The 224,307-nt window shown below is 64.8% G+C and carries 216 protein-coding genes and 6 tRNA genes (1 of these 222 only partly in view); 108 read left to right on the forward strand and 114 right to left on the reverse strand.

Translation table 11 applies throughout. The features are described from left to right. The 3 genes from GKC28_RS01910 to GKC28_RS01920 form a co-directional block, all read left to right on the forward strand. On the forward strand, positions 1–868 hold an 868-nt coding region (locus GKC28_RS01910), incomplete at its 5' end, for a GNAT family N-acetyltransferase (protein ID WP_174144858.1). An 88-nt stretch (positions 869–956) separates the two neighbouring features. Continuing rightward, positions 957–1,712 carry an SDR family NAD(P)-dependent oxidoreductase gene (locus tag GKC28_RS01915; protein ID WP_174144859.1) on the forward strand — a complete coding sequence of 252 codons (756 nt, stop codon included), beginning with the start codon at positions 957–959 and terminating at the stop codon, positions 1,710–1,712. A 282-nt stretch (positions 1,713–1,994) separates the two neighbouring features. After that, positions 1,995–2,549 (forward strand): sugar O-acetyltransferase, encoded by a 555-nt coding sequence (locus tag GKC28_RS01920; RefSeq protein ID WP_174144860.1) that lies wholly within the window; start codon positions 1,995–1,997, stop codon positions 2,547–2,549. Between the two features lie 159 nt (positions 2,550–2,708). On the opposite strand, the gene GKC28_RS01925 is transcribed toward GKC28_RS01920, so the two are convergent. From GKC28_RS01925 to GKC28_RS01935, 3 genes are all read right to left on the reverse strand, one after another. Continuing rightward, positions 2,709–4,517 carry an ABC-F family ATP-binding cassette domain-containing protein gene (locus GKC28_RS01925; protein WP_254604126.1) on the reverse strand — a complete coding sequence of 603 codons (1,809 nt, stop codon included), beginning with the start codon at positions 4,515–4,517 and terminating at the stop codon, positions 2,709–2,711. 63 nt (positions 4,518–4,580) lie between these two features. Then, a complete protein-coding gene (locus GKC28_RS01930; protein WP_174144861.1) occupies positions 4,581–5,327 on the reverse strand; it encodes a GNAT family N-acetyltransferase in 747 nt (248 codons plus the stop codon). 64 nt (positions 5,328–5,391) lie between these two features. Continuing rightward, complete coding sequence (locus GKC28_RS01935; protein WP_174145080.1) at positions 5,392–5,865, reverse strand: outer membrane protein assembly factor BamE; 474 nt, start codon at positions 5,863–5,865, stop codon at positions 5,392–5,394. A gap of 101 nt (positions 5,866–5,966) precedes the next feature. On the opposite strand from GKC28_RS01935, the gene GKC28_RS01940 reads away from it, so the two are divergent. From GKC28_RS01940 to GKC28_RS01975, 8 genes are all read left to right on the forward strand, one after another. Beyond that, the gene (locus tag GKC28_RS01940) at positions 5,967–6,503 is read left to right on the forward strand and encodes a DUF177 domain-containing protein (protein WP_174144862.1); all 537 of its coding nucleotides are present in this window, start codon (positions 5,967–5,969) and stop codon (positions 6,501–6,503) included. A 224-nt stretch (positions 6,504–6,727) separates the two neighbouring features. Continuing rightward, positions 6,728–6,934: a 50S ribosomal protein L32 gene (gene rpmF / locus GKC28_RS01945; protein WP_174144863.1), complete on the forward strand. Its 207-nt coding sequence runs from the start codon at positions 6,728–6,730 to the stop codon at positions 6,932–6,934. A gap of 37 nt (positions 6,935–6,971) precedes the next feature. Beyond that, a complete protein-coding gene (gene plsX, locus GKC28_RS01950; RefSeq protein ID WP_174144864.1) occupies positions 6,972–8,084 on the forward strand; it encodes a phosphate acyltransferase PlsX in 1,113 nt (370 codons plus the stop codon). A 17-nt stretch (positions 8,085–8,101) separates the two neighbouring features. Continuing rightward, positions 8,102–9,073 carry a beta-ketoacyl-ACP synthase III gene (locus GKC28_RS01955; RefSeq protein WP_174144865.1) on the forward strand — a complete coding sequence of 324 codons (972 nt, stop codon included), beginning with the start codon at positions 8,102–8,104 and terminating at the stop codon, positions 9,071–9,073. Positions 9,074–9,174: 101 nt separating this feature from the next. Further along, positions 9,175–9,477 carry an integration host factor subunit alpha gene (gene ihfA / locus GKC28_RS01960; protein ID WP_008207184.1) on the forward strand — a complete coding sequence of 101 codons (303 nt, stop codon included), beginning with the start codon at positions 9,175–9,177 and terminating at the stop codon, positions 9,475–9,477. Between the two features lie 15 nt (positions 9,478–9,492). Then, positions 9,493–11,475 carry a MerR family transcriptional regulator gene (locus tag GKC28_RS26305; protein WP_254604127.1) on the forward strand — a complete coding sequence of 661 codons (1,983 nt, stop codon included), beginning with the start codon at positions 9,493–9,495 and terminating at the stop codon, positions 11,473–11,475. Positions 11,476–11,640: 165 nt separating this feature from the next. Beyond that, a tRNA-Pro gene (locus tag GKC28_RS01970) sits at positions 11,641–11,717 on the forward strand. A gap of 125 nt (positions 11,718–11,842) precedes the next feature. Beyond that, positions 11,843–12,922: a 2'-deoxycytidine 5'-triphosphate deaminase gene (locus GKC28_RS01975; RefSeq protein WP_174144866.1), complete on the forward strand. Its 1,080-nt coding sequence runs from the start codon at positions 11,843–11,845 to the stop codon at positions 12,920–12,922. Between the two features lie 16 nt (positions 12,923–12,938). Here GKC28_RS01975 and GKC28_RS01980 read toward each other — a convergent pair whose 3' ends face one another. Further along, positions 12,939–13,472 (reverse strand): Lrp/AsnC family transcriptional regulator, encoded by a 534-nt coding sequence (locus tag GKC28_RS01980; protein WP_174144867.1) that lies wholly within the window; start codon positions 13,470–13,472, stop codon positions 12,939–12,941. A 71-nt stretch (positions 13,473–13,543) separates the two neighbouring features. Here GKC28_RS01980 and GKC28_RS01985 point away from each other — a divergent pair, with 71 nt between their 5' ends. Then, positions 13,544–14,698: an MFS transporter gene (locus GKC28_RS01985; protein ID WP_174144868.1), complete on the forward strand. Its 1,155-nt coding sequence runs from the start codon at positions 13,544–13,546 to the stop codon at positions 14,696–14,698. Here the strand turns inward: GKC28_RS01985 and GKC28_RS01990 are convergent. From GKC28_RS01990 to GKC28_RS02035, 10 genes are all read right to left on the reverse strand, one after another. Then, complete coding sequence (locus tag GKC28_RS01990) at positions 14,691–14,888, reverse strand: hypothetical protein (protein ID WP_174144869.1); 198 nt, start codon at positions 14,886–14,888, stop codon at positions 14,691–14,693. The two genes, GKC28_RS01985 and GKC28_RS01990, sit on opposite strands and share 8 nt — an antisense overlap. An 81-nt stretch (positions 14,889–14,969) precedes the next feature. Further along, complete coding sequence (gene scpB, locus GKC28_RS01995) at positions 14,970–15,653, reverse strand: SMC-Scp complex subunit ScpB (RefSeq protein WP_174144870.1); 684 nt, start codon at positions 15,651–15,653, stop codon at positions 14,970–14,972. After that, the gene (locus tag GKC28_RS02000) at positions 15,653–16,447 is read right to left on the reverse strand and encodes a ScpA family protein (RefSeq protein WP_174144871.1); all 795 of its coding nucleotides are present in this window, start codon (positions 16,445–16,447) and stop codon (positions 15,653–15,655) included. The genes scpB and GKC28_RS02000 overlap by 1 nt, the downstream gene beginning before the upstream one ends. Then, positions 16,440–17,444 carry a beta-N-acetylhexosaminidase gene (nagZ, locus tag GKC28_RS02005; protein ID WP_174144872.1) on the reverse strand — a complete coding sequence of 335 codons (1,005 nt, stop codon included), beginning with the start codon at positions 17,442–17,444 and terminating at the stop codon, positions 16,440–16,442. The genes GKC28_RS02000 and nagZ overlap by 8 nt, the downstream gene beginning before the upstream one ends. Positions 17,445–17,566: 122 nt before the next feature. Further along, entirely contained in the window at positions 17,567–18,784 is a 1,218-nt protein-coding gene (locus GKC28_RS02010) for an SPOR domain-containing protein (protein ID WP_174144873.1), read from the reverse strand. 118 nt (positions 18,785–18,902) lie between these two features. Continuing rightward, positions 18,903–20,648 carry an arginine--tRNA ligase gene (gene argS / locus GKC28_RS02015; protein ID WP_174144874.1) on the reverse strand — a complete coding sequence of 582 codons (1,746 nt, stop codon included), beginning with the start codon at positions 20,646–20,648 and terminating at the stop codon, positions 18,903–18,905. 170 nt (positions 20,649–20,818) lie between these two features. Continuing rightward, positions 20,819–21,157, reverse strand: coding sequence for a YciI family protein (locus GKC28_RS02020; RefSeq protein WP_174144875.1), 339 nt, complete (start codon positions 21,155–21,157; stop codon positions 20,819–20,821). Then, positions 21,154–21,453, reverse strand: coding sequence for a YciI family protein (locus GKC28_RS02025; protein WP_174144876.1), 300 nt, complete (start codon positions 21,451–21,453; stop codon positions 21,154–21,156). The genes GKC28_RS02020 and GKC28_RS02025 overlap by 4 nt, the downstream gene beginning before the upstream one ends. A 145-nt stretch (positions 21,454–21,598) precedes the next feature. Beyond that, the gene (locus GKC28_RS02030; protein WP_174144877.1) at positions 21,599–21,991 is read right to left on the reverse strand and encodes a GFA family protein; all 393 of its coding nucleotides are present in this window, start codon (positions 21,989–21,991) and stop codon (positions 21,599–21,601) included. Between the two features lie 384 nt (positions 21,992–22,375). Then, on the reverse strand, positions 22,376–23,527 hold the full coding sequence (locus GKC28_RS02035; RefSeq protein WP_174144878.1) for a deoxyguanosinetriphosphate triphosphohydrolase: 1,152 nt from the start codon (positions 23,525–23,527) through the stop codon (positions 22,376–22,378). A 90-nt stretch (positions 23,528–23,617) separates the two neighbouring features. On the opposite strand from GKC28_RS02035, the gene GKC28_RS02040 reads away from it, so the two are divergent. Beyond that, positions 23,618–23,941 carry an iron-sulfur cluster assembly accessory protein gene (locus tag GKC28_RS02040; RefSeq protein ID WP_174144879.1) on the forward strand — a complete coding sequence of 108 codons (324 nt, stop codon included), beginning with the start codon at positions 23,618–23,620 and terminating at the stop codon, positions 23,939–23,941. 108 nt (positions 23,942–24,049) lie between these two features. On the opposite strand, the gene GKC28_RS02045 is transcribed toward GKC28_RS02040, so the two are convergent. The 3 genes from GKC28_RS02045 to GKC28_RS02055 form a co-directional block, all read right to left on the reverse strand. After that, a complete protein-coding gene (locus tag GKC28_RS02045) occupies positions 24,050–24,967 on the reverse strand; it encodes a DMT family transporter (RefSeq protein ID WP_174144880.1) in 918 nt (305 codons plus the stop codon). Then, positions 24,967–26,028, reverse strand: a complete 1,062-nt coding sequence (locus GKC28_RS02050; protein WP_174144881.1) for a hypothetical protein — start codon at positions 26,026–26,028, stop codon at positions 24,967–24,969. The genes GKC28_RS02045 and GKC28_RS02050 overlap by 1 nt, the downstream gene beginning before the upstream one ends. 97 nt (positions 26,029–26,125) lie before the next feature. Then, entirely contained in the window at positions 26,126–26,731 is a 606-nt protein-coding gene (locus GKC28_RS02055) for a DUF6749 family protein (RefSeq protein ID WP_254604128.1), read from the reverse strand. Between the two features lie 361 nt (positions 26,732–27,092). Between GKC28_RS02055 and xth the strand changes: the two genes are divergently transcribed. Continuing rightward, positions 27,093–27,899 carry an exodeoxyribonuclease III gene (gene xth / locus GKC28_RS02060; RefSeq protein ID WP_174144882.1) on the forward strand — a complete coding sequence of 269 codons (807 nt, stop codon included), beginning with the start codon at positions 27,093–27,095 and terminating at the stop codon, positions 27,897–27,899. Between the two features lie 111 nt (positions 27,900–28,010). Here xth and GKC28_RS02065 read toward each other — a convergent pair whose 3' ends face one another. Both GKC28_RS02065 and dksA read right to left on the reverse strand, forming a co-directional pair. Next, entirely contained in the window at positions 28,011–29,177 is a 1,167-nt protein-coding gene (locus GKC28_RS02065; protein ID WP_174144883.1) for an FAD-dependent monooxygenase, read from the reverse strand. Positions 29,178–29,281: 104 nt separating this feature from the next. Next, entirely contained in the window at positions 29,282–29,704 is a 423-nt protein-coding gene (gene dksA, locus GKC28_RS02070; protein WP_036762180.1) for an RNA polymerase-binding protein DksA, read from the reverse strand. 175 nt (positions 29,705–29,879) lie between these two features. On the opposite strand from dksA, the gene GKC28_RS02075 reads away from it, so the two are divergent. The 8 genes from GKC28_RS02075 to minE all read left to right on the forward strand — a co-directional run bounded on the left by GKC28_RS02075 (position 29,880) and on the right by minE (position 37,584). Further along, positions 29,880–30,719 (forward strand): MoxR family ATPase, encoded by an 840-nt coding sequence (locus GKC28_RS02075; protein ID WP_174144884.1) that lies wholly within the window; start codon positions 29,880–29,882, stop codon positions 30,717–30,719. 135 nt (positions 30,720–30,854) lie between these two features. Beyond that, positions 30,855–32,276 (forward strand): DUF2927 domain-containing protein, encoded by a 1,422-nt coding sequence (locus tag GKC28_RS02080; RefSeq protein ID WP_368041082.1) that lies wholly within the window; start codon positions 30,855–30,857, stop codon positions 32,274–32,276. Between the two features lie 48 nt (positions 32,277–32,324). Beyond that, on the forward strand, positions 32,325–32,492 hold the full coding sequence (locus tag GKC28_RS02085) for a hypothetical protein (RefSeq protein WP_039178657.1): 168 nt from the start codon (positions 32,325–32,327) through the stop codon (positions 32,490–32,492). Between the two features lie 53 nt (positions 32,493–32,545). Then, a complete protein-coding gene (locus tag GKC28_RS02090; RefSeq protein WP_174144885.1) occupies positions 32,546–33,730 on the forward strand; it encodes a VWA domain-containing protein in 1,185 nt (394 codons plus the stop codon). 317 nt (positions 33,731–34,047) lie between these two features. Continuing rightward, on the forward strand, positions 34,048–35,514 hold the full coding sequence (locus GKC28_RS02095) for an alkaline phosphatase D family protein (RefSeq protein ID WP_174144886.1): 1,467 nt from the start codon (positions 34,048–34,050) through the stop codon (positions 35,512–35,514). A gap of 201 nt (positions 35,515–35,715) precedes the next feature. Next, complete coding sequence (gene minC, locus GKC28_RS02100; protein ID WP_174144887.1) at positions 35,716–36,465, forward strand: septum site-determining protein MinC; 750 nt, start codon at positions 35,716–35,718, stop codon at positions 36,463–36,465. Between the two features lie 29 nt (positions 36,466–36,494). Then, a complete protein-coding gene (gene minD / locus GKC28_RS02105; protein ID WP_174145083.1) occupies positions 36,495–37,313 on the forward strand; it encodes a septum site-determining protein MinD in 819 nt (272 codons plus the stop codon). A gap of 4 nt (positions 37,314–37,317) precedes the next feature. Further along, positions 37,318–37,584, forward strand: coding sequence for a cell division topological specificity factor MinE (gene minE / locus GKC28_RS02110; RefSeq protein WP_174144888.1), 267 nt, complete (start codon positions 37,318–37,320; stop codon positions 37,582–37,584). Between the two features lie 459 nt (positions 37,585–38,043). Here the strand turns inward: minE and GKC28_RS02115 are convergent, their stop codons facing one another. After that, on the reverse strand, positions 38,044–39,216 hold the full coding sequence (locus GKC28_RS02115) for a threonine/serine exporter ThrE family protein (RefSeq protein ID WP_174144889.1): 1,173 nt from the start codon (positions 39,214–39,216) through the stop codon (positions 38,044–38,046). A 161-nt stretch (positions 39,217–39,377) separates the two neighbouring features. On the opposite strand from GKC28_RS02115, the gene GKC28_RS02120 reads away from it, so the two are divergent. Continuing rightward, complete coding sequence (locus GKC28_RS02120; protein WP_174145084.1) at positions 39,378–40,064, forward strand: M48 family metallopeptidase; 687 nt, start codon at positions 39,378–39,380, stop codon at positions 40,062–40,064. 55 nt (positions 40,065–40,119) lie between these two features. Here GKC28_RS02120 and GKC28_RS02125 read toward each other — a convergent pair whose 3' ends face one another. The 4 genes from GKC28_RS02125 to GKC28_RS02140 form a co-directional block, all read right to left on the reverse strand. Then, positions 40,120–40,668, reverse strand: a complete 549-nt coding sequence (locus tag GKC28_RS02125) for an RSP_2648 family PIN domain-containing protein (protein WP_174144890.1) — start codon at positions 40,666–40,668, stop codon at positions 40,120–40,122. 5 nt (positions 40,669–40,673) lie between these two features. Then, entirely contained in the window at positions 40,674–41,888 is a 1,215-nt protein-coding gene (locus GKC28_RS02130) for an RSP_2647 family RNA methyltransferase (RefSeq protein WP_174144891.1), read from the reverse strand. Between the two features lie 82 nt (positions 41,889–41,970). After that, on the reverse strand, positions 41,971–42,243 hold the full coding sequence (locus tag GKC28_RS02135; protein WP_174144892.1) for a hypothetical protein: 273 nt from the start codon (positions 42,241–42,243) through the stop codon (positions 41,971–41,973). Beyond that, the gene (locus GKC28_RS02140; RefSeq protein WP_174144893.1) at positions 42,224–45,031 is read right to left on the reverse strand and encodes a glutamine-synthetase adenylyltransferase; all 2,808 of its coding nucleotides are present in this window, start codon (positions 45,029–45,031) and stop codon (positions 42,224–42,226) included. The genes GKC28_RS02135 and GKC28_RS02140 overlap by 20 nt, the downstream gene beginning before the upstream one ends. A gap of 469 nt (positions 45,032–45,500) precedes the next feature. On the opposite strand from GKC28_RS02140, the gene GKC28_RS02145 reads away from it, so the two are divergent. From GKC28_RS02145 to GKC28_RS02160, 4 genes are all read left to right on the forward strand, one after another. Then, positions 45,501–45,956: a DUF2852 domain-containing protein gene (locus tag GKC28_RS02145; protein ID WP_174144894.1), complete on the forward strand. Its 456-nt coding sequence runs from the start codon at positions 45,501–45,503 to the stop codon at positions 45,954–45,956. Positions 45,957–46,031: 75 nt separating this feature from the next. Further along, entirely contained in the window at positions 46,032–46,463 is a 432-nt protein-coding gene (locus GKC28_RS02150) for an RDD family protein (protein ID WP_174144895.1), read from the forward strand. 130 nt (positions 46,464–46,593) lie between these two features. Next, complete coding sequence (locus GKC28_RS02155; RefSeq protein WP_174144896.1) at positions 46,594–47,418, forward strand: arginyltransferase; 825 nt, start codon at positions 46,594–46,596, stop codon at positions 47,416–47,418. Continuing rightward, positions 47,418–47,801, forward strand: a complete 384-nt coding sequence (locus GKC28_RS02160; RefSeq protein WP_174144897.1) for a VOC family protein — start codon at positions 47,418–47,420, stop codon at positions 47,799–47,801. Before GKC28_RS02155 ends, GKC28_RS02160 begins: the two co-directional genes overlap by 1 nt. A gap of 146 nt (positions 47,802–47,947) precedes the next feature. On the opposite strand, the gene GKC28_RS02165 is transcribed toward GKC28_RS02160, so the two are convergent. The 3 genes from GKC28_RS02165 to GKC28_RS02175 all read right to left on the reverse strand — a co-directional run bounded on the left by GKC28_RS02165 (position 47,948) and on the right by GKC28_RS02175 (position 52,458). After that, entirely contained in the window at positions 47,948–50,302 is a 2,355-nt protein-coding gene (locus GKC28_RS02165) for a TRAP transporter large permease subunit (RefSeq protein WP_174144898.1), read from the reverse strand. A gap of 15 nt (positions 50,303–50,317) precedes the next feature. Then, the gene (locus GKC28_RS02170) at positions 50,318–51,244 is read right to left on the reverse strand and encodes a TRAP transporter small permease subunit (protein ID WP_174144899.1); all 927 of its coding nucleotides are present in this window, start codon (positions 51,242–51,244) and stop codon (positions 50,318–50,320) included. 131 nt (positions 51,245–51,375) lie between these two features. Continuing rightward, on the reverse strand, positions 51,376–52,458 hold the full coding sequence (locus GKC28_RS02175; RefSeq protein WP_174144900.1) for a TRAP transporter substrate-binding protein: 1,083 nt from the start codon (positions 52,456–52,458) through the stop codon (positions 51,376–51,378). Positions 52,459–52,740: 282 nt separating this feature from the next. Here GKC28_RS02175 and GKC28_RS02180 point away from each other — a divergent pair, with 282 nt between their 5' ends. Further along, positions 52,741–54,168 (forward strand): cache domain-containing protein, encoded by a 1,428-nt coding sequence (locus GKC28_RS02180; protein ID WP_174145085.1) that lies wholly within the window; start codon positions 52,741–52,743, stop codon positions 54,166–54,168. Between the two features lie 64 nt (positions 54,169–54,232). After that, a complete protein-coding gene (locus GKC28_RS02185; protein ID WP_174144901.1) occupies positions 54,233–54,877 on the forward strand; it encodes a response regulator transcription factor in 645 nt (214 codons plus the stop codon). A gap of 10 nt (positions 54,878–54,887) precedes the next feature. Here GKC28_RS02185 and GKC28_RS02190 read toward each other — a convergent pair whose 3' ends face one another. Both GKC28_RS02190 and GKC28_RS02195 read right to left on the reverse strand, forming a co-directional pair. After that, the gene (locus GKC28_RS02190; protein ID WP_174144902.1) at positions 54,888–56,036 is read right to left on the reverse strand and encodes a lytic murein transglycosylase; all 1,149 of its coding nucleotides are present in this window, start codon (positions 56,034–56,036) and stop codon (positions 54,888–54,890) included. Between the two features lie 165 nt (positions 56,037–56,201). Continuing rightward, positions 56,202–57,053 (reverse strand): hypothetical protein, encoded by an 852-nt coding sequence (locus GKC28_RS02195; RefSeq protein WP_174144903.1) that lies wholly within the window; start codon positions 57,051–57,053, stop codon positions 56,202–56,204. An 82-nt stretch (positions 57,054–57,135) separates the two neighbouring features. Between GKC28_RS02195 and GKC28_RS26685 the strand changes: the two genes are divergently transcribed. The 3 genes from GKC28_RS26685 (at position 57,136) to ilvN (ending at position 59,858) form a co-directional block, all read left to right on the forward strand. Then, positions 57,136–57,258: a hypothetical protein gene (locus GKC28_RS26685; protein WP_302480779.1), complete on the forward strand. Its 123-nt coding sequence runs from the start codon at positions 57,136–57,138 to the stop codon at positions 57,256–57,258. Positions 57,259–57,456: 198 nt separating this feature from the next. After that, complete coding sequence (locus GKC28_RS02200) at positions 57,457–59,208, forward strand: acetolactate synthase 3 large subunit (protein ID WP_174144904.1); 1,752 nt, start codon at positions 57,457–57,459, stop codon at positions 59,206–59,208. Positions 59,209–59,297: 89 nt separating this feature from the next. Then, positions 59,298–59,858 carry an acetolactate synthase small subunit gene (gene ilvN, locus GKC28_RS02205; protein WP_174144905.1) on the forward strand — a complete coding sequence of 187 codons (561 nt, stop codon included), beginning with the start codon at positions 59,298–59,300 and terminating at the stop codon, positions 59,856–59,858. Positions 59,859–59,886: 28 nt separating this feature from the next. Here ilvN and GKC28_RS02210 read toward each other — a convergent pair whose 3' ends face one another. After that, entirely contained in the window at positions 59,887–60,330 is a 444-nt protein-coding gene (locus GKC28_RS02210; protein ID WP_254604129.1) for a hypothetical protein, read from the reverse strand. Between the two features lie 142 nt (positions 60,331–60,472). On the opposite strand from GKC28_RS02210, the gene GKC28_RS02215 reads away from it, so the two are divergent. Continuing rightward, positions 60,473–61,270 carry a helix-turn-helix domain-containing protein gene (locus GKC28_RS02215; RefSeq protein WP_174144906.1) on the forward strand — a complete coding sequence of 266 codons (798 nt, stop codon included), beginning with the start codon at positions 60,473–60,475 and terminating at the stop codon, positions 61,268–61,270. Between the two features lie 2 nt (positions 61,271–61,272). Here the strand turns inward: GKC28_RS02215 and GKC28_RS02220 are convergent, their stop codons facing one another. From GKC28_RS02220 to GKC28_RS02230, 3 genes are all read right to left on the reverse strand, one after another. Then, positions 61,273–62,043 (reverse strand): DUF2189 domain-containing protein, encoded by a 771-nt coding sequence (locus GKC28_RS02220; protein ID WP_174144907.1) that lies wholly within the window; start codon positions 62,041–62,043, stop codon positions 61,273–61,275. 246 nt (positions 62,044–62,289) lie between these two features. After that, positions 62,290–63,417, reverse strand: coding sequence for a peptide chain release factor 2 (gene prfB / locus GKC28_RS02225; RefSeq protein ID WP_174144908.1), 1,128 nt, complete (start codon positions 63,415–63,417; stop codon positions 62,290–62,292). A gap of 91 nt (positions 63,418–63,508) precedes the next feature. Next, on the reverse strand, positions 63,509–66,010 hold the full coding sequence (locus tag GKC28_RS02230; RefSeq protein WP_174144909.1) for a PBP1A family penicillin-binding protein: 2,502 nt from the start codon (positions 66,008–66,010) through the stop codon (positions 63,509–63,511). A 329-nt stretch (positions 66,011–66,339) separates the two neighbouring features. Here GKC28_RS02230 and GKC28_RS02235 point away from each other — a divergent pair, with 329 nt between their 5' ends. Next, entirely contained in the window at positions 66,340–67,743 is a 1,404-nt protein-coding gene (locus GKC28_RS02235) for a hypothetical protein (protein WP_174144910.1), read from the forward strand. Positions 67,744–67,799: 56 nt separating this feature from the next. Here the strand turns inward: GKC28_RS02235 and GKC28_RS02240 are convergent, their stop codons facing one another. Both GKC28_RS02240 and GKC28_RS02245 read right to left on the reverse strand, forming a co-directional pair. Beyond that, positions 67,800–69,029: an N-acetylmuramoyl-L-alanine amidase gene (locus tag GKC28_RS02240; protein ID WP_174144911.1), complete on the reverse strand. Its 1,230-nt coding sequence runs from the start codon at positions 69,027–69,029 to the stop codon at positions 67,800–67,802. 92 nt (positions 69,030–69,121) lie between these two features. Then, positions 69,122–70,267: a pyridoxal phosphate-dependent aminotransferase gene (locus GKC28_RS02245; protein ID WP_174144912.1), complete on the reverse strand. Its 1,146-nt coding sequence runs from the start codon at positions 70,265–70,267 to the stop codon at positions 69,122–69,124. Between GKC28_RS02245 and GKC28_RS02250 the strand changes: the two genes are divergently transcribed. Both GKC28_RS02250 and GKC28_RS02255 read left to right on the forward strand, forming a co-directional pair. Then, on the forward strand, positions 70,266–71,645 hold the full coding sequence (locus GKC28_RS02250; protein WP_174144913.1) for a M48 family metalloprotease: 1,380 nt from the start codon (positions 70,266–70,268) through the stop codon (positions 71,643–71,645). The genes GKC28_RS02245 and GKC28_RS02250 overlap by 2 nt on opposite strands. Continuing rightward, positions 71,642–72,406, forward strand: coding sequence for a DsbA family protein (locus GKC28_RS02255; protein ID WP_174144914.1), 765 nt, complete (start codon positions 71,642–71,644; stop codon positions 72,404–72,406). The genes GKC28_RS02250 and GKC28_RS02255 overlap by 4 nt, the downstream gene beginning before the upstream one ends. A gap of 114 nt (positions 72,407–72,520) precedes the next feature. Here GKC28_RS02255 and ispG read toward each other — a convergent pair whose 3' ends face one another. The 3 genes from ispG to hemA all read right to left on the reverse strand — a co-directional run bounded on the left by ispG (position 72,521) and on the right by hemA (position 76,328). Next, complete coding sequence (gene ispG / locus GKC28_RS02260) at positions 72,521–73,642, reverse strand: flavodoxin-dependent (E)-4-hydroxy-3-methylbut-2-enyl-diphosphate synthase (RefSeq protein ID WP_174144915.1); 1,122 nt, start codon at positions 73,640–73,642, stop codon at positions 72,521–72,523. Between the two features lie 103 nt (positions 73,643–73,745). Next, positions 73,746–74,975: a helix-turn-helix domain-containing protein gene (locus GKC28_RS02265; protein ID WP_174144916.1), complete on the reverse strand. Its 1,230-nt coding sequence runs from the start codon at positions 74,973–74,975 to the stop codon at positions 73,746–73,748. A gap of 129 nt (positions 74,976–75,104) precedes the next feature. Then, positions 75,105–76,328 (reverse strand): 5-aminolevulinate synthase, encoded by a 1,224-nt coding sequence (hemA, locus tag GKC28_RS02270; protein ID WP_174144917.1) that lies wholly within the window; start codon positions 76,326–76,328, stop codon positions 75,105–75,107. A 398-nt stretch (positions 76,329–76,726) separates the two neighbouring features. Between hemA and GKC28_RS02275 the strand changes: the two genes are divergently transcribed. The 4 genes from GKC28_RS02275 to GKC28_RS02290 all read left to right on the forward strand — a co-directional run bounded on the left by GKC28_RS02275 (position 76,727) and on the right by GKC28_RS02290 (position 80,085). Beyond that, positions 76,727–78,118 carry a M20/M25/M40 family metallo-hydrolase gene (locus tag GKC28_RS02275; RefSeq protein ID WP_174144918.1) on the forward strand — a complete coding sequence of 464 codons (1,392 nt, stop codon included), beginning with the start codon at positions 76,727–76,729 and terminating at the stop codon, positions 78,116–78,118. Positions 78,119–78,424: 306 nt separating this feature from the next. Beyond that, complete coding sequence (locus tag GKC28_RS02280; RefSeq protein WP_174144919.1) at positions 78,425–79,312, forward strand: alpha/beta fold hydrolase; 888 nt, start codon at positions 78,425–78,427, stop codon at positions 79,310–79,312. An 89-nt stretch (positions 79,313–79,401) separates the two neighbouring features. Beyond that, positions 79,402–79,623: a hypothetical protein gene (locus GKC28_RS02285; RefSeq protein ID WP_174144920.1), complete on the forward strand. Its 222-nt coding sequence runs from the start codon at positions 79,402–79,404 to the stop codon at positions 79,621–79,623. A gap of 60 nt (positions 79,624–79,683) precedes the next feature. Then, entirely contained in the window at positions 79,684–80,085 is a 402-nt protein-coding gene (locus GKC28_RS02290) for a nuclear transport factor 2 family protein (RefSeq protein WP_174144921.1), read from the forward strand. A gap of 45 nt (positions 80,086–80,130) precedes the next feature. On the opposite strand, the gene GKC28_RS02295 is transcribed toward GKC28_RS02290, so the two are convergent. The 8 genes from GKC28_RS02295 to GKC28_RS02330 form a co-directional block, all read right to left on the reverse strand. Continuing rightward, positions 80,131–80,207, reverse strand: a tRNA-Asp gene (locus GKC28_RS02295). A gap of 67 nt (positions 80,208–80,274) precedes the next feature. Next, positions 80,275–80,351 (reverse strand) — tRNA-Asp (locus tag GKC28_RS02300). A gap of 82 nt (positions 80,352–80,433) precedes the next feature. Continuing rightward, a tRNA-Asp gene (locus tag GKC28_RS02305) sits at positions 80,434–80,510 on the reverse strand. Positions 80,511–80,708: 198 nt separating this feature from the next. Beyond that, positions 80,709–80,784 (reverse strand) — tRNA-Val (locus tag GKC28_RS02310). Positions 80,785–80,858: 74 nt separating this feature from the next. Further along, positions 80,859–81,428, reverse strand: a complete 570-nt coding sequence (locus GKC28_RS02315; protein WP_174144922.1) for a histidine phosphatase family protein — start codon at positions 81,426–81,428, stop codon at positions 80,859–80,861. Positions 81,429–81,542: 114 nt separating this feature from the next. After that, positions 81,543–81,617 (reverse strand) — tRNA-Val (locus tag GKC28_RS02320). A gap of 13 nt (positions 81,618–81,630) precedes the next feature. Next, on the reverse strand, positions 81,631–82,176 hold the full coding sequence (locus GKC28_RS02325; protein WP_174144923.1) for an HU family DNA-binding protein: 546 nt from the start codon (positions 82,174–82,176) through the stop codon (positions 81,631–81,633). A 133-nt stretch (positions 82,177–82,309) separates the two neighbouring features. Then, on the reverse strand, positions 82,310–82,765 hold the full coding sequence (locus GKC28_RS02330) for an Lrp/AsnC family transcriptional regulator (RefSeq protein WP_174144924.1): 456 nt from the start codon (positions 82,763–82,765) through the stop codon (positions 82,310–82,312). A gap of 133 nt (positions 82,766–82,898) precedes the next feature. Here GKC28_RS02330 and GKC28_RS02335 point away from each other — a divergent pair, with 133 nt between their 5' ends. Then, on the forward strand, positions 82,899–83,954 hold the full coding sequence (locus GKC28_RS02335) for a Glu/Leu/Phe/Val dehydrogenase (RefSeq protein ID WP_174144925.1): 1,056 nt from the start codon (positions 82,899–82,901) through the stop codon (positions 83,952–83,954). Positions 83,955–84,275: 321 nt separating this feature from the next. On the opposite strand, the gene lon is transcribed toward GKC28_RS02335, so the two are convergent. Both lon and GKC28_RS02345 read right to left on the reverse strand, forming a co-directional pair. After that, positions 84,276–86,687 carry an endopeptidase La gene (lon, locus tag GKC28_RS02340; protein WP_174144926.1) on the reverse strand — a complete coding sequence of 804 codons (2,412 nt, stop codon included), beginning with the start codon at positions 86,685–86,687 and terminating at the stop codon, positions 84,276–84,278. A gap of 236 nt (positions 86,688–86,923) precedes the next feature. Continuing rightward, on the reverse strand, positions 86,924–87,583 hold the full coding sequence (locus GKC28_RS02345) for a hypothetical protein (RefSeq protein ID WP_254604130.1): 660 nt from the start codon (positions 87,581–87,583) through the stop codon (positions 86,924–86,926). Between the two features lie 254 nt (positions 87,584–87,837). Here GKC28_RS02345 and GKC28_RS02350 point away from each other — a divergent pair, with 254 nt between their 5' ends. Together GKC28_RS02350 and GKC28_RS02355 are read left to right on the forward strand one after the other, a co-directional pair. Next, entirely contained in the window at positions 87,838–88,707 is an 870-nt protein-coding gene (locus tag GKC28_RS02350) for a hypothetical protein (RefSeq protein WP_174144928.1), read from the forward strand. A gap of 3 nt (positions 88,708–88,710) precedes the next feature. Further along, on the forward strand, positions 88,711–88,899 hold the full coding sequence (locus GKC28_RS02355; protein WP_174144929.1) for a hypothetical protein: 189 nt from the start codon (positions 88,711–88,713) through the stop codon (positions 88,897–88,899). Between the two features lie 9 nt (positions 88,900–88,908). Here the strand turns inward: GKC28_RS02355 and tgt are convergent, their stop codons facing one another. Beyond that, a complete protein-coding gene (gene tgt, locus GKC28_RS02360; RefSeq protein ID WP_174144930.1) occupies positions 88,909–90,039 on the reverse strand; it encodes a tRNA guanosine(34) transglycosylase Tgt in 1,131 nt (376 codons plus the stop codon). A gap of 69 nt (positions 90,040–90,108) precedes the next feature. Here tgt and rimK point away from each other — a divergent pair, with 69 nt between their 5' ends. The 4 genes from rimK to GKC28_RS02380 all read left to right on the forward strand — a co-directional run bounded on the left by rimK (position 90,109) and on the right by GKC28_RS02380 (position 93,506). Next, complete coding sequence (gene rimK, locus GKC28_RS02365) at positions 90,109–91,515, forward strand: 30S ribosomal protein S6--L-glutamate ligase (protein ID WP_174144931.1); 1,407 nt, start codon at positions 90,109–90,111, stop codon at positions 91,513–91,515. A gap of 231 nt (positions 91,516–91,746) precedes the next feature. Continuing rightward, complete coding sequence (locus tag GKC28_RS02370; protein WP_174144932.1) at positions 91,747–92,637, forward strand: SPFH domain-containing protein; 891 nt, start codon at positions 91,747–91,749, stop codon at positions 92,635–92,637. Then, complete coding sequence (locus GKC28_RS02375) at positions 92,637–92,912, forward strand: NfeD family protein (RefSeq protein ID WP_174144933.1); 276 nt, start codon at positions 92,637–92,639, stop codon at positions 92,910–92,912. The genes GKC28_RS02370 and GKC28_RS02375 overlap by 1 nt, the downstream gene beginning before the upstream one ends. 177 nt (positions 92,913–93,089) lie before the next feature. Next, a complete protein-coding gene (locus GKC28_RS02380) occupies positions 93,090–93,506 on the forward strand; it encodes a VOC family protein (protein ID WP_174144934.1) in 417 nt (138 codons plus the stop codon). Positions 93,507–93,597: 91 nt separating this feature from the next. Here the strand turns inward: GKC28_RS02380 and GKC28_RS02385 are convergent, their stop codons facing one another. Beyond that, a complete protein-coding gene (locus GKC28_RS02385; RefSeq protein ID WP_174144935.1) occupies positions 93,598–94,356 on the reverse strand; it encodes a hypothetical protein in 759 nt (252 codons plus the stop codon). 240 nt (positions 94,357–94,596) lie between these two features. Here GKC28_RS02385 and GKC28_RS02390 point away from each other — a divergent pair, with 240 nt between their 5' ends. The 4 genes from GKC28_RS02390 to tpiA all read left to right on the forward strand — a co-directional run bounded on the left by GKC28_RS02390 (position 94,597) and on the right by tpiA (position 97,713). Next, positions 94,597–94,959, forward strand: a complete 363-nt coding sequence (locus tag GKC28_RS02390) for an SUF system Fe-S cluster assembly protein (protein ID WP_174144936.1) — start codon at positions 94,597–94,599, stop codon at positions 94,957–94,959. A gap of 112 nt (positions 94,960–95,071) precedes the next feature. Beyond that, a complete protein-coding gene (locus tag GKC28_RS02395) occupies positions 95,072–96,295 on the forward strand; it encodes a glycerophosphodiester phosphodiesterase family protein (RefSeq protein ID WP_174144937.1) in 1,224 nt (407 codons plus the stop codon). 168 nt (positions 96,296–96,463) lie between these two features. After that, positions 96,464–96,823 carry an iron-sulfur cluster assembly accessory protein gene (locus GKC28_RS02400; protein WP_174144938.1) on the forward strand — a complete coding sequence of 120 codons (360 nt, stop codon included), beginning with the start codon at positions 96,464–96,466 and terminating at the stop codon, positions 96,821–96,823. A gap of 140 nt (positions 96,824–96,963) precedes the next feature. Then, entirely contained in the window at positions 96,964–97,713 is a 750-nt protein-coding gene (gene tpiA, locus GKC28_RS02405) for a triose-phosphate isomerase (RefSeq protein WP_174144939.1), read from the forward strand. A 182-nt stretch (positions 97,714–97,895) separates the two neighbouring features. Here tpiA and GKC28_RS02410 read toward each other — a convergent pair whose 3' ends face one another. The 5 genes from GKC28_RS02410 to GKC28_RS02430 form a co-directional block, all read right to left on the reverse strand. Further along, positions 97,896–99,272 (reverse strand): TRAP transporter large permease, encoded by a 1,377-nt coding sequence (locus tag GKC28_RS02410; RefSeq protein WP_174144940.1) that lies wholly within the window; start codon positions 99,270–99,272, stop codon positions 97,896–97,898. Further along, positions 99,272–99,949, reverse strand: coding sequence for a TRAP transporter small permease (locus GKC28_RS02415; RefSeq protein WP_174144941.1), 678 nt, complete (start codon positions 99,947–99,949; stop codon positions 99,272–99,274). The genes GKC28_RS02410 and GKC28_RS02415 overlap by 1 nt, the downstream gene beginning before the upstream one ends. Positions 99,950–100,049: 100 nt before the next feature. Next, positions 100,050–101,051, reverse strand: a complete 1,002-nt coding sequence (locus tag GKC28_RS02420) for a DctP family TRAP transporter solute-binding subunit (RefSeq protein ID WP_174144942.1) — start codon at positions 101,049–101,051, stop codon at positions 100,050–100,052. Between the two features lie 695 nt (positions 101,052–101,746). After that, positions 101,747–102,976, reverse strand: a complete 1,230-nt coding sequence (locus GKC28_RS02425; RefSeq protein ID WP_174144943.1) for a sigma-54 dependent transcriptional regulator — start codon at positions 102,974–102,976, stop codon at positions 101,747–101,749. Then, entirely contained in the window at positions 102,973–104,718 is a 1,746-nt protein-coding gene (locus GKC28_RS02430; RefSeq protein ID WP_174144944.1) for an ATP-binding protein, read from the reverse strand. The genes GKC28_RS02425 and GKC28_RS02430 overlap by 4 nt, the downstream gene beginning before the upstream one ends. 59 nt (positions 104,719–104,777) lie before the next feature. Between GKC28_RS02430 and GKC28_RS02435 the strand changes: the two genes are divergently transcribed. Then, positions 104,778–105,962, forward strand: coding sequence for a cytochrome P450 (locus GKC28_RS02435; RefSeq protein ID WP_174144945.1), 1,185 nt, complete (start codon positions 104,778–104,780; stop codon positions 105,960–105,962). 186 nt (positions 105,963–106,148) lie between these two features. Here the strand turns inward: GKC28_RS02435 and GKC28_RS02440 are convergent, their stop codons facing one another. Then, the gene (locus GKC28_RS02440; protein ID WP_174144946.1) at positions 106,149–107,057 is read right to left on the reverse strand and encodes a LysR substrate-binding domain-containing protein; all 909 of its coding nucleotides are present in this window, start codon (positions 107,055–107,057) and stop codon (positions 106,149–106,151) included. A 105-nt stretch (positions 107,058–107,162) separates the two neighbouring features. On the opposite strand from GKC28_RS02440, the gene GKC28_RS02445 reads away from it, so the two are divergent. Further along, complete coding sequence (locus tag GKC28_RS02445) at positions 107,163–107,444, forward strand: hypothetical protein (RefSeq protein WP_174144947.1); 282 nt, start codon at positions 107,163–107,165, stop codon at positions 107,442–107,444. A gap of 32 nt (positions 107,445–107,476) precedes the next feature. Here the strand turns inward: GKC28_RS02445 and GKC28_RS02450 are convergent, their stop codons facing one another. Continuing rightward, positions 107,477–107,944, reverse strand: a complete 468-nt coding sequence (locus GKC28_RS02450) for an Lrp/AsnC family transcriptional regulator (RefSeq protein WP_174144948.1) — start codon at positions 107,942–107,944, stop codon at positions 107,477–107,479. A 209-nt stretch (positions 107,945–108,153) separates the two neighbouring features. On the opposite strand from GKC28_RS02450, the gene cobA (GKC28_RS02455) reads away from it, so the two are divergent. The 7 genes from cobA (GKC28_RS02455) to GKC28_RS02485 all read left to right on the forward strand — a co-directional run bounded on the left by cobA (GKC28_RS02455) (position 108,154) and on the right by GKC28_RS02485 (position 113,699). Next, positions 108,154–108,909 (forward strand): uroporphyrinogen-III C-methyltransferase, encoded by a 756-nt coding sequence (gene cobA / locus GKC28_RS02455; protein WP_174145087.1) that lies wholly within the window; start codon positions 108,154–108,156, stop codon positions 108,907–108,909. Then, positions 108,909–109,217: a DUF2849 domain-containing protein gene (locus GKC28_RS02460; protein WP_174144949.1), complete on the forward strand. Its 309-nt coding sequence runs from the start codon at positions 108,909–108,911 to the stop codon at positions 109,215–109,217. Before cobA (GKC28_RS02455) ends, GKC28_RS02460 begins: the two co-directional genes overlap by 1 nt. Beyond that, positions 109,210–110,874 carry a nitrite/sulfite reductase gene (locus GKC28_RS02465; RefSeq protein WP_174144950.1) on the forward strand — a complete coding sequence of 555 codons (1,665 nt, stop codon included), beginning with the start codon at positions 109,210–109,212 and terminating at the stop codon, positions 110,872–110,874. The genes GKC28_RS02460 and GKC28_RS02465 overlap by 8 nt, the downstream gene beginning before the upstream one ends. Before the next feature lie 4 nt (positions 110,875–110,878). Further along, entirely contained in the window at positions 110,879–111,640 is a 762-nt protein-coding gene (locus tag GKC28_RS02470) for a phosphoadenylyl-sulfate reductase (RefSeq protein WP_174144951.1), read from the forward strand. 5 nt (positions 111,641–111,645) lie between these two features. Then, on the forward strand, positions 111,646–112,041 hold the full coding sequence (locus tag GKC28_RS02475; RefSeq protein WP_174144952.1) for a DUF934 domain-containing protein: 396 nt from the start codon (positions 111,646–111,648) through the stop codon (positions 112,039–112,041). 143 nt (positions 112,042–112,184) lie between these two features. Further along, complete coding sequence (locus GKC28_RS02480) at positions 112,185–113,051, forward strand: ferredoxin--NADP reductase (RefSeq protein ID WP_174144953.1); 867 nt, start codon at positions 112,185–112,187, stop codon at positions 113,049–113,051. Between the two features lie 135 nt (positions 113,052–113,186). Next, positions 113,187–113,699 carry a hypothetical protein gene (locus tag GKC28_RS02485; protein ID WP_254604131.1) on the forward strand — a complete coding sequence of 171 codons (513 nt, stop codon included), beginning with the start codon at positions 113,187–113,189 and terminating at the stop codon, positions 113,697–113,699. A gap of 113 nt (positions 113,700–113,812) precedes the next feature. On the opposite strand, the gene GKC28_RS02490 is transcribed toward GKC28_RS02485, so the two are convergent. Then, positions 113,813–114,337, reverse strand: coding sequence for a hypothetical protein (locus tag GKC28_RS02490; protein ID WP_174144955.1), 525 nt, complete (start codon positions 114,335–114,337; stop codon positions 113,813–113,815). 371 nt (positions 114,338–114,708) lie between these two features. Here GKC28_RS02490 and infC point away from each other — a divergent pair, with 371 nt between their 5' ends. Both infC and GKC28_RS26690 read left to right on the forward strand, forming a co-directional pair. Further along, positions 114,709–115,257, forward strand: a complete 549-nt coding sequence (gene infC / locus GKC28_RS02495) for a translation initiation factor IF-3 (RefSeq protein WP_174145088.1) — start codon at positions 114,709–114,711, stop codon at positions 115,255–115,257. 126 nt (positions 115,258–115,383) lie between these two features. After that, complete coding sequence (locus GKC28_RS26690) at positions 115,384–116,022, forward strand: methyl-accepting chemotaxis protein (RefSeq protein WP_174144956.1); 639 nt, start codon at positions 115,384–115,386, stop codon at positions 116,020–116,022. A 52-nt stretch (positions 116,023–116,074) separates the two neighbouring features. Here GKC28_RS26690 and GKC28_RS02505 read toward each other — a convergent pair whose 3' ends face one another. The 7 genes from GKC28_RS02505 to GKC28_RS02535 all read right to left on the reverse strand — a co-directional run bounded on the left by GKC28_RS02505 (position 116,075) and on the right by GKC28_RS02535 (position 124,327). Beyond that, positions 116,075–116,863 (reverse strand): xanthine dehydrogenase family protein subunit M, encoded by a 789-nt coding sequence (locus tag GKC28_RS02505; RefSeq protein WP_174144957.1) that lies wholly within the window; start codon positions 116,861–116,863, stop codon positions 116,075–116,077. 85 nt (positions 116,864–116,948) lie between these two features. Beyond that, the gene (locus GKC28_RS02510) at positions 116,949–119,312 is read right to left on the reverse strand and encodes a xanthine dehydrogenase family protein molybdopterin-binding subunit (protein ID WP_174144958.1); all 2,364 of its coding nucleotides are present in this window, start codon (positions 119,310–119,312) and stop codon (positions 116,949–116,951) included. Between the two features lie 97 nt (positions 119,313–119,409). After that, positions 119,410–119,895, reverse strand: a complete 486-nt coding sequence (locus GKC28_RS02515; protein ID WP_174144959.1) for a (2Fe-2S)-binding protein — start codon at positions 119,893–119,895, stop codon at positions 119,410–119,412. A 164-nt stretch (positions 119,896–120,059) separates the two neighbouring features. Then, entirely contained in the window at positions 120,060–121,061 is a 1,002-nt protein-coding gene (locus GKC28_RS02520; RefSeq protein ID WP_174144960.1) for a molybdopterin-binding protein, read from the reverse strand. Beyond that, complete coding sequence (locus GKC28_RS02525) at positions 121,058–122,029, reverse strand: XdhC family protein (protein ID WP_174145089.1); 972 nt, start codon at positions 122,027–122,029, stop codon at positions 121,058–121,060. The genes GKC28_RS02520 and GKC28_RS02525 overlap by 4 nt, the downstream gene beginning before the upstream one ends. An 84-nt stretch (positions 122,030–122,113) precedes the next feature. Next, complete coding sequence (locus GKC28_RS02530) at positions 122,114–123,364, reverse strand: VWA domain-containing protein (RefSeq protein ID WP_174144961.1); 1,251 nt, start codon at positions 123,362–123,364, stop codon at positions 122,114–122,116. A 57-nt stretch (positions 123,365–123,421) separates the two neighbouring features. After that, positions 123,422–124,327: a MoxR family ATPase gene (locus GKC28_RS02535; RefSeq protein ID WP_174144962.1), complete on the reverse strand. Its 906-nt coding sequence runs from the start codon at positions 124,325–124,327 to the stop codon at positions 123,422–123,424. Positions 124,328–124,544: 217 nt separating this feature from the next. Between GKC28_RS02535 and GKC28_RS02540 the strand changes: the two genes are divergently transcribed. The 9 genes from GKC28_RS02540 (at position 124,545) to GKC28_RS02580 (ending at position 134,186) form a co-directional block, all read left to right on the forward strand. Continuing rightward, on the forward strand, positions 124,545–125,606 hold the full coding sequence (locus GKC28_RS02540; protein WP_174144963.1) for a glycosyltransferase family 2 protein: 1,062 nt from the start codon (positions 124,545–124,547) through the stop codon (positions 125,604–125,606). A gap of 159 nt (positions 125,607–125,765) precedes the next feature. Next, a complete protein-coding gene (locus GKC28_RS02545) occupies positions 125,766–126,722 on the forward strand; it encodes a phosphoadenosine phosphosulfate reductase (protein WP_174144964.1) in 957 nt (318 codons plus the stop codon). Between the two features lie 64 nt (positions 126,723–126,786). Next, a complete protein-coding gene (pyrC, locus tag GKC28_RS02550; RefSeq protein ID WP_174144965.1) occupies positions 126,787–127,830 on the forward strand; it encodes a dihydroorotase in 1,044 nt (347 codons plus the stop codon). A gap of 68 nt (positions 127,831–127,898) precedes the next feature. Further along, positions 127,899–128,576 (forward strand): orotate phosphoribosyltransferase, encoded by a 678-nt coding sequence (locus tag GKC28_RS02555; protein ID WP_065269386.1) that lies wholly within the window; start codon positions 127,899–127,901, stop codon positions 128,574–128,576. A 341-nt stretch (positions 128,577–128,917) separates the two neighbouring features. After that, positions 128,918–130,444: a replicative DNA helicase gene (locus GKC28_RS02560; RefSeq protein WP_174144966.1), complete on the forward strand. Its 1,527-nt coding sequence runs from the start codon at positions 128,918–128,920 to the stop codon at positions 130,442–130,444. Beyond that, entirely contained in the window at positions 130,425–131,513 is a 1,089-nt protein-coding gene (locus GKC28_RS02565; RefSeq protein ID WP_174144967.1) for an agmatine/peptidylarginine deiminase, read from the forward strand. Before GKC28_RS02560 ends, GKC28_RS02565 begins: the two co-directional genes overlap by 20 nt. Positions 131,514–131,626: 113 nt before the next feature. Then, positions 131,627–132,664: an alanine racemase gene (gene alr, locus GKC28_RS02570; RefSeq protein ID WP_174144968.1), complete on the forward strand. Its 1,038-nt coding sequence runs from the start codon at positions 131,627–131,629 to the stop codon at positions 132,662–132,664. Then, a complete protein-coding gene (locus tag GKC28_RS02575; RefSeq protein ID WP_174144969.1) occupies positions 132,661–133,443 on the forward strand; it encodes an ABC transporter permease in 783 nt (260 codons plus the stop codon). Before alr ends, GKC28_RS02575 begins: the two co-directional genes overlap by 4 nt. After that, positions 133,440–134,186: an ABC transporter ATP-binding protein gene (locus tag GKC28_RS02580; protein ID WP_174144970.1), complete on the forward strand. Its 747-nt coding sequence runs from the start codon at positions 133,440–133,442 to the stop codon at positions 134,184–134,186. Before GKC28_RS02575 ends, GKC28_RS02580 begins: the two co-directional genes overlap by 4 nt. A gap of 8 nt (positions 134,187–134,194) precedes the next feature. Here the strand turns inward: GKC28_RS02580 and GKC28_RS02585 are convergent, their stop codons facing one another. Beyond that, on the reverse strand, positions 134,195–134,593 hold the full coding sequence (locus GKC28_RS02585; RefSeq protein ID WP_174144971.1) for a DUF5071 domain-containing protein: 399 nt from the start codon (positions 134,591–134,593) through the stop codon (positions 134,195–134,197). A 245-nt stretch (positions 134,594–134,838) separates the two neighbouring features. Between GKC28_RS02585 and GKC28_RS02590 the strand changes: the two genes are divergently transcribed. The 14 genes from GKC28_RS02590 (at position 134,839) to GKC28_RS02655 (ending at position 148,517) form a co-directional block, all read left to right on the forward strand. Next, positions 134,839–135,291: a paraquat-inducible protein A gene (locus GKC28_RS02590; protein WP_174144972.1), complete on the forward strand. Its 453-nt coding sequence runs from the start codon at positions 134,839–134,841 to the stop codon at positions 135,289–135,291. 147 nt (positions 135,292–135,438) lie between these two features. Further along, complete coding sequence (locus GKC28_RS02595) at positions 135,439–136,221, forward strand: DNA repair protein (protein ID WP_174144973.1); 783 nt, start codon at positions 135,439–135,441, stop codon at positions 136,219–136,221. 197 nt (positions 136,222–136,418) lie between these two features. Then, complete coding sequence (gene radA, locus GKC28_RS02600) at positions 136,419–137,780, forward strand: DNA repair protein RadA (RefSeq protein ID WP_174144974.1); 1,362 nt, start codon at positions 136,419–136,421, stop codon at positions 137,778–137,780. Between the two features lie 42 nt (positions 137,781–137,822). Next, entirely contained in the window at positions 137,823–138,377 is a 555-nt protein-coding gene (locus GKC28_RS02605; RefSeq protein ID WP_174144975.1) for a CvpA family protein, read from the forward strand. A 388-nt stretch (positions 138,378–138,765) separates the two neighbouring features. Further along, positions 138,766–139,446, forward strand: a complete 681-nt coding sequence (locus GKC28_RS02610) for a Hint domain-containing protein (protein WP_174144976.1) — start codon at positions 138,766–138,768, stop codon at positions 139,444–139,446. Positions 139,447–139,695: 249 nt separating this feature from the next. Continuing rightward, a complete protein-coding gene (locus GKC28_RS02615; RefSeq protein ID WP_174144977.1) occupies positions 139,696–141,096 on the forward strand; it encodes a selenium-binding protein SBP56-related protein in 1,401 nt (466 codons plus the stop codon). A gap of 3 nt (positions 141,097–141,099) precedes the next feature. Beyond that, positions 141,100–141,759: a hypothetical protein gene (locus tag GKC28_RS02620; RefSeq protein WP_174144978.1), complete on the forward strand. Its 660-nt coding sequence runs from the start codon at positions 141,100–141,102 to the stop codon at positions 141,757–141,759. 371 nt (positions 141,760–142,130) lie between these two features. Further along, complete coding sequence (purF, locus tag GKC28_RS02625; RefSeq protein ID WP_039179065.1) at positions 142,131–143,651, forward strand: amidophosphoribosyltransferase; 1,521 nt, start codon at positions 142,131–142,133, stop codon at positions 143,649–143,651. Between the two features lie 102 nt (positions 143,652–143,753). Further along, positions 143,754–144,341: a DUF2199 domain-containing protein gene (locus tag GKC28_RS02630; RefSeq protein ID WP_254604132.1), complete on the forward strand. Its 588-nt coding sequence runs from the start codon at positions 143,754–143,756 to the stop codon at positions 144,339–144,341. A 150-nt stretch (positions 144,342–144,491) separates the two neighbouring features. Continuing rightward, the gene (locus GKC28_RS02635; RefSeq protein WP_174144979.1) at positions 144,492–144,752 is read left to right on the forward strand and encodes a hypothetical protein; all 261 of its coding nucleotides are present in this window, start codon (positions 144,492–144,494) and stop codon (positions 144,750–144,752) included. 115 nt (positions 144,753–144,867) lie between these two features. Next, positions 144,868–145,515 carry an SDR family oxidoreductase gene (locus tag GKC28_RS02640; protein ID WP_174144980.1) on the forward strand — a complete coding sequence of 216 codons (648 nt, stop codon included), beginning with the start codon at positions 144,868–144,870 and terminating at the stop codon, positions 145,513–145,515. Positions 145,516–145,740: 225 nt separating this feature from the next. After that, a complete protein-coding gene (surE, locus tag GKC28_RS02645) occupies positions 145,741–146,535 on the forward strand; it encodes a 5'/3'-nucleotidase SurE (protein ID WP_174144981.1) in 795 nt (264 codons plus the stop codon). Then, positions 146,532–147,179 carry a protein-L-isoaspartate(D-aspartate) O-methyltransferase gene (locus GKC28_RS02650; RefSeq protein WP_174144982.1) on the forward strand — a complete coding sequence of 216 codons (648 nt, stop codon included), beginning with the start codon at positions 146,532–146,534 and terminating at the stop codon, positions 147,177–147,179. The genes surE and GKC28_RS02650 overlap by 4 nt, the downstream gene beginning before the upstream one ends. A 102-nt stretch (positions 147,180–147,281) precedes the next feature. Beyond that, entirely contained in the window at positions 147,282–148,517 is a 1,236-nt protein-coding gene (locus GKC28_RS02655; RefSeq protein ID WP_174144983.1) for a peptidoglycan DD-metalloendopeptidase family protein, read from the forward strand. A 75-nt stretch (positions 148,518–148,592) separates the two neighbouring features. On the opposite strand, the gene GKC28_RS02660 is transcribed toward GKC28_RS02655, so the two are convergent. Then, complete coding sequence (locus GKC28_RS02660) at positions 148,593–149,435, reverse strand: ATP-binding protein (RefSeq protein WP_174144984.1); 843 nt, start codon at positions 149,433–149,435, stop codon at positions 148,593–148,595. A gap of 118 nt (positions 149,436–149,553) precedes the next feature. On the opposite strand from GKC28_RS02660, the gene GKC28_RS02665 reads away from it, so the two are divergent. Continuing rightward, the gene (locus tag GKC28_RS02665) at positions 149,554–150,726 is read left to right on the forward strand and encodes an adenylate/guanylate cyclase domain-containing protein (protein ID WP_174144985.1); all 1,173 of its coding nucleotides are present in this window, start codon (positions 149,554–149,556) and stop codon (positions 150,724–150,726) included. Between the two features lie 67 nt (positions 150,727–150,793). Here GKC28_RS02665 and GKC28_RS02670 read toward each other — a convergent pair whose 3' ends face one another. After that, positions 150,794–151,435, reverse strand: a complete 642-nt coding sequence (locus tag GKC28_RS02670; protein ID WP_174144986.1) for a hypothetical protein — start codon at positions 151,433–151,435, stop codon at positions 150,794–150,796. Between the two features lie 421 nt (positions 151,436–151,856). On the opposite strand from GKC28_RS02670, the gene GKC28_RS02675 reads away from it, so the two are divergent. From GKC28_RS02675 to cobA (GKC28_RS02715), 9 genes are all read left to right on the forward strand, one after another. After that, the gene (locus tag GKC28_RS02675) at positions 151,857–152,441 is read left to right on the forward strand and encodes an ANTAR domain-containing response regulator (protein WP_174144987.1); all 585 of its coding nucleotides are present in this window, start codon (positions 151,857–151,859) and stop codon (positions 152,439–152,441) included. Next, complete coding sequence (locus GKC28_RS02680) at positions 152,438–153,616, forward strand: CmpA/NrtA family ABC transporter substrate-binding protein (protein WP_174144988.1); 1,179 nt, start codon at positions 152,438–152,440, stop codon at positions 153,614–153,616. The genes GKC28_RS02675 and GKC28_RS02680 overlap by 4 nt, the downstream gene beginning before the upstream one ends. A gap of 264 nt (positions 153,617–153,880) precedes the next feature. After that, positions 153,881–155,248 carry a CmpA/NrtA family ABC transporter substrate-binding protein gene (locus GKC28_RS02685; protein ID WP_174144989.1) on the forward strand — a complete coding sequence of 456 codons (1,368 nt, stop codon included), beginning with the start codon at positions 153,881–153,883 and terminating at the stop codon, positions 155,246–155,248. A 78-nt stretch (positions 155,249–155,326) separates the two neighbouring features. After that, a complete protein-coding gene (locus GKC28_RS02690) occupies positions 155,327–156,400 on the forward strand; it encodes an ABC transporter permease (RefSeq protein WP_174144990.1) in 1,074 nt (357 codons plus the stop codon). Between the two features lie 6 nt (positions 156,401–156,406). Continuing rightward, the gene (locus tag GKC28_RS02695) at positions 156,407–158,089 is read left to right on the forward strand and encodes an ABC transporter ATP-binding protein (protein ID WP_174144991.1); all 1,683 of its coding nucleotides are present in this window, start codon (positions 156,407–156,409) and stop codon (positions 158,087–158,089) included. Positions 158,090–158,093: 4 nt separating this feature from the next. Further along, positions 158,094–160,535: a nitrite reductase large subunit NirB gene (gene nirB / locus GKC28_RS02700; RefSeq protein WP_174144992.1), complete on the forward strand. Its 2,442-nt coding sequence runs from the start codon at positions 158,094–158,096 to the stop codon at positions 160,533–160,535. After that, positions 160,532–160,864, forward strand: coding sequence for a nitrite reductase small subunit NirD (gene nirD / locus GKC28_RS02705; RefSeq protein WP_174144993.1), 333 nt, complete (start codon positions 160,532–160,534; stop codon positions 160,862–160,864). Before nirB ends, nirD begins: the two co-directional genes overlap by 4 nt. Continuing rightward, on the forward strand, positions 160,864–163,494 hold the full coding sequence (locus GKC28_RS02710) for a nitrate reductase (protein WP_174144994.1): 2,631 nt from the start codon (positions 160,864–160,866) through the stop codon (positions 163,492–163,494). The genes nirD and GKC28_RS02710 overlap by 1 nt, the downstream gene beginning before the upstream one ends. An 11-nt stretch (positions 163,495–163,505) precedes the next feature. Continuing rightward, the gene (cobA, locus tag GKC28_RS02715) at positions 163,506–164,309 is read left to right on the forward strand and encodes a uroporphyrinogen-III C-methyltransferase (RefSeq protein WP_174144995.1); all 804 of its coding nucleotides are present in this window, start codon (positions 163,506–163,508) and stop codon (positions 164,307–164,309) included. 334 nt (positions 164,310–164,643) lie between these two features. Here the strand turns inward: cobA (GKC28_RS02715) and tatC are convergent, their stop codons facing one another. Genes tatC through GKC28_RS02730 form a run of 3 tightly spaced genes read right to left on the reverse strand, consistent with a single transcriptional unit; the run spans position 164,644 to position 166,232 of the window. Then, a complete protein-coding gene (gene tatC, locus GKC28_RS02720; protein ID WP_174144996.1) occupies positions 164,644–165,537 on the reverse strand; it encodes a twin-arginine translocase subunit TatC in 894 nt (297 codons plus the stop codon). After that, a complete protein-coding gene (gene tatB / locus GKC28_RS02725; RefSeq protein WP_174144997.1) occupies positions 165,534–166,010 on the reverse strand; it encodes a Sec-independent protein translocase protein TatB in 477 nt (158 codons plus the stop codon). Before tatB ends, tatC begins: the two co-directional genes overlap by 4 nt. Positions 166,011–166,016: 6 nt before the next feature. Beyond that, positions 166,017–166,232 (reverse strand): twin-arginine translocase TatA/TatE family subunit, encoded by a 216-nt coding sequence (locus GKC28_RS02730; RefSeq protein ID WP_174144998.1) that lies wholly within the window; start codon positions 166,230–166,232, stop codon positions 166,017–166,019. Between the two features lie 226 nt (positions 166,233–166,458). On the opposite strand from GKC28_RS02730, the gene GKC28_RS02735 reads away from it, so the two are divergent. Then, entirely contained in the window at positions 166,459–166,767 is a 309-nt protein-coding gene (locus GKC28_RS02735) for a hypothetical protein (RefSeq protein ID WP_174144999.1), read from the forward strand. Positions 166,768–166,839: 72 nt separating this feature from the next. Beyond that, positions 166,840–167,514, forward strand: a complete 675-nt coding sequence (locus tag GKC28_RS02740) for a YafY family protein (protein ID WP_174145000.1) — start codon at positions 166,840–166,842, stop codon at positions 167,512–167,514. A gap of 63 nt (positions 167,515–167,577) precedes the next feature. Here the strand turns inward: GKC28_RS02740 and GKC28_RS02745 are convergent, their stop codons facing one another. From GKC28_RS02745 to GKC28_RS02765, 5 genes are all read right to left on the reverse strand, one after another. Next, a complete protein-coding gene (locus tag GKC28_RS02745; protein WP_174145001.1) occupies positions 167,578–168,429 on the reverse strand; it encodes a GNAT family N-acetyltransferase in 852 nt (283 codons plus the stop codon). A gap of 42 nt (positions 168,430–168,471) precedes the next feature. Next, a complete protein-coding gene (locus tag GKC28_RS02750) occupies positions 168,472–169,578 on the reverse strand; it encodes an ABC transporter ATP-binding protein (protein WP_174145002.1) in 1,107 nt (368 codons plus the stop codon). A gap of 228 nt (positions 169,579–169,806) precedes the next feature. Continuing rightward, entirely contained in the window at positions 169,807–170,856 is a 1,050-nt protein-coding gene (locus tag GKC28_RS02755; protein WP_174145003.1) for a methyltransferase domain-containing protein, read from the reverse strand. 135 nt (positions 170,857–170,991) lie between these two features. Continuing rightward, entirely contained in the window at positions 170,992–172,116 is a 1,125-nt protein-coding gene (locus GKC28_RS02760) for a hypothetical protein (protein ID WP_174145004.1), read from the reverse strand. 15 nt (positions 172,117–172,131) lie between these two features. Continuing rightward, positions 172,132–172,911: an SDR family oxidoreductase gene (locus GKC28_RS02765; protein ID WP_174145005.1), complete on the reverse strand. Its 780-nt coding sequence runs from the start codon at positions 172,909–172,911 to the stop codon at positions 172,132–172,134. A gap of 204 nt (positions 172,912–173,115) precedes the next feature. On the opposite strand from GKC28_RS02765, the gene GKC28_RS02770 reads away from it, so the two are divergent. From GKC28_RS02770 to GKC28_RS02780, 3 genes are all read left to right on the forward strand, one after another. Beyond that, a complete protein-coding gene (locus GKC28_RS02770; RefSeq protein ID WP_174145006.1) occupies positions 173,116–174,129 on the forward strand; it encodes a Hint domain-containing protein in 1,014 nt (337 codons plus the stop codon). Between the two features lie 150 nt (positions 174,130–174,279). Beyond that, positions 174,280–175,119: a glycosyl hydrolase gene (locus GKC28_RS02775; RefSeq protein ID WP_254604133.1), complete on the forward strand. Its 840-nt coding sequence runs from the start codon at positions 174,280–174,282 to the stop codon at positions 175,117–175,119. An 82-nt stretch (positions 175,120–175,201) separates the two neighbouring features. Further along, on the forward strand, positions 175,202–176,584 hold the full coding sequence (locus GKC28_RS02780; protein ID WP_174145007.1) for an adenylate/guanylate cyclase domain-containing protein: 1,383 nt from the start codon (positions 175,202–175,204) through the stop codon (positions 176,582–176,584). Positions 176,585–176,647: 63 nt separating this feature from the next. Here the strand turns inward: GKC28_RS02780 and GKC28_RS02785 are convergent, their stop codons facing one another. The 4 genes from GKC28_RS02785 to GKC28_RS02800 form a co-directional block, all read right to left on the reverse strand. Then, on the reverse strand, positions 176,648–178,102 hold the full coding sequence (locus GKC28_RS02785; RefSeq protein ID WP_174145008.1) for a caspase domain-containing protein: 1,455 nt from the start codon (positions 178,100–178,102) through the stop codon (positions 176,648–176,650). A gap of 357 nt (positions 178,103–178,459) precedes the next feature. Further along, on the reverse strand, positions 178,460–179,797 hold the full coding sequence (locus tag GKC28_RS02790; RefSeq protein ID WP_174145009.1) for an amidohydrolase family protein: 1,338 nt from the start codon (positions 179,795–179,797) through the stop codon (positions 178,460–178,462). A 188-nt stretch (positions 179,798–179,985) separates the two neighbouring features. After that, positions 179,986–180,348: a BrnA antitoxin family protein gene (locus tag GKC28_RS02795; RefSeq protein WP_174145010.1), complete on the reverse strand. Its 363-nt coding sequence runs from the start codon at positions 180,346–180,348 to the stop codon at positions 179,986–179,988. A gap of 204 nt (positions 180,349–180,552) precedes the next feature. Beyond that, complete coding sequence (locus GKC28_RS02800) at positions 180,553–182,166, reverse strand: response regulator (RefSeq protein ID WP_174145011.1); 1,614 nt, start codon at positions 182,164–182,166, stop codon at positions 180,553–180,555. Positions 182,167–182,354: 188 nt separating this feature from the next. Here GKC28_RS02800 and GKC28_RS02805 point away from each other — a divergent pair, with 188 nt between their 5' ends. The 4 genes from GKC28_RS02805 to GKC28_RS02820 all read left to right on the forward strand — a co-directional run bounded on the left by GKC28_RS02805 (position 182,355) and on the right by GKC28_RS02820 (position 186,962). Continuing rightward, positions 182,355–183,962 (forward strand): peptide chain release factor 3, encoded by a 1,608-nt coding sequence (locus GKC28_RS02805; protein WP_174145012.1) that lies wholly within the window; start codon positions 182,355–182,357, stop codon positions 183,960–183,962. 99 nt (positions 183,963–184,061) lie between these two features. Then, a complete protein-coding gene (locus tag GKC28_RS02810; protein WP_174145013.1) occupies positions 184,062–185,003 on the forward strand; it encodes a glycosyltransferase family 2 protein in 942 nt (313 codons plus the stop codon). 183 nt (positions 185,004–185,186) lie between these two features. After that, positions 185,187–186,581, forward strand: a complete 1,395-nt coding sequence (locus GKC28_RS02815; protein ID WP_174145014.1) for a DEAD/DEAH box helicase — start codon at positions 185,187–185,189, stop codon at positions 186,579–186,581. Between the two features lie 201 nt (positions 186,582–186,782). Beyond that, positions 186,783–186,962 carry an RSP_7527 family protein gene (locus GKC28_RS02820; protein ID WP_174145015.1) on the forward strand — a complete coding sequence of 60 codons (180 nt, stop codon included), beginning with the start codon at positions 186,783–186,785 and terminating at the stop codon, positions 186,960–186,962. Positions 186,963–187,049: 87 nt separating this feature from the next. Here the strand turns inward: GKC28_RS02820 and GKC28_RS02825 are convergent, their stop codons facing one another. The 30 genes from GKC28_RS02825 to GKC28_RS02970 all read right to left on the reverse strand — a co-directional run bounded on the left by GKC28_RS02825 (position 187,050) and on the right by GKC28_RS02970 (position 215,978). Then, complete coding sequence (locus tag GKC28_RS02825) at positions 187,050–187,814, reverse strand: hypothetical protein (RefSeq protein WP_174145016.1); 765 nt, start codon at positions 187,812–187,814, stop codon at positions 187,050–187,052. 164 nt (positions 187,815–187,978) lie between these two features. After that, complete coding sequence (locus GKC28_RS02830; protein WP_174145017.1) at positions 187,979–189,646, reverse strand: ribonuclease J; 1,668 nt, start codon at positions 189,644–189,646, stop codon at positions 187,979–187,981. After that, complete coding sequence (locus GKC28_RS02835; protein WP_174145018.1) at positions 189,643–190,425, reverse strand: type III pantothenate kinase; 783 nt, start codon at positions 190,423–190,425, stop codon at positions 189,643–189,645. The genes GKC28_RS02830 and GKC28_RS02835 overlap by 4 nt, the downstream gene beginning before the upstream one ends. 12 nt (positions 190,426–190,437) lie before the next feature. Beyond that, positions 190,438–191,184: a biotin--[acetyl-CoA-carboxylase] ligase gene (locus GKC28_RS02840; protein ID WP_174145019.1), complete on the reverse strand. Its 747-nt coding sequence runs from the start codon at positions 191,182–191,184 to the stop codon at positions 190,438–190,440. A 71-nt stretch (positions 191,185–191,255) separates the two neighbouring features. Then, complete coding sequence (gene nuoN, locus GKC28_RS02845) at positions 191,256–192,695, reverse strand: NADH-quinone oxidoreductase subunit NuoN (RefSeq protein WP_174145020.1); 1,440 nt, start codon at positions 192,693–192,695, stop codon at positions 191,256–191,258. A gap of 15 nt (positions 192,696–192,710) precedes the next feature. Further along, positions 192,711–194,261 (reverse strand): NADH-quinone oxidoreductase subunit M, encoded by a 1,551-nt coding sequence (locus GKC28_RS02850; protein WP_174145021.1) that lies wholly within the window; start codon positions 194,259–194,261, stop codon positions 192,711–192,713. Further along, positions 194,261–196,375, reverse strand: coding sequence for an NADH-quinone oxidoreductase subunit L (nuoL, locus tag GKC28_RS02855; RefSeq protein WP_174145022.1), 2,115 nt, complete (start codon positions 196,373–196,375; stop codon positions 194,261–194,263). The genes GKC28_RS02850 and nuoL overlap by 1 nt, the downstream gene beginning before the upstream one ends. A gap of 6 nt (positions 196,376–196,381) precedes the next feature. Continuing rightward, positions 196,382–196,687, reverse strand: coding sequence for an NADH-quinone oxidoreductase subunit NuoK (gene nuoK, locus GKC28_RS02860; protein WP_008553673.1), 306 nt, complete (start codon positions 196,685–196,687; stop codon positions 196,382–196,384). A 4-nt stretch (positions 196,688–196,691) separates the two neighbouring features. Continuing rightward, positions 196,692–197,294, reverse strand: a complete 603-nt coding sequence (locus tag GKC28_RS02865; RefSeq protein ID WP_174145023.1) for an NADH-quinone oxidoreductase subunit J — start codon at positions 197,292–197,294, stop codon at positions 196,692–196,694. Continuing rightward, on the reverse strand, positions 197,291–197,722 hold the full coding sequence (locus GKC28_RS02870; protein WP_174145024.1) for a carboxymuconolactone decarboxylase family protein: 432 nt from the start codon (positions 197,720–197,722) through the stop codon (positions 197,291–197,293). The genes GKC28_RS02865 and GKC28_RS02870 overlap by 4 nt, the downstream gene beginning before the upstream one ends. Further along, the gene (locus GKC28_RS02875; RefSeq protein WP_174145025.1) at positions 197,715–198,119 is read right to left on the reverse strand and encodes a carboxymuconolactone decarboxylase family protein; all 405 of its coding nucleotides are present in this window, start codon (positions 198,117–198,119) and stop codon (positions 197,715–197,717) included. The genes GKC28_RS02870 and GKC28_RS02875 overlap by 8 nt, the downstream gene beginning before the upstream one ends. After that, a complete protein-coding gene (nuoI, locus tag GKC28_RS02880) occupies positions 198,116–198,610 on the reverse strand; it encodes an NADH-quinone oxidoreductase subunit NuoI (RefSeq protein ID WP_019295985.1) in 495 nt (164 codons plus the stop codon). Before nuoI ends, GKC28_RS02875 begins: the two co-directional genes overlap by 4 nt. Positions 198,611–198,613: 3 nt before the next feature. Then, positions 198,614–199,651, reverse strand: coding sequence for an NADH-quinone oxidoreductase subunit NuoH (nuoH, locus tag GKC28_RS02885; protein WP_174145026.1), 1,038 nt, complete (start codon positions 199,649–199,651; stop codon positions 198,614–198,616). Between the two features lie 6 nt (positions 199,652–199,657). Continuing rightward, a complete protein-coding gene (locus GKC28_RS02890) occupies positions 199,658–200,044 on the reverse strand; it encodes a hypothetical protein (protein ID WP_174145027.1) in 387 nt (128 codons plus the stop codon). Further along, positions 200,041–202,065 carry an NADH-quinone oxidoreductase subunit NuoG gene (nuoG, locus tag GKC28_RS02895; RefSeq protein WP_174145028.1) on the reverse strand — a complete coding sequence of 675 codons (2,025 nt, stop codon included), beginning with the start codon at positions 202,063–202,065 and terminating at the stop codon, positions 200,041–200,043. Before nuoG ends, GKC28_RS02890 begins: the two co-directional genes overlap by 4 nt. 3 nt (positions 202,066–202,068) lie before the next feature. Beyond that, positions 202,069–202,473 (reverse strand): DUF5333 domain-containing protein, encoded by a 405-nt coding sequence (locus tag GKC28_RS02900; protein ID WP_174145029.1) that lies wholly within the window; start codon positions 202,471–202,473, stop codon positions 202,069–202,071. 101 nt (positions 202,474–202,574) lie between these two features. Next, a complete protein-coding gene (locus GKC28_RS02905; protein WP_254604134.1) occupies positions 202,575–202,934 on the reverse strand; it encodes a hypothetical protein in 360 nt (119 codons plus the stop codon). A gap of 2 nt (positions 202,935–202,936) precedes the next feature. Further along, positions 202,937–203,353: an MAPEG family protein gene (locus GKC28_RS02910; RefSeq protein ID WP_174145030.1), complete on the reverse strand. Its 417-nt coding sequence runs from the start codon at positions 203,351–203,353 to the stop codon at positions 202,937–202,939. Positions 203,354–203,356: 3 nt separating this feature from the next. Continuing rightward, positions 203,357–204,655 (reverse strand): NADH-quinone oxidoreductase subunit NuoF, encoded by a 1,299-nt coding sequence (gene nuoF, locus GKC28_RS02915; protein WP_174145031.1) that lies wholly within the window; start codon positions 204,653–204,655, stop codon positions 203,357–203,359. 6 nt (positions 204,656–204,661) lie between these two features. Beyond that, the gene (locus GKC28_RS02920) at positions 204,662–204,889 is read right to left on the reverse strand and encodes a DUF5337 domain-containing protein (protein ID WP_174145032.1); all 228 of its coding nucleotides are present in this window, start codon (positions 204,887–204,889) and stop codon (positions 204,662–204,664) included. A 45-nt stretch (positions 204,890–204,934) separates the two neighbouring features. Continuing rightward, entirely contained in the window at positions 204,935–206,116 is a 1,182-nt protein-coding gene (locus tag GKC28_RS02925; RefSeq protein WP_174145033.1) for an NADH-quinone oxidoreductase subunit E, read from the reverse strand. Continuing rightward, on the reverse strand, positions 206,116–207,339 hold the full coding sequence (locus tag GKC28_RS02930) for an NADH-quinone oxidoreductase subunit D (RefSeq protein ID WP_174145093.1): 1,224 nt from the start codon (positions 207,337–207,339) through the stop codon (positions 206,116–206,118). The genes GKC28_RS02925 and GKC28_RS02930 overlap by 1 nt, the downstream gene beginning before the upstream one ends. Next, positions 207,339–207,944, reverse strand: coding sequence for an NADH-quinone oxidoreductase subunit C (locus GKC28_RS02935; RefSeq protein ID WP_174145034.1), 606 nt, complete (start codon positions 207,942–207,944; stop codon positions 207,339–207,341). Before GKC28_RS02935 ends, GKC28_RS02930 begins: the two co-directional genes overlap by 1 nt. Positions 207,945–207,962: 18 nt before the next feature. Further along, positions 207,963–208,496, reverse strand: coding sequence for an NADH-quinone oxidoreductase subunit B family protein (locus GKC28_RS02940; RefSeq protein WP_019295997.1), 534 nt, complete (start codon positions 208,494–208,496; stop codon positions 207,963–207,965). Next, positions 208,487–208,852: an NADH-quinone oxidoreductase subunit A gene (locus GKC28_RS02945; RefSeq protein ID WP_019295998.1), complete on the reverse strand. Its 366-nt coding sequence runs from the start codon at positions 208,850–208,852 to the stop codon at positions 208,487–208,489. The genes GKC28_RS02940 and GKC28_RS02945 overlap by 10 nt, the downstream gene beginning before the upstream one ends. 233 nt (positions 208,853–209,085) lie before the next feature. After that, positions 209,086–209,868, reverse strand: a complete 783-nt coding sequence (locus GKC28_RS02950) for a crotonase/enoyl-CoA hydratase family protein (protein WP_174145035.1) — start codon at positions 209,866–209,868, stop codon at positions 209,086–209,088. Positions 209,869–209,888: 20 nt separating this feature from the next. Further along, positions 209,889–210,746, reverse strand: a complete 858-nt coding sequence (locus tag GKC28_RS02955) for a hydroxymethylglutaryl-CoA lyase (RefSeq protein WP_174145036.1) — start codon at positions 210,744–210,746, stop codon at positions 209,889–209,891. A gap of 77 nt (positions 210,747–210,823) precedes the next feature. Then, positions 210,824–212,761 carry an acetyl/propionyl/methylcrotonyl-CoA carboxylase subunit alpha gene (locus tag GKC28_RS02960; protein WP_174145037.1) on the reverse strand — a complete coding sequence of 646 codons (1,938 nt, stop codon included), beginning with the start codon at positions 212,759–212,761 and terminating at the stop codon, positions 210,824–210,826. Between the two features lie 9 nt (positions 212,762–212,770). After that, entirely contained in the window at positions 212,771–214,375 is a 1,605-nt protein-coding gene (locus GKC28_RS02965; protein ID WP_174145038.1) for a carboxyl transferase domain-containing protein, read from the reverse strand. Between the two features lie 76 nt (positions 214,376–214,451). Next, positions 214,452–215,978 (reverse strand): AMP-binding protein, encoded by a 1,527-nt coding sequence (locus GKC28_RS02970; protein ID WP_174145039.1) that lies wholly within the window; start codon positions 215,976–215,978, stop codon positions 214,452–214,454. A gap of 149 nt (positions 215,979–216,127) precedes the next feature. Here GKC28_RS02970 and GKC28_RS02975 point away from each other — a divergent pair, with 149 nt between their 5' ends. Further along, the gene (locus GKC28_RS02975; protein ID WP_174145040.1) at positions 216,128–216,730 is read left to right on the forward strand and encodes an OmpW family protein; all 603 of its coding nucleotides are present in this window, start codon (positions 216,128–216,130) and stop codon (positions 216,728–216,730) included. Positions 216,731–216,829: 99 nt separating this feature from the next. Here GKC28_RS02975 and GKC28_RS02980 read toward each other — a convergent pair whose 3' ends face one another. Next, a complete protein-coding gene (locus GKC28_RS02980; RefSeq protein ID WP_174145041.1) occupies positions 216,830–217,990 on the reverse strand; it encodes an isovaleryl-CoA dehydrogenase in 1,161 nt (386 codons plus the stop codon). Between the two features lie 156 nt (positions 217,991–218,146). Further along, a complete protein-coding gene (locus tag GKC28_RS02985) occupies positions 218,147–218,800 on the reverse strand; it encodes a DUF1236 domain-containing protein (RefSeq protein WP_174145042.1) in 654 nt (217 codons plus the stop codon). Between the two features lie 164 nt (positions 218,801–218,964). On the opposite strand from GKC28_RS02985, the gene GKC28_RS02990 reads away from it, so the two are divergent. Next, the gene (locus GKC28_RS02990) at positions 218,965–219,423 is read left to right on the forward strand and encodes a CreA family protein (protein WP_174145043.1); all 459 of its coding nucleotides are present in this window, start codon (positions 218,965–218,967) and stop codon (positions 219,421–219,423) included. Here GKC28_RS02990 and GKC28_RS02995 read toward each other — a convergent pair. Continuing rightward, positions 219,411–220,604, reverse strand: a complete 1,194-nt coding sequence (locus GKC28_RS02995) for a DegT/DnrJ/EryC1/StrS aminotransferase family protein (protein ID WP_174145044.1) — start codon at positions 220,602–220,604, stop codon at positions 219,411–219,413. The genes GKC28_RS02990 and GKC28_RS02995 overlap by 13 nt on opposite strands. 79 nt (positions 220,605–220,683) lie before the next feature. Beyond that, a complete protein-coding gene (locus GKC28_RS03000; RefSeq protein ID WP_174145045.1) occupies positions 220,684–221,346 on the reverse strand; it encodes an HAD-IA family hydrolase in 663 nt (220 codons plus the stop codon). Positions 221,347–221,477: 131 nt separating this feature from the next. Between GKC28_RS03000 and glmU the strand changes: the two genes are divergently transcribed. Together glmU and glmS are read left to right on the forward strand one after the other, a co-directional pair. Continuing rightward, a complete protein-coding gene (gene glmU, locus GKC28_RS03005; RefSeq protein WP_174145046.1) occupies positions 221,478–222,833 on the forward strand; it encodes a bifunctional UDP-N-acetylglucosamine diphosphorylase/glucosamine-1-phosphate N-acetyltransferase GlmU in 1,356 nt (451 codons plus the stop codon). After that, positions 222,833–224,307, forward strand: partial view of a glutamine--fructose-6-phosphate transaminase (isomerizing) gene (gene glmS / locus GKC28_RS03010; RefSeq protein WP_174145047.1) — the 5' portion only. The gene runs 346 nt beyond the window's last position; 1,475 of the gene's 1,821 nt are visible here — the first part of the coding sequence; its start codon is at positions 222,833–222,835; its stop codon lies beyond the right edge, outside the window. The genes glmU and glmS overlap by 1 nt, the downstream gene beginning before the upstream one ends.

Below are 224,307 nucleotides of genomic sequence, written 5' to 3' on the forward strand. Positions count from 1 at the left end.
CCCCCAGCCCCGCCCCCTCCAGCAATCGCCGGAATTCGCCCGCGCGCTAAAGGCCTGCGGCCAGGAGCCGCTGACGCTGGACGGCACAATGGTGCTTCAGCGCCGCCTGCCCGGCGGGCTGAGGCTGGCAATGGTGAACCGGGCAGACCTCTCCAGTCCCGCCCCGCTAATGTCCGCCCTGCGCACCAGCGGCCTGCACCGCGCCCCGCTGATCCTGTCGCCCGAATCCCCGGCGCCGCATCTTGCCCGCCTCGGCGCCGTGCCGCTGGTCTCGCCCGCCCACGCGGCGCTCTGGGATCTGACAGGCAATCCGGACCAGCGCCGCGCGGCGCTGCATCAGAAATGGCGCAACCGGCTGAAACACGGCGAAGTGCAGAACCTCCGCCTTACCCGCCAGAACCTGCCGCATGACGTGCGCCACTGGTTGTTCCGGGCCGACGCCAAACAGCAATCTGCCCGCGGCTACCGCAGCTGGCCCATCGGCCTCACCCTCGCCTACGCGCGTGAGAACCGGGGCCAGGCCAAGCTCTTCCAAGCTTTCGAGGGCAAGGAACCCGTCGCCGCCATCCTGATCCTGACCCACGGCAGCACCGCCACTTACCACATCGCCCACACCACTGCCCGCGGCAAACAGCTCAGCGCGCATCCCCTGCTGCTGTGGGAAGCCGCCAATTGGCTCGCCGCCAAGGGTATCTGCCGCCTCGACCTTGGCCTCATCAATACAGAGGACGCCCCCGGCCTCGCCCGCTTCAAGCTCGGCACCGGCGCCCATCTGCACCGCCTGGGCGGCACCTGGGGCTTCTGGCCGCCGCTCGGCCGCATCTTAAGCCCGCTGGCACGGCTCGACTGCGGCCTGATGGGCGACTGAACATCCGCGACGTCCCGTCCCGCTGGACAGGCGCCCGGCCTCTCCATTATATGAACACATGTTCAGATAACCGGGAGGAGCCCCGCTCATGAAACTTGCAGACACCGCAGCCGTCGTCACCGGCGGCGCTTCGGGCCTGGGGGAGGCCACCGCGCGCTACTTTGCGGAACAGGGCGCCCAGGTCACCATCCTGGACCGCGACGCCGAACGCGGCACCCAAGTGGCGCAGGAGATCGGCGGGCATTTCGCCCAGACCGATGTGACCAGCGAGGAGTCGGTTTCCGCCGCCATCGCCCATGCGGCGGAAAAGATGGGCCGGATCACCGCCTGCGTGAACTGCGCGGGCATCGCCATCGGCGCCAAGACCGTCGGCAAGGACGGTGCGCACCCCTTGGATGCCTACAAGCGCACCATCGACATCAACCTGGTCGGCACCTTCAACGTCGCCCGCCTGGCGGCTGTCGAAATCGCCAAGAACGCGCCCGATGCGGACAACGCCCGCGGCGTGATCATCAACACCGCCTCAATTGCTGCCTTTGACGGGCAAAAGGGCCAGGCCGCCTATGCCGCCTCCAAGGGCGGGGCTGCCGGCATGTGCCTGCCGATGGCGCGCGATTTGGCCTCGCTGGGCATCCGGGTGATGACCATCGCGCCGGGCATCTTCATGACCCCGATGCTGGCCGGGCTGCCGGAAGAGGTGCAGCAGCAGCTGGCGGCCGACGTCCCCAACCCCGCCCGCCTGGGCGACCCGCGCGAATACGGCCGTCTCGCCGGTTTCATCGTCGAGATGGGCTACCTCAACGGCGAGGTCATCCGCATCGACGGCGCCCTGCGCATGCGCTGACCCCCTGCCGCTGAGACCGGGTCAAGGGCCGCATGAGCGGCGGCGCCTGCGCCGTTTACCCTTGAGGCGGTCTCAGCGGTTCACACACTGGAAAACGCGCCTTCAGGGCAGATCTGCCCCTGAAGCGCTTCTCAGCAAATCCTTCGGCGCTGCGCAAGCAGCGCCCGGCCCAAGGCCGCACAAAGATGCCTCGGCACAGTCAAGGCATCTGCGGGCGCGGGAGCCCTCCGCCATTTGACAAGCCGCCGCGCCCGGTGTCCTCTCCCCGGCAAGGAGACACCGATGACCAAAACCGAACGGCAGAAGATGCAGGCGGGCGATTGGTACTGTTGCCTGGACAGCGAACTGGCGGCGTTGCGCCACCAGGCCCGCGTTGCAGTGCACCAGCACAACATGGCGGCCCCTGATCCGGCTGAGGTCTTAAGCCCGCCGCTTGCCAAGCTCTTTGTCGGCCACGGCGAAAACTGCCTGATCGAGGCGCCGTTCCACTGCGCTTACGGCCTCAACATCACGCTCGGCAACAACGTCTATTTGAATGCGGGCTGCACCATTCTGGACACTGCGCCCGTGACCATCGGCGACGGCACCATGCTGGGGCCGAATGTGCAGATCTACTGTGCCCAGCACCATAAGGACAGAGACTTACGGGCGAAGGGCCTCGAAATCGCATACCCTGTCACCCTGGGCGCTGATGTCTGGATCGGCGGCGGCGCCATCATTCTGCCGGGCGTCACCATCGGCGATGGCGCCATTGTCGGCGCCGGGGCCGTAGTCACCCGCAGCGTGGCCGCCGGCCAAACAGTGGCAGGCAATCCGGCCCGCCCCCGGAACGGGTGAACCGGCCAGTGATCAAACCGTAAAGCCTGCGCCCGCGCCCTTTACACTTCGTTCACATTTTCTGATGAATTCCAAAGTTTTACGGCAGGAACTTTGACCAAATGTTTCGCGCGCGAAACATTTGGTCAGCCTCTCTGTCCTAACTAAAAAAGAGCCGCTTCAGCCTTCGGCCTTTTCCTCCAGCAGCAGCCATTCTTCCTCGGCCGCCGCCAGCTTTTCCTGCCGCTCCACCAGCGCCTCTGTGGCCTTCTTGAACTTGACCGGTTCGCGGGTGAACAGCTCCGGATCGCTCATCAGCTCCTGTAGCTTGCCGATCTCCGCCTCCAGCCGCGCGATCTCACCCGGCAGCACCTCCAGCCGGTGCTTTTCCTTGAAGCTTAGGCCGTCCTTGGGCTGGCTCTCCTGCTTCGGCTTGGGCTTCGCAGGCTTCGCCTTCTCAGGCCGTTCCGCCGCCTCCAGCGGGCCGCGCTGCGCAAGGTAGTCGCTCCAGCCACCGGCATAGGCCGTGGCCTTGCCGTTGCCTTCCATTGCAATGGTGGTGGTCGCCACCCGGTCCAAAAAATCCCGGTCGTGGCTCACCAGCAGCACGGTGCCGTCGTAATTGTCCAACAGCTCCTGCAGCAGGTCCAGCGTCTCGACGTCCAGGTCGTTGGTCGGTTCGTCCAAGACCAGCAGATTCGAGGACCGCGCCATCAGCCGCGCCAGCAAGAGCCGCGCCTTCTCGCCGCCCGAGAGCGACCGCACCGGTGCCCGCGCCTGGCGCTCGTCGAACAGGAATTCCTTGAGGTATCCCACCACATGTTTCGGCTGGCCGCGCACCATCACCTGGTCCGCCTTGCCGGAAATCCCCAGCAAGGGGTCGGCGGTCAGGTTCTCCCACAGGGTCGAATCGCCATCCAGCTGGTCGCGGGTCTGGTCGAACAGGGCGATCTCCAGATTGGTGCCCAGCTGCACCTTTCCGGCATCCGGCTCTTCCATGCCCAAGAGCATCTTCAAAAGCGTGGTCTTGCCCGCCCCGTTGGGGCCGACAAAGGCCACCCGGTCACCGCGCTGCACCTTCAGCGAGAAATCCTTGACGATCTGCTTGCCGCCGAACGCCTTGCTCAGCCCCTCGGCCTCGATCACCTTGCGGCCCGATTTGGGGCCTGCTTCCAGCGCCATCTCGGCAGCGCCCTGGCGCTTGATCTGGGCAGAGCGCTCGGCCTTCAGGTCCTGCAGCGCCCGCACCCGGCCCATGTTGCGCTTGCGGCGGGCAGAAATGCCTTCCACCGCCCAGCGGCTTTCCGACTTGATCAGCCGGTTCAGCTTGTGGCGCTGCATGTCCTCGTCTTCCCAGACCTTGTCGCGCCAGGCCTCGAAATGCTCGAACCCCTTCTCCTGACGGCGCACCTCGCCGCGGTCCACCCACAGGGTGGCGCGGGTCAAGGCCCGCAGAAACGCCCGGTCGTGGGAGATCAGAACAAAGGCCGCGCGGGTGGCTTTGAGTTCATTCTCCAGCCATGTGATCGCCTCGATATCCAGGTGGTTCGTGGGCTCGTCCAGCAGCATCAGGTCCGGCGCTTCCGCCATCAGCTTGGCCAGCGCCGCGCGCCGCCGCTCGCCTCCGGAGGCGGTTTCAACGGGCCGGGCAGGGTCGAACTTCAGCCCTTCGCCTGCGCGCTCCACTTTGTACATCTCGCCGGGGGCCAGCTCGCTGGCGGCAAAATCGCCCAGCGTCGCAAACCCCTCCATCTTCGGGTCCTGCTCCATGTAGCCGACGGATTTGCCCGGCGGCACCACGATGTCGCCCTGGTCGGCTTCAACAATCCCCGCCATCACCTTCATCAAGGTGGACTTTCCGGAACCGTTGCGGCCCACCAGCGCCACCCGGTCGCCGGGCTGCACCACCAGATCGAGATTGGCGAAAACCGGATCTCCCCCAAAGGTGAGCGAAATGCCGGACATCTGCAAAAGAGGAATTCGTGCCATGCCAGCCAGCTACCCCGGCGGCAAAATCGCGTCAACGCCGCATCTTCTTCTTTGCAAAAATACTCAAAGCCGCCCGGCCACCGCCCGCAGCAGCCGTTTGCGGGTTTCCGGGATCGCGCCGATTTCCAGGCCGGTGAACACGTGCAGCGTGCTCATCTGCCGGTCAACCACCGCATGATCGCTGACCCAGCCGCCCATGATCAGATATGTCCGCAACAGCGGCGGCATCATCTGCAAGGCTTTCTTGGCATCCGTGTCCTGCGGCGGCTCAGCAGTAAAACGCACCACCTCAGGCGCCTTTATGCCAGGCCGCCACTGCGCCGGCGCCAGATGCCGCTGCCGCAGCAGCGCCAGTACCTCTGTGTAAGGCGCGGCAGCGGTGCCCGCAAAGGACGAGCAGCCAAACAGCATCTTCACGCCCAGCCCCTCCACCAGGCCCGTCATCGCCCCCCAGGCGACACGCAGGATGTCTGCATCCTGCCGCTCCGGATGAATGCAAAAACGGCCCAGTTCGGCCATCCGCCCCTCAAAAGCCTGCAATGATGCCAGCTCATAGAATTGCGCCGCATAGCTCTGCGCCAGCTGACCGCCGCTTTCCAGCAGCAGCAGCCGGAAGCAGCAAACCAGCGTGCCGCCGGCTTTCTCCTCCACCAGGACGTGGGAACACAGGCTGTCATAAGGATCGCTGTCCGTGCCGCCGGTCCGGAAGCACAGAGTCCGCAGGGATTGCGCCGCCGCCACGTCCGCCGCCCCGGCGGCCAGCCGGGCGCGGTAGCGCCCCCTGCTCAGCAAAATCTCAGGTTCCGCCACATCGGCCTCCAGCTTTCCAGCTCAGCCCATAGCATATGCGCTGTGACAGAGCAGAGAAGCCGTCCTATTCGTCGTTCAGCAGCTGACCGGGGGCGAAGTTGCCCAGGTTACCCAAGAGCTGGCGCAGGAAGGTGTTGTCCTGCACGCCGGAACTGGTCACGCGGCGCTCCAGCGGCACCACCTTGCCGTCCTCCAGGCCGAAGCGCTCGATCGCCTGCACCACGCCAGAGGTGTCAAAACTGATCGCCACCAGGTCTCGCGCCACCGGCTCCGGCGCCTTGGCGCCGTAGTGGCGGAACCGGGTGGCCACGTAGTAATAGCCGCTTTCGTTCAGCACCCCGGTTGAGGACGGGATGCCGATGGTCTCTGCCACCGAATCCCGGGTGTCAACGCCCGGCACCACCTCGGCCAGCAGTTCCGGTGCCGGCACATATCCGTGCTTGCGGTAGACAGAGGTACAGGCCGTCAGGGCCAGCCCCGCTGCCGCAATTACTGCCCCGCGCAAAACCGCCTTGAAGTGAAATGCCTTTGCAACCATGACTGCCCCCCAGCCTGCCGCCATGACCGGCGGCTTGAATACGTCTTTCAACCCGATTACCTAATGACCGCCTCCGGTTCAAGAAACGAAAGTCCCCGAATATGTCTGACAGCACCGCTTTGCGGGTCGCGGACCTGCCGCAGAACGCCCCGACCGCTTTTGAAATCATCCCGGACAAAGAAGCCCTGGCCGCGCTGGCGGCGGAATTGGGGGTGAACGGTTTGCGCAAACTGCGCTTCGCCGGAGAGATCAAGGCGATAGGCAAGAAGGACTGGAAATTGACCGGCCGGCTGGGGGCAACCGTGGTGCAGGATTGCGTGGTGACGCTGGAGCCGGTGACCACCCGGATCGAGGAGCCGGTGGAGATCACCTACCTGGCCCGCATCGAGACCCCGGAAGGCGCCGAAGTTGAGATGCCCGAGGATGACAGCATCGAACCGCTGGGCAGCCACATCGACCCCGCAGCAGTCATGGCAGAGGCGCTGGCGCTGCACATACCCGCCTACCCGCGCAAGGTCGGCGCCGAACTGGGTGAGGCTGTCTATGCCGAGGATGGCATTCAGCCGATGCGCGACGAGGACACAAGACCCTTTGCCGGCCTCGCTGCCCTGCGCGGCCAGCTGAAAGATGAGGACTGAGGACAGAATTTTTGCGGTGCAGAAAATCGCCTCTGGCGCCGCCCTTCTGCCTGTCTTAAAAAACAGCTTGCGCCAGCGGAGATTCGCAGTATTTTCGCGCGCTCATCGGAATTTTTGGTTGGACAATGCTTGGGCAGACGCCTAAACGCACGTCAGACTGATCGAACAGAATGCAATCGCGCCGCGGGGATGGCCCCAAGGCCCAAACAGACAAAGGTTGAGACATGGCCGTCCAACAGAACAAAGTATCCAAATCGCGCCGCAACAACCGCCGCGCGCACGATGCACTGGTTGCTGCGAACCCGAACGAATGCGGCAACTGCGGCGAGCTGAAACGCCCGCACCACGTTTGCCCCTCCTGCGGCCACTACGACGACAAGGAAATCGTCGCAGCTGCAGACGAGATCGCGATCGATGAGGACGCGGCATAAGCCACGGACAGGATCCTGATGCCAGGCAGGCTTTCGCATGACGGGTAAACCCGATCAAAATCAGGCAAAAGCCGGCCGCATCACCATTTCTGTTGACGCCATGGGCGGAGACGCCGGCCCTGCTGTAGTGGTGGCCGGCATTGCCATGTCTGCAGAAAAGAACCCGGACATCGGGTTCATCCTGCACGGGCCTGCCGAGCAGCTGACACCTCTGGTCGCCAAAAAGCGCGCGCTTAAGGGCCGCGTGGAAATCCGTGACGTCCGCGACGTGGTCACCATGGAGGACAAGCCCTCCCAGGTGATGCGCAACGGCAAGGGCACCTCGATGTGGTCGGCACTGGATGCGGTGAAGAACGGCGAAGCCTCGGGGGCGGTCTCCTGCGGCAACACCGGCGCACTGATGGCCTTGTCGATGCTGCGGCTGCGCAAGCTGCCGGGCGTCAACCGGCCTGCCATCGCCATCCTGTGGCCGTCGCTGAACCCGCAGGGGTTCAATGTGATGCTGGATGTTGGCGCCGACGTGAAGGCGGATGCCGAGGATCTGCTGCAATATGCCCTGATGGGCACCTCCTATGTGCGCAACTCGATGGACATCGCCTGCCCCCGGGTGGGGCTGCTGAATGTCGGCACCGAAGAACACAAGGGCCGCGCCGAGCTGAAGGAGGCCTACGGGCTGATCGCGGACAACGCAGAGCAGGCGAGCTATGAGTTCGTCGGCTTTGTCGAGGGCAGCGACATCCCCGGCAATGCGGTGGACGTGATCGTCACCGACGGCTTTACCGGCAATGTGGCAATCAAGACCGGCGAAGGCACCGCCCGGGTGATGCGCACCGCCCTGCGCGAGGCATTCGAATACTCGTTCCTGTCGAAGATTGCCGCGATTCTTGCAATGACCTCCCTGAAGCGGCTGTCGAAACGGATGGACCCGCGCCGGGTGAACGGCGGCGTGTTCCTGGGCCTCAACGGCACCGTGGTGAAATCACACGGCGGCGCCGATGCCACCGGCGTCTCCGCTGCTGTCAAGCTGGCATTCCGGCTGGCTCAGCACGGATTCGCCGAAAAGCTGGCCGCGCGGGTTGCATCTGCCGGCCTCCATACCCAAGATAATACTGCCCCCCGCGCGATGCGGGCGGCCACCGAAAAAGACTGAAATAGGCAGGCAGACGGATGACGCGACGCGCGGTAGTTGTTGGCACAGGCCACTATCTCCCCGAACGGGTGGTGGAAAACGCGGAATTCGAAGCCACGCTGGACACAACGGACGAATGGATCCGCAGCCGGTCCGGCATCGAACGCCGCCATTTCGCCGCTGAGGGAGAGACCACATCGGATATGGCCGCCAAGGCAGCTGAGCGCGCTTTGGCGGACGCAGGCCTGACGGCAGATGATCTGGACGCCATCGTGGTGGCAACCTCGACCCCGGATCTCACCTTCCCCTCTGCCGCCACCATGGTGCAGTCCAAGCTGGGCATGACCAAGGGCTTTGCCTTTGACGTTCAGGCGGTCTGCGCCGGTTTCGTCTATGCGCTTTCCAACGCCAGCGCCCTGATTGCCTCGGGCCAGGCGTCCCGCGTGATGGTGATCGGCGCGGAGACCTTCAGCCGGATCATGGACTGGACCGACCGATCCACCTGCGTGCTGTTCGGCGACGGCGCCGGCGCCCTGCTGCTGGAAGCACAGGAGCAGCCCGGCACCAACACCGACCGCGGCATCCTGTCGACCGACCTCAATTCCGACGGCCGCTACAAGGATCTGCTGTACGTCGATGGCGGGGTCTCCACCCAATCTACCGGCCACCTGCGGATGCAGGGCAACCAAGTGTTCCGACACGCGGTCGAGAAGCTGGCCTCCACCGCCAATACCGCGCTGGACCGCGCCGGCCTCAGCGCCGCAGATGTTGACTGGATTGTGCCGCATCAGGCCAATATCCGCATCATTCAGGGCACCGCCAAGAAAATGGGGCTCAGCATGGACAACGTGGTTGTAACCGTGCAGGATCACGGCAATACCTCCGCCGCCTCCATTCCGCTGGCCCTGTCGGTCGGCAAAGAACGCGGCCAGATCAAAGAAGGCGATCTGATCGTGACCGAGGCCATTGGCGGCGGCCTGGCCTGGGGTGCTGTTGTGCTGCGCTGGTAACGGCGCGGTTCGAATTTCCGCCCGAATTCCCCGGTGCAATTCATTGATATTGACAGGGAAATTCCCTCCGCCCTATGCTTTGGCAAACAACGGGGATTGGTATGGGCGAAAAAACACTGACACGAATGGATTTGAGTGAAGCTGTTTTCCGGGAAGTCGGCCTGTCGCGCAACGAAAGCGCACAGCTGGTGGAAAGCATGCTGCAGCATATGTCGGATGCCCTGGTGCGCGGTGAACAGGTTAAGATTTCCTCGTTCGGCACCTTCAGCGTAAGGGACAAGTCGGCCCGGGTCGGGCGCAACCCGAAAACGGGCGAAGAAGTGCCGATCCAGCCGCGCCGCGTGCTGACCTTCCGGCCCTCCCACCTGATGAAAGACCGCGTGGCAGACGGCAACCGTAAGTAACGGGACCAATAGGCCATGTCGAAATCACCGGACGCCTTCCGCACCATCAGCGAAGTTGCGGAATGGCTGGACGTGCAGGCGCATGTTCTGCGCTTCTGGGAGAGCAAGTTCACCCAGGTCAAACCTGTGAAGCGCGCCGGCGGGCGGCGCTATTACCGGCCTGCGGATATGCAGCTGCTGGGCGGGATCAGGAAGCTGCTGCACGTTGACGGATTGTCTATCAAGGAAGTGCAGGCTCTGTTGCGCGAACAGGGCGTGGCCCATGTCGCCAGCCTGTCGCACCCGCTGGACGGCGGGGAAGAGCCCGCCTCTGAGGCCTCGCCGCCAGCGGACACTCTGGGCGATGACTGGCAGCAGTCGCTGGAGATGAGCGCGGAGGCGTCCGCCGGGGACAACGCCGAAGACAGCAATGTGGTCGGCTTCCCGCAGTCCACCTTGCCGGACCCCCCTCCGCCTGCTTCCCTTTCCACACCTTCCCAGGCTGCTCCACGGCCCGAAGCCGCCGCTGCGCCGCAAATGCAGATGGACCTTGCGCCGCCCGCCGCAAACGGCAGCACTGATCCTTCCGGCGAGGCACCCGCCGCCCCTGCGGCAGAGCCGCCGGCAGCCGCAGTAGATACGGCCGGACAGACCGCGGATGCTGCCCCGTTCGATGTTCACCCGGTGGCAGCGCAGTCAGCATCCGAAGCCGCACCGGAGGCACAGACTGAGGCAGAGGACACGGAACTGCCTGCCGCCGGATCCGCGCTTCAGGATCAGGAACCGCAAGCCGCTGAGCCCCCCCTTCTGCACGACGGAGCTGCTGCGCAGGACCAGCCTGCCGCACCTGCGGCCGGGGCGCCGCAGGATCTGTTCGCTGGTGAAAGACGCGCAGAGCCGGCCCCCGCCGTGCCGCCACTGGAAGACATTCCGGAACCTGTGGCCGCGCCGGAAACGGCTGACAGGGCAGAGGACCAGCAGCCGGACTTTTCCGCTGCGCCCGCGGCCGCCGGAGACGCGGCCCCGGCGGCACCTGAAGCGGCTGCAGCCGGCGAAGACACTTTGGAAACCGCGCCCGAGCCGCCAGCAGAACCTGTCCCGGAAGCGCCTGCCTCCCCGCTGGAAGATATCGCGCCGTTGACCGGCCAGGAGCATTTGCCGGAGCCAGAAGCAGACGCCGAAGCCGCCTCTGCTGACAAGCCAGCCCTGGCCGCTGACGAGCTGCCGCCTGCGGCCGCGCAGCAGCCGGAGGACGACGTGCTGGAAGCTGCCGCGGAAGAGGCAACTGAGACAGCCCTTGAAACACCGCCAGCGCCGCTGGATGAGATTGCCCCGCTGACCGGCCAGGAATACCTGTCTGAAACGGAAGCGGAACCGGACGAGCCGGAGCAAGGTCTTACCGTTGCGGAGACGCCTCTTGCCGCCGGCTTGCCTCTGGCCGGAGACATACAGGAACCGGAACCCGCTGCCGCATCTGCGGAGCTTGCGGAGGAGGACATCACCGCAGCCGTTGCGACGGAAGACCAGATGCCGGTTGCAACAGAAACTGCACAGCCGGAGCCTGCGCCGATGACGGACCCGGAACCGGCAGAAGACACATTGGTTGCCGCCGCAGGGATGCAGCCCGAGGAACCGCTGGACTTCATCGTTTCCGCCGAAGAGCCCATGCAAGCCGCGCCAGAGCCGGAGCAGGATCTTCCTGCTGATCCTGCTGCGGGCTTCCCGCCGCACGATCTTGACGAGGCCGCCCGCCAGGTTGACGCGCTGCAGTTCGCCGGCGGCTTCAACGGCAGCGCGGATGAAAACGAAGAAGTGACGGCCCGGGCCGATGCAGAGACGGACCCGCAGCCGGAGGCGATCGAAGAAGCACCGGCAGAGGAGGAGCCTGCCGCCCCTGCCCCTGTGCAGCCCGGCGTCCTGGCGCTACTGGCGGAAACCCGCAGCCTGCCGCCGCAGTATCTGGCGGCCGTTTCCGCCTGCGCCGAGGAACTGCGCACGCTTGTTCAGAACAGGCACTGAAACCGGCCATCCGGAAACACGGAGCGGCTTCCAGGCCGGAAAAACGGCTGCCGCATGCGTCTGCTGCGGCAACTGCTTCTGCCTGCTGAATTTCTTTGCCGGGCTGCAAAAAATCTTGCCGCCCCCTCTTGCCCCTGCCGCGAAAACGGTTAGAAGGCTTTGCAACGGGCTATGGCGCAGCCTGGTAGCGCGTCCGTCTGGGGGACGGAAGGTCGCAGGTTCGAGTCCTGCTAGCCCGACCATATGAAAAACGCCCGGGTGTTTGCACACCCGGGCGTTTTCGTATCCGGCGCAAGGCTTTGGCGATTGCGCAACGGGGCCGTTTGGGCCAGCATCGCCGCAAAGCCGGCGCGGAGGGGGACAGGACATGACAGGCGTATTGCCCAGCCAAACCATTGAAATGATGCTGGAGCGCGGGGAGATCACCGTCAGCACGCCGCTGGTGGAGGGCCAGGTGCAGCCGGCCAGCCTCGACCTGCGCCTGGGCAATGTGGCCTACCGGGTGCGGGCATCGTTTCTGGCCGGCCAGGGCCGCAGCGTTTCCGACCGGCTGACCGAGTTTGAGATGCACCGGATCGACCTGAGCAATGGCGCGGTTCTGGAAAAGGGCTGCGTCTATGTGGTGCCGCTGATGGAAGGGCTGGCGCTGCCGCTGGACGTCTCGGCCGTCGCCAATGCCAAAAGCTCCACCGGGCGGCTGGACCTGCTGACCCGCACCCTCACCGACGGCGGCGAGGAATTCGACCGCATCAAGCCCGGCTACACCGGCCCGCTGTATGCCGAGATTTGCCCGCGCTCCTTCTCGGTGCTGGTGCGCCCCGGCATGCGCCTCAATCAGATCCGCTTCCGGACCGGCCAGGCGGTTCTGTCTGATGCCGAACTGAAGATGCTGCACGCCGGCACCCCGCTGGTGGATGGCGAGGCGGTGATCGAGGACGGGCTGGGCTTTTCCGTCGATCTAAAGCTGCCCGGCACCGATCTGGTCGGCTACCGCGCCAAACCGCACACCGGGGTCATCGACCTGGACCGGATCGGCGAATACGACCCGCAGGAATACTGGGAGGAAGTGCGCACCCGCGACGGCCGCATCATCCTGGACCCCGGCGCGTTCTATATTCTGGTCAGCCGCGAGGCGGTGCATATCCCGCCTGCCTATGCCGCCGAGATGGCGCCTTATCTGGCGATGGTGGGCGAGTTCCGGGTGCATTACGCGGGATTCTTCGATCCCGGCTTCGGCCATGACGCCGCCGGCGGCACCGGCTCGCGCGGGGTGCTGGAGGTGCGCTGCCACGAGGCGCCCTTTGTGCTGGAGCACGGCCAGGTGGTGGGCCGCCTGGTTTATGAGAAAATGGCCGAGGTGCCGGAACAGCTCTATGGCGCCGGCATTGCCTCCAACTACCAGGGCCAGGGGCTGAAGCTGTCGAAGCATTTCAAAACGCCGGAGTAACCCTTCCGGCGCCGCCTCAGCGCTTGATGTACAGCTCTTCCTCCAGCTCATCGCTGACACCGGCCTGCACGGTGCGCTCCAGATGGGTGGAGAGCGTCATATAGGTGCGGGTGCCGCGCACCCCTTCGACGTCATAGATGCGGGCCAGCAGCCCCTCCAGCGCATGCGGAGACGCCACCCGCACCTTGAGGATCAGGCAGGTGTCGCCGGTGGCGGTGTGGATCTCCTCCACCTCCGGCCAGGCCTCCAGCGACAAAAGCTCTGCCGTCTTGCCCCAGCCCACCGTGTCGACATGGATGAAGGCCAGCATCGGCTTGCCCACCGCAGGCCCGTCCAGCTGCGCCACCGTCGCCCGGATCGCGCCGGAGGCCCTGAGCCGTTTCACCCGCTCATGCACCGCCGGCGCAGACAACCCGGCCACCTGCCCGATAGCCGCATAAGACAGCGTCGCATCGACGCTCAGCGCGCCTAATATTTTTCGGTCCAACGCGTCCAGAACACGGGCAGCCCCGCCGTTTCTCCGAACCTCATCTGTTTTTTCCCTGACCATATCCGCCCGCCCTTCACAGAACTTCATTCAGCACATAGCAAAGATACCTGAACATTCTTCAAGGTAAACCCATGCGAACCCCGATTCTGATCCTGATGAGCGCCATTGGCGTGATTGGCGCGAACTCCCTGCTGCTGTCGCCGGTGGTGACGGCGGTCAGCCAGACCCTGGATGCCACCACGGCAGAGGTGATGCGGGCCGCCAGCGCCTATGGGCTGGGGGTGGCCGCCGCGGCGCTGCTGCTGGCGCCTCTGGGGGACCGGATCGGTGCCGGGCGGGTAATGCGGGCGGCACTCTTGCTGCTGGGGGCCGGGCTGGGCGCCAGCGCCGCGGCGCCGGATGTCTGGACGCTGATGGCGGCGCAAGCCCTCTGCGGGCTGGCGGCGGGGGCCGCCCTGCCCTCGATCTACACGCTGGCGATGGTGATTGCCCCCAAAGGGCGCGAGGCGCAAGTGCTGGGCTATGTGCTTGCGGGCTGGACCGTATCGATGGTCCTAGGCGTCAGCGTCAGCGCCTGGGCCACTGATCTGGCAGGCTGGCGCGCGGTCTATGGCACCCTGGCGGGGGTGGCGCTGCTGCTGTGGGCCGCCTCCGCTTCGCTGCGGGCCGCGGGCAGCCCCAGCGGCCAGGCGACCTCGCCGCTGACGGCCCTGCGGGTGCCGGGAATCTTCCGCGGCCTCCTGGCAACCGCGCTGCTGATGATGGGGTTCTACAGCAGCTATTTCTTCACTGGCGCCCATATCACAAAAGGATTGGGCCTGAGCACCACCCAGGCGGGCCTGCTGCCGCTGTTTTACGGTATCGGCTTCGGCCTTGCGGTGCTGCTGGATCCGCTGCTGGACCGGCTGGGGCTTGCCCGCGCCACCGCACCTGTGCTGCTGGCGGTCACAGCCAGCTACCTTCTGATGATGGCAGTTGCGCAGGAGTATTTGCTGCTGATGGGCGCTGCCTTAGTCTGGGGGGTGTTCCAGCATCTTGCGCTCAATTTGCTGGTGGCGCGGCTCACCGCACTGGAGCCTGCGCAGCGCGGCGCCATCATGGGGCTTTACAGCACCGTCACTTATCTCTGTGTTTTTGCAGCGCCCTTTGCGGGCGGGCTGCTGTTCGCAGGCTGGGGTTTGGCCGGCTGCCTGATGCTGTCCGCTCTGCTGGCGCTCAGCGGCGCGGCTGAGGCGCTTGGTCTCCGGGGCAAACCCGGCGCACTGCCTGCCGGTTCCGCTACTTAACCTTGGGGATGCGCGACCTTGCATTGCGCAATTTGCGCTGCGGGCTGGGGCCGGACCCGAATCCCGGTGCTGGCCCATTGCTCTTGCCCAGGCGCTTCGCGCCGTGTTGCGCGGCGCGGCGCAGCCCGGCATTGACCGCGCGCCCGATCAGGCGGCGCAGCACCATGCGGATGATCCAGTTCGCATTCATGTCCTCAGCCCTCTTTCAGCCCTGCCCGCTCCTTTAGCAGGGTAATGCGGCAATTTCCGGGCGTTCTGAGCCGCGGAGGCGTCACTCCTCGAACAGTTCCGCCTGTTCTTCCGCTTCGTCGTCCTCGTCGCCGTTCTGACCCAGCGGCAGGCTGCCCGGCGGCGGCCGGTTCTCCAACAGGCCCGCGGCGCGCAGCTCTTTCAGGCCCGGCAGGTCGCGGGCGCTTTCCAGGCCGAAATGATCCAGGAACACCGGCGTCACCACAAAGGTCACCGGGCGGCCCGGCGTCATCCGGCGGCGGCCCAGGCGGATCCAGTCCATCTCCATCAGCTGGTCGATGGTGCCGCGCGAGACCGACACGCCGCGGATTTCCTCGATCTCCGCCCGGGTCACCGGCTGGTGATAGGCCACGATGGCCAGCGTCTCGATCGCAGCGCGGCTCAGCTTGCGCAGCTCGGTGGTTTCCTTCTGCATCAGGAAGCCCAGGTCCGGCGCGGTGCGGATCGCCCAGGCATCACCCAGACGCACCACCCGCACGCCGCGCCCCTCATAGCGCTTGCGCAGATGCTCCAGCGCCTCGCGCGGGTTGCAGCCATGCGGCATCCGGCCCTCAAGGTCGCGCAGGGTCACCGGCTCGGCACTGGCAAACAGCACCGCTTCCACCATCCGCTCCTGCTCTGCCATCGGCGGCGCATCGAACAGGGTGTCATTGTCATCGCGCACCGGGGCGCCCTGGCCGTGGCCGTCCATGATCTGGTCTTCCATCAGCTATCCTCGTTCAAGCTGCGCAGCTGGATCGGCGCAAATGTTTCGCTCTGGCGCAGCTCGGCCTTGCCTTCCTTGACCAGCTGCAGCGAGGCGGCAAAGGTCGCCGCGGTGGCCGACCGCCGCTTCACCGGATCGCTGTGCCAGCCGTCCGGCAGATAGCTGATCAGGTCGGTCCAGTCTCCGGTGAAGCCCAAAAGGTGGCGCATCCGGTCCAGCGCCTCCTCCATGGTGAAAACCGAGTCGCGGTCCATCACGAAGGGGCGGAAATCCTCCTTGGTGCGGATGCGGGCATAGGCCTGCATCAGATCCAGCAGGTTGGCGGTATAGGTGACAGTCTTGATCCGGGCGACACTCTCTTCCTCGCCGCGGGCAAAGAAGTCGCGGCCCAGCCGGTCGCGGGCCATCAGCCGTGCCGAGGCGTCGCGCATCGCCTGAAGGCGCTCCAACTGGAACGCCAGGTGGGCGGCCAGTTCTTCGCCCGACGGGCCCTCTTCCTCCGGATCGGGGGGCAGCAGCAGGCGGGATTTCAGGAACGCCAGCCAGGCCGCCATCACCAGGTAGTCGGCGGCCAGCTCGATCCGCAGCTCCTTGGCCTTCTCGACAAAGGCCAGGTACTGTTTCGCCAGCTCCAGCACCGAGATCTTGCGCAGGTCCACCTTCTGGGTGCGCGACAGCGTCAGCAGCAGGTCGAGCGGGCCTTCGAACCCGTCCACATCGACAATCAGGGCCTCGGCCGCCAGCCGCTCCTCTACGCTTGTGTCCGCTTCTGAAAAAAGTGACTGCTCAGCCATACACCTGCCCGCCCATGAGGGCGGCAAGTTCGTCTTCGGCAGCCTGAATGTCAAGGTCTGCAGGCGGGCGCCGGGCCGCCAATGCGGCCTCTGCGCGGGTCTGTGCCGCCGCTGTCATGGCACCGGCAGCCTCCGCCACCGCAATGCGGTCTGCCAGCGGCGCGTTGCACAGCAGGACCACGTCGCAGCCCGCCGCCAGCGAGTCCCGGGTGATGTCTGTCAGCGATCCCCGCAGCGCCTTCATCGAGATGTCATCGGTCATCACCAGCCCGTCAAAGCCGATTTGCTCGCGGATCAGCTGCATCATCATCGGCGAAGTGGTGGCGGGCCGGTTGTCATAGGCGTCATAGACCAGATGCGCGGTCATCCCCAGCGGCAGATCGTTGAGCGCCTTGAAGGCCGCGAAATCAGTCTGTTCCAGCAGCTCGGGCCGGCTGGCCACGTGCGGCAGGTCCAGATGGCTGTCGGCGGTGGCCCGGCCATGGCCGGGGATGTGCTTCAGCACCGGCAGCACGCCGCCGTCCAGATGTCCCTGCGCCACGGCGCGGCCGATGGCGGCCACCGCCTGCGTGTCCTCGCCATAGCAGCGGTTCTTCAGGAATTCATGGGTCTCCGCGCAGGCCACATCGGCAATCGGGGCGCAGTTGCTGTCGATGCCCAGGTTGTGCAGCTCATGCGCGATCAGCCGGTAGCGCAGGTACATGGCGCGCTCCGCCCCGGCGCCAGCCCGCTGCACATGCTCCAGCGGCGGCAGCCATTGCCGTGCCAGAGGCGGCACCAGCCGCTGCACCCGTCCGCCTTCCTGGTCGATGGTGATCGGGCAATCGCGGCCCACCGCCTCGCGGAAATCACCGCACAGGGCACGCACCTGCTCCGCGTCTTCGATGTTGCGGGCAAACAGGATGAAGCCGAAGGGATCGGCGTCGCGGAAGAACGCCTTTTCATCCGCGCTCAGGCGCAGGCCGCCGGCGTCAAGGATGGTCGCTCCGTAGGTCATGATGGCCCTCTGCAATGCCCCAGTGCTGTGTCCCGGAAAGGGTTGCGCCCGCCCCGTGGGGGGCGGGGCGGGCGCTGCCCGGCCTTGCGGCCGGGCGGTACATTAATCTGCTGTCCGTACTGTTACCGGGTGGTCACCGGAATGCAATCGGCATTGCCCGCGACCAGTGCCGAACAGAACCGGCGCGCGTCCGACAGCCCGTCAAAGCCCATTGCCCGCAGCCGGTAGAAGGTGCGGCCGCCGCTCTCGGCGCGCTGGATCACCCGCTGCTTGGTTTCCAGATACTCCGGGAAACGGGCGCTGATGCGGTCCCATTCGGCGCGCGCCACTTCGGGGCTTTCATAGGCGCCCAGCTGCGCAAGGCGGGTGCCGGCTGCCAAGGTGGCCGGGTCCACATCGACCGGTGCGGCCAGCGCTGCCGGTGCGGCAGCGGCCGGAGCCGGGCTGAACCGTGCGGGACGGGCCGAGGGCCGCAGCGAGACCTTGACGCCGGGCGCATTCAGCAGCGCCGGAGACGCGGTGGCAGCGGCCAGCGCCGGCTGCAGCGGTTCCGGCTGCACGATCGCAGGCGCTGCCGCAGCGGCGGGCACCGGGACCGAGACATTCTCGGCCTCGCGGGCCAGTTCCGCCACCAGTGCGTCGATATCGCCGTTCTGGAAGGAGGCAACCGCCTCCCCGCTGACGCCCGCTTCCGCGCCAGGGGCCGCCGGAGCATCAGGCTCCGCCGGGGCGGCAGGCAGCTCCGCAACCGGCGCGGCCTCTGCGGCCAGTTCCGGCAGCGGCTTGTCATCTTCGGTGAGTTCAATGGCAGAGGGCGCCAGGGTCAGCCGGTCGGCAGGCGCCTCGGCGCTGCCGCTGGCCGCCACCGCGTTCACCGCCAGCCCCTGGTGATCCGCTTGGCTGCCGCCCGGATTCTCCGGCTGCTCGCGCATCGGGCCCTCGGCGGCACGCACCACCGGCACGCCGCTGACGTCGCGCATCACCAGCTTGTAGCCCCAGAAGCCGACGCCCGCGACCAGTGCGATGGAGGCCACAGCGCCCAGAATGCTCAGGCTTTTGGAGAACCGCGCCCGCAGGCTCGCCGGGGCCGCAGCATAGGCGGCGTAATCATCAGCGCCATAGCCCTGCCCCTCCGGCTGGTAGCCGTAGGCCGGGTCTTCATAGCCATAGTCCGGCTCCGCGCCCGGCCCGGTGTACTGCTGGCCGGTGTACGGCTGCCCTGCATAGCTCTGATCGGAGTACTGCTGCCCGTAAGGGCCGCCAGTTGCGGTGTACTGCTGCTGCCGGTCACCGCCCTGTGAATAGGCGTGGCCATGGCCCGCCTGCGCAAAATACGCCATTGTCCGCCTCACTGCCCGGTATGGCGGCGCCTTTTGGCACCGCACTCCCAGATCTCTTGAACTGCCTCGTTCCGGCGGAGTGCGCGATTTATGTCCGCAAGGGCTTGCGCCCCCTTGGTTATCGCATCTCTTCTGCCGGTTTCACGCCAAGAATACCAAGACCAGCGGAAATGACAACGGAAACGGCCCGGGCCAGAGCCAAATTTGCATGTGTTGCCAATTGGCTGCTCTCGTTAACGAAACGTAAACCTTCGCTCGACTTGCCCAGGTGGTACAGCCCGTGCAGCTCGGAGGCGAGGTCGTAGAGGTAGAAAGCCACCCGGTGCGGCTCATGGGTGCGGGCGGCGATTTCCACCTGGCGCGGCCACTCTGCCAGCTTCTTGGCCACCGCCAGCTGCGCCGGATCGGCGATCAGGGTGAGGTCGGCCCCCTTCAGCGTGGCATCATCTGCCGCAATGCCTTGCTCCTCTGCCTTGCGCAGGGTCGAGCAGATCCGCGCGTTGGCGTATTGCACGTAGAACACCGGGTTGTCCTTGGACTGCTCCAGCGCCTTGTCGAGGTCGAAGTCGAAGCCCTGATCGTTCTTGCGCGTCAGCAGCATGAAACGGGTGACATCCGGGCCGACCGAATCCACCACATCGCGCAGGGTGACAAAGGTCCCTGCCCGCTTGGACATCTTGAATTCCTGGCCGTCCTTGAACAGCTTCACCAGCTGGCACAGCTTGATGTCCAGCGGCACCTTGCCGTCGGACAGCGCCGACACCGCCGCCTTCATCCGCTTGACATAGCCGCCGTGGTCGGCGCCGAAAATGTCGATCAGCTCGTCAAAGCCGCGCTCCACCTTGTCGTAGTGATAGGCGATGTCCGGCGCGAAATAGGTCCAGGAGCCGTCGGATTTCTTCACCGCCCGGTCCACGTCGTCGCCGTGGTCGGTGGATTTGAACAGCGTCTGCTCGCGCGGCTCCCAGTCGTCGGGCTTCTTGCCCTTCGGCGGCTCCAGCACGCCCTGGTAGATCAGACCCTTGGCTTCCAGGCTGGCCAGTGCCGCCTCGATCTTGCCGGTGCCGTAAAGCGACTTCTCGGAGTAGAACTTGTCCATCTTGATGCCGAGCTGGGCCAGATCCTCGCGGATCAGCTCCATCATCGCGTCGGTGGCGAACTCGCGCACTTCGGCCAGCCAGACGTCCTCGCCCTTGCCGACATAGGCATCGCCTACCTTGTCCTTCAGCGCCTGGCCCACGGGAACCAGGTAGTCGCCCGGATAGGTGCCGTCGGCAAAGGCCACTTCCTGCCCGTGCGCCTCCAGGTAGCGCAGGTAGACGGAGCGCGCCAGAACATCGACCTGGCCGCCGCCGTCGTTGATGTAGTATTCGCGGGTGACGTCATAGCCGGCATAGGCCAGCAGCGCCGCCAGCGCATCGCCGAACACCGCGCCGCGGGTGTGGCCCACATGCAGCGGGCCGGTCGGGTTGGCGGAGACATATTCCACATTCACGCGCTTGTCCGCGCCCATGTCCGAGCGGCCGAAATCCGTACCTGCGTCCAGGACCGATTTCAGAACCCCCTGCCAGACGCCCGGCGCCAGCCGCAGGTTGAGGAAACCGGGGCCGGCCACCTCAGCCGAAGTGATCCGTTCATCGGCCGCCAGCTTGGCCGCCAGCGCCTCGGCAATATCGCGCGGTTTCATCTTCGCGGGCTTGGCCAGCACCATCGCCGCATTGGTCGCCATGTCGCCATGGGCGGCATCGCGCGGCGGCTCCACCGCCACATTGGCAAAATCGAGCCCCTCGGGCAGCGCGCCTTCGCCGGTCATGGCGGTGAGGCTGTCAATCACAAGCGTGCGGATATCGGTAAAGAGGTTCATGTCTGGCGTCCCAACTGTTCAGCACTGCGGATACCGGGGGCGGCAGGAAGGGTCAACAGGATTGCAAAAGGCAGCCCGGCGCCTAAGGCAGGCCGCATCGGAAAATTCGAATTTTCCGGCCAATTTTCTTGCCGAAGAAAATTGCGCCGCTGCCGCGGCGCCGGCCTCACTCACAGAACCGCGGTGCGGTCTTCCAGCATCTTGCCCCAGATGAAGATTTCGTAAGAGCGGAAGGCGGGCACGTAAAACGGATCGCCATGGATCAGATGCTCCACCTCGATGCGGTCCTCGGCCTCGACAATCCACAAGGCGCCGCAGAAATCGCCATCGGTGTCCGGCTTCAGCCCGCCGCCGATGCGCAGCTCCGGGTGATCCTCGACATAGGCCACATGGGCATCGCGCCGGACCTTGTCGGCGCGGATATCCATCATCGCCGGTGCATCGCGAAACAGCACCGCCCAGCGGGTCAGCGCCGGCGCGGATTTGCGGGCTTCACTGGCGGCGGTCACGAGAACATCCCCTGGATGGCCGAGGCCGTGCCCCATTCGGTGATCTTGTAGGTGCGCAACGAGGCCACGTAGTACGGGTCCTGCAGGATCAGCCGCTCCACGTCCTGGCGGGTCTCTGCCTCCACGTTCCAGATCGCGCCGGGAAAGTCCTGCATCGGCCGCATCGCCAGCGCGCCGCCGATCTGCAGCTCGGGCCGCGACCGCACAAAGGCGATATGCGCCTCGCGCCGCTTCTTGTCGCTGCGCACCCGGTCCATGTCCGGCTTGTCCGTGAATGTGACGGTCCAGCGTGCCATGGCTTTCCCCTCGTAATGCCTCCCCTCGCGGATAGCGCCGATGCCCCGCAGCATCATAGGGCCAGATCATAACACGGCTTACGGCCAATTTGGAAAATCACATGGCACGCAAGGCGGGCAGTCCACCCGCCCTGCGCTGCCATGCCTAGGCCGGATGCCCCTGCGACTGCTTTGCCCCGTCGCAGATTTCATACCAGCCAGGCTTCTCGCCAACAAACTCATGGAAGCTGTTGCTGACCTCCAGCGCCCCGTCCAGCGCATTTGCAGCGATCGGGAAGCTCTCCTCCTCCGACAGGATCTCCCCCAGCGAGCTGCCGCAGATCCGGCAGAAGCAGCTGCCGTATTTATAAGGCGGCGCAGGCTGGTACAGCGCCACCTTCTCCCTGCCGGCAATCCAGCGCAGGTCGTCCTTTTTCACAAAGACAATGGTGCTGGCCCCGGCCTTGCGGCAGCGGGAGCAATGGCAAGTGCCCATCAAAGCGGGCTGCGCCAGCAGTTCGAACTTCACCGCACTGCAGCAGCAGCTTCCCTCAATCATTCCGGCAATCCTTCTGTTCAATTGACTTCACAAAGAACGTTACGTGAACATTCATCACAGCACAAGCCGCGGCAAGGCGTTGCGCAAGGGCCCGCCGCAGCGCACGCCCCGCTTGCGCGGCCTTAACCCCGATCTGCGAAAGTCACTCCCGCTGCAGCACATGGCGCGGGTCTGGCACCCCGCGTGAACAGGAGACCAGGACCCCCGAGACCACCTCCACAAAAGGTGCAGGGACGTCTGACTGATGAAGCTTTTGACCGGACCCGGGGCGCGCTGGCGCTCCGGCCCTATCCTCCGCCACCGTGGCGGCGCCGCCATCCCTATCCCGCCCCTTTGAAAGGCACGCAGGCAGAACAACAGCAAAACGGCAGCAGCCGGAAGCCTTTAGACCTCGACCTTCACCCCGATCAGCCGTTCATGCAGCTGCAGGGCAAAACGGTCGGTCATCCCGGCGATATAGTCCGACACGATCCGCGCCAGCGCGGTGCGGTCCGCTGCGGCCGCAATCTCGGCGTGCCAGCGTTCCGGCATGTCCTGCGGGTTGTCCAGGAAATAAGGAAACAGCGCCTCCACCACCTTGGCGACCTTGGCGCGTTTCTCCATCACCGAGGGCGCCCGGTACATGCGGGTGAACAGGAAGGCGCGGATGTCCTTCAGATCGCGCCACAGCGGATCAGAGAATTTCACCACCGGATGGCCCAGGCCGCGCACCTCCTCGACGCTTTGCACGCCGGTGTCCGCCAGCAGGCTGCGGGCGGTGCTGATCACATCCTCGACCATAAAGCCAAAGAACCGCCGCAGCGCCTCATGCCGCCGCCGGTTCGCATCCAGCCCGGGATACTTCCGGTCCACTTCGCCATAGGCCCTTTCCAACAGCGGCAATTGCGCCAGGTCATCATCGGTGAACAGCCCGGCGCGCAGCGCATCATGCAGATCGTGATTGTTGTACGCGATGTCATCCGACAGCGCCGCCACCTGCGCCTCGGCACTGGCGTGTGTGCGCAGCTCCAGATCGATGGCAGCATTGCACTCCGCCAGCGCCCAGGGCAGCTCCCCCGCCACTGGGCCGTTGTGTTTGGCAATGGCCTCAAGGGTTTCCCAGGTCAGGTTCAGCCCGTCAAACTCGGCGTAATGGCGTTCCAGGCAGGTGACGATACGGATCGCCTGGGCATTGTGGTCAAAGCCGCCGTAAGGCGCCATCAGTGCATGCAGCGCGTCCTCGCCGGTGTGGCCGAACGGGGTGTGGCCCAGGTCATGCGCCAGCGCCACCGCCTCGGTCAGCTCCTGGTTCAGCCCAAGCGCGCCGGCAATGGTGCGGCCCACCTGTGCCACCTCGATGGAATGGGTCAGCCGGGTGCGGTAGTTGTCGCCCTCATGCTCCACAAACACCTGGGTCTTGTGCTTCAGCCGCCTAAAGGCGCTGGCGTGGATGATCCGGTCGCGGTCGCGCTGGTAGGGCGAGCGGAAGGAGCTTTCCTCCTCCGGTACCTGCCGCCCGCGGCTGCGGTCCGGCCTCGTGGCATAAGGCGCATGCATTACAAATCTTTTCCTTGGCAAATCTTGCTGCCTGGATTGCACCTTTCTATATAATGCTTTGCGCTGCAACATCACCTTTGGAGAAACACGATGCAACTGCCCCCGAAAGTCACCGACCGCGCTTTTGCCCGGCTGGCCGAGATCGGCGCTGCGGATCAGGGCCAGGCGCTGCGGGTTGCGGTGGAGGGCGGCGGCTGCTCCGGCTTCCAGTACGAGATCGCGCTGGATGAGGCCAAGGAGGATGATCTGGTGCTCGAGGGCCAAGGCGAAAAGGTGGTGGTCGACAGCGTCTCCCTGCCGTTCCTGGAAAACGCGGTGATCGACTTCACAGAAGAACTGATCGGCGCCCGCTTCACCATCGAGAACCCCAACGCCACCTCCAGCTGCGGCTGCGGCACCTCGTTCTCGATCTGACGGCACGTTAGCGAATTCCCGGCCTTGCGTCAGGCAAGGCCGCGCCCGCCCCTTCAGCTGGGGGCGGGCGCTTTGCCCCCTGCGGGGCCCAACAGCCGGCTTTCAGGGCTAAGGGTCGGTCTGCAGCCGCGCGGCACTGCGCAAGCGCGGCATCGCCGGGGCAAACTGGTCCCACACCAGGTAAAGGCCAGAGGCAACCACGATGGCACCGCCGATGTAGGTGGAGGCCGGCGGGAACTCCCCGAAGAACACCGCGCCGATGACCGCCATCCAGATGAACTGCAAGTTCATCAGCGGGGTGACGGCATAGGAGGCCAAGAGCCGCAGCGCCACCACCAAGAGCCAGCGCGCCCCGAACAGGAGGAACGCATAGGCGGCCGCCCAGCCCGCATCCGCCAGCGGCATCGGCACCCAGACAAAGGGCAGCGCCAGCAGCATCGCGCCGCACAGCGTCAGGTTCGGATAGAACACCTGCGCCAGCGCGTTGCTTTCATGACGGCCGATAAACCGCGCCATGGTCATCGAAAACGTGCCGGACACCACCGCGCCGAAAGCAATCAGATGCCCCCAGGCTGAATGCGCCCCTCCATCGTAATGGGGCAGCAGGAACAGCACCCCTGCGAAGCCTGCCATCAGGGCGATCCAGGCCGCCGGGCGCACCGGCTCCTTCAGCACCAGCCCGGACATCGCGCCCGCCAGCAGCGGCATCAGGCCGATGAACACAAACACCTCGGCAAAGGGCAGCAGGCGGAAGGCATAGAAGAAACAGACCGCAGCGATCAGCGTCGCCGCCGAGCGCAGCGCCATCGCCCGCGGGCAAGCCGTGCGGAAGCCGCCGCGCTGCCCGGGCAGCCGGTCCGCCAGCAGGCAGAAGCCCGCCACCATGGCGCCCGACAGCGCATAAAGCTGCGCCGCCGCATACTGGCCCGCCAGCAGCTTGGTGATCCCGTCAGCTGAGGCGATCAGGCCGGTATAGGCCACCACCAACAGCGCCCCGCCCAAGGCCTGGTTGCGTGAACTGCCCATCACGCAGCCCCCGCGCTGCCCGCGCGGGCAAATCCTTCGAAGAAACCCGCAAACCCGGCGCAGCTGCGCTCTGCTGCGCAAAGCAGCCCGTGCTCCTCCTCGTTCAGCATCGCCTCGGCCCGCGCTTTGACCGCGCCCCAGCCGGACCGGCCTGTTCCGGCCTCGAAAACGGCTTCCGAAAGACTTTTCAAAATGCTCCCCCCCCGCAGCGCCGACACATGCACGCCCCCTGCGGGTACTGTCTGCCGGAACGCCGGGCGCCCGGACAGGATCATGAGCCAGTTAACGACAAAATACTCGTGATAAGAATCATGCGATCCGCGCAACTCTCGCTCTGATAGAGTAAAGGCGGAAACCTGCCTGTCAAGCCAGCCCTCCCAGGCGGCGGGCGGCTTCTGCCCCGCATAGCGCAGCGCGATGCAGATCTCGGCCAGCAGATCAGCGTTCTGATCAAGGAAGGCCACCAGGCCCGCAAATTCCAGGCTGGTAAGCGCCGCCTGCGGCAGCTGCGGATCACGGCGGCCGTACTCCGACAGGTAAAAGACGATGTGGGTCAGCTCATACGCGGCTTTTTTATTCGGGATCGCAAAGGTTTGCGGGCGCGAGATGAAGGCGCGCAGCCGGTCGTCCAGCCCGTCGTCGCGCAGGACCGCGCCGCGCCGTGCCAGCAGGCGGCGGGCCTCGGCCCGCTGCAGGTCCGACAGCTCCGCCTGCGCCAGCTCTTCCCGTTCGATCCATGCGGCCAGCTGCGCCCCGGTGCCGCCGGGCAGGCCCAGGTCCTCCAGATCCAGGCAGATTGACAGGATGAAACGGTAATACTGGCGGAAGAAGCTGATATGCCGCGCCGCACCGTCATAGAACCCCTGCAGCGGCGCCAGGGCCTCAGCGGCAACATCCGCCCCGGTGCATTCCAGAATGTTCAGAAGCTCGGCGTTTTCCTTGAGCCAGAACACGTCTTCCTGGGTGCGCCGGTGCGCGGCGAAACCGCCGATCAGCGCGGCATGCGCAGCCGCCCGGGACTGGCGGGCGGCGGGAGAGAAGAAGGGGATGATCTGAGCCATGGAAACCTCCTGCGGATAGATGCGGCGCGGCTAGGGCGGCCCCGTATCCGGGACCGCCAAAAGTCAGGGGCCGGGAAGAAGACCGGCCCGCTCCCGGTCAGCTGCCCGAGGAGAACAGCCGGGTTGCATCGCCGTCGCTGATGCGCGCTTCTGCCGCCGGAGCGGAGCCGGAGGAGAACAGATGCGCGCCCTCGCCCGCGCCAGTCTCAGCCGCGGCTGCCGGGGCCGAGCCGGAGGAGAACATTTCCACCCCCTCGCCCGCGCCGGTTCCGGCCTGCGCAGAAGGAGCCGAGCCTGACGAGAACATTTCCGTCAGACCGCCGGAAGCAACCTCAGATTGAGTTGCGGGCGCGGAACCGGAAGAGAACATCTGCACCAGATCGCCCCCGGAGGTCTCTGCCCGTGCCGCCGGAGCCGAGCCGGACGAGAACATTTCCACCAGGTCTCCAGCCGCCGTTTCGCTGCGGGCCGCCGGGGCCGAGCCGCTGGAGAACAGCCCGGTTTCACCGCCTGCCCAGCTGTACGCCATCTGCGGCATGGAGCCCGAGGAGAACAGTGAAACGCCTTCCCCAGATGACAGATCCGCAGTCCATTCGGGGGCAGAGCCGGAGGAGAACATCTCTGTTGCATCACCTTCAAACAGGCTGGCGCCTGCGGCCGGGCGGGTTGCACGGATGGTCTGGATTTTACGCTGAGCAGTCATGTTGGAACCCCATTCATTAAGGACAAAAGGCTCCTTGACGCTGGCACGGGTGCCGCGCAGCGCAAACAAAAAATGCAATTTCACATTGTATTTTGTATCTTCAATTACTTTAACTTCAAGCTGCTATTTTTTGCGCAATTTCAATTATTTCAATTCATCCACAGGATATTCACCGCGTTACTCACACGCATATTATTGCAAAATATTTAAAATCAACCTGAGGGTTACTTTTCACCCATGCAAAACGCCAGCGGTCCGCAGCGGCACAAGTGATTCGCGATTCGCGCTCCGGGCTTGCCCCGGGGCGCTGATTCAGCGATAGATCGGCCCCGAATAAAGCAATCTGGGCCGGAGGCAAGCCATGAAAATCGCCACTTTTAACATCAATGGCATCAAGGCCCGCGCCCAGGCGCTGCCGGACTGGCTGGACGAGGCGCAGCCCGACGTGGTTCTGCTGCAGGAAATCAAGTCGGTGGATGAAGCGTTTCCGCGCGAGATCTTCGAGGAGCGCGGCTACAACGTCGAAACCCACGGGCAGAAAAGCTTCAACGGCGTGGCGATCCTGTCCAAGCTGCCGCTGGAAGACGTGTCGCGCGGGCTGCCGGGCGATGACAGCGACGAACAGGCGCGCTGGATCGAGGCGACGGTGGTGGGCAAACAGGCGATCCGGATCTGCGGCCTGTACCTGCCCAACGGCAACCCGGTGGAACTGGAGGCGGACGGCAGCCCGGTGGCGGGCGGCAAATACGCCTATAAACTGGCCTGGATGGAGCGGCTGAAGGCCCGGGCCGAGGCGCTGCTGGCCGAGGAGATGCCCGCGCTGATGGCCGGTGATTACAACATCATCCCGCAGGCCGAGGACGCCAAACGGCCCGAGGCCTGGGTGGAGGACGCGCTGCACCGCCCGGAAAGCCGTGCTGCGTTTCAGCGGATTGTCAACCTGGGCTTCACCGAGGCCTTCCGCGCCCGCCACCAGGGGCCGGGGCATTATTCCTTCTGGGACTACCAGGCCGGCGCCTGGAACCGCGACGACGGCATCCGCATCGACCATTTCCTGCTGACGCCGCAGGCGGCGGACCTGCTGCGCGACTGCCAGATCGACAAGGACGTGCGCGGCCGCGAGAAGCCGTCCGACCACGTTCCGGTCTGGGTGGACCTGGACATCTGAGCGCTGAACGCGCCGCGCATCAGCGCGGCGCCACGCCCAACGCTTTCGGGGTCATCTCTGATGATCCGGAACGGGGCGGGAGCCGCCCGGCCCTGCCGCCCCGGACCCGCCTCAGGCGGTGACGTCGTGGCGGTAGATCCAGTCGAACTGGCTGACCATGCGGTCCGGGGCGAAACGGCCGCCCAGTTTCAGCACCTGGTGCGCAGGCCAGCTGAGCGGCGCCCGCAGATGGTATTTCCAGGCATTGTTGCTGGCCGCCCGCACCACTTTCTCCGCCCGGTCGCGGCGGCGCGACTGGTACATTGCCAGCCCGGCCTTGAGCCCCGCCGCCTCCTGCAGCGAACGGGCCAGCACCCAGGCATCCTCCAGCGCCAGATTGGCCCCCTGCGCCATGAACGGCAGCGTCGGATGCGCGGCGTCGCCCAGGATGGCGGAGTTTTCGCCATACCAGTTCTCTGCCACGGGATGGCGGAACAGTCCCCAGAGCAGCACTTCCTCTACCGCGTCCAAGAGCGCCGCGGCATTGCCGCCGAAGCCCGAAAAGGCAGCGCGCAGGTTGGCGGGGTCGTCCTTGAAGTTCCAGCTCTCCTCGGCCCAGGCGCGGCGCTCTTGCACCGCGACCAGGTTCATCAGGCTGCCGTCGCGCAACGGATAGGCCACCAGATGCCGCCCCGGCCCCATGAATACCTGCGCCTCCGGCGGCAGGTTCAGATGGTTCGGCACCGTGGCCCGCCAGGCCACCTGGCCGGTGAAGTAGGGCTTGCGCTCGCCGTTCAGGGCCAACCGGGTTTTCGAATGCAGCCCGTCAGCGCCCACCAGCAGGTCGCCGCCGCATTGGGCGCCGTTCCCCAGGTGCACGAGCGGCTGCGGGCCAGGTTCGATCCGCTCCGCCTTTTGCAGCAGCCGCACCTGGACGCCTTCGCGCCGGGCCGCGCCGGCCAGGAGGCCAATGAGATCGGAGCGGTGCACGAAGTAATAGGGCAGCCCGGCGGCGTATTCATCCAGGTCCAGCCGCAGCACCTGATTGCCGCGGCGGTGGCCGCGCAGCACCACCGCGCGGGCGCGCTGCGAGCACCAGGCCAGATCATCCGCCAGCCCCAGCGCCTTCAGCACCTGAACGCCGTTGGGGGTGATCTGCAGCCCCGCGCCGACCTCCGAGATCGCCTCGGCCTGCTCCAGCACGGTGACGGACGCCCCGAAGCGGCGCAGCGACAGCGCTGCCGCGAGACCGCCGATGCCGGCGCCGATGACGGTTATTTTCAGGCCTTTGAGGTCCATGGGGCTCCTGCAGATTCTCCGCCTGCCCCCAATGAAACAAAAAACGCCGGAGCAAAAGGCCCCGGCGTTAATGTTTCTTGCGTTATTACCGCCGAAATCAGCGGTTAATCGTCACGGTGGACTTTTTCGCGGCGCTCGTGGCGTTCCTGCGCTTCCAGGCTCATGGTCGCGATCGGACGCGCATCCAGGCGCTTCAGCGAGATCGGGTCGCCGGTCACTTCGCAGTAGCCGTATTCACCCTCGTCGATGCGGCGCAGCGCCGAGTCGATCTTGGCGACCAGCTTGCGCTGGCGGTCGCGGGTGCGCAGCTCCAGCGCACGGTCGGTCTCTTCGCTGGCACGGTCGGCGACATCGGGAATATTGCGGGTGCTGTCCTGCAGCCCCTCAATCGTGTCGCGGCTGTCTGCCAGCAGGTCCTGCTTCCATTCCAATAGTTTGCGTCGGAAATACTCAAGCTGCCGTTCGTTCATGAACGGCTCATCTTCGGCCGGTCGGTAGTCGTCCGGCAGAAACACTTCTTGCTTCATTTCGGCTCCTTCGGTCTGGCCCATCATGCTGGTCATAAACAATACCTCAACACTTTGGATCCCCCTCTGCCGCAGCGTTTATCCCTATCGGACAGGAATGTCACTACACAATAGTGGCGCTGTTTGGTTAAAAGCGTGATAACAAGACGGCAACCACGGCTGAAACGGGAAAGATATGCGATTTCAGGGCACTAAGGAATATGTTGCAACCGATGACCTGAAGGTTGCGGTGAACGCGGCGGTGACGCTGGAGCGTCCGCTGCTGGTCAAGGGCGAGCCCGGCACCGGCAAGACCGAGCTGGCCAAGCAGGTTGCCAGCGCGCTGGGGCTGCGGATGATCGAGTGGAACGTGAAATCCACCACCCGCGCCCAGCAGGGCCTTTATGAATATGACGCCGTGAGCCGCCTGCGCGACAGCCAGCTGGGCGAGGAGCGCGTGCATGACGTGAAGAACTACATCCGCAAGGGCAAGCTGTGGGAAGCGTTCGAGGCGGACGAGAAGGTCGTGCTGCTGATCGACGAGATCGACAAGGCCGACATCGAGTTCCCCAACGACCTCTTGCAGGAGCTCGACAAGATGGAGTTCCACGTCTACGAGACCGGCGAGACCATCAAGGCGAAGCACCGCCCGGTGATGATCATCACCTCCAACAACGAAAAGGAACTGCCCGACGCTTTCCTGCGCCGCTGCTTCTTTCACTACATCCGCTTCCCGGACACGGAGACGATGAAGAAGATCGTCGAGGTGCATCACCCGGGCATCAAGGAGGCGCTGCTGACCGCCGCGCTGACCCAGTTCTACGAGATCCGCGACACGCAGGGGCTGAAGAAGAAGCCTTCGACTTCGGAGGTGATCGACTGGCTGAAACTGCTGCTGGCCGAGGATCTGAGCCCGGAGGATCTTGCCCGCGACGGCGCCAATGCGCTGCCCAAGCTGCACGGGGCGCTGCTGAAGAACGAGCAGGACGTGCATCTGTTCGAACGCCTGGCCTTCATGGCGCGCGGGCGGCGCTGAGCGCACGGGCAGAGGACACAGGCGGCAGGCGCTTTCCCCGCCGCCTGACTGTTTCGCTTCAAATTGCTGCCGCATTCCCCTATCAGAGGAAACAGGGCCGGGCTGAGGCAGCCGGGCCGCTAGGGAGACACCTGAGTGCCCGCGGACGCAGCAATGGACCCGGAAATGACACCCCGCCGCAGCGGGAAGCGTCTGCTGAAGGCCGCCGCCGGCGTTCTGGCGGCGCTTGCGCTGGCCGCCTGCGCGGCCCCGGCGGCCCGTGTCGAGGCGCCGACCCGCGCCGCCGCCGCGCCGCTGGCGCTGCCGCCGGTCAAGGTGTTCACCACGCCCCGGCCGCAGGCCCCCCAGCGCTCCAACGCCGATATTGCCCGCGACTTCCTGGATTTGCATTTCCAGCTGGAGGGCGGCAGCCCCCTGCCCCAGTTCACCCGCTTTGAGACGCCGATCACCCTGCGGGTCACCGGCGACCCCGCCCCCGGCTTCAGCCGCGAGCTGAACGCACTGCTGGCACGGCTGCGCGCGGAGGCCGGGATTTCCATCCGCCGGGTCACCGGCGGCGAGGCCAGCATTACCGTCCAGATGGTCTCCCGCAACGAGATCCGCCGGGCACTGCCCAAGGCGGCCTGTTTCGTGGTGCCCAATGTCTCCTCTCTGGCGGAATACCGGCGCAACCGGCGCAGCCCGCGCACCAACTGGGCGCTGCTGCGCGAGCGGGACCGGCTGGCGGTCTTTCTGCCCAACGACACCAGCCCGCAGGAGGTGCGCGACTGCCTGCACGAGGAACTGGCACAGGCCATCGGCCCGCTGAACGACCTGTACCGGCTGCCGGATTCGATCTTCAACGACGACAACATGCACGCGGTGCTGACCGGGTTCGACATGCTGATCCTGCGCGCGACCTATGCGCCGGAGCTGCGAACCGGCATGACCCGCGCCCAGGTGGCCGCCCGGCTGCCCGCGATCCTGTCCCGGCTGAACCCGCGCGGGAATAGCGTTGCGGCATGGCCGCTGCCGGCGACTCCGCGGGCCTGGTCTGCCGCCTATGAGCAGGCGCTGGGGCCACAGGCAGCCCTGCGGGAGCGGCTGCGCGACGCCAACAAGGCTGCGGAAATCGCCCGCGACCTGGGCTGGAGCGACCACCGCCGCGCCATCAGCCACTATACGCTGGGGCGGATGCTCCACATCCGCGAGCCGGAGCTGGCGCTGCAGCACTTCCTGACCGCGCAGACCTATCTGCAGGCGCAGCCGGGCACCGGCATTCACCAGGCCAAGCTGGCAGTGCAGCTGGCCGCCTATGACGTGGCCACCGGAGACGGCGCTGCGGCACTGGCCCGGCTGAAGCCCGCGGCAGCGGCGGCCGCAGCGCATGAAAACGCAGCACTTCTGTCCACGCTGCTGATGCTGCAGGCGGAGGCGCTGGAACTGCAGGGCAAGACGGTTGAGGCACGCCGGGTCAGACTGGACAGCCTGGGATGGGCGCGCTACGGCTTCGGCCCGGACTGGGTAGTGGAGGCCCGGCTTGAGGAGGTTGCGGCGCTGCGCCCCCCCGGTTCCTGATGCGGCCTGCAAGAGACAGATCCTGAAAGACAAGAGACGGAAAGAACCATGATTGTAATCCTCGGCGTTCTGCTGGGCGGCCTGATCGGCGCCCTGAAGGCAAAGAAACGGGGCGGCAACACCCTGGACATGCTGCAATACGGGGCCGTTTATGCCATCATCTTTGGCGTGCTCGGCCTGCTGGCCACCATCCTGACCCACCGGGTGCTGGCTTAGGGCCCGCCCTGATCTGGCCGAGCCAGTTCACCCCTGCCGGAGACCGATCCGCGATGTTCCAGCCCTTCTTTGAAAACCTGCGCAAGGCGTCCATTCCGGTCAGCTTGCGCGAGTACCTTACCTTTCTGGAGGGGATGAAGGCGGGGCTGGCCACCTATGACATCGAGGCCTTCTACTTCCTCGCCCGCGCCGCGATGGTGAAGGACGAGCGCAACATCGACAAGTTCGACCGCGCCTTTGCCGCCACCTTCGAGGGGCTGGAGGCGATTCCGGCGGACGCGGTGATGGAGGCCGTCGACATTCCCGAGGACTGGCTGCGCAAGATGGCGGAAAAGCACCTGAGCGCAGAAGAAAAGGCCGAGATCGAGGCGCTCGGCGGCTTCGACAAGCTGATGGAAACCCTGAAGGAGCGGCTGAAGGAACAGCAGGGCCGCCACCAGGGCGGCAGCAAGTGGATCGGCACCGCCGGCACCTCCCCCTTTGGCGCCTATGGCTACAATCCCGAGGGCGTGCGCATCGGCCAGGACAAGAGCCGCCACCAGCGCGCGGTCAAGGTCTGGGACAAGCGCGAGTTCAAAAACCTCGACGGCGATGTCGAACTCGGCACCCGCAACATCAAGGTGGCGCTGAAGCGCCTGCGCCGCTGGGTCCGCGAAGGCGCGCAGGAGGAGCTGGATCTGGACGGCACCATCCGCTCCACCGCCGAGCACGGCTATCTGGATGTGAAGACACGGCCGGAGCGGCACAACGCGGTGAAGGTGCTGCTGTTCCTGGATGTGGGCGGCTCGATGGACCCGCATATCCAGGTGGTGGAGGAGCTGTTCTCCGCCGCCCGCGCCGAGTTCAAGCACCTGGAATACTACTACTTCCACAACTGCCTGTATGAAGGCGTCTGGCGCGACAACCGCCGCCGCTGGAACGAGAAGATCCCCACCCACGAGGTGCTGCGCACCTACGGGCCGGATTACAAGTGCATCTTCGTCGGCGATGCCTCGATGTCGCCCTATGAGATCGCCTATCCCGGCGGCGCCAATGAACACTGGAACGAGGAAGCGGGCCAGGTCTGGCTGCAGCGCGCGCGCGAGGCCTGGGCGTCGAACCTGTGGATCAACCCGGTGCCGGAGAAATACTGGGATTACACCCATTCGATCGGGATGATCCGGGAGATCTTTGAGGACCGGATGGTGCCGATGACACTGGACGGTCTGGAGCGCGGCATGCGGGAGCTGAGCCGCTAAACGGCAACGCCTCTGACAGCGCGAGGCTCCCGCGCCTGCAGGTGCAGCGGCTGACGCCGCCTCTCCTTGGCAGCCTTGGGCAGGATGCGCGCCGGACCACCAGGTCCGGCGCCGGGCCCAACCTGCAGGATGGCATTTTCAATGCAAGCCGGGCGGGCGGGAGCGCTGCTTGGCCGCTTGCCAGGCCCTCAACCGCACCCACCCCCGGTGCGCCCAGTGCTGCCTGCGGCAGTACTGCCGCAGGCTCCGGCGGTGTCCCGCCGCCGTGCCGTCAGCGGTTGATTGCGTCCCAGCCGATACCTAGGTGCTGTGGCGGTATGAGCAGCAGCACCCGGATAACAGGCCGCAATGCAGGCCCCGGCACCGGACAAGTCACCGGCCCCATCCTGATCCTCGATGATCTGCGTGATGGCCGGATGCATCTGGCGGCACTGTTCATTGTGCCCAAGGGCGCCGCCCTGCCTCCGGTGCTCCTGAACAGCGGCGAGGTGCAGCCGGAACCGCTGGCTGAGTATGACGTCTGCACCGTGCATCGGGCGCGGTTCAGCCTGCCTGCGGATCATCCCTCTGCCTACCAGTGGAAAGGCACGCGTTTTGCGCTGGCAGGCGGTTTTGGCGGCGATCTGCGGATCGCCTATGCCTCCTGCAACGGCGAGGAGCATGGCGACCTGGACCGCGACGGGGCCGAGCGCAACGCGATATGGGCAAGGATGGGCGCGGAGCATGCGGAACAGCCTTTCTCGCTGCTGCTGCATGGCGGCGATCAGATCTATGCGGATGAGGTGACACACGGCCATCCCCTTAGCGAAGACTGGCCGGACCGCATCCCCCGCGACCCCGCCCACGAGGAGCTGGGCGATCTGCGCCGCCACCTGCGCGAGCGGTTCCTGCAGCGGTATCTGGCTATCTATGCCGCGCCGGAGTTTGCCTGGATCGCGGCGCGGGTGCCGTCGCTGATGCAATGGGACGACCACGACATCTGCGACGGCTGGGGATCCTTGCGCCGTTCGCGCACCTATTCCCCGGTCGGCCAGGCCCTGTTTGCGGCGGCGCGGGAGGCAGCGCTGCTGTTCCAGCACGGCTGCTGCGAAGGCGATCTGCCCGCGCGGTTCTCTGATCCCGGAGGCAGCCACCTGGGCTGGCGCATCGAGGCGCCGGGGCTGCGCCTGCTGGCCCCCGACCTGCGCAGCGAGCGCAGCCGGCGGCGGGTGATGGCGCGGGGCGGCTGGCGGATGATGAAAACCGCCGCGGAGCAGCGCTTTGCCGGGCGCACGCTGCTGATGTCCAGCGTGCCGCTGCTGGGGCCGCGGCTGTCGCTGCTGGAGCTGCTGATGGTGCTGACGCCCAGAATGCAGAAATACGAGGACGACCTGCGCGACCAGTGGCAGAGCCGGGCGCACCGGGCTTCCTGGCGGCGGATGCTGCGGCTGCTGCGGGACATGGCGGCGCAGGACGGCCAGCAGGTCACCGCCATCTCCGGCGAGATCCACCTAGCCGCGCGCGGCGAGATGGCGCTTGGCGGCGGAAAGCTGCTGCACCAGCTGGTGGCCTCGGGCATTTCCCACCGGGCGCCACCCCGGGCCTGGGCCAAGGTGCTGGGAATGCTGTCGCGGCTGGGCGACGCGCCCCTGCCCGGCCACCCCATCCGGATCCGCCAGATCCCCGGCCAGGCCGGGCGCTATGCGGCAGAGAGGAACTATCTGGTGCTGGAGCGGCAGGGCGCAGACTGGTCCGCCAGCTGGGAGCTGGAGCACTCAGGCCGGTCCGCACCGCTGGCGCTGTAGGCGCAGCGCCACTGCTCGGGCGGCAACCGTTTTCTGTTCAACCCCAGGCGGATCATCTGCGGAAATCCGCCGCCGGGCACAGCCGCAGGCGCATGTCCGCCGACCCTGCCCGGCTGCGGTTGAACGGCCTGCCCGCCTGACGCTACCCAAGGGAAAAAGCCGTGGGGAAACAAGCCCGCCATTTCCGAGCAGGAGCATCGCGTGAGCGTGCCGCATCAAGACATTAAACAACGTGGCAGTGCACCTGCCGCAAGCGTGAAGCCGTTCCAGATCCGCGGGCGGTATTTCACCGCTGTTGCCCTGCGCCCCGAGGACGGGCCTCTGGATCAGGCGTTTTACGCCGCGCTGGACGCGCAGCTGCGCTGGAGCCCGCAATTCTTTGACAGCGCCCCGCTGATCCTGGACCTGGCGCAGGCGCCGGGGCTGAACCGGCCTGCTGAGATCCGGGCGCTGGCCGACAGCCTGCGCAGCCGTGATCTGGCGGTATTCGGCGTGCAAAACGCCACCCCCGCACAGGCCGCTGCGGCAGAGGACGCCGGCCTGATCACGCTGGCCAGCGGCAAGGACGCGCCGCTGAACACCGGTCCCGGCCCCCGCCGGGAAATCCCCAAGAAATTGCGCCCGCCCCGGAATGTGGTGGTCACCCGGCCGGTGCGCTCCGGCCAGACGGTGGTAGCTGAGGGCGGCGATCTAGTGGTCGTCGGGCCTGTCAGCTCCGGCGCGGAACTGATCGCGCGAGGCAACATCCATGTCTACGGCCTGCTCAGGGGCCGTGCCATGGCCGGTGCGGAGGGCGACGAGAGCGCCCGTATCTTCTGCCAGCGGCTGGATGCGGAGCTGCTGGCGGTCGCGGGCCTCTATCGGACGAACGAGAATTTGGAGCCGGAACTATTGAACCGCGCAGCACAGGTTTTCCTGCGCGATGGCCGGCTGTGTGTGGAGGCACTGTAATGAGCAAGGACCTGACTTTGGAACAACCGATGGGCCGGGTGATCGTCGTCACCTCAGGCAAGGGCGGCGTGGGCAAGACCACAACCTCGGCGGCGGTGGGCGCCGAGCTGGCGCGGCGCGGGCACAAGACGGTGGTGATCGATTTCGACGTGGGTTTGCGCAACCTGGACATGATCATGGGCTGCGAGCGCCGGGTGGTCTTTGACTTCATCAACGTGATCCAGGGCGACGCCAAGCTGAAGCAGGCGCTGATCCGTGACCGGCGGCTGGAGAATCTGGCGGTGCTGCCGACCTCGCAGACCCGCGACAAGGATGCGCTGACCAGGGACGGCGTCGCGAAGGTGCTGGAAGAGCTGCGCCAGGAGTTCGACTACATCATCTGCGACAGCCCCGCGGGGATCGAGCGCGGCGCCCAGATGGCAATGCATTTCGCCGATGAGGCGATTGTCGTCACCAACCCCGAGGTGTCCTCGGTGCGTGACAGCGACCGGGTGCTGGGATTGCTGAACAGCATCACCGAACGGGCCGGGAAAACCGGTGCCGAGCCGGTCAAGGCGCAGGTTCTGATCACCCGCCACGACAAGGCCCGCGTCGACAGCGGCGAAATGATGACGGTGGAGGACGTGCTGGAGGTTCTGGCGGTGCCGCTGCTGGGGATCATCCCCGAGAGCAAGGCAGTGCTGCGCGCCTCCAACCTCGGCGTGCCGGTGGTGCTGGATGACCCGTCTGCGGCGGCCGCCGCCTATGAAGACGCCGTCGGCCGGCTGATCGGCGAGCAGATCGAGATGCGGATTGCCGCGGACCCGCGCCGCGGGCTGCTGCAGCGGCTGTTCCGGCGGACGGTATAAGCGGATGTTCGGATTTTCCTTCCGCCCCCGCAAAGCGGCGTCAGCCAGTACCGCCAAGGAACGGCTGCAGATCCTGCTGGCGCATGAACGCAGCGGCCACGGCAGCGCCCGCCCCGACTGCCTGCCGCAGCTGCAGCGCGAAATCCTGGACGTGATCCGCCGCCACATGCAGATCGGCGACGAGGCGATCGACATCCGCATGGAGCGCGGCGACGAGCTGTCGAGCCTGGAGATCAACATCGAGTTCCCCGGCAAATTGGGGGTGAACTAGAGCCGCCCTCCGGGACCGCGGGACCGCCCCGGGCATTTCACCGAGGGGCAATCCTGTAGGCCCCGGAAATCTGAACAAGGGGCTGCCATCCGGCGGCCCCGGACACTTAAGAATATCCGGCGCAGAGTCCCCACCCCTATCCTGCGCCGGGTAAGGGCAGGTAAATCCTGTCCGTGCTGTCATGGGCCTTCCGCATTTTCCCTGCCGAAGGCCCATGACACATTAAGTGTCCCCAGCCGTTCGCAGCGGGTGGCGCGCTGCAAAAGGCTGATCTGCCGTCAGCTGGACGCTGCCATTGGAGAAGACCTTTGCCGTCATGGGCGGTTTGGCCCGGCCCGGCATTGATCCCAGCCGCTATGCCGCATTGCAGGATGCTGTGACGGCCAGCGGCCGGCCCTCGGCCCCGGACGCACCCTTGGCCGGAGGCGAGCGGGCGACACCGGCGGGAGCGCGCTGCGCCTAGCTGGCGAGGTTGCGGTTCTTCTGCGAATAGAGCGCCAGCGCCGTCACCTGCCCCGCCACGATGGCCGAGAACATCAAAAGCGCCGACAGGCCGATGCTGGCATCCGCCATCAGCGTCTCGTTGAACAGCGATTGCGTTGCGCTCATCAGCACCCGGCTGCCGGGGACCAGGATCAGGATGCCCTGCACGATATAGATGGCGCCGGTCAGGTTCAGCGTCTTGGCGAGCCAGGTGCCGTAAAGCGTGATGCACATGGCAGTGACCCAGGTCCCGACGATCCAGCCGCCGCCAAAGCCCAGGTAAAGCGGCCCCCACATGCCCAGCACGGTGACCGGCAGCGCCCGCAGGATGTCGACCATGCGGGCGTTGAAGATCACGCCAATGGAGAACGACAGTGCGGGCAGCGCCAGATAGGGCATCCACCACAGCACTTCGTTCACGTTCTCCACATGCGGCGCCGCCCCCCAAAGCGCCGCGCCGATGCTGACGCCGATGTAGATGCCGATGAACAGTTTCATCAGCACGAAGATCGACTGGGCAAACAGGCTGGAGCCGGAGATCACATCGTTGAAGGCCAGGCATTCCAGCGAGTTGGCAATCGACAGCCCAGGCACAAACAGCACGATGGCGGCGATGCAGGTGCCCCAGACCGGCACCTCCACCCCCATGCTGCTGACCAGCGAGACCGCCAGCCCCGCAACCAGCGCCGACAGGAATTCGACCAGGATCACCCGGTCGCCGCGGCAGAACAGCTGGCAGAGCCAGACCAGGAAGCCCAGCACCGCCGACAGCGCAATCGTTGTGAGCGCGCTGCCGATCAGGGTCAGGAAGGCGGGCGGGATAGCGATATTGGCCAGCATGATCAGCCAGCCGGGATAACGCCCCGGCTCCTCAATCCCCGGATCCTCCACCGCGTTGATGCGGATGATGGTGCGGGCCAGGAGGCTGAGGTTGATCTGAGCAGGCTCCAGGCGGCGGATGATGAACTGGTTGTCCTCGTCCGGGAACTGGCAGGAGATCGACGTGGGGGTGGCCTGCACGATCACGTTGATGCCCTGCTTCCTGGCATAGAACTGCAGGTATTTCTCGATCTTGTAGGGCGCGCAGCCGCTGCGGTGCAGGGTCTCGCCGGTGTCGGCGATGTTGCGGAGCTGTGAGAGCGGTGCCATGTGCCGGAAGCCGTTGTTCTGTGGTGTCTCGGGGTCCAGCCCCCTTAATGGATGCGGCGCGCGGCGGCGAGTGCGGATTTTGCATGGCGGCCTGCGCTGGGTGCAAGGCTTCCGGGCCGCTGCCTCTTGCTGGCGGCGCGGTTTCGGCCCATATCTGGTGCATGCTGCGCCTCTTGCCCATTCTTCTGGCCGTTCTCTATGGCCTTGTGATGTACCGGATTTCCGTCTGGCGCACCAACCGCGAGCTCGACCAGCGCTCCACCGAGCTGGCGGACCCGCGGCTGAAGCGGCTGACCGACCGGCTGGCGGCGGCGCTGAACATTGCCCGTATCCCGGTGCATATCTACGAAGTCGACCCGGTAAACGGGCTGGCGGCGCCGGACGGGCGGATCTTCATCACCCGCGGGTTCTACCGCAAGTACCAGAACGGCGAGGTCAGCGCCGAGGAATTGGCCTCGGTCATTGCCCATGAGCTGGGCCATGTGGCGCTGGGGCATGCCCGCAAGCGGATGATCGATTTCTCCGGCCAGAACGCGCTGCGCACCGCGCTGATGATGATCCTGGGCCGCTACATCCCCTTTATCGGGCCGTGGATTGCCGGGGTGCTGACCTCGCTGATCGCAGCGCGGCTGTCGCGCGGCGACGAGTATGAGGCGGATGAATATGCTGCGGCGCTGCTGACCAAGGCCGGGATCGGGCTGGCACCGCAGAAGAGCTTGTTTGCCAAGCTGGAAGAGCTGACGCAAGCGCGCGCCGGCATGGCGCCTGCCTGGCTGATGAGCCACCCCAAGACCGAAGAGCGCATCGCCGCGCTGGAGCGGCTGGAAGACAAATGGGCCAAGGGCTGAACCCGCGGCAAAGGCGGGATTGAGGGGCCGGCCCCTCAAACTCCCCGGAGTATTTTCACAAAGAAGAAGAGAGGGCCTTGGCGAGCCGCGGCAGGCGGGCTTTCTTCAGCAGCGGGCGGATCTCCCAGCTGCCGCCGGACAGGCGGTTGGCCTCGGCCAGAACCTCTGCCCCCAGCGCCTCCATGCCGGTGCTGTCCTGCAGCCAGATCCCGTAGAGCAGCTCGTCCGGCCCGAGGCGCTCCAGGCCTTCCTCTGCCAATGTGTGGCGCGGGAAGTCCTTGTTGTTGACGGTGACGATGGCGTCGGCGTGGCCAGCGATGGCGGTGGCCAGCACATGGGTATCCGCGCTGTCTGGCAGCCAGAGGCGCGCCTCGACGCCCGGTGCCGGGGCAACCTCTGCCTTGGGCCAGTTGGCGCGGATCAGGGCAATCTCTGCCGTGGCCTGCGCCGCGCCCGCGGGGCCGAGTTTTACCGCCGCGCGTTCCCATTCGCCCAGGATCCGCGCGGACCAGAGCGGGGTGAAATGGCCGAGGCGCGCCGCGCCCAGCAGCATTTCCCGCATCACCGTCGGGTAGAGGACGCAAGTGTCGAGCAGCAGCTTCACCAGCGTCAGTCCAGCCGGAAGAACACAGCCTTCAGATAGCCGCTTTCGGCCAGCTGCGGCAGCTGTGGGTGGTCCGGGCCTGCGTATCCGGTGTGAATGAGCGCCGCCCGGCGGCCGCCCTTGCCGATACCGCGGGCCGAGGCGTTGCGGAAGCGGGTAAGGTCGGCGGCATGCGAGCAGGAGCAGAGGCCGAGGTAGCCGCCGGGCTTCACCAGCGGTGCCGCCAGTTTGGCGACGCGCTCATAAGCACGCAGCCCGGCCTCCAGCGCCTGTTTCGAGGGTGCAAAGGCGGGCGGGTCGCAGACCACCACGTCAAAGCTCTCGCCCTCTTCCGCCAGCGCGGCCAGCACGTCGAAGGCGTCGCCCTGACGGGCGGTGAACTTGTCCTGGTGGCCGCTGGCTGCGGCGCCTTGCGCGGCCAGCTCCAGCGCGGCGGCGGAGCCGTCGACGCAGGTGGCTGCCCCGGCACCGCCTGCCAGCATCGCAAGACCAAAGCCGCCGACGTGGGAAAACACGTCCAGCACCTTGGCGCCGGGCGCGGTCAGGCGGGCGGCAAAGGCGTGGTTTTCGCGCTGGTCGAAGAACAGCCCGGTTTTCTGGCCGCCGGTGAGGTCGGCCATATAGGTGGCGCCGTTCATCCGGACTGGCACCGGCGCAGCGGGGGCCGCGCCCCGCAGGGTCTGGTTCACGTCATCCAGACCTTCCAGACCGCGGGTGCGGCCTGAGGCGTTTTTCAGGATCACTTCGGCGCCGGTCACGTCGGCCAAAGCGGCGGCGAGCATGTCCAGATGCGCCTCGGCCCAGGCGGCGTTGGGCTGCACCACGCATGTATCGCCGAAACGGTCGATCACCACGCCGGGAAGGCCATCGGATTCAGCATGCACCAGCCGGTAGAAGGGCGCGTCATAGAGCCGTTCGCGCATCTCCAGCGCAGGCGACAGGCGGGCGGCGAACCAGGCCTGATCAATCTCCGCCTCCGGGTCGCGGTCGAGCATCCGGGCGATGATCTTGCTTTCGGGGTTGACCGCAACCAGCCCCAGCGGGCGCTGCGCCTCATCCTCCAGCACCGCAAGGGTGCCGGGCGCCAGCTTGCGGGTGCGGCGGTCGGTCACCAGTTCGTTGGCATAGACCCAAGGAAACCCGTGCCGGATGGCGCGGGCGTTGGATTTGGGTTTCATTTTCACGCGGGGGCGCTGGAGCGCATCGGGGGAGGCAGTCATGAGCTTCTCTTAGCGGTAAGCCCGGGACAGGAAAAGGGGCCGCGTGGCCTGGCCCCTGGAAGTTCCGCGCGGCGGGGCGGCGTTACCGTTCGCGCGAGCGCCAGCCGCCGCGGCGGCGGGGCTTTTCAGCGCCTTGCAGCCCGTCACGCAGCACCGCGGTCATCGGATGCTCCGGCTGGGCAGCGCCATAGAGATCCAGCAGCGCCTGAATATCGGAGCGGCTGTCGCGGGCGGCATCCATGCCCAGCGCCCAGTCAAAGAAGATGCTGCGGCACTGGGCATCGGTGATGCCCTCGATCCGGTAGGATTCGTAGATCAGACCGCGCGGGTCATGTTCAGTGCTGCCTGTCTTCATCCGCCGCTTCCCTTTCCACGGTTTCGCCTATCAGCGCTGCGCAGCGGCTGTAGCGGTCCTGCAGCTCCTGCTCCAGCGCCTCCAACCGGTCAAAACCGGTGGTGCGGCAGAGGAACTGCGCCCCGCCCTCACCCATAGTTTCGGCCTCGATGGCCTTGCCGGAGAGCAACCGGGCTGCGCATTGCACCGACCAGAATAAACGGTATCCATCGGTCAGGTATTCTGCATCCGCGTCATTCAGCCACCCGGCAGCGACAGCGTCGCGAAGGCCTGAGGCCACATCGCGGGCCGCGGAGGCAGAGGTGAGCGTTCCTGCCTGCGACAGCAGTTCGATGTCCATCATCCGCCCCGGTCCGTTCTTGGCGTCCCAGACGCCCGCCGGCGCCTTGGCCGCAGCCAGCCGTTCGCGCATTTGGGCGACCTCGCGCAGCACCTTGCCCTGCTCGCGCCGCTCCGACAGGAAGCCCGCACGGAATTTCTCGATATCGTCGGTAAGGGTGCGGTCGCCTGCGATGGTGCGGGCCCGGGTGAGGGCCAGATGCTCCCACACCCAGGCTTCGTTCTGCTGGTACTGGGTAAAGCTGGCAAAACTGACAGCGACCGGCCCCTGAGTGCCGGAGGGGCGCAGGCGCATGTCGACCTCATACAGGCGGCCCTGTGCCATCGGTGCCGACAGCGCAGTGACAAAGGCCTGCGTCAGGCGCGCGAAATAGGGGCGCGTGGCCAGCGGGCGCTTGCCCTCGGACATCTCCTCGCCCTCGGGATCGTAGATCACGATCAGGTCGAGGTCGGACTGCGAGTTGATCTGCCCCGCCCCCATCGAGCCCATGGCCAGAACCGCCGCACCGCGGCCCGGCGGGGGGCCGTGCTTTTTCGAGAAATGCGCGACCACCTCCGGTGCGATGCCGGCAATCACCACCTCGGCCAGCTCGGCATACTGGGCGCCCGCCTGATAGCCATCGATCAGCCCGCGAAGATGATGCACGCCGATACGGAAATGCCATTCCTTGCACCAGCGGCGGGTGGCGTCGAGACGGGTTTCATAGTCCTCCTCCTGCTGCAGCCGCGCTTTCAGCTCTGCCCGCAGACTGTCCTCCCCCGGCCAGGGATCAAAGAAGGAGCCGCCTATCACCGCGTCAAAAACGGCGGAGTTGCGCGACAGGAAGCTGGCCAGCTCGCTTGAGGTGCCAGCAATGTCGATCAGGAGATCGATCAGCTGCGGGTTGGCGCCGAACAGGGAAAACAGCTGCACACCGGCGGGCAGCCCGGCCAGGAAGCCGTCGAGCGCCAGCAGCGTTTCGGCAGGTTTGGCGGTCTTGGCCACGCGGGCCAGCAGCTCCGGCTTCAATCCTTCGAAGATCCGCGCGCCGCGCGATGAGCGCAGCGCCGGATAGGTGGGCCAGCGGGCGATGATGGCGCCGTCCAGCTCCGCCGTCTCCTGTGCCAGAGGCGCTGGCCGCGGCGCCGCGCCGGGAGAGAAGAACCCCTCGGTCAGCTCATGCACCTCTTCCAGGCGGGTTTTGATTTCGGCCTGCAGCTCTTCCGGGTCCCGGTCCATCAGGCAGGCGATGCGGGCGATTCCGTCCTCCGACTTAGGCATCTTGTGGGTCTGGGCGTCATGCACCATCTGGATGCGGTGCTCGACTTCGCGGTGGGCGCGGTAATGGGCCGTCAGGGTTTCAGCCGCGTCCTGCGGCACCCAGCCCTTACCCGCCAGCGCCGCCAGCCCCTCCACCGTGCCGCGCAGGCGCAAGCCGTCGTCGCGGCCGCCAGCGATCAGCTGGCGGGTCTGGGTGAAGAACTCGATCTCGCGGATGCCGCCGCGGCCCAGTTTCATGTCGTGGCCCGGCACATTCAGGACGCCGCCGGTGCCCTTGTTCTCGCGGATGCGCAGGCGGATGTCGTGGGCGTCCTGGATCGCGGCAAAGTCCAGATGCCGCCGCCAGACGAAGGGGCGCAGTGTATTCAGGAACCGCTCCCCCGCCGCAATGTCGCCGGCGCAGGGGCGCGCCTTGATATAGGCGGCACGCTCCCAGGTGCGCCCCAGGCTTTCGTAGTAGCGCTCCGCCGCCTCCATCGCCAGGCAGACCGGCGTCACCGCCGGATCCGGGCGCAGCCGCAGGTCGGTGCGGAACACATAGCCGTCACCGGTGCGGTCGCTGAGCGCGGCGCACATGTTCTTGGTTGCGCGCACCATGCCCTGGCGCGCCTCAAAAAAATCATCCGGATCGAACCGGGTTTCGTCAAACAGGCAGATGAGGTCGATGTCGGAACTGTAGTTCAGCTCATGCGCACCCATCTTGCCCATCGCCAGGATGGTGAGGCCGCCTGCGGTCTCGACGTCCTCCTCCGCAAGGCCGGGCAGTTTTTTGCGGCGGATCAGACTGGCGATTTCCGCCTTGATGGCCACATCTGCACACAGCGCCCCGAAATCGGTGAGCGCGCCGGTCACCTGCTCCAGGCTCCAGCCGCCCGAAAGGTCGCAGAGCGCGGTCAGAAGCGCCAGCCGCCGCTTGGCCTGGCGCAGACCGGGTTTCAGCTGCGCCGCCTCCATCGCGCGGCAGTCCGCAAAGACACGCTGCAGCGCGGCCGCCGGATCGTGCAGCGCGTCTTGCAGCCAGCCTGCCTCGCGGTCGGTCAGCTCCTTCAGATAAGGGCTGCAACCGCAAGCCCCTGCCACCAGTTCCGCCAGATCGCCGGACAGCTCCGGCACCAGCCTGCGCGCCTCAGCGCCGAGGTCCGGGTCATAGGGCCGGGGAATGCGGGAAATCGTCAGTCCAGTTGTCATGGGCAGAGACTGAGCCGCGGGCCGGGGCGCGTCAATGGGGGAAGTGCCGCACGGCCGCTTAGGCTTCCCCCGGAGTCAAGAACACCCGAATGGATCAAGATCGGATTTTAAGGCAATGTTATCATTACGGTTATGCTCCCGTTGCGGAGCCGTTTCGAAATTAAAGAGTATTTTGTTGTCGGGGGACGCTTGGATCCGTCCGGTATTTCTGAAAGCTCCTGGCGGCGGCACCGCCCGTGAAATCCCCGCATCCGGCCATGCAACCGGAGCATAACCGCGTCTCCCTCCCTGCTGATCCCGCTCCCCGGGCACCCGAAAGCTGTTTTTCCGCCGGTTTCCGTCCCCTTCACCCACAGCCACCGTAAAAATGTGAAAAAGATTTACATGAGGGCTTGAAAGCCCCCAGGCGGCTTCCGATATGCATTCATGTGAAAGAGATTTACATTCACCCGCAACCTGGAGGACCCCGATGACGAGTTTCACCCCGACCGCCCCTGCCGCCCCGGTGCAGGGCTGGTTTTCCCGCAGCGAAGCCTGGCTGGACAGCAAGGGCAAAGGCGCCTGGATCGCCGTCATGGTCCTGGCTTTCGTGTTTTTCTGGCCGGTTGGCCTCGCCCTTCTCTTCTACATGATCTGGAGCAAACGAATGTTCAGCAAATCCTCCTGCCGCTACCGCAAGTCCTGGGCCCGGCACGGGTATTCGGCGATGAAACCCTCGGGCAACAGCGCCTTTGACTCCTATAAGGCCGACACCCTGCGTCGGCTGGAACAGGAACAGCACGATTTTGAGGCCTTCCTGCAGCGCCTGCGCGAAGCCAAGGACAAGGCAGAGTTCGACGAGTTCATGGACGAACGCGCCCGCACCGCCTCGGGCGAAGACCTGGAGGACGAGGACGAAGACCAGGGCGAAACCAAGCGCCACTAACCTTAGCCCCCTCCGGCTGCCCCGCCCATCCGTCCGGGCGGGGTTTCCCTATGCCAATCAGCAAAGGACCCTTAAATGACCGCCCTGCCCGATCCCGACTACCAGGCAGAATTCTATGCGTCTGTGCCGGCCAAGCGCCTGATCGCCTGGATCATCGACAGCATCCTGATTTTTGGCCTCAGCGCCGGTGCCGTGGTGCTGACGGCCTTTACCGGCCTCTTCATTTGGCCACTCCTGTATCTGGCCGTCGGCTTTGCCTACCGCACCGTGACCATCGCCAATGGCTCCGCCACCTGGGGCATGCGCTTTGCAGGTATCGAGTTGCGCGACGGCGAAGGCCGCCGGATGGACAGCGGCCTGGCCGCGCTGCACACGGCAGGCTACACGCTGTCGCTGGCGCTGCCGGTGCTGCAGGTGATCTCGGTCATCCTAATGCTGACCTCCGCCCGCGGCCAGGGCCTGACGGACCATTTCCTGGGCACGGTGATGCTGAACCGGCGGGTTTGAAGGAAAGCGGCAAGACAGCGTTAAACCATTTTCCACAAGACCGCTTGGCGCACCGGAACCGCATTGCTATCATCCTTGGGACCGCAGGCGATCTGTTCCGCCTGTTTTGCGAAACTGCTGACGGGGTCCGATGCGCCATACACTTCCCATTGCGCCGCAGTTCTATGTGACGGCACCGCAGCCCTGCCCCTATCTGGAGGGCCGGATGGAGCGGAAGCTGTTCACCGCGCTGCAGGGCGACGGGGTGGATCAGTTGAACAACAGCCTCAGCCAGCAGGGCTTCCGCCGCTCGCAGAATGTGCTGTACCGCCCGTCCTGCTCGGAATGCTCCGCCTGCCTGTCGGCGCGGATCGACGTGGCGGCCTTCCGCCCCAGCCGCAGCCAGAAACGCACCCTGAAGCGCAACGCGCATCTGGAGCGGCGGGCCACCTCGCCCTGGGCGACAGAGGACCAGTTCGCCCTGTTCCGCAGCTATCTGGACAGCCGCCACGCCGATGGCGGCATGGCCGATATGGACGTGTTCGAATACGCCGCGATGATCGAGGAAACCCCGGTGCGCAGCCGGGTGGTGGAATATGCGGTGCCGGGCAGCAGCGAGCTGACCGCGGTGTCGCTGACCGATGTTCTGGAGGACGGCCTGAGCATGGTCTATTCCTTTTATGCCCCGGACCGGCCGCAGGACTCGCTCGGCACCTTCATGATCCTCGACCACATCAAGATCGCGCAAGAGGCAGGGCTGCCTTATGTCTACCTCGGCTACTGGGTGCCCGGCAGCCAGAAGATGGGCTACAAGGCCAAGTTTTCCGGCCTGGAGATCTATCACCAGAGCGAATGGAAGAAGATGACCGACCCGTCGCAGTTCGAGACCGCCAGCCACCCGCTGTCGACCGACCCGATTGCCGAGCAGGTCGCCAATATCCAATTGCCCGAACAGCCGATTCACAAGAAACGCTGATGCAATACATCCATGCCGTCTCGCTGGTGGTGCCGGACTACGACGCCGCCATCGCCTTTTACTGCACCCGACTGGGCTGGCAGCTGGCGGAGGACATCGACCAGGGCCGAAAACGCTGGGTGCGGATCCTGCCGCCCGGGGCGGAACAGGGCAGCCTGATCCTGGCCCGCGCTGAAGGGGCTGAGCAGAAGGCCGCTATCGGCAACCAGTTCGGCGGCCGCGTCGGGCTGTTTCTGGCGACAGACGATTTTGCCCGCGATCACGCGACGATGCTGGCCAAGGGCGTCACCTTCGAGGAAGAGCCGCGGCATGAGCCCTATGGCACCGTCGCCGTCTGGCGCGATCCCTTCGGCAACCGCTGGGACCTGATCCAGTTCACCTGAGGCCCGCGCCGCCGCTCTTCATCTTTCCGCAAATACTCCGGGGTGAATGCGCGCCGCGCGCAGAGGGGCAGCGCCCCTCGACCGTCAAGGATATGCAAAGGGGCCCGCATGGGGCCCCTTTTTCCGTTTCTTACCTGCTCTCCGGATCAGTTCGGGATCAGCGCCGGCACGATGGTGACGATCGACGGGAACGCCCAGAGGATGCCGATGCCCACCACCTGGATCAGCACGAAGGGCACGATCCCGCGGTAGATATGAGCCGTTGTCACCTCCTTCGGCGCCACCCCGCGCAGATAGAACAGCGCAAAGCCGAATGGCGGTGTCAGGAACGAGGTCTGCAGGTTCACCGCTACCATGATGGTCACCCATTTCGGATCGAACGACCCGCCATAGATCACCGGGCCCACGATTGGGATCACGATGTAGATGATCTCCAGAAAGTCCAGCACGAAGCCCAGGAAGAACAGCACCAGCATCACGATCAGGAAGACCGTCATCTCGTTGTCGAAGCTCTTCAGGAACTGCTGGATGTAGTGCTCGCCGCCGAAGGAGATCACCACCAGATTGAGCAGCTGCGAGCCGATCAGGATGGTGAAGACCATCGAAGTCACCTTGGCGGTTTCCCGCACCACCGGAGTCAGCACGCCGGAGCGGAACAGCACCCAGCAGCCATAAAGCAGCCCGAACAGCGCATAGAGGTACATCGCATAGGCGGCGATGAAGGCGATCCAGCTCTCGACAGAGACGCCGCCCTGGTTCACCCGCAGGTCGAAGTTCATGCCGATCAGGATGCAGATCATCACCGCGAAGGTGGACCAGATGATGATCCTGCCCGACTTGCCCTTGTCCTGCAGCTTGCGGTAGGCCGCCAGCATGATGGCGCCGCCTGCCCCCAGCGCCGCGGCGGGCGTCGGGTTGGTGATGCCGCCCAGGATCGAGCCGAGCACCGCAACGATCAGCACCAGCGGCGGGAACACCACCCGGATCAGATCGTTTTTGGCGCAGCGGGCCGCAGCCTCGCGGCAGCCCCAGAGCGCCAGCAGTAGCGGCAGAGCAATCCACAGCACCGTGGCTCCGGCAGAAGTGGTTGGCGCAATCGCCACCAGATCCACCAGTGCAATCAGCAGGATGCCGATGGAACCCAGGATCAGCGGCTTGGCATCGCGCGAAGGCGCCACCCCGCGGCCGAAGGCCAGCACCAGGCCCAGGAGAACCATGATCACGGTGATGCCGGTGCCGATGGGCGCAGCAGAGGCGATCTTGGCTTCGCGGGCGGCGGCGATTTCCTCGCCGCTCAGCCGCTTGGCCAGGGCCACGCCGCCAGCCTCATTGATGGCCTTCTGCTCTTCCACCGCGGCGTCCCAGGCTTCCTGCCCGTGCAGTTCGATCATCGAGGCCTTGCACTCGGGGCCGACTTTGGTGCGCAAGGATGCGGTCTCACCGGCGTCCGAGAAGGTGGAGACGGTGATGTTCTGGCTGCCGATCACGTTGAAGCTCGACAGCAGGATCGCGCCGCCGATCAGCGCTGCCGGCACACCCAGGAACCAGATCAGCCCTTCATTGCGGGTGATCACCTCGCCGGTACCGCCTTCCAGCGACACGGCCGGCGCCTTGTGCGGGTTCAGCAGTGCATAGCCGAAGGCATAGGTGGCATAGAGGATCGCGAGCAGGATACCCGGCAGCAGCGCCGCCTGGAACAGGGTGCCGACCGATACCACCGCCGGCTCACCCAGGTAGGTGAGCGCGTCGGAGCAGCCTGCCTCCATCGCGCGGGTTTCCTGCGCGGTGGAGTAAAGATCGCCCGCCAGAGTGCCCAGAAGAACGATCACAATGGAGGGCGGGATGATCTGACCCAGGGTGCCCGAGGCCGCGATCACGCCGGTTGCCAGCTCCGGCGAGTAGTTGTTGCGCAGCATGGTCGGCAAGGCCAAGAGGCCCATGGTCACCACGGTGGCGCCGACGATGCCGGTGGAGGCCGCCAGGAAGGCGCCCACGACAACAATCGACACCGCCAGGCCGCCGGGCAGCGGCCCGAAGACGCGCGCCATGGTGGTCAACAGGTCATTGGCGATCTTGGAGCGTTCCAGGGTGATGCCCATCAGCACGAACATCAGCACCGCCAGCAGGGTCTCAATCGACGCGCCCGCCAGCACCCGCTCGTTCATCCGGTTGACGATGAAGGAAACGTTGCGGTCCAGCGCCACTTCCCAGCCCTGGGTGAACACGGGTTCGGCCAGCCTGGGCAAATCCGGGTAGCGGAAGACGGATATCTTGTCGGGCCTGATGCCCGATCCCACCAGATCCCGGTAGGCCTGCGACGAGGTGTCGATGGCCTGGTGGATCAGGATGCCGGCGCTGTCCAGCGCGGCGATGATCCCGAAGGAAATGATCCCGGCGCCGCCGATGGCAAAGGCCACCGGGAAGCCGGACAGAATGCCCCCGAAGAGGCAGAGAAATACGATGAGCAGGCCGATTTCGACGCCATCAAGTCCAAATAGCATGTTTCCAGCGTCCCCTTAGTGCGTGCCTTCGTAGGCTTCTTCACCCTCTCCAAGGCTGTCCTTGTCGAGGTATTTGTTTTCGCTGCCCTGCCCTTCGACAAACTCCAGGAAGGAGCGGTAGAAGAAGGCAATGGCATGCAGGAAGACGAGGCCTGCAAAGGCGATCAGCAGGATCTTGAACAGGAAGTAGGCATTGAACCCGTTGGGGCTGAAGCCAATGGTTTCCACGTTCCAGCGCAAGGCCCGCGATTTCATCACCAGCCGGTCAAGCGTGTCCGAGGCCGAGGGTTTCGGCACGATCAGGTGGCGCCACAGGAAGAACCACCCGTACATCCAGGTCAGCACCGCGGCAGGCATCATGAACAGCAGCGAGCCGAGCATGTCGACCACCCGCTTGGCGCGGAAGCTGATGCCGGAATAGATCAGGTCCACCCGCACATGGCCGCCCTGCACGAAGGTGTAGGTGACGCACAGGCAGACCACCAGGGCATTGTAGAACTTCAGTTCTTCGGCAAACCAGCTGATGTCCTGGCTGAACGGAATGCCAAAGCCGAAGCTGATGTCAGGCCGGGCGAACACCCGCTGCATGAAAACGATGATGATCTGCTGCAGCACCATAAGGAGGCCCGCCCACGCAAAGAAGCGGCCGGTGATGTTGGCCAGCCCCTCCAGCCCGCGGACCATGCCCCACATGAACCCGCGGAAGTAGATGCCGATGGCGGTCAGCACCAGGAAAGCGGTGAAGACGACAAAAAAGAACTCGACCGATCCGCCGTAGTAGACGAAGCGCATGATCGAGGCCTTGTCGGACCAGTCGAGCCAGAGCTGCGGGTGGGTGACGGCATAGCCGAAGTTATAGAAGGCGCCGGCGATGTTCTGGACCAGCCAGAGCAATCCGCCCGCTATGGCGCCGAAGAAGGTGAGGCCACTCTCTTCCTGCATGTTTCCCCCGGGGGTCTTTGCTGCGGCGGGTCCGGAACGCGGCCCGGTGGCCGTCCGTTGCCCGCGTCATGCAACTGGAAAAGGATCCCCCGCCCGCTGGCGGAGGACCCGGTTGATGCCGGTCAGGCGGATCAGCCCAGGACGCGGTCGCGCTGAACGCGGTAGGCGCCTTCGGATTTGGTGATCCAGCCGGAGGAGGCTTTCATCGAGGATTCGACGCTGTTGCGGATTTTCGCGAACAGCTCGTCGCCCATGAACTCGTCCAGGGTATCCTTGGTGGCCTGGCCGAAGGCGCTCCAGACGCTTTCCGGGAATTCCAGGGTCTTCACGCCGCCGGACTGCAGGCGCTGCAGCGCTGCACCGTTGTTGTTCATGAACTGCGCCAGGCTCCACTGGTGGCCGGCGGCCGATGCCATCTCGATGATCTTCTGATGCGCAGGCGACAGGCCTTCGAACACATCGCGGTTGGTGGCAACCGACAGCGCCGCGCCCGGCTCGTGGAAGCCCGCGGTGTAGTAGGTCTTGGTGATTTCCTGGAAGCCGGCCTTCTCGTCCGCCCAGGGGCCGATCCACTCGGTGCCGTCGATCGCGCCGGAGGACAGCGCCTGATACACTTCGGAGCCCGGGATGTTCTGCACGGATGCGCCCAGCTTGCCCAGCGCCTTGCCGCCCAGGCCCGGCATCCGGAACTTGAGGCCGTTGAAATCCTCGGGGCCTTTGATCTCCTTGTTGAACCAGCCGCCGGCCTGCGGGCCGGTGTTGCCGCCGATGAAGGATTTCAGACCGAAGATCTGGCCCAGCTCGTCATGCAGCGCGTGGCCTTCGCCGTGGTAGTACCAGTTCACCAGTTCCTGCGGGGTCATGCCGAAGGGCACCGCGGTGAAGTAAGCATAGCCCGGGTGCTGGCTGACGAAGTAATAGTCAGCGGCGTGGTACATGTCGGCCTGGCCCGCGGTCACGGCGTCGAACACTTCGAACGCGCCGACCAGCTCGCCTGCGGCCTTGACGTCGATGGTCAGGGTGCCGTCGGACATGGCGGTGATGGCGTCGGCGACATACTGTGCGGAGTCATGCACGCCTGCCAGACCGCGGCCCCAGGTGGTGACCATGGTCAGGGTGCGGTTGCCCTGGGCATAGGCCGGCGCCGCCAGGGTGCTGGCTGCTGCTGCGGTCCCGCCCAGCGCGGATGTTTTCAAGAAAGAACGGCGATCCATTAATTATTCCTCCCATTATTAATTCGGATTGCCCCAGGTCCCCCCAAGGCGGATCGGTTCGAGTGCGGTCAGCCTAGCGGCAGCGCAATTTATGTGAATACCTACTACTGCGTAGAACGGAACGTTTTTGCCGGGTTTGACGGGAAATGTTGCGCATTTCAGACGGGTGACGGAATCAGGAAACACCCGCCACAGGTGCAATCCATTCCTGCCCCTTTGATTCCGCTGGGCGGCTGGGCAATGATTCGGTACACGATTCTGACCAATTTCGACGGAGTGCCGATGCGCCTGTTCCGCTCCCTGCTGCGCCCTGACTACGCGCAGAAATTGTCGCTCTTGATGACCCTGCCGCTGATCGTGGCGGGCACCGCGATTGCGCTGGTGGTGGGCTACCAGTCGCGCGCCCTGGCCGAACGCGAGATCCAGGCGCTGGAAATGCAGCTCTTGGAGGCCAAGAAGGCCGAGCTGCGCAACTACGTGACCCAGGCGCGCAACGGCTTTGCCCATATCTATGGCCTGGCGGCGCCTGACGATGCGGCGGCCAAGGAGCAGGTCACCCAGATCCTGAGCGCGATGATCTACGGCAAGGACGGGTTCTTCTTTGTCTATGACTATGATGGCACCAACCTGGTGAGCCCGCGGCAGACCGAGTTCATCAACCGCAACTGGGCGGGGCTGACCGACAGCGCCGGGGTGCCGGTGGTGGATGAGTTTATCCGCCTCGCCCGCGACGGGGCCGGCTGGCACAGTTTCACCTGGGAAAAGCCCTCCACCGGCGAGGAGGCGCAGATGATTGCCTATGTGCTGGGGCTGCAGGACTGGCAATGGGCGATCGGCACCGGCGTCTTCATCGACGATGTGCTGGCCACAGTGGCCGCCTCTCGGGCGGAGGTGGAGGCGCGGGTGCGGCGCACGTTCCTGTACATCGGGGCAATCACGCTGATTTCGCTGGCGCTGGTCTTTGCGTCCGGCATGTTCCTCAACATCCGCGAGCGGCGGCTGGCGGATGCCAAGCTGAAGGAACTGACCCAGCGGGTGTTCGACGCCCAGGAGGAAGAGCGCGGCCGGGTGGCGCGGGAGCTGCATGACGGCATCAGCCAGCTCCTGGTCGGGGTGCGCTATGCGCTGGACAACACCCGCCGCCGCCTGTCGCGCGGCGATGGCGAGGGCGCGGCGGCCCCGCTTGAGAAAGGCACAGAGAACCTGCTGACCGCCATTACCGAGGTGCGCCGGATCAGCCGCGACCTGCGTCCGGGCGTGCTGGACGACCTCGGGCTAGGGCCGGCACTGAAGGCGCTGACCGATGATTTTGCCACCCGCACCGGCATCGAAACCGAGTTTTCCACCGTGGTGTTCCGCAACCGGCTGGATCAGGATTCCAAGATTGCTCTCTACCGTATCGCACAGGAGGCGCTGACCAACATCGAACGCCACGCGGAGGCCACCAAGGTCAGTATAGACCTGCGCGGCCACACCCGCGGCGCCACTATGCGGATCTCCGATAACGGCCGCGGGCTGCCGCCGCGCGACGCCCGCACCGGCCCGGGGATCGGCCTGCGCAACATGCAGGAGCGGATCGAGCAGCTTGACGGCACCTTGCGCATTCTGTCATCACGGGGCACCCAGAGTGGCACCGTGATCGAGGCCAGCCTGCCGCTGAGCCACCTTCTGCCGCCGGGCGAGGAAGGCACACCTGCGCAATTACCGTGACCGGGGGAGGCTGCGGCGGCCTGCGCGGCCTTTGGAATGTTCGAAGACTGCTGTTGGGGGGATGATGGCGGATCCGGTGAAAGTTTTGATCGTGGATGACCACCCGATGGTGGCCGAAGGCATCCAGTCGATCCTGGAAAGCTATGATGATATCGAGGTTGTCGGCTCCCTGACCGACGGGCGCAACGCGGTGGAGCAGATGGGCGGCCTGGCGCCTGACGTGGTGCTGATGGATCTGAACATGCCCAAGCTCGGCGGCCTCAGCGCCACCGAGATCATCCTGGAACAGCACCCCGGCACCCGCATCCTGATCCTGTCGATGCATGACAGCGCCGAATATATCTCCACCGCGCTCAGCCACGGCGCCATGGGCTATGTGCTGAAGGATGTGCCGACGGAAGAGATCAAGCAGGCGATTGACGCGGTGATGCAGGGCAAGACCTATCTCTGCACCGGCGCGGCGGGCTCTCTGAAACCCAAGGACGGCGATATCCGCGAGGCGCTGACCGGGCGCGAGCAGACCATCCTGCTGGAATTGGCGCAGGGCAAATCCAACAAGGAAGTCGCGCAAACCCTCGATATCTCCGTCAGAACGGTCGAGACTCACCGCAAGAACATCAAGCGCAAGCTGGGCATTTCCTCCACCGCCGGCCTCACCCGCTATGCACTGGAGCATGGCGTGCTGCAGGGGACCGGCGCCGGGTTCTGAGGCCCCTGCCCTAATTCAGGCTGGCCAGCAGCACCTGCGAGGGATCGCCGGTCGCGGGCAGGCCGCGGCTGGACTGATAGGCGCTGATGGCGGCCCGGCTTTTCGGCCCCAGCACCCCGTCGGCGCCGCCGGTGTCAAAGCCGCGCGCAGTCAGGCGTTTCTGCAGCAGAATGCGGTCATCCTTGGTCAGCCCGTATTTGTCCGGCGGGAAGTTTGCGCGCAGCGGAGCACCGCCGGCAATGCGGTCGGCCAGATGGCCAACGCCAATCGCATAAGCATCCGAGTTGTTGTAGCGCTTGATCACGTTGAAGTTGCTGGTGACAGAGAATACCGGCCCGCCCGGCTGCGGCTGCAGGCTGCGCCCCGAAGGGGTGCCGGGCGCCCCGGCCTCGCCGCCCCATTTCAGGCCGCGGGTCCAGCCGTTCCGCTGCAGGTAAGCCGCGGTGGAGGCCAGCGCATCCGTCGGGTCCTCCGACCAGATATCACGGCGCCCGTCGCCGGTGTAATCCACTGCAAAGGCTTGATAGGATGACGGAATGAACTGGGTATGCCCCATCGCGCCGGCCCAGCTGCCGGTCATGCGGGCGGGCGTGATGTCGCCGTTCTGCAGGATCTTCAGCGCCGCAATCAGCTGTTTCTCAAAAAAAGCGCCGCGCCGCCCGTCATAGGCCAGGGTCGAGGTGGCCGAAATTACCGGCACGTTGCCGCGGCGCTCGCCAAAGAAGCTCTCGAGCCCCCAGATCGCGCAGATAATTTCCGCATCGACGCCGTAGGTGCGCTCCAGAGAGCGCAGGGTGGACTGGTGGCGGGCAAAGGCAGCGCGGCCTTTGCTGAGGCGCTCGTCCGAGACGGCGATGGAAAGGTAGTCCTCCAGCGAGCGTTTGAATTCGGTCTGATTGCGGTCGCGCTTGACGACCCCGGGCAGATAACCGGCCCCTCGGAACGCCGCCCTCAGGGTTGACCCCGAGATGCCCCGGGCCTCTGCCCGGCTGCGGAAGGCGGCAACCCAGGCGTCATAGCCCGCGTTCGGCGTGGGGCGCAGGTCTGCGGGCAGTCCGGTTGCGCCGCTGGGGCCGCTGCCTGCTGGAACCGTGCTGCTGCAGGCGGTCAGTCCCAGGGCCGCCAGGCCAAATCCGAAGTGACGCCGTGTGATGTTCATGCTCTCTGCCCGTTCTGCTGTTTGTCTTGCTGCCCGGCTTCGGCCGGGTCCTTTGCCAACAGGCTGCCAGAAACCGGGAGGAGCGCCAAGGCCCGGAATTCCCCCGCAGCAAAGACCCGCCGCAGGCGGAAGGGGGCTGCTGGAATTGACGCTCAGTCCGGCTGTTCAGTCCCGCAGCGCATCGGCGCGCAGGCCTTCTCGCTCGAAGTGACGCGGCAGGACGCGGCCATAGAGCTGCCTGGTGCGCTCCACCCCGCCGCACATGCCCTCCGTTTCGACAAAGGAGAAGATGCCGACATACCGCCTGCGCGGGCCTTCCACCGGGGCCACCCGGTGCAGCGAATACCGGCCGCGGAAGATCTGCAGGTCGCCCGGCTGCAGCACCAGCCTGCGCACCAAGGGCGAGCCGCCCGCCAGCACCCGCGCCACACCGTCGTAGTTTTCATCCGCGGGGGTGCGCAGCATCGGCGCATATTCGAAGTCACCACCCGCCTCGCCGTTCTGGATTGCCAGAGTTACCGTGTAGTTATTGGTGTCAAAATGCCAGGGGAAGCCGTCGCCTTCCTCCACCATGTTGATGATCACATCCGCCAGCGGGTCGTCATAGCGGAAGAAACGGTCCTCCGGTTCGCCCAGCGCGTCGCGGATGAAGGGCATGAAACCGGGATATTCGTAGATCATCCGCAGCGGGCTGGAAACGCCGAAATTGTCTGCCGGGATAAAGGCGTTGGAACGGTCATAAAATTGGCGTACCGGATGGCCCTCCGGCAGCGACGGATCGTCCTTGGAGAAATAGGCATTGGTGCGGCTGAACGACTTATGCCCTTTATCCGCCACGGAAACGGCCTCTGCAACCAGTCTGGGAATGCCGTCAGCGTGCACGAACCCCGGAAGCACCGCGCAGCCGTCGGCCTCCAGTTCGCTTTGCAGGTCCGCCATCATTCGCGCGTAGGCCGGCGACCCCGGCCTGTCGATCGGATAGCGCCCCAGGTCCACCAGTCCCGCAAGTTCAACCATATCCATACCCTTCCTTGTCGCCCCTTTTCACGAAAGCTTGCCTGCTGGCGCAGGGCTGATCTGGCACAAACGGGACACGGGCATGCCGGTTTTGAACGAATCCGCACCGGCGCGCGCCGTCATTTTCGCGGAAATTTCGCCACGCCTGGGCTGCGAGCAAGAAAATGTCCCTGAACGGGTGTTTTTTGACAGCTTTCGCGGTTGACGCCCCTGTCCGGCAGACATAATGTCGCCCGCAACGCAAGAAGGAGCCTGTGGCAGTGACCACCCTAGTCGTAATCGTAGGAACCAAGCGCATGGGCCGGTAACGGTAGACCATAATCGAACCCATGCGCCTCCGAATGAAAATCGGGGGCTTTTTTTATGCGTAACGGACGATGCCGCCAATTGGAGCAAAAAGCAGATGACACGTGAAATGACCGGCGCAAAGATGGTTGTCCAAGCCCTGAAGGACCAGGGTGTGGACGTAGTCTTCGGATACCCAGGCGGCGCCGTACTGCCGATCTATGACGAGATCTTTCTGCAGAATGACATCCGCCATGTTCTGGTGCGGCACGAACAGGGCGCGGTGCACGCGGCTGAGGGCTATGCCCGCTCCACCGGCAAACCGGGCGTTGTCCTGGTGACCTCCGGCCCCGGCGCCACCAATGCGGTCACCGGCCTCACCGATGCGCTGCTGGATTCGATCCCGATCGTGGTACTGACCGGCCAGGTGCCGACTTTCATGATAGGCTCGGACGCCTTCCAGGAAGCCGACACCGTCGGCATCACCCGCCCCTGCACCAAGCACAACTGGCTGGTCAAGGACACCGATGCGCTGGCCGGGACCCTGCACGAGGCTTTCCATGTTGCCAAATCCGGCCGCCCCGGCCCAGTTCTTGTCGACATCCCCAAGGACGTGCAGTTCGCCAATGGCAAGTACCAGGGGCCGAAGCCGTCAGCCTCGCACTACCAGCCGCAGCTCAAGGGCGACATGGAGGAGATCACCGAGCTGGTCGAGGCTATCGAGAAGGCCAAGCGCCCGGTGTTCTATACCGGCGGCGGCGTCATCAACTCCGGCACCGCAGCCAGCCAGCTGCTGCGTGAGCTGGTGGACGCCACCGGCATCCCGGTCACCTCGACCCTGATGGGGCTTGGCGCCTATCCGGCCTCCGGCAAGAACTGGCTGGGGATGCTGGGCATGCACGGGCTTTACGAGGCCAACATGGCGATGCACGGCTGCGACCTGATGATCAACATCGGCGCCCGCTTCGATGACCGCATCACCGGCCGCATCGACGCCTTCAGCCCGAAGTCGAAGAAGGCCCATATCGACATCGACCCCTCCTCGATCAACAAGGTGATCCGGGTCGATATTCCGATTGTCGGCGATGTGGCCCATGTTCTGGAGGACCTGCTGAAGGTCTGGAAAGCGCGCGGCCGCAAGGTGAACCGCGAGGCACTGGAGAAGTGGCACAAGCAGATCAACGAATGGCGCGCGGTGAACTGCCTGTCGTTCAAGAACTCGGAAAAGACTATCAAGCCGCAATATGCGCTGCAGCGCCTGGAGGAGCTGACCAAAGGCCGTGACCGCTATGTCACCACCGAAGTCGGCCAGCACCAGATGTGGGCGGCACAATACTTGGGCTTTGAGGATCCGAACCGCTGGATGACTTCCGGCGGCCTCGGCACCATGGGCTATGGTTTCCCGGCCTCCATCGGCGCCCAGATGGCGCATCCGGGCGCGCTGGTGATCAACGTTGCCGGCGAGGCATCGTGGCTGATGAACATGCAGGAAATGGGCACCGCGGTGCAGTTCCGCCTGCCGGTGAAGCAGTTCATCCTCAACAACGAGCGCCTGGGCATGGTGCGCCAGTGGCAGGAGCTGCTGCATGGTGAGCGCTACAGCCACAGCTGGTCCGAGGCGCTGCCTGATTTCGTCAAGCTCGCCGAGGCGTTTGGCTGCAAGGGCATCTGCGTCAGCGACCCCAAGGACCTGGATGATGCGATCATGGAAATGATCGACTACGACGGGCCGGTGATCTTCGACTGCCTGGTCGAGAAGCACGAGAACTGCTTCCCGATGATCCCATCGGGCAAGGCGCACAACGAGATGCTGCTCGGCGAAGCCGAGACGCAGGGCGTCATCCAGGCCGGCGGCGCAGTGCTGGTGTAACCGCGGCGGCGCCGCAAAATTCTTATGAAGAATTTTGCCGAAAGTTTTCTGAAAACTTTTGGCAGCGACAAACGAAAGGACGGCGACTGATGTCTGCCCTGCATATCAAAAAAGGCTCCAACCGCCACTCCGCCTATAACCTGCGCCCGACCTTCTCAGACGTGCAGGAAAAACACACCATTGCGGTGCTGGTGGAAAACGAGCCCGGGGTTCTGGCCCGGGTGATCGGCCTGTTCTCGGGCCGCGGCTACAACATCGAGAGCCTCACCGTGGCGGAGGTGGACCATACCGGCCATCTATCGCGCATCACCATCGTCACCACCGGCACCCCGCAGGTGATCGAGCAGATCAAAGCGCAGTTGGGCCGCATTGTTTCGGTCCGCGACGTGCATGACCTGACCGTCGAGGGCGCCGCGGTGGAGCGCGAGCTGGGCATTCTCAAGGTGGTGGGCGAAGGCGAAAAGCGCGTCGAGGCGCTGCGGCTGGCGGATATCTTCCGCGCCAACGTGGTCGACAGTACCCTGAACAGTTTTGTCTTTGAAATCACCGGCGCGCCGGAAAAGATCGACGCCTTTGCCGACCTGATGCGCCCGCTGGGCCTCAGCGAAATTGCCCGCACCGGCGTTGCCGCCCTGCTGCGCGGCAACTGATCCTGCCTCAGCCCGAACCGGGCTGGTGCTATCCCTGAACGGTTTGAAGCGGTGCGGCAACGCACCGCTTTTTTGCAGCCTGCAGCGGAAAAGGAACAACCTTCTGCTCCTTGCCGCCGGTATCGGGCACCGCGCATACTGCCGTCGCACTCAGCCGGTCTGCCAGACCAGGGCTGCCTTGCTCCAGCACGATGGCGAGATTCTCGGCGACTCTGATATTGCCACTCAGGGTAACATCAAACTCAACCCAGTCCCCTGGATTCAGTTCAGCACACTCAGTTCCAGCCTTATTTGTGTAAAAAGCAAGGTCCCCCTGGTCATCGCACCAGATCACGGCTTTGGTCAGGGGGGCGTCACTCCATAAAATGACTCCAATCATACCAGTCCTCGTATTGCCGCCCTCCAATTCTGAAGCAATTGAGCTGACGCCAACATGACAAAAAACGAGTCCCGCTATTGCATTTTGTGTCAATTCCACTAGCCTCCTGACGTGAATTAGAGACACCCCTGACGCTATATGGGTGCACAGGCTGCTGTGCTTATGCCTGAACTTGGCATAACCCACCGGCAAAAAGGGAAAATTAAACGTAAACCCCGAGCAGTCAGGACCTCGAATGAACAGCCAGAACCGCTCTCCAGCTGACCTGAGGAACATGTTTGGCGCAAACTTGCGTCAATTGGCGCGGCAGTACCGGTCGATTTCGGAGCTATCGCGCCAGCTGGGCATCAACCGCACGCAATTCAACCGCTACCTGTCCGGCGAGAGTTTTCCGCGCCCGGATATTCTGGACCGAATTTGCCGTTTCTTTGACGTAGACGCGCGTATTCTGCTGGACCCGGTGGACACCCTTTCAAAAGCAGGTCAGGTCGTAAACGGTGCATTTCTGTCTGATTTCCTTGGCCATGGCGTTCAGCAGCTGACCGAGGAGTTTTTCCCTTCGGGGTTTTACCGTTTCACGCGCCGCAGCTTCATCAATGAAGAGAAGTTCGTGATTGGCCTCGTGTACGTGTTCCGCGCGGGTGGCGTCACCTATATCAAGGGGTTTGAGGCGAAAGAGGCGATGCTGAGCCAGGGACTGCCAGCCAGTCCCGGGGTGCGGGAGTTCCGCGGCTACGTCAGCGGCCACGAGGATGGCGTCGCCTTTGTTATCGCCCGGCGCAAGGCGATGACCTACTCGTTCAACTACTTGGCGCGGGTGGCGTCACTGCAGAACAACTTCTGGTCGGGATATGTCGCCCGCACTGTCCGCGAGAGCGGCACCGGGGAACGGGTGACGCGGATGGTTTATGAGCATCTGGGCCGCGACACCGGGCAGGTTCTGGCCGCCGCCCGAAGCGCGGGATTTGCCGATGAGGACGCCCTGCTGCCCTTCCACCGCCGCCTGCTGAACACCAGCCAGCCCTTCCGCTGACGCTAACTCGCGTCAGCCAGCCTGTAGACGTGCCAGGTGGCGTGGCCCAAGAGCGGCAGCACCAGGAACAGCCCCAGGAACCACGGCAGCAGCGCTGCAAAGGTCAGAGCCGCGATCACTACGGCCCAGATCATCATCACCGCGAAGTTGTTCTGCACATACTGGAAGCTGGTGATCATGGCGGTGACGAAGTCCACTTCGCGGTCCAGCAGCAGCGGCAGCGAAATCACCGTGATCATATACAGCAGCAGCGCAAACAATGCCCCGACAACGGTGCCGACGGCCAGCATGGTCAGCCCGTTGGCAGTCAGGAACACCTCCGCCGAGGTGGAGATATTGGTCATCGTCGCGTGCCCCAGGAACAAGGCAAAGATCATGTGGCCGAGAAAAAACCAGAACAGGAACACCACAACGATGATGGCGCAGATCGACGGCAGCTGGCGGCGGCTTTGCTGCAGCACTACGCCCAGGATCCGGCCAACCGCAATCCCTCTGCCCTGTTCCAGCCGGTGTGACACCTCAAAAAGGCCGACCGCAGCAAAGGGACCGATCAGCGGGAAGCCAATGGCCGCCAGCACCAGCCAGTAGGTGGTGCCGGTGCGCACGGTGATCCAGGCCATTATCCAGCCTGCCAGCACATACACCGAAGCGAAGAACAGCCCGTAAAGCGGCTTCCTGCGGAAGTCTGCCCAGCCCCGGCGCAGCGCCTCGAACAGCATCTGCGTCGTGACCGGCTGCAGCGGCGGCACGCCAAACGGCTTTTCAGGTGTCATGGCGGTACTCCTCCCCTCCGGCAGGCCCTGTTTTCTGTCCGGTTGCGGATGGCCTGCGCTCTTTTCAAATGAAGCGTCAAAAATGCTTCATTTAAGCCTAGCCGTGAAACCTGCAGAATAAAATGCCTTGCAGATGCATGATTTAGCTGCTGCGCCGCCTGCAGGCCCGCCGCCAAAGAAAAAGGGGCGGCCCGCGCAGGCCGCCCCTTAATAACTATAAGTTGCCCTGTCCGGAAAGCGGCCAGGTCAGTCCTCGGCCTGCGCGTCGGCGCGGCTCTTGCCGGAGACATTGAGCGCCAGCGTGGCGGCCATGAAGCCGTCCAGATCGCCATCCAGCACCCCTTTGGTGTCCGAGGTTTCATGCTGGGTACGCAGGTCCTTCACCATCTGGTAGGGCTGCAGCACATAGGAGCGGATCTGGTTGCCCCAGCCGGCATCGCCCTTGGCCTCATGCGCCTCGTTGATGGCGGCGTTGCGGCGGTCCAGCTCCTGCTGGTACAGGCGCGACTTCAGCGCCTTCATGGCGATGTCGCGGTTCTGGTGCTGGGATTTCTCGGACGAGGTCACCACGATACCGGTCGGAATGTGGGTGATCCGCACCGCCGAGTCGGTGGTGTTGACGTGCTGGCCGCCCGCACCGGAGGAGCGGTAGGTGTCGACGCGGATATCGGCCGGGTTCACTTCGATCTCGATATTGTCGTCGACCACAGGGTAGACCCAGACCGAGCTGAACGAGGTGTGCCGCTTGGCCGCCGAGTCATAGGGCGAGATCCGCACCAGCCGGTGCACGCCGCTTTCGGATTTCAGCCAGCCATAGGCGTTGTGGCCGGAGATCTTGTAGGCGGCGGATTTGATGCCTGCTTCGTCGCCCGCGCTTTCGGACTGCAGCTCGACCTTGTAACCCTTCTTCTCGGCCCAGCGCACATACATCCGCGCCAGCATCGAGGCCCAGTCGCAGCTTTCGGTGCCGCCGGCGCCTGCGTTGATCTCCAGGAAGGTGTCATTGGCATCGGCCTCGCCGTCCAGCAGGGCTTCCAGCTCCTTCTCGGCCGCTTTCTCTTTCAGCGCCGCCAGTGACGCCTCGGCATCCTTGATGACCTCGGCGTCGTCTTCCATCTCGCCCAGCTCGATCAGCTCTATGTTGTCGGACAGGTCCTGCTGGATGCCCTTGTAGGTGTCGATGGAATCCACCAGCGCCTGGCGCTCGCGCATCAGCTTCTGCGCCGCTTCCGGGTCGTCCCAGAGGTTCGGATCCTCGACCCGCGCGTTGAACTCCTCCAGCCGGTATTCGGCGGTTTCCCAGTTCATCCGCTGGGCCAGCAGCTCCAGCGATTTCTCGATGTCTGCGACGATATTCTGGGTTTCCGCGCGCATTTCAGTTCCTTGAAATCTCTTGTCAGGCTTGCGTGATAAACCACCCGCGCGCCGCGGGCAAGCGGCGCGCGGGTGCCTTGGCAGCGGCGGATCAGTAAAGCCCGCCGGAGCTGACCGTGCCGAACGTCGCCTTGGGCCCTAGCACTGCGGTGCCGCCGCTGGAGGTGGTGACCTTGCGGCCGGATTCCTGCACCTCTTCAACCAGCGGCAGGTTCGATCCCATCGCAAAGCCGCCATCGTAAGTCAGGCCGAAGATCGGCTCAGCCCCGTCCCGGAAATACTCCGCCACCACATAGGGCCCGGATGCATTGTCCGGCAGCCGGGCGCCGGTATAACGGTCGATTTTGATGAAATGGCCGCCTTCCGGCACCTCAAACGGGCCACCGCCGAATTTTTCGACCGCCTTGGTCATGAACTGCTGGAACACCGGGCCGCACATGGTGCCGCCATAGGCGCCGCGGCCCATCGGCCGGGGCTGGTCAAAGCCCATGTAGCAGCCCGCCACGATGTTGGAGGTGAAGCCGACAAACCAGACATCGCGGGAATCATTGGTGGTGCCGGTCTTGCCCGCGGTGGGCACCGGCAGATTGATCACGCTCGACGCGGTGCCGCGGTCAACCACGCCCTTCATCATCGAGGTCAGCTGATAGGCGGTGATCGGGTCCATCACCTGTTCGCGGTCGGTGACAATGCGCGGCGCGTGACCGGGCGCCAGCGTCGGGTCCGAGCAATCGACGCAATCGCGGTCGTCGTGACGGTAGATGGTCTTTCCGAAACGGTCCTGCACCCGGTCCACAAGCGTCGGCTGCACCCGCTCGCCGCCGTTGGCGAACATCGCATAAGCCGCCACCATCTTGTAGAGCGTGGTTTCCTCCGATCCCAGCGAGTTGGCCAGGAACGGCCCCATGTTGTCATAGACGCCAAAGCGCTCTGCGTAGCCCGCCACCACCGGCATCCCGACCTCCTGCGCCAGGCGGATGGTCATCAGGTTCCGGCTCATCTCGATGCCGGTGCGCAAGGGGGTCGGACCGTAGAACTTGTTGGTGGAGTTCTTGGGCCGCCACAGGCCCTGCGGCGTGTTGATCTCGATCGGGGCGTCCACCACGATGGTCGCCGGGCTGTAACCGCTATCCAGCGCTGCGGCATAAACAAAAGGTTTGAAACTGGAGCCCGGCTGCCGCATCGCCTGGGTGGCGCGGTTGAACACCGAATGCTGGTAGGAGAAACCGCCCTGCATCGCCAGAACCCGGCCGGAGTTCACGTCCATCGCGACAAAGCCGCCCTGCACTTCCGGCACCTGCCGCAGTGACCAGTGGCTGAAGGCATCGTCCTTTGTCTCGGCCCGGACCAGAACCACGTCGCCGCGGGTGAAGTTGTCGGCAAAGCTGCCCTTCATCCATTTGATGTCGGAGCGCGGCACAGAGCCCGTGCCCTCGCTCTGCTCGACGCCGATGGTCAGGCTCTCGCTGCCGACCTCCAGCACCACCGCCGGATACCAGCGGCCGCCCAGCACGATATCGCGCGGCACATCAGCAGCTTCCAGTGCCGCGCGCCAGGCAGCCTCGTCCTTCAGCTGCTCCTCAGTCAGCGTCACACCGGTGCCGCGCCAGATGCCGCGGGAGCGGTCGTATTTCTCCAGGCCGCCGCGCATCGCTCGCGCTGCCTCGGCCTGCATTTCATGGTCAATGGTCGCGCGCACGGTAAAGCCGCCGGTGAAGAATTCGCCCTCCCCGAAATCTTCGGTCAGCTGGCGGCGGATTTCATCGGTGAAATAGTCGCGCGGCGGCAGCGTGGTGCGGAAGCCCTCGAAATCGCCGTTCTGGACAGAGCGCAGCGGCTGCGCCACCTCGACCTCATAAACATCCTTGGAGATATAGCCGTTCTCGCGCATCTCCCGCAGCACATAGTTGCGCCGGGCCAGCAGGCGCTCTTTCTGGCGCACCGGGTGGTAATCGGACGGCGCCTTGGGCATCGACGCCAGCGTCGCCGCCTCATGCGGCTCCAGCTCACCCAGGGTCTTGTTGAAATAGGTCTGCGCCGCCGCGGTCACGCCATAGGAGTTCTGGCCCAGGAAGATCTCGTTCAGATACAGCTCCAGGATCCGTTCCTTGTCGAGCGTTTCCTCCAGCCGGGTGGCGAGGATGATCTCCTTGATCTTGCGCTCAGCCCGGCGGTCGCCGGACAGCAGGAAGTTCTTCATCACCTGCTGGGTGATGGTGGAGGCACCGCGCACGTTCTGCCCGCGCGAGCGCACCGCCTCGATCGCCGCCGCGGCAATGCCGCGGGCGTCATAGCCGGAATGGCTGTAGAAGTTCTTGTCTTCCGCCGAGATAAAGGCCTGTTTCACCAGGTCCGGGATCTCATGCGACGGGGTGAACAGGCGCCGCTCCTTGGCGAATTCATCAATCAGGTGCCCCTCGCCCGAATAAATCCGGCTGATCGTCGGCGGCTGGTACTGGGCCAGCGATTCATGGCTCGGCAGGTCGCGCCCGTAGATCCAGAACACCGCCCCGATGGTCAGCGCCACCATCGCCACGCCAAGGGTGATGGTGCTGAAGATGGAGCCGAAGAAAGAGAATATGAACCTGAGCACGGATGTGGGCCTTTCACGCGGAGTGCCGCCTATATAGGCGCGGCGGCTGCCGGGGTCAAAGCATGCAGCGGCGAATTAGCGCTGCCGTGAATCCTGCTGCCTGGAGAATTGGTTTTGAGCCGCCTCTGATGTATCCTGTTCGGGCAATACTAACAGCGGCTGCCCCATTTTCCCAATGCTTGCCGCGGTTTGGGCGCAAGCGGCGGGCAGGCTGAACGCATGTGCACGCATTCGCCGTCTTGGCCTGCCTCCCGATACCCCGCCCGCCAGCCGCGGCGCGTACCCGAAACATGTTTCACCCGGCAGTCCGAAAGGTGGAGGAGACTGCTATGGCCAAGCTCGGAGCCCCGGTAGGCGGCGGCAAAACAGCCGTGAACGACCCCAAGGATGTGGTTCTGGTTCAGAAGCTGCTCAATGAACACGCGAAGACCGTCGGCTACAAGCGGGTGCCCACCAACGGCAAGGTGGGCCAGCCGACGATTCTCGCCATTGGCCAGTTCCAGCAGCAGGTGGTGAAAACCAAGGTGACCAGCCTGGTCGAGCCCGGCTCCAAGACCTTCAAGATGCTGGACAGCTCCCCGGTCAAGGTCGCCGAAAAATTCGCCAAGGCGCAGGGCGGCAGGCCGCTTCCTGCCAAGGGCAAAGTCTATGAGGTGAAATGGCGGGGCAAGACCCACTGGTTCACCGAGGACGACATGGGCACCGCCATGGAGGCGATCCAAAGCCGCCTGCATGTCGAGACCATGGCCTTCATGAGCACGCTCAACAACTACCGCGACCAGTACCGCGAAATGCAAAAGGGTTTCTGGACCTTCTTCGTGAAGATGGTGACCCCCAATGCCGACATCGAACGCCCGGCAAAGTCGCTGAAGAAGGCCGACGCCGCGGTGAGCAAGCTGGTGAACATGACCTATGGCAAAAACAAGAAGAGCCTGCTGGCCTCCTTCAAGCAGATGAAACAGACCAAGATCCTGCTCGACGCGGTTGCGATGGATCTGAACATGCTGTCCAAGGAACTGGGGCAAAGCGCCAAGATCTGCGAGGAGATTTCGGTCGACCTGCGCGACGGTTCGGCTGACATCGTGCAGCTGATCCTGGTCACCAACGGAGTGAACCCGGCCACCGCCGGTGCCGTCGTCGCCGCAAGCAAGAACGCCGTCCAGGAGATCGCCAACGGCTGGATTCTCAAGGGGCGATGGGTCAAGGAGGGCGGCGTGGCCGGCTCCTTCAAACGCGTCGTATTCGCCGGGATAGCAGGCGGTTTTTCCGGCTGGATCGGCGCCAAGGCCGGCCAGTTCATCATGAAAGGGGTCGGAGAAAGGCTCGCCACCCGCATGGTCACCAACCGCTGGATCGGCAAGCATCTGTGGAGCACGGCGGCCCGATGGGGCGGCAATGAGATCGGGGCGATTATCGGGCGTTACCCGGGCCTGACCCGCAAGGTGGGCGGGGAGATTGCGATCCAGACCGTCGTGCGGATGGCGCATAAATTCTTCACCGGACGCGCTCTTTCCAAGGCTTTGACCGATCGCATGAACGCTTTGGAGAAAATCGTTAGCTCCTGCATGGAGAAGAGCAAGGCTGAAGGGCAGCTCATGGATTGCATCGCCGCCAAGGTGGAAAAGCAGGGGCTGATGGCAAAGATCGCCGATGACATCCTGGCCCCGAACAAACAGGCGCTCGAGCGCGAGATCGACAAGGCATTGGCCAAGGCAGAAGCAAAGGCTGGCTGACAGGGGACCCCTTCAGGGCCGGGCGTCCGCGCCAGGCCGCTAAGGCGACGCCAGCGCTACTGGCGCACCAGCGCGCGGCGGGCGTCATCTTCGATGCGCCAGGCGATCAGCCCGTTCAGGATGCCGCGCGCCGCCTTGGCCCGCCACTCTGCGTCCACCAGATTCTTGATGTCGCGCTTGCTGGACAAAAACCCGAGCTCGACAAGCACCGAGGGGATATCGGCAGACTTCAGCACCGAAAACCCGGCAGAGCGCAGCGGCCGGTTGTTGATCGGACGCCCCTGCCCGCGCAGGCCGTCGATCAGCGCTGCCGCCAGCGCGTCGCTGCGCGGCTGGGTTTCCTGCCGGGCCAGGTCCAGCATCACAGCCGTCACCCCATCGTCCGCCTGACTGAGGTCGGTGCCGGACAAGAGGTCACCGCGCAGATGCCGCTCCGCCAGCTTGGCCGAGGCCGCGTCCGAAGCTTCCTTGGACAGGGTATAGACAGTGGAGCCATGCGCCCGGCCTTCGCTGATGGTATCAGCATGCAGCGAGATGAACACATCCGCCCCCGCCTGATGCGCCATCGCGATGCGCCGCTCCAGCGAGACAAAGTAGTCGTCATTACGAGTCATCTGCACGGTGAACTGGCCGGACCGCACCAGCACCTCGCTCAGTTCCCGGGCGAATTGCAGCATCAGGTGCTTTTCGACCACATGTTCGGTCTCCGCTCCGGGATCAATACCGCCATGGCCGGGGTCAAGCATCACCAGGAGCGGCGCGTTCTCGTCCCGCTCCGCCCTGATATCCACCGCTTCCGGCGCGGGCAGGTCCCAGCGCGGGTCCTGCGGCGCCCCGGCAGCCGCGGCGAACTCCTCTGCTGTGGCCGGTTCCAGCAAAACCGACAGCCTGGCTTCAGCCGTGACCTGATCCACAGACATCGCCGCTGAGGCCACTTTCATCGGCTCCGCCAGCTGCAGCACCAGCCGCGACCAGCCGGGCACATAGGTGCCGAATTGCGCCGCGGTGACCTGATCCCCCTGCAGCAGCTTTTCGGCCGTCAGCCCGGTCCAGTCGACCTCCTGGAAATCCAGCACCAGACGCGGCGGTTCGGTCAAGGTGAACAGCCGGTACGGCACCCCTTGGCTGAGGCCCAGGGAAATCTCCGCCCCCTGCCCGGCGTCCCGCACCCGGGCAGCGCTTGCATCAATGCGCGCCAGGCCGCTGAAGCTGCTGCTGCCGGACTGCGCCCAAGCGCCTGCCGCCAGGGTCCAGATCAATGCCGTGAGTGTGATCAGTCTGCCCATATCCGCCTCTTGCCCGGCCTGCTGGCCTTTTGGCCGGAAGACTAGGCAATTTGCCAAGGGATGGAAATCCGCCTTCTAGGGTTATCCCCGGCTTAGTCGCGCGACGCCATGAACAGCGCCAGCCGCGCCAGACCTTCTTCAATATCCACGGTGGAGCGTGCATAGGAAAAGCGGAGCGTGGTGGCCCCGCGCACAGGGTCAAAATCCAGGCCCGGCGTCACCGCAACGCCCGCCTTTTCAAGGATTTCCGCGGCAAAGCTGCGGCTGTCATCGGTCAGGTCCGAGACGTCGGCATAGACATAGAACGCCCCGTCGGGCGGTGCGATCCTGGTGAAACCGGCCTTGGGCAGCCCGTCCAGCATCAGCTGGCGGTTCCTTGCGTAAACAGCCAGGTTCTCGCGCATCTCGTCCTCGCAATCGAGTGCGGCCAGCGCCGCCACCTGGCTGGCGTGCGGCGCGCAGATGAACATGTTCTGGGCGATCCGCTCGACCACCCGCACATGATCCTCCGGCACCACCATCCAGCCGACCCGCCAGCCGGTCATCGAGAAGAACTTGGAGAAAGAGTTGATGACGTAGCATTCGTCCGTCAGCTCCAGCGCGGTGACCGCCTTCGCCTCATATTCCAGCCCGTGGTAGATCTCGTCCGAAATGAAGCTGGCGCCCTCGGCCTGTGCAGCATCGATCAGAGACCCCATTGCCGCACGATCCAGCATGGTGCCGGTCGGGTTGGCAGGCGAGGCCACCATCAGCCCCGACAGTTTCTGTCCTGCGAGGTCCGCCGCCACCGGCTGCAGCCGGTTTTCCGGTGCCGTCTGGATGTCCACCGGCACCAGCCCCAGCGCCTTCAGGATCTGCCGGTAGGAAGGATAGCCCGGCGCACCAATGCCGACCCGGTCGCCGCTGTCAAAGAGCGCCGTAAAGCTGAGCAGAAAAGCGCCGGAGGAGCCCGGCGTCACGATCACCCGCTCCGGGTTCAGATCGACGTTGTACCAATCCCCGTACAGCTGGGCGATGCGCTTGCGCAATTCCGGCAGCCCCAGGGCAACCGTATAGCCCAAGGCATTGTTTTCCAGCGCATTCCCCAGCGCCTTCAGCGCTCCGGCCGGTGCCCCGGTCGACGGCTGGCCGACCTCCATGTGGATGATGTGGCGGCCTGCCTCCTCAGCCTTGCGGGCAGCCTCCATCACATCCATCACAATGAAGGGATCGACCTCGGACCGGGTTGAGTTTCGCATGCTTATCTCCCAATGTGCGCGCATGAGTTTTGACCGTTTCTTCCGGCTGGCGTCAATCCCGGCTCTTGTGGTTTGCGCGCTGGTCCAATTTTCGGCGGCGGCGCAGGCTGCGTCGATTTCGCTGCTGCGGGATCCGGATATCGAATACGGGCTGAACCGGCTTGCCGCCCCGGTGCTGCGCGCCGCGGGGCTCAACGCGAACCGGGTTCGCATCCTCATGGTCAATGACAGCTCCTTCAACGCCTTCGTCCTGGATTCCCGAACGATTTTCGTGAATTACGGGCTGATCCTTAAGGTCACCTCGCCGGAAATGCTGCAGGCCGTACTGGCCCATGAGGCCGCCCATATCACCAACGGCCACCTGTCGCGGCGGATGCAGAACCTGCGCTCTGCTAACAGCGCTGCGGGGCTTGGCCTGGCGTTGGCCGCTCTGGCGGCAGCAGCCGGCGGCGGGGATGCTGCAGCCGGCATTGCCATCGGCACGCAAAGCTCGGCTTTCCGCAGCTTCCTGGCCCACACCCGCGCCGAGGAAAGCAGCGCCGACCGCTCCGCCGCCGACTACCTGAACCGCGCGGGCATCAGCCCGCAAGGGCTGGTCGATCTGCACCGGGCCTTTGCCGGCCAGGAAGTGCTGAGCGCGGGCACCCAGGACCCCTATACCCGCTCGCATCCTTTGAGCCGCGACCGCATCCGCGCCGCGCAGGCCTATCTGGCGGCCTATGGCGACAAGGGGCAGACCAGCGCGGAGGCGCAGTACTGGTTTGCCCGGGTGCGCGGCAAGCTGTCGGCCTTCACCCGGGCCCCGAAATGGACCCTGCGCCGGGTACACGAGGAACAGTACAAGGACGTCCGCCTGATGCGCGAGGCCGCTGCCTATCACCGGCAGAACAGCCTCAAGAAGGCACTGAAAGCGATCAATGGCGCGCTGGCGGCGCGCCCCTCCGATCCGTTCTACCACGAACTGAAGGGCCAGATCCTGATCGAGAACCGCCAGTGGAACGCGGCACTGGCCTCCTATGGCAAGGCCGTGAGCCTCGCCCCCAAGGACCCGCTGATCCTGACAGGCTATGGCCGCGCCCAGCTGGCGGCGGGCCAGCCCAAGGCCGCGCTCAAATCCATGGAGCGCGCCCGCGCCATCGACTTCCGCAATACGGTGCTGCTGCGCGACATGTCGCTGGCCTATGCCAAGACCGGACAAAACGGAATGGCCGCCCTGGTCACCGCCGAGCGCTATGCCTTGCAAGGGCGTCTGGACGACGCCGGTATTCACGCCAAACGGGCCGTCGCCCAGCTGCCGGCAGGATCCCCCGCCGCCCGGCGGGCGCAGGATGTGCTGGTGGCCTATGAACAAGCTCAGAAGAGAAAGAGACGCAAATGACCCTTTTCACCCGCACCGCCATTGCTGCGGCTACCGCCCTCGCCCTCATGGGCGCCCCGGTGCAGGCCTTTGACATCAGTGCGATGTCCGAAGCCGAGCGCGAGGCCTTTGGTAAAGAGGTGCGCGAATACATCCTGGCAAACCCGGAGCTGATCCTGGAAGCGGTCGATCTGCTGGAGCAGCGCCAGCAGCAAGCTGAGGCCGTCCGGGACGACGCTTTGGTCGCCGAGAACCTGGAGGAGCTGGTAAACGACGGCTACTCCTGGGTTGGCGGCAATCCGGATGGCGACATCACCCTGGTTGAATTCATGGATTACCGTTGCGGCTACTGCCGGCGCGCTGCGCCGGAGGTGGCCAAGCTGCTGGAAAGCGACGGCAACATCCGCCTTGTGATCAAGGAATTCCCGATCCTGGGCGAGGCATCTGTGCTGTCCGCGCGCTTTGCCGTCGCCGCCAAGCATGTGGCGGGCGATGATGCCTACAAGCAGGTGCATGATGCGCTGATCGAGTTCGGCGGTGAGCCGAACGAGGTCGCTCTGCGCCGCCTGGCCGAAGGGCTTTCGCTGGATGCCGAAGCCATCTTTGCCAAGATGGACAGCGAGGAAGTGACTGCCGAGCTGCGCAAGACCCGCTCGCTGGCGCAGAAGATGGCAATCTCCGGCACCCCGACCTTTGTGCTGGGCACCGAACTGCTGCGCGGCTACCTGCCCGCCGACCAAATGGAGATCATGGTGGCGGAAATCCGTGAGCAGCAAAGCTGATCAGCTGAGCCTTACCGGTAGGACCGGGGCTCTGCCCGCCGCCATTGGGCTTGAACCAATGGCGCAACGATGGCAGCCCCGGAGTTTTTCTGGAAAGATGAAACGGCTGAAGTATTATTCCGCCGCGTCCTGGGCCGCCTCGATCTGGGCGGCCTTTTTCTCGACCTCTTCCACGATGTGGTCGACCATCTGCTCGTTCGACATCTTGTGGCTGGCCTTGCCCGCCAGATAGACCATGCCGGAACCCGCGCCGCCGCCGGTAAAGCCGACATCGGTCATCAGCGCCTCGCCGGGGCCGTTCACCACGCAGCCGATGATGCTGAGGCTCATCGGGGTGTGGATATGGGCCAGCCGTTCCTCCAGCGTTTCCACCGTCTTGATCACGTCGAACCCCTGCCGCGCGCAGGACGGGCAGGAGATGATGTTGACGCCGCGGTGGCGCAGGCCGAGCGATTTGAGGATCTCGAACCCTACCTTCACCTCCTCCACCGGATCGGCAGAGAGGCTGACGCGCAGCGTGTCGCCAATGCCCATCCACAGCAGCTGGCCGAGGCCGATGGCGGATTTGATGGTGCCGGAAACAAATCCGCCCGCCTCGGTGATGCCGAGGTGGATCGGCGCGTCGGTCGCATCAGCCAGCTGCTGGTAGGCAGCGGCGGACATGAAGACGTCCGACGCTTTCACCGAGATCTTGAACTCGTGGAAGTCGTGGTCCTGCAGAATGCGGATGTGGTCCAGGCCGGACTCCACCATCGCCTCCGGGCAGGGTTCGCCGTATTTGTCCAGCAGGTGCTTTTCAAGGGAACCCGCGTTCACCCCGATGCGAATCGAGCAATTATGGTCGCGGGCGGCCTTGATCACCTCGGCCACGCGCTTCTCGTCACCGATGTTGCCCGGGTTGATGCGCAGGCAGGCGGCGCCGGCCTCGGCGGCCTCAATCCCGCGCTTGTAGTGGAAATGGATGTCGGCGACGATCGGCACCGGGCTTTCGCGGACGATTTCCTTCAGCGCCCTGGAGGACGCCTCATCCGGCACCGAGACCCGCACCAGATCTGCGCCGGCCTCAGCCGCCGCCTGGACCTGCGCCACCGTCGCCGCCACATCGGTGGTCAGCGTGTTGGTCATGGTCTGCACCGCAATCGGGGCATCGCCGCCGACCGGCACATTGCCCACATGGATCTGGCGGCTCTTGCGGCGCTCGATATGGCGCCAGGGGCGGATGTGGTTCATCGACATGCAGTTCGTGTCCCGGCTGGATCCTGTCAGCGCCTAGATACGTGCAGACGCCCGGCGCTGCAATGGCAGCACCGGGCGTCTTGTGCGAATTCCTGCGAAAGGGTTATTCGGAAGGCTGCTGTCCTTCCGCCTGCAGCTGCGCCACCAGGGTCGCCAGCGCCTCGTTCCTGCCATCCTGCAAGTCGGCCACTTCAAACCGGCCGGTGATCGCGTCCATCGACAGTTCGACATTCTTGGTGACCTGGCCGCGCTTGCCGACCGGGCCGAAATGCTGGCCGTTGACGGCAAAATAGATGGCGCTGCTTTCGCCGGTGCGCAGTTTCGGCGCATCCTCGGTCATTGGCACCTCGAACCGCTGGCCCGCGTCCATGATGGTTTCCAGGATCACGCTGCCATCCGCCGCGGTGATCTGCACCCAGGAGGGGCGCACCGCAACCATCTCGATACCCGGCGCAGCCGCTGCCACAACCCGGGGCATTTGCGGCCCCTGCTCGCCCTGCTGCAGCGGGGTGGCGCCGTCGAACGGCAGGCTGGCCTCTGCCAGGCTGACCGTGGGCACATCCGGAGCAGCGAAGTTGCCCAGGGTCGAGGGATCAAGGGTGGAGATCGGCGCATCGCGTGCCACCAGCACCGGCACATCCAGCGCCTGCGGACGGTAAAGCCGGTCCAATGCCTCCGCCGCGGGGTCCTGGGCGGCCTCGGCAACCTCTAGCACCGCGCTGCTCAGCGGGTCGAGATCCGCCAGCACTGCCGGGGTCTGATCCACCGGTGCAAACTGCACCTGCTGCACCTCTTTCAGCACCGCCCAGCCGCCATAGGTGATGCCGCCAATAAGACCGGCCAGCACCATCAGAGAGCCGACAGCCCGCAGCTCGATCTGGCTGAGGAAACTGCTGGGAGCAGGAATGAACGGCGTGTTCGGCGAGGCAAACGCATCCCCGCCCAAACCTTTGGAAGCCGCCACAGGCGCATTGCCGGACTTGCTGCGGCTGGAGGCCTCTGCCGACATGCCGTGGGCCACGGAGAATCCGCTTTCCTTGCAGAAATCCTGGAAAGCCTGTTCGGCATCCATATTCAGATAGCGCGCATAGGAGCGCACATAGCCGGCAATGAAGCCCGGCGTATCAAACGCGGAAGGGTCAGAGTTTTCAATGGCTGCGATATAGGAGGCCTTGATCCGCAGTTCGCGCTGGACGTCGAGCAGCGATTTTCCCATTGTCGCCCGCTCGCCGCGCATCACGTCGCCAAGCTTCAGCTCGAAATCGTCAAAACCCTTCGGCTCTGCCGTTCCGCCATGGTCGTCTTGCTTGCGCTGGGTGAAGCGCCCAATCATGCCTGCCGTCCCATAAATGCCTGCCGCCATCGTTTCTGAACGGTGAAAGAATCACATTTGCGACTCAGATCCGTTCATTGATTAGCAACATCGTAACACACTCAGCGTTAATTTACACTGATCAGTAGGTTACCCGGCAAGTTCGGCACGATTCAGCGCACAATGCGACCACAATGCGTCCATTGCGTGGACCAGCGCGTCGATCTCCTTGGGCCCGTGCACCGGCGAAGGCGTGAAGCGCAGGCGTTCAGTGCCGCGCGGCACGGTGGGGAAGTTGATCGGCTGCACGTAGATGCCGTAGTCCTCCAGCAGATGGTCGGACAGCACCTTGGTGTGCTTGGGGTTGCCGACAATCACCGGCACGATGTGGCTGCCATGGTCGATGATCGGCAGGCCCAGCCCTTTCAGGCGCAGTTTCAGCACCTTGGCCTGGTCCTGATGCTTGTCGCGCAGGTCCTGCGCCCCCTTCAGATAGGCAACAGAAGCCGCGGCCCCGGCGGCCACTGCAGGTGCCAGCGAGGTGGTGAAGATGAAGCCCGGTGCATAGGAGCGGATGGCGTCGCACATCTTGGCAGAGGCCGCGATATAGCCGCCCATCACACCATAGGCCTTGGCCAGGGTGCCGTTGATGATGTCGATGCGGTGCGCCAGCCGGTCACGCTCGGTGACGCCGCCGCCGCGGGGTCCGTACATGCCGACCGCATGCACCTCGTCGATATAGGTGAGCGCGCCGAATTCATCCGCCAGGTCACAGATTTCCGCGATCGGGCCAAAATCGCCATCCATCGAATAAACCGATTCGAAGGCGATCAGCTTGGGCGCTGCGGGGTCGTCGGCCTCCAGCAGCTCGCGCAGGTGGGCGACGTCATTGTGACGGAAAATGCGCTTGGCACCGCCGTTGCGGCGCACGCCCTCGATCATGGAGGCGTGGTTCAGCGCGTCGGAATAGATGATCAGGCCGGGGAACAGCTTGGGCAGGGTCGAGAGCGTCGCGTCATTGGCAATGTAGGCAGAGGTGAACAGCAGTGCTGCTTCCTTACCGTGAAGATCGGCCAGCTCCGCCTCCAGCTGCTTGTGGTAGACCGTGGTGCCAGAGATGTTGCGGGTGCCGCCGGAGCCTGCGCCGGTTGCGTTGATGGCGTCATGCATCGCGTCCAGCACCACCGGGTTCTGGCCCATGCCCAGGTAATCATTGCCGCACCAGACGGTGATGTCCCGCGTGGTGCCATCGGGGCGGGTCCAGACCGCATGCGGGAAGTGGCCCTTCTTGCGCTCAATATCGATGAAGGTCCGGTAACGGCCCTCTTCGTGAAGGCTGGCAATCGCTGCGTCCAGTTTCGCGGTATAGTCCACCGGCATCTCCATAGCTAATTGTGCTCTTGCGGAGCACGCGGGCTGTGTAAAGGGCACGGGTCTTTTGACGATTAGGCCGCAATCACGTTCACGATTGGTTACCTGAGGCAGTCCCTTCGATCAACTGCATACGCGCCGCCAAGGGTGCGCAACATTGATGCAGGTCAAATAAAGCTTAAACAGTGGCCGGGCAAGGACAGCTACGGCCAACCTTTGGCCGTTTGCGTCGTATCTGTTTCCCATTTTTGCATATAATGCGCAGGATCGGAAACCTGTGCGGTCGGAAATGCGGAGAAAATCCGGTGTTGAGACCTCTGGCCCCGCCCCAACCGCGCTGCTAGGGTCCGCGGCAAATCGGCCCTTTCCCGGGCCTCCCCGGACAAGCAGGAGAGCAAGAGATGGCACTGAATGACGTTCTGGACCGGATCGACGCAGAGCTGGACGCCGCCACGGAACGGCTGATGGAGCTGTTGCGGATCCAGTCGATTTCCACCGACCCCGCCTACAAGGCCGAATGCGACAAGGCCGCCGACTGGCTGGTGGCGGATCTGAACTCCATCGGCATCAAGGCGGAGAAGCGCACAACCCCGGGCCACCCGATGGTGGTGGGCCACGTGGGCGAGGAAAACACCGATGCGCCGCATGTGCTGTTCTACGGCCATTATGACGTGCAGCCGGTCGACCCGCTGAACCTCTGGAAAACGCCGCCGTTCGAGCCGCAGCTGGAGGAAACCCCGAACGGCACCGTGATCCGCGGCCGCGGGTCGTCGGACGACAAGGGCCAGCTGATGACCTTTGTCGAGGCCTGCCGCGCCTGGAAGGCCGTCAACGGCTCCCTGCCCTGCCGCATCACCTTCTTCTTCGAAGGCGAAGAGGAAAGCGGCTCGCCCTCTCTGATCCCCTTCATGGAAGCAAACGCCGAAGAACTGAAGGCCGACATCGCGCTGATCTGCGACACCTCGATGGTGTCGCGCGGAGTGCCGTCGATCTCCTCGCAGCTGCGCGGCATGCTGAAGGACGAATTCACCGTGATCGGCCCGCGCATCGACCTGCACTCCGGCCACTACGGCGGCCCCGGCCTGAACCCCCTGCGCGAGCTCAGCCGCATCGTCGCCTCCTTCTATGACGAGGAAACCGGCAAGGTGGCGGTCGAAGGCTTCTATGAGGGCGTGCACGAGGTGCCCGAGGACCAGCTGCGCCAGTGGGAAGGCTGCGGTTTCGACGAGAAGGACTACCTCGCCAACGCGGGCTACACCCAGGCGCATGGCGAGAAGGACCGCTCGGTGCTGGAGCAGCAGTGGGCGCGCCCGACGCTGGAGGTGAACGGCCTCTGGGGCGGCTATAACGGCGCAGGCTCCAAGACCGTGATCCCGTCGGAGGCACACTGCAAGATCACCTGCCGCCTGGTCGGCGACATGGACCCCGACGCGCTGCGCCTGAAGATCCGCAAACACGTTGAGGCACAACTGAAACCCGACTGCAAAGTGGTCTGGGACAACGACCTCGAAGGCTCCAAGGCTTCGGTCATGGACATCACCCGCCCCGAATTCGCCGCCGCCCGCGCTGCGCTCTCGGACGAATGGCAGCGCGAGGCGGTGTTCTGCGGCATGGGCGGCTCGATCCCGATCGCGGGCTTTTTCAAGTCGATCCTGGGGATGGAGTCGATGCTGGCGGGCTTTGCCAACGAGGATGACGCGATCCACTCGCCGAACGAGAAGTACGACCTGAAGAGCTTCCACAAGGGCATCCGGTCGTGGGCCCGAATTTTGGACGCGCTGACGCGGAAGTAAGGACTGGCGGGCGGAAGCCTCTTTCGGCTCTGCCTGTCCGCCGCCCGTAGGCTGCGCAACTTGCCGCCTCGCGAACGACTCAAGCTCGCTTTTCCTGGAGCTGGCACTCTCCCGCCCGTCATCGCCGCCCTGACGAGCCCCTCTTCCCGTTGGGCCTGGCGCCGCCGCAGGCGGCGCGCGCCGTGCCTCCGCACGGCGCCAAGCCGCGGGAGCACTCCCCCTCTGCCCAAACGCAGCGGCAGGCTTGATCCAGCACGCGGCTGCGGCTCCAATATGCGGGACGCCCTCAGCCAAGGGAGAGAGCCCATGCCAGCCGCCGTCGAGACCGGCACCCTGCAGGTGAACAGCCAGGAGATCGCCTATACCCGGCGCGGCGAAGGGCCGCCGCTGCTGCTGCTGCACGGCTTCCCGCAGACCAAGGAAATGTGGGAGGAGACCGCCGCGGTCCTCGCCCGGCATTTCACCTTGGTGACGGCGGACCTGCGCGGTTATGGCGCCAGCTCCAAACCCGAGGGCGTGGACGCCATGAGCTTCCGCAGCATGGCCGCCGACCAGTTGGCACTGATGCGGGAACTGGGGTTTCCCCGCTTCCACCTGGCCGGCCACGACCGCGGCGGCCGCACCGCCCACCGGCTGGCGCTGGACGCGCCGGATGCGGTGGCCAGCCTCACGGTGATGGACATTATCCCGACCCACCTGCTGCTGGATCAGCTGACCCGGCAGGTCGCCCGCGCCTATTACCACTGGTTCTTCCTGGCCCAGCCGGCGCCGCTGCCGGAACGCATGATCGGCGCCGATCCGCAGGCCTATTTCGAAAGCTGCCTGTTGGGCTGGGGCGGCGCCTCGCTTGCGGATTTCCCGCCCGCGGCGCTGGCCGCCTACCGCCGCGCCTGGGCGGATCCGGCCTGCGTCCATGCCATGTGCAACGACTACCGCGCCGCAATCGAGGTGGACTTTCACGACGACGCCCGCGACCTCAGTCGGCAGGTCCAATGCCCGGCGCTGGTTCTCTATGGTGCAGATGGCGCCATGGCGCGGGCCTATGACGTCGCCGCCACCTGGGCGCCGCGGCTGCAGGACATGACTGCGCAAGCCGTGCCGGGCGGGCATTTCTTCATCGACAGCGCCCCGGCCGAAACCGCCGCCGCGCTGCTCGCATTCCTCACCCCGCTGCAGCCCGTCAGCCCCGCTTGACGTTCGTTTTACGCACCCGGTTAAGACTTGCTTATCGCTCTTGCGCTAATGTTGCGGCAACGAGCAGAAATTGGCAGACGGAGGCAGAGATGTCACAAAGCAGGTTCAAACGCCCGCCGGGGTTCGAGGGCAACCAGACCGACCCGGAGGAAAGCTACCGCGCCGGCTATCAGCACGGCACAAGGGTGCTGCTGCGCTATTTGGAATCCAACCCCAAGCCCGACCTGGACCGGCTCAAGAAATGGGTGGATGCGGAGCTGACCGGCTGGCGCCACGACACCGAGGCGGCACCGAACCCGCCCGCCCTCTGAAGGCCGCCCGGCCGCCACGGGACGTTTGCCTAACAGGGCCCCGGCAGCTAAGCTGACGGCATGACCTCAGTGGTTCTGACTGACGGCCCCCAGCTGGCCGAATTCCTTGCCCTTGAAACCAAGGTCTGGGAGGCACTGGTTTCCGGTGACGCTGCGGCTGACGGCCGGATGCTGACCGAGGACTTCCTCGGCGTTTACCCCAGCGGTTTTTCCGGCAAGTCCGGACACTGCGGTCAGCTCAGCGACGGTCCGGTGATGGCGGGCTACCGCCTCAGCGATGCACAGCTGCGCGTCCTCAGCCCGGAGGCCGTGCTGCTGAGCTACCGTGCGGCCTATCGGCCCGCCGGGACCCCGGCATGGAGATCCATGCTGATCTCCTCGCTTTGGGAGAAGCGCGCAGACGGCTGGTGCAACAGCTTCAGCCAGGACACCCCGGAAACAGGCGGCAGAATGCACGAATGACAACCGGCCCTGCTGGGTGGCGATATCATTTACAAAGGAGGAAAATGGCGCGGTTGACGGGGCTCGAACCCGCGACCCCCGGCGTGACAGGCCGGTACTCTAACCAACTGAGCTACAACCGCGCATGGGCCTTTCGGCTATGGTCCCCGTCCGGGGCGGTCCCTGAGACGCCAGGGCGGCGGGCGAAAGTGGCGCGGTTGACGGGGCTCGAACCCGCGACCCCCGGCGTGACAGGCCGGTACTCTAACCAACTGAGCTACAACCGCATTTTCGCCTTGCGGCGGACCGTTTCCGGCCCTGGTCCCCTCCGGGGCGGTCCCTGTTCAGCCCCGGGACGGGGCGCAGCAGTGGCGCGGTTGACGGGGCTCGAACCCGCGACCCCCGGCGTGACAGGCCGGTACTCTAACCAACTGAGCTACAACCGCCCGCTGCACATCCGGCATCGCTGCTGAATGTTGGGCTGTAATATTCTCCGCCCCCGGCACCGTCAAGCGGTGTTTTGCCTTTTTCCGGACTTTCCCGGAAAAAAATGACGAACACCGGATAACACTTTGAAACAGAACCAAAAAGCGTCATTCACGCTGCCGCGCACCCGCTGCTTTGACTATCTGACCTGAGGGGAATGGTGGGTCGTGAGAGGCTCGAACTCCCGACATCTTCGGTGTAAACGAAGCGCTCTACCAACTGAGCTAACGACCCGATGAGCGGGGATTTAGACAATGCTGCCGGACAGCGCAAGGGGGCATTGCAGATTTTTTGCCCGCCCGGACGGCTTATTCCAGGACCGTTTCCGCCCCGTTTTCCAGCACATAGACGCAGCCCTGCCCGTTCGGCAACGCCGCCATCCAGTCGCGCGGCAACCCGCAGACAATGCCCCGCATCACCTGGCCCAGCAGCCCATGCGCCACCACCACCGTTGGGCCGGTCAGCGACTGCATGAAATCGAGGATGCGGGCATGGAAACTGCCGTACCCCTCGCCGCCCGGCGCTTCGCAGAACAGGTCCAGATTACGCGGGTTGGCCCTGTAGATGCCCGGATACCCTGCCGCCACCTCCTCCAGCGTCATGCCCTGAAACGCCCCGGCATAGGCCTCAGCCAAACGCGGGTCGGTCACGAAAGGCGCACCGCCCAGGGCAATATCCGCGGTCTGCTGCGCCCGGCCCAGGGGCGAGGCAAAACAATCCGGGCCCTGCGCCATGACCGGCGCCATCAGCACGGCCTGGCGGCGGGCGTGCTCCACCCCCAGGGGCGTCAGCGGCGATTCCAGCTGCCCCTGGATGCGGCGCTCTGCATTCCATTCGGTCTGCCCGTGCCGCAGCAGCCAGATTTTCGGAAATTGCATAATGTGCCCCCTGCCCGGTTCCTCAGGCAAAGTGGTAACGCCGCAGGACCGCGGGAGGAACCCCGGAAAAGCAAAAGGCGCTCAACCTTTTCAGGGAGCGCCTTGCAGGAATGATGGTGGGTGATAAGAGATTTGAACTCCTGACATCTTCGATGTGAACGAAGCGCTCTACCACTGAGCTAATCACCCGTGAGGCAGGCTTTTAACTGTCCGGTGCGGGCTCCGCAAGAGGGTCTTTGGAAGAATTTTGCTCTTCGCCCGCATTTTCTCCGGCGGCGTTATTTGCTGCGCCGGCGGCGGCCAGCGGCTGGCGCAGCTTGCAGACAAACACGGTGCCGTTGCTGCGTACCTGGCTGCGGTTGATGCGCAGCTTGCCAAAGGGTTTCAGGTTCAGCTCGCGCCCCTCGGCCACCGCCTCGCCCAGCAGCGCCAGAACCGCCTCGACCACCGGTTTGGCGTCCTTCTTCTTGACGCCGGACCGCTCGACGGCCCGTTCGATCAGTTCCTTCTTGGCCAGTTCCGGTGCCGGCACCACCGGTGCGGCGGCCGCAACGACAACCGGTTCCGGGGCGGCAGGCGCCGCCACCGCGACTGCAGCAGCCTTGCGGGACTGCGGCTTGGCCGCCACCGGTTTTGCGGCAGTCGCCTTCGCGGCCCCTGCCGGCAGCGTGCCCGTCTTGCGTGCCGCCGGTTTGCGTGTGCCGGATGTGCGCCCGGATGTTCTGCTTTTGCTGGTTGCCCGTGCCATTCCCTGCCCCGTTTGCTGGTTTTTCTGCCTGCCCTGATCCTGCGCCTTCAGCCCGTCCGGGGACCGGCAGCCGCGCGGACGGGCTTGTCCTGTGCAATCAGCCTAGCACAGGCTCCCCGCGCCCGTGAACCGTTCAGCAGGACGGCAGCGCGTCGCGGCGAATCATCGTGCGCAGGGTAAAGCTGGAGCGGGTGTTGCGGATGCCCGGCACCCGCATCAGCCGGTCCTCCAGGAAACGGTCGAAATCCGGCAGGTCCTCCGCCACCACCCGCAGCAGAATATCGCGGGTGCCGGTCATCAGATAACACTCCATCACCTGGTCGAACTTGCGCACCGCCTTTTCAAAGGCTTGCAGCGCGTCGGTGGACTGCCGCTCCAGTTCCACCGCCACGAAGATCGTCACCGGCAGCCCCAGCTTGGCCTGATCCACCCGCGCCGAATAGCCGCTGATCACCCCGCTCTCCTCCAGGTTGGCAACCCGGCGCGCGCAGGGGGTGGCCGAGAGCCCGACCATCTCCGACAATTCGGAAATCTTCAGCCGCCCGTTGCGCTGAAGCGCGGCGACAATCTTGCGGTCAATCGAATCCATGGAGCTTTCCCCTAAGTCAGGCGGCTTTCAGGGCAGTTTATCACCAAACCGCCCCGCCCCGGCAGGCCTTTTTGGTGAAAACCGGCGTTTGCGCGCTGGTATTATCGGATAAAGTTTTGGAGGAGCTATCCAGATGACAGTGACCGCCGTGGCCTCCGCCACCCATGAAGAGATCTACCGTGTCGAGGAGCCCTCGGTTGGCCTCCTCGGCTTCATTGCCGTGCATTCCACCCAGCTCGGCCCGGCGGCCGGCGGCCTGCGCATGCGCCCCTACGCCAGCGAAGACGAAGCCCTGACCGACGTCAAGCGCCTCAGCGAGGGCATGACCTACAAGAACGCGGCTGCAGGGCTGACCCTGGGCGGCGGCAAGGCGGTGATCATCGGCGATCCGGCCAAGGACAAGTCGCCGGAGCTGCTGCGCGCCTTTGCCCGCGCCATCGAAAGCCTGGACGGCCGTTACATCACCGCCGAGGACATGGGCATGAGCCCCGCCGACATGGCGGTCCTGGCCGAGGAAACCCGGTTCGTGGCAGGCCTCGCCGACGGTGAGTTCGCCAGCGGCGACCCCTCGCCGATCACCGCCCGCGGCATCTTCAACGCAATCCGCACCGCCCGCGCCCACAAACACGGCAGCCGCGATCTGGGCGGCGTCACCGTGTCGGTGCAGGGCCTGGGCCATGTCGGCTGGTATCTCTGCCAGTTCCTGCACGAGGCCGGCGCCAAGCTGGTTGTCACCGACATCGACGAAAGCCGCGTGGAGCAGGCGATTGCCGAATTCGGTGCCCAGGCGGTGCCGCTGGCGGATATCTACGGCGCCGAGGCAGACATCTTTGCCCCCTGCGCCATCGGCGGCATCCTGAACGCCGGGACCATTCCGCAGCTGAAGGCGGACATCGTCGCCGGCGGCGCCAACAACCAGCTGGCAACGGCTGAGGACGGCACGGCGCTGCATGCCCGCGGCATCCTCTATGCGCCCGACTTTGTGGCCAATGGCGGCGGCATCATCAACGTTGCGACCGAAATCCAGAAGATCAAGGACCGCGAAGGCTTTGTCGCCGACAAGCTGCAGGCGCTGGACGAGACCATGGCGGCAATCCTGAACCAGGCCAAGGCGGCTGATGTCAGCCCGGCACAAATGGCGATTGCCACCGTCCAGGCCAAGATGGAACAGGCCAGCAAGGCCGCCTGAGCCGTCCGCCAGCAGGGCTGCGGGGACCTCCCGCAGCCGCACGGGACCCCGGCCTGGGGCCGGACCCCCTCCGGATTTTGGGCCTGGCGGCCTGCCCCGATCGGGGCAGGCCGCGCGCCGCACCCAAGGTGCGGCGCCACGCCCAACGGCAGCGGCGGCGCGTTAAGCGCTGCCTGCGGCGGGCGGGAGCGCTCCCTGCGATGCCGCGCAAGCGCCAAGGACCATACGCCCCGGCAAGAAGGGCCAGAACGGAAGAGAACACTAAAAAGGGCGGCCCCCTCGGACCGCCCTTTCCTTTTGCCTGCTGATTTGATCAGCGGATCAGTGCGCGGTAGCGCCTGCGCCTTCGCCGGAGCCTTTCAGCGCCGATTTGGCGGCTGCGGCTTCCTCCGCCTCCTCATCCCATTCGATGGGTTCGGGCTTGGCGACCAGCGCATGCTCCAGCACCTCGGACACATGGGACACCGGGATGATCTCCAGCCCTTCCTTCACGTTGTCCGGGATCTCGGGCAGGTCCTTTTCGTTCTCCTGCGGGATCAGCACCGTCTTGATGCCGCCGCGCAGCGCCGCCAGCAGCTTCTCCTTAAGGCCGCCGATCGCCAGCGCATTGCCGCGCAGGGTGACCTCGCCGGTCATCGCGATATCCTTGCGCACCGGAATCTGGGTCAGCACCGAAACGATGGAGGTGACCATCGCCAGGCCGGCCGAGGGGCCGTCCTTGGGCGTCGCGCCTTCCGGCACGTGCACGTGGATGTCCCAATGGTCGAACTTCGGCGGCTTGATGCCCAGTTTCGGCGAGACCGAGCGCACATAGCTGGACGCCGCCTCGATCGATTCCTTCATCACGTCGCCCAGCTTGCCGGTGGTTTTCATCCGGCCCTTGCCCGGCAGCCGCAGCGCCTCGATCGACAACAGTTCGCCGCCGACAGAGGTGTAGGCCAGCCCAGTCACCACGCCGACCTGATCCTCCTTCTCGGCCAGGCCGAAGCGGAACTTCGGCACGCCCAGGAAATCGTCGAGGTTGTCCGGCGTGACGGTCACGCTGTCGGCCTCTTTCTTGACGATCTTGGTCAGCGATTTCCGCGCCACTTTGGCGATCTCGCGCTCCAGGTTCCGCACCCCCGCCTCGCGGGTGTAGGTGCGGATCATCGCGGTCACCGCGTCCTCGGTCAGCTCGAACTCCTTGGCCTTCAGGCCGTGGTTCTTCACCTGCTTGGAAATCAGGTGCTGCTTGGCGATCTCGCGCTTTTCGTCCTCGGTGTAGCCGGACAGCGGGATGATCTCCATCCGGTCCAGCAGCGGCCCGGGCATGTTGTAGCTGTTCGAGGTGGTCAGGAACATCACGTTCGACAGGTCGTATTCCACCTCCAGGTAGTGATCCATGAAGGTGTTGTTCTGTTCCGGATCCAGCACCTCCAGCATCGCCGAGGCCGGGTCGCCGCGGAAATCCTGGCCCATCTTGTCGATTTCATCGAGCAGGATCAGCGGGTTGGTGGTCTTCGCCTTCTTCAGCGCCTGGATAATCTTGCCGGGCATCGAGCCGATATAGGTGCGGCGGTGACCGCGGATCTCGGATTCGTCACGCACGCCGCCCAGCGAGATGCGGATGAACTCGCGGCCGGTCGCCTTGGCAACCGATTTGCCCAGCGAGGTCTTGCCCACGCCCGGCGGACCGACGAGGCAGAGGATCGGCCCCTTCAGCTTGGCCGAGCGCTGCTGCACCGCCAGATACTCGACGATCCGCTCCTTGACCTTCTCCAGACCGTAGTGATCCGCATCCAGGATCTCCTGCGCCTTGTTCAGGTCCTTCTTGACGCGCGACTTGTTGCCCCACGGGATCGACAGCATCCAGTCGAGGTAGTTGCGCACGACTGTGGCTTCCGCCGACATCGGCGACATGTTCTTGAGCTTCTTCAGCTCCGCGTCGGCCTTCTCGCGCGCCTCTTTCGACAGTTTGGTGGCGGCGATTTTCTCTTCCAGCTCGGCGATTTCGCCTGCGCCTTCCTCGCCGTCGCCCAGCTCCTTCTGAATGGCCTTCATCTGCTCATTCAGATAGTACTCGCGCTGGGTCTTCTCCATCTGGGATTTGACGCGGGTCTTGATCTTCTTCTCGACCTGCAGGACCGACATTTCGCCCTGCATCAGGCCATAGACCTTCTCCAGACGCTCGCTGACAGAGAGCGTCTCCAGCAGTTCCTGCTTGCGGTCAACTTCGATACCCAGGTGACCTGCCACCAGGTCGGCCAGCTTGGCCGGTTCGGCGGTTTCACCGACGGCGGACAACGCCTCTTCGGGGATGTTCTTGCGGACCTTGGCGTAACGCTCGAACTCGTCGCCCACGGTGCGCACCAGCGCCTCGGTGGTGGTGACGTCGCCCGGGATCTCGCCCAGCTCTTCAGCCTTGGCTTCGAAGAAGTTGTCGTTTTCCAGGAATTCGGTGATCTTCACACGGCTCTGCCCCTCGACCAGCACCTTGACGGTGCCATCGGGCAGTTTCAGCAGCTGCAGCACATTGGCCAACACGCCGACGGTGTAGATGCTATCGGTTTCGGGATCGTCCTCGGAAGGGTCGATCTGGCTCGACAGCAGGATCTGCTTGTCGTCGGCCATCACCTCTTCCAGGGCGCGCACCGATTTTTCCCGGCCCACGAACAGCGGCACGATCATGTGGGGGAAGACCACGATGTCGCGCAGCGGCAGGACTGGGTAGGAGGAATTGAGTGGCTCTTGCATACTCGGTCCTTTGGTTAGGCAAGACGGCCCGGCCCCGGTATTGGCAGCTTTGGCCCGTCTCCTCATTGGATGTCTTTACTTGGTGGGGCGGCTCTGGGTTTTCAACCGCGGCACCTCAAGGCTGGGGCTCACCTTGCCCGCTGCGCGCCGGGACCACAAGGGCGCAAATGCAGGAAGGGTGAGCAAATGATGAAGGCCTTTCCAGGCTTCCCTGTGGATAACTTTGCAAGGCAGCGTCAGCGCCGCAACAGCGTGATCAGGCCCCGCTCCAGCCGCCCGCCCGGACCGGTTTCCCGGTAGGTGCCGCTCATCCGCGACTGGTCGATCAGAAACAGGCGGATATCCTGCCGCAGCACCTCTCCGGTGCCACTGTCGCGCTCGGCCAGCAGGTTCAGCCGCAACAGCTGATCCGCACCGCATGGCAGCGCCCCCAGCGCCAGATCATCCAGAAAAACCTCTGTCGCGTCAGGCAAATCGCCGCGGCCCGCGCTTTCGGCCCTGAGACCCGTGCCCGGCTTCAAAGGTGCCCGATCCTCCACCCCGATGGGCAGAAACCCCAAGGCGGCGGAATCCGCCACCAGCCGCCCGTTGCGGAAGCCCAGGCGCTCCACGTCGCCGGTGCGTTGCGGCAACGGCACCATTTCGATGCGCCCGCCAGTGTCCAGCGCGATTTCGCCCGGCCCCTTCTGCACGATCCACTGCCCGCGTAAGGATTGCGAGCCGCCCTTGATCAACTCCTCCAGGGAGATACGGCAGCCATCCAGCCGCGGCGCCTTGAAGAAGCTCGACGCTTCCGCCAGGGATCCTGGCACGGTATTGCTCTGCACGGTCTGCGCCTCAGCTGCCGAAGAAGCGCCCAGCAGGGCTGCAACTGCCAATACGTGCAAACAGGTCATCGCCATCCTCCCCGCTTTTGCGCGAGGCTGGCAGAGAAGTCTTCAAATCCGGTGAACGGGGTGCCCATTACCCCCTGCGTTTCTGGACTGCAAAGACAACGAGGTGGAAACATGGCAACTCAATCGGCTGCCTTGCGCGCGCGTCCCAGAGCAGCAGCAGTTCAGGATCTGGAGAACAAAGGCTTCTTCTGGTATAGTTCGCACTACCCTTACTGGTAAAAGCTTGCGTTCTCATGCATGTTTTAAAAGGCATTTTGGGACTTTGCCTTGGCGTCCTGGTGGTTTTCTCGCTGACGCCCGCAACGCATTTTGCTGTTAAGTCCCCTCAATACCTGCCGCTGGAGCACCTGCAGGATTTCCTCGCCGGTCCACTGGTGGCCAGCACACCCGGCCCCGGCGAACGCCCGGAGTGGGTATTCACCGGCCTGCCCGACCACGGGGTCCGGCAGCTTTACCGCCGCAGCTGGCCGAGAATCGGCGAAGACCGCACGCTGACCATTTCATCCCGCATTTTTGCAGGTCCCGGTGAAATTCCCCCGGGCGACTACAAGGCCTACGGAATGCTGGTCTTCCCGTCGCGCCCGACCGCAGACACACGCGCCAGGTTCGAAGTCATTTGCGCTGCGTTTCTGAACACAATTCCGCATGTGACAGAGGTTGAAGAAGACGAACAGGCGCAAATCGTGACCATATGGCCTGCGGAATCCGTTTTCGCGGCGCGCAGGGCCAACCGTGCCCCGCGGGCCGCCACTTGCAAGATCGCCATCGACAACTACGGTCTCGCTGTCTCCCAGACAGCGCTCAAGGCTGCAGCAACCAGCGGGATGCACCGGCTGACAGACCGTGGCCCTTACCTTCTAGCCTGGGCGCCCGGCACCAAGTTCGGCGAGCCGGATGCAGCAATTCTGTACCGGGATCTGAGCGCGGTCGAGTCGGAGCAGCATGCCAAGGATCTGTTTGCGGATTGGATATGGGAAATCCAGACATCACCGGAATTGTGGAACACATTGCCTTGGCACGAAAAACTGCGCCGCAGGCTGCAAACCTGGTCAGACCGGAACGGCAACATGGCCCTGGCAGTCATCAAAGCAATCTTACCGAAACTCTTTGAAGCGGAGGCCTGACGCATGTGGGCAATCCTCAACAGCTGGACGATCTCGGGCCTGACCGCAACGCTGGCCGCAGTATTTACCGTCACCTGGGTCAAGCCCTACACGACACCCGGCGTCCTCACCCTGACCGTTCTGGTCCTGATCCTGACGGCGCTTCTTTGGAAAGTCTCAATAAAGCTGGCGCAGTGGTTCTGGGGTCCCTGATTCCAAAGCTTACAATCGCTCTATATCCCCCTGCGCGCGTGTGTCGTGAAAGTCCTTCTGCCAGGCGTCGAACGTCCCGGCAGCAATCGCATCCCGCATTCCCTGCATGATCTCCTGGAAGTAATGCAGGTTGTGCCAGGTCAGCAGCATCCCCGAAATCATCTCGTTCGACCGGAACACATGGTGCAGGTAAGCGCGGGAGTAGTTCGAGCACGCCGGGCAGCTGCAGTGCTCGTCCAGCGGCCGCGGGTCGTCCTGGTGGCGGGCGTTCTTGATGTTCACGACGCCATAGCGGGTGAAGGCCTGGCCGGTCCGGCCGGAACGCGACGGCAGCACGCAGTCCATCATGTCGATACCGCGGGCAACGGCGCCGACGATGTCGTCGGGCTTGCCCACCCCCATCAGATAGCGCGGCTTGTCCTCGGGCAGGAAACCGGGGGCGTAATCCAGGCAGCCGAACATCGCCTGCTGCCCCTCGCCCACCGCCAGGCCGCCAACCGCGTAGCCCTCAAAGCCGATCTTCTTCAGCGCCTCGGCGCTTTCCTCGCGCAGGTCCTGCTCCAGCCCGCCCTGCATGATCCCGAACAGCGCGTGGCCGGGCCGGTTGCCGAACGCCTCGCGCGAGCGCTCCGCCCAGCGCATCGACAGCCGCATCGACTCGGCAATCCGGTCGCGCTCCGCAGGCAGCGCCGGGCATTCGTCGAAACACATCACGATGTCACTGCCCAGCAGCCGCTGGATCTCCATCGACCGTTCCGGCGTCAGCTCATGCTTGGAGCCGTCGACGTGGCTCTTGAAGGTCACGCCCTTTTCGGTCAGCTTGCGCAGCCCCGCCAGCGACATCACCTGGAAGCCGCCGCTGTCGGTCAGGATCGGGCGCTCCCAGTTCATGAACTTGTGCAGGCCGCCCAAACGGTCGATCCGCTCCGCCGTCGGCCGCAGCATCAGGTGGTAGGTGTTGCCCAGCAGGATGTCAGCCCCGGTGGCGCGCACGCTTTCCGGCATCATCGCCTTGACCGTTGCGGCCGTCCCAACCGGCATGAAGGCAGGGGTGCGGATTTCACCGCGCGGGGTGTTTATGACACCTGTGCGCGCCTTGCCGTCGGTTGCCTTCAGTTCAAAGTTGAAAAGCTCTGCCATCTCGTATTCCTGCCGTTACAATCAAACCGGCACACCGGTGATTCCCCCTAATGCCAAGGAGCCCCGCGCATGTCCACAGCCGACCCCGCACCGAAACTGAAACTCGGCTGGGAGGAATGGGTCAGCCTGCCGGACCTCGGCCTGCCCGCCCTGCGGGTCAAGGTCGACACCGGCGCCCGCACATCGTCGCTGCATGCCACCGGGATCGAAACCTTCGGCCCGGCAAACGCCCCCAAGGTGCGCTTTATGGTGCACCCCATTCCCGGCCAGTACGATCTGGAAATCCCCTGCTCCGCCCTGATCAAGGACCGGCGCGAGGTCACCTCGTCCAACGGCGAAAGCGAGATGCGCTTTGTGATCGAGACCGCGCTGGAAATCGGCGGCCAGTCCTGGCCGGTGGAGCTGACCCTGACCGACCGGCGCGGCATGGCCAAGCACATGCTGCTGGGCCGCCAGGCGCTGACCGAAAACGTGACCGTCGTGCCCGGCGAGCGCATGTGCCAGCCGGCGCTGGACTATTCCGTCTACGCCTCCGCCAACATCCGCAAATCCGCCCCCAAGCGCGCCCTGCGCATCGCCGTGCTCAGCCGCGAAGACAATTACTCCACCCGCCGCCTGGTGGAAGAGGGCGAACTCCGCGGCCACACGGTGGAGGTGATCAACACCACCCGCTGCTACATGGCCCTGAACGCGCTGGCGCCGGAGATCCACTACGACGGCAAGCGCCTGCCCCGCTATGATGCGGTAATCCCGCGCATCGGCGCCTCTGTCACCCAGTACGGCACCGCACTGCTGCGCCAGTTCGAAACCCTGGGCACCTTCTGCGTCAACGGGTCCGAAGGCATCACCGCCAGCCGCGACAAGCTGCACGCGCATCAGATCCTTGCGCGTCACAAGATCGGCATGCCTGCCACCGCTTTCGCCGCCTCGCCCAAGGACACCGGCAGCCTGATCCATATCGTGGGCGGCGCGCCGCTGATCGTGAAGCTGCTGGAAAGCACCCAGGGCAAGGGCGTGGTGCTGGCGGAAACCAAGAAGGCCGCCGAAAGCGTCATCACCGCCTTCCGCGGGCTCAAGGCCAACTTTCTGGTGCAGCAATTCGTCAAGGAGGCCGCGGGCGTGGACATCCGGTGCTTCGTGGTCGGCTCCAAGGTGGTCGCGTCGATGAAACGCTCCGGTGCAGAAGGCGACTTCCGTTCCAACCTGCATCTGGGCGGCAGCGCCGTGTCTGTCCGCATCAGCAAGGAGGAGCGCGCCACCGCCGTCCGCGCAGCCAAGGCCTTCGGGCTCAATGTGGCGGGCGTCGACCTTCTGCGCTCGGAAACCGGCCCCAAGGTGCTGGAGGTGAACTCCTCCCCCGGGCTGGAGGGGATTGAAAAAACCTCCTCCAAGAACATTGCCGGGCTGATTTACAGCGAAATCGAAGACCGGGTGCGCCCGGCGCCGATGCGGCGGCTCAAACCCTCCAGCAGCTGACACCGCGCGGCAAGCCCCTCCGGGCTTGCCAGCCTGGACCGCCGGGCGTCATATACGCTTGGAAAATCTTGAAACCGGCACCGCTAACACCCACCTGTATACCATTGCACACAACGGGGCATGTCATTGAACAAGGACAAGACTTCCGGCGCACAGCCCCTGCCCGGCGGGCCGCCGGACCCGGGGGCCCCGGCTCCTGCAGCCCCCGCTGACCAACCAAAGGAATTTTACATGAACGAAGACCTGATCCTCGACCTACTGTCCGGCAATATCCTTTATTTGCTTGGGGCCGTGCTGCTGATCATCGTGATCCTGAAGGGGATCAAGATCGTGCCGCAGTCGGAGAAATACGTGGTCGAACGCTTTGGCCGCCTGCACTCGGTGCTGGGGCCGGGCATCAACTTCATCGTGCCCTTCCTCGACGTGGCCCGCCACAAGATCTCGATCCTGGAGCGCCAGCTGCCGAACGCCACCCAGGACGCGATCACCAAGGACAACGTGCTGGTGCAGATCGACACCTCGGTGTTCTACCGCATTCTTGAGCCGGAAAAGACCGTCTACCGGATCCGCGACGTCGACGGCGCCATCGCCACCACCGTGGCCGGCATCGTCCGCGCCGAGATCGGCAAGATGGACCTGGACGAGGTGCAGTCGAACCGCGCCCAGCTGATCACCCGCATCCAGGAAGCGGTTGAGACCGCGGTGGACGACTGGGGCATCGAAGTGACCCGCGCCGAAATCCTGGACGTGAACCTGGACCAGGCCACCCGCGACGCGATGCTGCAGCAGCTCAATGCCGAACGCGCCCGCCGGGCGGAGGTCACCAAGGCCGAGGGCCAGAAACGCGCGGTCGAGCTGCAGGCCGACGCAGAGCTTTATGCGGCTGAGCAGACCGCCAAGGCCCGCCGCATCCAGGCCGAGGCCGAGGCCTACGCGACCCAGGTGGTGGCCAAGGCAATTGCCGAAAACGGGCTGGAGGCGGCGCAGTACCAGGTGGCGCTGAAACAGGTGGAATCGCTCAATGCGCTCGGCAACGGCGACGGCAAACAGACCATCGTCGTTCCCGCCCACGCGCTGGAGGCCTTCGGCAATGCCTTCAACCTGCTGAAAGGAGGCAAGTGATGGACACCCCCTTCTGGGCTCTCTGGTGGGTTTGGGGCGCCGGCGCGCTGGCGCTGGCGATCCTCGAGGTGCTGGTGCCGGGCTTCGTGTTCCTCGGCTTTGCCATCGGCGCCGCGGTAGTGGCCCTGCTGCTGCTGGCCGGTGTCGGTTTCAGCCTGCCGCCGCTGCTGCTGATCTTTGCAGCGCTGTCACTGGCCGCCTGGCTGATCATGCGCAAGCTCTTCGCCCTGCCCAAAGGCCAGGTGAAGACCTTCAACCACGACATCAACGATTGATCCTGCCGCCTTCCATGCCGGGTATGCTTGCGCAGCAAACCCGGCATTCGCTGCCTCTGCTCCAGTGCAGGCCCTTGGGACCGCACCGGGCCGCCTGAAACGCTGAAATCTAAGACAGCTTGCAGCAGCGCAGCAATCCCGTTTGAATGACCGGACCTTTGGAAGGGAACTCGCAGGATGATTGCCTATGTCACGGTCGGAGCGGATGACATCGCGCGTGCAAAGGAATTTTACTCCGCTATCCTGCCCGCCCTCGGTTACGGGCTGGAGGAAGGGCCTGAAGGGTTAAGCTACGCTCTGCCGGCCGCACCCGGCCAGTCTCCCGTTTCACCTGACTTCTACGTTAAGCCAACCTTTGACGGACACGCGGCCTCGGCCGGCAATGGCTCTATGGTCGCCTTCGAGGCGCGCAATCAGAAACAGGTTCGCACCCTTCACGCCGCCGCGCTTGCCGCCGGCGGCTCCTGTGAGGGCCCGCCCGGATTTCGCGCCGCTTACGGGCCCCGGTTCTATGTTGGCTACCTTCGCGACCCGCAAGGCAACAAGATCGCGCTTTTCTCCAGCAACCCGAACGAGCCGGGGCGAGCCGGATAGCGCGGGCTGCACAAGTGGCCTGAAGGATGAAAGGAACGGCGGCTGAGGGCAATCCGGCCTGCAGAAAACATTGGGCCATGCACGCCCGCTGTCAGAACCGGAACCCGACCCCGGCCAGCAGGCTGTGCGTCACCGCATCATGGCGGAAGAAGCTGCCGGTACCGCGGCTGCCTTCTTCATACTCAACCCCCAGCCCGCGGTAGAGCACATAGATGGACGCGTTCTTCCAGCGGTGATGCACCAGGCCGCCCATCAGCGACCAGCTTTCCTCCGACCCGGCGCCAAATCCGCCGATGTCCCCTTCCAGGGTAACGCTGAAGCTGTCCGACAGCCGCCGTTCCCAGCGCATGCCAAAGACGGGATCAGTCCAGTCCGCCCCGCGGCGCAGGGCCGCCCCAGGCAAGGAGGCGGTCACATCCACATCCCAGTGGCGCAGGCCGCCGAAGACCTCAAACTGATCCGGCCCGCTCCCGAACCGGTAGGTCACCAGCGCCTCGGCCAGGTTCTGATCGTAGCGCACCCCGCCCGGCCCCACCGACGACAGCGCATTGGAATCGGCATCCAGCACCGCATAGCGCAGCCGGAATCCGAAATTGCTGTAGTGGGTGCCCTCGAACTGCAGCATCCCGCCCGCCTGCAGCTGGTCGAACACATCTCCGGCGTCAATGGAGACATCGCCGCCGGTCCAGCCCAGCTCGGTCGTGCTGTCGATGGAAGGGGCAACCATGAACGGCGTCAGCTGCCACTGCCAGCTTTCCCCTGCCGCGGCGGCAACCGCCCCAGTCAGACCCGCGGCGGCCGCCAGACAGGCCTGCGCGGCAGCGCGTAGGGGTGCAATCGGATCACGCATCGCTCCTCCCGGCGCACCAGTCCACCCGGCCCGGACGGCAAACAGCATCCGGCCCGCTGCAATCTGGCAGCCTTTACAAAAACATCGCGGGGGACTCACAATTTAGAGCGGGTGCAGCCCCAAATCAAATTGTCACATCGGCGTGAGGCATATTTCCCCGGCCCTGCCATGACCGCCGCCTCTGGACGCCGGGGCGCATATTCCCTATATAAACCGTCGGAAAATAGAACCGGGATCCTCATGACCAACCCTGCCGAACCGCTCGAAGGCGCCCCTCTGATCGCCCCCTCCTCCGTCAGCCACCCGCTGTACGAAGCTGTGACCGATGCCTGCCGCACCGTCTATGACCCGGAAATCCCGGTGAACATTTACGAGCTGGGCCTGGTCTACACCATCGACATCAATGACGAGAACGACGTGAAGATCATCATGACCCTGACCGCGCCGGGCTGCCCGGTGGCAGGCGAGATGCCGGGCTGGCTGGTCGATGCGGTGTCTCCGGTGCCGGGCGTCAAGAGCGTCGATGTCGAACTCACCTGGGAGCCGCCCTGGGGGATGGAGATGATGTCCGACGAGGCGCGCCTCGAACTGGGCTTCATGTAACCCCGCACCAGTTGTCATGGGAATTTGATGCGCCCGTCATACGGGCGCAATCCGGCTGTTACATTCGCGCGGTTATCTCGGCGCAAATTTTGACCATCCGGAGAATTTTCCAATGCGCCTTGCTCTGCCCGCGGCAGCTGCCCTGCTTGTGTCCACCGCCGCCTTTGCCGGCAATCCGCCCGTGGCGGCGGATGCGGGCCTCAGCTACGGCCCCCGCCCCGCCTATCTGATCTCCAAGCTGCCCGAGGGCGCGCTGAAGGACAAACTGCAGTCCTGCCTCGGCCAGACGCCCCAGCGCACGGACTTCTCCATCGGCCACCGCGGCGCGCCGCTGATGTTCCCGGAGCACACCGCCGAATCCAACATCGCCGCCGCGCAGATGGGCGCTGGCATCCTGGAATGCGACGTCACCTTCACCAAGGATCTGGAGCTGGTCTGCCGCCACGCCCAGAACGACCTGCACACCACCACCAACATCCTGACTACGGATCTGGCGGGCACCTGCGTCACCCCTTTCACCCCGGCGGACGGTGAAACGCCCGCCGCTGCCGAGTGCCGCACCTCTGAAATCACCCTGGCCGAGTTCCGCAGCCTGCAGCCCAAGATGGACAGCGCCGACACAACGGCCCTGACCGCCGAGGCCTACCAGGGCGGCACCGCCGGCTGGCGGTCCACCCTGTTTGCCGGCGACGCAACCAGCATGACCCACGCGGAATCGATCGAACTGTTCAAATCGCTTGGCGCCAAATTCACCCCGGAGCTGAAAAGCCCGGCGGTGGAGATGCCTTTCAACGGCTTCAGCCAGGCCGACTACGCGCAAAAGCTGATCGACGAATACAGATCCGCCGGCATCCCCGCCTCCGACGTCTGGGCGCAAAGCTTCAACCTGGATGACGTTCTCTACTGGATCGAAAACGAACCGGAGTTCGGCAAGCAGGCGGTGTTCCTCGACGCCAGCTACGACCTCGAAGGCTTCGACCACAATAACCCGGCAACCTTCCCGCATGACTTTGCCGCGCTGCACGCCAAGGGCGTCAACTACATCGCCCCGCCGATGTGGATGCTGGTCACTGCTGAGAATGGCAAGACCGTCCCCTCGGCTTATGCCAAGGAGGCCAAGGCCGCCGGTCTCAAGCTGATCACCTGGACGCTGGAACGCTCCGGCCCGCTGGCCACAGGCGGCGGCTGGTACTTCCAGTCCGTCTCCGATCTGACCGCCGATGACAGCATGTACTACCAGCTCCTGGACGTGCTGGCCCAGGACGTGGGGGTTGAGGGCGTGTTCTCCGACTGGCCCGCCACCACCACCTTCTACGCGAACTGCATGGGGCTCTGACCACCGTCCCCCCCTATGACGGACCCCATCACCGGCCGCCTCCCTGCCCAGGAGGCGGCCTCTTTTAATTCTGCATGACAGGTATATGTTATCATTTCCCTGTCGCATCCGGGGTTGAGCCGCCCCGGCAGCCATCCTAGATAACAGGGTAAGCGCAAGGAGACATACATGTTCGGCATTCCCGGCAAACAGGCGGTGACCATGACGCCCAAGGCTGCGGCCCAGATCGCCAGGCTGATGGAAAAGGACGGCCGCGCCGGCCTGCGCATCGGCGTCAAGAAGGGCGGCTGCGCGGGCATGGAATACACCATGGAATACGTCGACCAGGCCGACCCCAATGACGAGGTGGTCGAACAGGACGGCGCCCGCATCCTGATCGCGCCAATGGCGCAGATGTTCCTGTTCGGGACTGAGATCGACTATGAGGTGACGCTCCTGGAAAGCGGCTTCAAGTTCAACAACCCCAACGTCGCCGAGGCCTGCGGCTGCGGCGAGTCGATTTCCTTCAAGGAAGCGCCCGGCACCTGATCCGGCGCTCCAGCGGCAGGAAAATACCGGGCGGGGCTTTTCCCGCCCTTTTGCTTTTCAGACCGGCGCGCAAGCGAATTGCGCCGCCCCGCCGCCGGTGCTACCAGTCACGCCCAAACAGCACATTCGGAGGCACCCCCATGCGGCGGAAACTGGCAGCAGGCAATTGGAAGATGAACGGCACCGGCGAAAACCTCGCTGAACTGGCGGTGCTGGCCGAAAGCCACGGCGCCCCCGCCGCTGACATCCTGATCTGCCCGCCTGCCACCCTGCTGTCGCGCGCCGCGGACACCGCCCGGGGCAGCGTCGTCGCCATCGGCGGCCAGGACTGCCACGCCAAGCCTGACGGCGCCCACACCGGCGATCTGTCGGCCGCGATGCTGAAGGACGCAGGCGCCTCTGCCGTGATCCTCGGCCACTCCGAACGCCGCGCCGACCACGGCGAAAGCGACGCGCAGGTCTGCGCCAAGGCTGAGGCCGCCATCGGCGAGGGCCTCACTGCCGTTATTTGCATCGGCGAAACCCTGGCGGAACGCGAGGCCGGCGACACGCTGAAAGTGGCCGGCACCCAACTGGCAGGCTCTGTCCCTGCCTCGGCCACCGGCGCCAACACCGTGATCGCCTATGAACCGGTCTGGGCCATCGGCACCGGCAAGGTCCCGACGCTGGAGCAGATCGCCGAAGTCCACGATTTCCTGCGCGCCGAGCTCACCGCCCGCTTCGGCGCGGAAACCGCGGACAGCATCCGCCTGCTCTACGGCGGCTCGGTCAAGCCGTCCAACGCTTCTGAAATCTTCGCCGTCTCCAACGTCGACGGAGCGCTTGTGGGCGGCGCCAGCCTCAAGGCCGCGGATTTCTCCCCGATCATCGCCGCGCTGGAAGCCAGCTGACCGGCGCCCTGCGGCGCAGGCTTCGGATTTGAGTATTTTCAGGAAAGATGAAGCCAATCAGTTTTCTTCTTTGCCTAAACACTCCGGGGTGAATTGGCCCGAAGGGACAAGAGGGGCAGCGCCCCTGCCCTGAAACGAAAAACGCCCCGGAACTCCGGGGCGTTTTCTTTTTGCGAACTCGCCTAGTTCGTGATGATCTCCGGCCCCATCACTGCATTTGGCAACACCGTCGACAGCCACGGCACGTAGGTGATCAGGATCAGGAACACGAACAGCACCGCCAGGAACGGAAGTGCGGCCCGCACCACCCCCATCATCGGCATCCCCGCAACACCCGAGGTCACAAACAGGTTGAGGCCGACCGGCGGGGKGATCATGCCGATCTCCATGTTGACCACCATGATGATGCCCAGGTGGATCGGGTCGATGCCCAGCTCGATGGCAATCGGGAACACCAGCGGTGCGACGATGACCAGGAGGCCCGAAGGTTCCATGAACTGGCCGCCGATCAGCAGGATCACGTTCACCACCACCAGGAACATGATGGGACCGAAGCCTGCCGACAGCATTGCGTTGGCGATATGCTGCGGCACCTGCTCATCCGTCAGCACATGCTTCAGGATCAGTGCGTTGGCGATCACGAACAGCAGGGTCACGGTCAGCTTGCCCGCCTCGAACAGCGTGTGCTTGGTGTCGCTGTGGAAGAACGCCGTGACCAGCGCATAGGGCTTCTTGATCAGCGGCGTCTTGGCTTCGCCGTCGCCGTTCGACAGCGGCCCCATGTCCTTGTAGACAAAGGAGGCGATCAGGAAGGCATAGACCGCCGCCACCGCCGCCGCCTCGGTCGGGGTGAAGATGCCGCCGTAGATGCCGCCCAGGATGATCACGATAAGGAACAGCCCCCAGCCGGCCTCGCGGCCCGAGGTGATGATCTCGCCCCAGCCCTTCCACTCGCCCTTGGGCAGGTTCTTGACCTTGGCCATCACATAGATGGTGACCATCAGAAAGAGACCCGCCAGCAGGCCCGGGATGACGCCCGCCAGGAACATCCGCCCGACGGAAACCTCGACCGCCGCCGCATAGACCACCATCACGATCGACGGAGGGATCAGGATGCCCAGTGTCCCTGCGTTACAGATCACGCCAGCCGCGAATTCCTTGGTGTAGCCCACCTGCCGCATGCCCGCGATCACGATGGAGCCGATGGCCACAACGGTGGCAGGCGAGGAGCCGGACAGCGCGGCAAACAGCATGCAGGCAAAGACGCCCGCAATTGCCAGACCGCCCGGCAGATGGCCGACGCAGGCGATGGAGAAGCGGATGATCCGCCGCGCCACACCGCCGGTGGTCATGAAACTGGACGCCAGGATGAAGAACGGAATCGCCAGCAGGGTGAAATGCCCCTCGAAGGCCTCAAACAGCGTGCCTGCCACGCTCGCCAGCGAGCTGTCGGAATAGATCAGCAGGAAGATGGTCGAGCTGAGGCCCAGCGACACCGCAATCGGCACCCCGATCAGCAGCAGGCCGATCACCATCGCAAAGAGGATTACCACTTCCATCAGTCATGCTCCCCGCGCTGCGCCTGCACTTCTGCAATTTCATCTTCGACCTCATGGCTGGCGACCAGCCGGTCCGCCTCGCCGCGGAAAATCTGGAACGCTGCCTGGATGAAGCGGAACACCAGCAAGAGCATCGACACCGGCAGCACCACATAAGGCACAACCTTCGGCAGCTTCTCGTAGGAATCGCCGTAGTTGATCAGGTCTTCCAGGAACTTGAACACCGCGACCATCGGCACGTCCTGCACCTCATAGAAACTCTGCGAGCGGGCCTTCATGTCGAACCCGGTCGGGAACCAGCGGCCCGAGGTGGGCGGCAAGTCGGCAAACACCGCCCAGTAGTCATAAGCGCCCTTCAGCAAGAGCAGCGAAAACACGATGCAGCATCCGGCGGCAAACAGCCCGACAGCGCGGCGCGCGCCGGGCGCCAGCATGTTGACAATGGCATCGACGCCCAGATGCGCATGGGCCTTGACCGCATAGGACGCGCCCAGAAGCACCAGCCAGGCGAACAGGAACACGGTCAGCTCCAGCGCCCACAGAATGTTGGAATTAAACACGAAGCGCGCGATCACATTGGCGAATGTTATCGCCGTCATCAGCCCCAGGAGGAGCGCGATCAGGGTTTCTTCGAGTGAGTTGATAAGCCCGCTCGGGCCGGTTCTGGACCCCGCCATGGCTGCCTCCCAAGTTTTGCGGAAAGGGGTGCAGGCGGCGGATCCCCGCGCCGCCCGCGGTCAGGAGGCCCCTCAAGCGGGCCTCCCGGGCAGTCCTGTCTTACAGGCCCGCGTTGATGGCTTGCGCCGCGTCGATCTTCTCCTGGCCGACGTCGCCTGCGAATTTCTCCCAGACCGGCTTCATCGCCTCGACCCAGGCCGCGCGCTGCTCGGGGGTCAGCTCGCGCACCACGCCGCCGGCATCGATGATCGCCTGCTTGGCCTCGCCGTTCACCTTGGTCGACTCGGCGTTGCGCACCGCGGTCACCTCGTTCAGGATGGTCAGGAACTGGTCGCGCACCTCGGGCTCCAGGCTGTCCAGCCAGTCGACGGAGGTCACCACCAGGTAATCCAGCGCGCCGTGATTGGTCTCGGTGATGCCGTCCTGCACCTCAAAGAACTTCTTGCCGTAGATGTTGGACCAGGTGTTCTCCTGGCCGTCCACAACTCCCTGCTGAAGCGCGCCGTAGACTTCCGAGAACGCCATCTTCTGGGGCGAGCCGCCGATCGCTTCCATCTGCGCCACCAGCACGTCCGAGGATTGCACGCGGAACTTCAGCCCGTTGGCGTCAGACGGCTCCACCAGCGGCTTGTTCGCGGACATCTGCTTCATGCCGTTGTGCCAGTAGGCCAGGCCCTGCAACCCGCGGCGCTGCATCGAGTTCAGCATCTCCTGGCCGGTCTCGGAGGCCTGGAAGGCATCCACGGCTTCGATGCTCTTGAACATGAACGGCAGGTCGAACAGGCGGAACTGCTTGGTGAACTTCTCGAACTTCGACAGGCTCGGCGCTGCCAGCTGCACGTCGCCCTGCAGCATCGCTTCCAGCACCTTGTTGTCATTGTACAGGGTGGAGTTCGGATAGACCTCCATGCACATGGTGCCATTCATCTCTTCGTTCACACGCTTTTCCAGCAGCGCCGCAGCAATCCCCTTGGGGTGCTTGTCGGTGTTGGTGACGTGGCTGAACTTCACCACGATCTCGCCATCGTCACAAGCCGCGCTTGCGGCGCCTGCGGAAACGGCCAGAGCCAGTGCGGTGGCGGCGGTTGTCAGGAATTTCATGGTCTTTTCCTCCCAGAAAAATCGTCTGTAAATCCGATGGTGCGCTCAGCGCAGGGCTGAGGCCTGGCAAGAGCATCCCAAGTTGCGGAAAACCGCTCAAGAATTGATTCGAGAATCACGGCGGCACGGGATTTTCCGCAATTTTGCATAGGCTTACGGACCTGCAAAAATGCGCCCGCGATGTGCCTGCAGCAAGCTGTGCGAAAACCCGCACAGGGCATTCCGGGCTTTGTGCGGAAATCCGCACAAATGTTAGCGCCTGACAGATTTACGGGAATCGTTTCGGGAGGCCCTCTCCCGTAGGGTGGGCAATCTGCCCACCAACCAACGCCAAACTGTAACCGCGAACGGTGGGCGGAATCGCCCACCCTACAGAGACAAGCCCGGGGTGTTGCGCCCCCGCCGTACGCACCGCTTGCCGCTCCTTAACCCGGGCCTGCGATACTCATTCCCGTCGCGACACCGGTGCGGACTGACACCCCGCACCAACAGGAGATCACAGGGCCCCCGAGACCACCTCCTCATTGGGTGCAGGGGCGTCCCGCACCGAAGGCTTCAGCGGACATGGGGGCTTGCGACCCCCGTCCTCCCTCCGCCCACGGCCCACCCCAGGGCTTCCCGGCGGCGCCGCCTCCTTGACTATCCCGGCCTCAGCGCCGGACAGAACGAACCGCAAGGCCCCTGCCCCAGCGCCCTCAGCGGCGGTAATCCTCGGGCCGGATGCCATAGCGGGCCAGCTTATCGTAAAATGTCTTGCGCGGCAGCTTCAGGGCTTCCGCGGCCGCAGCCGCGCGCCCGTTGGCACGGCCCAGCGCCGCGATCAGCAGCGACCGCTCCACCTGCGCCATCTGCTCCGCCAGCCCCAGGCCGGCCGCAGCCGAGGCCTCTTCCGGCATCCCCAGCACAAACCGCATCGCCGCCGACATCAGTGACCGCGCATTGCCCGGCCAGTCCTGCGCCATCAGCGCCGCCAGATGCTCTTGTGAAATCTCCGGCGCCTCGATCCCCGCCTGCTCTGCCGCCTGCGCCACGTAATGGCGGAACAGCACCGGGATGTCGCCGGGCCGCTCCGCCAGCGAGGGGATCCGCACCCGCATCACATCCAGCCGGTAAAACAGATCGGCGCTGAACCGGCCCGACTGCGCCAGCTCCGCCAGATCAGCACTGGAGCCCGCAATGATCCGCACCCCGCCGCCCTGCTCCAGCTGCGCCAGCAGCGCGTATTGCGCCGCTTCCGTCAGCGCCTGCACCTCATCCAGAAACAGCGAGCCGCCCGCCGCCTCCTGGCACAGCTCCGCCACCGTCTCTGCCGCCAGCCCGGCGGCCGGGCGTTTCACAAACGGGCCTTGCGCGGCCGGCGACATCAGGTGGATAACCTCCGCCACTTTGGAAATACCGCTGCCGGGCGCGCCGGTGACCAGCACCTCTGCCCCGGTCGGCGCCACCGCCCGCACCCGCTGGCGCATTTCCTTGGCCTGCGGCGAGGTCCCGAACAAGAGCCGCGCCGCCGGGTCTCCGGTCTCCAGCTGGTGCTTCAGCCGCCGGTTCTCCAGCACCAGCGCCCGGGTTTTCAAGGCGCGCTCCAGCACCGGCAGGAAATCGGCCGGCGCGCAGGGTTTTTCCAGGAAATCAAAGGCGCCCTGCGACATCGCCTTCACCGCCATCGGAATGTCGCCCTCGCCGGTCAGCAGCACCACCGGCAGCTCCTCGTCGGCGCCGCGGGCATAGTCCAGCAGATGAAACCCGTCCCGCCCCGGCATCCGGATATCAGAGACGATAATGCCCTCGAAGGCCGGGGTGATGTGATCCTTCGCCGCCACAAACGACCCGCAGGCCACCACATCGAGGTCGTTCAGCTCCAGCGTCTGCGCCAGCGCCTCGCGCACTGCCGCGTCGTCATCCACCAAGAGCACCTTGCGGGTCATGCGGCATCCCCCTTCTCGTCATCCTCGCGCCACGGCTCCAGCTCCACCGTGAACACCGCGCCGCCGCCGGTGTTGGCGCCGCGGATATTGCCGCCAAAGCTCTGCACCAGCCCGTAGGAGATCGACAGCCCCAGCCCCATGCCCTCGGAACTGCCCACCGCCTTGGTCGAATAGAACGGATCGAACATCTTCTCCGGCTCCTTGATGCCAGGGCCGCTGTCCTGCACCCGCACCAGCAGCCGCGGGCCGGTATCGATGGAGATCGAGATCACCTTCTCCACCTGCCCCTGCATGGCGTCGGCGGCGTTGTTGATCAGGTTCACGAACACCTGCGTCAGCCGCACCTCGCCGCCCCAGGCATGGACCGGTCCGCCGCAGGCCGCCGCATTCCAGCGCAGGTCGATGCGGTCCGCTTTCAGCCGCGGCATCGTCAGCTCCACCGCGGCGTCGATCACCTGCACCAGATCGACCTGCCCCATCGGCTCGCTCTCATTGCGGGCAAAGGCGCGCAGGTTCTTGATGATCCGCGCCATCCGCGCCGCCATATCGGCGATCCGGCCCAGGTTCTCGCCGGTGCGCTCCGCCTTGCCGCGCTGCAGGAAGGCGGCGCCGTTCTCGGCATATTGCTGGATCGCCATCAAGGGCTGGTTCAGCTCATGGCTGATGCCCGCCGACATCTGGCCGAGCGCCGACAGCTTGCCCGCCTGCACCAGTTCCTGCTGCGCCCGCTTCAGGGCGGCCTTAGCCTCCTCCCGCTCGCGCACCTCGCGGCGCAGCCGGGTGTTGGCCGCCGACAGGTCGCGGGTGCGCTGCTCGACCCGGCTTTCCAGCACCGCGTTGGCCTCCGCCAGGGTGCGCCGCCGCTCCATCACGATGAAAAGCATGGCGCCGAAGGCCAGGCACACCGCCGCCAGCGCCGCCGCCTGCAACAGCGCGATCCGCCGGGCCGGCGCCACGTCCACCAGGATTTCCCCGGTCATGCCGATGACCGGCAGTCCGACCGTCAGATGCAGCGCCCGGGCGGGCAGATAGGGGCTGCCCTGCAGGGACCAGATCTCGTGCCCTGCATAATACTCCCGGCCGGTCACGCGCGGGCTCTGCCCGTCAGCGCCGCGCCGCCAGAACAGCAGCTCCGACCGGTTGGCGATGAACACCTCGCCGCCCTCGTCGGTAAAGAACACCGCCGGCAAGGAGCCGCGCCAGGTCTGCTCCACATCCTCCACGTCGGCGACCACCACCAGGGCGCCCCGCACCCCGCCATCCGGGCCAAAGGCCGGGGCGGCATAGAAATACGCGCGCCCTTCCTCGGGCTGCAGCACCCCGTGGCCGGTGCCCAATGCGCCCTGCGTTGCCCGGACGAAATAGTCCTCCTGCGCCACGCTGGCGCCGGTCACCCCTTCGGCGGCCGCCAGCACCCGGCCGTCCGCCGCGGCAAAGAACACATCCAGCGCCGCGGTCTTGTCAGCGACCGCGCGCAGCAGCGCTGCCGCGCTGTCCCGTGCTGCGGGTGTGGAAAGATCCGCCAGAACCGGGTGCTCTGCAGTCAGCACAGCCAGCTCCTGATAGACCTGCAGCTGGGTGCTAACGCGGTCCGACGCCAGCGCCAGATCCGCCGCGCTGCGCTCTGCCAGGCTGTCCAGCGCCTGGCGGTAGCCATAAGACCAGACCGCAAGCGCCAATGCCGCCACGGCCAAAAGGAACCCGGCAGGCAGGCTCCAGCGAAGGAAGTGCTGTGTTTTCATTGCGGCACGTTATCAAAGCGCCCCTTGCATTGACCAGATGCAACGGCAACAACCGGTATATGAAGACTTTATCCCAATCCCCCACCGATCCCGCCTTTGTGCAGGACCCCTATCCCTTCTATGCCGCCGCGCAGGCCGAAGGGCAGCTCCACCATTGGCAGGACTACGGCATGGTTGCCGCCTTCGGCCATGCCGCCGTGCATATGCTGCTGCGCGACCGCCGCTTCGGCCGCGAGGTGCCGGACGAGCTGCGCACGGACGGCCCCGCCCATCTCGCCCCCTTCCTGGCGGTGGAGGCGCATTCGATGCTCGATGCCGAGCCGCCCCGCCACACCCGCCTGCGCCGCCTGGTGCTGCGCGCCTTCACCTCGCGCGAGATTGCGGCGCTGGAGCCCGGCATCAAGGATCTGTGCCACCAGCTGATCGACGCCTTCCCGGACCAGCCCTTCGATCTGCTGGATGCCTATTGCACCCAGGTGCCGGTGATCACCATCTGCCGCCTGCTGGGGGTGCCGGAAGAGATGGGCGCCAATCTCGTGGACTGGTCGCACAAGATCGTGGCGATGTACCAGGCCGCGCGCACCGAGGCGACCGAGCACGCCGCCGCAAACGCCTCGCAGGAATTCACCGATTTCCTGCGCGGCTACATCGAACAGCGCCGCAGCGATCCCCGCGACGACCTGATCACCCGGCTGATCGCGGCGGAGGAGGAAGGCGACAAGCTCTCCACCGATGAGCTGATCGGCACCTGCATCCTGCTGTTGAACGCCGGCCACGAGGCCACCGTGCATTCGCTGGGCAACGGCGTGAAGACGATGCTGCAGCAGGGCTGGCAGCCGGGCTGGCTGGCACCGGAGGGGATCGAGGGGCTGGTGGAGGAAATCCTGCGCTTCGACCCGCCTTTGCACATGTTCACCCGCTACGCCTATGAGGAGGCTGAGGTCTTCGGCCATACTTTCCAGCGCGGCGATCAGGTGGCCTTGCTGCTGGGCGCCGCCAACCGCGATCCCAAGGCGCTGGACGATCCGCACCATTTCGACCCGGCCCGGCCGCCGAAGGTGAACAAGAGCTTCGGCGGCGGCCTGCATTTCTGCGTCGGCGCGCCGCTGGCGCGGCTGGAGATGCAGATCGCGCTGCCGGTCCTGTTCGAGCGCTGCCCGGACCTGAAGCTGGCGGCAGAGCCGGAATACAGCAACAGCTACCACTTCCACGGCCTGACGCGGCTGCTGGTAACCCGCACCTGAGGACTGGGGCGCTCCCGCCAGCGCTGCAGGGATCACAGATCCCCTGGCGCAGTTGGGCCGGGCGCCGCTGCCGCGGCGCAGCGCCCCCTTTTCACCTTTGGCAAAATACTCCGGGGGTGAGGCGCCCCGGCGCCGAGGGGGCAGCGCCCCCTTCCCTCTCCCGCCCCGCCTGCCCGGGCCTCGTTCTCACTCCGGCAGGGCCGACAGCGCCGCCGTGCAGGGGCCGTCCAGCAGCCAGTCCCGGAACGCGGCCACCTTGGGGTCGTTCCATTTCTGCCGCTCGCCGATCAGCGCGTAAGCCCCGTCCGGGGTGCCGCAGGTCATGCCGGGGAACGGCAGCACCAGATCACCGCGGGCCAGTTCCTCCTGGCACAGGACCAGATCCGCCATCACCACCCCGGCCCCCATCACCGCCGCCCGGGTGGCCATATCCAGGTTGGGGAACGCCTCGCCGCTGGCCGGGTCTACCTGCTCCACCCCGAAGTGCTGCACCCAGGCCGGCCAGTCGCGGCGGCGCGGGCTTTCATGCAGCAGCCGCTGCCCGGCCAGTGCTTCCGGCCCGGCAGCCAGTGCCGGCAGCAGCGACGGGGCGCAGGCCGGGGCGAGGACCATTTCGAACAGCGGCAGCACCTCGATCTCCGGCGGCCGCCCGACGCGGTTTTCAACGGAAATACCCAGATCGTATTCCGCCGCCCGAAACCCCTTGCTGCTGTAGAAATCCGTGGTCAGCTGAAGCTTGATCTCCGGATGCGCGGCGCGGAACTGCTCCAGTTGCGGCAGCAGCCAGCGGATCGACAGCGTCGGCGGGCAGATCACCCGCAGCTCGGACGCATCCGCCGCGATCCGCTCCACCTCGTGCAGCATCTTCGCAAAAGCCTCTGTCAGCACCGGATAAAGCCGCCGCCCCGCCGCCGTCAGCTCCACCCCGCGGGCATTGCGGTGGAACAGCGGCACGCCGATGTGCTCCTCCAGAATCTTCACCTGGCGGCTGACAGCGCCGCGCGTGACGAACAGTTCCTCCGCGGCGGCGATGAAGCCCTGATGGCGGGCGGCGGCCTCAAAGGCACGCAGGGCGTTTAGGGGCGGCAGGCGCATCAGATCACCATGGGTCAGTTTTCCTGATCCATGGTGGAGATTAACTGGTTTGCGCGCAAGCCCCCTCCGCCCCTATCTCTCAGAGGCCAGAACGGAGGAAATTTCATGACTGCATACTGTGAGAAAGCGGATGCCCGGCACCACGGCTCGCCAGCCCGCAGCGTGCTTGGCTGGATTGCAGGTCTGACAGGACTGAGAAAAGCTGAGCCTTATGGTGCGGCATCCCCGGAAACGGTACAGGTGCCGCATAACGAGCTGCAGCGGCTGACGGAGACATCTCCGCATCTGCTGGCCGACATCGGCGTGATGCCGGAGGCGGCCTCTGGCGAGACATCCCCCTGGCGGCTGCAGGACGGGCGCCACCTGCTGCTGCGCCCGCCGCTGTGAGAGCCGGGGCGGCAAGCCGCCCGCCCTGCCCTCTAGCTGCCCAGCGGCAGCATGGTGGTCGACTTGATCTCTTCCATCGACAAAAGCGCGGTCACATTGTGCACTTTCACCTCTGAGATCAGCGCCTGGTAGAACACGTCATAAGCACGCGCGTTCTGCACCCGCACTTTCAAAATATAGTCGATGTCGCCCGCCAGCCGGTGCGCCTCCTGCACCTCGGGGCGTTCCTGCAGCGCCTTCAGGAACTTGGCCTGCCATTCCGCCTCATGCTCCGAGGTGCGGATGAGGACAAAGAAACAGGCCTCGAACCCCAGCGCCTCCGGGTCCAGCAGCACTGTCTGCTGGCCGATCACGCCGGCCTCCTTCAGCTTGCGGATGCGATTCCACACCGGGGTCTTGGAAGACCCAACCCGGCGGGCTATTTCATCCAGCGACTGGCTGGCGTCGCGCTGCAGTTCAGCCAGAATTTTCCGGTCCGTGCCGTCGATCCGCACCGTCATTCCTGTTTTCTCCTTATGTGAGGACCAATCGGCCCGATGTCCCGCCGCGGCAAAACCAATGTTCTTATTTCTGCGCCTATATAGCGCAATACCGGGAATATTTCCTATATCTACCCTCAAGTCAAACGCACTCAGAGGGTACAGGAATGTCCGCACCATCGACACATGCTGCCAATGCCGCCACTCACGCCCGTGGCAGCATGGACTGTATGGTTGCAGGCCAGGTGTGCTTTGCGGGCTCCGGCCCCGGCGATGCAGAGCTGCTGACCCTGAAAGCCCTGCGCGCGCTGCAAGCCGCCGACGTGATCCTGCACGACCGCCTGGTCAGCGATGAAATCCTGGCGCTGGCCGGCCCGCAGGCGGTGCTGGAAGACGCCGGCAAGGAAGGTTTCGGCGCTCAGGTCTCCCAGGCCGACATCAATGCCCGCCTGGTGGAACTGGCCAAGCAAGGCAAGAAGGTGCTGCGCCTCAAGGGCGGCGACCCGGCGATCTTTGCCCGCCTGGATGAGGAGCTGACCGCCTGCGAGGAAGCCGGTATCAGCTACAGCATCATCCCCGGCATCACCGCCGCCTCCGCAGCCGCCGCTGCCATCGGCCAGAGCCTGACCCAGCGCGGCCGCAACACCGCGGTGCGGTTCCTGACCGGCCACGCGATGACCGGCTTTGCCGATCACGACTGGGCCGCACTGGCGCGCCCGGGCGAGGTTGCCGCCGTCTACATGGGCAAGAAATCCGCCCGCTTCGTGCAGGGCCGCCTGATCATGCACGGCGCCGACCGCGCGACGCCGGTGACCATCATCGAAAACGCCTCCCGCCCCGAACAGCGGGTGCTGGAAACAACGCTGGACCGCCTGCCTGCCGACCTGGATGCGGCCGGTTTTGACGGCCCTGCCCTCACATTCCTGGGCCTTGCCCCGCGCCAGGCGGCGGCAGCCCTGAACGATCTCAAAACGGAGCTTGCATAATGGCCCGCGCCTTTACGCCCAAAGTCATCACCGCCAACGACCTGCTCGAGGGCGACGTGATCTATTTCACCGCTGACAACACCTGGACCCGGAACCTGTCCGAGGCCGAGCTGATCACCGATGAGGCCGAAGCCCAGCTGCGCCTGATCGAGGCGGAGAAGCAGAACATCCGCATCGTCGGCGCCTATCTGGCCGACGCCAAGGCAGGCCCGAACGGCCCTGAACCGACCCACTTCCGCGAGGAATTCCGCCGCACCGGCCCCTCGAACTACTTCCACGGCAAACAGGAGGCTGAAGCCAATGTATAAGTACAATGAATTCGACGAAGCCTTTCTGGCCGAACGCAACGCCCAGTTCCGCGCCCAGGTCGAGCGCCGCATCGACGGCTCCCTCACCGAGGATGAGTTCAAGCCGCTGCGCCTGATGAACGGCGTCTACCTGCAGCTGCACGCCTACATGCTGCGGGTCGCGATCCCCTATGGCACCCTGAACCCGAACCAGATGCGCACCCTGGCGCTGCTGGCCGAGAAGTGGGACAAGGGCTACGGCCATTTCACCACCCGCCAGAACATCCAGTACAACTGGCCCAAGCTGCGCGACCTGCCGGACATGCTGGACGCGCTGGGTGAGGTCGGGCTGCACGCCATCCAGACCTCCGGCAACACCATCCGCAACACCACCGCCGACCATTTCGCCGGTGCCGCCGCGGATGAGCTGACCGATCCCCGCCCCTATGCCGAGCTGATCCGCCAGTGGTCGACCGACCACCCGGAATTCCAGTTCCTGGGCCGCAAGTTCAAGATCGCCATCACCGGCAGCAGCGCCGACCGCGCCGTGATCAAGGCGCATGACGTGGGCCTGCAGGTGGTGGAGCAGGACGGCAAGGTGGGCTTCAAGGTCATCGTCGGCGGCGGCCTGGGCCGCACCCCGATGATCGGCCAGGTGCTGCGCGAATTCCTGCCGCAGGCGGATCTGCTGCCCTACCTGGAGTCGGTTCTGACCGTCTACAACGTGCTGGGCCGCCGCGACAACAAGTACAAGGCGCGCATCAAGATCACCGTTTCCGAGAACGGCATCGACACCTACCGCGCGATGACCGAGGAAGCCTTCATGGCGATCCGCGGCCAGTACGACGGCACCGACCAGCAGCTGCTGGAAGAGATCAAGACGCATTTCCAGGCGCCGGAGTTCCGCTCCGCCCCGACCGATGCGTTCGATGCGGCTTATGCAAACGACCCGGTGTTCCGCGCCTGGGCCGACACCAACCTGCACGCGCACCGCGCCGAGGGCCACGCCATTGCCACCATCTCGATCAAGGCGCATGGCCAGACCCCGGGCGACGCGACCGCTGAGCAGATGCGGGTGATGGCCGACCTGGCCGAGCAGTACGCCTATGGCGAGCTGCGCATCAGCCACCAGCAGAACGTGATCCTGCCGCATGTCCACAAGAACGACCTGCCGGCAATCCACGCCACGCTGAAGACGCACGGCCTGGCCACCGCCAACATCGGCCTGATCTCGGACATCATCGCCTGCCCGGGCATGGACTACTGCGCGCTGGCGACCGCCCGCTCGATCCCGGTCGCGCAGGAGATCGCAACCCGCTTTGACGAGCTGAAGATGGAGCACGACATCGGCCATCTGCAGATCAAGATCTCGGGCTGCATCAACGCCTGCGGCCACCACCACGTTGCCCATATCGGCATCCTGGGCCTGGACCGCGCCGGCGTCGAGAACTACCAGATCACCCTGGGCGGCGACGCCACCGAGACGGCTGCCATCGGCACCCGCACCGGCCCCGGCTTTGCCTATGACGAGATTGTTCCGGCCGTGGAGCGGATCGTCGAGGTCTACATGGCCCAGCGTGACAGCGCCGAGGAAACCTTCCTCGAAACCTACCGCCGGATCGGCATGGAGCCGTTCAAGGCAGCACTGTATCCCGAGGCTCAGAAAAAGGTCGCCTGATCTGATGTTCCATTCAGCCGGAAACAAGCCCGCCGGGGAAGCCGAGCTTCTCCGGGACCGGGAGCTGGCCGCCAAGGCGGAGGCGCTCAACGCGCGCTTCCGCCACCATTCGGCCACCTCGGTGATGGAGGGCGCATTGCGGGACGCGGGGCACATCGCCCTGGTCTCCTCTTTCGGCGCGGAATCCGTGGTGCTCCTGCATATGGCCGCGATCATCGACCCGATGACGCCGGTTGTGTTCGTGGACACCGAACTGCTGTTCACCGAAACGCTGATCTATCAGCAGGAGGTGAGCGAGCGGCTGGGCCTGCGCAATGTGCGCATCATCCGCGCCGACGATATCGCCGAGAAGGATCCCTACGGGGCCCTCAAGTTCAGCGACAAGGACGCCTGCTGCACCCTGCGGAAAACCGTGCCGCTGCAAAAGGCGCTGGCGGACTACGACGGCTGGATCACCGGCCGCAAGCGGTTCCAGTCCGGCACCCGTGCCGCGCTGGAGTTCTTCGAGGTCGAAGAGGGCACCGGGCGGCTCAAGATCAACCCGCTGGCCCACTGGGCGCCCGAGGACGTGCGCGCCTATATGGACGAAAACCGCCTGCCCCGCCATCCGCTGGTGGCCAAGGGCTACCCGTCGATCGGCTGCGCGCCCTGCACCAGCCCGGTCAAGGAAGGCGAAGACCCGCGCGCCGGCCGGTGGCGCGGGGAAAACAAGGAAGAATGCGGCATCCACGTGGTGGACGGCCAATTCGTACGCACAGGAGCGTGAGTGAGATGACTGTTATCGTGACCGACACCGGCTTTGCCGCTGATGACTGGACCGGCGGCTTTGACGGCGCCAACGTGCTGGAGCTGGCCTCGGACGCCAATCTGAACGACGTGTCGCTGGACGGCGTGGAGCTGGTGCGGGTACAATTCCCCAGCTTTGCGGACGGCCGCGGCTTCACCCTGGCCCGCCAGTTGCGGCTGAAGGGCTATGAGGGCCGCCTGCGCGCCTTCGGCCATGTGATCGCCGACCAGTACGCCATGGCCCGCCGCTCCGGCTTTGACGAGGTGGAGCTGAGCGACGACCTCGCCGCCCGCCAGCCCGAGGACCAGTGGCTGGCCCGCGCCAACTGGAAGGACCACAGCTATCAGGCCCGCCTGCGCGGCAGCACCGCTGCCCGCTGAGCCAGCCAGACCCGAACCCGGGATCCCCCGCAGACCGGTTCCGTTGCGTTCAGCGCGGAGCCGGTTTCGCAAAACAGGGGGTTTTCCTGACCTGTATCAAAGACTAATCAGAGGTGCCGGCTTCTCCTCCGGCAGAGTAACCGATGAATGAGATGACCGCCGTGACCGACACCGCAACCGACCCGAAACCGGCCAAGGCCGTTCCGGCGCTGCCCGACGCCCAGACCGTGACCCAGGTGAAACACTGGACCGACCGGCTGTTCTCCTTCCGCTGCACCCGTCCTGCGTCCCTGCGGTTCCGCTCCGGCGAGTTCGTGATGATCGGCCTGATGGGCGACCCGGACCCCAAGACCGGCAAGCAGAAACCGCTGCTGCGCGCCTATTCCATCGCCTCCCCCAGCTGGGACGAGGAAATGGAATTCTACTCGATCAAGGTGCAGGACGGCCCGCTGACCTCCAAGCTGCAGCACATCCAGGAAGGCGACGAGATCATCCTGCGCCCCAAGCCGGTCGGCACCCTGGTGCATGACGCGCTGCTGCCGGGCAAGCGGATCTGGTTCTTTGCCACCGGCACCGGCTTTGCGCCCTTTGCCTCGCTGCTGCGCGAGCCGCAGACCTATCAGGATTACGACGAGGTGATCATCACCCACACCTGCCGCGAGGCCGGTGAGCTGACCTATGGCCGCGAGCTGATCGAAAGCCTAAAGGACGATGAGCTGCTGAACGAGGTGATCGGCGAAGGCTTCTGGAAGAAGATCAAATACTACCCGACCACCACCCGCGAAGAGAGCCCGAAGATGGGCCGCATCACTGACCTGATGCGCTCCGGCGAGGCATTTTCCGATCTCGGCGTGCCGCCGCTGAACCCGGACACCGACCGCGCGATGATCTGCGGCAACCTGGCCTTCAACCTGGAGCTCAAGGACCTCTTTGAGAACACCTACGGGCTGGAAGAAGGCGCCAACTCCAAGCCGGCGCACTTCGTGGTCGAAAAGGCGTTCCTGGACTGATCCGGCGCCGGGCCGCCCCTGCGGGCTGCCCTGATTTTGACACCGTTTTGACGGGAGGCTGCCGCCTCCCGTTTATCATTTGTTGGGGATGAATCGGTATCCCGGTTGCTGAGATCCAGAATGGAGCAGCAGCAGATGCACAACGAACCGGTCCCCGGGCAGGCGCCCGTCTTTCAGTCCGTCAGAACCGAAGCAGGCAAGGCCCGCGTCCGCGCCGCGCTGACCGGGTTCCAGAACCGCCCGGACCAGGTGCAGCCGTCGACCCCGGAAAAGCTTGCCGCCATCAAGGCCGGTTTCGATCTGCGCGCCATGGCGCCGCAGGACATCGACCGGATGTTCGACGCGCTGGTGCAGGCAGGCCACGCGATGACCGCGCCGATGCTGCTCTTGAATTCGATGGGCGACCGCTTCCGCAGCCATTTGGCGGGCCTCACCGGCAAGGACTACGACGGCGGCAAGGCCCTGGACCTGATCGCGGTGGCGCAGCTGCAGATCCAGCGCGCCCGCAAGCAGGGCGGCGCCAGCGGCGGCTGGGAAAGCTTCCTGTCCTTCCTGGTGCCCCAGTCTCCGGCTGACCAGCCCGCGGCCCAGGCACCGCTGGACCATATGGCGCGGCTTGCCCAGCAGGCGCAGGCCCGTCCCAACTGACCCGTCCCAACCGACGCGGCCAGCCGCACCGGCCCCATCCCGTGATACAAGAAAGGCGGCCAGGAGAATCCGGCCGCCTTCTTCTCGCGTTCAGTGCCTGTCAGCCGGCTGGATCACTCGCTCGCGGTTGCGGCATCATCAGTTGTGCCGGTTGCAGCAGTGCCGGACTGGTTCAGCAGCTCCTCAGCTGCGGAAGTTGCGCTGTCCACCGCTTCGGTGGCGGCGTCCGCCGCGCCGGCCGCGGTATCCGCAGCGCTGTCAACCGCAGTGGCCGCTGCATCCGCCGCAGTGCCGGTGGCGTCCCCGGCCGCTTCAGCTGCGCTGTCAATCGCGTCGCCCACGGTTTCCGTGACTGCACTGGCGGCCTCGTTCACCGCATCCTGCGCGGCCTCGACGGCAGCACCCGCGGCCTCGGCGCCGGCCTCAACCGCCTCATCCACCGCCTCAGCAGCGTCCTCGGCCGCTTCCTCTGCCGCGGCCGCCGGTTCTTCCGAGATTACCGGCTCGGTGCTGCTCTGCTCTTCCTGCACCGCCGGCGCCTCAGCCGGGACCGGCTCCTGCGCGTCCTGGCGGCTGACCACCACATAGGCTCCAACTGCTGCGGCGCCCAGCGCCAGCACGATCAACAACTGTTTCATGGGTCTTTCTCCTCACTCCTGCCGGCCCGCCCGGGCCGGGGCCGCAGCTGATGCGGCATCTGCCCTGCCAGATGGCGTTGCGAAGGGCACAGCTCAAGGGGGAAGTTTAGCATATATGCGTCACGGGCGGCGCCGCGCCGCAGATCCGCGCGAAACTGGCGGAAGGCCGCCGCAATCGCGCAATTTCAGGCTGTTGCGCGCCGCCCCTCGCCCGGTGCCGGCGCCGGTTTCGCATCTGTTTTCCGGGCCTTTTGCAACATGCGGCCTTGAAAAGCGCCTTTCCTGCCGCCATACCGCCCATAACGCTTGAATCACATGCGCGGGGGCAGTAGCGTTCCCGCACTTTTTGCAATGACAGAAGGATCGCAGTCATAGCCCGCAGACCTCATAACGCGCCGCCGCAACGCGACACCGGCCCGCGCGTCAACGAAAAAATCCGTGCCTCCGAAATCCGCCTGATCGGCGCCGATGGCGAAAACGTCGGGGTTGTTCACCCGGCCAAAGCCATGGACATGGCGGCAGAGGCCGGACTTGATCTGGTTGAAATCTCGCCCAACGCCAACCCGCCCGTGTGCAAGATCATGGACTTTGGCAAGTTCAAGTACGAACAGCAGAAGCGCGAGAGCGAAGCCCGCAAGAAGCAGAAGATCATCGAGGTCAAAGAGGTCAAGTTCCGCCCCAACACGGACACCCATGATTACGATGTGAAGATGCGCAATGTCGTCAAGTTCCTGGAGCACGGCGACAAGGTGAAGGTCACCCTGCGTTTCCGCGGCCGCGAAATGGCGCACCAGAACCTGGGCCGCGAGCTGCTGGAGCGGGTTGCCGAGGACGTCAAGGAAATCGGCAAGGTCGAGAACATGCCGAAGATGGAAGGCCGCCAGATGATCATGATGATCGGGCCGCTGGCCAAGAAATAAGCCGCGCACCGCTGATGCCGGACACCGCCCCGCAGGCCGCCGCCTGCGGGGTTTTCTTTTGCTTCAGTTAGCGCTGCCTTAACGCCTGCCCGCTATACCGGTGCCATCCTTACTGAAAGCAGACGCATGACCAGCTTGACCGACGTTCAGAACACCGCTTTCCTGGCCATCGGCCCCAGCCGCATCGCCGCCCTGTCGCTGCTGGCGCTGGCGCAGGTGCCGGAAGGGGCGGACGGTGCCAGCGCGGAGGAGGTTCTGGCGCTGTCGGTGCAGCGTCTCACTTCCGCGCATGACATGCTCGGCAGCAGGCTGGATGCTATGCTGGCGGAGTGCAGCTATGCCCTGCCTGCCGAACTGGAGGCCAAGCGCCAGTCCTGTCTGGAGTTGCTGTCGCCGCTGCATCACGCGGTGACAGCCGCAGATGGCGCGGTGCTGGCGCATGCGCGCGCGGTGCCGGATCTGGCCGCCCTCTGCCTGTACCGGCTGGAACCGGCAGTATCGGAGTTTCTCGAGGACATGGTGGAAACCTTGCGCGAGGCGCAGCAGCAGCGCGAAGAAGAGCGCGACGCGCAGATGCGGGCCACCATCGCCACCGCCGAAGGCGTCGGCAAGAATATCAAGTTCATTTCCTTCAACGCCTCGATCGAGGCGGCGCGGATCGGCGAGATGGGCAAGGGATTTGCCGTCATTGCCACCGAGATCCGCGAATTGTCCGGCAGGACCCAGAACCTGCTGGAGGAAATGTCCGGCTACCTGAAACACTGACAGAAACAGGCGCCGGAGACCGGCGCCTGCATCGTTGCCTCGCCGCTGCGGGCTACCTCGCCGCGGCCACCGCCCGTTTCGCCATCACACCGGCCAGATGGGCGCGGTATTCCTTGGTGCCGTGCAGATCGCCGATCATGCCGGCAGCATCGACGCTGAGGCCGTCCAGCGCACCGGGGGCGAAATCGGCATCCAGCGCCGCCTCAGCCTCTGCCCAGCGGAACACGCCCTCCTCCGACGCGCCGGTCACGGCCACCCGCACCCCGGCGGCGTATTTGGCCACGAAGACGCCGACCAGCGCGAAACGGGACGCAGGCTGCAGGAACTTCTGATAGCTGGCCTTCTCCGGCACCGGGAAACGCACCGCGGTGATGATTTCGCCCTCCTCCAGCGCCGTCTCGAACAGGCCCTGGAAGTACTCATCGGCGGTGATCTCGCGCCTGTTGGTGACGATGGTTGCGCCGCTGCCCAGCGCCGCCGCCGGATAACAGGCCGCCGGGTCATTGTTGGCCAGCGAGCCGCCGATGGTGCCGCGGTTGCGGACCGCCGGGTCGCCGATGTGGCCGGCCAGATCCGCCAGCGCCGGATAGCTGCCCGCTGCGGCCTCTGCCACCGCGGCATGGGTGACGGCACCACCGATGGTCAATACGCCGTCATTGTCGCTTATCTCCTTCAGCTGCGGGATGCCGGTGAGGGAGACCAGTTTCGACGGCATCGCCAGCCGCTGCTTCAGCGTCGGGATCAGCGTTTGCCCGCCGCCCAGCGCCTGCGCGTCCTCATCCGCCAGCGCGGCCACGGCCTCGGCGACGGTTGAGGGCTTCTCGAACTCGAATTCATACATCTTCTTTTCCTTTCCAAAGAGCACTCAGGCTCTTCTTCTGGCTGGAAATATCCCGGGGGTGCGGGGCAGCGCCCCCGCGAACACCTCATCCATTCATCGCCGCCCAGACCCGCGCGGGCGACAGCGGCATGTCGATATGGGTGACATTCTTGCCGCCCGACTTCAGCGCGTCGATCACCGCGTTGACCACTGCCGGCGGCGAGCCGATGGCGCCGGCCTCGCCGCAGCCTTTCACCCCAAGGGGATTGTGGGTGCAGGGGGTCTGGCAGGAATGGTCCACCTGGTAGAACGGCACGTCATCGGCCCTGGGCATCGCATAATCCATGTAGGACGCCGACAGCAGCTGACCGTCCTCGTCATAGGCCGCATTCTCCAGCAGCGCCTGGCCGATGCCCTGCCCCAGCCCGCCGTGGACCTGGCCGTCAACGATCATCGGATTGATGATATTGCCGAAGTCATCCGCCGCCGAGAACCGTTCGATGGTGACCTTGCCGGTGTCGGGATCCACCTCCACCTCGCAGGCATAGGCGCCGGCCGGATAGGTGAAGTTGGCTGGGTCATAGAACGCGGTTTCCTCCAGCCCCGGCTCCAGCTCCTCCAGCGGGTAGTTGTGGGGGACGTAAGCCGTCAGGCAGACATCGCCCCAGGCCACCGACTTGTCGGTGCCCGCCACGGTAAACTGGCCGTCCTTCAGCTCGATGTCGGCGTCGGAGGCCTCCATCAGATGGGCGGCGATCTTCTTGGCCTTGGCGATGATCTTCTCTGTCGCCCGCACCATGGCCGAGCCGCAGACCGCGATAGAGCGCGAGCCGTAGGTGCCCATGCCGAACGGCACCCGCCCGGTGTCGCCATGCACGATGTCGACCATGCTTTCGTCGATGCCGATCATGTCGGCAACCACTTGCGGGAAGGTGGTCTCATGCCCCTGCCCGTGCGCATGCGCCCCGACCATCACGCTGATGGAACCGGTGGCATTGACCCGCACGGTGGCGGCGTCATACAGACCCGCGCGCGCGCCCAGCATGCCGACGATGTTCGAGGGTGCAATCCCGCAGGCCTCGATGTAGCAGTTGACGCCCAGACCGCGCAGCTTGCCCTTCTTCTCGCTCTCGGCACGGCGGGCGGCAAAGCCAGCCACATCGGCGATCTCCTCCAGCTTGTCCATGGTGGCGACGTAATCGCCGGTGTCATAGGTCAGCGCCACCGGGGTTTCATAGGGAAACTCGGTGATGAAGTTCTGCCGCCGCAGCGCAATCGGGTCGACACCCAGCTCGCGCGCGGCCTTGTCGATGACGCGCTCCAGCTGATAGGTCGCCTCCGGCCGCCCGGCCCCGCGGTAGGCATCGACCGGCACCGTGTTGGTGAACACGGTCTTGACGTTCACCTGCACGATGGGCGTCTTGTAGTTGCCCGCCATCAGGGTGCCGTGCAGGTAGCTGGGCACCGAGGTGGCAAAGGTCGAGAGATACGCGCCCATATTGGCCATCGTGTTGGTGCGCAGCGCGGTGAAGTTGTTGTTGCTGTCCAGCGCCAGCTCGATCTTCGTCACATGGTCGCGACCATGAGCGTCCGAGATGAACGCCTCGGACCGGGTGGAGGTCCATTTGACCGGCCGCCCGCAAGCCTTGGCCGCATGGGTGCAGAACGCCTCCTCGGCGTAGTGGAAGATCTTGGAGCCGAAGCCGCCGCCCACATCCGGGGCCACCACGCGGACCTTGTGTTCAGGCAGGCCCAGCACAAAGGCGCACATCAAGAGGCGGATCACATGCGGGTTCTGGCTGGTGGTGTGCAGCGTGTATTCATCGGTGCCGCGGCTGTATTCGCCGATGGCGACACGCGGCTCCATCGGGTTGGCGACCAAGCGGTTGTTGACCAGCTCCAGCGTGGTCACATGCGCGGCGCTGTCAAAGGCCGCCTGCACCGCGTCGTCGTCGTCATTGCCGAACACCCAGTCATAGCAGAGATTTGAGCTGAGATCCTCATGCACCTTGGCGCTGTCCTCCGCCAATGCCGCGGCCATGTCGACCACCACCGGCTTGTCCGTGAGGTCCAGTTCGATCGCCTCGGCGGCATCGCGGGCCTGTTCCACCGTGTCGGCGACCACGGCGGCGACGATCTCGCCCACATGGCGGATCGTATCATGCGCGATGATCGGATGGCGCGGCTCCTGCTGCGGGTTGCCGTGGCGGTCGGTGACGCCCCAGCCGCAGGGGATGCCGCCGACCTCGGCGAAATCGGCGCCGGTGAAGATTTTCACCACGCCGGGCATCGCCTCGGCTGCACTGGTGTCGATGGAGTTGATGGTCGCGTGGGCCACATCGGCGCGCAGGAAATGCACATGTGCCTGGCCGTTCACGTTGATGTCGTCGGTATAATTCCCGGCTCCTGTCAGGAACCGCACGTCCTCGCGCCGCTTGGGGCTGGCGCCGATGCCGTTATCCTTGGGCATGTCTGGTCTTCCTCCCTGGAGGGTGCCGCCGTGGCGCACCTCTTGGTCACGTTCTCCTTGTTCAGTTCAGGCCGTGCCCGGCCTGGGCCGTCGCAAATTATTCCGCCGCGATGGAGGAAACATCCTGGCCCGAGGCCGCCATGATCGCTTTGACGATATTGTGGTAGCCGGTGCAGCGGCACAGGTTGCCTTCCAGATAGTCGCGGATCTCCGCCTCGCTTGGCTTGGGGTTGTCCTTCAGCAGCGCTGCCGCCGACATCACCATGCCCGGCGTGCAGAAGCCGCACTGCAGCCCGTGGTGATCCTGGAACGCCTGCTGGATCGTGTTCAACGAGCCGTCGGCGTTGGCCTGCCCCTCGATGGTGGCAACCTCGGCGCCCTCGGCTTCCAGCGCCAGCATGGTGCAGGCTTTCACCGCCTTGCCGTCCACATGCACCACGCAGGCGCCGCACTGGCTGGTGTCGCAGCCCACATGGGTGCCGGTCAGCCCCAGTTCTTCGCGCAGGAATGATGACAGCAGCGTGCGCCCTTCAACGTCGCCGCTGGCAGCCTTGCCATTCACGGTCATGGAGACCTTGGCCATAGTACCCTCCCTTTAGCTTGTTTTTGTCTGGCTGAGGGGAGTTAAGCACGGGTGCCCCCGTTCCGCGAAGTGTTTTCCGGCGGGAACACTGCGCAAATTCGCGTCAGCAGGGCTTACCCATGGTTGTGACCTTGCGTCACAAATCCCGCGCCGCAGCGCCGCATTCAGCCTTCTGCGTCGCGGCGCGGCATCGGGCGGGTGGGAATCTCCTTCAGCAGCCCGCCGACGCCCATGGCGGCGATATCGGCGGAACTCACAGGCAATCCGCAGATCACCCGCTCCAGCACCCAGTCGGCGCCATTGAGGGCCGGAGAGCGGGCGCAACCCGGCAGGCCGATCACCGGTTTGTCTTGGAAAGTGCCCAGGAACAGCAGGTTGCCGGGGTCGACCGGCATGCCGAAGCGGGTCACGGTGCCGCCTGCATTGCGCAAAGCCTGCGGTGCCACGTCGTGCGGGTCGGAGGTGGCCGAGCCGGTCAGCACCAGCACCAGCTGTCCCGGTGCGGCGGTGATGGCCTCGGCCAGCGCGTCCTCGCGGTGCGGCACCACCACGCGCTGCGACAGGCTGATGCCCATCCGGTGCAGCCGCCCCGCCATCGCGGCGCGGCCCTTGTCCGGCGGGGTCTCCGCGCTCACCCGGGTTTCGATCAGCGTGGCGGAGGACAGCACCGGCGGCAGCATCCGGATCGCATCCCCGGCGCCCGCGCTGGCACGGCGGACGGCATCGGCAGGCACGCCATAGGAGATGATCTTGATCGTCGCCAGCATGCCGTCCGCATCGGCGCGGTGGTAATCCGGCACGGTGGCGACGGTGATCATCGGGTCCACCGCGTTGACCGCCTCCAGCTTGTCCCGGTCCAGCCGCACCAGCCCGGCGCCTGTGGCATAGAGGTTCACCCGGCCGGTCCCTGCCCCCGAGATGCGGATGCCCTGTGCGGACGGGTCCGGCACCAGCGCATGCGCCAGCGCTTCGGCGGCGGCGTCCTCATGCATGTCGGCGGGGTCGAGCCGGGCAACGGTCAGGGTTTCATGGCCAGCGGCGGAGAGGTCTGCGAGGTCCTCAGCGGTCAGCTCCGTGCCCTTGGCCACCTTGCGGCTGGCGCCCTGCAGGGAATGCGCGAGGATGGCGCCCTCGGTGTCGTTCAGGGGAACCGGGCCGAACCTCATGGCTGTTTGCCGCGCAGGACGGCGGTCATCTCAGACAGAATCGAGACGGCGATTTCCGCCGGGCTGGCGGCGCCGATGTCCAGGCCGATGGGGCCGTGGATGCGGGCAATCTGGTCTTCGGTGAACCCGGCCTCCTGCATCCGGGCGACGCGGGCGGCGTGGGTTTTCTTGCTGCCCAGCGCGCCGATGTAGAACACATCCGCCGCCAGCGCGGCCTGCAGCGCCGGATCGTCCAGTTTCGGGTCATGGGTCAGCAGCACCAGCGCGGTGCGGGTGTCGAGGCCGAGCTTTTCGACGGCTTCGTCCGGCCAGTCGTCCATCAGGGTTTCGCCGGGGAAACGCTCAGCAGAGGCGAAGGCCGTGCGCGGGTCGATGATCACCGGGTCATAGCCGGCAATCCGCGCCATCGGCACCAGCGCCTGGGCGATGTGGACCGCACCGACGCAAACCAGCCGCAGGGGCGGGTTATGGACGGCGACAAATGTCTCGCCGTCCTCCTCCAATCCGGAGCGGTCCATGCGCATGCGGTCCGGATAGCCAGAGCGGGTGAGCCGCCGGGAGCCGGTGGCGAGATTCACTTCATAGGCCGCGGGGGTACGGCTGGTGCGGGCCGCCACCAGCTCTTCCAGCAGTTCCGCAGGCAGCGCGGAACCGACTGGCTCCACCAGCACCTTGATGGTGCCGCCGCAGGCCAGGCCAACGGCAAAGGCGTCCTCGTCGCTGACGCCGAACTCCAGCAGCCGGTGCTTGCCGTCCTGCAGCGCCTCCAGCGCCTCGGCCACCACCGCGCCCTCGACGCAGCCGCCGGAGACCGAGCCCTCGATCCTGCCGTCCCCGGAAACCACCAGCTGCGAACCGGTGCGGCGCGGGGCGGAGCCCCAGGTCTGCACCACGGTCGCGAGTGCCGCGCCGGTGCCCGCCTTGTGCCAGTCCAGCGCGGTTTCCGGGGCGTGCTCAAAAGGGGTCATGGTCTGCATCGGCGGGCTTTCCGGATTCCGGTGAGAGTTGTTCTCAAAATCGGCACTTGGGCGGCGGATTGCAAGCGGCGGCGCTCAGAGCAGTGTCATCAGCCGCGCCTTTTCACCTGCGTCGGAGGGGCTGGAGATCACCAGCGCCAGATCCTGCAGAGAGGCGATGGAGTGGCCGGCGCGGAAGCTGTCTGTATGAGGCAGCATGGCGCGGATTCCTTTCGCCTTGGGGGCGAAGCCGTCCCAGCGCAGCAGCGGGTTCAGCCAGATCAGGCGGCGCGAGGACAGCTGCAGGCGCTGCATTTCACGCGCCAGCCCTTCCGGATCGCCGCGGTCCAGCCCGTCGGTGATCAAGAGCACCACCGCGCCCTGCCCCATCACCCGGCGCGACCAGTCGCGGTTGAAGGCATGCAGGCAGTCGCCGATTCGGGTGCCGCCCTCCCAGTCCTGCGCCTCTGCCCCCGCTGCGGCCAGCGCCGCGTCCACATCGCGCTGCGCCAGATGGCGGGTGATGTTGGTCAGGCGGGTGCCGAAGGTGAAGCCATGCACCCTGGCCCAGCCCTGCCCCTTGGCGTTGGCGGCGGCATGCAGGAAATGCAGGATGATGCGGCTGTACTGGCTCATCGAGCCGGAGATGTCGCAGAGCACCACCAGGTTGGGCCAGCGGATGCGGCGCTTGGCGCGGGCGATGGTTTGCAGGTCGCCGCCCTGGCGGGCGGCCTTGCGCAGGGTGCGGCGCCAGTCGGCCCGCTGCCCGCGTTTTGCGGCCATCAGGCGGCGGGACTGGATCGGCGTCACCGGCAGTTTCAGCTGTGCCAGGATGCGCTTGGCCTCGGCGGCCTCAGCGCTGCTCATCTGCTCGAAGTCGAGCGTTCTCAGCCGCTCCTCTGCCGACATGGTGCGGGAGGCGTCGACCTCAATTTCCGTTCCCTGGACCTCCTCCTCCGGGGTGTCCGGCTGGTCCAGCATACCGTCCAGCAGCGCCTCGGCGGCGCGTTTCTCAGCGGGTTTGGCGGGGCGGTCCTCCTGCACGCCGCGGATCGCGGGCAGCATGGCGGCCATCATCTGCTCCAGATACCGCGGATCCCGCCAGAACAGGCGGAAGACCTGGGCGAACACGGTGCGCTGCTCGGGCTTGGTGACGAAACAGGCGTGCAAGGCCCAATAGAAGTCCTGACGGCTGGTGAAGCCTGCGGCAGCCACCGCGCGCACCGCATCCAGCACCCGGCCCGGGCCGACGGGCAGCCCGGCCTTGCGCAGGGCGCGGGCGAAGTGGGTGATGTTGCGGAGCAGCTTGGGATTGTCCGGCAGGGTGAGCGGCGGGTAGTCAGGCATTACCGCTCATGGGGGCGCTGCCCCAAACCCCCGGGATATTTCCGGCCAGAAGAAGCATCAGGCGGCGTCCAGACTTGCACGGGCCTCATCGAGGATGCGCTTGGCCTCGGAGCCGTGCAGCCGGGCGATGTCATCCTGGTATTTGAGGATGGCGCCCAGGGTGTCGGCGATCACCTCGGGGCTGAGCGTGATGACGTCGAGCGCCAGCAGGCAGTTGGCCCAGTCGATGGTTTCGGCAACACCGGGTTTCTTGAACAGATCCTCGGTGCGCAGGGCCTGCACGAAGGCGACGATCTCGCGGCTGAGCTGCTGGCTGGCCTCGGGCGCACGGGCGTTGAGAATGTCCACCTCGCGGGCGAAGTCCGGGTAGTCCACCCAGTGGTAGAGGCAGCGGCGCTTCAGCGCGTCGTGCACCTCCCGCGTGCGGTTGGAGGTGAGGATGACGACCGGCGGCTCCGGCGCGTGGATGGTGCCGAGTTCGGGGATCGTCACCTGGAAGTCGCTGAGCGCCTCCAGCAGGAAGGCCTCGAAGGGTTCGTCGGTGCGGTCCAGCTCGTCGATCAGCAGCACAGGGGCGCCGTGCTCGTCAGGGCGCATCGCCTGCAGCAGCGGGCGCTCGATCAGGTAGTCCTGCGAGAAAAGCTCCGATTGCAGAGCAGCGCGGTCAGCGCTGCCGGCGGCCTCGGCGGTGCGGATCGCCACCATCTGGGCCGCGAAGTTCCATTCATAGACGGCGCTGGCGGCATCCAGGCCCTCGTAGCATTGCAGCCGGATCAGGCGGCGCCCCAGCCCTGCGGCCAGCGCCTTGGCGATCTCGGTCTTGCCGGTGCCGGCCTCGCCTTCCAGGAACAGCGGGCGGCCCAGTTTCAGCGACAGGAACACCACCGTGGCCAGCGCCCGCCCGCAGACGTAGCCCTGCTGCGATAGCAGCGCCTGCACCTGTTCAATGGATTGTGCCTGCATCGCGCGACCTCCCCTTGCCCCGCCCAACAGGCCATGGGCTGGCGCATCGGTCAAGCGCGGGCGTCCGCGACGCTGCGGCCCGGCGGCGGCACCGGAGGGTTTGTATCGCCGCCGCCTTCGGGTAAGACTGGCTGAAAAGCACAGAAGGCCGAGGCATGAGCGAGACACCCCAGATGCGGTTTCAACCGGCAGACCGGCGCTGCGGGGGCGTGTGACGATGCGGGTACTGGCCATCCTCTGCGTGCGCAACGAGGGCGCGTTCCTGCTGGAATGGCTGGCCCATTACCGGGCCGCCGGATTCACCGATTTCCTGGCGTTTTCCAACGATTGCCAGGACGGCACCGATGCGATGCTGGACCGTCTGGAAGCGATGGGGCAGCTGGCGCATGTGCGCAACGGCGGGCCGTATGGCGGTGAGGGCATTCAATTCACCGCGCTGAAGATGGCGGACAAGCATCCGCTGATGAAGGCTGCGCACTGGGTGCTGGTGGCGGATGCCGACGAGTTTCCCTGCATCAAGACCGGCGATGGCACCGTGGCGGCCCTGCTGGCGGCGCTGCCGCAGGCGGATGCCGTCACCCTGACCTGGCGGCTGTTCGGCAATGGCGGCGTGGTGGCCTATGAGGACCGCCCGGTGACGGAGCAATTCACCCGCTGCGCGCCGGAAGTGATCCACTGGCCCTGGCGGGCGGTGATGTTCAAGACGCTCTACCGCAACGACGGCACCTATGGGAAATGCGGCGTGCACCGGCCCCGCAGCATCCGCGACAAGGCGCGGCTGGAGGCGTTCCGCTGGTTCGATTGCGAAGGGCGCGAGCTGGGCGCGGACTTCAAGACCAAGCGGCTGTTCTCCGACTACGGCCAGCCAAACACGCGGCTGGCGCAGCTGAACCATTACCCCCTGGGCGCGATGGAAAGTTATGTGGTCAAGGCCGACCGCGGCCGGGTCAACCGGCAGGCCGGGCTGGGCATGGATTACTGGGTGGAGCGCAACTATGCCGCCTGCGAGGACCGCGCGATTGACCGCTATGCCGCGCCGCGCAGCGCGCTGCAGGCAGAGCTTCTGGCGGATGCGGAACTGGCCCGGCTGCACGGGGCTGCGGTGGCCTGGCGCAAGGCACGGTTCATGGAGCTGATGCTGGCGGAGGAGAACCGGGCGCTGTTCACCCGGCTGAGGATGACGCCGCCCGCACGGGCGCTGACGGCGGCGGAAGGCGCGGAAATGCGGCGCTTTGCGATGTTGGGGCTGGCGGCAGAAGGCGGCAAGCGGCCGGGCTGAGGGGAACCGCGCGGGCAAAAGGCAGGCAACGGCCTGCTGATCGCCCCGGACCAGACAGTAAAGAGGCCTTAGTTTTTCCAATTTTAGCCTTATTTGTCACCTAGGCGTAAATCAGCAAAAACCGCCAATAGGCGTCTGGGGGTACCAAAGGTGGCAGTCATGCAGGATGGACTCGAAAATCTGGATGAAGACCTCTCGGGGCTGAAACCGGCGCAGTGGAAAGCCCGGCTGGCGGCGCTGGCCGAAGAGCACGGCATGTACCAGCCGCTGGGCGACAAGCATTTCACCACCTTCATCGACCAGGGCAACACCCTCTTGGTGACGTTCGAGACCATGCAGGGCATCCACAACCTGTCGGACCAGGCGCAGCCCCTGGGATTCGATCTGGTGAAGAACCTGGGCTGGTCGCATATGTGCGTGGTTTCTGACGGCGACACCTGGTTCCGCGACGCGCGCATCTATGGCTTCTTCGATCAGCTGGTCGACGACGGCTTCTTTGACGAATTCGATAATGTCCTGTTCTACGGCGCAGGCCCCTGCGGCTATGCGGCGGCGGCTTACTCGGTTGCCTCCCCCGGCGCCACCGTGGTGGCGGTGCAGCCGCAGGCAACGCTGGACCCGCGGATGACCGAATGGGACGACCGCTTTGCCGAGATGCGCCGGCTGTCATTCACCGACCGTTACGGTTATGCGCCGGACATGCTGGATGCCGCCAAACAGGCTTTTATCATCTATGACCCGCAGGAGCGGCTGGATGCGATGCACGCGGCGCTGTTTGCCCGCAGGAATGTCACCCGGCTGCGGGCCAGCCATATGGGCGAGGCGGTGCAGACCCGGCTAATCGAGATGGAGATGCTCTATCACATCCTGTCGCTGGCAGGCAGCGGCAAGCTGTCGGAAGCAGCGTTCTACAAGCTGTTCCGGGCGCGGCGCAACAACTCCTTCTTCCTGCGCAACCTGCTGGCGCGGCTGGAGCGCGAGGACCGCGGGCTGCTGATGGCGCTGCTGTGCCGCAACGTGACGGAGCGGATGCGGGCGCCGCGGTTCCGCCGCCGCCTGGAGGAGATGCAGAAGCGCGCCGCAAGCGGCGAGTTCACCATCCCGGAAAAGCGCTGATCCGGCGGGCTGCGCGCGCATTCTGCCGCTTTGTTTCCCCGCCGCCATGTGCTAACGCACGCGCATGACCCAGACGCTGACCATCCCCCGCCCCGATGACTGGCACCTGCACCTGCGCGATGGCGCCATGCTGCAGGCCGTGCTGCCCGAAACCGCCCGCCATTTCGGCCGCGCGATCATCATGCCGAATCTGGTGCCGCCGGTGGTGACCGGGGCGCAGGCCGCGGCCTACCGCGACCGCATTCTGGCAGCGCTGCCGGAGGGGATGGCGTTTGAGCCGCTCATGACGCTTTACCTGACCGAAGACACCGATCCGGCGGATGTGGCTGCGGCCCATGCCAGCGGGCTGGTCAAGGCGGTGAAGCTCTACCCCGCGGGCGCCACCACCAACTCCGCCTCCGGTGTGCGCGATTTCGACAGGGTGCGGCCGGTGCTGGAGAAAATGGCCGAGATCGGCCTGCCGCTGTGCACTCACGGCGAAGTGACCGACCACGACATCGACATCTTCGACCGCGAGGCGGTGTTCATCGACCGGGTGCTGGATCCGATCCGCAAGTCCACCCCCGGCCTGCGGGTGGTGATGGAGCATATCACCACCAAGAACGCCGCTGATTACGTGGCGAGCCAGGAGCGCGATCTGGGCGCGACGATCACCACGCATCACCTGATCATCAACCGCAACCACATCCTGGTGGGCGGCATCAAGCCGCATTACTACTGCCTGCCGGTAGCCAAGCGCGAAGAGCACCGTCTGGCGCTGCGTGCGGCGGCGACCTCAGGCGATGCGCGCTATTTCCTGGGCACCGACTCCGCTCCGCACACCGACCCGAACAAGGAAAGCGCCTGCGGCTGTGCGGGCTGCTTCACCGCCACCAACACCATGTCCCTGCTTGCACATGTGTTCGAGGAAGAGGGCGCACTGGACAAGCTGGCGGGCTTTGCCTCCGAAAACGGCCCGGCGTTCTATGGCCTGCCGGTGAGCGGCGAGACGCTGACCCTGACCAAGGGTGAGGCGCCGGTGCAGTTCCCGGAGAAGATCGAGAGCAGCGACGGGCCTGTCACCGTGTTTGAGCCGGGCTTCCCGGTCTATTGGACCGCCGGCGGCTGAGCCGCAAATTTCTTCAAAGAAATTTGCCAGGAAATTTGAATTTTCCTGGCGCCAGAAAGGACCCGACCATGATCCCCACCTCCTACCCGTCCAAAGAAGAAATCGCCCGGCTGTCGGCCCGGATGCTGCTGGAAATCGGCGCGGTGAACTTCAATACGGATGAGCCCTACACGCTGGCGTCCGGCCTGCCTTCGCCCAGCTATATCGACTGCCGCAAGCTGATCTCCTTCCCGCGCATCCGCACCACGCTGATGGACTTCCTCACCGTGACCGTGATGCGCAATGCCGGTTTCGAGGCGTTTGACAATATTGCGGGCGGCGAAACCGCCGGCATCCCCTTTGGCGCGCTGGTGGCCGAACGGATGGCGCTGCCGATGACCTATGTGCGCAAGAAGCCCAAGGGCTATGGCCGCAACGCCCGCATCGAAGGGGTGATGACCGAGGATCAGCGGGTGCTGCTGGTGGAGGACATGACCACCGACGGCGGTTCCAAACTGTCCTTTGTGGATGCGATCCGCGAAACCGGCGCCTCCTGCGGCCACACCGCGGTGATCTTCTATTACGACATCTTCCCCGAAACCACCAAACGCCTGGGCGACCACGGCGTTGAGCTGCATTACCTCTGCACCTGGTGGGATGTGCTGGCCGAGGCCAAGGCGCAGAAGAGCTTCAGCGACGAGACGCTGGCCGAGGTGGAGAAGTTCCTGAAAGACCCGCGCGCCTGGCAGGAAGCGCATAAAGCCTGAGGCGGATCAAGGGCTTCGGACGGCGGGCTGATTGCCCGCCCTTCCAAGGCCGGAAGCCGGAAGCCGGACAAGCGGACATTCGCCTTACGCAAAGTAAAGCGTTACAGGGCGGGCTGTGGACAAGCCCGCCCCGAATCGTTCTCCGCTTTCACTGGCACGCAGATCTGGGGGCCTTCCCAGACCGCACCGCATCATGTAGCCTGCATAGGACAAGCTTGCTGGCCTTTTATGGTAAACAGCCCACAGCGCCCGTGCGGTTATCCACAAGGGGTCCACAGAGATTCCCAGATAGGAAAAACGCCTTTTGCGCCCTATAAGCGGGCCGAGTGACGAGAGCAGTGATGAACGAGATTACCCCCTTCGACGGCGATATGCCGCCCCCCGCCCCGATGCCTGATTCCAGCCCGGCCGAGACCGCGATGCCGGACAATGAGCTGCCGCATTCGGTGGAGGCGGAGCAGCAGCTGCTGGGCGCGATCCTGACCAACAACGAGGTCTACGACAAGATCGCGCTGATCATCGACTCGTCGCATTTCTACGACCCGGTCCATGCCCGCATCTATGAGGTAGCGGCGGCGCGGATCTCCAAGAACGCGCTGGCCTCGCCGGTGACGCTGAAGGCGTTCCTGGAGGACCACGAGGGGCTGAAGGAACTGGGCGGGCCGGCCTATCTGGCCAAGCTCGCGGGCGCGTCGATCTCCGCCTTTGCGGTGCGGGATTACGCGCAGATGATTTACGACCTGGCAATCCGGCGCGAGCTGATTGCCCTGGGCCAATCGATTTCGGACAAGGCACGCCGCGTTGACGTGGCATCAGAACCTAAAGAGCAGATCGTTGAGGCAGAGCAGGCGCTTTACCAGCTGGCGGAGCAGGGCCAGACGGAAAGCGGCTTCAAATCATTCCTGAAGGCCGTCACAGAAGCGGTCAATGTGACCAACGAGGCGTATCAGCGGGGTGGCGGCATGGCCGGCATCTCGACGGGCCTGGTAGACCTCGACAAGCAACTAGGCGGCCTGCATCCCTCGGACCTTCTCATCCTCGCAGGCCGCCCCTCTATGGGTAAGACGTCGCTGGCGACCAACATCGCCTTCAACGTCGCCAAGGCATACAAACGCGGTGTGAAGCCGGACGGCAGCGAAGGCGCCATCGACGGCGGCGTGGTCGGCTTCTTCTCTCTCGAGATGAGCGCCGAGCAGCTGGCAGGCCGTATTCTGGCGGAAGCCTCGGAAATCTCTTCGCACAAGATCCGCCAGGGCGACATGACAGAGGGTGAATTCCGCCGCTTCGTGCAGGCGGCAAAGGACCTGGAAAGCTGCCCGCTGTTCATCGACGACACGCCGGCCATTCCGATCTCGCAGCTGGCGGCACGCGCCCGCCGTCTGAAGCGGACGCACGGTCTGGACCTCTTGGTGGTCGACTACCTGCAGCTGTGCCGCGGCATGTCCGACAATCGGGTGAACGAAATCGCCGAAATCTCGATGGGGATGAAGGCGGTTGCCAAGGAATTGAACATCCCGGTGATCGCGCTGTCGCAGCTGTCGCGTCAGGTGGAAAGCCGCGAGGATAAACGCCCGCAGTTGTCGGACCTGCGGGAATCGGGCTCGATCGAACAGGACGCCGACGTGGTGATGTTCGTGTTCCGCGAGGAATACTACAAGGAGCGGGAAAAGCCCGGCGACCACGAGCTGGAGAAGATGGAAGAGTGGAAGCAGGCGATGGAGCGGCTGCACGCCAAGGCCGAGGTGATCGTCGGCAAGCAGCGCCACGGTCCCATCGGCACGGTGGAGCTGTCGTTCGAGGCGCAGTTCACCCGCTTCGGCAACCTCGCCAAGGCCTGGCAGCAGGGGCATGAGGACGGCGGCTATTAACCGCCGCCGGTTTCTGGCCGGTTTTATGGCCGGTGCCGCGGGCGCCGGCACGCTGTCCATGGCGGGAGGTGCGGGCATGGCACAGGACGGGTTCCGGGTGCCGCCGGAAGAGGCGCCGCATCAGGTGACCTTCATGCAATGGCCGGTCACGCCTGAGGTCTATGGCACCGGGCGCTACCGCCGGCAGGTTCAGAACCAGATTGCGCGGATTGCCAATGCGGTGGCCGAATTCGAGCCGGTGGTGATGCTGGCCGCGCCGGAAGAACACGCCCGCGCCCGGCGCAAGCTGTCCGGCAATGTGGAACTGTGGGACATCCCGGCAGACGACCTGTGGTGCCGCGACTCCGGACCGTTGTTCGGGCGTGGCGGGCGCTGCCGCCTGTCGGTGCGGCAGCTGAATTTCAACGGCTGGGGCCGCTACCATCTGCCCAATGACGAACGCATCGCTGCGCGGGTGGCAGAGCGGCTGGGGCTGCCCCTGTTTGACAGCGGCATCATAGGCGAGGCCGGCGGCGCCGAGGCGGACGGCCACGGGCTGCTGATGGCCAACGAAAGCAGCTGGGTGAACAAGAACCGCAATCCCGGCCTCTCCCGTGGCAAAATCGAAGCCGCGTTGCTGGCCGCCTATGGCGCGGACCGGATGATCTGGGGCAAGGGCGTCAAGGGGCAGGACGTGACCGACGACCACATCGACGGGCTGGCGCGGTTCACCGGCGGGGGCCGCGTGCTGATGATGCTGGCAGAGGCGCCTGTGCCGGATGATCCCTTTGACGCCTCGGCCCGGCAGTTGCAGCAGCGCCTGCAAGCGGAGGGTCTTCAGGTCGACACCCTGCCCTGGCCTGAGGCCGGGCGCATCAGGGACGTGAACAGCCAGTGCAGCTATGTGAACTATTACGTCTGCAACGGCGGGGTGATTGCGCCGCAAAGCGGCGACAAACGCACCGATGCGCTGGCGGGCGAGGCGCTGCGCCGCCACTACCCGGGGCGGGAACTGGTGATGCTGGACACCGATCTGCTGGCAGAGCTTGGCGGCGGCATCCATTGCGCCACACAGCAGATGCCGGCCTGAAAACCGCGGCGCACAGCCGTGTGATCCGGCGATTGCGGCATGCAGCTGCCGGTTCGCCGCTTTCCTGCGGTTTTCCCCCTTGACGTGCAGCCTCCCCATGTCATGAACACGCCATGAGCACGGCAAAACTGACAATCAACCTGGATGCGCTGGTCACCAACTGGCGGAATCTGGATGCGCTGACCGGCTGCGAGACCGCAGCGGTGGTCAAGGCGAACGGGTACGGCCTGGATGCAGGCCGGGTGGGCAAGGCGCTGGCCAAGGCGGGCGCCCGCAACTTCTTTGTGGCGGCAGCCGAGGAAGGCGGCGCGCTGCGCCGTGCGCTGGGGCCGGGCCCCGGCATCTCGGTGTTTTCAGGCCATATGGAGGGCGATGCGAAGCTGCTGAAGGATTTCCAGCTGACGCCTATGCTGAACTCTCTGGACCAGATGCTGCGCCATTTCGAGACTCTTCCTGGCCACCCGTTCGGGGTGCAGCTGGACAGCGGCATGAACCGGCTGGGGATGGAGCCGGGAGAATGGGCTGCGGTGGCGGAAATTGCTCTGGGCCAGAACCCGGTGCTGCTGATGTCGCACCTGGCCTGCGCCGATGAGCCGTCGCACCCGATGAACGCGCAGCAGCTGCAGGCCTTCCGCGGGATGACCGACGGGCTGGAGGTGCCGCGCTCGCTGGCCGCCACCGGCGGCATGCTGCTGGGCAAGGACTATCACTTCGACCTGTGCCGCCCCGGCGTCGGCCTGTATGGCGGGCTGCCGTTCACCGACGCGGTGCCGGTGGTGCAGCTGGACCTGCCGGTTATCCAGGTGCGCGACCTGGAAGCGGGCGAAAGCGCCGGCTACGGCAATGCCTGGGTGGCGCAGCGCCCCAGCCGCATCGCCACCGTTGCCGCCGGTTACGCCGACGGTTTGCACCGGGCGATGGGCAATGGCGGCATCCAGGTTTTCGCGGGCGGGACCCCCTGCCCCGTGGTGGGCCGCGTCTCGATGGACCTGATCACCGTGGATGTCACCGGTCTGGCTGAGGTGCCGGATGCGCTGGCGATCCTCAACGAGCATCAGACCGTGGACATGCTGGCGGAGGCCGCAGGCACCATCGGATATGAAATCCTGACCTCCACCGGCCACCGTTACGCACGGACGTATTTGGGATGAATCCAATAACTCTCCTGGCCCGGCTGGGCCGCGCCGCTTTGGCGGGGATGTCGGCGGTCGGGCGCGCGGCGCTGTTTGCGCTGTCGGCCTTCAGCCACATGATCCGCCCGCCCTATTACCCGCGCGAGTTCTTCTATGCGCTGCTGAACATCGGCTGGCTGTCGCTGCCGGTGGTGGGCCTGACGGCGATCTTCACCGGCGGCGCGCTGGCGCTGCAGATCTACGCCGGCGGCGCCCGCTTCAACGCTGAGGCCGTGGTGCCGCAGATCGTCGCTATCGGCATGGTGCGCGAGCTGGGGCCGGTGCTGGTCGGGCTTATGATCGCGGCGCGGGTGACCTCCTCGATTGCCGCCGAGATCGCCACCATGAAGGTGACCGAGCAGATCGACGCGCTGGTAACGCTGTCCACCCATCCGATGAAATACCTGGTGGCGCCGCGGGTGCTGGCGGCGCTGATCACGGTGCCGGTGCTGGTCGGCATCGGCGACATCATCGGCATCATGGGCGGCTACACGGTGGCGGTGCAGAACCTCGGCTTCAACGCCGCCGCCTACCTCAAGAACACGGTCGACTTCCTGGAGCCGCTCGACATCATCTCCTCGCTGGTCAAGGGCGCCGCCTTTGGCACCATCGCGGCGATGATGGGCTGTTATTACGGCATGCAGTCGGGCCGCGGCGCGCAGGGCGTGGGCCGCGCCACCAAGGGCTCGGTGGAATCCGCCGCGGTGCTGATCCTGGCTGCCAACTTTGTCCTCACAGGGGTGTTCTTCTCGCTATGATCCGCATGGAAAACGTCCACAAGGCCTTTGGCGACAACCAGGTGCTGAACGGCATGAGCCTGGAGATCGCCAAGGGCAGCTCGATGGTGATCATCGGCGGCTCCGGCACCGGCAAATCGGTGGCGCTGAAAAGCATTCTGGGGCTGATCCAGCCCGACAGCGGTGAAATCTATGTCGATGGCAAACCGTCCGGCTCCGGCGACCGCGACAAGTTCCTGGCCCGCTTCGGCATGCTGTTCCAGGGCGGCGCGCTGTTTGACTCACTGCCGGTCTGGCAGAACGTGGCTTTCCGCCTGCTGCGCGGCGCGCTGAAGCGCCCGCAGGAGGAAGCCCGCGAGATTGCCATCGAGAAGCTGCGCCGGGTGGGCCTGCGCGCCAAGGTGGCCGACCTTTACCCCTCTGAGCTGTCGGGCGGCATGCAGAAACGTGTGGGCCTGGCACGCGCGATTGCCGCCGAGCCGGAGATCATCTTTTTCGATGAGCCGACCACCGGCCTCGACCCGATCATGTCCGGCGTGATCAACGACCTGATCCGCGAGATCGTGGTGGAAATGGGCGCCACGGCCATGACCATCACCCACGACATGACTTCGGTGCGGGCGATTGCCGACAATGTGGCGATGCTGCACGGCGGGGTGATCCAGTGGACCGGGCCGGTATCTGAGATGGACCAGTCCGGCGATCCATATATGGAGCAGTTCATCCACGGCCGCGCCGATGGGCCGATCGAGGCGGTGCGGTAGACTAAACCTCAGCCGGATATCTTTGAGTGCTGCGCCAGCGCCTGTTGCGCAGCACTATTCACGTCTTCCCTGATCTCTTCATCAGTGGGCTGTTCTACCAAGCGCCGCACGGCAGGCTCAACAAGCGCCCAGGTATCGCGTTCCAGTTGCAGTACTAAACCTGTCAGCAACGCATGCTTCCAGGTTGAGTCGGCACCGTTGAGAATTTCACTGAGAACTGGAGCAATGCTGTTCCCGAAGGACGAAAGCAGTTTTGCGACCGGCCCGGCAACCGGCCAGTTTTCATCCTGCGTCCACTCGAAAAGCTCTGAAATGGTTTCATTGTCCGGCAGGGAACCAAGGTTCAAGGCACACTCGACAGCTTGCACATCAAACTTGTTCTGAGGAATAGGAAAAGAATGTGTCATGCAGTCGCATGTACCAAGTTCCACTTGCGACTGAAACGCCCAGGCAAACGGCTGACAGCGCCTCATTATTTCACCTTTGCGAAAATACTCCCGCCGGAGGCATCTGCCACAAGGACAGAGCCCACCCCTGGGAGGGCGCTGGCCGGTCCGCAATTGCCCCGGCCGGTGTCTGTGACGCCCTTTTCCCCTTTCAAATTACCGGTGAAACACACAAGTCTCGGCAGAACCGCAGAAAACGAGCCGCCATGACCCTCCGCCTCCTCACCCTCTCCCTGCTTATCCTCTACCCTGTCGCCTGGTTTGCCCCCCTGATGCGGGCGGGGCTGCTGCCCATTTTCGGCCTCAGCGAGATCTCGGTGATCACGGGCCTGCAAAGCCTTTGGGGCAGCGACGCGGTGCTGGCGCTGATTGTCACCTTCTTTGCGATCTTCGCCCCCTACCTCAAGACCATCGGCACCGCGCTGGTGCAGTGGAACCTGATGGACGCGCGGGTGCAGAAAGTGCTGCATGTGCTGGGCAAGCTGGCGATGGCTGACATCTTTCTGATCGCGCTTTACATCACCCTGGCCAAGGGCATTGGCCTCGCCACCATCGAAACCGCCTGGGGGCTCTATCTGTTCACCGCCTGCATCCTCGCCTCCATTGTGCTGGGGATGCTGACGGAGCGCACGGCCGGGATGCGGCACAAGCTGCGGTAAACCCTTGATCCGGGGGCAGACCGCTCCATTTCATAAAGCCGGATATGTGAAAACGCATTGTCGCGGAACCGGCCAGCTGTGCCCTTTTCGGGCTTCCCCCCGCCTTGCAGGCCCCGGTTCCGGGCGTGCATTTGCTGGAGGGGGCCAATGGCCGGCATTCAATCCATCCTGCTCACCGCGCAGACCGTGTTCATGCGGCTTGCCTTCGCGCTTATCTGCCTGTCCGCGGCGGCGATGCTGGCCGCGACCACGCTGGCGGCCCTGGGCATATGGCCCTGGCTGTCGCTGCAGGCGGGCCTCGGCGGCGAACCGATGCCGCAGGCCGGCAAGGCAGCGCAGATCACCCTGACCGCGCTGGCAGTGGTGCTGGCGTTCTTTCTGCCCGCCAACGGGCGCATCATGGCGCTGGAGGCCTCGCACCGGCGGTTTGCGATGAACATGCAGGACGTGCTGCAGGCCTATCAGCTGGCGCACGCCGGCGACCGCGCGGGCGTGTTCACGCTGGCCTCCGAGTTCGATGCGGTGAAGGAACGGCTCGCCTTCATGCGGGATCACCCGGATCTGCAGGGGCTGGAGCCCGATGTGCTGGAGGTTGCTTCGCAGATGAGCCACGTGAGCCGCGAACTGGCGGAGACCTATTCCGATGCCAAGGTGGCCCGCGCCCGTCAGTTCCTGAAGCAGCGGCAGGAGGAGCTGGACACCTTTAAGGCGCGGCTGGAGGATGCCCAGGTCATCATGCATGAGCTGCGCCAGTGGACCCGCGACGTGGAGATCGAGGAAAGCATTGCCAAGTCGCAGCTGGCCCGGCTGCGCGGCGAATTGTTCGAACTGCTGCCGGAACTGTCGGCACAGTTGCAGGGGCAGCCGGACGGCTCAGACCCCGAAGGCGGCAGCGTGGTGCCGATCCAGCCGCCGCGGCGCGCCGACTGAGCCTGCCTGCCGCAAACCGCAGCCGGTAAAGGGGCGCTGCTCCCGGCCCTTGCGGACCTCCCCCGGAGTGCTTTCGACCAGAAAGACGCCGCTTCTTTCCGGTGGCAAGTGCTCGGGAGCGCGCGGCAGAGCCTCGCATCCTCCGGTACAGCCTGCCGCCCCTTGAACAAAAGGGAAACATCTGCCACTGATCGGGCATGGCAAAAACAACTTTCTCCTGCTCCGCCTGCGGAGCCAGCTTTTCCAAATGGTCCGGGCGCTGCGAAGGCTGCGGCGAGTGGAACACCATCACCGAGGATCAGGGGCTGTCGTCCGGCCCCGCCAAGAAATCGCTGGGTGTCAAGCGCGGCCGCACCATCCAGCTGACCGATCTGTCGGCGCGGGAAACCCCGCCGCCGCGCGCCTGCTGCGGCGTGGGCGAGCTGGACCGGGTGCTGGGCGGCGGGCTGGTTTCTGCCTCGGCCATTCTGGTGGGCGGCGATCCCGGCATCGGCAAATCCACCCTGCTTTTGCAGGCGGCGGCGCGCTTTGCCCAGGCTGGCGTCAAGACCGTCTATGTCAGCGGCGAGGAAGCCTCCGCCCAGGTGCGGATGCGGGCGCAGCGGCTGGGGCTGGCGGATGCGCCTGTGCAGCTGGCGGCGGAGACCAACCTGCGCGACATCCTGACCACGCTGGAGGCGGAGCGGCCGCAGCTGGCCATCATCGACTCGATCCAGACCATGTGGGCCGACCATGTGGACAGCGCGCCGGGTTCCGTCAGCCAGGTGCGCGCCGCGGCGCATGAGCTGACCACCTTTGCCAAGCGGCACGGGATCTCGATCGTTATGGTCGGCCATGTCACCAAGGAGGGCCAGATCGCCGGCCCCCGGGTGGTCGAGCATATGGTCGACACGGTTCTGTATTTCGAGGGTGAGCGCGGTCACCAGTTCCGCATCCTGCGCGCGGTCAAGAACCGCTTTGGCCCGGCGGATGAGATCGGCGTGTTCGAGATGACCGGCAGCGGCCTCAGCGAGGTGATCAACCCCTCTGCCCTGTTCCTGTCGGAGCGCGGCGAGCCAAGCCCCGGATCGGTGGTGTTTGCGGGCATCGAGGGCACCCGGCCAGTGCTGGTCGAGATGCAGGCGCTGATTGCGCCCTCCCCCCATTCGCAGCCCCGGCGGGCCGTGGTCGGCTGGGACTCGTCACGTCTGGCGATGATCCTGGCCGTTTTGGAGGCCCGCTGCGGCATCCCCTTTGCGGGCCTGGACGTCTATTTGAACGTGGCGGGGGGCATGAAAATCTCCGAACCGGCGGCCGACCTCGCCGTGGCGGCGGCGCTGCTGAGTGCGCGGGAAGACGTCGCCCTGCCTGCCGATACGGTGGTTTTCGGAGAAATTTCGCTGTCCGGCGCCCTCCGGCCCGCCCCGCAGACCGAAAACAGGTTGAAAGAGGCGCAAAAACTTGGTTTCACGGCGGCGATTGCCCCTGGCGGCAGCAAAACCGTGTCCGTGAACGGCCTTTCCTTGCGAAAGTCGGGCGATCTGGCAGGTTTTGTTGGCGAATTCTTCGGGGCCGGTTAAAGTCGCAAAAAATTTGAGATCGCAGGCAAACGGGCGAGGGACATGGAAGGTTTCACAATCATCGACGGGGTCGTGGCCCTGGTCATTGTCGTATCGGCGCTGCTGGCCTATTCGCGCGGTTTCGTGCGCGAGGCGATGGCGATCGCCGGCTGGATCGCCGCCGGTGTCCTGGCCTTCATCTTCGCACCTCAGGTGGAGCCGCTGATGGCAGAGATCCCGGTGATCGGAGATTTCATCGCCGACAGCTGCGAGCTTTCGATCATCGCTGCCTTTGCCGCGGTGTTTGCGCTGGCGCTGATCGTGGTCTCCTTCTTCACGCCGCTGTTTTCCACTCTGGTGCAGCGCTCGGCGCTCGGCGGTCTGGATCAGGGTGCCGGTTTCTTCTTCGGCGTCCTGCGCGGCATTCTTCTGATCGCGATTGCCTTCTTCCTCTATGACGTGGTGATGACCGGGCAGAGCTTCACAATCGTTGACGAAAGCCGCTCTGCCGAGGTGTTCGAGCGCCTGACCGGCAAGATCGAAGAACGCAATCCGGAGCAGGCCCTGGGCTGGGTCACCGAGCAATACGAGGCACTGATCGGGGCCTGCGGCGAGTAATTCCTGAGGATTACCACCATCAGACAGATACGCGGGCGCCCCATGGGCGCCCGTTTTACTTTGAGTTTCAATGCGTTCACACAGTTATCCACAGGACGCCCGGTACGGCAGTTAACACCGCAAATTCACGTTAACAATTTGTTAACCAAAGAGAATCGGGCCTTGAGAGGCTTCGAAGCGCGTCTCAAAAATTGCGTCAATTCTTAATAAATCCTCAGCCCGCACCGCGAAAAGGTTAACAATTCCCCGAAAAAAGCAGGGTTTGTCCCCAAAAAATCGCGCCATCCCGAAATGCGACGCAAGCCTGCCCCAATTTGGTCCCAATTCGGGGGCCACATGGCTTCAACGGCAAGACGCCGGGACGAAGACGCTCAGAAGGGACATAACGATGCAGCTGGATCACACCACAGATTTCGCCGACTACCTGCCGGTTGACGTGCTGCTGCTGACCAATCCCCTGCCACAGTCCGTGAAGCCGGCGCCCAAGCGCGCCCGCATCCGCAGCGGCGGCTTCCTGCCCGATACGCTGGTGGAGACCGAAGAGGGCTTCAAGCAGGCCCGCGACGTCAAACCCGGCGACATGGTGTTCACCTTTGACGGCGGCGCCCAGGAAGTGAAGGCCGTGAAACACGCGGTACCGCGCCTGACCACCCTGATGCATATCCCGGCCGGCGCGCTGGGGAACGATACCGACCTGATGCTGCCCTCGGATCAGAAAGTGGCGCTGGAGATGGAAACCGCGGAACGCCTGTTCGGCCTGCCGGTTGTCGTCGCCAAGCTGATTGCCCTGGCCGGCTACAAGGGTATCACCGCGGCCGCGCCGGAACGCCTGGGCCGCATCCATTTCGAATTCGCAGAAGAAGAGCTGGTCTGGGCCGAAAGCGGCATGCTGCTGCCCGCCGGTGACACCGCCGTGGACTCCGCTTTTCACCAGTTGTCGCTGACCGAGACCCGCCAAGTGCTGGCCAGCGATGGAGGCCGCGCGCTGTCGCAGACCGGCATGGGCGAGATTGACGCCCGCCTGCCCAGCCCCCTGGACAACCTGCTGGACCGCATCCTGGCGGCCTGATCCAAGGGCCAGCCAGCAAGACATTCCCTCCCCCTCGGGCCCGCCTTCGTGCGGGCCTATTCCTTTGGCAGCCCGGACAGGCGGGCAAGGTTCCGCCCCTGCCATTCCGCGGAAATGCGGAACGTCCGTTCCATACGCGGGGGCATTTCCGGAAAAAGTTGCCCGGAAAATATATGTATGCCAGCATCCCCTCAGGCGCCAAAGGCACCGCAGAGCAACCGGCGCCCGGTATTTAGGGAGGATTTGACGATGAACTTGCGGCCTGACCCAACATTTCACGCAACACCCAAACTGGCGATGGAGGCCCCGGCGGAAAAGCTGGCCTTCACGCTGATGCTGAGCCCCGATTTCTCGCAGCCGGATGGGCTGGCGGTGGTCGATGTCGACCCGGACTCAGACACCTACGGCCAGATCGTGCATCAGCTGATCATGCCCAACAAGGGCGACGAATTTCACCATTTCGGCTGGAACGCCTGTTCCTCCTCCCTGTCGCCGCTGTCGGGCCATGCGTTCCTGGAACGGCGCTATCTGATCATCCCCGGCATCCGTTCCAGCCGGATCTATGTGGTGGACGTGAAGGAGCCGCTGAAGGCGAAAATCCACAAGATCATCGAGCCGGAGGAAGTCTTTGCCAAGACCGGCTACTCCCGCCCGCACACCATCCATTGCGGCCCCGAAGGCATCTATGTCTCGACCTTGGGCGGCGGCGGCGAGGACGGCACCGACGGGCCGCCGGGCATCTTCATCATGGACTGCGAAACCTTTGAAATCCTGGGCCGCTACGAGATGGACCGCGGCAAGCAGGACAAGCATTACGATTTCTGGTGGAACCTGCCGCGCGACTACATGGTCAGCTCCGAATGGGCGCTGCCGCCGCAGTTTGAGAACGGCATCGTGGCAGAGGACCTGCTGAGCAACAAATACGGCCACTCGATCCACTTCTGGAACCTGCGCCAGCGCAAGAACGTGCAGACCATCGACCTGGGTGAGAACCACCAGATGGCGCTGGAAATCCGGCCGGCGCATGATCCGGCGCGCGATTACGGCTTCTGCGGCGTGGTGGTGGACACCACCAACCTGCAAGGAGCGATCTTCACCTGGTGGCAGAAGGACGACGGCACCTTTGATGCCAAGAAGACCATCACCATCGACCCGCGGCCCGAGAAGCCGGAAAACCTTCCGCCGCTCTTGCAGGGGTTCGAGGCGGTGCCGCCGCTGGTCACCGACATCGACCTGAGCATGGATGACAAGTACCTCTACGTCGCGTGCTGGGGGCTGGGCGAGATGCACCAGTATGATGTCTCCGACCCGATGAACCCCAAGCTGACCGGCAAGGTCGAGGTCGGCGGCATTGCACGCGGCGCCAAGCATCCGAACGGCAAGGATTTTGCCTATGGCCCGCAGATGGTGGAGATCAGCCGCGACGGCAAGCGAGTCTACTGGACCAATTCGCTCTATTCCACATGGGACGATCAGTTCTACCCGGATGCCGAAGGCGGCCAGATGGTGATGGCCAACGTTGGCGAAAACGGCGGGCTGGAGCTGGACAAGGATTTCTATGTCGAGTTCCCCAAGGGCTACCGCAGCCACCAGATCCGGCTGGAGGGCGGCGACTGCTCCACTGACAGCTTCTGCTACCCCTCCGTCTGACGCGTGGCAGAGATCAGCACGGCGGCGGCCCTGTGGGGGGCCGTGGCCCTTTCCGGTGTCTATCATGGTGTGAACCCCGGCATGGGCTGGCCGCTGGCGGTTTCCGCCGCGCTGATGGACCGGTCGCAGGGCAGCCTGTGGCGGGCGCTGGCCGCGCTGGCGGCGGGGCATCTGCTGGCAATGGCGGCGGTGCTGTTTCCGTTCTCGATGCTGCTGGTGCTGGCCGAATGGCAGCGCGAGATCCAGATCGGCGCTGCCTGCCTGGTGATAGCGCTGGGTCTCTATCTGCTGTGGAACCGCCGCCACCCGCGCATGCTGGCGCGGGTGCCGCCGTCGCGGCTGGCGCTGTGGTCGTTCCTGGCGGCGATGGCGCATGGCGCCGGGCTGATGCTGGTGCCGATCTACCTCGGCATTTGCGCCACGGTTGAGACCGACGCGGGCCACGCCGCCGCCGGGACGCTGATGACGGGCAATGCGGGCATCGCCGCGCTGGTCGCGCTGGCCCATACGCTGGCGATGACGGTGGCGGGCGGTGCCATGGCCTTTGGCGTCTATCACTGGCTGGGGCTGAAGTTCCTGTCCCGCGGCTGGTTCAACCTGGATCTGATCTGGGCGCTGAGCCTGGTCCTGGTCGGGGCGGTGTCGCTTCTGACGCTGCATTGATTGCAGCGGCGCGCCCTGCCCGCATACTCGGCAAACCGCCCCTATTGCCGCAGCGCAGAAGGGAAATGTGATCCTTTGATGACAGACGCCGCGAAAGCCTCTATGTGAGGGCGCGAACAGGAAACGGATTCGGAGCCACACCGCCTTGCCGCTGCTGCAGACGCTGCCCGCCTGCCCTTGTGGACCTGACCTGACGCAGCCAGCGCCGGGCCGCAGGGCCGCAACCGGCCATCAGGCTCCGGACGCTTTGCCGGCAGGGACCTTTGGCGCGGCCGGATTGGCGCAGGCACGGAAAAATGCGCTAGACTGCCGGACAAGCCGCTTCCATCAGCCATCGAACAGCAAAGCCTAATCGGGATTGGAGCCAGCCAATGTGCGGGATTTTGGGGATCGCAAGCCGGGACACGGAAGTCTTTGCGGAGATATATGACGGGCTTCTGATGCTGCAGCACCGCGGTCAGGACGCCTCGGGCATCGTGACCTACACCGGCGAGTTCTTCCGCGAGCGCAAGGCAAACGGCCTGGTCAAGGATGTGTTCGGGCCGTCGGACGCGGAAACCCTGACCGGACGCGTCGGCATGGGCCATGTGCGCTACCCCACCGCGGGCTCGCTCAGCGCGGCAGAGGCGCAGCCGTTCTTTGTAAACGCGCCTTACGGCATCTACCTGGTCCACAACGGCAATATCACCAACACCGCCGAGCAGCGCGAAAAGGTGACCGGCAAATACAGCCGCCATCTGCGCACCACCTCCGATTCCGAAATCCTGCTGAACGTCCTGGCCGACAAGGTGGCCGATGCGATCAAGGTCAACGGCAACGCCGAGCCGATCCGCAACATCTTTGCCGGTGTGAAGATGACCATGGAGCGGGTTCAGGGCGCCTATTCGGTGCTGTGCATGATTGCCGGTGTCGGCATGCTGGCCTTCCGCGACCCGCACGGCATCCGGCCGCTGTCGCTGGGCAAACGCCCTGCACAAGGCGAAGGCGACGATTACTGCATTGCCTCCGAGGACGTGGCCTTCGGCATCAACGGGTTCGAGAAAGTCCGCGATGTGAAAGCCGGCGAAGCAGTGCTGATCGACCTCGACGGCAACCTCCACACCTTCCAGGCGGTCGAGGGCAAGCTGACCCCCTGCATTTTTGAGTATGTCTACCTGGCGCGTCCCGACTCGATGATGGACGGCGTTTCGGTCTACAAGACCCAGCTGCGCATGGGCCAGGCGCTGGCCAAGCAAATCCAGGAGTCGGGGCTGGAGATCGACAGCATCATCCCGGTGCCTGATTCGGCCCGCCCCGTGGCGCTGGAAGTCGCCAACTCCACCGGCATCCGCTACCGCGAGGGGCTGGTGAAGAACCGCTACGTCGGCCGTACCTTCATCATGCCCGGTCAGGCGGAGCGGCAGAAATCGGTGCGCCGCAAGCTCAACGCGATCCCGCTGGAGTTCAAGGACCGCAACGTTCTGCTGATTGATGACTCCATCGTGCGCGGCAACACCATCAAGAAGATCGTGCAGATGTGCCGCGAGGCCGGCGCCAAGAAGGTCTATATCGCCTCGGCCTCGCCGCCGGTCGTTTACCCGAACGTCTACGGCATCGACATGCCGACCAAGCATGAGCTGATCGCAAACGGCCTCAGCATCGAGGAAATCCGCGAGGAGCTGGGGGCCGATGCGCTGTTCTACCAGAAGCTCGAAGACCTGATCTGGGCGGCGCAGGAAGGCAACCCGGACATTCAGGGCTTTGACTGCTCCTGCTTTGACGGCAACTACATCACCGGCGTCACCGAAGAGTATCTGGCGGCTCTGGAAGGCAGCAGCCGGGTCAGCGCCAAGATTCAGGACATGCCGGCACCCGGCGCCTCCTGGAACGCCTCCAAGCTGGCGACCGGCTGAGACCTGCCGCAACAGGGGTTTGAACTTTGGCCCGCATGCGTCTATGAGAGCCCGGAACTTTGCAAGGGGAGGCGCTGGCCGTGACGGCCCGCGCCTTTTCCTATGCTCCTGACGAAAGGCCGCCCCTTGGACGCGCATCTTGCCCGCATGCTGACCTCCCCGCGCCAGTGCCGCTGCTGCGGCGCTACTTTCGCGCAACTGCTCAGCCTCAGCTGCGACCGGCCCGACATCTGTTCCGAGGATATGGAGGTCGAGGACAACTCCGCCGTCCTGGCCACCCGCGGCGACATCCTGACCGAGGATTTCTGCCGCCTCGGCGATCTGCGTTTTGTCCGTGCGGTGCTGGCAATTCCATTGAACGGCACCCGCGGCGAGGAGTTCATCCTGGGCACCTGGGCCAGCCTCAGCCGCGACGACTTCGACGCCTATCTCGACCTGTTCGAGATGCGCGAGACCGACAAGCTGGGTGACCGCCCGGCCTGGCTGGCCAATGCGATTCCGCCCGACCTGGCCGTGCCTGCGGGCTGCATGCTGGAGATGCGCCCCGGCGGCCAGTATCCGGAGCTGAAGGTCACCGAACAGAACCACCCGCTCTACCCGCTGCAGAAGGACGGGGCGGAACTGGAGGAACTGCTGGAGCTGCTCTATGCCTATGGCCACGACCTGCCGTCGCTGGTTTATGACGCCTGAAGCCGGCCCCGCTGCGCCCTGAATGACCAAAGGCCGTCGGCGGCCTTCCACTCAGCCTTCTGCAGCTTTCCGCCGAGGCCCGTTCTGCGCGCTTGAAACAGCAGCAGCAACACGCCAGATGCCATCCGGACAGTCAAAGGACAGACGAAGATGGCAAATGAGCAGACCTCCGCCAAGGTGGCGGGACTGGCAACCCAGACCAATGCAGTGAACCGCAGCAACCTGAGCTTGCTGGGGGTCTACGGGCCGGAAAACAGCATGAGCGCGCTGATCCGCCTGCCTTCTGGCCGCACCCGCGAAGTCAAGCGCGGCACCAAGCTGTCGCAGGGCCAGGTGATTGCCATCGACGCCCACGGCCTGGTGCTGAACCAGCGCGGCGAAACCAGGCGCCTGGTGATGCCGGGCAGCTGAGCCGGCGGCCAGCGGCGCAAATTTCTTCCAAGAAATTTGCCAAGGATTTCCGAAAACCCTTGGCGTTGCCTTCCGCCTCTTGACCTGCCCGCGCGGGCGGCCCAAGAAGGCGGCCATGACAGACAAAATCGCTCTCATCACCGGTGCATCGCGCGGCCTGGGCAACGCCCTCGCCGAGGCGCTTGCGCCCACCCATCACATCGTTGCCGTCGCCCGCACCACCGGCGCGCTGGAAGAGCTGGACGACCGCATCAAGGCGGCGGGCGGCTCTGCCACCTTGGCGCCGATGGACATTACCGTGCCGGAGGCGATGGCGACGCTCTGCCGCGGCATCCATGACCGCTGGGGCAAGCTGGACCTGTGGCTGCATACTGCGATCCATGCAACTGCCCTGTGTCCGGCGCCGTCGGTCGCGCCCAAGGACTGGACCAAGGCCGTGGCGATTAACGCCACCGCCACCTCGGTGCTGATCCCCTATGTGGCGCCTCTTTTGGGCCAGACAGGCCGTGCGGTGTTCTTTGACGACCCGAAGGCGGGCGAAAAGTTCTATGGCACCTACGGCGCCACCAAGGCGGCGCAGATGGCGCTGGCCCGCAGCTGGCAGGCCGAGACGGAGCGCACCGGCCCCAAGGTGAAAATCCTCGAGCCGCAACCGATGGCCACGGCGCTGCGCGCCCGCTTCCACCCGGGCGAGGACCGCGATGCGCTGACCCCGATCCAGGACGAGGCCATGCGCCTGCTGCCGCAGATCCTGGCGGACTGACATCTGGCAATTGCCCGCGCCGCGCATCCGCGCGGCGCTTGGCCCAAGGCTTTGGACGGCATCTTTGATGCAGGCCAACGGTGCGGGAGCGCTCCGTCCTCCCCGCCTGCTGTTGCCTCCCTGCCCCGCTTTGCCGCGGATCCGGCTTCTCCCTGCGAAAACCTTGCCCCCTTCAGGTGCAGGTCCTATTCAATCGAAAACCCGGTTGAAGACGGCAGGCACCCCATGCGCATTCTGATCACCAATGACGACGGCATCAGCGCCGAAGGGCTGAAGGTTCTGGACGCCATCGCCCATGAGGTCGCGGGCCCCGGCGGCGAAGTCTGGACCGTGGCGCCCGCGTTTGAGCAATCCGGCGTCGGCCATTGCATCAGCTATACCCGTCCCACCATGCTGAGCCAGCTCGGTGAGCGCCGCTTTGCCGCTGAGGGCTCGCCCGCCGACTGCGTGCTGGCGGGTATTCATGTGGCGATGCATGGAGCAAAACCCGACCTGGTGCTGTCGGGGGTCAACCGCGGCAACAACTCAGCTGAAAACGCGCTCTATTCCGGCACCCTGGGCGGCGCAATGGAAGCGGCGCTGCAGGGCATCCCGGCAATGGCGCTGTCGCAGTACTACGGCCCCGCCAACCGCGAGACGGACAATCCGTTCGAAGCCTCCGCCGTGCATGGCGCGGCGCTGGTGAAGAAGATCCTGGAGGCACAGCCGCAGGACAATCAGGATTACCGGCTGTTTTACAACATCAACTTCCCGCCGGTACCGGCCGCGGATGTGAAAGGCGCCCGCGTTGCGCCCCAGGGCTTTCGCCGCGGCAGCCATTTCTCGGCAGAGGAGCAGCTATCGCCCACCGGCCGCCGCTACCTGTGGATCCGCGGCGGCAACCAGCATGTGGAGGCCACGCCCGGCTCAGACGCAGCGGTGAACCTGGACGGCTATATCTCCGTCACCCCGATGCGCGCCGATCTGACCGCCCAGGACGCGATCGACGCGCTGAAGGCGATCGAGGGCCCCGGCGCATGAGCGGACCCGACGCGCAAACCAAGATGCAATTCGTCTACTCCGTGCGCTCGCGCGGGGTCACCGACCAGAAGGTGCTGGAGGCGATCGAGGAGATCGACCGCGGGCTGTTCGTGCGCGGTATCTTTTCGGAGCGCGCCTATGAGGACGTGCCGCTGCCGATCGCCTGCGGCCAGACCATCTCGCAGCCCTCTGTGGTGGGCATGATGACCCAAGCGCTGCAGGTTTCCCCCCGCGACACGGTGCTGGAGGTCGGCACCGGCTCCGGCTACCAGGCGGCGATCCTGTCGAAACTGGCGCGCCGGGTCTATACCATCGACCGCCACGCCCGGCTGGTGCGCGAGGCAAGGATGGTGTTTGAGCAGCTGCAGCTGGCCAATGTGACCTCGCTTGTGGGCGACGGCAGCCACGGGCTCAGCGAACAGGCCCCCTTTGACCGCATCATCGTGACCGCCGCTGCCGAGGACCCGCCCGGTCCGCTGCTGGCGCAGCTCAAGGTGGGCGGCATCATGGTACTGCCGGTGGGCCAGTCGGATCATGTCCAGACCCTGATCCGGGTCCGCAAGACCGAAGACGGGCTGGAGTATGACGAGTTGCGCCCGGTGCGCTTTGTTCCGCTGCTTGAGGGCCTGGCGAAAGACACGTAAACTGGCGGCGGAAATCAGCCGAGCCGCAAACGGCATCGGCTATAGTGATTGACGCGAGAGAATCCCCGCGAAAAAGGGGATGCGTGTTTTGAGGAGAGCGAAATGACCCGGACCCCCCMCGCCCGGACCGTGTTCCGCGGCCTGCCGCGCGCCCGGCTGCTGGCGGTGCTGCCGCTGGCCGGTGTTCTGGCGGCCTGCCAGAGCCCGCTGGACTATGACCTGCGCGGCCAGATCGGCGGCTTCAACACCGCGAGCGCGGCGCAATCCGCCACCGCGAACCGCCCTGCCCCGGATTCCCGCGGCTTGATCTCCTACCCGTCCTACCAGGTGGCGGTGGCCCAGCGCGGCGACACAGTGGCTGATGTGGCCGGCCGCATCGGCCTGCCGGCCGACGAGGTCGCCCGGTTCAACGGCATGGAGTCTGGCGACAAGATGCGCCAGGGCGAGGTTCTGGCGCTTCCGCGCCGTGCCCCTGCCAGCCAGCCCGGCAGCGCCGCCCCCGGCTCTGTCGATATCGCCACCCTGGCGGGACAGGCAATCGACACGGCGCCGCTGACCTCGCCCAACGCGGGCTCGGTGACCACAACCGAAATCCAGCCCGCGCCCCAGCCGCAGCCCGCCAAGGTGCAGGCCGGCCCGGAACCGGTCCGCCACAAGGTGAAGCGCGGCGAAACCGCCTATACCATTTCGCGGCTCTATCAGGTGCCGGTGAAGTCACTGGCGGAATGGAACGGCCTGGGCAGCGATTTTGCAGTGCGCGAAGACCAGTACCTGCTGATCCCGCTGAAAGAGCAGCCCGCCGCCGAGGCAGCGCCTGCCGCTGCAGCGGCCCCCGTGGTGGTGACAGAGCCGGGCGCCGGCTCCGAGACCCCGGTGCCGCCCAGCGCCAGCAAACCGCTGCCGCAAGAGAAGGTCGAACCCGCCGCGGTCAAACCCGCCGCGGAAACCCTGCCCAAGCCGGAACTGCCGGAACCGACCCGCAGCAGCGGCGCGGCGATGGCCTATCCGGTGCAAGGCAAGATCATCAAGACCTATTCCAAGGGCCGCAATGACGGCATCGACATTGCCGGCACCGCCGGCGCGCCGGTGAACGCCGCCGAAGCCGGCACCGTGGCGGCAATCACCAAGGATTCCAGCAATGTACCGATCGTGGTGATCCGCCACAGCCAGAAGCTGCTGACGGTCTACCAGAACGTCGGCAACATCACCGTGAAGAAGGGCGACAGCGTGGTCCGCGGCCAGCGCATCGCCTCGCTGCGCGGCGGTGACGATGCCTATGTGCATTTCGAAGTGCGCGACGGTTTCGAGAGCATCGACCCGCTGACCTACCTGAACTGACGGTGGTAACAAACTGTTAACAAAGAAAAGCCCGGCTGATTGGCCGGGCTTTTCTGTTTCCAGTTTTAAACTGCCTCAGCGCTGCGCCACCCCGTGCCGCCCGGCCAGATCGGTGAAGAACTGCCAGGCCACCCGGCCGGAGCGTGCGCCGCGGGTCGCCTGCCATTCAACCGCCTCGGCGCGCAGCTCTTCTGCATCCACAGTGACGCCATAGGCGGCGCAGTAGCCTTCGATCATTGCAAGGTATTCATCCTGATCACAGGGGTGGAAACCCAGCCATAACCCGAACCGGTCCGACAAGGAGACCTTCTCCTCTACCGCTTCCGACGGGTTGATGGCGCTGGAGCGCTCGTTCTCGATCATGTCCCGCGGCATCAGGTGGCGGCGGTTGGAGGTGGCATAGAACACCACGTTCTCAGGCCGCCCCTCGATGCCACCGTCCAGCACCGCCTTAAGGCTCTTGTAGTGCTGGTCGTCATGGCTGAACGACAGGTCGTCGCAGAACAGGATGAAACGGTGCTCAGAGCCCCGCAGGTGCCCCAGCAGCCGCGCCACCGAGGGCAGGTCCTCGCGCTGCAGCTCCACCAGTTTCAATTCCGGGTGATCCCCCGCCAGCGCCCCGTGCACGGCTTTCACCAGGCTTGACTTGCCCATCCCCCGCGCGCCCCACAGCAGCGCATTGTTGGCAGCAAACCCCTGCGCAAACCGCCGGGTGTTCTCCAGCAAGGTATCGCGGGAGCGGTTGATGCCGACCAGCAGGTTCAGATCAACCCGGTTCACCGCCTCCACCGGCTCCAGCCGCTCCGGCCCCACATGCCAGACAAAGGCGCCGGCGGCGTTGAAATCAGGGGTTTCCAGCGGCGCGGGCGACATCCGCTCCAGCGCCTCGGCAATGCGGGTCAATGCGTTCTGGTCCATGGGGTGCCTCCCTTCGTCATCGGGCCGTCTTTGCCGGGTTTCAAAGCATGTTCAGGGGCAAGCGGCAAGGGGGAGCCAGCACCTGTTCTGCTGCGAGCCTTAAGTATAACCTGTCCCCATGGATGCCATAGACGATCTCTCCCGCTGGATGATGACCGAGGGACGCTGCTGCGGCGATCCGGTCAAGGTTGTCTCGCACTTCTGCACAACGCTGATCGAGGCCGGCGTGCCGCTGTGGCGAGTCAACATCGGGCAGCGTTTTGCAAACCCGCTGCTGATTGCCTGGGGCGTTGTGTGGACACCGGAGAGCACAGAGAGCTACGACGTCACCCATGATGTGATGCTGACGGACAGCTACGTCGGCAGCTCTTTCGAATACATTCTGGCCCATCGCCGCCCGCTGCACAAAAACCTGCGCGGCCTCGACCCTGAGGCCGACCACATCTCCTATCATGAGTTCGCCGAGGCAGGCGGCACCGACTACTATGCCACGCTGCTGTATTACGGCGACGGATCACTGCACGGCTGCACCTTTGTCACCCAGTCGGACAGCGGCTTCACGGCGGAGAACCTGGAAATGATTGAGGCCTCCCTGCCCGGCCTTTCCTGCGCCCTGGAACCCGTCACCATGCGCAAATCGTCGCGCAGCCTGCTGCGGACCTATCTGGGCGACGGCCCGTCAGACGCGGTCTGGAACGGCTCGATCAAGCGCGGCGAGCTTACGGCGCTGGACGCCGTTGTCATGTTCACGGACCTGCGCGGCTTTACCGCCCTGTCTGACAGCGCCAGCGAAGAGGACGTATTCGAGACCCTGAACACCTATTTCGACGTGGTGGTGCAGGCGGTTGAGGAAGCAGGCGGTGACGTGCTGAAGTTTATGGGAGACGGCATTCTCTCTATCTTCAGTGGCGCTGGCGGACGCAGCCGCGCGGACCAGTGCCGCCAGGCTGCACAGGCAGCGCAAAAGGCGCTCGCCGGGCTGGCGGCTGTGAACGGCGCCCGCGCCGCAACAGGCCACCCGCCGCTTGCGATCGGCATTGGCATCAACGCGGGCCGCGTCAGCTATGGCAATATCGGCAGCCCTGGCAGGCTGGATTTCACGGTGCTCGGCGCCGCAGTGAACCTGGCGAGCCGGATCGAAGGCCTGACGAAATCCACCGGGCATTCCGTTCTGGCATCCGCCTCTGTCGCCGCGGCTGCACCCGATCTGTTTGAAAGCTGCGGCCGCTACAATGTGCGCGGGGTTTCCACGCCGGTAGAAGTCTTTTTCCTGCGCGGTGACGCCACATAAAAAGGCGCGCCGAAACCGGCACGCCATAGCGGTTGCAGAACTCTCCAGCCAGCCCGCCCTTGCCGCCTTAATCCGCCGCGAAACAGTAGAAATAGCCGTTGCCGCCGGTTGAGCGCAGGTTGTCGGCGCTGCAGCCGCGGGAATTATGCGCCGCGTTCCACGACGTGTTGCCGCCGCCGTGGCGGTCGTGGTGGCCGACCGTGGCCGACCCTTCACCGTTGGAGGTCCAGTTCGAACAGGTCTTGTCGCCTTCCTGCCAGGGGAAATAGGCGGTGCCGTCCTCTTGGGTACCGGTCAGGATGTCATGCTCATTCGGATCGTCGCCGCGGCCCTTGATGCGGTTGCCGTTCTCATCCACCGCCGTCCGCAGGTACAGGTTGGGCATGATATGCAGCTGGTCCAGATCCACCGCGATCAGCTCCCCGTTGGCATTGTACCAGGGCCCGGTGCCGATGCGTGAGCGGGCGGAGATGCCGCGCTTGCCCTCTTCCTGGGTGCTGAGATAGGCGCGCCAGGTGCGGCCGGTGGATCCCGCGGCCTCCGCCAGGCTGGCGCAATGGGCGTCCGCCCCGTCCAGGCCGCCAAGATTGCCGCCGTCGCCAAGGCCGACCGAAGTCACAAAGAACCCCATCGGCGGGTCTTCGGCGGCGGACGCAGACGCCAGCGCGCAGGCCGCGGTACAGGTCAAAACTGCGAGAAACTTGTTCATGGAACCCTCCCTTTTTCCCGGAATGGCTGCAGGATGCCGCAGGGAAGTCGCGAAAGATATGCCGCCAGGAGGGGGTTCACGAAAGAGTGTTGTCGCCTTGGCCCGACGGATTTGCCTGGCTGCAAGACAAAAATCATCTGAACCAGCTGAAACTGTAAAGGGAAGCCCAGCGGCACAAACCTGCCCTTCGCCGAACATGCAGGCAGGAAGACCGAACTTGCCCGCTGTAGGCACAAATCGTCCCCTGCACACATCAGGCAGCGTCCCGTGAGCCCGCTTTGAGGCCGCCGCCAGTGTGATTCTGCAGCATGCTGAATGTCCGGGCAGACCGCTCAAAAAACCGGCGCCGGCACGGTATCTGAAAACCACGCCGTAGCCGGGACCTTTACAGCCTGCTGCGGCATCAAACATGCTCTGGCGCATGCCCGATGCCCTGTCCATAGTTGTCGTCGAAACCAACCGCGAACGCGCTTACATGATTGTGGACGGGCTGCGGGAGGCCGGGGAATTCGACATTCAGGTGATCTCGGAACCCTCGGGCCTGGCCCGCCAGATACAGATGCGCGACCCGGACGTTGTGCTGATCGATATCGCCAACCCCTCCCGCGATGTGCTGGAGGAGCTGACGCTGGCCTCCGGCCCCAAGGACCGTCCGGTGGCCATTTTCGCCGACCGCAGCGAAGACGGGCTGTCCGCCGCCGCGGTGGAGGCCGGGGTGTCGGCCTATGTGGTCGACGGTCTGCAGCCCGCCCGGCTGAAACCGGTGCTGGATGCCGCCATCGCGCGGTTCCGGCTGTTCCAGCGGATGCGCACGGAGCTAGCCGAAGCCAAGCGCGCGCTGGAAGAGCGCAAGGTCATCGACCGCGCCAAGGGGATGGTGATGAAGGCCCGGGGCATTGGCGAGGACGAAGCCTATGCGCTGCTGCGCAAGGCCGCGATGGACCAGAACAAGCGCGTTGCCGAGGTGGCGCAGGCGCTGGTTACGGCGGCGGGGCTGCTGGCATGACCGTGACGCGGATCCCGGCCGGCTATGTCCCGCTGACCGATGCGGCGCCGCTGATTGCGGCGCAGGAAATGGGTTTTGCCGCCGAAGAGAAGCTGACGCTGGAGCTGCACCGCGCGCCCTCGTGGTCGGCCCTGCGGGACATGCTGGCATTCGGCCAGGTGGACGCCGCCCAGATGCTGGCGCCGGTGCCGGTTGCTGCGGCGCTTGGCCTGGGCGGCGCCAGCGCGCCCCTGTCGGTGCTGTCGGTGCTGTCCGTCAACGGCACTGTGATCGGGGTCAGCAGCGGCCTGGCCCGCAGGCTGACCGATGCGGGACACGGGTTTTCCTTTGACGATGCCATATCCGCCGGCAAGGCGCTGATCACCGCAGCCGGCCCCGAGCTGCGGATCGGCGTCCCGTTTCCCTTCTCCATGCATGCTGAACTGCTGACTTACTGGCTGAAAGGGCTGGGGCCGGACACGCCCCGGCACATCGGCATCCGCACGGTGCCGCCACCGCTGATGGCAGAGGCCATCCGCAGCGGTGAATTCGACGCTTTTTGCGTCGGCGAGCCCTGGGGGTCGATGGCGGTGGAGCAAGGGGCCGGCGCGCTGCTGCTGCCCGGGCAGGCGATCTGGTCCTGTGCGCCGGAAAAGGTGCTGGCCGTGCGCAGCGCCTGGGCAGACACGGAACCCGGCCTGTCCGGCCGCCTGATCCGGGCGCTGTGGCGCGCAGGCCGCTGGCTGGCCGACCCGGCCTCGCGCGGGCTGGCGGCGGAAATCCTGTCTGCGCGGCGCTACCTTGATCTGCCCGCCGAAATCATCGAGCGCGCGCTGTCGGGAAAGTTCACGGTGACGCCGCAGGGCCTGCAGCGTGAAGCGCCCGGCTTTATCGGCTTCCATGACGGTGCCGCGGGCTTTCCCTGGCGCAGCCAGGCGCAATGGATCGCCCTGCAGCTGGCCCGGCGGAACGGGTTGGACCGGCAGAAGGCGCTGGACACAGCCGGGTCGGTATTCCGCAGCGATCTGTACCGCGCCGCCCTGCGCGGAACCGGTGCGGAACTGCCGGGCGCCTCCTCGAAACTGGAGGGCGCGGCCGACGCGCCGCTGCTGGCCGCCGGAGAATCGGAACCGGTCAGCCTGCTGCGGAACCGGTTTTTCGATGGCCGCGTTTTTGATCCCCTGGCCGCAGACTGATGAAAAAGCAGGCAGCTTGCTGCACTGCAGCGCTGCAACGCAGAATTTCTTGCTGCATGAGCAAAGAAAGCTTTGGCGCAGGCCGGTTCTTCCTGCAGTCTGAATTCAGACAGGCAACGGAGCCTGACTGAGAATTTTCCCGAAGACCGGGGTTCACGGAGCAAAGCCGCTCGACCCACCGCCACTCCTCCCGGCGGTGCGTGTCAGCGGCTTTTTTGTTCCGGCGCTCGCCGCCGGACGCAGCTAGGAAAAGGAACCAACCCGATGAAAACACTCATCATGGCGCTTGCGGCCTCAACCGCACTTACCGGACCAGCCCTGGCCGGCACGCTGGAGCTGGAAAAGGACGTGCTGACCTTCGGCTTCATCAAGCTGACCGACATGGCGCCGCTGGCGGTGGCCTATGAACAGGGCTTTTTCGATGATGAGGGGCTGTTTGTCACCCTCGAAGCGCAGGCGAACTGGAAGGTTCTGCTGGACGGCGTGATCGGCGGCACCCTGGACGGCGCCCACATGCTGGCAGGCCAGCCACTGGCTGCGACCATCGGCTATGGCACCGAGGCGCATATCGTCACGCCGTTTTCGATGGATCTGAACGGCAACGGCATCACCCTGTCCAACGAGGTCTGGGAGATGATGAAGCCGAACCTGCCCACGGACGCGGACGGCAGGATCGCGCATCCGATCTCGGCCTCCTACCTGAAGCCGGTGATCGAGGACTTCAACGCCAAGGGCAAGCCGTTCAACATGGGCATGGTGTTCCCGGTCTCCACCCACAATTACGAGCTGCGCTACTGGCTGGCGGCGGGCGGCATCAACCCCGGCTATTACTCCCCCGAGAACGTGACCGGCCAGATCGGCGCCGAGGCCTTTCTGTCGGTGACCCCGCCGCCGCAGATGCCCGCGACGCTGGAGGCAGGCACGATCTCCGGCTACTGCGTGGGGGAGCCGTGGAACCAGCAGGCGGTGTTCAAGGGCATCGGCGTGCCGGTGATCACCGATTACGAGCTGTGGAAGAACAACCCGGAAAAGGTGTTCGGCATCACCGCGGAATTTGCCGAGGAAAACCCGAACACCACGCTGGCGGTGGTCAAGGCGCTGATCCGCGCGGCCCAGTGGCTGGATGAAAACGAAAATGCCAACCGCCCGGAAGCGGTGGAGATCCTGTCGCGCCCCGAGTACGTCGGCGCCGACTACGAGGTGATCGCCAATTCGATGACCGGCACCTTCGAATACGAGAAGGGCGACAAGCGCGACGTCCCGGATTTCAACGTGTTCTTCCGCTACAACGCCACCTATCCGTTCTATTCGGACGCGGTCTGGTACCTGACCCAGATGCGCCGCTGGGGGCAGATTGCCGAGCCCAAGCCGGACAGCTGGTATGACGAGGTCGCCCGCTCTGTTTATAAGCCGGAGATCTACCTGGAAGCCGCAAAAATGTTGGTGGATGAGGGGCTTGCCAGCCCCGAGGACTTCCCCTGGGACAGTGATGGCTACAAGGCCCCGACCCCGGCGGAAGACATCATCGACGGCATCCCCTTCGATGGCAAAACGCCCAACGCCTATATCGACAGCCTGCCGATCGGACTGAAGACCGGCCAGACCGTCGTTGGCAGCGCCATTCAGGGCTGACCCCGGACGGGAGGGCCGTGTCCCGGCAACGGCCGGCGCCGCTCCCCTCCCTCCCCGCATTACCCAGAGGACGACACCATGACGATCGCCGACCCCGACACGCTGAGCACCGAGGCCCGCCGCGCCCGGCTGTTCACCCGGATCAATAAGATGGACGCCTGGTTCCAGGTCTTTGGCCTGGCCTGGGTCACCCCGGTTCTGAAAGCCGCCGCCGGGGACAATCCCAGGGCGCAGATCAAGGAAATCTGGCGGCTGCTGGCGGTTCCCGTCATCGCCATTGCCGCGTTCCTGATGCTGTGGGCCGTGCTGGCGCCCAAGGTGCAGACTTCGCTGGGCGCCATCCCCGGCCCGGGTGCGGTGTGGACCGAAGCGGTGAACCTGCATCAGGATGCGCAGGCCAAGGCCGCCAAGGAGCGGGCCCATTACGAGAAGGTGGAGGCCCGCAACCAGCGGTTCATCGACCGCGGCCAGCCGGAGCAGGTGAAGGATATCCCCTATACCGGCGCGCCGTCCTACTACCAGCAGATCCGGACCTCGATCCTGACCGTCTTCTTCGGCTTCCTGATCGCCGCCGCCGTGGCGATCCCGCTGGGCATCCTGGCGGGCCTGTCGCCGGCCGCGAACGCGGCCATCAACCCGCTGGTGCAGATCTTCAAGCCGGTGTCGCCGCTGGCCTGGCTGCCGATCGTGACCATGGTGGTTTCGGCGCTTTATGCCACCAACGACGGGCTGTTCTCCAAGTCGTTCCTGGTCTCTGCCATCACCGTCACGCTGTGTTCGCTGTGGCCTGCGCTGATCAATACCGCGCTGGGGGTGGCCTCCATCGACAAGGACCTGGTGAATGTCTCCAAGGTTCTGAAAATGAACACCTGGACCAAGATCACCAAGCTGGTTCTGCCGTCGGCGCTGCCGCTGATTTTCACCGGGCTGCGGCTGTCGCTGGGGGTCGGCTGGATGGTGCTGATCGCGGCTGAGATGCTGGCGCAGAACCCGGGCCTCGGCAAATTCGTCTGGGACGAATTCCAGAACGGCTCCAGCCAGTCGCTGGCCCGGATTATCGTTGCGGTGCTGACCATCGGCGTCATCGGCTTCCTGCTGGACCGGGTGATGTACGCGCTGCAGTCGCTGTTTACCTTCACGAACAACCGGTGAGCCGTCATGAGTGTTCTTGAGTTAAAAAACGTCTCCAAGAGCTTTGGTGAAGGCACCGCCCGCACTGACGTTCTGAAAAACATCAACCTGCAGGTTCAGGAGGGCGAGTTCCTGGTGCTGCTGGGCTTTTCCGGCACCGGCAAGACAACCCTGATCAACCTGATGGCCGGGCTGGAGAGGCCGGCGGAAGGGGTGGTTACGTACCGGGACAGGGCCATCACCGGCCCCGGTCCCGAGCGCGGCGTGATCTTCCAGAGCTATTCGCTGATGCCCTGGCTGACGGTGAACGGCAATGTCGCCCTTGCGGTGGACACGGTCTTTCCCGGGCTGTCCAAGGCGGGGAAACAGGCAAAGGTGGACCATTATGTAAAAATGGTCGGCCTCAGCCACGCCGCGAACCGCCGCCCCGCGGAACTGTCCGGCGGGATGCGCCAGCGGGTCAACGTGGCGCGGGCGCTGGCGATGGACCCCGAGGTGCTGCTGCTCGATGAGCCGCTGTCGGCGCTGGACGCGCTGACCCGGGCCAATCTGGCGGATGAAATCGAGGCGATCTGGGAGGCGGACAAGAAGACCTGCGTGCTGATCACCAACGACGTGGACGAGGCCATTCTGCTGGCTGACCGCATCATCGTACTGAACCCGGATGGCAGCCTGGGGGAGGAGTTCACCGTCGCCATTCCCCGCCCGCGCGACCGCTCCGCGATGAACACGGACGAGAGTTTCAAGCGCCTGCGGGCGGCGGTCACCTCCTGCCTGATGGACGTGGGCATCAAGGCGCGGGCCGAAGGCACGAAGACCCTGCCGGATGTCACGCCGATCCACGGGCTGCCGGCGGCCGTGGCCGAGGCCGCGAAGTCGATCACCGAGGAGCGGTTTCTGGATTTCTCGCAGCTGCACAAGATCTATCCCACCCCCAAGGGGCCGCTGACGGTGGTCGAGGATTTCAACCTCAAGATCAACAAGGGCGAATTCATCTCGCTGATCGGCCACTCGGGCTGCGGCAAGTCCACCGTGCTGACCATGGCCGCCGGGCTGAACGCGATTTCCAAGGGCGCGATCAAGCTGGACCGCCGCCACGTGGAGGGCGCCGACCCCGAGCGCGCGGTGGTTTTCCAGTCGCCCAACCTCTTCCCCTGGCTCACCGCGCGGGAGAACTGCGCCATCGGCGTCGACAAGGTCTACCCCAAGGCGTCCCAGGCGGAGCGGCAGGACGTGGTCGAATATTACCTGGAGCGCGTCGGCCTGGCGGACGCGATGGACAAGCCCGCAAACGCCATGTCGAACGGCATGCAGCAGCGCGTCGGCATCGCCCGCGCCTTTGCCCTATCGCCCAAGCTGCTCTTGCTTGATGAACCCTTCGGCATGCTCGACAGCCTGACCCGCTGGGAGCTGCAGGAGGTGCTGATGGAGGTCTGGTCCCGCACCAAGGTGACCGCGATCTGCGTCACCCATGATGTCGATGAGGCGATCCTGCTGGCCGACCGGGTGGTGATGATGACCAACGGGCCGCAGGCCACGATTGGTAAGATCACCGAAGTAGACCTGCCCCGCCCCCGCACCCGCAAGGCGCTCTTGGAGCACCCGGATTACTACACCTACCGGCAGGAGGTGCTCGATTTCCTCGAGGAATACGAACACGGGGCAACACCCAAGCCCAAAGCAGCCGCCAACCAGATTGCAGCGGAGTGAGACCATGACCCAGAAACTCGTCATCATCGGGGCCGGCATGGCCTCTGGCCGGGTGATCGAGCATCTGCTCGACGCGGACCCGAACGCCTACGATATCACCCTTTTCAACGCCGAGCCGCGCGGCAACTACAACCGCATCATGCTCAGCCCGGTGCTGTCGGGCGAGAAGACCTACGAGGACATCGTCACCCATTCAGACGAATGGTACGCCGAGCACGGCATCACCTGCCGCTTCGGCGAGCATGTGGTGAAGATCGATCCCGAGATGAAGGTGGTCGAGGGCGAGAACGGCCATGTGCCCTACGACAAGCTGGTGATCGCCACCGGCTCCGCCCCCTTCACTATCCCGGTACCGGGCCACGACCTGCCGGGGGTGATCTCCTACCGCGATCTGGACGACACCAACGCGATGATCACCGCCGCTGCCAAGGGCGGCAAGGCAGTGGTGATCGGCGGCGGGCTCCTGGGGCTGGAAGCCGCCGCGGGCCTCAAGGAGCGCGGCATGGACGTGACCGTGCTGCACCTGATGGGCCACCTGATGGAACGCCAGCTCGACGAGGCCGCGGGCTACCTCTTGCGCAAGGACCTGGAGGCGCGCGGCATCACCGTGAAGACCCAGGCCTCCACCAAGGCAATCCTGGGCGAGGACCGCGCTCAGGCGGTGCATCTGGAAAGCGGCGAGACGCTGGGCGCCGATCTGGTGGTGATGGCGGTGGGCATCCGTCCGGAAACCCGGCTCGCCACCGACGCGCATCTGGACGTAGCGCGCGGGATCGAGGTGAACGCGCAGATGCAGACCTCCGACCCCGACATTTATGCGGTCGGCGAATGCGTGGAGTTCGGCGGCCATCTGTTTGGCCTCGTCGCGCCGCTTTACGATCAGGCGAAAGTGCTGGCGGACAGCCTCCTGGGCCAGCCGAATGCCTTCGTGGTCAAGGAACTGGCGACCAAGCTCAAGGTCACCGGCTGCGACCTGTTCAGCGCCGGGGATTTTGCCGAGGGCGAAGGGCGCGAGGACATCGTCTTCCGCGACCCCTCCCGCGGGGTTTACAAGCGGCTGGTGATCGAGGACGACCGGCTCGTCGGCGCGGTGATGTATGGCGACACCGCCGATGGCAGCTGGTTCTTCGGCCTGATCAAGGACGCCACCGATATCGAGGAGATGCGCGAGACGCTGATTTTCGGCCCGGCCTTCCAGGGGGGCGCTTCCGCGGACCCTCTGTCAGCCGTTGCAGCCTTGCCGCCTGAGGCGGAGATCTGCGGCTGCAACGGCGTCTGCAAGGGACAGATCACCAGCGCCATCGACGGCGGCGCAACCGACCTCGGCGCGATCCGCTCTGAAACCAAGGCCAGCGCCTCCTGCGGCACATGCACCGGGCTGGTGGAGCAGCTTCTGCAAGTGACGCTGGGCGACGACTTCCAGATGCCGCAGGCGCAGCCGGTCTGCGGCTGCACCGATCTCAGCCACGAGGACGTGCGCCGCCTGATCAAAAGCCAGGAGCTGAAAAGCCAGGCCGCGGTCTGGCAAGAGCTTGGCTGGACAACCCCGAACGGCTGCCATGTCTGCCGCCCGGCAGTGAACTACTACCTGCTGGCCGACTGGCCGCTGGAATACTGCGACGACCCGCAAAGCCGCTTTGTGAACGAGCGCAAGCACGCCAACATCCAGAAGGACGGCACATTTTCCGTGGTGCCGCGCATGTGGGGCGGCATCACCACGCCCGACGAACTGCGCGCCATCGCCGATGCCGCCGACAAATACGACGTGCCGACGGTCAAGGTCACCGGCGGCCAGCGCATCGACCTGCTGGGCGTGAAGGGCGAGGATCTGCCCGCGATGTGGGCAGATCTGAACCGCGCCGGGCTGGTCTCGGGCCACGCCTATTCCAAAGGGCTGCGCACGGTGAAGACCTGCGTCGGCACTGACCACTGCCGCTTTGGCACCCAGGACTCGACCGGGCTGGGCATCAAGCTGGAGAAACACCTCTGGGGCTCCTGGACCCCGCACAAGCTGAAGCTCGCGGTCTCCGGCTGCCCGCGCAACTGCGCCGAGGCGACCTGCAAGGACATCGGCGTGGTCTGCGTCGACAGCGGCTATGAAATCCACGTCGGCGGCGCCGCCGGCATGGAGATCAAGGGCACCGAGATCTTGTGCAAGGTGGCAACCGAAGAAGACGCGATCGAGGTGATTTCGGCCATGACCCAGATCTACCGCGAGAACGCCAAGTACCTGGACCGGATCTACAAATGGCTCGCCAAGGTGGGGCTGGACTGGGTCAAGGCGCAGATCGTCGAGGACATCGAAAACCGCAAGGCGCTCGCCGCCCGGTTCGAGCTCTCGCAATCCGTCTACCGCAAGGACCCCTGGGCCGAACACGCGCAGGACAGCACCACCCGGGCGCAATACGCGCCGCTTGCCAATCTCACACTGGAGGCCGCGGAATGAGCTGGATCGACATTGGCCATATCGAAGACATCCCGCTGCACGGCGCCCGGGTGGTGAAGACGCCCGTGGGCTGCGTCGGCCTGTTCCGCACTGGCCCGGCGGAGGTCTTTGCCGCCTCCGACCGCTGCCCGCACAAGGGCGGCCCGCTGTCGGAAGGCATCGTGCACGGGCAAAGCGTGACCTGCCCGCTGCACAACTGGGTCTTTGACCTCAACACCGGCGAGGCGCAGGGCGCCGACGCGGGCCGGATCGAGACCTATCCGCTGCGCGTGGAGGCCGGCCGCCTGCTGATCGACGGCGCCGCCGTCGGCAAGCGGAGTGCGGCGTGATGGCGGGCGGCTCTCCGGCAGAGGTGCGCTCCGCATGTCCCTATTGCGGCACCGGCTGCGGCGTGCTCCTGCGCCGGGATGGCGCGGGCGGGCTGGAGGTGCGCGGCGACCCGGACCACCCGGCCAACCGCGGGCGGCTCTGCTCCAAGGGGCTGGCGCTGGGGGAGACGCTGGGGCTGGAGGGCCGCCTGCTGGCCCCGCAGGTGAACGGGCAGGAAACGGATTGGGACAGCGCGCTGGACCTGGTCGCCGCCAAGTTCCGGCAGGCGGTGGAGGAGCACGGCCCGGGCAGTGTCGGCTTCTACCTGTCGGGGCAGATGCTGACCGAGGACTATTACGTCGCCAACAAACTGATGAAGGGATTTCTCGGCTCCGCCAATATCGACACCAACTCCCGCCTCTGCATGGCCTCCACCGTTGCAGGACACAAACGCGCCTTCGGCACTGATACAGTGCCCGGCACCTATGAGGATCTGGATCAGGCCGATTTGATCGTTCTGGCGGGCTCCAACCTGGCCTGGTGCCACCCGGTTCTGTACCAGCGCATTCTGGCGGCGCGCGAGGCCCGCGGCACCCGGCTGGTGGTGATCGACCCCCGCCGCACCGCCAGCTGCGATCAGGCGGACATGCATCTGAAGCTGCGGGCGGGCAGCGACGTGGCGCTGTTCAACCACCTGCTGGCGGCGCTCCATGAGGGCGGCGCGCTGGATGCGGAGTTTCTGCAGCATGTGCATGGACTGGGTGAGGCGCTGGACGCGGCCAATGCCGCCGATGCCGCAGTGACCGGGCTGGAGGAGGCCGAAATCGCGGCGTTCTGCAATCTGTGGATGCGCACCGAAAAGGTGGTGACCGTCTTCAGCCAGGGGGTGAACCAGTCCACTTCCGGCGCCGACAAGGTGAACGCGATCCTGAATTGCCACCTGGCAACGGGGCGGATCGGCAAGCCCGGCTGCGGGCCATTCTCAGTCACCGGCCAGCCCAACGCCATGGGCGGGCGCGAGGTGGGCGGGCTGGCCAACATGCTGGCCTGCCATATGGATCTGGAAAACCCGCAGCACCGGGCCGCGGTACAGGCGTTCTGGGGCGCCCCGGCGATGCCGGAGCGGGCGGGCCTGAAGGCGGTCGACCTGTTCCGCGCCGCGGGCAACGAACGGCTCAAGGCGCTATGGATCATCCACACCAACCCGGCCGTCACCATGCCGGAGGCCGATGCCGTTGCCGCCGCCATCAAGGCCTGCGATTTCACCGTGGTCAGCGACATCACCGCCGCAACCGATACCGCGCGGCTGGCGGATGTGCTGCTGCCCGCCGCCGCCTGGGCGGAAAAGGACGGCACCGTTACCAATTCGGACCGCACCATCAGCCGCCAGCGCGCGGTTCTGCCGCCGCCCGGCCAGGCCCGTGCCGATTGGGACATTCTGGCCGATGCGGGCCGGCGCATGGGCTGGGGCGCGGCGTTTGATTATCAGTCTCCGGCGCAGATCTTCCGCGAGCATGCTGCGCTGTCGGGGATTGCCGGCAGTTTCGGGCTGGACTTTGACATCTCCCGCCTCAGCACCCTGTCCGATACTGACTACGAAGGGCTGGCCCCGGTGCGCTGGCCGGTCAGCCGCAGCCGCCAGGGCGGGCGGTTCTTTGCGGACGGGCGGTTCTTTCACCCGGACGGCAAGGCCCGGATGCTGCCGGTCCGCTGGCGCCCGCCGGCTGCTGCGCAGGACCGCCGCTACCCGTTCCGCCTGAACACCGGCCGCATCCGGGACCAGTGGCACACGATGACCCGCACCGCGCGGGCGCCGCGGCTGTCGGGGCATCTGGCGGAACCCTTTGCCGATATCCACCCGGAAGACGCGCGGCGGCTGGGCTTGCGGCCCGCGGAGCTGCTGCGCCTCAGCAGTCCGGAGGGGCAGGCGATCCTGCGGGCGCGGATCACCGCGGATGTGCAGCCCGGCGACCTGTTCGTGCCGATCCACTGGACCGGGGAAACCGCCCCTTCGGCGCGCATCGACACCCTCGTCGCCGCCGCTACCGACCCAGTTTCGGGGCAGCCCGAAAGCAAGGGGGCCGTTGTTGCGGCGGAACGCTGGCAGCCTGCCTGGTACGGGTTTGCCGTCTCCTGCCGCCCGATGGCGCCGCGGACGGAGTACTGGGCGGTGGCACGGACCGGCGCCGGGTACCGGGCGGAACTGGCCGGGCTGGCCCCGCTGGCGGACCTTGAGGCGGTTGCCCGGGATCTGTTCGCGCTGCCGCAGGCCGACGTTCAGGTGATGACGGACCGCCGCAAGGGTATTGCCCGGCTGGCCTTGCACCAGGATGGCAAGGTCATGGCCGCCCTGTTCACCGCGCAGGAGCCGGTGGCGGTCCGCCGGGATTACCTGGCGGGGCTGCCGGGCACCTGTGCCGCAGCTGTCCTGACCGGCGTTCCGGCGACGGGCCAGCCCGATCCCGGCCCGGTGGTCTGCGCCTGTTTCAGCGTCGGGGCCAACACCATTCTGCAAGCCATCGAAAGCGGCGGGCTGATGAGCGTGGCAGACGTCGGCGCCGCCTTGCAGGCGGGCACAAACTGCGGCTCCTGCCGGCCCGACATCGCCGGGCTGCTGGCGCGCCGCCCGTTCAGGCAGGCCGCGGAATAGGACGGATTCAGATGACGTGTTCCCCGGCAAAACCGAAGGCGGCAGGCTCTCTGGCTCTGGTGGGTGCCGGCCCCGGCGCCCGCGACCTGCTGACGCTGCGCGCGGTGCAAAGGCTGCAGCAGGCTGATACGGTTTTTTATGACCGCCTGGTCGAGGAAGAGGTTCTTAACCTGGCACCGCCTGCAGCCAAGCGGGTCTTTGTAGGCAAACATGTCGGTGCCCACAGCTGGCCTCAGGACAGGATCAACGCGGCCGTCGTGGCAGAGGCCTTGAAGGGCCGCCGGGTCGTGCGCCTGAAATCGGGGGACCCCAGTATCTTCGGGCGTGCTGCGGAAGAACTGGCCGCCGCCCGCGCAGCAGGCATCGATGCGGAAATCGTACCCGGGATCACCGCCGCATCTGCCGCCGCTGCGCAAACCGGCACTCCTCTGACCGAACGCGGCGTGTCCGACACGCTTGTGCTGACCACAGCCAGATGCAAGGCCGGAGACCCTCTGCCGGACTGCGTCCGGCACGCGAAGCCGGGAACCACAATTGTCTTTTACATGTCGGTGGGGCAGGCATCCAGGGTACGCGACGGGCTGCTCCGCCAGGGCATGTCCCCCTCCGCTCCGGTCACGATAGCTGCGGATGTGTCCAAGCCGGCTGAACGGACTGTCACTTGCGGTCTCAGCGTGCTCCCGGAAACGCTGGAATTGCTTGGGATCTCAGGTTGTGCAGCCATAATCATCACATTTCCAAAGCCCGGGTCCGGTCAGCTTCCCCTCCAGGCAACCCCGCTGTGCCAGGAAATGGCGCAGATAGGGGCGGGTTGATGCGGCTTCGGCGTCGCCCGGAGCGCTCCCGTCTGCCCTGCTGCCGACGGTTGCGGTTTCGAGGCCATTCTGGAGGTTGTGACAGCATTTCAGCCAGCTTTCGAAGCGAGCACAGAAAACGGCAAGCAAGGATGCATTCTTCAGCGCTCACGCATGGAAGGTCACGGTGCGTATCCGCCGCGGATCGATCATTTTGCCCCGTATTCCTTATGCCGCACAGGCGAAGGCTGTCATATTGACTAAAGACCGATGAGGGCTCAGAGCGGCCCAAAACTTCCATTGCAAAAAAGGCGCGCCATTCCTGACGCGCCCTTCTTTTCACACAGTCGTTGGCCTATTTGCGTTTGCCGTCCTCGGCCTCGGCCACTACCGGATCATCCGGATGCGCCTCCATTTCCTCGTCGTCATAGTAGCCCTCCGCGCGCAGCTTCGCCTCGCGCTTGGCCTCTACCCGGCCGACCAGGAAGATCGAGATCTCGTATAGCCCGTAAACCACTACGAACAGGATGATCTGGGTGATCACATCCGGCGGCGTCACAAGGGCTGCCAGCACCAGGATCGCCACCACCGCATATTTGCGGACCGAGCCCAGCCCTTCGGCGCTGACCAGACCGGCCTTGCCCATCAGCGTCAGCAGAACCGGCAGCTGGAAGCACAGGCCAAAGGCCACGATGAACTTGATCGTCAGGTTTAGGTACTCCTGGGCGGAGCCCTGGAACACCACGCTGAGGCCCTGGTTCACTTCCTCGCTGGTCACAGCCTCGCCGCCGGAGCCAAACTGCTGGAAGCCCAGGAAGAAGTCATAGGCCAGCGGGGTGACGACGTAGAAGGCAAAGCTGGCGCCCAGCAGGAACATGAAGGGCGAAGCGATCAGGAAGGGCAGGAAGGCCCCCTTCTCGCTCTTGTACAGCCCCGGCGCCACGAACCGCCACATCTGGAACCCGATATACGGGAACGCCAGGATGAAACCGCCCAGGAAGGAGATTTTGATCGCAACAAAGAAACCTTCCTGCGGGCTGATGAAGATCAGCGCGCAGTCCTGGCCGCTCTCAGCCAGCACCTCGCACAGCGGGGCGGTCAGGAAGTTGAACACCGGCGTTGCCACGGTGAAACAGATCACCATGCCGACGATGAAAGCCAGCACCGAATGGATGAGCCGCGTGCGCAGCTCGGCCAGGTGTTCGATCAGCGGCGCGGTTGAGTCGTCGATCTCCTCCGTCTTGCTCATGACTTGGCCTCTTCTTCATTTGATGCCGCAGGCTTCAGCGCCGCCTCAGCCGCTTCCGCCTTGGCCAGCGCCTCCTCCGCCTCGCGCGCCTTGCGCTCGGCAGCGGCACGGGCGGTCGATGCCTGGATCTTCTTGGCATCCTCGGCGCGCTCAGCCGCCAGCTTGCCGGTCTCGCTGTTGGGGTCGTATTTGGTCGGGTCGATCGACGATGCCATCTCCTGCGCAGCCTGCTTGACCCCGTCCATGGCAGTGCTCATCGGATTCGACGCAGCCTTCAGCCCCTTGGCGACCTCATTGACCCCGGCCTCATCCGCCGCGTCATGCATCGCCCGGCTGAACTCGCGCGCCATCCCCTTGGCCTTGCCCACGAACCGCCCGATGTTACGGAACAGCACCGGCAGGTCCTTGGGGCCGACCACGATCAGCGCGACAACGCCGATGACCAGCAGTTCGGTCCACCCAAGATCGAACATGGCCGCTTAGGCCTTGTCTTTTTCGGTCTCGGGGGTGACGTCCTTGGCCACGTCCGCGGCGTCCTGCTCCAGCTCCTTGCTGCCTTCGTTGATGCCCTTCTTGAACGAGGTGATGCCCTTGCCGACCTCGCCCATCAGCGAGGAAATCTTGCCGCGGCCGAACAGGACCAGAACCACGACGGCGATGAGCAGAAGGCCAGGCAGGCCGATATTGTTGAGCATGTGAGTCTCTCCTTGCTTGATCCGGCGCGGATTGGCGGCGCCGGTGGAATTATTCGCTACGGGTTTAGCGCGGACGCGGCTTTGAGCGAAAGCAACTCCGCACGCAGAAAGCGCCTGCAAGCGCGGGAATCCGAAGTTTTTGCCGCCCGCCCGCATACAACTGACAGGTTTATGTCAGTTGAAAGGCGGTAAATCCAGCCCATCACATGAACAAAGGAGAAACGTGATGAGCAAACATGTCGCCGAAATCGTGACCTTCAAACTGGCCGAAGGCGTGAGTCCCGCGGATTTCACCGCTCTGATGCAGCGCACCGAAGGCTTCGTGCGCGCCCAGGACGGCTTTGTCACCCGCCAGCTGAGCCAGGGTGAAGACGGCAAATGGACCGACTATGTGGTCTGGAAGGACATGGCGACGGCCAAGAAGGTGGCGCAGACTTTCATGCAGCAGGACTTCGCCCCCGAAGTTGTTGCGGCGCTGGCGCCGGACAGCGCCAGCATGCGCCATGAAGAGGTGCTGTGGCAGATGGCGCCCTAAGCGTGCCGGGCTGCGCCTGTGGACCAGGCGCAGCCCTTGACCTCCTGACGCCACCGCGCAAAGGCTAGCCCCATGCGCCGCACCGACCGCCTCTTTGAAATCATCCAGATCCTGCGCGACGGGAAACTGCACCGCGCCCGGGACATTGCCGAGCGGCTGGAGGTCTCCACCCGCACCATCTACCGCGACATGGACACGCTGGTGGCCTCCGGCGTGCCGGTGGAGGGGGAGCGCGGCGTCGGCTATATGGTGCGCGAGCAGATCAGCCTGCCGCCGCTGACCCTGACTCCGGAAGAGCTGGAGGCACTGAACCTCGGCATGGCGATCGTGGCCGAGGCTGCCGACCCGGACCTGAAGGCCGCTGCCCTGTCGCTGGCGGCTAAGGTTGATGCGGTGCTGCCGGAGCAGACCATTGCCGAGGCCGATGCCTGGAAGTTCGCGGTCTACCCTTTTTCGGATGCGGCGCGTGCCCTTGCCCACATGCCCGCGCTGCGGGCCGCCATCAAGGCGCGGCAAAAACTGCAGCTCAGCTACCGCCGCATCGACGGCACCCTGACAGAGCGGAAGATCCGCCCTTTGCACATGGAATACTGGGGCCGGGTCTGGACCCTGACCGCCTGGTGCGAAACCCGCGAGGCCTTCCGGGTGTTCCGGGTCGACCTTATCGAGGATGCCGCTGCCCTGCCCGAACTGTTCGTCGATGAACCCGGCAAGCGGCTGCAGGACTACGATCCTTACGGAAGCTGAACCGCTCTTCTTCTTTGCCAAAATACTCCGGGGGAGCTGCCGCAGGCGGCAGGGGCAGCGCCCCTATCCGAGCTCGAAACTGGTGACACCGAAAATCAGATCCGTCTCCAGCTGCGGCGCAGGCCCGCGGTACATCCGGGCGGTCTCAAACACCGGTTCCAGCCCCAGTCCGCGCGCCAGATCCGCCGCCGCGGCATGGGGCTCCGGCACATCCAGAAAAACTTCCTGCCCTGCCGGTACTTCCTGCAGCAGCCGCGCCAGCACCGCCTCCGCCGCCGGGCGGGACACGGCAACAAGCGGCCCGATCTTACAGCCGCTGCCGCAGGGGCGCAGGGTTCCGAAACCACTCAGCCTGCCATCCTGATGCGCAGCGAATGAGATATGCCCCTCTGCCCCCAGCCACTGCTGCCAGAAGCCACGGCGCGGCGCCGGAAAGACGCGGGTGTCCAAGACCTCCAGCTCCGCCGCGGGGGCAGACAGCGCTGTCAGCTCATAGTCCTCAGAAGCCTCCAGCCCGCCGGACGGCACCCCGCCAAAACGGATATTGCGGTAGGCCAGTTCAAAGCCGGAGCGGCGGTAGTTGTCCTGCTGGTCCACCACCCCGTCAAGGCCGACAACCCGTCCCCCGGCATGCTCCAGCGCTTTTTGCCAAAGGGCATACCCATAACCCTGCCCGCGAAACTCCGGCGCCACGATGTAGAAGCCGAGGAAGGCGAACGCCTCGCCGTAGTTCACCACCGAGATGCAGGCAATCATCTGCCCGCCCAGATACCCGCCCCAGAAGCCCTGCGGGTCCACGCTCGCGAAACAGGCGGCATCCTGCGGGCCGGGATTCCAGCCTTCCCGCGCGGCCCAATCCACCGCGGTCCGGATTTCCGCGCTTTCCAGCGGCCTGATCTGATAGCTGTCCTGCATCTGCACCTCCCGTTTCCTTAGGCGCAGAATGCCCGCTAAAGGTCAGGCAGGAAAGACAAAGCAGCGGTTACGGCGCACCGTCAGCCACATCACCCGGCCGGCCTCTGGCAGGAACACGTTGGGCACCGTCGCCTTGAGCACCGAGCCGTCGAAATCCATCCGGAACTCCACCAGGCTCTCGCTGCCCAGGAAACGCGCACGCTCCACCACGGCGCGGGCCGGCACCCCGTCGCTGGGCGTCGGCAGCGGCCCCTGGCCGCCACGGTCGAAGTCGATGCGCAGGTGCTGCGGGCGGAACACGATTTCCACCGCGGTGCCGTCTGCCACGCCGGGGGCCAGGAACTCGCCAAACGCCGTGCGCGCCAGCGCGCCGTTCACCTCGGCCTTCAGCACGTTGACGTCGCTGAAAAACGCCACTGAGGCCTTGTCCACCGGGTGGGTATAGACGTTGTAGGGCGCGCCTTGCTGCACGATCCTTCCGCCGCGCATCAGCGCGATCTCATCGGCCATCCGCATCGCCTCTTCCGGCTCATGCGTGACCAGCAGGACGGCGGTGTCCTCTTCCTTCAGCAGGCTCAGCGTCTCATCCCGGATGCCGTCGCGCAGCCGATTGTCGAGGCCGGAGAATGGCTCATCCATCAGCATGATCCGCGGCCGCGGTGCAATGGCGCGGGCCAGCGCCACCCGCTGCTGCTCGCCGCCCGACAGCTGGTGCGGATAGCCGTCGATGAAGCGCTTGAGCGACACCCGGTTCAGCAATTCCTCAACCCGCGCACGCTTCTCGTCCTTGCTGCCCTTCAGCCCAAAGCCGACGTTGTCCGCCACGCTCAGATGCGGGAACAGGGCAAAGTCCTGGAACATCAGCCCGATCTCGCGCCGTTCGGGCGGCACGCGGAACACGGTGTCGCAGATCAGCTTGCCATCAACAAAAATCTCGCCACTATCCTGCATCTCCACCCCGGCGATCATCCGCAGCGTGGTGGATTTGCCGCAGCCCGACGGCCCCAGCAGGCAGGTCACTTGCCCGGCCTGGATCTGCAATGAGACATCGTCGACCACCGCACGCCCCTCAAAGAAGCGCCGGAGGTTGCGGATTTCCAGCCGCGGCGGGACAATCGAGCGGCTGATGCCGGCTGGGGCAGTGTTCATGGGGCCTCGGGCTGTTTCCGATAAAAACGCTTGGGGTCCCGACGGGATAGCAACCCAGCGGCAGCGCCGCAAGCGGTCAGGAATACGCCGATCAAGAACCACCGCCCGGCCGATAGGCCGGGCAGCGTCCGTCCCGCCCCCCACGGGGCGGGCGCTTCACGCCCTCCCCGCCGGAACGGACGCCGCCCTTTGCACACTTTTCACAAGTGCCGGTTTCCGGGGCTGTACCTAACAGCACCCCGGCACCGCACCGTCCTGCTCCAGCCCGTTGAAGGGCGAATTGCCGCCGCAGCCTTCGAATATCCCATAGTGGGTTTCAAAGTTGCCAATAAACTCGAAGTGCGGCGCAAACCGGCTGTCCTGCAGCATCATCCAGGTGTTGCCGCAGACCGGGAACACCTTGCCCGCCTCGATCACGTGATGATCATCCAGCGCGAACACATGCGGCGCGTGGTCTATGGTGCCCTTGTAGATCACCGCCTGGCCGTAATCCTCACAGGCGGGCTCCAGCGCAGGCAATTTGAACAGCCGGTAGGTGGCCGACAGGAACTTCAGCGGCTGCACTCGCTTCTCCAGCACCGGGTTTTCAATGGTCAGGAGGCGTGAGGTCACCATCCGCGGGTCCTTGAACCCCGCTTCCTTGGCGATTGACAGAAAATCGTTCCAATACAGCGCGCCGGACAGGCATTCACCATAAAGCACCTCATCCTCCGCCATCTCCTGCGGCACCCGCCGGTCGGCGTAAACGTCAGAGAAATACATCTCCCCGCCCTCTTTCAGCAGATGATGCGCGCCGCGCAGCACCGCCCCCTTGTCGGTGGCCAGGTTGATCACACAGTTTGAGACGATGATGTCAAAGGACCCGGGCTCCAGGTCCAGCTCCTCCAGCGTCTCGATATAGCCATGGTGGAACTCCACGTTGGAATTGGCATAGCCAAAGGCCGTGGTGTGGTGGTCCTGATGGCGCCGCGCTACCTCCAGCTGGGCCTGTGTCATGTCGACGCCCACCACCTTGCCGTGTTCGCCCACCAGTGCCGACAGCGCATAGACATCACGGCCCGCACCGCATCCCAGGTCGAGGATGCGCGCTCCTTCCAGCGCCTCCGGCGCGATCAGGCCGCAGCCGTAGTAGCGGGTCAGCACCTCGTCATGGATTTTCGAAAGCACCGCCTTCACATGATCCGGCATGTCGTCCGGCGTGCAGCAGGCGTTGGTCTGGAGGTCGTCGCTGCCCTGCAGCACCTCGCCGTAATAGGTCTGCACGTTTTCATGTTTCATGGGGGCGCCTTTCCTGATGGTTCCGGACCATCGGGATAGCGCCCCTCAGGCACTCCGGCAACCGGGCCGGCAGGAGGCTTGACGCAACTGTGATGGAGCGTGGCCGCCTCCATGCCGGGCGTAACGGATTTGGCTCTAGCTCTCCGGCAGCAGCTCAAACGCCGCCTCGGCCCGCACCCTGCCGTTCACCATCAGCTCAATCCGGTGCGCCCCCGGCACCAGCTTGAACGTCGTGGCGTTGCCCTTCAGCTTGTGACGCTTGTCCAATTGCAACAATTTGCCTGAAATTTTCGATTGCTTCAGCTTGAACACCTTGGCGGACACCTTGCCGCCAGGACGCTGGAAATGCAGGATATAATCCACCAGAACCGGCGACCCCGCCTGCCCCTCCAGTTGCGCGGAGAATTCCAGCGCATCACCGATCCGAACATTTTGCGACTTCAGCACGACTTCGGCGCCAAGCTCCAGATCCGGATCGAACCCCAGCATCTTCATCGCCCGCGGGTGCCCCGCCTTGACCAGCCCGCGCAGCGCATGGGAGGTCATCCAATCCAGCTCCTTGGCCGCTTGCGCCCCGGCTGCCTGCCAGTGCTCAAGCCGGTCCATCACCAGATCCGGGTCCTTCTTGGCAATGTCGTTCAGGTGGTTGGCCACCGAGCGGGTGACATAGCGGGTCGGGTCGGAATGCAAGCGGTCCAGCAAGGGCAGCGGCTGATCCAGTGCCAGCCCCACCGCCTCGCCCCAGGGCAGCCGCGGCCGCGTGCCTTCGCTCACCAGGCGGCGGACGTGATAGCTGGAGTGGCTGGCCCACTCCAGCATCCTCTCCAGGACTTCGGCTGGCCAGCGGTTCAGGAAGGGGCGGATTGCCCATTCCATCGAAAACCGCTGGGTGATCTCCGCCAGCAGGTCCAGCGACAGCTCCGGGTGCGCCTCAACGCCCCTGGCCACCACATACTCACCCAAGGGGGCAAAGATGAAATCGCCGAAGTCATCGTCGGTCTTGGACGGATCCAGCGGCGGCGGCAGCGCCTTCAGAAGCACGGGTGCAGCCTCCGGCAGATCCTCCGGCAGGTGATCCGACAGCACATCCGCAATCAGCGTCATCCGCTGCTTCAGCTCCAGCGCCGGCAAGTCCGCCATCACCCGGGCTTCAAACCCTTCAGCATCAAACCCCGCGTCCGCGGCTGCGAACAGGCCCGCCAGATAGCGGACCTTATCCCGGTTAAACAACTGGTCCTTCAGGGAAAACCCGCCATCCATCTGCGCCGCCCCTGCTCACATCGTGGTGTTGGTGGCGCCGCCGTCCAGCAGGATGTTCTGCCCGACGATGAAGCCCGCATGCTGCGAGCACAGGAAGGCGCAGGCGGCACCGAATTCCTGGCGGGTGCCGTAGCGGCCCGCGGGAATGGTGGCGAACCGCTGCTTCTGCGCTTCCTCCGGCGTGATCCCCTGCGCCTTGGCCGCGCCGCCGTCCAGCGCCACGGCGCGGTCGGTGGCGTGGATGCCCGGCTGCAGGTTGTTGATGGTGACGCCGTGGCCCGCCACCTGCCGCGAGGTGCCCGCGACATAGCCGGTCAGGCCCGCACGGGCCGAATTCGACAGCCCCAGCACCGGGATCGGCGATTTGACCGAGACCGAGGTGATGTTGACCACCCGCCCCCAGCCGCGCTCCATCATCCCCGGCAGCAGCGCCTTCATCAGCGCAATCGGCGCCAGCATGTTGGCATCCAGCGCCTTTATGAAATCCTCGCGGTCCCAGTCGGTCCACATGCCCGGCGGCGGCCCGCCGGCGTTGGTGACCAGGATATCGACGCCCTGAGCGGCATCCAGCACCTGTTTCTGGCCTTCCGGCGTGGCCACATCAGCGGCCACCGTCACCACATCGACGCCATGCCGGTCGCGGATGGCCTGCGCGGAGGCCTCCAGCGCCTCAGCGCCGCGGGCGTTCATCACCAGATTGACGCCGGCTTCCGCCAGCGCCTCGGCGCAGCCCAAGCCCAGCCCCTTGCTGCTGGCGCAGACCAGCGCGCGCTTGCCCGAAATACCCAGATCCATTGTTGTCCTCCCTCGGGAATCTTCACCGTTTGCCGGAGCTTGCACCGCCCGCCTGGCAAAGGCCAGACCCGCCCGTTGCCTGACGCAATCGTGATGCTGCCGGAAAATCTGCCCCGTTCCACCGCCATTGTGCCACATTCCGCAGGCATTTCTGTTGGACAGCGCCCCGCGCTCGCCCACATATGGACCAAGACAAACCCGCAGATGGGACAGACAGTGACCGCCAGCCTCTCTTCCGTTCAGGCCTACCCGGCCGAGCGTTTCCGCGTGGAATACGGTGCCAATGCGGGCGACCCCCTTGGCGTGCTCGAGGATCTGGTGCTGGACGACATCTATCTGCTGGACAGCCCGGCCCCGCCGCAGCGCCTGGCCATCGCCGCCCATCACGATGGCAGTTTCACCGTTGCGGACGACAGCGCCATCGGCACACCCGGCGCGGTGCTGCATCTGGACGGCCTCGTGACCCTGATGCCCGACCGCGGCCCCAACACCGAGATCCTGGTGATGGTGGAGGCCGACGGCGAGGGCTATATCGCCGCCATCTACCTGGTGCCGCTGGCGCCCTTGCAGCCGCAGATGCCCTACACACTGGTCAAGGCCGAGCGCGAGCAGGCCCGGCGCAAGCTGGCGCAATCGGCCTGCGTCTCCTTTACCCGCGGCACCCGCATCACCCTGTCCACCGGCGAGCAGCGCGCGATCGAGGACATGCGCACCGGCGACCGGGTGCTGACCCGCGACGACGGCATCCAGGAGGTGCGCTGGGTCGGCCAGTCCACCCTGCGCGCGGTAGGCGACCTGGCCCCGATCCTGATCCGCAAAGGCGCCCTGAACAACTCCAACGACCTGATCGTCAGCCCCGGCCACCGGCTGATGGTCTACCAGCGCCGCGACGAGATCGGCGCCGGCGCGCCGGAACTGCTGGTCCGCGCCCGCGATCTGGTGAACGGCGGCAGCGTGGTGGTGCTGGACGGCGGCTTCACCGATTACTTCCAGATCCTGTTCGACCAGCACCACATCATCTACGCCGAGGGGATCGCGGCCGAGAGCACCTTCCTCGATCCGGTCACCCGGCAGGTGCTGCCCGAGGATTTCTGGACCGCCCGCCCCGGCACCCTGCCCGCCACGCACACGCGCGGCGCCCACGGGCTGGACGTGAGCCGGTCGCTGCTGGACCGGCCGGACGCGGTGCGGCTGCTGAAACGGGCCTCGCTGCGCTGAGCCGCGCCCGCGGGCAATACCGTTTCCCTTTAACCTCAACCGGTTGCTGGGATACGGGCAATTTGCTGCCAATTGCACCTGTATTTAGTGGTTTCAAACTGACTCTCACACCAGATCCTGCTATCCTGCTGCCAACAAAAAGAGAGCAGTATGATCAGGCACATCTTCCTCACCCTGGGGGTCATGCTGTTGGCATGGCCGGTTGCAGCGCAGAAGGCAGGCGTCGGCGCATGGGAAAACTCCAGCCACAGCATCCTCAGCTGGATCGAGGACACCCCTGGCCTCGGCTGGTACTACAACTGGCGCCCGGATCAGATGTACCACAAGGGCCGCCAGAGCCGCTCTGTCGAATTCGTGCCGATGATCCACAACGCGCGCGACGTGAACAAGCGCATCCGCTCGGACCAAAAGGTCACTGCGCTTCTGGGCTTCAATGAACCCGACGGGCGCAGCGGCGGCCACCAGGCCGGGATGAGCGTGCAGCAGGCCGTGAAGCTGTGGCCGAAGCTGGAGCGCCACGGGCTGCGCCTGGGCAGCCCGGCCACCACCCAATCGGGCACATTGGGGGCCAACTCCTGGCTGCGCCGCTTCATGGATCAGGCCGACGCCAAGGGCCTGCGCGTCGATTTCATGGCTGTGCACTACTATTCCGCGGACGGCAACGTGAAGGACTTTGAACGCTGGCTGCGCGCCGTCCACCGCGAGTACCGCCGCCCCGTCTGGGTGACGGAATTCGCCCATATCGACTGGGGCCGCCCGGCGGCCGCCAGCCACGCGCAGAACGCGGCCTTTGCCCGCAAGGCGATTGCGATGATGGAGCGCCTGCCGTTTGTCGAGCGCCACGCCTGGTTCGCCGCCAACCCCTATCCCTGGCAGGGCCGCGCGCCGCAGATCAATCTGCTGCGCGACGACCTGACCCCGACCCCCGCGGGCGACGCCTTTGCCCGCGCCGTCAGCCGGGCTGCCGGGCTGCAGGTGGCCAGCAACTGAACCGGCGCAGCCCTCAATGTTGGGCTTTGCGGGCTCCGCACTACCATCTGAGGCACCGATGACCCTTGCAGGGAGGCCGCGGATGCCCCGTCTCAGATCTCAGCCCGATGATATTTTCTTTGACATTGATCCCGGGGAAACCCTGCTGGAGGCGGCCCTGAGGGCCGGGCTGCCGATGACCCATGTCTGCGGCGGCCATGCCAAATGCTCCACCTGCCGGGTCTGGGTGCTGGAGGGGCTGGAAAACTGTCCGGAACGCACCGGCGCCGAGGCGGAAATGGCCGCCCGGCTTGGCCTGCACCCCGGCATCCGGCTGGCTTGCCAGATGCGCCCCAAAGGCGGCCTGACCTTCCGCAGGCTGGTGCTGGACGAGACCGACCTGGCACTGACCAGCCAGCTCCACCGCCGCCAGCCCGCCAAGGTTGGCGAGCTACAGGACGTCGCAGTGTTTTTTTCCGACATCCAAGGGTTCACCAGCTTTTCCGAAGCGCTGATGCCCTATGACGTGATGTACCTGCTGAACCGCTACTTCGCCCAGATGGGAGAGGTGATAGAGAGGAACGGCGGCTATATCGACAAGTTCATCGGCGACGGGATGATGGCGCTGTTCGGGCTGGACGGGGACGCGGCTGCACCGCTGCGGGCGGTGAACGCGGGGCTGCAGTGCCTGACGGTCATTGACCGGATCAAACCGTTCTTCAAGACCATGTATGATATCGATTTCGAAGTCCGCATCGGCCTGCACTGGGGCGAGGCCGTGATCGGCACGCTTGGCGCGCCGGGCCATGAGCGGCTGACTGCCATCGGCGATGCGGTCAATGTGGCCAGCCGCGCCGAGCAGGCGAACAAGGCCGCTGGCACCCGTTTCCTGGTCACCGAGTCCCTGTTCGAACAGGTGAAGGATCAGGTCGAGGCGTCGGATTTCATCCGGGTCCGGCTGCCCGGCACCACCGCACGCCAGACGCTGTACGAAATCGCGCGGCTGCTGCCAGCGGCCTCGGCGGCTCTCACCGGTCAAGACAACCGCGAGACCAAACGCTATGCCGGGCGCGACTGGTCCCGGCTGATGGCAGAGGACACACTGCCGGACGGCGGCCAGCAAATCTTTGAATTCGCAGACTGCGATGTCGCAGTGCTGCGCCGGGACGGCCAGCTGTTCGCCTTCAACAACGCCTGCCCGCATGTGCATCTTCCGTTCTTCAACCGCCGGGAAAACCTGGACGACCCCGGCCAGCTGCGCCCTGATGAAAGCCGTGCCAGCAGCGGCGAACTGGTCTGCCGCTGGCACAACAGCCGCTTTGACCTGGCCACAGGCGAGGTGATCAGCTGGTGCGAGCTGCTGCAACCCGACGGCACTTCGGAAGGGATGGAGTTCCTCGGCGACATCTCCAAGAACAAGGGCCCGCTCCGCCTTTACCCGCTGCATGTTGCGGATGGCTGGGTCTGGATTGCGTTCGACCGCTGAACCGTGCCTGCAAGGACCCCTGAACGGCTGCATCGTGCAGCCGGGTTCTGCCGCCGGCCGGGATCAGCGGAACTGCACCTCGCTGATCGCGGTATCCCGGTACTTGGTGCCGTAATAGACGCCGCTCAGCGTGAGGGTGATCCAGGTGACCTGCCCCAGCGGCGGCAGGCGCAGCTCCTGCAGCCCGTCCCGGTCTTCCAGCACCGCCTCTGCCCGGTAGCCCGCCGAGGTCTGAACGATCAGCGACCGCACCCGGCCGTTCTTCAGAAAGATGTCGCGGCTCTTGCCATAGCCGTTGGCGATCAGCACCCGGCTCACCTGCTGCGGCCCGTCAAAGGCAAAGCGCAGCACCTCCCCCGCGCCGTCATCCGCCCGCCCCTCGACCCAGGCGGTGCGGGCGCTGCCGTCCGACAGCATCTCCCCCGAATAGGCATTGCGCCCCAGCGGCGCCAGATGGGAGGACACGCACAGCTCAGCCGGAACCGCCCCGAACCGCCCCCGGTGGCAGGCATAGGCCGGCGTTGCCGGCAGCGGCAGATGCCGCGGCGGCTGCGGCGCCGGCGCCTCCAGCCCCGCCAGCGCCTCCAGCGCCAGCAGCACATAGAAATCCTCCGGCCGGTCCCGGTGGGCATCTACAAAGGCCTGCCAGGCCGCCCGGGTGCCGATCCGCTCCGCCAGCCGGTACTTCCGGGCGATATCATCCGCCGGCGCCGCAGGCACGGCCGCAGGCTGCGCCGCCGCCGCGGGCCGGCTGTGGAAATAGAAATCCCCGGTGATCGAGCTGGTCTCCCACGGCACCTGCCGCTCCTGGGTCACCGCCAGCACCTCGCTGCGGGCCGCCTTGAACACCGCCTCGATGGTGCGCCCGCCGCCGGCGGAGATCACCCCGGCCAGCGCCCTGGTATAGGGCGAGTTGGCGCCGCTGCCGTCCAGCGCCACGTCGCCCGGCGCGGTGGCATAAGCAATCAGGGTGCCGCGCGGCGCGTCCACCGGCGCCAGCCCCCGCGCCGCCGACCGGGCAGAGGCGGCAAAGGGATTGTTGCGGCAGGCATCCAGAATGACGATGTTGATGCTGGCATTCGATGAATTCATCACCCGCAGGAAGCTGTTCACATTGACCGCTTCCAAGTCGATCTCATCCTCGCTGGCGATGGCGGCGCTGACCGGCACCAGGTAGTTCTCGCCGTCCACCTGCACCCCGTGCCCGGCATAATAGAACAGCCCGGCCTCCACCCCCTCGCCGCGCAGCCGCCGCCCGAACCGCAACAGCGCCTGCTTCATGCCGCCCAGATCCGCATCCAGCAGCGTGGTCACCTCGAACCCCGCCCCCTCCAGCGCCGCGGCCATAACCCGCGCATCATTGCCGGGATTGGCCAGCGGCGCGGTATGGGCATAGTTCGAATTGCCCACCACCAGCGCAATCCGCTCCCCCGCCCGGGCCGGAGCAATGGCGAGCGTCAGGAGCGCCAGCACCACCCCCGCCGCCGCGGTCCGGATCAGCCAAATTCGATGCAGCATCCCGCCTCTTTCCCGTGGTTTGCAATCAAGGGCTTGCGGGTATCTAGGCAAAGGCGGCGGAAAAAATCAATTGGGGGCTGGCTTGAGTTGGCCCCAGCAAGACAGGCCGCATGCGGCAGGGCTGCAGAAGCGGGAGTCTTTGGGGTAAGTTGTCTTGTCAGCAAGGTGTCCGTTTCGAGCCCGAAATTGCGTTACCCTGGTCGGAACTCTTGGCTGCGGCAGCATGCTGGCTGGGAACGCCCTGCAGACATCTGTGCCGCACGTTCCTGATGTAAAAGCTGCCCTTCCAGGAATTATCAAGGAAGGGCCGCTTCAGCTTCAGAGGTCACTTGGTCCGGGAAGAGATAGCAGAACCTGTCACTCTATGTCGTTCTTGAAAATCTTGCCGTCCTTCATAATCAGGTCAAAGTTTTCGTGCGGGTCAGCAACGAGGTTGAGGTCTTCGAGCGGGTTGCCATCGACCAGGATCAGGTCCGCGTAAGCACCTTTTTCAATCACCCCAAGCGCGCCGACCTGATAGGGGTGCCGGGGGCCGGAAAGTTCAAGCAGCTCCGCGTTGACCGATGTGGCCATCTTCATCACTTCGTAAGGCGTGAACCAGCGCTGAAGTTTCGCCAGGAAGGCCCCTTGCCGCTCCGCCAGGGCCGGATCGAACAGGATGTCGGTGCCGAAGGCGATCTTTACCCCGACTTCCTTGGCCTTGGTGTAGATCGTGTCCGTGCCATCGGTCACGGTGATCCATTTCTGCTGACTGCCCGGATCGTCGAAGGAAAACCCGTCCTCGTCGTCCAGCAGCGGCTGAATGCTGAGCCAGACATCGTTCTCCTTCATCATCTGAAGGGTTTCTTCGCTCATCAGAAAGCCATGTTCGATGGACTTTATACCGGCTTTGATGGCCAGCTGAGCAGCCTCGTCAGTGAAAATGTGCGAAGCGACATAAGTGTTGTAAGTGTCCGCCACTTCAACGAAGGCTTCGAGCTCCTCCATGGTGTACTGGCGCACATCCAGCGGGTCGTAGACCGAGGAAACACCGCCCCCGCCCGAGATCTTGATCTGCGAGGCGCCCATCCGCATGACTTCCCTGGTGCGCTTGATGACCTCATCCACGCCATCGGCCATCGCCATCAGGCCGACACTGTACCAGTACCATTGGGAATCTGCCGGGTTCGTTGGCACTGCCTGGTAGGGGCGGTAGTCGAAATGCCCGCCGGTTTGGCCAATCGGCGGCCCGGACGGCAAAATCCGGGGGCCGGGAATTTCGCCCGCATCGATCATTTTCTTCGTGGCGAACGGGTTGCCACCCACGTCGCGCACGGTTGTGAAGCCGCGCATCAGCGTTGCCTCCGCCCCGATCGCGCCGCGGATTGCCACCTCCAGGATGTCGCCGGTGACCACAGTGCTTTGCGCGGCGCAGCAATAGGAGGTATGCCAATGCGCGTCGATCAGGCCGGGGATCATGGTGCGCCCGCCGCCATCGATGACATGCCCGCCAGCTACAGTAAGCGGTTCGGTGGAAATCTCGGTAATCAGGTTACCGGCCACCACCACATTGGCGTTTTCAATCAGCGCTTCGTTTACGCCGTCAAAAATATTCACATTGGTAAAAAGGGTCGGAGTGCCGTCCTGAGATAGCGCGGGGGAAGACACAATAGCCAGAGTTAATGCGGCTAAAGACGCACGCAGTTGAAGTGACATCTCGAAAAGTCCCATGAATCTATTAAACACCTTAAGCATCGCAGAGGGTACGCAGCCAATCAACTCAGTTGAGTTGTTAGCAGCTTGGCAAATACTCTCACGACACCACGCAGGGAACCAGCCCACGGCAGCATTGAAATCTGCCGCCGCACTTCAATTAGCTTTCTGCGACTTACTGCCTCGGCCCCTTACTCCCCTACCCTGCGCCGCTGCAGGTCCTGCTGCAGTTCACGGGCGCGCAGGCCAATGCGCAGGATGGTGTTGTCCTTGTCATGGGCCTGAATATGCCCCGCCAGCAGTGCCAGCCAGTAGATCCGCAGCACGGAGTTGATGCGGCGGCTGTAGTTCGGGCCCAGTTTACGAAACCATTTCACCATGTCCTCATCCAGCCGGATCGTCACCCGGGTCTTCGGCTTGTCGATCCGCTCCCAGCTCAGGATGCCGTCCCAGTCGTCCGGCAGGCTCTTGTCCAGCCAGTCGCGGCGCAAGTTCTGCTGCAACTCATCAAGTTCCAGCTGCATTTCATTGTCATAGTATCGCTTGCTGGGCATCGGTCTCTCCCGTGGCGGCGGCGGTTTGCGGCGCGGGGCGGCACTCCCGCGCTGATCCCCACCCTGCCCCGATCCGGTTAATTCCGTGCCAGCGGTGCGTACGGTGCTTGCGCAACACCCGCGGCAGGCCTCTGCCCCCGCCATCCGGCATCAGGGGGTGCACAAGGGGTGTACAGGGGGTGCACGCCTGGCACCCACGCTTTTTCAGGCCTGTTTTCCCTGCCGCAGGATCCGGGCCAGCAGCTCATTCTTGCGGAAGGGCTTGGACAGGAAATCATTCATCCCGGCCGCCAGGCAGGCCTCGACATCGCTGGGCTGGGCATTGGCGGTCAGCGCGACGATGGGGCATTCCGGCAGCCCGGCCTCCCGTTCATGCGTGCGGATCCGGCGGGTGGCGTCCAGCCCGCCCAGAACCGGCATCGACAGGTCCATCAGGATCAGGTCCGCGCCCTCGGACTCGAACAGCTCCACCGCGATCTGGCCGGTTCCGGCAAACCGCAAATCGGCGCCGGTGGACTTCAGCATTTTCCGGACCAGCAGCTGGTTGGTCCGGTTGTCTTCGGCAACCAGGATGCGCATGCCCTTGAGCGCCTCCGGCGGCAGCTCCGGCCCCGGCAGGCCGGGTGCTGTGCTCACCGCCTGCCGGCTGCCCAGGACCTCCGGCGTGTCCCCGCCGCCCGGGCCGGCCTCCCCCGGTTGCGGCAGGTTCAGGCCGACGGTGAACACCGATCCTTCGCCGGGAACAGAGGCGGCCGTGACCGTGCCCCCCATCCGCTCCGCCAGCGCCCGGGTGATTGCCAGGCCCAGGCCCGTGCCCTCGATCACGCGGGCCGTCTTGCGGTCAACCTGTTCAAAAGCCGAGAAAATCCAGTCCATCTGCGAGGGCTCGATCCCGATGCCGGAATCGGCAACCTGAATGCGCAGAGGCAGTTTCGCGGCCCCGGGGTCATAGGCGGCCCGGATGGTCACATGGCCGGCCTCCGTGAACTTGATCGCGTTGCCCAGCAGGTTCATCAGGATCTGGCGGATCTTGCTGGCGTCGCCCACGAATTCATGCGGCACGTCTTCGGGGTAGTCGATGCGCAGGTCGATCCCCTTGTAGGCGGCCCTGGCCCACAGCAGGGTTCCCACGTCCTGAACCACGTCCCGCAACGAAAACGGCGCATCGTGCAAGGCGATCTTGTCGGCCTGGATCCTGGAGAAATCGAGCACATCGTTGATAACCGTCAGCAAGGCGGTTGCAGAGTTGAAGATCGTGTCGGCAAACACCTGCTGCTGTTCGTCCAGATCCGTTTCCTTCAGCAACTCGCACATGCCGATGATGCCATTCATCGGCGTCCTGATTTCATGGCTCATATTGGCCAGGAACCGCTCCTTGGCCTGGCTGGCCTCCTCGGCCTTGTCCAGCGCCATCCGGGTGAGCTCCAGCGCCTCGTCGCGTTCCCGTTCCGAGGTGATGTCAGCGGAAGAGCCGACGAGATAGGCCAGGCGCCCGCCCGAGTCGAACACGGGCCGGAGCGTGGTGCTGAGGTATTTCGCCTTGTGCTCTGTGGGCAGAACGATGTCATAGGTCGCTTCTTTGCCGCTGCTGATAACGCCCAGGTGGTGGTTCAAAGCGCGGCGGCCAATTGTTCCGCCGTAGAGCTCAAGCGCCGTCTTGCCGGCATAATCGCTGTGCTCGAACTCAGTGGCTTCCCGCGCCTTGGTGTTCATGGCGACATAGCGCGGCTGCCCGTCGTCGCCTACCTTCAGAACGATCACGGCGAGCTCGACGGCGTCAAGGATGCCAAAATGATCTGAGAATTCATCCTGCTGCACGTATCGTTCCTGAAAACGGGAGAGACCTTGAAATCCTGTAACACAGAGTTGCCGCGCAAGTGTTACAGGAAAAGCGTTGGCGAATTATAGGCAAAAAATTCTATGCCTTTGCGGAGTGCCCTTGCAATGCAGGCCCCGGCGCTCCGTTTTCCTTGCCTCTGCCGCGGTTTGTGGCTACAGCCTCCGGCATGTTGGACACCGCTGCAAACCGCCCCGAACTGCCTGCCGAAATCGCGCGGCGCCGGACTTTTGCGATCATCTCGCACCCGGACGCCGGCAAGACCACGCTGACTGAAAAGTTCCTGCTATACGGCGGTGCTATTCAGATGGCCGGACAGGTGCGCGCCAAGGGCGAGGCGCGGCGCACGCGGTCGGACTTCATGCAGATGGAGAAGGACCGCGGCATCTCTGTCTCGGCCTCCGCAATGTCTTTTGATTTCAGCGGCTTCCGATTCAATCTGGTGGACACGCCCGGCCACTCGGACTTTTCCGAGGACACCTACCGCACGCTGACGGCGGTGGATGCGGCGGTGATGGTGATCGACGGCGCAAAGGGTGTGGAAAGCCAGACCCAGAAGCTGTTCGAGGTCTGCCGTCTGCGCGACCTGCCGATCCTGACCTTCTGTAACAAGATGGACCGCGAGAGCCGGGACACCTTCGAGATCATCGACGAAATCCAGGAGATGCTGGCGATCGACGTGACCCCGGCCAGCTGGCCCATCGGCGTCGGCCGCGACTTCATCGGCTGCTATGACATGCTGCGCGACCGGCTGGAACTGATGGACCGCGCGGACCGCAACAAAGTGGCGGAAAGCATCGCGATCGAGGGTTTGGACGACCCCAAGCTGGCCGAGCACGTGCCTGCGCATCTGCTGGACAAGCTGCTGGAAGAGGTCGAGATGGCGCGCGAGCTGCTGCCCAGCTTGGACCCGCAGTCGGTGCTCGAAGGCCACATGACCCCGATCTGGTTCGGCTCCGCCATCAACTCCTTCGGCGTCAAGGAGCTTATGGACGGCATCGGCAGCTACGGCCCCGAGCCGCAGCCTCAGTCGGCCGAGCCGCGCCAGGTGAGCCCGGACGAGAAGAAGGTTGCGGGCTTTGTGTTCAAGGTTCAGGCCAACATGGACCCCAAGCACCGCGACCGGGTGGCATTCGTGCGGATGGCATCGGGCCACTTCAAGCGCGGCATGAAGCTGACCCATGTGCGCACCAAGAAGCCGATGGCGGTGTCGAACCCGGTGCTGTTCCTGGCCTCAGACCGGGAACTGGCCGAAGAAGCCTGGGCCGGCGATATCATCGGCATCCCGAACCATGGCCAGCTGCGCATCGGCGACACGCTGACCGAGGGCGAGGCGATCCGGGTGACCGGCATCCCGTCCTTTGCGCCGGAACTTTTGCAGGGTGTGCGCGCGGGCGACCCGATGAAGGCCAAGCACCTGGAAAAGGCGCTGATGCAGTTTGCCGAGGAAGGCGCCGCCAAGGTGTTCAAACCCTCGATCGGCTCCGGCTTCATCGTCGGCGTGGTCGGTCAGCTGCAATTCGAAGTGCTCGCCAGCCGCATCGAGATGGAATACGGCCTGCCGGTGCGGTTCGAGGCAAGCCAGTTCACCTCGGCCCGCTGGGTCAGCGGTGACAAGGCAGCGGTGGACAAGTTCATCAACGCCAACAAGCAGCACATCGCCCATGACCACGACGGCGACATCGTATATCTGACCCGCCTGCAATGGGACATCGACCGGGTGGTGCGCGATTATCCGGACTTGAATCTGACCGCGACCAAGGAAATGATGGTTTGAAGAAACGCCCGGTCCGACCGGGCGTTTTTCTTTGCGGGGCTTGCACTTTACCCTGCCCGCGGAAAGGGTTGTGAAAAACAGCAGGGTAAGAGGCAGGCAATGGCGGATCAGGGCGTCAAATGGGGCATCGTCAGCAGCATAAAGGCGGACGCCGAAACGATTTTGAACTTTGCCGCGTACCATCTGGACCTGGGCGCACACCGGCTGCACATCTACCTGGATGAACCGAATGCCGAAGCCTATGCGCAGCTGAAGCAGCACCCCAAAGTGCGGGTCACGGTGTGCGACGGCAGCTATTGGCAGAAACGCTGCGGCTACCGGCCAGCCAAACACCAAATACGCCAGATACAGAATTCCGCCCATGCCTATCAGCGGATCCAGACCGATTGGATCGCCCATATCGATGTGGACGAGTTTCTCTGGCCCGCTAAGGACCTAGGGCAAATGCTCGCCACCCTGCCCTCCAGCTCTTTGGGCGCCAAGATACGCCCGATTGAAGCGCTGGCGGGACATGACGGCCAATTCAAGGCGATGATTCCAAGGGGGCCGGACCGTGAGACAGAGGTGCGCACCGTCTACCCGGCATTCGGAGGGTTCTTGAGGGGCGGTTTCCTCAGCCACACAGCCGGCAAGATCATTGCCAGGACGGGCGTGCCGCAGGCGGAGGTGCGCATTCACAGTATGTATTTGGCAGGCAAAAGGATCAAAGTGTCCACCGCTCTGGAGGAAGTTGACCTTTGCCATTGCCATGCTCTGAGCTGGGAACAGTGGCAAACCACCTACCAGTACCGGTTGCAGCACGGCTCGTACCGGCCGGGATTGAAGCCTGGGTATTCGCGGCTGTTCGGCGGATTGAACTCACATGAGCTTCTGTCGCTGATCGAAGAGGAGCACGGACAAGACGGTCTGCGCAGCTTCTTTGATGAGGTCAGCGCCCGGGACCCGGCGGTCTACCGTAAGCTGCAGGAGCGCGGGCTGGTGCGGAATCGCCCTCTCGGCCTGGAGGAGAAACGGCAAAAACACTTCCCCGGTTTCGGCTGATTTGTTTCCATTTTGCCGATCCCGGCGATGAAAACCCTGCAAAATCCAGCATTAATTGACCTGCGCATGGGATTTTGCTATGCCCCGCGACGAGCCGGCAGCTGCCACACCGCATGACCTTTTGCGGAGCCGGCTGCAACACACACGCGCGGGCCAGGTCAGTGTCCGCAATGACGGATGCATATGACAAAATTCACCGATCTGAACCTTAATCCCAAGGTCCTCAAAGCTATTGAGGAAGCCGGGTACGAAACCCCCACCCCGATTCAGGCGGGGGCCATCCCGCCGGCGCTGGAAGGGCGCGATGTTCTGGGAATCGCCCAGACCGGCACCGGCAAGACCGCGTCGTTCACGCTGCCGATGATCACGCTTCTGGCCCGCGGCCGCGCCCGCGCCCGGATGCCGCGCAGTCTGGTGCTGTGCCCCACCCGCGAACTGGCTGCCCAGGTGGCGGAAAACTTCGACACCTATGCCAAGCATGTGAAGCTGACGAAGGCGCTACTGATCGGCGGCGTGTCCTTCAAGGAGCAGGACGCGCTGATCGACAAGGGCGTCGACGTGCTGATCGCCACCCCGGGCCGCCTGCTGGACCATTTCGAGCGCGGCAAGCTGCTGCTGACCGGCGTGCAGATCATGGTGGTGGACGAGGCCGACCGGATGCTGGACATGGGTTTTATTCCGGACATCGAGCGCATCTTCTCGCTGACGCCGTTCACCCGACAGACCCTGTTCTTCTCGGCCACCATGGCGCCGGAGATCGAACGGATCACCAACACCTTCCTGTCGGGTCCGGCCCGTATCGAAGTGGCCCGTCAGGCCACGGCGTCGGAGACAATCGAACAGTCCGTTGTGCAGTTCAAGGCGTCGCGCCGCGATCGCGAGGGCAGCGAGAAGCGCAAGGTCCTGCGCGCATTGATCGATGCCGAGGGCGACAAGCTGACCAACGGCATTATCTTCTGCAACCGCAAGACGGATGTGGATATCTGCGCGAAATCGCTGAAGAAATACGGCTATGACGCGGCTGCCATCCATGGCGACCTGGACCAGAGCCAGCGGACCAAGACCTTGGACGCCTTCCGCGAAGGGTCCTTGCGGATCCTGGTGGCCTCGGATGTGGCCGCACGCGGCCTGGACGTTCCCAGCGTCAGCCATGTGTTCAACTTTGATGTGCCCGGCCATGCAGAGGATTACGTTCACCGCATCGGCCGCACCGGCCGTGCGGGCCGCGAGGGCAAGGCGATCACCATCTGCATCCCGCGCGACGACAAGGCACTGGCGGCAGTGGAAGGCCTGATCCAGAAGGAAATTCCGCGGCTGGAGAACCCGGTCAAGCCGGAACCCAAGACGGAGAAGCCTGCCCGTGCTGCAAAGGCAGACAAGGCAGACGCGGATACCCGTGAAAGCCGCAAGGACGAGGGCCGTGATCGCCGCAGGGATGAAAAGCCCACGCAGAAGCCGGAGCGTTCTTCTGGCCGCGGCGGCAAACACGGCAAGCGCGACGACAAGGTTGTGGTCGGCATGGGCGACCACCTGCCGAGCTTTATCGCGCTCAGCTTTGCCGAGCGCCGCGCCAGCTGATCCGACACATTCTGATTATTGAGGCCGCCCTCCCCGGGGCGGCCTTTTTAGTGCCCCCAGGGCAATTCATCATGCTGCAAGCGCATGGACACCTTTGCACTTGCAGCATAGCGGGTCTTCGATCTTGTGTGGCGTCAAGCCGCGCAAACCGGCGTATTGCTTCCATCAACAAGAAACGCGCCATTGATGATGGGCCACGCCATGAATACCAACGACACCAAAACCCTGACCATTTCCCAGTTCCAGGCCATTGAGGCCCGCGCCCACGAGCTGCGCGCCGAGGCCTTTGCCTCGATGATGCGCCGCCTGTTCAGCGCCCTGTTCAGCGCCCCGCGCAAGGTGGTCTCCTGCCCCAGCTGCGCCCGCCCGCTGCACGGCTGAGGCTGCCGCGGCTCCCTCTGGAGCAGCACAGTATTGAAAACGCCGCGTGCCCCAGGGGCCGCGGCGTTTCTGTTTCCAAAGCCCACGTCACTGATCCCGGGGCAGGAAACCAGAGGGATTGAAGACATCTGCGTAGGTCCCTTCATCCGCGTACCAGCCCTCGAAGAAATCCTCAGGTCTTGCCATCTGGAGCGCTTTGCTTGTCATGGCAATAATGGCCTCCGTGCCATCCAGGCTCCAGGTCATCAACACGCCCGCGTCGGGGAGGTGCACCCCCCATACGGCCGGACTTGTGATGCTTTGCGGTAGTAGGTAGCAAGGCTCAGCTTTTCTGAAGACCGAGGGCGTCACCGTGTTGCTGTGGTGCCTGAACTCATCCCAGGCTGTCACCTGCGCACATCCGAAACAGGAGAGAAATTCCTGCACAACGGGTTCCAGTATGGTGGTCAACCCGTCGTCCTCCGGCAAGTAGAGCCGGTTTTCCTTGCAGTAGGCGGTCAGCCGCTTCTGCAGGTCTATGCCGGCACGGTCCTGATAGCCGATGCAAGCCAGCACCCAGATCGCCAGGTAAACCTCACCCCTGGGCAGGTCCGGTGCGACCGCCTGGTGAACCGCCGCCCAGGAGACCGCTTCTCCGCGTGACTTTATCATGTCACCGAAATTCTCCGGCCGGTCATCGTAAGTAAGAACATCTTCATAGATTTCTTTGCCAGCGAAAGAGGCCAAAGTCTCCGCTTTGCGGATCCGGTAAAAGGGATGCAGCGCAACAAACACATGGTCATAAATGCCTTCCCACCAGGTCAGCATGGGCACTTTGGAACCGGGATGCTGGATTGCCCGATCGGCTGTCATGAAATCTGCACCTCGAAAACGCCCCCTGAAACAGTTCTAAACGGCCCGCCGCCAGGCACAACATCGCCGCGGCCCCGTCAGGGGGCGCGGCGCCTGGCCAAACGGGGCCTGCTGCATCGGTGATGCGGCTTGGCCGGGCGGGAGCACCGCCCTGCCCCGGAGCATCAGCGCATGCGGCTGACCACCACTGTCACCTCGGGCTTCTTGCCGATCTCGGCTTGCGCGGTCTGGCGGGCGATGCGGCGCAATTCCTGCTCCAGCCTGTCGTCATCGCGCAGGGTCTTGGCGCCGGCGCGCATCAGGAACTGGTTCAGGTCCTCCTCCAGAACCTCCACCAGAGCGGCACTGGAGGTCCCGGTTTCCGGCAGGCCCTTGAGGTCGCACCAGGGCTCTCCCAGCGGCTCGTCTTCCTCGTCGAGGATCACCGTCACCAGCACATGGCCGTTCAGCGCCATACGGATACGGTCGCGCACGATGCCGTCCAGCGCGCCGTATTTGACGGTGCCATCCAGATAGGTCCGGCCGGTCTCGATCCACTCGGTCACAGACGGCGCGTCGCCGGTCAGGTCCATCATCATGCCGTTCACCACCACGGCGCTGGCGATACCCTTTTCCTCGCCCAGGCGGGCGTGCTGGCGCAGGTGGCGGTGCTCGCCGTGCATCGGAATCAGCATCTTGGGCTTTAACAGCTTGTGGACCGCCTCCAGATCCGGGCGGTTGGCGTGGCCGGAGACGTGGTACAGGCCGGAGCTGTCATCAACCACATCCACGCCCATTTCAGAGAACTGGTTGATGATGCGGATGACGCCCTTCTCATTGCCCGGAATGGTCTTGGAGGAGAACAGGAACAGATCGCCCTCCTTCAGCTCCAGCCCGCGGTACTTGCCGCGCGCCAGCTGTGCCGTCGCTGCGCGGCGTTCGCCCTGGCTGCCGGTGGTGATCAGCATCAGGTTGTCGCGCGGCACGTTGGCGGCGTCCTCCGGGCTGATCACCTTGGGGAAATCCACCAGCACGCCGGTCTCCACCGCCGCCTCGATCATGCGGCGCATAGCGCGGCCCAGAAGGACCACGGAGCGGCCCGCCTTAACGCCCGCCTCGGCCAGGGTTTTCACCCGCGCCACGTTGGAGGCGAATGTGGTGGCAGCGACCAGCCCCTTCGCCTCGGAAAACAGCTTGGTGATCTCCTCCGGAAGTTCGGATTCCGAGCGGCCCGGGTGCTGCGAGAACACATTGGTGGAATCGCAGACCAGTGCCTGAATGCCGTTCCCTGCGATTTCCGCCCACATCTCCGGATCAAAGGGTTCGCCGACCAGCGGGTTCGCGTCCAGTTTGAAGTCGCCGGTGTGCACCACCCGCCCTGCCGGGCTGTCGATCACGAGCCCGCCGCTTTCGGGGATCGAGTGGCTCATCGGCGCAACGCCGATGGTGAAGGGGCCAAGCTTTGTCACTTCGGGCCAGGCCTGCACGGTGTGCACATTGGCCGGGTCGTGGCCTGCCTCTTCCATCTTGCGGCGTGCCAGGTTGGCGGTGAAGGCGCGGGCGTAGATGGGCACGTTCAGATGCGCGTAGAGATGGGCAATCGCGCCGATGTGGTCCTCATGCCCGTGGGTGATGAAGATGCCTTCCAGCCGGTCGGCGCGCTCCTTCAACCAGGTGATGTCGGGCATGATCAGGTCCACGCCCGGGGTGGTGTCCATGTCCGGGAAAGTCACGCCCAGATCCACCAGGACCAGCCGTTCCTTGCCCTGCGGCCCATAGCCGTAGACATAGGCGTTCATGCCAATTTCACCCGCCCCGCCGAGGGGCAGGTAGATCAATCTATCACTGCTCATGCGTCAGTACCGTTTTCCTTGTTGTATTTATGGATGATCTGCAGCCCATGCATGGTGAGATCATCCTCATATGCGTCGAACAGATCGGCAGATTGCTGGAACAATGGCGCCAGCCCGCCGGTTGAGATTACTTTCATCGGCACCGCGCGCTCGGCCTTGATACGGGCGCAGATCTCGCGCACGAGGCCGACATAGCCCCAGAACACGCCGGATTGCATGCAGGCGACGGTGTTGGTGCCAATCACGTTCTGCGGTTTGGAAATGTCCACATGGGGCAGCGCGGCGGCAGCCTGGTGCAGCGCCTCCAGGCTCAGGTTCACACCGGGTGCAATCACCCCGCCGACATAAGCGCCGTCCTCGGCCACCACGTCGAATGTGGTCGCAGTGCCGAAATCCACCACGATCAGATTGCCGCCGTAGGTGTCAAAGCCGGAAACCGTGTTGACCAGCCGGTCGGGGCCGACGGCGGTGCCTTCGTCCACCCGCACCGCAACCGGCAGCAGGCATTCGGGTTTGCCCACCACCAAGGGACGCGTGTTGAAGTAGCGGTCCGCCAGCACACGCAGGTTGAACACCACCCGCGGCACAGTGGAGGAGATGATCATGTCGGTGATATCCGCCTCGATCCCCTGCAGCCGCATCAGCGTGTTGAGCCAGACATAATACTGGTCGGCAGTGCGCTGCCAGTCGGTGGCGGTGCGCCACATGCCGATGAACTTCTCCCCGTCATAGATCGAGAAGACGGTATTGGTATTGCCGCAATCAACTGCCAGAAGCATTGCTGCCCCTTCCTAGAAATAGATGTCGGCCGCGGGAATGCTGACGCGGCCCTTGGCGGTGTTTAGGACAAGGTTGCCGCTGGCGTCCACCGTTTCAAAGGTGCCTTCGGTTTCAGACGACGCGGTTTTGGCAGTGATCACCTCGCCCAGCTTGGCCGCGCGGGCCAGCCATTCGGTGCGGATTGGTTCGAACCCGTAGGTTGCGAACTGCTGCTCGTAACGGGCAAAAGCCTCGGCCACGGCTTCCAGGAATTCCTCCGGTGTGACCTGCACGCCGGTTTCCGACAACAGCGACACCGGCCAGACCGCGCCGGGCTCCAGCCATTCCTTCATCGGGGTTTCTACAAGGTTGACGCCGATGCCGACAAACAGATGGTTGCCCCCCTGTCCGTTGCCAGCGCTTTCCAAGAGGATGCCCGCCAGCTTGCCGCCCTTCAGCAGCACGTCGTTGGGCCACTTCAGCGTCAGGCCTTCGCTGCGGCCGGTGACCGCGACGCAGGCATCATAGACCGCCAGCGCCGCCACGAAGCTGCGCAGCGCCGCCTGATCCGCGGCGCCCTCGGGGCGCATCACCAGAGTGGCGGCGAAGTTGCCCTTGGGGTCCTTCCAGTCACGGCCGCGGCGGCCCCTGCCCTGGGTCTGCCGCAGGGCCAGGATCCATTCTGGCCCCGCCAGCTCCCCCGCGATGCGGGCTGCCTCATTCAGGGTGCTGTCCACCTCGGCGAGCACCCGTTTTCCGTATCCAGCTGGCCAGCTCATCTGCGTTCCTCAAAAAGTGCGAAAAGGCCCGGTCGCGTGACCGGGCCCTGTCAGCCTGCCTGAAAAGCAGATCAATTTACAAGGGTTGCTGCCGCGGCCGCAGCGGCGCCGTCGATGCCGAACTGGTAAACCACGCCCACCAGCATCATTGCGGCAGAGGCCATCAGCGCCACACCCAGCACCGGAGAGCCCTTGGCTTCGACATCGTCCTCGCCAGTGCCGAAGTACATGTAGAAGACGATGCGGATGTAATAGAACGCACCGATGACGGAGGCCACGGCGGAAGCGATGACCAGCCCCATCAGGCCGGCGTCCACGCCCGCCTGCCACACGCCCAGCTTGGCAAAGAAGCCCAGCATCGGCGGCACGCCCGCCAGCGAGAACATCAGGATCAGCACCGCCAGCGCCTTGCCCGGCTCGCGCGCGGCGAACTGGTTCAGGGCCAGGATGTCGGTCACCGGCTTACCGTCCTTCTCCAGCATCAGGATGAAGGAGAAGGTGCCGATGTTCATGGTGACGTAGATCGCCAGGTAGACCAGCATCGCGGTGATGCCCTGTTCGGTGCCCGCGGCCAGGCCGATCATCGCATAGCCCATATGGGCGATGGAGGAGAACGCCATCAGCCGCTTGATGTCGCGCTGGCCGATCGCCGCGATGGCGCCCAGGAACATCGACAGCACCGACAGCACCACGATGATCTGCTGCCAGTCAGCGATTGCACCGCCAAAGGCGTCAAACAGCACCCGGGCAAACAGCCCCATGGCCGCGACCTTGGGCGCGGTGGCAAAGAAGGCGGTGACCGGGGTCGGCGAGCCTTCGTAGACGTCCGGTGTCCACATGTGGAACGGAACCGCCGAAACCTTGAACGCCATGCCGGAGATCATGAAGACCAGGCCGAACAGCATGCCGATGGACATATGGCCCTGTTCCGCCACCTGGACGATGCCCGCGAACTGGGTGGTGCCGGCAAAGCCGTAGACCAGCGAGGCGCCATAGAGCAGCAGGCCCGACGACAGCGCGCCCAGCACGAAGTACTTGAGGCCCGCCTCGGTCGACTTGACGCTGTCGCGGCGCATGGCGGCCACCACGTAAAGCGACAGCGACTGCAGTTCCAGCCCCATGTAGAGGGACATCAGGTCGCCGGCGGAGACCATCATCATCATGCCGACCGCGGCCAGCGCCACCAGGACCGGATATTCGAACCGCAGGATACCGCGGCGCGCCATGTACTCCTGGCTGATCAGCAGCACGGCAGACGCGCCCAGCAGCAGCGCCACCTTGGCAAAACGGGAGAAGCCGTCGTCGATGAACATGCCGCCAAATGCGGTCTGGGTGCCGGCCGGGCTGGAGGCGATCCAGAACGCGACCAGCGCCAGCAGCGCTGCCGTGCTCCAGACCAGCGGCACCGCCAGCTTGTCCTTGCCGGTGTAAACGGCGCCGATCAGCGCCGCCATGGCGTAAAGCGCCAGAACGATCTCTGGCAGGATTACAGTAAGATCAGCTTGGATCATCTGCCTGATGCTCCCTTAGTGCGAAGCAATCTGGGTGGCTGCGGGCGCAGTGTCCGCAGCAGCCAGAGACTGGTTGAAGTTTGCGATCAGCGCCTCGGTCGACGGCGCGATGATGTCGGTGACCAGCGCCGGGTAGACCCCCAGCAGCAGGGTCATGGCGACCAGCGGCGCGAAGACGAAACGCTCGCGCGGGGACATGTCGCGGATGCCCATCAGGCTGCCTTTGATCAGGTCGCCGAACACCACGCGCCGGTAGAGCCACAGCGCATAAGCCGCCGAGAAGATCACGCCGGTTGCTGCCACAGCAGTCACCCAGGTATTCTTCTGGAAGGCGCCCATCAGGGTCAGGAATTCACCGACAAAGCCCGAAGTGCCCGGCAGGCCGACGTTGCCCATGGTGAAGAACATGAATACCAGCGCATAAGCCGGCATGCGGATCACCAGGCCGCCATAGGCGTCGATGTCGCGGGTGTGCATGCGGTCATAAATCACGCCGACGCAAAGGAAGAGCGCGGCGGAGATGAAGCCGTGCGACAGCATCTGGAAAATGGCGCCGTCGATGCCCTGCTGGTTGGCGGCAAAGATGCCCATGGTGACAAAGCCCATGTGCGCAACAGAGGAATAGGCGATCAGCTTTTTCATGTCCTCCTGCACCATCGCCACCAGCGAGGTGTAGACCACCGCGATCGCAGACATCCACAGGACCACATCGGTCATCACATCCGCCCCCACCGGGAACATCGGCAGCGAGAAGCGCAGGAAGCCGTAGCCGCCCATTTTCAGCAGGATCGCCGCCAGCACCACGGAACCCGCGGTCGGCGCCTGCACGTGCGCATCCGGCAGCCAGGTGTGCACCGGCCACATCGGCATTTTCACCGCGAAGGAGGCAAAGAAGGCCAGGAACATCAGCGTCTGGGCGCCGCCCAGCACATGGATGCCCAGGACGTCAAAGGACGCCGCCGAGAAGCTGTGGGTCAGCAGGGTCTCGATGTCGGTGGTGCCGGCATCCACATACATGAAGACCATCGCCACCAGCATCAGCACCGAGCCGAAGAAGGTATAGAGGAAGAACTTGAAGGAAGCGTAGATCCGCTCCTTGCCGCCCCAGATGCCGATGATCAGGAACATCGGAATGAGGCCTGCCTCGAAGAACAGGTAGAACAGCACCAGGTCGAGCGCCATGAAGACGCCCAGCATCAGGGTCTCCAGCAGCAGGAAGGCGATCATGTATTCCTTGACCCGGTCGGTGACCGACCAGCTGGCCAGGATGGTCAGCGGCATGATGAAGGTGGTCAGCATCACAAACAGCACCGAGATGCCGTCCACGCCCATCTTGTACTTCAGGCCGAAGATCCACTGGGCCTCTTCCACGAACTGGAAGCCGGTGTTGGCCGGGTCGAACTGGGAATAGATGCCCAGGCTCACCAGGAAGGTGATCGTGGTGGCAAAGAGCGCAACAAACTTGGCGTTGCGCTGCGCCGCCTTATCCTCGCCGCGCAGGAACAGGGCCAGGATGGCCGCCGCGAGCGCCGGGATGAAGGTGACAATAGAAAGGAGATTGTCCATCAGTGCGCTCCTCCGCCGATCGACATCCAGGTGACCAGGGCGGCAATGCCCAGCACCATCCAGAAGGCATAAGTGAAGATGTAACCGGACTGCGCCCGGCCCGCGAGGCGGGTGAAGAAGGGCACAACGCCCATAGCCAGGCCATTCAGGAAGCCGTCGATGGTGCTGCCATCGCCGCGTTTCCAGAAGAAGCGGCCAATGGCCACGGCCGGCTTGACGAAGATCAAGTCATAGATCTCGTCAAAGTACCACTTGTTCAGCAGGAACAGGTACAGCGGGCGCTGCTGCTTCGCCAAACGCGCGGGCAGCGACGGGTTCCAGATGTAGAACCACAGTGCCAGCACCAGGCCGCCCAGCATTGCCATGAACGGGGACAGTTTCACCCATTTCGGCGCCGCATGGGCATCTTCCAGGATGTGGTTGTCCGGCGCGATGTACAGCGCGCCCTCGCCCGGCTTGCCGGCAAACACATAGTGATGCTCGCCGCCATGTGCGGCTTCTTCACCGTGCGCGGCGTCCTCGCCGTGCGCAGCCTCTTCACCGCGGCCGGCCTCTTCGCCATGCGCCGCGGCGGACGCTTCCGCCACCGGGATGCCGTAGAACTTGCCAACCTGGTCAGCGTGGCCGAAGAAGCTGCTGTACCAGATCATGCCAGCCGTAACCGAACCCACCGCCAGCACGCCCAGCGGCACCAGCATGGTCCAGGGACTTTCATGTGCATGTTCGTGGGTGTGCTTGTCGCCGCGCGCTTCGCCGTAGAAGGTCATGAAGATCAGGCGCCAGGAGTAGAAGGAGGTCATGAAGGCCGCGATCACCAGCGCCCAGAAGCCGAACATCGAGCCGCCCGCATAGGCGCTTTCGATGATCGCGTCCTTGGAGACGAAACCGGCAAAGCCAACCCAGCCGCTGAGCGGGATACCGACGCCGGTGATGGCCAGGGTGCCGATCATCATCGCCCAGAAGGTATAGGGGATCTTCTTGCGAAGCGCGCCGTAGTTCCGCATGTCCTGCTCGTGGTGCATGGCGTGGATCACCGAACCGGCGCCAAGGAACAGCATCGCCTTGAAGAAGGCGTGAGTGAACAAGTGGAACATGGCTGCGGAATACATTCCAACGCCGGCGGCCACGAACATGTAGCCCAGCTGCGAGCAGGTCGAATAGGCGATCACGCGCTTGATGTCGTTCTGCACCAGGCCGACAGTTGCCGCGAAGAAGGCAGTGGCAGCCCCCAGCACGGTGATGAAGGCCGCGGCCTCAGGCGCGAACTCGATCAGCGGCGACATGCGGCAGACCAGGAACACGCCCGCGGTCACCATGGTCGCGGCGTGGATCAGCGCTGAAACCGGGGTCGGGCCTTCCATCGCGTCCGGCAGCCAGGTGTGCAGGATCAGCTGTGCCGATTTGCCCATCGCGCCGACAAAAAGCAGGAAGGCCAGCAGGTTCGCCGCGTTCCACTCGGTCCACAGGAAGGAGACCTGGGTTTCCGCCAGCGTCGGGGCGGCTGCAAAGATGTCCGCCAGGTTGATGCTGTCGGTCAGGAAGAACAGGCCGAAGATCCCCAGCGCAAAGCCGAAGTCGCCGACGCGGTTGACGATGAACGCCTTGATCGCCGCCGCATTCGCGGAAGGCTTGCGGTAGTAGAAGCCGATCAGCAGGTAGGAGGCAACGCCCACGCCTTCCCAGCCGAAAAACATCTGCACCAGGTTGTCGGAGGTCACCAGCATCAGCATCGCGAAGGTGAAGAACGACAGATAGGCAAAGAAGCGCGGCTTGTAGCTTTCGCCCTCTTTCCACTGCGGGTCATGGTCCATGTAACCGAAGGAATAGAGGTGCACGAGCGACGACACGGTGGTGATCACGATCAGCATGATCGCGGTCAGCCGGTCCAGCCGGATCGCCCAGGAGGTCGACAGCGAGCCGCTTTCGATCCAGCGGAAGATCTCGATGTTCTGGGTCACCCCGTCAAACGCGAGGAAGGTGATCCAGCTGAGCAGCGCCGACAGGAACAGCAGCGCCGTGGCGGTCACGGTGGCGGCTTTCTCGCCGATCATCTTGTGGCCGAAGCCGCAGATCACCGCCCCCACAAGCGGGGCAAAGAGGAGGATGGTTTCCATGGTTCTTTAGCCCTTCATCACGTTGACGTCTTCCACGGCGATGGTGCCGCGGTTGCGGAAGAAGCAGACCAGGATCGCCAGGCCGATGGCGGCCTCGGCGGCGGCCACGGTCAGCACGAACAGGGTAAAGACCTGCCCCACCAGATCACCCAGGAAGGAAGAGAAGGCAACCAGGTTGATGTTCACCGCCAGGAGCATCAGTTCGATGCTCATCAAGAGGATGATCACGTTCTTGCGGTTCAGGAAGAGCCCGAAGATGCCGATGACGAACAGCGTCGCCGCGACGGTCAGATAATGTTCAAGTCCGATCATGTGCTCACAGCCCCTGCCCCGGTTTCACGTCCTTGAGCTCCATCGCGGCGGCCGGGTCGCGCATCATCTGGGCAACCACGTCCTGGCGCTTGACGTCGGTGCGGTGGCGCAGCGTCAGCACGATCGCGCCGATCATCGCCACCAGCAGGATCAGGCCCGCCAGCTGGAACAGAAGGAAATATTGATCATAGATGATGAGGCCGAGCGCCTCGGTGTTGTGGCGGTCGGCAGGCACTGGATTGGCCAGCAGCTCAGGCGCCTTGTGGGCAGTTTCCCAGGCGCCGAAGGCCATCACGAACTGCATCAGGATGACCAGGCCGATCAGCAGAGCGAGCGGCATGTATTTCGCCATCTCCGCCTTCAGCTCTGCAAAGTCGACGTCGATCATCATCACCACAAACAGGAACAGCACCGCGACCGCGCCCACGTAGACGATGACCAGCAGCATGGCGACAAACTCCGCCCCCAGCAGCACAAACAGCCCGGCCGAGGAAAGGAAGGCCAGGATCAGCCACAGTACCGAATGCACCGGCTGACGGCTGATCACGGTGAACAGCCCGCCGGTGATGGCGCTGATGGCGAAGAGGTAGAAGGCAAATACGCTCATGTCTCATCGTCCCTTTTGTCGTCCATGACCGCCTGCGCCAGATCCAGCGCTCTGTTCATGGCCGGAATGCCGGCAAACACCGACATCTGTCCGATCGTTTCCACGATCTCTTGTTTCTTGGCGCCGGCCGCGAGGGCGTGGCGCACGGTCTGGCGCACGGCTGAGTCAGCCTGCGCGCCCTGCATTGTCAGCCCGGCCAGTGTCAGCAGCAGCCGGGTCTTGGCATCCAGCCCGTCCTTGTTGACGGTGTTGCCGAACATCATTTCCATGACCTCTTTGGGCATGGTGGGCCACAGCGCCTCAAACTCCTTGAAAGCCTCGGAGGGCGAGAAGCTCTCCAGCGCCGGGTTGAACGCCTTAGCCATCTGCTGGGCCTGGGCCTGCATCTGCTCCATCATGGATTCAAACGGGTTCTTAGAGTCAGACATCCGCGACCTCCTCCGCTTCGAAGACTTCAATTGCGGCGTTCAGCGCGTTGATCATCGACGGCAGCCCGCCATAGAGCGCCATCTGAAAGATGATCTCGGAGATCTCCTCGCGGCTGGCCCCCACGGCACGTGCGCTGGCGACATTGACCTTCAGCTGCGGACGGGTCTGGCCGCCAAGCGCTGCCAGCGCCGCGACGGTGGCCAGCAGGCGGGTTTTCTCATCCACCGTGCCGCGTGTGTAGAACTGCCCGTAGGCCACGTCCACAATGGTACGCGACAGCCCAGGCACCAGAGCGTCGTAGCGGGCTTGCAAAGCCTCCTCCATGCCGGGATTGACCTGTTCGGACAAGGCCTTGCCGCGGGCATAGGTATCGGTATGGAGCGTTTCAGGGGTCATCGGTACGGCGCGTCGATTTCCAGGTTGCGGGCGATCTCGGCTTCCCAGCGCTCCCCGTTCGAAAGCAGCTTCTCCTTGTCGTAAAACAGCTCCTCGCGGGTCTCGGTGGCGAACTCGAAGTTCGGGCCTTCGACAATCGCATCCACCGGACAGGCTTCCTGGCAGAAACCGCAGTAGATGCATTTGGTCATGTCGATGTCATAGCGCGTGGTGCGGCGGCTGCCGTCCTCGCGCGGTTCCGCGTCGATAGTGATCGCCTGGGCCGGGCAGACCGCCTCGCAAAGCTTGCAGGCAATGCAGCGCTCCTCGCCGTTCGGATAGCGGCGCAGCGCGTGCTCGCCGCGGAAGCGTGGCGACAGCGGGCCCTTCTCGTGCGGGTAGTTCAGCGTTGCCTTGGGCGCAAAGAAGTACTTCAGCCCCAGTTTGAAGCCGACCCAGAAATCCTGCAGCAGGAAGTATTTGGCGGCGCGGGTGTAGTCGATGTTCGCCATCAGTTAGCCTCCCACGGTCCAGCGGGCGAAGATGCCCCAGAACCAGTCAAATTTTGCAGCAAAGGACACGAAGACCACCCAGGCCAGCGAGAACGGCAGGAACACTTTCCAGCCCAGGCGCATCAGCTGGTCGTAGCGGTAGCGCGGGGTGATCGCCTTCACCATTGCGAAGAGGAAGAAGAAGAACGCCATCTTGCCGACCATCCACAGCACGCCGTCCGGCAGACCCGGGATCGGCGACAGCCAGCCGCCGAAGAACAGCAGCGAGGTCAGCGCGCACATCAGGAAGATGGCGATGTATTCACCGGCCATGAACAAGAGGAACGGGGTGGCCGAGTATTCCACCTGGTAGCCCGCCACCAGTTCCGATTCCGCTTCCGGCAGGTCGAAGGGCGGCCGGTTGGTTTCCGCCAGCGCCGAGATGAAGAACAGGAAGACCATCGGGAAATGCGGGATCCAGTACCAGTTCAAGAGGCCCAGATCGCCGTCCTGCGCGCGCACGATGTCGCCGAAGTTCATCGACCCGGTGGAGATGATCACGCCGATGATGATCAGGCCGATAGAGACCTCATAGGAAATCATCTGTGCCGCGGAGCGCAAGCTGCCGAGGAACGGGTATTTCGAGTTCGAGGCCCAGCCGCCCATAATGACGCCGTAGACTTCCAGCGAGGACACCGCGAAAACGTACAGGATGGCGACGTTGATGTCCGAGAGCACCCAACCGTCGTTGAACGGGATCACCGCCCAAGCGATCATTGCCAGCACGAAGCTGGTCATCGGTGCCAGGATGAAAACGGTGCGGTCGGCGCCCGCGGGGATCACCACCTCTTTTACCACGTATTTTAGCGCGTCGGCCACCGATTGCAGCAGGCCAAAGACGCCCACCACGTTCGGCCCCCGGCGCATCTGGACCGCGGCCCAGATCTTGCGGTCCCCGTAGACGAGGAACAGGAGCGAGATCATCACAAAGGCAACAACTGCAAGCACTTGCGCCAGGATCAGAACAGCGATGCCGCCTGGAGTGTTAAAGAAATCAGCCATAGGTCCTCACACCGTGGGTATTCCGTTTGCCGCGCAATCCGCAACCGCGACATCAGCGTCGATGGTGCGCAGCCCGCGCGGCAGAGAGGGCGAAATCAGATAGACCGCATCAGCGGTCCGGCTGCCCCCTGCCTGTTTCGTTGTCGTGCGCACATGGCGCGCAAATCCGTAACCCCGGATCAGCGCATATTGCGCGGCGGCGCATTCCGCATAATTGTCTAGGTCTCCCGGCACGGACGCGCCGCGCATGGAGACATGAAATTGCACCAAATCGCCCTCCAGCAGGCTGGTTTCCACCCCTTCGTACACTGGGGCGGGCCGCTCTCCTTCGCTGCCGGGCGCCATGGCGCAGGCGGCCAGCAGGAAGGGGGTTATGAGGGCGAGACGGTTCATTCGGCGGCCATTGCCTCGTTTCTGCGGGTCTTCACACCCGCCGACAGCTCTGCCATCAGCTGGGATGCGCGGGCAATCGGGTTGGTCAGGTAGAAGTCCTTGATAGCGGGCAGGAAATCGGCATTGCCGAGCTTATCCTGCTCCAGCGGCGCGCCTTCCTTTTCAGTGACTTCGTCGATCCGGGCCAGATGCGGAACCTCTGCGACCAAATCCTGGCGCAGCTGCGCCAGCGAGTCATAGCCCAGCTTGGCCCCCGCCTCGGCGCTGAGCGCGCGCAGGATAGCCCAGTTCTCCTTGGCCTCACCCGGCGCGAACGCAGCGCGCATTGCCAGCTGCGGGCGGCCTTCGGTATTCACGAACAGGCCGTTTTCCTCGGTGTAGGCAGCGCCCGGCAGGATCACATCGGCGCGGTGAGCGCCTCGGTCGCCGTGGCTGCCCTGGTAGATCACAAAGGCGCCAGCTTCGATTTCGACCTCATCAGCGCCGAGGTTGTAGATCACCTCTGCCCCGTCGATGGCAGCCGCCATGCCGCCTTCGGTCACCGCGCCGATGTCCATGGCCCCGACGCGGGAGGCGGCGGTGTGCAGCACCATCAGCTTGGAGCCGGACAGCTCCGCCATCTTCTGGGCCGCTGCCATCACCGCCAGGCCGTCGGCCTCGCGCAGGGCGCCCTGCCCGACGATGATCACGGTCTTCTTGTTGTCACGGGTCTCTTCCGAGACGCCCTTGGCGATCATGTCGCTGAGCGCGTCGCGGCCGGTGCCTGCATGGTAGTACTCATAGGTCAGATCTGCCGCCGGACCGATCAGCGCCACCTCGGCACCCTTGGCCCAGGCCTTGCGGATACGGGCATTCAGCACCGGCGCCTCATCGCGCGGGTTGGTGCCGATCAGTAGGATCATCTCAGCCTCATCGAGGTCTGCGATGGTGGCGGTGCCGGCATAGCCGGCGCGGTTCCCGATCGGCAGGCGGGCGTTGTCGGTGCGGCATTCAACGTTACCGCCAAGCCCCTCGATCAGCTGTTTCAGCGCAAAGGCCGCCTCGACCGGGGCCAGATCACCGATCAGGCCCGCAACCTTCTTGCCTTTCATGGCGGTGGCAGCGGCGGACAGCGCCTCCGCCCAGGTGGCGGGCTTCAGCTTGCCATCGACGCGCACGTAAGGACGGTCCAGGCGCTGGCGGCGCAGGCCGTCCCAGACAAAGCGGGTCTTGTCGCTGATCCATTCCTCGTTCACGCCGTCATGGTTGCGCGGCAGGATCCGCATCACTTCGCGGCCCTTGGTATCCACGCGGATGTTCGAGCCAAGCGCATCCATCACGTCGATGGTTTCGGTTTTGGTCAGCTCCCACGGGCGGGCGGTGAACGCATAAGGCTTCGACGTCAGTGCGCCCACCGGGCACAAGTCGATGATGTTGCCCTGCAGATTCGATTGCAGCGTTTGGTTCAGGTAGGAAGTGATCTCCGCATCCTCGCCGCGCCCGGTCTGGCCCATCTGGGTGATGCCCGCGACCTCGGTGGTGAAGCGGACGCAGCGGGTGCAGCTGATGCAGCGGGTCATGGTTGTGGCAACCAGCGGGCCGAGGTCCAGATCGTCCACCGCGCGCTTGGCTTCCTTGAAGCGGCTGCCCGACAGGCCATAGGCCATCGCCTGATCCTGCAGATCGCATTCGCCGCCCTGATCGCAGATCGGGCAATCCAGCGGGTGGTTGATCAGCATGAATTCCATCACCCCTTCGCGGGCCTTCTTGACCATCGGCGAGTTGGTTTTCACCTGCGGCGCCTGGCCTTCGGGACCGGGGCGCAGGTCGCGCACCTGCATGGCGCAGGAGGCGGCGGGTTTCGGCGGGCCGCCTACGACCTCAACCAGGCACATGCGGCAGTTGCCGGCAATCGACAGCCGCTCGTGGTAGCAGAAGCGCGGGATCTCGACGCCGGCCTCCTCACAGGCCTGGATCAGGGTCATTGCCCCATCCACCTCGATCTCGGTTCCGTCAATGTTGATCTTGCGGAGGTCAGACATGGTCTATTTCGCCCTCAGTAACACGCCGATCGCGCTATTTTTCTCAATCTCTGCACGGCCATAGGTGCAGAATGTTTCGGGTTCGCCGTAGTCAACGCCGTTCTGCGCCAGGAGTTGTTCTCCCTTGGTCCGCATCCGGGCCTTTTCGGCGTCAGATTCGATGTAGCTGCGGATTTCCGCGTCCGAGTAGCCCAGCTCATTTGCCCGAGCTTTGAGCCGGCGCAACTCGCCCAGCCCTTTCAGGTAGCGCGGGGAGATCTCGTCACAGTAATCCGAGACTTCCTTGGCCACGGCGACGGCAAACAGCGGGTCTTCGATTTCCTGCACATCGCGCAGCGACGGTTTGGCCAGCGCCGACGCAGGCAGTGCCACTACGGCGGAAAGTACAGCGGCAATCAGGGCACGCATGGCATAGGACTCCTTCAGTTTCGAAGCCCCCATGCGCAGGCGCGCGCTGCTGCTATGCAATAGCAGCCGGGCCGCAGGGCCCTGATATGCCGGAAATCCGCTCACGGGGTGCAGGTCCCCTGAAACACGGCGCGGCCATCGGTGATGGTCAGCGGGGTTTCTTTGTCACGCGGGTCGTTGGCCCATTCGATTTTTGAGGACCCGTAGGTGGTCACGCAGTATTTTGTGCCGCTGTGGGCCGCCGCTTCGCGCGCGCCCTTGACCGAACGTTCAGCGCCCTTGATTTCGATCCGGAACACTGCGGGATCGGTTTTCTTGTCGATGGGCTTGGCCTTTGCCTTGAAGGCTACGCCGTCATACAACTCGCGGTTCTTGTTGGTCGTGGAGGTGCCGCAGGCCGAAACCAGCGCCAGAGCCGCCAGGCAGGCCGCGGGAACGGCCATCCGGTATGTCTTCATCATGCTCAAAATACTGCCGCCAATGCCAGGATCGCCAGACCCACCATGCAAGCCCAGCCGAGAACGTAGAAAACAGAGCGCGGGCCGCTGTGCGGTTTGCCGATGCCCTGCAGGTGAATGAAAATCATGATGACACGGGACACCACCGCCACAGAGGCCAGCAGGTTCACCCAGAACGGCGCCGCGCCCGACAGAATTGCCACCAATGTCACAGTCAGGAAGGCAGGCAGCGTCTCGCAGCCGTTCAGATAGGCCCGGTTCAGCCGGTAGGCCTTGCTCGCATAGTCCTGCTCAGGCGTGGCGCCTGGTGCAAGGCCCGCTTTCTGCTTGGCCAGCGCCGAGAAAGGCGACAGCGCCAGGGTGATCAGGGAAAAGATCACCAAGGCGGCTAGGGCGTGAGTATATGCGGCGAAGGCGTCCATCAGTTATTCCGCCGCCATCGCGCCCATGCGGCCCGTCTTCTGGGCCTTGATGCGGTCTTCGATCTCCTCGCGGAAGTTCTTGATCAGGCCCTGAATCGGCCAGGCCGCCGCGTCGCCAAGGGCGCAGATGGTGTGGCCTTCGACCTGCTTGGTCACATCCCACAGCATGTCAATTTCTTCCAGCTCGGCCTCGCCCTTCACCAGGCGGTCCATGACGCGCATCATCCAGCCGGTGCCTTCGCGGCAGGGGGTGCACTGGCCGCAGCTTTCGTGCTTGTAGAACTTGGACAGGCGCCAGATCGCCTTGATGATGTCGGTCTGCTTGTCCATCACGATCACTGCCGCGGTGCCGAGGCCGGAGCCCAGCTCGCCGCGCAGGTAGTCGAAGTCCATGATCGCATCGCGCATGTTCTCGCCGCGCACGCAGGGCACCGAGGAGCCGCCGGGGATCACCGCCAGCAGGTTGTCCCAGCCGCCGCGGATGCCACCGCAATGCTTCTCGATCAGCTCCTCGAACCCGATCGACATCGCCTCTTCAACCACGCAAGGGTTGTTGACGTGGCCGGAGATCGCAAACAGTTTGGTGCCTGCGTTGTTCTGGCGGCCGAAACCGGCGAACCAGTCGGCGCCGCGGCGCAGGATGGTGGGCACAACAGCGATGGATTCCACGTTGTTCACGGTGGTCGGGCAGCCGTAAAGGCCCGCGCCTGCCGGGAACGGCGGCTTCATCCGGGGCATGCCCTTCTTGCCTTCCAGGCTTTCGATCAGGGCGGTTTCCTCACCGCAGATATAGGCCCCTGCCCCGTGATGCAGGAAGACGTCGAAGTCCCAGCCGGAGCCAGCGGCGTTCCGGCCCAGCAGACCCTTGTCGTAGCATTCGTCAATCGCCGCCTGCAGCGCCTCGCGCTCGCGGATGTATTCGCCGCGCAGGTAGATGTAGCAGGTATGCGCGTTCATCGCGAAGGAGGCGATCAGCGCGCCTTCGATCAGCGTGTGCGGATCGTGGCGCATGATTTCCCGGTCCTTGCAGGTGCCCGGCTCAGATTCATCCGCGTTCACCACCAGATAGGCGGGTCGGCCGTCGCTTTCCTTGGGCATGAAGGACCATTTCAGCCCCGTTGGGAAGCCCGCGCCGCCGCGGCCGCGCAGGCCGGAATCCTTCATGGTCTGAATGATCCAGTCGCGGCCCTTTTCGATGATGCCCGCGGTGCCGTCCCAATGGCCGCGCGCCTTGGCGCCCGCCAGGTTGCGGTCGTGCATCCCGTAAAGGTTGGTAAAGATCCGGTCCTGATCCTTCAGCATGTGTGCCTACCTTTGGCTGTCCCGGCGCATGCGCCAGAGTTGAAATATGTTGACCAGGGCATAGATCATGCCCGCCAGCGCGGCGAAATCGAACAGCAGCGCATAGCGCCCCGGCAGCCCCAGCACGGGGCCGATGAACAGCGACACCGCGACCCACAGCGAAATCGTCCCGGCAATCACCAATGCGATGTGCCGGCCCTTTGCTGCAATGGCCTGGTCCTGTTCCTTGCTCATCTGTTTCCCGTCACCTGAGCCGCGGCCCCATCAGGCCGCCGCCCGTCATTCGTCGTCTTCGTAGATGCCTTCGGCCTTGGCGCGTCTGGCAAATTCGGTCACGTCACCGACCTGCAGGCGCTTGGCCTGCTCAATCCAGCCGTCCCGCTCGATCCGGCCTTTGAACTTGAGCCGTGCATCGACCCAGGCGACCTCGGCCTCGGTCCATTCGGCGATCTGCTCGAAGTGGAAAATGCCCAGCCCGTTGAGCTTCTCTTCCAGCTTCGGTCCAACGCCCTTCAGCAGCTTCAGATCATCCGGCAGGCCGCCCAGGGCCTCTTTCAGAACCATCGGCTGGCTTTCTTCAGCCGCGGCCTCATCAGGCTTTGCCGCGGCCCCCTCCGGCGACGCCGGCTCAGCCGCGTCCGCTTTCTTCGGCGCGGCCTTGGCTGCTTCCTCTGCCTGTTTCACGGCAGGCTTGGGCGCTTCCGGAGCCTTCGGCGGCGCATCCGCCGCAGCGCGGCCCGCAACCATGCCGTCCTTGCCGACCCAAGGGGTCAGCAGCGGCACTTCATCACCCTGGATGCGCTTGACGCCGTCCTTAATGTCCATCGCCAACTGCACAGATGCATTGTACTGCGTCTTGCCGCTGTCGAAGTCGGTCAGCGAGGTGAGGCCGGATTTCGGCTCCGCCGCGTAACGGCCGTTCTGAGGGCCGGGCACCACGGGCTTGCCCGCGGCCAGATCGTCCAGCAGCCTGGTGAAGCTTTCGACGGTCAGATCCTCGTAGTAGTCCTTGCCGATCTGCGCCATCGGGGCGTTGGTGCAGGCGCCCAGGCACTCGACCTCTTCCCAGGTGAACTTGCCGTCCGCCGACAGCGTGTGCGGCTTCTCGGCAATCTTTTCCTTGCAGACCGCAACTAGGTCCTCGGCGCCGCAGATCATGCAGGAGGTGGTGCCGCAGATCTGGATATTGGCAACGGAACCGGTCGGTTGCAGCTGGAACATGAAGTAGAAGGATGCAACCTCCAGAACCCGGATATAGGCCATGCCAAGCATATCGGCGATGGCTTCGATCGCGGGCTTTGTGACCCAGCCTTCCTGCTCCTGCGCGCGCCACAAAAGCGGAATGACCGCGGAGGCCTGACGGCCTTCAGGATATTTGGTGATTTGCGCCTCCGCCCAGGCCTGGTTGGCCGGGGTGAAGGCAAAGCTGTCGGGTTGTTCGGAATGCAGACGGCGAAGCATTAGCGGTCAATCTCTCCAAATACGACGTCCATGGTGCCGATGATGGCGGCGACGTCGGCCAGCTGGTGGCCCTTGGCAACGTGGTCCATCGCCTGCAGGTGCAGGAACCCGGGCGCGCGGATCTTGGAGCGGTAGGGTTTGTTGGACCCGTCCGCCACCAGATAGACGCCGAACTCGCCCTTGGGCGCTTCGACGGCAGCGTAGACCTCGCCTGCGGGCACGTGGAAGCCTTCGGTGTACAGCTTGAAATGGTGGATCAGGCTTTCCATCGAGGTTTTCATATCGCCGCGCTTGGGCGGGGACAGCTTGCCGCGGGCCATCACGTCGCCGGTGGCTTCGCGCAACTTGGCAATCGCCTGGCGGATGATCGAGGTCGACTGGCGCATCTCTTCCATCCGGCAGAGATAGCGGTCGTAGCAATCGCCGTTCTTGCCGACGGGCACCTGGAACTCGAACTCGTCATAGCATTCATAGGGCTGCGCGCGGCGCAGGTCCCATGCAAGGCCGGAACCGCGTACCATGACGCCGGAGAAGCCGTATTCCTGGATGTCCTTCTCGGTCACCACACCGATGTCGCAGTTGCGCTGCTTGAAGATGCGGTTTTCGGTCAAGAGGCCGTCGATGTCGTCCAGCACCTTGGGGAATTCCATCGCCCAAAAGTCGATATCATCAAGCAGCTCGTCCGGCAGGTCCTGATGCACGCCGCCGGGGCGGAAATAGGCCGCGTGCAGGCGCGCACCGCATGCCCGCTCGTAGAAGATCATCAGCTTTTCGCGCTCTTCGAAGCCCCAGAGCGGCGGGGTCAGCGCGCCAACGTCCATTGCCTGCGTGGTGACGTTCAAGAGGTGGTTCAGCACCCGGCCGATTTCCGAATACAACACCCGGATCAGCTGACCGCGGCGCGGCACCTCGGTGCCGGTAAGCTTTTCGATAGCCAAGCACCAGGCGTGTTCCTGGTTCATCGGCGCCACGTAGTCGAGACGGTCGAAATACGGCAGGTTCTGCAGGTAGGTGCGGCTTTCCATCAGTTTTTCGGTGCCGCGGTGGAGCAGGCCGATATGCGGGTCGCAGCGCTCGACGATCTCGCCGTCGAGTTCCAGCACCAGACGCAAAACCCCGTGCGCCGCAGGGTGCTGCGGGCCGAAGTTGATGTTGAAGTTACGGATCTTCTGCTCGCCGCTCAGCGCATCGACGCTGCCGTCGTCAAATTTGGAGCCGTCCATCATTGCGCCCCCTCCTTCTCGTCGCCGGGCAGGATGTACTCGGCACCTTCCCACGGGGACATGAAATCAAACTGACGGTACTCCTGCACCAGCTTCACCGGTTCGTAGACCACGCGCTTCTGCGCCTCGTCATAGCGGACCTCGGTGTAGCCGGTGGTGGGGAAGTCCTTGCGCAGCGGATAGCCTCGGAAGCCGTAGTCGGTCAGGATCCGGCGCAGGTCCGGGTGGCTGGAGAACAGGATGCCGAACATGTCGTAGACTTCCCGCTCGAACCAGTTGGCCGAGGGATGCACGTCCACGATCGAGGGCACCATCTCATCCTCGCGCACGGCAGCGCGCAGGCGGATACGCTGGTTCCGGTACATCGACAGGAAGTGGTAGACCACGTCGAACCGCTTGGCGCGGTCGGGGTAGTCCACCGCGGTGATGTCCACCAGGGTCGAAAACTTGCAGTTGGCATCTACTCTCAGGAACTCCACCAGACCGGCGATGTTCGAGGGAGTCACGTCGATGTTCAGCTCATCAAAGGACACATCCCAGGCCACCACGCAGTCGGGGCGTTTGGCTTCGATCTGGGCGCCCAGTTCTTTCAGTGCTTCGCTCATGTTGTCTCCGCCCCTTCCTTAGCGCACCAGGGTGCCGGTGCGGCGGATCTTGCGCTGCAACTGCATCAGGCCATAGAGCAGCGCCTCAGCCGTCGGCGGGCAGCCGGGCACGTAGACGTCGACCGGCACAACCCGGTCGCAGCCGCGCACCACGGAATAGCTGTAGTGGTAATAGCCGCCGCCATTGGCGCAGGAGCCCATCGAGATCACGTAGCGCGGCTCGGGCATCTGGTCGTAGACCTTGCGCAGGGCCGGCGCCATCTTGTTGGTCAGGGTGCCCGCGACGATCATCACGTCCGACTGGCGCGGCGAAGCGCGCGGCGCGATGCCGAAACGCTCGGCGTCATAACGCGGCATAGAGGTGTGCATCATCTCCACCGCGCAGCAGGCCAGGCCAAAGGTCATCCAGTGCAGCGAGCCGGTGCGCGCCCAGTTGATGATGTCCTCCGCCGAGGTCAGCAGGAAGCCCTTGTCCTGCAGCTCGGCATTGATGGCCCGGGTGACAACTTCCTTGTCGACACCGGCGGTGTTGGGTCCGGTCATCACTGCCATTCCAGGGCCCCTTTCTTCCACTCATAGGCAAAGCCGATGGTCAGCACGCCCAGGAACACCATCATCGACCAGAAGCCGAGGTCGCTGATGTCCTTGAAACCGACGGCCCAGGGAAACAGGAAGGCGATTTCCAGGTCGAAAATGATGAAGAGAATCGAGACCAGGTAGAACCGGACATCGAATTTCATGCGGGCATCGTCAAAGGCGTTGAAACCGCATTCATAGGCGCTGACCTTTTCCGGGTCCGGATTGCGGACCGCCAGTACGACGGCTGCCAGGATAAGGACAATCCCCAGACCTGCCGCGACGGCCAGGAAGACCAGGATCGGCAGGTATTCCCTCAACATCTCTTCCAAGAGCAGCTCCTTTCCCCGGGCGGATTTCCGCGCGGCGTCAATTGGCGTGTTGATTTGGACTGTGCATACCCCCGCGCCCGGGGAGCGTCAACTAAAGCGACGTTAATCCACAAGGGTTTGGACAGAAAAAGCACGGCTGCCGGACGGGGTTAATTCCCTAGTGTTTTCATAAGAAAAGCGGCCGCGGAGGGAACCGCGGCCGCCGTGAAAACGTGAGTCAGATATGCCGCTTTTCAGCTTTGCCATGCCGGTTTGCGTTTTTCAAAGAACGCCGCGATGCCCTCGCCTGCTTCCGGCCCCTCCCAGCGCTCCACAAGCGCCTTGATTGTATGGTCAATCACGCTGCCGTCCAGCCGCGGCCCCAGATCGCGGGCCAGTTTCTTGGCCGCCGCCACCGCACCGGGGGCGCAGTTGAGGTAAGGGACGACCTCCGCTTCGACCGCCTCTGCCAGCTGATCCGCGGGCACGGCCTTGGCCAGCAATCCGAGTTCCACCGCTTCCGCTGCGCCGAACAGGCGGGCCGACATGAACACGCGGCGCGCCTTGGCTTCGCCCATGCGGGCGATGACATACGGGCCGATGGTGGCGGGAATCAGTCCCAGCTTGGTCTCGGTCAGCCCCATCTTCAGATGATCCGCACCAATGGCCACGTCGCAAACCGACGCCATTCCGACACCGCCACCGAATGCGTTGCCCTGCACCGCGCCGATCACCGGCTTCGGCAGGGTGTTGAGCGCCATCAGCATTTCCGCCAGAACCCGCGCCTCGCGCGCCCGTGTTTCGGCATCGGCATCCATCTGCGCCCGCATCCAGCCCAGGTCGCCGCCTGCGCAAAAACTCTTGCCGGCACCGGTCAGCACCACAACACGGATGGTTTCGTCCTCAGCCAGCTGTTTCGCCGCCTGGGTCAGCTCCTGCAGCATCTGGCCGGACATGGCGTTGTGCTTCTCGGCCCGGTTCAGGGTCAAGGTGCAGACGCCGCGGGCGTCGGTGTCCAGGGTGATTGTCTCGAACATCTTGTGTCTCCGCTCAAATCTTATTGCAGGCCGCGCATGGAGCGGGCCAGCGCCGCGGCTTCTTCCAGCACCTCCGCATCCAGGCCGGTGCCGTAGCCCAGTTCGGTCAGGCGCTTGTGCACCGCTTCCGTTGCCACATTGCCCGCCGCCCCCGGCGCATAGGGGCAGCCGCCCAAGCCGCCGACAGCCGCATCGAACACCCGCACGCCCTGCGCCAGCGAGGCCTCGATATTGTCAAGCGCCCGGCCCGCGGTGTCGTGGTAATGGCCCGCCAGTTGCGCGGCAGGCACCCGCGCCGTGACTTCCTTGAGCATGGCGGTAATGGCCTCCGGGGTCCCCTGCCCGATGGTGTCGCCCAGCGAGATCTCGTAGCAGCCGAGCGAGAACAGCCGCTCAGCCACCTCCGCCACCTTTTCAGGCGGCGTGGCCCCGTCATAGGGGCAGTCGGTCACGCAGGAGACATAGCCCCGGACCGGCAGCCCGATCCCCTTGGCTGCCTCCAGAATGGGCAGGAAGCGGGTGATGCTTTCCTCGATGGTGGCGTTGATATTGGCCTTGGAGAACCCTTCGGAGGCCGAGGCAAACACCGCGATCTCATCAGCCTTGGCGGCCACCGCATCCTCGTAGCCGCGCATGTTGGGCGTGAGCGCCGCGTAGCGGACGCCGGGGGCGCGGGTGATGCCTGCCAGCACCTCCGCGCTGCCCGCCATCTGCGGCACCCATTTGGGCGAGACGAAGCTTGCCACTTCGATGCGCTTGAATCCGGCGCGGCTCAGGCAATCGGTCAGCGCCACCTTTTCCGCAACCGGGATCTCCCGCTTTTCGTTCTGCAGCCCGTCGCGCGGGCCGACCTCGAAGATTTCGGCAAATTCACCCATGGAATGCCCTCCGGCTTCATCTTTCCAAAAATACTCAATCCGCAGCGGGGGCGGCAGGTGCGCCGCCCCGACCCGGATCAGCCGTCTTCTTCTTCCAGCCGCACCAGCGCTGCGCCGGCCTCAACCTGGTCGCCGGCAGCGGCCAGCACCTCCGCCACCACGCCGTCGCGAGCCGCCAGCAGGGAATGCTCCATCTTCATCGCTTCCAGAATGGCGAGACGGTCGCCCTCCTTCACCGCCTGGCCGGCTTCGGCAAAGACCGCCTTGACCAAACCGGGCATAGGCGCCTCGATCACATTGCTGTCGCCACCCGCCGCCGCATCGCGGTCCAGCGGGTCAATCGCGGTGAACTCCAGGCCGTAGGCATCATGAACGGTGATTAACGTTCCGGACTGAGACACCGCAGGCATCCGGCGCTCATCAATGCGCCACTGGCCCTGGCTGCGTTCGGCCACGACAGTTTCGCCCTCAATGGTCCAAAGCTGCCGGTCCGGCCCGTCCACCTGCACGTCCGCCGTGAACTCCTCGCCCGCATGGGACAGGGTGACGGCCCGGTGCAAAGGCGCCCAGAGGGTGAAGCCGGTGTCCGGAGAAGCCTCCACCAGCTCCAGCGCCACCATGCCGGCGGCAGCCTTATGGCGCAGCTCCACCACCGGCGCCGCGGTCAGCGCGTCCAGATCGCGGGCAATCAGGCCGGTGTCCACTTCGCCGTTGGCAAAGCCCTCATGCGCCGCCAGTGCGCCAAGGAAGGCCAGGTTGGTGACGGTGCCGCCGACCTGCGTTTCCTCCAGCGCCCGGGCCAGCCGCGACAGTGCCACCTTGCGGGTGGAGCCATGCACGATCATCTTGGCGATCATCGGATCATACCAGGGGCTAATGGTGTCTCCTGCCCGTACACCGCTGTCGGCGCGGGCCTCCGCCGGGAAGGACAGGTGGGTCAGCGTGCCGGTTGCAGGCAGGAAGCCCTTGGGCACGTCCTCCGCATAAAGCCGCGCCTCAAATGCGTGGCCGGTGATGGTGAGGTCTTCCTGCTTGGCTGGCAGGCTTTCGCCAGAAGCGACGCGCAGCTGCCATTCCACTAGGTCGACGCCGGTGATCAGCTCCGTGACCGGATGCTCCACCTGCAGGCGGGTGTTCATTTCCATGAACCAGAACCCGTCCGGGCGCAGCCCGTCAGAACCGTCGACGATGAATTCCACCGTGCCCGCGCCCTTGTAGCCGATGGCCTCGGCCGCGCGCACGCCGGCCTCCCCCATCGCCGCGCGCATCTCGGCGGTCATGCCGGGCGCGGGGGCTTCCTCGATCACCTTCTGGTGGCGGCGTTGCAACGAGCAGTCACGCTCGAACAGATGCACCGCGTGGGTCCCATCGCCAAAGACCTGAACCTCGATGTGACGGGGCTGCTGGATGTATTTCTCGATCAGCACATCCGGGTTGCCGAAAGCCGTGGTCGCCTCGCCTTGCGCGCTTTTGAGCGCATCGGCAAAGTCCTGCGCTTTCTCGACCAGCCGCATCCCCTTGCCGCCGCCGCCGGCCACCGCCTTGATCAGCACCGGATAACCGATCTTCTCCGCCTCGCCGGCCAGGAACTCCGGGTCCTGATTGGTGCCGTGATAGCCCGGCACCACCGGCACGCCGGCTTCTTCCATCAGCGCCTTAGCGGCGTCCTTCAGGCCCATTTTGCGGATCGCATCCGCCGACGGCCCGATGAACGTCAGACCCGCGGCCTCCACCGCCTCGACGAATTTCGGGTTTTCCGACAGGAAGCCATAGCCCGGGTGGATCGCCTGGGCGCCGGTTTCCTGGGCCACACGAATGATCTCGCCGCCCTTCAGATAGCTGTCCGCCGGGGCCGGGCCGCCGATATGCACGGCCTCATCCGCCAATGCCACATGTTTCGAAGCGGCATCGGCGTCGGAGTAAACAGCCACGGTCCGCACCCCCATGGCACGGGCAGTTTCCATCACGCGGCAGGCAATCTCTCCGCGGTTGGCAATCAGGATTTTGTCAAACATGGGAGATCCTCACATCCGGAAGACGCCGAAGCGCGTGTCTTCGATCGGGGCATTCAGCGCGGCGCTCAGCGACAGGGCCAGCACATCACGGGATTTGCGCGGGTCGATGATACCGTCATCCCAAAGGCGCGCGGAGGCATAGAGCGGGTGGCTCTGCTCCTCGAACATCTCGATGGTGGGGCGCTTGAACTCTGCCTCTTCCTCAGTGCTCCAACTGCCGCCCTGGCGTTCGATGGCGTCGCGTTTCACCGTCGCCAGCACGCCCGCCGCCTGCTCGCCGCCCATCACCGAGATGCGGGAGTTCGGCCAAGTCCACAGGAAGCGCGGGGAATAGGCGCGGCCCGACATGCCGTAGTTACCGGCACCGAAGGAGCCGCCGACCAGCATGGTGATCTTGGGGACATTGGTGGTCGCCACCGCCGTCACCATCTTGGCACCGTGCCGCGCAATGCCTTCGTTTTCGTACTTCCGGCCGACCATGAACCCGGTGATGTTCTGCAGGAACACCAGCGGGATCTTGCGCTGGCTGCACAGCTCCACGAAATGCGCACCTTTCTGGGCAGCTTCGGAGAACAGCACGCCGTTGTTGGCGATGATGCCGATCGGGCAGCCCTTGAGGTGGGCAAAGCCGGTCACCAGGGTTTCGCCAAAGCGCGGTTTGAACTCGTCGAAACGAGAGCCGTCGATCAGCCGTGCGATCACCTCGCGGATATCATAAGGCGTGCGCAGGTCGCCCGGAACCACGCCGAGGATTTCCTCGGGGTCGTAGGCCGGTTCTTCCGGGCTGGCCCAGTTCACCGTCAGCGGTTTGGTGATGTTCAGCGACTGCACCGCGCGCCGCGCCAGCGCCAGCGCATGGGCGTCATCCTCGGCCAGGTAGTCTGCAACGCCCGACAGGCGGGTGTGCACGTCGCCGCCGCCCAGGTCCTCGGCGCTGACGACCTCGCCCGTCGCGGCCTTCACCAGCGGCGGGCCTGCCAGGAAGATGGTGCCCTGCTCCTTCACGATGATGGTGACGTCGGACATCGCCGGCACATAGGCGCCGCCCGCGGTGCAGGAGCCCATGACAACCGCAATCTGCGGGATGCCCTTGGCCGACATCCGGGCCTGGTTGTAGAAGATGCGCCCGAAGTGGTCGCGGTCGGGGAAGACCTCATCCTGATTGGGCAGGTTGGCGCCGCCGGAGTCGACCAGATAGATGCAGGGAAGACGGTTTTCCTCCGCAATCTCCTGCGCGCGCAGGTGTTTCTTCACCGTCATCGGGTAATAGGTGCCGCCCTTCACGGTGGCGTCATTGCAGACCACCATGACCTCCTGCCCGTGCACCCGGCCGATACCGGCAATCACGCCCGCCGCAGGTGCCGCACCATCATACATAGCGTGCGCCGCGGTGGCGCCGATCTCCAGGAACGGGGAGCCGGGGTCCAAGAGGTTCGCCACCCGGCGGCGCGGCAGCATCTTGCCGCGGCTTTCGTGGCGGGCGCGGGATTTCTCGCCACCGCCCATGCGCGCGGCCTCTGCCGCCTCGCTGATCTGCGCAAGCGCGTCCAGATGCGCCTCGCGGTTCTGCTTGAAGCCTTCCGAGGAGGGCATCGCCTTGGATGTGAGTTTCATGTCCACTCTCCCGTTATAGGGTTGAGATCTTTAAATCCGGTTGGGCCAGCGTACGCCGGGTATGCAACACCCTGGGTCATTCGGCTTCCCCCGTCGCGCGCGCCTTCAGCTCCTTACGGATCACCTTGCCGGTCACGGTCATCGGCAGCGTGTCGAGGAATTCCACCTCGCGCGGGTAGGAATAATGCGCGAGCCGGTCCTTGACGTAGTCCTGCAGTTCCTTCTCCGAGGCTTCGGCGCCAGATTTCAGCACCACATAGGCCTTGACGATTTCTGTGCGCAGCGCATCGGGCTTGCCGACCACGCCCACGGTTGCCACCGCCGGGTGAGTGAGCAGGCAATCTTCGATCTCGGCCGGGCCGATGCGGTAGCCGCCGGAGGTGATCACGTCATCCTCGCGGCCGACAAAGCGCAGGTAATCGCCCTCCCAGATGCCGCGGTCGCCGGTCACCAGCCAGTCGCCGCGGAACTTGGCCGCGGTTTCCTCAGGCCGGTTCCAGTATTCCAGCAGCATCGAGGCAGAGCCGCGGCAGATAGCAACGTCGCCCTCGGCGTCCGTCGGGTTGCCTGCCGCGTCGATCACCGCCAGCTCATGCCCCGGCACCGCTTTGCCGATGCAGCCCGGCCGCGGCTCGAAATCCGCAGCACAGGAGGAGGCCACCATGTTGCATTCGGTTTGGCCGTAGAATTCGTTGATCGTCACGCCCAGCTGCCGCCGGCCCCAGGCGAGCATCTCCGCGCCCAGGGGCTCTCCGCCGCTGGCAACCGAGCGCAGGCCGCCGAGCCCCTGCCCCGCTGCTTTCAGCATCCGCAGCGCCGTTGGCGGGAAGAAGATGTTGCGCACGCGGGCCTCGGCAATCAATTCCGCGCAGGCCTCCGGCGTGAATTTGTCCAGACGCGCGGCCACCACCGGCACACCCAGCGCCAGGCCCGGCATCAGCACGTCGAACAGACCGCCGATCCAGGCCCAGTCGGCAGGGGTCCAGAGCACATCGCCCGGCTGGCCGAGGTGGTCGTGGCTGATGGCAACCCCCGGCAAATGGCCCGTCAGCACCCGGTGGCCGTGCAGCGCGCCCTTGGGGCTGCCGGTGGTGCCGGAGGTGTAGATCAGCACGGCAGGCGTGTCGGGCGTGGTCTCGGCAAACGGCACCGGCACGCCGTCGATCCCGGCGCTTTTCACCATCACAGCCTCGGCCAGATCGCCCAGCAGCTCCGCGCCCTCGGCATCGGTGAAAACAAAGCGCACGCCCGCATCGCCTGCGCGGGAGGCCAGCGCGTCTCGTTTGAACAGCTTGAACAGCGGCACCGAGATGCCGCCTGCCTTCCACACCGCCAGATGCGCCGCCGCGCACCAGGGCGACTGGCTGAGCAGCACCCCAACCCGGTCGCCGGGCTGGATGCGGGCCAGCAGGTAGCGGGCCAGCCCGTCGGTCATCGCGGCCAGCTCACCGTAGGAAATGTCCCGGCGCGCGGGGCCGGTCATGTCGATCAGCGCCAGCGCCTCCGCAGGCTGCGCCAGGCATTGCGCCGCCATGTTGAGATGCTCTGGCAGGTCCCAGCTGCCATCTGCGCGAAGCCCCGGAATGCTACGTTTTCCATGCATATTTAGACATTCCTGAAACGCATAGCAGCTATGCGGTATTTTGCTGTATTTTCAATAGGTAGCACCGGACAGTTTTGACTCAGATCAGAGTTTTCGGCCGCCCGCGGGTGCATCACTGCCGGGTAAACACAAGAAAAGGGACGCACCCCATGAAACGCATGGTTTCCGCGCTTGCGCTGACCTCCGCCCTGGCCGCAATGGCCGCCCCTACCCTTGCCCAGGAGCAGGGCGACTGGACCGTCGGTGTCGGTATCGCCAACGTGAACCCGAAATCCGGCAACGGCACCTTGGCGGGCGCGCTTGCTGACATCGATGACGGCACCGCGCTGTCGCTGACCGTCGAATACTTCTTCCGCGACAACTGGGGTGTCGAGCTGCTGGCGGCCTCGCCGTTTGAGCATGACATCAACCTGAACGGCGCCTATGCGGCCTCCGCCAAGCAGCTGCCGCCGACCCTGTCGATCAACTACCACTTCCCCACCCAGGGCGTGATCAAGCCGTTCCTCGGCCTTGGCCTGAACTACACCACCTTCTTCGAGGAAGAGACGGCGCTTGGCACGCTCAAGCTGGATGACAGCTTCGGCGTCGAGGTGAACGCAGGCGCCGACTACCAGATCTCCGACAACGGTGCGCTGCGGTTCAACGTCCGCTGGATGGACATCGACAGCGACGCGACCCTGAACGGCGCCGCCATCGGCACCGCAGAGATCGATCCGGTTGTCGTGAACTTCGCTTACGTGCACCGCTTCTGATCCTTCGAGGGTCCGGTTATGGCCTGGCGGCCGGCCTTGTGCCGCCGGGTCTGTTTCATCCCCCGCACCGCCCTTCGGGTGCGCGGGGTTTTCTTTGGCTTACATGGTGCCCATCAATTCGCGGCCAATCAGCATCCGGCGGATTTCGCTGGTGCCAGCACCGATCTCCATCAGCTTGGCATCGCGGAAGATGCGGCCGACCGGGTTGTCGGACAGGTAGCCCGCGCCGCCAAAGGCCTGCACCGCCTGATGCGCCTGGGTCATGGCGACCTCGGAGGCGTAAAGGCAGCAGGCGGCTGCATCCTGGCGGGTCACGGTGCCCTTGTCGCAGGCCTTGGCGACCTCATAGACATAAGCGCGGGCGGTGTTCATCGCGGTGTACATGTCCGCAATCTTGGCCTGCATCAGCTGAAAATTCCCGATCGGCTGGCCGAACTGCTTGCGCTCCTTCATGTAGGGCATCATCTCGTCCATGCAGGCGGCCATGATGCCGGTGCCGATCCCCGCGAGCACCACGCGCTCGTAATCGAGGCCGGACATCAGTACGCGCACGCCCTTGCCCTCTTCGCCCAGGATGTTCTCAAACGGGACTTCCACATCCTCGAACACCAGTTCGGCGGTGTTGGAGCCGCGCATGCCCAGCTTGTCGAAATGTTTGGAGGTGGAGAATCCTTTGAATTCCTTCTCGATCAGGAAGGCTGTGATGCCCTTGGAGCCGGCTTCCGGATCGGTCTTGGCGTAGACCACCAAAGTGTCGGCGTCGGGGCCGTTGGTGATCCAGTACTTGTTGCCGTTCAGACGGAAATGGTCGTTGCGCTTTTCGGCCCGCAGCGACATCGAGACCACGTCTGAGCCCGCGCCTGCCTCGGACATTGCCAGCGCACCGACATGATCGCCGGAAATCAGCCGCGGCAGGTATTTCGCCTTCTGCTCGGCGTTGCCGTTCAGCTTGATCTGGTTGACGCAGAGGTTGGAATGCGCGCCGTAAGACAGTGACACCGAGGCGCTGGCGCGGGCGATTTCCTCAATCGCAACGGTATGGGCCAGATAAGACATGCCGGCACCGCCAAATTCTTCCGGCACGGTGATGCCCAGGAGGCCCAGATCTCCCATCTCTTTCCACAGCTCCGCCGGGAATTCGTTCTTCTGGTCGATCTCCTGCGCCATCGGCTTGACGCGGTCCTGCGCCCAGCGGTGAACCACATCGCGCAGCGCGTTCACGTCCTCACCAAGATCGAAAGTCATGCTTGCGTTGAACATCCCGCAGATCCTCCAGGCCAGAGCCGATTATATGAACAGTTGTTCAATTCAATAGAGGAGCCCGCGATTCGGGTCAATCGTGTTCCTGTTTGGGGTGCCCGAAGGGCAGCGGGCGGCCCGCATGGGGCCGCCCGCATCCGGCAGTTTCAATTTGGCTTAGCGGACCACATGGACCACGGTGCGGCTGTCCGCCTCCACCAGGACCGGCAGGCCGTTCAGGTAGACATAGCGGTAGTCAGATTCCGGAACCGGGGTCAGCTGCACCTCTTCCGGGATTATGACGCCAGTCACCACTTCGCCCTGAACATAGACAGGTTCGGTGGCGTGACTGCGCACATAGGTCACGATTTCCTCGTCCGGCACGGCGGCCTCGCCCGCAGCGGCGCCTGCAATCGCCCCGGCCACGACACCGGCCGGACCGGCAATCAGGCCGCCGGTAATGGCACCGCCTACGGCACCCAGCTCAGCATCGTGTTCGCCGGTTTTTTCATAGGTCACGGTGCTGATTTCCACCGGGCTGCCCTCGGCCACCACCGGCACGTATTTCTCGGTGACGGTGCCGGTCAGATATTCGCCATAGGCCCAGCCGTCAGCGCCCTCGTAGCTCACCTTGCACCAGTTGCTTTCCTCGATGCAGCCCTCAAGACCGACCGAACCCGAAGGCGAAATGACGCCGATGATCTCGTACTGCGGCCCCGGACCCGCGCGCAGGTTCAGGTCGGTCACAGCCTGCACTTCAGCGTCGGCCCAGACAGGCGCGGCCAGCAGGGCCAGAGCGGAAGCCGTCAGGGCGATTTTGGACGTGTGCATCGTTCTCTCCTCAATGCAATTTCTGTTAAAAGGCGCCTCCTTGCGCCGTTGCGGAGAGACAACGCCGGCTTTTCCTGAAAGGTTCCCGGGATCTTTTGAGCGCATCTGCGCGTAGAGTTGGCATGAGCGGGAAACAGCCGCCCCAACGCCATCAGGAGCACCCCATGTCACGATTGAACCGCACCCTGGCCGCCGCATTCTGCCTGGCGGGCCTGCCCGCCGCCGCCGAGGAGGTCGGCCAGATCGGAGTCGACTGGGTCGGCAACGACATCATCATCGAGGCCATCGCCGACCCCAAGGTCGAAGGCGTGACCTGCCACATCGCCTATTTCGAACGCGGGCTGATTGACCGGCTGTCCAAGGGCAACTGGTTCGAGGATCCGTCAAACGCCTCTATCGCCTGCCGTCAGACCGGCCCCATCACCGTGGGCGACATCGACCGCGGCCGCGATGGCGAGGACGTGTTCCGCGCATCGCGCTCCATCATCCTGAAATCGCTGCGGGTGAAGCGGATTTTTGACGAGGCCAACCAGACCCTGATCTATGCCGCCCACGCGGCAGAGCTGACCGACGGGTCGGCCAAAGTCTCGATCTCGACGGTGCCGCTGTATCAGGCGGACTGATAGACTGCGGAGACCTCGGCGCGGATGATGCGGGCGATTTGGGCGCAGTCTTCCAGGCTGAAGGTCAGCGGCACCCGCATGTCGATGATGCCCGCCAGGATCCGGTCGCTTTGCGGCAGGCGCGGCGTGTCCGCGTAGCGCCAGCTGTCGTAGCGGGAGGTGAAGGCCACCGGCTCAGGCGTGCCGAACCATTTCAGTTCCACCCCGCGGGCGGCACAGCGGCGCACAGCCTCCTGCACGGCTTTCTCCGACCAGTCCAGAAGCAAGAATTGGATCGAGGAGCCGACATAGACCTCCTGCGCGGGGCGCTCCACTACGGTGAGGCCCGGGGTGCCGCGCAGGCCGTCCTCGACCGCGCGGTAGCGGTCGTTCCAGCGTTCCACCTGGGTGTCCAGATCGCGAAGCTGTGGCCGCAGGATGGCGGCGCGCAGGTTGTCCATCCGGCCCGAGATGTTGGGGGTCTCGTATTTCACCCGCTCGAACACCTCCGGCCCCGGCGCGGCCAGATGACGGCCATAGAGCATGTAGGAGCCGGACATCATGATGGCGCGGGCAGCGATCTCTTTGTCGTCGGTGATAAGCAGACCGCCCTCACCCGAATTCACATGCTTGTAGGTCTGGCAGGAATAGCAGCCCACCGCTCCGTGACGGCCCGACAGAACACCGTTCCAGGAAGCACCCATGGTGTGGGCGCAATCCTCGATCACAGTGATGCCTGCTGCATCGCAGATCTCCATCAGCCGGTCCATGTCGCACAGATGCCCGCGCATGTGCGACAGCATCAGCACCTTGGCCTGATCCGCCTTGGCCGCCAGATCATCCAGATCAATGGTCAGGCTCTCGGTCACTTCGACAAACACCGGCTCCGCCCCGACCGAGGCAATGGATCCCGGCACCGGCGCCAGGGTGAAGGCGTTGGTCAGAACCTTGTCGCCGGGTTTCACCCCGACAGCGCGCAGCGAGGTCGCCAGCGCATAGCCGCCCGAGGCCACCGCCAGACAGTATTTCGCACCCGTCTGCGCCGCGAATTCCTGCTCCAGCAGCGCGGTTTCGCCCGCCTCGCCCTCTGCCACGTTGTAGCGGTGCAGCCGCCCGTGGCGAAGCACCGCCAGCGCGGCCTCGATGGCGTCTTCGGGGATGGGTTCCTGCTGGGTGAAAGACCCGGTAAACTTTTCGCTCATGCGGCGTTTGTGAGCCGCGGACCGTCAGCGGTCAAGGGGGAAGCCGGACAGATGAATATCCCGAAACTAAGTTGCGGGATCACGCAATCAGCCGCTCCGCGACGTCCAGAAGGTCTTCGAATTTATGCAGCAGCGCCTCGGGTTTGAGCGCCGCCATGTCCTCGCCGGAGGGACCGAAGGTCACCAGCACCGACGGTACGCCGGCATTGGCCGAGGTGTTGCGGTCGGTGTCGCTGTCGCCCACCAGCAGGGTGCGCGCCGGATCGCCGCCTGCACGGCGGGCGGCCTCGAACAGCGGCTCGGGGTCGGGCTTGCGCACCGGCAGCGTGTCCGCCCCAACCAATGAGGCAAAGGCATCCCGCACGCCAAGGCTGCGCATAAGCTGCTCAGCCAGCCCCTCTGGCTTGTTGGTGCAGATGCCGACCCCGAAACCTGCGGATTTCAGCACCTCCACCGCCTCCATCGCGCCCGGGTAAAGCACGGTGTGGTGGTCGATGGCGTCGCGGTAGGCCCCCAGGAGTACCGGATAGAACTCATCCACTGTGGCCTGATTGAACTGCCCTGCCCGTTTGAGGCCGGTCGCCAGCATGTTGCGTCCGCCGCGCAGGGCGACGGCAGCATCCTCGGGCCGGTCCAGCACATCGCCCAGCCCCATCCGCCGGAAACAGGCGTTGGCCGCGGCCAGAAGATCGCCCGAAGTATCCGCCAGCGTGCCGTCCAGATCGAAGATAACCGTCCGCATGTCCTGCCCTTTCGGCACTTTTCCGCCGCCGCATGTTGCAGCCCGCAATCTTGTTTGATGGCGCTATCTCTTGCGCCCCGCCTGTTAGCGGATAAAACGGGAGCGCTAAAAAGACAAAGAGAAAAGCGATTATGAGCATTGCCCTTGTCATCCTGGCGGCCGGAAAAGGCACGCGGATGAACTCCGAACTTCCCAAAGTGCTGCACCCGATTGCCCAGGCACCGATGCTGGAGCATGCGATGGCCGCGGGCCGCACGCTGGCGCCGGAGCGCACCATCATCGTGGCAGGCCACGGGGCGGATGAGGTGCGTGCGGCAGTTGCCGAAATCGACGAAGAGGCCGAAGTTGTCCTGCAGGAGGAGCAGCTTGGCACCGCCCATGCGGTCGATCAGGCCCGCACCGCGCTGGACGGGTTCGAAGGCGATGTGGTTGTGCTTTATGGCGACACGCCCTTTGTCAGCGCGGACACGCTGGAACGCATGGTGGAGGCCCGCCAGCGCGCCGACCTGGTGGTGCTGGGGTTCGAGGCCGCAGATCCTGGCCGCTATGGCCGCTTGGTGATGCAGGGCGACAGCCTGGAGCGGATTGTCGAATTCAAGGACGCCACTGAGGCAGAGCGCGCGATTTCCTTCTGCAACTCCGGCCTGATGGCAGGCAAGGCCAGCGCGATGTTCGATCTGATCGCCAAGGTCGGCAATGAAAACGCATCGGGCGAATACTACCTGACCGATCTGGTGGAACTGGCCCGGCGCGAGGGTCTGAACGTCACCGCTGTGTCCTGCGATGAAGCGGAGACGCTGGGTGTCAACTCGCGGGCCGAGCTGGCGCAGGCGGATGCACTGTTCCAGGCGCGCGCCCGGGCGGACCTGATGGAACTGGGCGTTACCCTGATGGCGCCGGAAACCGTGTACCTCGCCTTTGACACCTTCATCGGCCGCGACACCGTGATCGAACCTAATGTGGTCTTCGGCCCCGGCGTCACCGTGGAAAGCGGCGCGCTGATCCGGGCGTTTTCGCATCTGGAGGGCTGCCACGTCAGCCGCGGCGCCAAGGTCGGCCCGTATGCGCGCCTGCGCCCCGGTGCGGAGCTGGCTGAAAACACCCACATCGGCAACTTCGTCGAGATCAAGAACGCCGAGATTGCCGAAGGCGCCAAGGTGAACCACCTTAGTTATATTGGTGATGCCTCGGTTGGCGAGGCGACAAACATTGGCGCAGGCACGATTACCTGCAACTATGACGGGGTGATGAAGCACCGCACCGAGATCGGCGCCCGCGCCTTTATCGGGTCGAACACCATGCTGGTGGCTCCGGTCCGCGTCGGCAACGAGGCGATGACCGCCACCGGCGCAGTGGTGACAAAGAATGTCGAAGACGGCGACCTGGCCATCGGCCGCGCCGAACAGACCAATAAACCGGGCCGCGCGCGCAAGCTGATGGATATGCTGCGCGCCAAGAAGGCCCGCCTGCAGAAGGGAGCCAAGTGATGTGCGGAATTGTCGGCGTGTTGGGCAATCACGAGGCGGCCCCAATTTTGGTCGAAGCGCTGAAGCGGCTGGAGTACCGCGGCTATGACAGCGCAGGCATTGCCACCGTGAACAATGGCGCCCTGCGCCGCCGCCGCGCAGTGGGCAAGCTGGTGAACCTCAGCGACCTCCTGGTGCATGAGCCGCTGGCCGGCAAATCCGGCATCGGCCACACCCGCTGGGCCACCCATGGCGCGCCCTCTGTCAGCAACGCCCACCCGCACCGCGCCGGTGCCGTCGCGGTGGTGCACAACGGCATCATCGAAAACTACAAGGAATTGCGTGCCGAACTCCTGAACTGCGGCATGGAGTTCCGCACCGAGACCGACACCGAAACCGTCGCCCTGATGACGGAGCGCTACCTGCAAGAGGGCCTTCCTCCTGCGGATGCGGCCTTCAAAACGCTCGACCAGCTGGAGGGCGCTTTTGCGCTGGCCTTTCTGTTTGACGGCGAAGAGGACCTGATCGTCGCCGCCCGCAAGGGCTCGCCGCTGGCGATCGGCCATGGCAACGGCGAGATGTTCGTGGGCTCGGACGCCATTGCGCTGGCGCCGCTGACCGACCGGATCACCTATCTGGAGGAAGGCGACCGCGCTGTCGTCACCCGCGCGGGCGCTGAGATCCGCGGCGCAAACGGCGAGCTGGTGAACCGGGAAACCAAGACCATCCAGATCGACGCCACCCAGGTGGACAAGGGCGGCCACAAACATTTCATGGCCAAGGAAATCGCCGAGCAGCCGCATGTGATAGCCGAGGCGATCCGCCACTACCTGCCCGTCGAAGAGGACGAGGTGCGCCTGCCCGGCGAGGTGGATTTCTCGCAGGTCGAACGGCTGACCATGGTCGCCTGCGGCACTGCCTATTACGCCTGTGTCACCGCGAAATACTGGTTCGAGCAGATCGCCAAGCTGCCGGTTGAGGTCGATATCGCCTCGGAATTCCGCTACCGTGAGCCTCCGATCCCGAGCAAGACACTGGCGCTGTTTGTGTCGCAATCGGGCGAAACTGCCGACACCCTGGCGGCGCTGCGCTACTGCCAGGAAAAGGCGGACAAGATCCTGTCGGTGGTGAACGTTCCCGAAAGCTCCATCGCCCGCGAAAGCGATCTGGCGCTGCCGATCTTTGCCGGGCCGGAAATCGGCGTCGCCTCCACCAAGGCCTTCACCTGCCAGCTGACGGTTCTGCTGGCGCTGGCGCTTAAGGCCGCCTGCGACCGCGGCCACCTGAGCGCTGAGGAAATGGCCGGTTACGCCACCGCCATCCGCGGCCTGCCCAATGTGCTGTCCTCCGCGCTGGAGCAGAACGAGGCGATCCGCCAGGCTGCGCTGAAGGTCAGCGAAGCCCGCGACGTCCTGTTCCTGGGCCGCGGCCTGATGTTCCCGCTGGCGCTGGAAGGCGCGCTGAAGCTCAAAGAAATCAGCTATATCCACGCCGA

It is taken from the genome of Leisingera sp. ANG59 (assembly GCF_013317235.1).
Lineage (GTDB): Bacteria > Pseudomonadota > Alphaproteobacteria > Rhodobacterales > Rhodobacteraceae > Leisingera.

Excerpts from the sequence above, each read along its gene's own strand:
- GKC28_RS01915 (WP_174144859.1), top strand. The coding sequence starts at position 957 with ATGAAACTTGCAGACACCGCAGCCGTCGTCACCGGCGGCGCTTCGGGC.
- GKC28_RS01920 (WP_174144860.1), top strand. The coding sequence starts at position 1,995 with ATGACCAAAACCGAACGGCAGAAGATGCAGGCGGGCGATTGGTACTGT.
- GKC28_RS01925 (WP_254604126.1), bottom strand. The coding sequence starts at position 4,517 with ATGGCACGAATTCCTCTTTTGCAGATGTCCGGCATTTCGCTCACCTTT.
- GKC28_RS01935 (WP_174145080.1), bottom strand. The coding sequence starts at position 5,865 with ATGGTTGCAAAGGCATTTCACTTCAAGGCGGTTTTGCGCGGGGCAGTA.
- GKC28_RS01940 (WP_174144862.1), top strand. The coding sequence starts at position 5,967 with ATGTCTGACAGCACCGCTTTGCGGGTCGCGGACCTGCCGCAGAACGCC.
- rpmF (WP_174144863.1), top strand. The coding sequence starts at position 6,728 with ATGGCCGTCCAACAGAACAAAGTATCCAAATCGCGCCGCAACAACCGC.
- plsX (WP_174144864.1), top strand. The coding sequence starts at position 6,972 with ATGACGGGTAAACCCGATCAAAATCAGGCAAAAGCCGGCCGCATCACC.
- GKC28_RS01955 (WP_174144865.1), top strand. The coding sequence starts at position 8,102 with ATGACGCGACGCGCGGTAGTTGTTGGCACAGGCCACTATCTCCCCGAA.
- ihfA (WP_008207184.1), top strand. The coding sequence starts at position 9,175 with ATGGGCGAAAAAACACTGACACGAATGGATTTGAGTGAAGCTGTTTTC.
- GKC28_RS26305 (WP_254604127.1), top strand. The coding sequence starts at position 9,493 with ATGTCGAAATCACCGGACGCCTTCCGCACCATCAGCGAAGTTGCGGAA.
- GKC28_RS01975 (WP_174144866.1), top strand. The coding sequence starts at position 11,843 with ATGACAGGCGTATTGCCCAGCCAAACCATTGAAATGATGCTGGAGCGC.
- GKC28_RS01980 (WP_174144867.1), bottom strand. The coding sequence starts at position 13,472 with ATGGTCAGGGAAAAAACAGATGAGGTTCGGAGAAACGGCGGGGCTGCC.
- GKC28_RS01985 (WP_174144868.1), top strand. The coding sequence starts at position 13,544 with ATGCGAACCCCGATTCTGATCCTGATGAGCGCCATTGGCGTGATTGGC.
- GKC28_RS01990 (WP_174144869.1), bottom strand. The coding sequence starts at position 14,888 with ATGAATGCGAACTGGATCATCCGCATGGTGCTGCGCCGCCTGATCGGG.
- scpB (WP_174144870.1), bottom strand. The coding sequence starts at position 15,653 with ATGGAAGACCAGATCATGGACGGCCACGGCCAGGGCGCCCCGGTGCGC.
- GKC28_RS02000 (WP_174144871.1), bottom strand. The coding sequence starts at position 16,447 with ATGGCTGAGCAGTCACTTTTTTCAGAAGCGGACACAAGCGTAGAGGAG.
- nagZ (WP_174144872.1), bottom strand. The coding sequence starts at position 17,444 with ATGACCTACGGAGCGACCATCCTTGACGCCGGCGGCCTGCGCCTGAGC.
- GKC28_RS02010 (WP_174144873.1), bottom strand. The coding sequence starts at position 18,784 with ATGGCGTATTTTGCGCAGGCGGGCCATGGCCACGCCTATTCACAGGGC.
- argS (WP_174144874.1), bottom strand. The coding sequence starts at position 20,648 with ATGAACCTCTTTACCGATATCCGCACGCTTGTGATTGACAGCCTCACC.
- GKC28_RS02025 (WP_174144876.1), bottom strand. The coding sequence starts at position 21,453 with ATGGCACGCTGGACCGTCACATTCACGGACAAGCCGGACATGGACCGG.
- GKC28_RS02030 (WP_174144877.1), bottom strand. The coding sequence starts at position 21,991 with ATGATTGAGGGAAGCTGCTGCTGCAGTGCGGTGAAGTTCGAACTGCTG.
- GKC28_RS02035 (WP_174144878.1), bottom strand. The coding sequence starts at position 23,527 with ATGCATGCGCCTTATGCCACGAGGCCGGACCGCAGCCGCGGGCGGCAG.
- GKC28_RS02040 (WP_174144879.1), top strand. The coding sequence starts at position 23,618 with ATGCAACTGCCCCCGAAAGTCACCGACCGCGCTTTTGCCCGGCTGGCC.
- GKC28_RS02045 (WP_174144880.1), bottom strand. The coding sequence starts at position 24,967 with ATGGGCAGTTCACGCAACCAGGCCTTGGGCGGGGCGCTGTTGGTGGTG.
- GKC28_RS02050 (WP_174144881.1), bottom strand. The coding sequence starts at position 26,028 with ATGGCTCAGATCATCCCCTTCTTCTCTCCCGCCGCCCGCCAGTCCCGG.
- GKC28_RS02055 (WP_254604128.1), bottom strand. The coding sequence starts at position 26,731 with ATGACTGCTCAGCGTAAAATCCAGACCATCCGTGCAACCCGCCCGGCC.
- xth (WP_174144882.1), top strand. The coding sequence starts at position 27,093 with ATGAAAATCGCCACTTTTAACATCAATGGCATCAAGGCCCGCGCCCAG.
- GKC28_RS02065 (WP_174144883.1), bottom strand. The coding sequence starts at position 29,177 with ATGGACCTCAAAGGCCTGAAAATAACCGTCATCGGCGCCGGCATCGGC.
- dksA (WP_036762180.1), bottom strand. The coding sequence starts at position 29,704 with ATGAAGCAAGAAGTGTTTCTGCCGGACGACTACCGACCGGCCGAAGAT.
- GKC28_RS02075 (WP_174144884.1), top strand. The coding sequence starts at position 29,880 with ATGCGATTTCAGGGCACTAAGGAATATGTTGCAACCGATGACCTGAAG.
- GKC28_RS02085 (WP_039178657.1), top strand. The coding sequence starts at position 32,325 with ATGATTGTAATCCTCGGCGTTCTGCTGGGCGGCCTGATCGGCGCCCTG.
- GKC28_RS02090 (WP_174144885.1), top strand. The coding sequence starts at position 32,546 with ATGTTCCAGCCCTTCTTTGAAAACCTGCGCAAGGCGTCCATTCCGGTC.
- GKC28_RS02095 (WP_174144886.1), top strand. The coding sequence starts at position 34,048 with ATGAGCAGCAGCACCCGGATAACAGGCCGCAATGCAGGCCCCGGCACC.
- minD (WP_174145083.1), top strand. The coding sequence starts at position 36,495 with ATGGGCCGGGTGATCGTCGTCACCTCAGGCAAGGGCGGCGTGGGCAAG.
- minE (WP_174144888.1), top strand. The coding sequence starts at position 37,318 with ATGTTCGGATTTTCCTTCCGCCCCCGCAAAGCGGCGTCAGCCAGTACC.
- GKC28_RS02115 (WP_174144889.1), bottom strand. The coding sequence starts at position 39,216 with ATGGCACCGCTCTCACAGCTCCGCAACATCGCCGACACCGGCGAGACC.
- GKC28_RS02120 (WP_174145084.1), top strand. The coding sequence starts at position 39,378 with ATGCTGCGCCTCTTGCCCATTCTTCTGGCCGTTCTCTATGGCCTTGTG.
- GKC28_RS02130 (WP_174144891.1), bottom strand. The coding sequence starts at position 41,888 with ATGACTGCCTCCCCCGATGCGCTCCAGCGCCCCCGCGTGAAAATGAAA.
- GKC28_RS02135 (WP_174144892.1), bottom strand. The coding sequence starts at position 42,243 with ATGAAGACAGGCAGCACTGAACATGACCCGCGCGGTCTGATCTACGAA.
- GKC28_RS02140 (WP_174144893.1), bottom strand. The coding sequence starts at position 45,031 with ATGACAACTGGACTGACGATTTCCCGCATTCCCCGGCCCTATGACCCG.
- GKC28_RS02145 (WP_174144894.1), top strand. The coding sequence starts at position 45,501 with ATGACGAGTTTCACCCCGACCGCCCCTGCCGCCCCGGTGCAGGGCTGG.
- GKC28_RS02150 (WP_174144895.1), top strand. The coding sequence starts at position 46,032 with ATGACCGCCCTGCCCGATCCCGACTACCAGGCAGAATTCTATGCGTCT.
- GKC28_RS02155 (WP_174144896.1), top strand. The coding sequence starts at position 46,594 with ATGCGCCATACACTTCCCATTGCGCCGCAGTTCTATGTGACGGCACCG.
- GKC28_RS02160 (WP_174144897.1), top strand. The coding sequence starts at position 47,418 with ATGCAATACATCCATGCCGTCTCGCTGGTGGTGCCGGACTACGACGCC.
- GKC28_RS02165 (WP_174144898.1), bottom strand. The coding sequence starts at position 50,302 with ATGCTATTTGGACTTGATGGCGTCGAAATCGGCCTGCTCATCGTATTT.
- GKC28_RS02170 (WP_174144899.1), bottom strand. The coding sequence starts at position 51,244 with ATGCAGGAAGAGAGTGGCCTCACCTTCTTCGGCGCCATAGCGGGCGGA.
- GKC28_RS02175 (WP_174144900.1), bottom strand. The coding sequence starts at position 52,458 with ATGGATCGCCGTTCTTTCTTGAAAACATCCGCGCTGGGCGGGACCGCA.
- GKC28_RS02180 (WP_174145085.1), top strand. The coding sequence starts at position 52,741 with ATGCGCCTGTTCCGCTCCCTGCTGCGCCCTGACTACGCGCAGAAATTG.
- GKC28_RS02185 (WP_174144901.1), top strand. The coding sequence starts at position 54,233 with ATGGCGGATCCGGTGAAAGTTTTGATCGTGGATGACCACCCGATGGTG.
- GKC28_RS02190 (WP_174144902.1), bottom strand. The coding sequence starts at position 56,036 with ATGAACATCACACGGCGTCACTTCGGATTTGGCCTGGCGGCCCTGGGA.
- GKC28_RS02195 (WP_174144903.1), bottom strand. The coding sequence starts at position 57,053 with ATGGTTGAACTTGCGGGACTGGTGGACCTGGGGCGCTATCCGATCGAC.
- GKC28_RS26685 (WP_302480779.1), top strand. The coding sequence starts at position 57,136 with ATGCCGGTTTTGAACGAATCCGCACCGGCGCGCGCCGTCATTTTCGCG.
- GKC28_RS02200 (WP_174144904.1), top strand. The coding sequence starts at position 57,457 with ATGACACGTGAAATGACCGGCGCAAAGATGGTTGTCCAAGCCCTGAAG.
- ilvN (WP_174144905.1), top strand. The coding sequence starts at position 59,298 with ATGTCTGCCCTGCATATCAAAAAAGGCTCCAACCGCCACTCCGCCTAT.
- GKC28_RS02215 (WP_174144906.1), top strand. The coding sequence starts at position 60,473 with ATGAACAGCCAGAACCGCTCTCCAGCTGACCTGAGGAACATGTTTGGC.
- GKC28_RS02220 (WP_174144907.1), bottom strand. The coding sequence starts at position 62,043 with ATGACACCTGAAAAGCCGTTTGGCGTGCCGCCGCTGCAGCCGGTCACG.
- prfB (WP_174144908.1), bottom strand. The coding sequence starts at position 63,417 with ATGCGCGCGGAAACCCAGAATATCGTCGCAGACATCGAGAAATCGCTG.
- GKC28_RS02235 (WP_174144910.1), top strand. The coding sequence starts at position 66,340 with ATGGCCAAGCTCGGAGCCCCGGTAGGCGGCGGCAAAACAGCCGTGAAC.
- GKC28_RS02240 (WP_174144911.1), bottom strand. The coding sequence starts at position 69,029 with ATGGGCAGACTGATCACACTCACGGCATTGATCTGGACCCTGGCGGCA.
- GKC28_RS02250 (WP_174144913.1), top strand. The coding sequence starts at position 70,266 with ATGCTTATCTCCCAATGTGCGCGCATGAGTTTTGACCGTTTCTTCCGG.
- GKC28_RS02245 (WP_174144912.1), bottom strand. The coding sequence starts at position 70,267 with ATGCGAAACTCAACCCGGTCCGAGGTCGATCCCTTCATTGTGATGGAT.
- GKC28_RS02255 (WP_174144914.1), top strand. The coding sequence starts at position 71,642 with ATGACCCTTTTCACCCGCACCGCCATTGCTGCGGCTACCGCCCTCGCC.
- ispG (WP_174144915.1), bottom strand. The coding sequence starts at position 73,642 with ATGTCGATGAACCACATCCGCCCCTGGCGCCATATCGAGCGCCGCAAG.
- GKC28_RS02265 (WP_174144916.1), bottom strand. The coding sequence starts at position 74,975 with ATGATTGGGCGCTTCACCCAGCGCAAGCAAGACGACCATGGCGGAACG.
- GKC28_RS02275 (WP_174144918.1), top strand. The coding sequence starts at position 76,727 with ATGGCACTGAATGACGTTCTGGACCGGATCGACGCAGAGCTGGACGCC.
- GKC28_RS02280 (WP_174144919.1), top strand. The coding sequence starts at position 78,425 with ATGCCAGCCGCCGTCGAGACCGGCACCCTGCAGGTGAACAGCCAGGAG.
- GKC28_RS02285 (WP_174144920.1), top strand. The coding sequence starts at position 79,402 with ATGTCACAAAGCAGGTTCAAACGCCCGCCGGGGTTCGAGGGCAACCAG.
- GKC28_RS02290 (WP_174144921.1), top strand. The coding sequence starts at position 79,684 with ATGACCTCAGTGGTTCTGACTGACGGCCCCCAGCTGGCCGAATTCCTT.
- GKC28_RS02315 (WP_174144922.1), bottom strand. The coding sequence starts at position 81,428 with ATGCAATTTCCGAAAATCTGGCTGCTGCGGCACGGGCAGACCGAATGG.
- GKC28_RS02325 (WP_174144923.1), bottom strand. The coding sequence starts at position 82,176 with ATGGCACGGGCAACCAGCAAAAGCAGAACATCCGGGCGCACATCCGGC.
- GKC28_RS02330 (WP_174144924.1), bottom strand. The coding sequence starts at position 82,765 with ATGGATTCGATTGACCGCAAGATTGTCGCCGCGCTTCAGCGCAACGGG.
- GKC28_RS02335 (WP_174144925.1), top strand. The coding sequence starts at position 82,899 with ATGACAGTGACCGCCGTGGCCTCCGCCACCCATGAAGAGATCTACCGT.
- lon (WP_174144926.1), bottom strand. The coding sequence starts at position 86,687 with ATGCAAGAGCCACTCAATTCCTCCTACCCAGTCCTGCCGCTGCGCGAC.
- GKC28_RS02345 (WP_254604130.1), bottom strand. The coding sequence starts at position 87,583 with ATGACCTGTTTGCACGTATTGGCAGTTGCAGCCCTGCTGGGCGCTTCT.
- GKC28_RS02355 (WP_174144929.1), top strand. The coding sequence starts at position 88,711 with ATGTGGGCAATCCTCAACAGCTGGACGATCTCGGGCCTGACCGCAACG.
- tgt (WP_174144930.1), bottom strand. The coding sequence starts at position 90,039 with ATGGCAGAGCTTTTCAACTTTGAACTGAAGGCAACCGACGGCAAGGCG.
- rimK (WP_174144931.1), top strand. The coding sequence starts at position 90,109 with ATGTCCACAGCCGACCCCGCACCGAAACTGAAACTCGGCTGGGAGGAA.
- GKC28_RS02370 (WP_174144932.1), top strand. The coding sequence starts at position 91,747 with ATGAACGAAGACCTGATCCTCGACCTACTGTCCGGCAATATCCTTTAT.
- GKC28_RS02375 (WP_174144933.1), top strand. The coding sequence starts at position 92,637 with ATGGACACCCCCTTCTGGGCTCTCTGGTGGGTTTGGGGCGCCGGCGCG.
- GKC28_RS02380 (WP_174144934.1), top strand. The coding sequence starts at position 93,090 with ATGATTGCCTATGTCACGGTCGGAGCGGATGACATCGCGCGTGCAAAG.
- GKC28_RS02385 (WP_174144935.1), bottom strand. The coding sequence starts at position 94,356 with ATGCGTGATCCGATTGCACCCCTACGCGCTGCCGCGCAGGCCTGTCTG.
- GKC28_RS02390 (WP_174144936.1), top strand. The coding sequence starts at position 94,597 with ATGACCAACCCTGCCGAACCGCTCGAAGGCGCCCCTCTGATCGCCCCC.
- GKC28_RS02395 (WP_174144937.1), top strand. The coding sequence starts at position 95,072 with ATGCGCCTTGCTCTGCCCGCGGCAGCTGCCCTGCTTGTGTCCACCGCC.
- GKC28_RS02400 (WP_174144938.1), top strand. The coding sequence starts at position 96,464 with ATGTTCGGCATTCCCGGCAAACAGGCGGTGACCATGACGCCCAAGGCT.
- tpiA (WP_174144939.1), top strand. The coding sequence starts at position 96,964 with ATGCGGCGGAAACTGGCAGCAGGCAATTGGAAGATGAACGGCACCGGC.
- GKC28_RS02415 (WP_174144941.1), bottom strand. The coding sequence starts at position 99,949 with ATGGCGGGGTCCAGAACCGGCCCGAGCGGGCTTATCAACTCACTCGAA.
- GKC28_RS02420 (WP_174144942.1), bottom strand. The coding sequence starts at position 101,051 with ATGAAATTCCTGACAACCGCCGCCACCGCACTGGCTCTGGCCGTTTCC.
- GKC28_RS02425 (WP_174144943.1), bottom strand. The coding sequence starts at position 102,976 with ATGACCCGCAAGGTGCTCTTGGTGGATGACGACGCGGCAGTGCGCGAG.
- GKC28_RS02430 (WP_174144944.1), bottom strand. The coding sequence starts at position 104,718 with ATGAAAACACAGCACTTCCTTCGCTGGAGCCTGCCTGCCGGGTTCCTT.
- GKC28_RS02435 (WP_174144945.1), top strand. The coding sequence starts at position 104,778 with ATGAAGACTTTATCCCAATCCCCCACCGATCCCGCCTTTGTGCAGGAC.
- GKC28_RS02440 (WP_174144946.1), bottom strand. The coding sequence starts at position 107,057 with ATGCGCCTGCCGCCCCTAAACGCCCTGCGTGCCTTTGAGGCCGCCGCC.
- GKC28_RS02445 (WP_174144947.1), top strand. The coding sequence starts at position 107,163 with ATGACTGCATACTGTGAGAAAGCGGATGCCCGGCACCACGGCTCGCCA.
- GKC28_RS02450 (WP_174144948.1), bottom strand. The coding sequence starts at position 107,944 with ATGACGGTGCGGATCGACGGCACGGACCGGAAAATTCTGGCTGAACTG.
- cobA (WP_174145087.1), top strand. The coding sequence starts at position 108,154 with ATGGTTGCAGGCCAGGTGTGCTTTGCGGGCTCCGGCCCCGGCGATGCA.
- GKC28_RS02460 (WP_174144949.1), top strand. The coding sequence starts at position 108,909 with ATGGCCCGCGCCTTTACGCCCAAAGTCATCACCGCCAACGACCTGCTC.
- GKC28_RS02465 (WP_174144950.1), top strand. The coding sequence starts at position 109,210 with ATGTATAAGTACAATGAATTCGACGAAGCCTTTCTGGCCGAACGCAAC.
- GKC28_RS02470 (WP_174144951.1), top strand. The coding sequence starts at position 110,879 with ATGTTCCATTCAGCCGGAAACAAGCCCGCCGGGGAAGCCGAGCTTCTC.
- GKC28_RS02475 (WP_174144952.1), top strand. The coding sequence starts at position 111,646 with ATGACTGTTATCGTGACCGACACCGGCTTTGCCGCTGATGACTGGACC.
- GKC28_RS02480 (WP_174144953.1), top strand. The coding sequence starts at position 112,185 with ATGAATGAGATGACCGCCGTGACCGACACCGCAACCGACCCGAAACCG.
- GKC28_RS02485 (WP_254604131.1), top strand. The coding sequence starts at position 113,187 with ATGCACAACGAACCGGTCCCCGGGCAGGCGCCCGTCTTTCAGTCCGTC.
- GKC28_RS02490 (WP_174144955.1), bottom strand. The coding sequence starts at position 114,337 with ATGAAACAGTTGTTGATCGTGCTGGCGCTGGGCGCCGCAGCAGTTGGA.
- GKC28_RS26690 (WP_174144956.1), top strand. The coding sequence starts at position 115,384 with ATGACCAGCTTGACCGACGTTCAGAACACCGCTTTCCTGGCCATCGGC.
- GKC28_RS02505 (WP_174144957.1), bottom strand. The coding sequence starts at position 116,863 with ATGTATGAATTCGAGTTCGAGAAGCCCTCAACCGTCGCCGAGGCCGTG.
- GKC28_RS02510 (WP_174144958.1), bottom strand. The coding sequence starts at position 119,312 with ATGCCCAAGGATAACGGCATCGGCGCCAGCCCCAAGCGGCGCGAGGAC.
- GKC28_RS02515 (WP_174144959.1), bottom strand. The coding sequence starts at position 119,895 with ATGGCCAAGGTCTCCATGACCGTGAATGGCAAGGCTGCCAGCGGCGAC.
- GKC28_RS02520 (WP_174144960.1), bottom strand. The coding sequence starts at position 121,061 with ATGAGGTTCGGCCCGGTTCCCCTGAACGACACCGAGGGCGCCATCCTC.
- GKC28_RS02525 (WP_174145089.1), bottom strand. The coding sequence starts at position 122,029 with ATGACCCCTTTTGAGCACGCCCCGGAAACCGCGCTGGACTGGCACAAG.
- GKC28_RS02530 (WP_174144961.1), bottom strand. The coding sequence starts at position 123,364 with ATGCCTGACTACCCGCCGCTCACCCTGCCGGACAATCCCAAGCTGCTC.
- GKC28_RS02535 (WP_174144962.1), bottom strand. The coding sequence starts at position 124,327 with ATGCAGGCACAATCCATTGAACAGGTGCAGGCGCTGCTATCGCAGCAG.
- GKC28_RS02540 (WP_174144963.1), top strand. The coding sequence starts at position 124,545 with ATGCGGGTACTGGCCATCCTCTGCGTGCGCAACGAGGGCGCGTTCCTG.
- GKC28_RS02545 (WP_174144964.1), top strand. The coding sequence starts at position 125,766 with ATGCAGGATGGACTCGAAAATCTGGATGAAGACCTCTCGGGGCTGAAA.
- pyrC (WP_174144965.1), top strand. The coding sequence starts at position 126,787 with ATGACCCAGACGCTGACCATCCCCCGCCCCGATGACTGGCACCTGCAC.
- GKC28_RS02555 (WP_065269386.1), top strand. The coding sequence starts at position 127,899 with ATGATCCCCACCTCCTACCCGTCCAAAGAAGAAATCGCCCGGCTGTCG.
- GKC28_RS02560 (WP_174144966.1), top strand. The coding sequence starts at position 128,918 with ATGAACGAGATTACCCCCTTCGACGGCGATATGCCGCCCCCCGCCCCG.
- GKC28_RS02565 (WP_174144967.1), top strand. The coding sequence starts at position 130,425 with ATGAGGACGGCGGCTATTAACCGCCGCCGGTTTCTGGCCGGTTTTATG.
- alr (WP_174144968.1), top strand. The coding sequence starts at position 131,627 with ATGAGCACGGCAAAACTGACAATCAACCTGGATGCGCTGGTCACCAAC.
- GKC28_RS02575 (WP_174144969.1), top strand. The coding sequence starts at position 132,661 with ATGAATCCAATAACTCTCCTGGCCCGGCTGGGCCGCGCCGCTTTGGCG.
- GKC28_RS02580 (WP_174144970.1), top strand. The coding sequence starts at position 133,440 with ATGATCCGCATGGAAAACGTCCACAAGGCCTTTGGCGACAACCAGGTG.
- GKC28_RS02585 (WP_174144971.1), bottom strand. The coding sequence starts at position 134,593 with ATGACACATTCTTTTCCTATTCCTCAGAACAAGTTTGATGTGCAAGCT.
- GKC28_RS02590 (WP_174144972.1), top strand. The coding sequence starts at position 134,839 with ATGACCCTCCGCCTCCTCACCCTCTCCCTGCTTATCCTCTACCCTGTC.
- GKC28_RS02595 (WP_174144973.1), top strand. The coding sequence starts at position 135,439 with ATGGCCGGCATTCAATCCATCCTGCTCACCGCGCAGACCGTGTTCATG.
- radA (WP_174144974.1), top strand. The coding sequence starts at position 136,419 with ATGGCAAAAACAACTTTCTCCTGCTCCGCCTGCGGAGCCAGCTTTTCC.
- GKC28_RS02605 (WP_174144975.1), top strand. The coding sequence starts at position 137,823 with ATGGAAGGTTTCACAATCATCGACGGGGTCGTGGCCCTGGTCATTGTC.
- GKC28_RS02610 (WP_174144976.1), top strand. The coding sequence starts at position 138,766 with ATGCAGCTGGATCACACCACAGATTTCGCCGACTACCTGCCGGTTGAC.
- GKC28_RS02615 (WP_174144977.1), top strand. The coding sequence starts at position 139,696 with ATGAACTTGCGGCCTGACCCAACATTTCACGCAACACCCAAACTGGCG.
- purF (WP_039179065.1), top strand. The coding sequence starts at position 142,131 with ATGTGCGGGATTTTGGGGATCGCAAGCCGGGACACGGAAGTCTTTGCG.
- GKC28_RS02630 (WP_254604132.1), top strand. The coding sequence starts at position 143,754 with ATGCTCCTGACGAAAGGCCGCCCCTTGGACGCGCATCTTGCCCGCATG.
- GKC28_RS02635 (WP_174144979.1), top strand. The coding sequence starts at position 144,492 with ATGGCAAATGAGCAGACCTCCGCCAAGGTGGCGGGACTGGCAACCCAG.
- GKC28_RS02640 (WP_174144980.1), top strand. The coding sequence starts at position 144,868 with ATGACAGACAAAATCGCTCTCATCACCGGTGCATCGCGCGGCCTGGGC.
- surE (WP_174144981.1), top strand. The coding sequence starts at position 145,741 with ATGCGCATTCTGATCACCAATGACGACGGCATCAGCGCCGAAGGGCTG.
- GKC28_RS02650 (WP_174144982.1), top strand. The coding sequence starts at position 146,532 with ATGAGCGGACCCGACGCGCAAACCAAGATGCAATTCGTCTACTCCGTG.
- GKC28_RS02660 (WP_174144984.1), bottom strand. The coding sequence starts at position 149,435 with ATGGACCAGAACGCATTGACCCGCATTGCCGAGGCGCTGGAGCGGATG.
- GKC28_RS02665 (WP_174144985.1), top strand. The coding sequence starts at position 149,554 with ATGGATGCCATAGACGATCTCTCCCGCTGGATGATGACCGAGGGACGC.
- GKC28_RS02670 (WP_174144986.1), bottom strand. The coding sequence starts at position 151,435 with ATGAACAAGTTTCTCGCAGTTTTGACCTGTACCGCGGCCTGCGCGCTG.
- GKC28_RS02675 (WP_174144987.1), top strand. The coding sequence starts at position 151,857 with ATGCCCGATGCCCTGTCCATAGTTGTCGTCGAAACCAACCGCGAACGC.
- GKC28_RS02680 (WP_174144988.1), top strand. The coding sequence starts at position 152,438 with ATGACCGTGACGCGGATCCCGGCCGGCTATGTCCCGCTGACCGATGCG.
- GKC28_RS02685 (WP_174144989.1), top strand. The coding sequence starts at position 153,881 with ATGAAAACACTCATCATGGCGCTTGCGGCCTCAACCGCACTTACCGGA.
- GKC28_RS02690 (WP_174144990.1), top strand. The coding sequence starts at position 155,327 with ATGACGATCGCCGACCCCGACACGCTGAGCACCGAGGCCCGCCGCGCC.
- GKC28_RS02695 (WP_174144991.1), top strand. The coding sequence starts at position 156,407 with ATGAGTGTTCTTGAGTTAAAAAACGTCTCCAAGAGCTTTGGTGAAGGC.
- nirB (WP_174144992.1), top strand. The coding sequence starts at position 158,094 with ATGACCCAGAAACTCGTCATCATCGGGGCCGGCATGGCCTCTGGCCGG.
- nirD (WP_174144993.1), top strand. The coding sequence starts at position 160,532 with ATGAGCTGGATCGACATTGGCCATATCGAAGACATCCCGCTGCACGGC.
- GKC28_RS02710 (WP_174144994.1), top strand. The coding sequence starts at position 160,864 with ATGGCGGGCGGCTCTCCGGCAGAGGTGCGCTCCGCATGTCCCTATTGC.
- cobA (WP_174144995.1), top strand. The coding sequence starts at position 163,506 with ATGACGTGTTCCCCGGCAAAACCGAAGGCGGCAGGCTCTCTGGCTCTG.
- tatC (WP_174144996.1), bottom strand. The coding sequence starts at position 165,537 with ATGAGCAAGACGGAGGAGATCGACGACTCAACCGCGCCGCTGATCGAA.
- tatB (WP_174144997.1), bottom strand. The coding sequence starts at position 166,010 with ATGTTCGATCTTGGGTGGACCGAACTGCTGGTCATCGGCGTTGTCGCG.
- GKC28_RS02730 (WP_174144998.1), bottom strand. The coding sequence starts at position 166,232 with ATGCTCAACAATATCGGCCTGCCTGGCCTTCTGCTCATCGCCGTCGTG.
- GKC28_RS02735 (WP_174144999.1), top strand. The coding sequence starts at position 166,459 with ATGAGCAAACATGTCGCCGAAATCGTGACCTTCAAACTGGCCGAAGGC.
- GKC28_RS02740 (WP_174145000.1), top strand. The coding sequence starts at position 166,840 with ATGCGCCGCACCGACCGCCTCTTTGAAATCATCCAGATCCTGCGCGAC.
- GKC28_RS02745 (WP_174145001.1), bottom strand. The coding sequence starts at position 168,429 with ATGCAGGACAGCTATCAGATCAGGCCGCTGGAAAGCGCGGAAATCCGG.
- GKC28_RS02750 (WP_174145002.1), bottom strand. The coding sequence starts at position 169,578 with ATGAACACTGCCCCAGCCGGCATCAGCCGCTCGATTGTCCCGCCGCGG.
- GKC28_RS02755 (WP_174145003.1), bottom strand. The coding sequence starts at position 170,856 with ATGAAACATGAAAACGTGCAGACCTATTACGGCGAGGTGCTGCAGGGC.
- GKC28_RS02760 (WP_174145004.1), bottom strand. The coding sequence starts at position 172,116 with ATGGATGGCGGGTTTTCCCTGAAGGACCAGTTGTTTAACCGGGATAAG.
- GKC28_RS02765 (WP_174145005.1), bottom strand. The coding sequence starts at position 172,911 with ATGGATCTGGGTATTTCGGGCAAGCGCGCGCTGGTCTGCGCCAGCAGC.
- GKC28_RS02770 (WP_174145006.1), top strand. The coding sequence starts at position 173,116 with ATGGGACAGACAGTGACCGCCAGCCTCTCTTCCGTTCAGGCCTACCCG.
- GKC28_RS02775 (WP_254604133.1), top strand. The coding sequence starts at position 174,280 with ATGATCAGGCACATCTTCCTCACCCTGGGGGTCATGCTGTTGGCATGG.
- GKC28_RS02780 (WP_174145007.1), top strand. The coding sequence starts at position 175,202 with ATGCCCCGTCTCAGATCTCAGCCCGATGATATTTTCTTTGACATTGAT.
- GKC28_RS02785 (WP_174145008.1), bottom strand. The coding sequence starts at position 178,102 with ATGCTGCATCGAATTTGGCTGATCCGGACCGCGGCGGCGGGGGTGGTG.
- GKC28_RS02790 (WP_174145009.1), bottom strand. The coding sequence starts at position 179,797 with ATGTCACTTCAACTGCGTGCGTCTTTAGCCGCATTAACTCTGGCTATT.
- GKC28_RS02795 (WP_174145010.1), bottom strand. The coding sequence starts at position 180,348 with ATGCCCAGCAAGCGATACTATGACAATGAAATGCAGCTGGAACTTGAT.
- GKC28_RS02805 (WP_174145012.1), top strand. The coding sequence starts at position 182,355 with ATGTTGGACACCGCTGCAAACCGCCCCGAACTGCCTGCCGAAATCGCG.
- GKC28_RS02810 (WP_174145013.1), top strand. The coding sequence starts at position 184,062 with ATGGCGGATCAGGGCGTCAAATGGGGCATCGTCAGCAGCATAAAGGCG.
- GKC28_RS02815 (WP_174145014.1), top strand. The coding sequence starts at position 185,187 with ATGACAAAATTCACCGATCTGAACCTTAATCCCAAGGTCCTCAAAGCT.
- GKC28_RS02820 (WP_174145015.1), top strand. The coding sequence starts at position 186,783 with ATGAATACCAACGACACCAAAACCCTGACCATTTCCCAGTTCCAGGCC.
- GKC28_RS02825 (WP_174145016.1), bottom strand. The coding sequence starts at position 187,814 with ATGACAGCCGATCGGGCAATCCAGCATCCCGGTTCCAAAGTGCCCATG.
- GKC28_RS02830 (WP_174145017.1), bottom strand. The coding sequence starts at position 189,646 with ATGAGCAGTGATAGATTGATCTACCTGCCCCTCGGCGGGGCGGGTGAA.
- GKC28_RS02835 (WP_174145018.1), bottom strand. The coding sequence starts at position 190,425 with ATGCTTCTGGCAGTTGATTGCGGCAATACCAATACCGTCTTCTCGATC.
- GKC28_RS02840 (WP_174145019.1), bottom strand. The coding sequence starts at position 191,184 with ATGAGCTGGCCAGCTGGATACGGAAAACGGGTGCTCGCCGAGGTGGAC.
- nuoN (WP_174145020.1), bottom strand. The coding sequence starts at position 192,695 with ATGATCCAAGCTGATCTTACTGTAATCCTGCCAGAGATCGTTCTGGCG.
- GKC28_RS02850 (WP_174145021.1), bottom strand. The coding sequence starts at position 194,261 with ATGGACAATCTCCTTTCTATTGTCACCTTCATCCCGGCGCTCGCGGCG.
- nuoL (WP_174145022.1), bottom strand. The coding sequence starts at position 196,375 with ATGGAAACCATCCTCCTCTTTGCCCCGCTTGTGGGGGCGGTGATCTGC.
- nuoK (WP_008553673.1), bottom strand. The coding sequence starts at position 196,687 with ATGATCGGACTTGAACATTATCTGACCGTCGCGGCGACGCTGTTCGTC.
- GKC28_RS02865 (WP_174145023.1), bottom strand. The coding sequence starts at position 197,294 with ATGAGCGTATTTGCCTTCTACCTCTTCGCCATCAGCGCCATCACCGGC.
- GKC28_RS02870 (WP_174145024.1), bottom strand. The coding sequence starts at position 197,722 with ATGTCTGACTCTAAGAACCCGTTTGAATCCATGATGGAGCAGATGCAG.
- GKC28_RS02875 (WP_174145025.1), bottom strand. The coding sequence starts at position 198,119 with ATGACCCCTGAAACGCTCCATACCGATACCTATGCCCGCGGCAAGGCC.
- nuoI (WP_019295985.1), bottom strand. The coding sequence starts at position 198,610 with ATGGCGAACATCGACTACACCCGCGCCGCCAAATACTTCCTGCTGCAG.
- nuoH (WP_174145026.1), bottom strand. The coding sequence starts at position 199,651 with ATGGCTGATTTCTTTAACACTCCAGGCGGCATCGCTGTTCTGATCCTG.
- GKC28_RS02890 (WP_174145027.1), bottom strand. The coding sequence starts at position 200,044 with ATGAACCGTCTCGCCCTCATAACCCCCTTCCTGCTGGCCGCCTGCGCC.
- nuoG (WP_174145028.1), bottom strand. The coding sequence starts at position 202,065 with ATGTCTGACCTCCGCAAGATCAACATTGACGGAACCGAGATCGAGGTG.
- GKC28_RS02900 (WP_174145029.1), bottom strand. The coding sequence starts at position 202,473 with ATGCGTGCCCTGATTGCCGCTGTACTTTCCGCCGTAGTGGCACTGCCT.
- GKC28_RS02905 (WP_254604134.1), bottom strand. The coding sequence starts at position 202,934 with ATGATGAAGACATACCGGATGGCCGTTCCCGCGGCCTGCCTGGCGGCT.
- GKC28_RS02910 (WP_174145030.1), bottom strand. The coding sequence starts at position 203,353 with ATGGACGCCTTCGCCGCATATACTCACGCCCTAGCCGCCTTGGTGATC.
- nuoF (WP_174145031.1), bottom strand. The coding sequence starts at position 204,655 with ATGCTGAAGGATCAGGACCGGATCTTTACCAACCTTTACGGGATGCAC.
- GKC28_RS02920 (WP_174145032.1), bottom strand. The coding sequence starts at position 204,889 with ATGAGCAAGGAACAGGACCAGGCCATTGCAGCAAAGGGCCGGCACATC.
- GKC28_RS02925 (WP_174145033.1), bottom strand. The coding sequence starts at position 206,116 with ATGCTTCGCCGTCTGCATTCCGAACAACCCGACAGCTTTGCCTTCACC.
- GKC28_RS02930 (WP_174145093.1), bottom strand. The coding sequence starts at position 207,339 with ATGGACGGCTCCAAATTTGACGACGGCAGCGTCGATGCGCTGAGCGGC.
- GKC28_RS02935 (WP_174145034.1), bottom strand. The coding sequence starts at position 207,944 with ATGAGCGAAGCACTGAAAGAACTGGGCGCCCAGATCGAAGCCAAACGC.
- GKC28_RS02940 (WP_019295997.1), bottom strand. The coding sequence starts at position 208,496 with ATGGCAGTGATGACCGGACCCAACACCGCCGGTGTCGACAAGGAAGTT.
- GKC28_RS02950 (WP_174145035.1), bottom strand. The coding sequence starts at position 209,868 with ATGTTCGAGACAATCACCCTGGACACCGACGCCCGCGGCGTCTGCACC.
- GKC28_RS02955 (WP_174145036.1), bottom strand. The coding sequence starts at position 210,746 with ATGGGTGAATTTGCCGAAATCTTCGAGGTCGGCCCGCGCGACGGGCTG.
- GKC28_RS02960 (WP_174145037.1), bottom strand. The coding sequence starts at position 212,761 with ATGTTTGACAAAATCCTGATTGCCAACCGCGGAGAGATTGCCTGCCGC.
- GKC28_RS02965 (WP_174145038.1), bottom strand. The coding sequence starts at position 214,375 with ATGAAACTCACATCCAAGGCGATGCCCTCCTCGGAAGGCTTCAAGCAG.
- GKC28_RS02970 (WP_174145039.1), bottom strand. The coding sequence starts at position 215,978 with ATGCATGGAAAACGTAGCATTCCGGGGCTTCGCGCAGATGGCAGCTGG.
- GKC28_RS02975 (WP_174145040.1), top strand. The coding sequence starts at position 216,128 with ATGAAACGCATGGTTTCCGCGCTTGCGCTGACCTCCGCCCTGGCCGCA.
- GKC28_RS02980 (WP_174145041.1), bottom strand. The coding sequence starts at position 217,990 with ATGTTCAACGCAAGCATGACTTTCGATCTTGGTGAGGACGTGAACGCG.
- GKC28_RS02985 (WP_174145042.1), bottom strand. The coding sequence starts at position 218,800 with ATGCACACGTCCAAAATCGCCCTGACGGCTTCCGCTCTGGCCCTGCTG.
- GKC28_RS02990 (WP_174145043.1), top strand. The coding sequence starts at position 218,965 with ATGTCACGATTGAACCGCACCCTGGCCGCCGCATTCTGCCTGGCGGGC.
- GKC28_RS02995 (WP_174145044.1), bottom strand. The coding sequence starts at position 220,604 with ATGAGCGAAAAGTTTACCGGGTCTTTCACCCAGCAGGAACCCATCCCC.
- GKC28_RS03000 (WP_174145045.1), bottom strand. The coding sequence starts at position 221,346 with ATGCGGACGGTTATCTTCGATCTGGACGGCACGCTGGCGGATACTTCG.
- glmU (WP_174145046.1), top strand. The coding sequence starts at position 221,478 with ATGAGCATTGCCCTTGTCATCCTGGCGGCCGGAAAAGGCACGCGGATG.